This window comes from Streptomyces sp. JN8, from assembly GCF_055808075.1.
This window is the reverse complement of record NZ_CM147852.1, coordinates 3,254,371-3,478,621: the sequence shown is the minus strand read 5'-3', so window position 1 is coordinate 3,478,621 and position 224,251 is coordinate 3,254,371. Positions and strand designations below refer to the sequence as shown.

The following is a 224,251-nucleotide window of genomic DNA, read 5'->3' as shown; positions in this document are numbered from 1 at the left end:
GGCCCGGTGGACGCCGCCCCGGCGGACCCGCGCGCCGGGGACGCGAAGGACCCCCGCGCCGGGGAACCGGAGGACACGCGTCCGCGGGACGTGAAGGACGTTCAGGACGCCCCGGGCGGTGCGGACGTGAAGGACGTTCAGGGCGCGTCGGGCGGACGGCTGCGGGGGACCGAGCCGTCGACCGGACGGGCCGGGTTCGGCGCGGGCGACGGCGACGGCGAGAGCGACCGCACCCCGGCTCCGCGCTCCCCGCGCGGCACCGGTGGCGACCGGATGCGCAAGACCCCGGTCAACGAGGGCCGGCTGCTCGCCGGGCGCTACCGGCTCGGCGGGATCCTCGGCCGCGGCGGCATGGGCACGGTGTGGCGCGCGGTCGACGAGACCCTCGGCCGCACGGTCGCCGTCAAGGAACTCCGCTTCCCCACCAGCATCGACGACGACGAGAAGCGCCGCCTCATCACCCGGACCCTGCGCGAGGCCAAGGCCATCGCCCGGATCCGCAACAACGGCGCCGTGACCGTCTACGACGTCGTCGACGAGGACGACCGCCCGTGGATCGTCATGGAGCTCATCGAGGGCAAGTCCCTCGCCGACGCGGTCCGCGAGGACGGCACGCTCACGCCCCGGCGCGCCGCCGAGGTGGGCCTCGCCATCCTCGACGTGCTCCGCTCGGCGCACCGCGAGGGCATCCTGCACCGCGACGTGAAGCCGTCCAACGTGCTGATCGCCGAGGACGGCCGGGTCGTCCTCACCGACTTCGGCATCGCCCAGGTCGAGGGCGACCCCTCGATCACCTCCACCGGCATGCTCGTCGGCGCCCCCTCGTACATCTCGCCCGAGCGCGCCCGCGGCCACAAGCCCGGCCCCGCCGCCGACATGTGGTCCCTCGGCGGACTCATCTACGCGGCGGTCGAGGGCAGCCCGCCGTACGACAAGGGCTCCGCCATCGCCACCCTCACGGCGGTGATGACCGAGCCGGTCGACCCGCCCAAGAACGCGGGCCCCGAGCTGGAGAAGGTCATCTACGGCCTCCTCGCCAAGGACCCGGCCCAGCGGCTCGACGACGCGGGCGCGCGCGTCCTGCTGCTCGCCGTGCTCGACGCACCCGAACCGGCGCCCCCGGTCTCGCCCGAGGTCACCCGGGTCGTACCGCTGCCGCCGCGCCCCGATCAGCCCCCGGCGCCGCGTGCGGCCGACCGGAGCACGGCGCCCGAGACCGACCGGATGCGCGGTGCCCTGAACTCCGTGCGGAACGCGGCGGCCTCCGCGAAGGCGGAGCCGTGGAACGCGTCGGCCCCGGCCGGCCGGACGGCGGCGGGTACCGCCGCGCGCGGCGCCGGCAGACCGGCCTCGTCCCGCGCGGCCCTGACCGACGTGGTGCCGCGCCGGACCCTCATCATCATCGCGGCGGTCGCCGTGCTCGCCCTCCTCGGGACGATCCTCGCGGTCTCCCTCCGGGGCGGCGGCGAGGGCGACCAGGGCAAGGGGGACGGCGGCACCACGGCCTCGGCGGGCGCCTCCGCGGGCGGCGACGGCTCCACCGGGGCGGGCGGCGCGGACGGCGGCAAGGGCCAGTCGACCGGCGGCGCCGGCCAGCAGGGCGGCGCCCAGCCCGGAGACACCGGGTCCAACGGGGCGACCGGTGGCGACGGCGCGACCGGCACCACCGCGTCCGGCGGGTCGAACGGCACCGGCACCACGCCGAGCGGCAAGCCCGGCGGCACCGGCACGCAGCTGCCCGCGGGCTACACCCTCGTCACCAACGACCGCTTCCACTTCTCGATGGCGATGCCCGGCGACTTCACGCTCCGCCCGATACCGGGCTACAGCGGCGGCGGGATATTCAGCAAGAGCGGCGGCTTCCCGCGCGTCCAGGTCGACTTCAACTCCAGCCCCAAGGACAACGCCGCGGCGGCCTGGGAACTCGGCAAGATCGGCGTGGCCGCCACCAGCAAGAACTACAAGCACTTCGGCATCAGGACGGTCTCCTACAAGGGCTACCCGACCGTCGCCGACTGGGAGTTCGAACGCACCCAGCAGGGTATGCGGGTCCATGTGCTCAACCGCGGCTTCAAGGTGGACGCCCGGCACGGCTACTCCATCATGGTCAGCTGCAAGGCGGAGGAGTGGAACGGGGAGGAGTGCCGGACGCTGCGCGAGACGGCGTTCGCCACGTTCAGCCCCAAGGATTGACCGGCTGCACGTATCGTGAGAGTTCGCGGACCGTACGCAGCCGAACAGAGCCGATAACTGCACGCTGCCGGACCGGAATTGTCGGACTCGCGTGATCCCGCCCGATCCCGGGGGATCCGCGGGTCCACGGGGGACAGCGCGCGCGTGGGGAGGCGTCGTGGACGACTACGCGGGAAGGGTGCTCGCGGACCGCTACCGCCTGCCGCTGCCGCCGGCCGACGCGGACACGGACGCCTACGATCCGGCCGAGACGCGCGCCTTCGACACCTACAGCGGGCAGGAGGTCCTGGTCCGCCGGGTGCCGCTGCCGGAGTTCGTCGACGCGGAGGTGCTCGACGGCGACGGCGGTCCCGCGGGTCCCTACGGCGCCGCGGGGCGGGCGACCCGCCGTCCGGCGGAGCCCGTGGTGCGCCGGGCGATCGAGGCGGCCCAGGCCGCCGCGCAGATCCCCGACCACCCCCTGCTCGACCAGGTCTTCGACGTCTTCGCGGAGGCCGGTTCGCTCTGGATAGTGAGCGAACGCATAGCGGCCCGGCCGCTGGCCGCGCTCCTCGCCGAGCGGCCGCTGAACCCCTACCGCGCCGCCGAGATCGGCGCCGACGTCCTCACCGCCCTGCGTGCGCTGCACGCCCACGGGTGGGTGCACCGCAACATCACCGCGCGGACGGTGCTCGTCTGCGACGACGGCCGGGTGGTCCTCACGGGCCTCGCGGTGGGCGCCGCGGAGGAGGCCCTCTGCGGGTACGCGCCCGAGCCCGACCCGGAGACGGCCGCGTGGCAGGCGCCCGCGGAGGAGTACGCGGCGGGGCCCGGCTCCGACGCGTACGACGCGCGGGGGCAGGACGCGGAGGAGGACGGCCAGGGGTACGGAGAGGAGTACGGCGAGGCGTACGGATCCGGGGACGACGACCCGGAGGAGTACGGCTCCGAGCCGTACGAGGCGGAGGTCCACGAGGAGACCGACGGGCACGTCCCCTACGGCGCGGACGGGTACCGGGCGGAGATGTACGGCGCGGACGAGTACCCGGCGGACGGGTACGGCGCGGACGGGTACCCGGTCGAGAAGTACGGCGCGGACGGGTACGGGGCAGACGGGTACGGGGCGGCGGACGACGGCCCGCCGGAGACCCGGGGCGCGCCCGGCGCCGAGCGGCCGGAGCGCACACCGCCGGCGTACGGCTACGGCTTCGGCGGGGGGTACGCCGACGAGGTGCATCTCCCCGGGCCGTCCTCGCACGCCTCCGAACCGGCCCCCCACCTGCTCGTACCCGACCAGGACCTCCGCGCACCCGACCAGGACGACGTCGAGTCGGGCCCGGACCAGGTCGAGTCCGACCCCCACCGGGCCGAACCCGGGCCGTACCGGGCCGAGTCGGGTCCCGGCGACGCCGCGCCCGACCACGAGGACACCACCGCCACCGCCTCGCCCTACGGATACGGCCCCGGCGGCTACGGCACCGATCCCTACGGACGGGCGCTGCCCGCCGCGCCCGCCGCCGAGACGCAGCCCGCGGCCGCGCCCCCGACCGCGGACGTACGGGCCGCCCGGGCCGGGGCCATCGCCGCCTACCGGGCCGGTGCGCGCGCCGCCGCCAAGCTCGGCGAGGCCGGGGCCCTGCCCGCGCAGCGCCCCGCGCCGGCGGACCCGCCCCCGCCGCCGACCGGCCCCGCGCCGGCGGACCCGCCCCCGCCGCCGACCGCGCAGGCGGCCGGCGCGCCCGAGCCGCAGTGGTGGGCGCGGGTGGCGGACGACGACGAGGACGACGAGGACGAGGGCGACGAGCCGTACGGCGGGGGCCCGCAGTCGGGTCCGCCGCCGCGGGTGATGCTGGCCGGCAACTGGAGCGACGGCCCGCACGCCTCGCGGGACGGCTCGCCGCCGATCCCGGCCGGCGGTTCGGGGCCCGGGCGCGGCCCCGTGCTGCCCGGTTCGGGCCGCCCGGCCCTGCCCGCGGGCTACACGGCCGCGACACCCGACCCCGCACGTCTCCCGGTCCCCGCGGGCGACCGCGAGACCGCCCTGGAGCCGGCCGTGATCCCGGCCCGGAGCCGGGCCGCCGACCGCGGCCCGACCACCCGGCTCGCCGCCGAGCGGGCCCGGCACACCCGGATCGCGGTCGTCGGGGCCGTCACCGAGCGCTGGGCGCCCGAGCAGGCCGGCCCCGTCCACGAGAACTGGCGCCTCGCCCCGCCGATCGGCCCCGCCACCGACCTGTGGGCCCTCGGCGCGCTCCTCTACCGGGCCGTCCAGGGCCACGCCCCCTACCCCGAGGACAGCGCGGCCGAGCTCGTCCAGCTGGTCTGCGCCGAGCCGCCCGCCTTCGCCGAGGAGTGCGGCCCGCTGCGCCCCGTGGTGGAGTCCCTGCTGCGCCAGGACCCCACCGAGCGCCCCGACTTCGAGGAGCTGCGCGGCTGGCTGCGCTCCCTCGTCCGCTCGGCCCCGGAGCCCGAGGCCGGTGTCGGAGTCGTCCCGCTGCCGTCCTTCGACGAGACGCGGCTGCCGATCGTGCGGCGGCGCGGGGAGTTGGTCCGCCGCCGGCGCGGGGGAGCGGGCGCGGGCCGGCACCGCCACCGGCGGCGCGGCGGGGACACGCGCGTCCCGGACCGGTCGTACGGCCGCCACGAGGAGCTCGCGGCACGGGAGTTCGGGGCGGCCCCGGCGGGAGCCGGCGTCCGCGAGGAGTACCGGGAGGAGTTCCAGGAGTCGTACCACGAGGAGATCCCGCAGCGCGCGTCCCGGGGGCCCCGGGCGCCGCGCGCCGGAAAGGGGCCGCGCGGCGGCCGCCCGCCGGGTTCCCCGCGGTCGCTCGGCCGCACGCTCCTGGTCCTCGTCTTCCTGCTGCTCGGCGGTGCCGTCGCGTACGCCGTGCTCTTCATGCCCCGTGACGGGGAGACGCCCGGCGGGTCCGCCTCGCCCTCCGGTCCGGCCCCGCGGACGACCGCGCCCGCGAACCCGCCGTCCGGTACGACGCCGCCGGCCACGGAGCAGCCGAGCTCGGGCCCGCCGGCCACTCCGCGGACCACCCCGCCGGCCGCGGATCCCTCGGCCCCGGCGCTCGCCGCCGGGTACGCGCTGCGGCAGGACCCCGAGGGGTTCCGGATCGGCGTGCCGAACGGCTGGCGGCGCAGCCCGCTCAACGACGCCGGGCAAGTCCGCTACACCAGCGGCGACTTCACGATGATCGTGGTGCCCGGCCGGGACAGCGTCGCCGCGAACGGCTCCGACCCGCTGGAGTACCAGAGCTCCAAGGAGCGCGAACTGGAGCCCGCGCGCGCGTCGAGCTGGGGCGAGGTGCAGGAGACGCGGCTGGTCACCATCGGTACGACCGTGACGGCCACGGGCAGTTACCTGTGGCCGGACAGCACGGGCCGTATGGTCTTCGTCCGCAACCTCGCCATGATCCACGACGGCAGGTACCACGTCGTCCAGGTCATCGGCCCGAAGAACGACCGCTCCAAGGTCTCCGAGATCTTCGACGAGGCCACGAAGGGGTTCCGCCCGGGCCGCTGAGCCGGTCGGGGCGGGCGGAGGTGCCCGGATCGCCCATCGGCCCCCGGTCACAGTGCTGTTCCTATGACCGCCCCGAGGTTCCGCGACGAGCACCCCCCTCCGTAACCTGTCATCCGAAGGAACGGGCGGGGGCAAGTGGAACATTCTCAGAGCACAGGCACGGGGCTGCTGCTCGCCGGGCGTTACCGGCTGGGCGAGTCCATCGGACGCGGCGGCATGGGCAAGGTCTGGCGCGCCCACGACGAGGTGTTGCACCGCGTCGTGGCGGTCAAGGAGCTGACGGCCGGCCGGTTCGTGGCCGAGGCCGACCGCCTGGTGCTGCACGCCCGGACGCAGAAGGAGGCGCGGGCCGCCGCGCGGATCACGCATCCGGGCGTGGTGACCGTCCACGACGTCCTGGAGCACGACGACCGGCCGTGGATCGTGATGCAGTACGTCGACGGTCCCTCGCTCGCCGACGCCGCCAAGGAGAAGGGCCCGTTCGACCCGCACGAGGCGGCGAGGATCGGCCTGCACGTCCTCGGGGCGCTGCGTGCGGCGCACGCGGCCGGGGTGCTCCACCGGGACGTCAAGCCGGGCAACGTCCTGCTCGCCCGGGACGGCAGCGTCCTGATCACCGACTTCGGGATCGCGGCGATCGAGGGCGACGCGACGATCACCCGGACGGGCGAACTCGTCGGTTCCATCGACTATCTGGCGCCCGAGCGGGTGCGGGGCGGCGACCCCGGTCCCGCCTCCGACCTCTGGTCGCTCGGCGCGACCCTGTACACGGCGGTCGAGGGCACCTCGCCGTTCCGCCGCACCTCTCCGATCAGCACCATGCAGGCCGTGGTGGCCGAGGAGCCGCCGTACCCGGAGAAGGCGGGGCCGCTCGCCCCCGTCATCGTGGCCCTGCTGCGGAAGGACCCCACGCAGCGGCCGCAGGCGGACGAGGCCGGGCGGATGCTGCTCGACGCGATGGAGGGGCGGTCGCCGGCGGCGGCGCAGGCGTACGTCCCGACCCAGCGCGTGGTGCGGGAGGACCTGGACACCGGCGGGGACGGCTCGGTCTCCGGCGACGACCTCGTCACGCTGGGGGAGGACCCCGACGGCCCGGGCCCGACGGGCACGGCCCGTGCCGCGGCGCCGCCGGTCACCACTCCGTGGCCCCAGCCCGCCCCGCCCTCCCACACGACTCACTCGGCGCACCCGTCCCGTTCGCTCCAGAGCGCTCAGCAGTCCCCGTCGCCGCAGGGATCGCCGGGACCGGGTTCCCCACCCACGGTCGTGCCGCCGCGCGGCGCGCCCGCCGTCTCCGGCGGTGCCTCCGGCGGCGGCCGGAGCTGGCGCACCGCCGTGCTGGCCGCCCTGCTCGCCGGGCTGGTCGCGGGCGGCGCGGTCTTCGCCGCCATGAACGACTCGGGCGGCGACCCGGCCGGCGGCGGCCGGGTCACGGCGACCGGCCCCGCCTCCGCCACGGCCACGCAGGGCGTCCCCGGCGACGTCCCGGAGGGCTGGCAGCGCGTCGAGGACCCGGAGGGGTTCAGCCTGGCCGTGCCGAAGGGCTGGAAGCGGCAGACGGAGGGCGACAACATCGACTACACCCCGGACAACGGCCGCCACCGCATCCGGATCAACGTCGATCCCAGCCCCGACTTCGAGAACCCGTACATGCACGCGCTCGACCTGGAGCGCATCGTCGCGAAGCGCATGGAGTACACCCGGATCAAGCTCGGCCAGACCACCTACCGCGACCAGGTGCGCTCCAGCCTGTGGGAGTTCACCTGGATGGAGAAGCAGAACTTCCCCGGGCCGAGGCACGCGATCGACCTCATGTACTACGCCGAGGACGGGACGGAGTACGCGATCTACATGTCGTCGCCGGAGTCGAGCTGGGAGACCACCCGCGAGCAGTTCGACGTCGTCCTCCAGCACTGGCGGGCCCCGGGCGACTGAAGCGGTCCGGAAACTCGGAAACGGGCCGTCCCGCAGCCATAAGCCCCTGATCAGGCCTTATGTGCCAGTGATCGCTGGCGCGATGTGGGCACCCGGTGAAAACGCGTTACCGACGGGTACCCAAAGGGCCGGGGGGCGCTTACGCTCGCCCTCATGACGGACTCGCAGGCCCCCGCCGCCCCCTCGGTTCCCGACGTCCCCGCCGCGCAGGCCGGAGCCTCCGCGCCCGCCGGGGCGACCAACCCCGTCGCGCCCGCGCCCGCCGGCGCCCGCACGGCCGCCGACGTCGTGACGCCCGAGGTCGTCGCCCGGCTCACCCGGGGCGTCGTCGGCTCCGGGCGGACCGCCAACCACACCCCGTTCACCGGGGCGAAGCTGGCCGACCTGCCCGAGTCCACCCCCGAGGACGTGGCCGAGGCCTTCACGCGCGCGCGGGGCGCCCAGGCGGCCTGGGCCGCCACTCCGGTCAGGGCCCGCGCCGCCGTGCTCCTGCGCTTCCACGACCTCGTCCTCCAGCGCCAGGGCGAGGTCCTCGACCTCATCCAGCTGGAGACCGGCAAGGCGCGCCTGCACGCCCACGAGGAGGTGCAGGCGGTCGCCGTCGCCGCCCGCCACTACGGCCGCAAGGCCGCCTCCTACCTGAAGCCGCGCCGGCACACCGGCGTCGTGCCGACGCTCACCAAGGTCACCGAGCTGCGCCAGCCGCGCGGCGTCGTCGGCCAGATCGCCCCCTGGAACTACCCGCTCGAACTCTCCGTCGGCGACGCGCTCCCCGCCTTCGTCTCGGGCAACGCCGTAGTCATGAAGCCCGACACGGAGACCGCGCTCACCGCGCTGTGGGCCCGTGACCTGCTCGTCGAGGCCGGGCTGCCCGCCGAGGTGTTCCAGGTCGTCCTCGGCGACGGCCCGGTCGTCGGCCCCGAGGTCGTCAAGCACGCCGACTACGTCTCCTTCACCGGCTCCACCCGCACCGGCCGCGAGGTCGCCCAGGGCGCCGCCGCCCGGCTCGTCGGCGTCTCGCTCGAACTCGGCGGCAAGAACGCGATGCTCGTCCTCCGGGACGCCGACATCGAGAAGGCCGCCGCCGGAGCCGTCCGCGCCTGCTTCTCCTCCGCCGGCCAGCTCTGCATCTCCATCGAGCGCCTCTACGTGCACGAGTCGATCGCCGACGCCTTCCTCGACCGCTTCGCCGCCCGCACCCGGGCGATGCGACTGGGCAACTCCCTCGCCTACGGCGCCGACATGGGCTCGCTCGTCGGCGAGCGCCAGCTGGAGACCGTCACCCGGCACGTCGAGGAGGCCGTCGCCAAGGGCGCCACGCTCGTCGCCGGCGGCGTCGCCCGCCCCGACATCGGCCCCCTCTTCTTCGAGCCGACCATCCTCGACGGCGTCGAGACCCCGATGGCGGTCTGCGGCGAGGAGACCTTCGGTCCGGTCGTCTCGATCTACCGCTTCCGCGACGAGGACGAGGTCGTCGACCTCGCCAACGCCACCCCGTACGGCCTGAACTCCTCCGTCTGGACGAAGGACTCCCGGCGGGGCCACGCGGTCGCGGCCCGGCTGCGCACCGGCACCGTCAACATCAACGAGGGGTACGCCCCCGCCTACGGCAGCGTGCAGTCCCCGATGGGCGGCATGAAGGACTCCGGGCTCGGCCGCCGCCACGGCTCCGAGGGCATCCTCAAGTACACCGAGGCCCAGACGGTCGCCCAGCAGCGGCTGATCCCGCTCGCGCCGTCCTTCGGGATGGACGACGAGAAGTACGCCGCGTTCATGAGCGCGTCCCTGAAGGCGATGAAGGCCCTGCGCCTGCGCTGACCGGCGCCCGCCGCCCCCACCCCGACCGCCCCCTTTTCGTACGAGGAGAGCCATGACCGCGGTACCCCCTACCCAGAATCAGGAGCAGGCGGAGGACGAGGCGTACGACTACGACGTCCTCGTCGTCGGGTCCGGCTTCGGCGGCTCGGTCACCGCGCTCCGCCTCACCGAGAAGGGCTACCGGGTCGGCGTCCTGGAGGCCGGGCGCCGCTTCACCCGCGCGACCCTGCCGAAGAACTCCTGGGACGTGAGGAACTTCCTGTGGGCCCCCGCCCTCGGCCTCTACGGCATCCAGCGCATCCACCTGCTGGGCAACGTGATGGTGCTCGCGGGCGCCGGGGTCGGCGGCGGCTCCCTCAACTACGCCAACACCCTCTACGAACCGCTGGCGCCGTTCTTCGACGACCCGCAGTGGAAGGACATCACGGACTGGCGTGAGGAGCTGAGCCCCTACTACGACCAGGCCAAGCGCATGCTCGGCGTCCGGATCAACCCGACCATGACCCCGTCGGACGTCCACCTCAAGGCGACCGCGCAGGCCATGGGCATCGGCGACACCTTCCACATGGCGCCCGTCGGGGTGTTCTTCGGGGACGGGCAGGACGGCGACGGCACGGCGAAGGCGAAGCCGGGCGGCGAGGTGCCCGACCCGTTCTTCGGCGGGGCCGGACCCTCCCGCAAGGCCTGCACCGAGTGCGGCGAGTGCATGACCGGCTGCCGCCACGGCGCCAAGAACACCCTCAACGAGAACTACCTGCACCTCGCGGAGAAGGCCGGCGCCACCGTCCACCCCATGACCACCGTCGTCACCGTCACCGAGGACTCGCGGGGCGGCTTCGCGCTGAAGACCCTCCCCACCGACCGGCGGCGGAAGGGGAAGGGGCGGACCTTCACGGCCCGCCGGGTGGTGATCGCGGCCGGCACGTACGGCACCCAGACCCTGCTGCACCGGATGAAGGACACCGGGCTGCTGCCCCACGTCTCGGACCGGCTCGGCGAGCTGACCCGTACCAACTCCGAGGGCCTCGTCGGCTCGCAGACCACCGACCGGCGCTACCGGAAGAAGCACGGCAAGGAGCGGGCCGACTTCACCCGCGGCGTCGCCATCACCTCCTCGGTCCACCCCGACGCGAACACCCACATCGAGCCCGTCCGGTACGGCAAGGGCTCGAACTCGATGGGCGCCCTCACGGTCCTCCAGGTGCCGTACGGCGCGCACCGGGTCCGCAGGTGGCTGCTCGAACTCGTCAAGCACCCCGGGCTCGCGGCCCGCGCGCTGTCCAACCGGCGCTGGTCGGAGCGGACCATCATCGGCCTCGTCATGCAGTCCCTGGACAACTCGCTGACCACCTACCGCAAGCCGGGCGGCATCGGGAAGGGGCTGCTCACGGCCCGGCAGGGCCACGGCGCGCCCAACCCGACGCAGATCGAGGCGGCCACCCGGGCCGCCACCCTCCTCGCCGAGGAGATCAACGGCTTCGCCGGATCCAACGTCGGTGAGCTGATGGGCACCCCGCTGACCGCCCACTTCCTCGGCGGCTGCCCGATCGGCGCCGACGCGCGGTCCGGGGTCATCGACCCGTACCACCGGCTCTTCGGCCACCCGGGGATCTCCGTCGTCGACGGGGCGGCGGTCTCCGCGAACCTCGGGGTGAACCCCTCGCTGACGATCACGGCGCAGGCGGAGCGGGCGATGTCCTTCTGGCCGAACAAGGGCGAGGAGGACCCGCGGCCGCGGCAGGGCGAGGCGTACGCGCGGATCTCGGCGGTCGAGCCCAAGTCGCCCGCGGTCCCGGCCGAGGCCTTCGGCGCGCTGCGGCTGCCGTTCCTGGGGATGCCGGCGGTTCCGCCGAAGACGTCGTGAGAGGCGCGAGAGGCGCGGCCGTCGTGGGTCCGGGCAGCGCCGGGGGCCGGAAAAGGTAAGGGGCGCTGCACCCCCCTCCGAGTGCAGCGCCCCCACCGGCTTCGGTGTTGCTGCATAGATGACCCGCGATGGGTGGGGAAGGTTGTAGCGGTTGCACAGGATCTTGATGTGACGCCCGTCACACCCGAGGGCCCCGTGGCGCGATTCCGGTCGCGGCACGGGGCCCTCGGGGTCGGCACCGGTGTCAGGGCAGCGGCGGTGCCGAGCGGGGCGGCGCCGGGGGGTTGCGCCGCGTGGGAGGGGGGTCGGAGGGGACGGGGGCGGGTTCGGGTCCCCGGGTGCCGCGGGGCGGCGCCGGGAGCTTCGCACGGTGCTGGCGGTCGCGGGGGCCGCGGCCGGACGGTCCGGTTGCGGCCGACCCCGGGCGTCCCCGGGATCGACCGCTCCTTCTGGGTGACCGGGCTGCTGTCCCCTGCTGCCCGGTCACGAGCGCTGGTGCGAGGTCCCACGGCGCACCGGAGGTGCGCCACACGCCCCAGCGAAGCCACGCGTGGTTTCCTGCGGGCCCGCCCCTGGCTGGCACGGACACACGGACCAACGAAGCCGGGGCGGAGCCGGTCACGCGCCGTACGGGTGAGAGCGGGTCCGAACTCAGATGCGGGGACGCACCCGGACACGCGGGCGCGGTCTCAGATGCGCCCCCGGCACAGCTCCAGCATCGTCATCGCCAGGGCCGTGCCCGGCTTGCCGAGGGCGTCCCGGAAGTGGCCGAGGACCTCCATCTCGCGGGCCAGGTTCACCCGGCGGCCGCCGGAGGAGATCCGCGCCTCCTGGATGACGGCCGAGACGGCCATCCGTTCCTGGATCAGACCGATGATCCGGTCGTCGAGCGCGTCGATGCGCTCGCGGGCGCCGCCGATCAGCGTCGCCGCCTCGTCGGTGCGGGCGCCGGTCTTCTCGGGGGTGGCGGTGTTCGTCGTCATGGGCGGGGCTCCTGGGGGTGTCGGAGGCCCTGGGGTGAACCGGCCCGGGAACGCAGAACGCCCCGGGCTGTCAGCCCGGGGCGCCTGGGAAGTCGCTTGTCAGTTGCTCAAGCAGCACGACCATGGCAGCCGGTGGGCCGGTTGCCATAGGTAAAGACGAAGGTCGTGAGCTCGCGCATGGCGACAGTATGGACCCCCGCCACGGACCGGGGCCAATCCGGGTTCGGATGGTGAGACGAAAAGCGCCACCTGCGCGCCGGTAGAATCGACAAATAGCACCCCCCTTCGGGGGACCCTCCTCCTACCGCCGGAAGGCCGCCGTAGTGTCATCAGCGACCCCCGCTGCCGCGCCCGACGTCACCAACCCGGACGTAGTCCTCGTTGTCGACTTCGGCGCCCAGTACGCCCAGCTCATCGCCCGCCGCGTCCGTGAGGCCCGGGTCTACAGCGAGATCGTCCCGTCCACCATGCCGGTGGCCGAGATGCTGGCCAATAACCCGAAGGCGATCATCCTCTCCGGCGGCCCGTCCTCGGTGTACGCCGAGAACGCCCCCCGTCTCGACCGTGCGATCTTCGAGGCGGGCGTCCCCGTCTTCGGCATGTGCTACGGCTTCCAGCTGATGGCGACGACCCTCGGTGGCACCGTCGACAACACGGGCGCCCGCGAGTACGGCCGGACCCCGCTGCACGTCTCCCGCGCCGGCTCCACCCTCTTCGAGGGCACCCCGGTCGAGCAGTCGGTGTGGATGTCGCACGGTGACGCCTGCTCCGCCGCTCCCGAGGGCTTCGCCGTCACCGCGTCCACGGACGTCGTGCCCGTCGCCGCCTTCGAGAACGACGAGAAGAAGCTGTACGGCGTCCAGTACCACCCCGAGGTGCTGCACTCCACGCACGGCCAGCAGATCCTGGAGCACTTCCTCTACCGCGGCGCCGGCATCGAGCCCAGCTGGACCACGGGCAACGTGATCGAGGAGCAGGTCGCGGCCATCCGCGCCCAGGTCGGCGACAAGCGCGCCGTCTGCGGCCTCTCCGGCGGCGTCGACTCCGCCGTGGCCGCCGCGCTGGTGCAGCGGGCCATCGGCTCCCAGCTCACCTGCGTGTACGTCGACCACGGCCTCATGCGCAAGGGCGAGACCGAGCAGGTCGAGAAGGACTTCGTCGCCTCCACCGGCGTCAACCTCAAGGTCGTCGACGCGCAGGAGCGGTTCCTCACCGCCCTCGCCGGCGTCTCCGACCCGGAGACCAAGCGGAAGATCATCGGCCGCGAGTTCATCCGCGTCTTCGAGCAGGCGCAGCTGGAGATCCTCCAGGAGGAGGGCCCCGAGGTCGCGTTCCTCGTCCAGGGCACCCTCTACCCGGACATCGTCGAGTCCGGCGGCGGCACCGGCACCGCCAACATCAAGTCCCACCACAACGTCGGCGGCCTGCCCGACGACATCGAGTTCGAGCTCGTCGAGCCGCTGCGCCAGCTCTTCAAGGACGAGGTCCGCATGGTCGGACAGGAGCTCGGCCTGCCCGAGGAGATCGTCCAGCGCCAGCCGTTCCCCGGCCCCGGCCTCGGCATCCGCATCGTCGGCGAGGTCACCAAGGAGCGCCTGGACCTGCTGCGCGAGGCCGACGCCATCGCCCGCGAGGAGCTCACCGCGGCCGGCCTCGACCGCGAGATCTGGCAGTGCCCGGTCGTCCTGCTCGCCGACGTCCGCTCCGTGGGCGTCCAGGGCGACGGCCGCACCTACGGCCACCCGATCGTGCTGCGCCCCGTCTCGTCCGAGGACGCGATGACGGCCGACTGGTCGCGCCTGCCGTACGACGTGCTCGCCAGGATCTCGACCCGCATCACCAACGAGGTCGCCGACGTCAACCGGGTCGTCCTCGACGTCACCAGCAAGCCGCCGGGCACCATCGAGTGGGAGTAGTGGCCCCCGCTCCCTGAGCCCACCGGAGCCGTCGCCCCCGCGTCCGTCGCGCGGGGCGGCGGCTCCGTCGTCGTCCGGGCCCATCCGTGCCGTCCGGACTCTGGTGACTTGACCGGCCGGGCGTTACCTTCCGGCGCATGAGCGTGATACCGGACCCCGTTCCCGTCGACCGGCTCCACTTCGCCATGCCGCCCGTCCACGCGACGGCCGAGGAGGAACGCACCCACCGCAAGCAGCGGCTCGCCGGCGCGCTGCGGGTCTTCGGGCGGTTCGGCTACGAGGAGGGCGTCTCGGGCCACATCAGCGCCCGCGACCCCGAACTCCCCGACTGCTACTGGGTGAACCCCTTCGGGGCGCCGTTCGAGGACCTCACCGCGAGCGACCTCATCCTGGTCAACGGCGACGGGCAGGTCGTCCGGGGCGGGCAGTACGTGAACCAGGCCGCGTTCACCGTCCACGCCCAGGTCCACCGGGCCCGCCCCGACGCCGTGGCCGTCGCCCACACCCACTCGCCCCACGGCCGGGCCCTCGCCGCGCTCGGCGAACTCCTCGACCCGATCACCCAGGAGGCCTGCGCCTTCTACCAGGACCACGCCCTCTACGACGCCTACACCGGCGTCACCGTGGACCCCGAGGAGGGGCGCCGGATCGCCCTCGCGCTCGGCACGTTCAAGGCCGTCGTGCTCCGCAACCACGGGGTGCTCACCGTCGGCGGCTCCGTCGACGCGGCCGCCTGGTGGTTCATCGCCCTGGAACGCTGCGCGCAGGTGCAGCTGACCGCGCGGGCGGCCGGGAAGCCGGTCCTCATCGACCACCGCGAGGCCGTCGCGACCCGCGAACAGCTGGGCAGCGACCTCGTGGCCTGGATCAACTACCAGCCGCTCTGGCGCAGGATCAGCCGCACGGAGCCCGAACTCCTGTCGTAGCACCATCGCCTCAGCCTTCCGTACGTCAATGCGACGACACGGCAATCACTCCCCGGCGGGGCGCACGCGGCAGCGCGAAAGCCGCCGGTGCGACACAATTCCGTTGAGACAAAGGCTGGTTGACCCCATCGGGCCGCACCGGTGCGTGTCGTGAAGTGAGCTCGGGAAGTGAACACCGTGGCGGTTCAAGAGGCGAGACAGTACGGCGAGCACGCGACGGCCTGCGCGGGCTGCGCCCACTGCGGGCGGAGCGGACACCGCCGCGCCGTCGCCGCCTTCCTCGCCCGGCGCGACGAGCTCGCCGCCGGGCACGGCGTCCCCGCGGCCGTCGCCCACTCCCCGGTCGCCGCCCGCCAGTGGGTCTCCGACGAACTCGCCCAGACCGCCCGCGCGATGGCCCTCCAGGGCCGGGAGGCCGGCACGGCCTGGCTCGACCGGGTGCGGCGCGGCGGCATCGCCGCGGTCTGGGGCGCCGTCGTGGCCCTGCTCCTCGGCCAGGCCCTCACCGCCGTCGGCGCCGGCTGGACCGGCGCCCGCACCGCCGGCCTCTGCACCGCCCTGGTCCTCGCCGCCCTGCTCACCGCCGCCGCCCACGCCCACCGCTCCCGGGGCGGTCTGCTCGCCCCGCTGATCGGCGAGGACAACCGACTCTCCACCACCCGTGCCGTCGCCGCCGGCTGGCTCCTCCTCCTCGGCTACACCCTGGTCCTCCTCGCCCTCCTGGCCCCCGGCGCCGCCGCCTTCGACCTCGCCCGCGGCGCGGGGCTGCTCACCGTCCTCGCGCTGGTGTCGGCCGTCACCGTGACCGCCCGCCTCGTCGTCACGGCCGGCATCGCGGCCCGACGGCTGCAGAAGGTCCCCGCCGACCGGCCGCGCGCCGCCGACCTCCTCTGCGACGACGCCGGGCGGGCCGCGCTCGCCGACGTCCAGTACGTCCTCGTCTCCGGCTCCGTCCTGGTCCTCACCGGCGCCGCCCTCGCCCACGACCCGACCCGGCTCCCCGGCGTGCCCTGGGCGCTCGTGCTCCTCGTCGGCCTCTCCGCCGTCTGGCATCTCGCCGCGAAGTGCACCGAGGGCGTGCGCCCCGCGATCCACTCCGTGGTCCGCTCGCGGGAGGCCGGCGACCTCGACGCCCCGATCCGCACGGGCGACGACATCGAGATCCGCGGCTGCGGCTTCGTCCCCGCCGGGGCCGGCGCCCCCGACCCGCTGACCCGGCTCGTGGTCCGGATCGGCGCGGTCCACGCCCACGTGCCGCTGGTCCCGGTCCCGGGCGGCTTCGCCAACCCCACCGACGGGACCCTGACCGTCCCCCTCCCGGTCGACGTGGAACCGGGCCGGGTGGAGGTCTCCGTCGTGACGGCGGCGGGCGTCGAGACCAACCGGGTCGCCATCGACGTCGTCGATTGACCCCTCCGGCCCTCCTTCCCGTATCCCTCCGCGGGAGGTGCGAGGAGAATCGTTCCGCGAACAGTCGTACGGGGCGAGGAGAGGTGACCGACGATGACGGGACACGCGGACCGGGCGGCCGGCGGGACCGGTGACGGGGGCGGGACCGGCGACCCGGACGCCGGGGGCCGCGGCCCCTCCGGCCGGCTCGACCGGTGGAGGGCGCTCGGCACCCGCTACGCGCTCCTGCCCCTCCGGATCTTCCTCGGCGTCACCTTCGTCTACGCCGCGTTCGACAAGCTCACCGACTCCGCCTTCTTCGCCGCCTCCGGCACGGGCTCCATCGGCGAGATGATGACCGGCGTCCGCGACACCTCGGCGGTGCCCGCCCTCGTCGACCTCGCGCTCAAGAGCCCGGCCGGCTTCGGCTACGCCATCGCCTTCGGCGAGCTCGCCGTCGGGATCGGGACCCTCGTGGGCCTCTTCGGCCGGGTGGCGGCCCTCGGCGGCGCCCTGATCTCGCTGAGCCTCTGGCTGACGGTGAGCTGGCAGGTCGACCCGTACTACCTCGGCAACGACCTCGCCTACCTGATGGCCTGGCTGCCGCTGGTACTGGCGGGGGCGTCGGTGCTGTCGCTGGACCGGCTCCTCGCCGAACGGCGCCGCACGCGGTAGACGATCCAGGTCACCAGGCCGGCCGTGCCCAGGCCGCCGAAGAGGACCGGGAACACCACGTACCACGGGGTCGTCCAGGCCCCGGTGGCGTCGCCCGCGTACAGGCCGGCCAGGGCCAGGGCCGTGAGGCCGGCGATCATCCGGCCGGGCCGGAACTCATGCAGCAGCACGGGTGACCTCCACCTGTCCGACGGCGATCTCCAGGGAGAGGACCAGCGTGCCCGCCGGGGCGGTCCCGGCCGGCGGCTCCAGGGTCCGGCTCACGTCGCGGTCCGGCGCGACGTCGATGTCGTCCGGCGGCTCGCCCGGCAGCTGCAGATCCCCGAGTCCCACCTGGACGCGCAGCTTCACCACCGCGTTCTCCGGGACGACCACCTTGAGCCGGCCCGCGCCCACCTCGACCGAGGACGTCACGGTCGCGCCCGCCGGGACCGGCAGCGCCGACAGGTCGAGCGTGCCGACGCCGGTGCCCAGTTCGTAGCGCGGCTGCACGGCGGCGACCGAGGCCGGCCGCCACGTCTCGCGCATCCACTCCGTCGTGATCTGCCCGGGCACCGCCGTGGTCAGGGCGAGCAGACCGGCCGTGACCACGGTGAGGAAGACCGTGCCGAACCCGGTCCGGCCCAGGAAGCTGCTGACGACCAGGCCGAGCCCGAACACCGCCAGCGCCGCGACCAGACCGGTCTGCAGGCTCGTGCCCAGCGGCTCGCTCTCCCAGGTCAGGGAGGTGCCGATGACCGCCGCGACCATCGCGAGGAGATAGACGAGACCGCCGATCGAGTACGGGCTCCGCCGGATCGAGGGCGTGGGCCGCCCGGCAGCGGCCGGACCGGCCTTCCACCGGGCGCCCGGCTTCGGCACCTCGCCGTCCACCCGTCCGTCCTGGTCGACGATGCCCTGCGGACCCCACAGGTAGCCGACGGCGACCCGGCCCGTCGAGCCGTCCTTGACGATGGGGTCGCGCCACCACGAGGGCGACTCGACGAGCGGCGGGGCCTTCGTCTCGGGCGGGGCCTCGGCGACCGGCCGGGAGGCCGCCGCCGCGTCCGCCCGTCCCTCCGCCTCCACCGCGCCGGCCTGCCGGTGCCGCGACCAGATCGCCGCGGACGCGAGCGCGAGCGCCACCAGCAGGGCCGAGCCCAGCATCGACCCGCTGTGCAGCATCGACAGGAAGACCCCGCAGCCCACCAGCGCCATCAGCACGGCGGCCAGCGTGCCCCCGGAGACGCGGCCGGTCAGCAGCCTGCGGCCCTCGTTCTCCTCCTCGCCGTCGAGCGGGACCAGCAGCCACGCGAAGCCGTAGAAGATCAGTCCGAGACCGCCCGGCACCGCGAGCACGCCGATCACGACCCGGAAGATCACCGGGTCGAGGTCGAAGTACCGGCCGAGGCCGCCGCAGACACCGCCCACGACCTTGCTGCCGCGCGAACGCCGCAGCGGCGGGGCGGAGCCGGCCTCCACCGGTGGCGGGGCCTCGTGCTGCGAAGGCGTCGAACTCGTCATGGGTCCATGGTGACGGCCCGTGACGCCGAGCGGCACCGGGGCCGACCCTGGCCCGACCCTGATATTCGGCGCCCCGCCGCCCCCGAAGCCGTACCAGGGGCGATCTCAGGGCCGACCCTGATGTCCCGGGCGGGCCGAACGTGTGACGATCGGTGCATGTCCGCCGCCGCTCGTGTCACCGACGCCGACGAACCGCCCGTGCGCAGGCTCTACCGGAGCGCCGACGGGCGGTGGCTCGGCGGTGTCGCGCGCGGCCTCGCGGGCCACCTCGGACTGCCGGTCGTCTGGGTCCGCACGGCCTTCGTGGTCATGTGCTTCCTGGACGGCCTCGGGGTCCTCATGTACGCGGCCTTCTGGATCGTCGTCCCGCTCGGCGTGGGCGGCCGGACCGCGCCGCGCCCCGTCTTCGAGACCACTGCCGACGGGCGCCGCAGACTCCGCAAGCCCGACCGCGGGCAGCTCTTCGCCCTGGTCGTGCTCGCCATCGGCGCCGCGCTCCTCGTCGCGAACATCAGCGTCGACGGCGAGTCCGGCCGGTACGTCTGGCCGCTGCTGCTCGTCGGCGGCGGTGTCGCCCTGGTCTGGCGCCAGGCGGACAACGCCCGCCGGGCCAGCTGGACCGAGCCCGGCCGCCGCACGCGCGCCCTCCAGCTCGCCCGCGGTCTGGTCGGCGTCGCCCTGGTCGGCGCCGGCCTCGCCGTCTTCGTGGTGGTCCGCGGATCGGTCGCCCAGCTCGGCACGGCCCTCACCGCCGCGGTCGCCGTCCTCACCGGCATCGCGCTGCTCTCCGGTCCCTGGCTGGTCCGGATGTCGCAGGACCTCACGGAGGAGCGGACCATGCGCATCCGCGCCCAGGAGCGCGCCGAGGTCGCCGCCCACGTCCACGACTCCGTGCTGCACACGCTCACCCTGATCCAGCGCAACGCGGAGGACGCGGGCGAGGTCCGCCGGCTCGCCCGCGCCCAGGAGCGCGAGCTGCGGAACTGGCTCTACAAGCCCGAGGGCACCGGCAGGGACGAGGAGCCGGAGACCCTCGCGGAGGCCGTGAAGAAGGCCGCGGCCGAGGTCGAGGACAAGCACGGCGTCCCCATCGAGGTGGTCGTCGTCGGCGACTGCCCGCTCGACGAGGGCCTGGTCGCGCAGATGCAGGCCGCGCGCGAGGCGATGGTCAACGCCGCGAAGTACGGTGGCGAGGGCGGGGCCGTCCAGGTGTACGCGGAGGTCGAGGGCCGCACGGTCTTCGTCTCGGTCCGCGACCGGGGCCCGGGTTTCGACCTGGACGCGGTCCCCGAGGACAGGATGGGCGTACGAGAATCGATCATCGGCCGGATGCAGCGCAACGGCGGCACGGCCCGGCTGCGGTCCGTGCCGGGCGGGGGCACCGAAGTGGAGCTTGAGATGGAGAGGGCGGACGGATGAGCGACGAGACCGTGGACGCGACCGGAACCGAGGCGGGGGCGGCGGGCACCGGACGCCGGGTGCGGGTGGTGCTCGTCGACGACCACCGGATGTTCCGTACCGGCGTGCAGGCCGAGATCGGCCGCACCGAGGTCACCGGAGTCGAGGTGGTCGGCGAGGCGGCCGACGTCGACCAGGCGGTCACCGTCATCACGGCGACCCGTCCCGAGGTCGTCCTCCTCGACGTGCACCTCCCGGGAGGCGGCGGGGTCGAGGTGCTCCGGCGCTGCGCGAGCCTGATGAGCGCGGCCGAGGACCCGGTGCGCTTCCTCGCCCTGTCCGTCTCGGACGCCGCCGAGGACGTCATCGGGGTGATCCGGGGCGGTGCCCGGGGCTACGTCACCAAGACCATCACCGGGACCGACCTGGTCGACTCGGTCTTCCGGGTCCAGGAGGGCGACGCCGTCTTCTCGCCCCGGCTGGCCGGCTTCGTCCTGGACGCCTTCGCGTCGACGGACGCGCCCCCGGTGGACGAGGACATGGACCGGCTGACCCAGCGGGAGCGGGAGGTGCTGCGGCTGATCGCCCGGGGGTACGCGTACAAGGAGATCGCCAAGCAGCTCTACATCTCGGTGAAGACGGTCGAGTCCCACGTCTCGGCGGTGCTGCGCAAGCTCCAGCTCTCCAACCGGCACGAGCTGACCCGCTGGGCCACCGCCCGGCGCCTGGTCTGAGCCGGGCAGCTCACCGCATCCGGGCAGCTCACCGCATCCGCGCCGCTCAGCCCACCCGGGTCGCTCCCGCGAAGGGCATCTCGTCGATGGGGGCGATCCGCACCGGTGCGCCGGGGCGGGGGGCGTGGATCATCTGGCCGCCGCCGATGTAGAGCCCGACGTGGCTGATCCCGGAGTAGAAGAAGACCAGGTCGCCGGGGGCGAGCTGGGAGCGGGACACCCGCCGGCCCGCGTTGATCTGGGTGTAGGTGGTGCGCGGCAGCGTGACGCCGGCCGCCCGCCAGGCCGCCTGGGTGAGGCCCGAGCAGTCGTAGCCCGAGGGGCCGGTCGCCCCCCAGACGTACGGCTTGCCGAGCTGGGCGCGGGCGAAGGAGACGGCCTGGGAGGCCCGGCCGGCGGGTGCGGTCACCGGGGCCCGGTCGCCGCTCTCGCCGCTCCTGCCGCCCGAGGACCGGTCGGCCCGTACGGCGGCGGGCGCGGCGGCCGGGTCCGCGGCGCCCGTGCGGGCGTTCCCCGTGGAGGTGTTCCGGGCCGTCTCCGCGGCCTCGTACCGGGCGCGCTCCTCGGCGGTCAGCCGGGCGAGCAGGGTCCGGGCCGCCCCGAGCTTGCCGACGACGGCCGCCTTCTGCCGCCGCAGCTCCGCCTCGTGGCCGCGGAGCGACTCCAGGCGGCCCGCCGACTCGCCGCGCAGCCGCTGCACGGCGGCGAGCTCGTGCCGTACGGCGTCGACGGCGACCGCCTGCCGGTCCGCGGCCCGCTCGGCGCGCGCGGCCCGGTCCAGGTACTGGTCGGGGTCGGAGGTGAGGGCCAGCTGGACGGCGGGGTCGAGGCCTCCGGACCGGTACTGGGCGGCGGCCATCGACCCGAGCCCGTCCCGTGCGGTGTTGAGCCGCTGGGTCCTGCGGGCGGCCTCGTCGCGCAGCCGCTCGAAGGCGGCGCGGGCCTGGTCGGCCTTCTCCTTCGCGCCGTTGTACCGCTCGGTCGCGACCTCGGCCTCCTCGTAGAGGCGGTCGACCTTCTCCCTGACCTGGGCGGTGGTGGGACGGGGCTCTGCGTGCCCGGACCCCTCGAAGAGCGTCGCGGTCGCGGCGGAGGCGAGGGCGAGGGTGGCGGCGGTGCGGCCCGCCTGGCCACCGAGGGGGGACTGCCGGGGTTTTCGGTGTGCTGCCACGAGGGCGCGTCACATCCTCTGCCTGGGGGACACGGGCCCGCCGGGCCGGCGGCGGGCCGCACAGGGGAGACGGACCGCCGCCGGGTTCTCGGCGGGATGACCGGCAACCGCCGGATCGCCGACGGTGGTGGGGAGCCGATCACCTGGTGAAGGACGCTAAACCTGGGGTCACGCCCCGGCGGGGTGATGACCGCTATTGGCGACACTTGGCCGCCGGTGACCGATGCCGTTCGCCCGGGACGCCGGGTCGGAGGGCATCGCGGCGATCCTGCGACCGAAGCGCGGGAGTGGGTGGACCCGGCCGGAAGGCGGTGCTAGAGCCCCCGTTAGGCTCCGGCCCATGGACGTCCTCATCAATGTCTTCGTCGCCCTGCACATCATCGGTATCGCCTCCCTGCTGGGCGGCTTCCTCACCCAGATGAAGGCGATGGGGGCCGGCACGGCCCGCTTCAGCCCCGCGATGCTGCACGGCGCGCTCACCATGCTCGTCACCGGCGTCGCGCTCGTCGGCCTGAACCAGGCGGACGACCAGACCGTCAACAACCTCAAGGTCGGCATCAAGCTCGGGATCCTCGTCGTGATCCTCGCCCTCGTCTACGTCAAGCGCGACGAGGAGCGGGTCGACAAGGGCGTCTTCGCCGCCGTCGGCGGTCTGACCACGGCGAACATCTTCATCGCGACCCTCTGGACCTGACCTCCGGGGCCCGGCCCGGCACCCCTCCGGGCCGCGCCCGGCCGCCCCGGTGTGACCGGTACCGCAGCCCCTCGGGGAAGGCGGCTCCCGAAGGCGGGCCCGGATGTCGGTGGGGCGTCCTAGACTCGTGAGGCGATGAGCAGCCTCTTTGACGACAGCTTCCTGGCCGGCCTCCAGAACCACTCCTCGGAGGAGCCCCCGCCCCACCCCGAGGACCACGAGCACGGCTCCCCGGCCGGCGAGGACGTCCCGCACGACCTCTTCGGGGAGCACTTCGACGTGCCCCCGCCCGCCCGGGACACCCACTACCGCGACGGCGCCCCCCGCCCCGTCGTGGACACCGCCGCGCTCCTGGAGGGGCTGAACGAGCAGCAGCGCGCCGCCGTCGTCCACACCGACACCCCGCTGCTCATCGTCGCCGGCGCCGGATCCGGCAAGACCAGGGTCCTCACCCACCGCATCGCCCACCTGCTGGGCACGCGGCACGTGCACCCCGGCCAGATACTGGCGATCACCTTCACGAACAAGGCCGCCGGCGAGATGAAGGAGCGCGTCGAGCAGCTCGTCGGCCCGCGCGCCAACGCCATGTGGGTGATGACCTTCCACAGCGCCTGCGTCCGCATCCTGCGCCGCGAGTCGAAGAAGCTCGGCTTCACGTCCTCCTTCTCGATCTACGACGCGGCGGACTCCAAGCGCCTGATGTCCCTGGTCTGCCGCGACCTGGACCTCGACCCGAAGAAGTTCCCGCCGAAGTCGTTCAGCGCCAAGATCTCCAACCTCAAGAACGAGCTGATCGACGAGGAGACCTTCGCCGACCAGGCCGTCGACGGCTTCGAGAAGACGCTCGCCGAGGCGTACCGGATGTACCAGGCGCGGCTGCGCGAGGCCAACGCGCTGGACTTCGACGACATCATCATGACGACGGTCCATCTGCTCCAGGCGTTCCCGGACGTCGCCGAGCACTACCGCCGCCGCTTCCGGCACGTCCTCGTCGACGAGTACCAGGACACCAACCACGCCCAGTACACCCTGGTGCGGGAGCTCGTCGGCACCGGCTACGAGGACCTCGGCCCCGCCGAGCTGTGCGTCGTCGGCGACGCCGACCAGTCGATCTACGCCTTCCGCGGCGCCACCATCCGCAACATCCTCCAGTTCGAGGAGGACTACCCGGACGCGACGACGATCCTCCTGGAGCAGAACTACCGCTCCACGCAGACGATCCTGTCCGCGGCGAACGCCGTCATCGAGCGCAACGAGTCCCGCCGCCCCAAGAACCTCTGGACGAACGCCGGCGCGGGTTCGCAGATCACGGGCTACGTCGCCGACACCGAGCACGACGAGGCCCAGTTCGTCGCCGACGAGATCGACCGGCTCACCGACACGGGCGCGGCCAAGGCGGGGGACGTCGCCGTCTTCTACCGGACGAACGCCCAGTCCCGTGTCTTCGAGGAGATCTTCATCCGCGTCGGCCTGCCCTACAAGGTCGTCGGCGGCGTGCGCTTCTACGAGCGCAAGGAGGTCCGGGACGTCCTCGCCTACCTGCGCGTCCTCGCCAACCCCGAGGACAACGTGCCGCTGCGCCGCATCCTCAACGTCCCCAAGCGGGGCATCGGCGAGCGCGCCGAGGCGATGATCGACGCCCTGTCGCTGCGCGAGAAGATCACCTTCCCGCAGGCCCTCAAGCGGGTCGACGAGGCGTACGGCATGGCCGCCCGTTCGGCCAACGCCGTCAAGCGGTTCAACGCCCTGATGGACGAGCTGCGCACGGTCGTCGAGTCCGGCGCCGGCCCCGCCGTCGTCCTGGAGGCGGTCCTGGAGCGGACCGGCTATCTGGCGGAGCTCCAGGCCTCCACCGACCCGCAGGACGAGACCCGGATCGAGAACCTCCAGGAACTCGCCGCCGTGGCGCTGGAGTTCGAGCAGGAGCGCGGCGAGGAGCCCGCCACCCTGGCCGAGTTCCTGGAGAAGGTCGCGCTCGTCGCCGACTCCGACCAGATCCCGGACGAGGACGAGGAGGGCCGGGGCGTCATCACCCTGATGACCCTGCACACCGCCAAGGGGCTGGAGTTCCCCGTGGTGTTCCTGACCGGCATGGAGGACGGCGTCTTCCCGCACATGCGCGCCCTCGGCCAGGCGAAGGAGCTGGAGGAGGAGCGGCGCCTCGCGTACGTGGGCATCACTCGCGCGCGGGAGCGGCTCTACCTGACGCGTTCGTCGATGCGCAGCGCCTGGGGCCAGCCCTCGTACAACCCGGCCTCGCGGTTCCTGGAGGAGATCCCGCCCGCCTACCTGGAGTGGAAGCGGACCGGTCCGATGGTGAAGCCCGCCGGGCCGACCTCGGGGCTCACGTCCTCGCTGTCCTCCTCGCGGTCCCGCTCGGGCCCGTCCGGCTTCGCGACCCGGCGCGCGGGGGAGAAGCCGGTGATCTCCCTCCAGGTCGGCGACCGGGTGACGCACGACCAGTTCGGGCTGGGCACGGTCATGACGGTGACCGGCGCGGGTGCGGACGCCCAGGCGACGATCGACTTCGGCGACGAGAAGCCGAAGCGGCTGCTGCTGCGGTACGCGCCGGTCGAGAAGCTGTAGCGGTACGGGCGTACGGAGAAGGGCCCCGGCGGGAAGCCGGGGCCCTTCTCCGTACGCGTCCTCGGGGGTTCAGGTCGTCGGGTCGAGACCGTGGGTGCGCAGCCAGGCCAGCGGGTCGATGGCGTAGCCGCCGCCCGGCCGGACCTCGAAGTGGAGGTGCGGGCCGGTGGAGTTGCCGGTGTCGCCGGAGTACGCGATGACGTCGCCGGCCTTCACCTGGCCGTAGCGGATCTTGGCGCTGCTGAGGTGGCAGTACCAGGTCTCGGTGCCGTCCGGGGCGGTGACGATCACCATGTTGCCGTAGGCGCTGTTGATCTGGGTGCGGACGGTGCCGTCGGTCGCGGCCATCACGGGGGTGCCGGTCTGCACGGGGAAGTCGATGCCGGTGTGCACGGACATCCAGTTGACGCCGGACTGGCCGAAGCGCGCGCTGAGCCGGTGGAGTTGCACCGGAAGCGCGAACTTGGGACGCAGCGCCTCCTTGCGGGCCGCCTCCTCCTCGCGCTTCTTCTTGTCCGCCGCCTGGCGGGCCTTGAGGTCGATGCGCTCCTGGGTGCGGCTGGCGCGGTCGCCGAAGGAGCGGGCGTCGGCGCTGAGCGCGGCGAGCTGGGTGTCGAGCGCGTTGTTGGCGGCGACCTGCTTCACGGACGCCGGGTCGGCGGCGGCGAGCGCGGTCGTGTCCTCCTTCTTCGCGTTCTCCGCGCCGGCTCCGGTGAGTCCGCCGACGGAGGCGGCGGCGATGCCGGCGACTCCCATCACGCAGGCGGAGGGAACGGCGACGGTCAGCAGGGCGGACCGCTTGGCGGGAGTGCGGCGGCGGCCGCGGCCGCCGCCGGAGGGGGAGCGGCGCACGGGCCGGCCGGCGGGCGGGGCGTCCGTGCGGACCTCGACGGCGGGCTGGTCGTCGTACCCGGGGTCGGCGTCCTCGTGGGCGCGGCCCTCGTGATCGTCGGCCGGTTCCTCGTGGTCCTCGTGGTCACCGGCGTCGACCCGGTCGTGGACGGGGTCGGCCTCGTCCGGCTCCGCCGCGGTGCCCGCCTCGGCGTCGGGGACGTACGCGAACGCGAACTCCGCGGTGTGCTCGGGGCCCGGCGTGTACTGGTGGGGGACGACCGGCTCGGCCTCGGGGGAGGCCGTGTTCCACGCGGTGGCGTCGTAGGCGCCGGTGTCGGTCGCGAAGGCGGGGGCGGCCCACTGGCCGGTCGCGTCGTAGGACTCGTACCCTCCCCCGAACTCCGTCGGGGAGGCGCCCCCCGCCCCCTGGGCGGCGTAGGCGGCGTGGACGGTCTCGTACTGGCCGGTGTGCTGGGCCTCGGTCCAGGCGGAGGCGTCCCACTGGCCCGTGGCGTCGTACGCGGGGGCGGTGCCGTGCTGCGCGGTCGCCGTGTCGTACGGCCCGGTCGTCGTCTCGTACGCGCCCGTCGAGGTCGTGTACGTGCCGGTGGTGTCGTAGGCGCCGGTGGTGTCCCACTGCCCGGTGGTGTTCCACTGGCCGGTCGTGTCGTAGGCGCCGGTGGCCTCGTAGGGCGCGGTGGCCGTGGCGGTGGTGTAGTGGCCGGTCGTGTCGTACGTGCCGGTCGCGTCGTACTGCGTGGTGTCGTACTGCCCGGTCGTCGTGCCGTACTGCTCCGCCGTCCCGTACGTGCCGGTGACGTCGTATCCGCCGAGGTTCCACTGTCCGCTCTGGTCCGCCCCGCCGTCGCCGTAGGCGCCGAAGAGAGGGTCGGTGGCGTAACTGCCGGTGGAGTGGGCGCCGTCTCCGACGTACCCGGCGTGGGGGTGCTGGTCGTTCACCAACGTCTCTCTCGCCTCGGCAGCAGGACCAGTCCGGGGCGGGCCCGACGAGGGGTGTCCCGGGGGTAAGCAGTGGCGCGACTGTACCCGGCGGTATGCGCAGCCGACAATCTTCGGCGGGGTTCGCGCCCGTAGGAAACGGGCAATCGGCCGTGTTTCGCCAGCTCACGGAGAGAGCTTTGGCCTTGTGTTCGAGGGACGTTCGAAGAACGGTCGCGGAGTGTCACGCCACGGACGTGGCGCCCGGCTCCTCCGCGGACGCTCCCGGGGCCTCGGGGCCGTCCGCGTCGAGGGCCTCCCGGACCCCGGCGGCCACCGTCGGGTGCACCGGCAGCGCGAGATGGCCGATGCCGCTGACCCGCACGTCGTGCACGAGGAGGTCCGGGTGGTCCAGTCGCGCGGTCTCCACCGGCGCCATGATCTGGTCCATGTCGCTCCAGAAGCTCACGAACCTGGTCCGGCAGCCCGGCGACGGCGCGGCGAGCTCCCGCAGCACCTCCGAACCCGGTCGCATCTGCCGCACCAGCGGATGCGCGTCCGCGAGCGGTGCGACGGTCGTGCCGGAGTGCGGGGTGCCGAGCGTGACCAGGGTGCGCACCCGGCTGTCGCCGCCCAGCCGCTGGACGTAGTACCGGGCGATGAGCCCGCCCAGGCTGTGGCCCACGATGTCGACCTCGGCGTGGCCGGTGCGGGCGCGGATCTCGTCCACGCGGCGCCCGAGGAGCTCCGCGGCGGCCCGCAGGTCGCAGGTGAGCGGAGAGTAGTTGAGGGACTCGACGCAGTCACGGCCGTTCCGGGTGAGGGACCGGCGCAGGACGACGAAGACCGAGCGGTTGTCGACGAAGCCGTGCAACAGGAGGACGGGGCGCCGGCCGGGGGCCACCGACGGCGCGGGGGCGGGCGCGAGACGCTCGGCCACGATCCCCGAGGGGTACAGCACGAGGTGCCCGGTGAGGATCGCGAGCTCCAGGGCGGTGGCCTTCATGAGGGCGGTGACCTTGGTGAACTCCACGGACGACCTCCCGTACCGCACGCGGGGCCGAACGGTACGGCGGTGCGCCGCACTCCCGCGCCGTACGGACGGCGGCACGGAGGCGCGGCGACCTCGTCGCGGCTCCCTTCGCGACCGTGCCCCGCTTGCGGCTGGTGGGCCCAGGAGGAGGGCCCGAAAGCGGGGTACGACGCAGAGCGAACATGTCCCACGTGTGATTTCCCCCTCGCTCGCCACCGCGAAACAGCCGGGTGCGGGATGCTGGGGATAACGTTCGTTCACCTCCCCGGCAAAGACGCGCGGGGGTCGCATGTGGAGGCAGTGATGGGTGTGACCGGTCCGATCCGCGTGGTGGTGGCCAAGCCGGGTCTCGACGGCCACGATCGCGGGGCCAAGGTGATCGCGCGGGCACTCCGCGACGCCGGTATGGAGGTCATCTACACCGGTCTCCACCAGACGCCCGAGCAGATCGTCGACACCGCGATCCAGGAGGACGCCGACGCGATCGGGCTGTCCATCCTCTCGGGCGCGCACAACACGCTGTTCGTGAAGGTCCTGGAGCTCCTCAAGGACCGCGACGCCGAGGACATCAAGGTCTTCGGCGGCGGCATCATCCCCGAGGGGGACATCGCGCCGCTGAAGGAGAAGGGCGTCGCGGAGATCTTCACCCCGGGCGCGACGACCGCGTCCATCGTCGACTGGGTGAACGCGAACGTGCGCGTGGCCGCTTAGTCCGTTCGGGTGATTCGCGCGTCCACGCGGCGCCGTGCACCTCGACGCGGTCGCGGGCGGTCGGCGGGCGACGCCGCCCGGCTCGGTGGGCCCTTCCCCGGGGAAGGGCCCTTCGTCCTGCCGGGGCGGGAGTCCCCCGGGAGGGACCACCTCCAGGGGCGAACCCCGCTCACCCCGCCGCCTCCGTGAGTTCGGTGCGCATCGCCTCGCGCAGTCGCAGCGTGGACACCAGGCGCTGGAACGCCTCGGACCAGTAGCCGCCCGCTCCGGGGGAGACGTCGTCCGCCTCCTCGGGACGGGCCGTCAGGGACTCCAGCTGCCGGGCCGCCTCCGGCGCGAGGCAGCGCTCCGCGAGCCCCATCACCCCGCTGAAGCTCCAGGGGTAACTGCCCGCCTCCCGTGCGATGTCGAGGGCGTCGATCACCGCCCCGCCGAGCGGCTCCGCCCACGGCACCTCGCAGACGCCCAGCAGCTGGAACGCCTCCGACAGGCCGTGGGCCGCGATGAACGAACCGACCCAGCCGGCCCGTTCGCCGGCCGGCAGCGTCGCGAGGAGCTGCGCCCGCTCGGCCAGCGACGAGGTGCCGGGGCCGGTCGCGGGCGGTGTCGCGGGGGAGCCCAGCAGGGCACGCGACCAGGCCGCGTCCCGCTGGCGCACGGCCGCCCGGCACCAGGCCGCGTGCAGTTCGGCCTGCCAGTCGTCGCCGACCGGAAGCGCCACGATCTCCTCCGGGCCGCGCCCCCCGAACCTCGCCGGCCAGCAGGACAGCGGCGCCGCCTCGACGAGCTGGCCCAGCCACCAGGACCGCTCGCCCCGCCCGGTGGGCGGCACCGCCACGAGGCCGTCCCGCTGCATCGCCGGGTCGCACTCGTGCGGCGCCTCCACGGCGATCGTCGGCGACCCCGCCGTCCGGTCGAGCCCGACGCACGCCACCGCCCGGCCCGCCATCCGGCCGGCGAGCGCCGAGGCGGGGAGGGCGGAGAGCAGTTCGGCGGCGGTCGCGCGGACGTTGCGGCTGCGGTCCCCGAGGGCCTCCTCCAGGAACTCCTCGTCCGCATCGCGCAGTCCGGTCCGCAGCGAGTCGAGGAACATCAGCCGGTCCTCCGCCCGCTCGGCGGACCAGGTGGACGCGAGGAGGGCGAGACCGGCCGCCGGATCCTTCGCCCGTACGGCGCCGAGCAGGGCGATCCGCTCGGCGAACAGGCCCTCGCCCCACAGGGCTTGCACACCCTCCGTGTCCCCGGGATCCGGGAGGGAGCCGCCCGCTCCCGCGCCGCGCAGGGCGAACCGCCACTCCGGGTTGAGCCGGGCCAGCCACAGGCCGCGCGGGCCGGCCAGCTGGAGGGCCTGGGGCCGCAGATCGGTGCGGGCCCGGGCCGCGTCGAGGAGCGCGGGCAGGGTGGCGGACGGCGACCGGTAGCCGCGCTCGTTGGCGAGGGCGAGCCACTGCGGGAGCAGCTCGGCCAGGTCGGGCGCGGCGCCGCGCCGTCCGGCGGGCGAGGGTGCGGCCCGCCCGGCGAGCAGCTGGTCCAGCCGGCGCCGGGCCGCCCCGGGCAGCGGGCTCCGGTGGTCCTCGGGAGCGGGCTCGGGCGGCGGGGCGGCGGGCCCGGGCCGCAGCCCCGCCCTGCGCCGTACGGTGTGCAGCGCGGCGGCGTCGAGCAGGGCGCCCGGCAGCGCGGGCCCGGACAGCCCGGCGAGCCCGGCGGGGACCCGCCGGTCGGTGCCGAGGAGGGCCGCGGTGACGAGCTCCTCCCAGGCTCCCGCCTCGGGGCGGCGAGCGGTTCCGGTGCCGCCGGTGGCCGCGGAGGCCTCCGAGGCCTCGGGGAGGAACGCGTCGGCGTCCGGTGTCTCCGGTGTCTCCGGTGCCGGCAGTGCCGTCGGTGTCGGCAGTGCCGTCGGTGTCGTGTCCGTCTCCATCGGGGTCCTCCGGTCGGGGGGTGTGCCGTGGGCGGGGGGCGTACCGGGCGTCATATGAGAGGGACCGTTTCTCCCGGGGCCTCCGGCGACCAGGCGGCCAGCGGGGTGAACCCCCGGTGCCCGCACTCCCCGAAGACCGTCACCGGAGCCCCGCCGGACAGCGCGACCAGGCGCCAGAGCCCGGGGCGCGACTGGGCGGACGCGGTCAGCGGCAGCGCCTCCCGGCCGTCCGCGTCGGCGAGTTGCCAGCCGTACTCCGCGCGCGCGGGGACGACGCCGCTCAGCGTCACGGGCCAGGAGTCCAGCCACGGGTCCTCACGCAGCGCCCGGCCGTAGGAGTCGAGGGCCGCGCCCACCGGTCCGCCCGGCGGCGGGACGACGGGGACGTCGACCGGGGCGAACTCCCCGCCGGGCTCCGCGCGCAGCTGGCCGGCCCCGGCGTGCGGGGTCAACTCGCCGTCGAGCACGGCGCCCACGGGCAGGGCGAGGCGGGGCGCCCGCCCCGCCGCGCCGAAGGACAGCAGGAGCGCGGTGCGTCCGCTCGCCGTGCCGTGCAGCCAGATGCGCCGGGTGGTCAGCCGGGCGTCGGCCGCGTCGTACTGCGCGAGCACCAGCCAGTGGTCGCGCACCGGGGCGCCGTCGAGCGGGGCGGTGAGGCCGACCCGGGTCCGCACGGTCGTCGCGAGGGGCCCGGGCAGCCGGTCGGCGGCGAGCCAGGCGCGGCCGAGGAGGCGGGTCAGCGCGGACTCCTCCAGGAGCCGCACCGGCCAGCCGGGTCCGGAGCCCGGTATCGCCCCCAGCTCCCTGACCCGGCCCGCGAGCCCCGGCGCCTGCGCGTCGACCATCCGGGCCGCCGTCTCCTCCCACAGCCCGTACCCCCGCTGCTCGGCCGCCGCGAGACCGCCGCGCAGCAGGTCGGCGAGCCGCTGCTCCAACTCCTCGGCGCCCGAGGTGATCCGGGCGGCCCGGCGCTCCGCCCTGCGGCGGGCCGCCTCGGGGTCCGCCGGTCCCGTGCCGCCGCCCCCGGTCCGCCGGTCCGCGCCGCCGTCCGGCGCGCGCCGGGCCGCGAGCCATCGGCCGGCCCAGTCGGGCGCGGTCGTGCCGCCGCCCTCCGAGCCGTCCGCGGCGTGCAGCAGGAGCAGGCCGAGTGCGTGCTTGCACGGCAGCTTGCGGCTGGGGCACTCGCACAGGTACGCGGGCCCGGTCGTGTCGACGACCGTCCGGTACGGCACGCGGCCGCTCCCCTTGCACAGGCCCCAGACCGCGCCGTCGCCGCTGCCCCGCCCCGACCACGGTCCGGCCGTCCCGAGCCTGCCTCCCGCTCTGCGCGAGGCGTCGTCAGGAGCCAGTGCCAGCACCTGCTCGGACGTCCAGCGCACCCCCATGGCATTCATGTCTCCGACGGTAGAGGCCGCCACTGACAACGCCGGCGGCCCGGCGGCCGGGCTCCTCCGGCGACCCCGACGAAGATCGCTTTACCCTTCCTTTACTATCGTCGGGCGGGATCAACCGACCCGCGCGAACCACCCAGGGGGAACCCGTATGAAGCGCACCGCCCGCACCGCCGTCTCGGCCCTCGCCGTCGCCGGCCTCGCCCTCGGCCTCGGCGCCTGTTCCGAGGCCGCGGAGAAGGCCGTCGACCAGGTCGACAAGTCCGTGACCGAGTCCTACGAGGTCACGTACGAGGTCAGCGGCCAGGGCATCGAGTCCATCGACTACCACGCGGGCGGGGGCACCGCGATGGAGCCGAAGACCGAGTCGGAGAAGAAGCCGACCACCCCGTGGAAGAAGACGGTGACGCTGAAGGGCATCATGCCGCCGGCCGTCATGCCGGTCTCGCTGACCCCGGCCGACCTCACCTGCAAGGTCATCTACCAGGGCAAGGTCATCAAGGAGGCCAAGGCCGAGGCGGCCATGGCCGGCGGCTGCGTCGCCGTCTCCCCGGTCGTGGGCTAACCCGACCGCCCGGGAGCGGCCCTCGCGGACTGACTCCCCCTCACCTCCCCAACAGCCCCTGACCAGCGGCGACTCCGATTGTCAGTGGCATGGTGCACGGTGGATCCCACAGCAGATCGAACGATCTGGAGGGGGATCCATGACCGTGCCCGAAACCATCGCGCAGCCCCGGTCCGGTGCCGAGACGGACACCGGACCGGGCGGGCCGCAGGCCGCGACCGAGGTCCTGCGGCCGCACGCGGAGCACGCCTTCGCCGACGAACTCGCCGCGCTCGCCGCGGCCGACGACCGTCCCCGTCCCGCCCGCTGGCGCCTCTCGCCGTGGGCCGTCGCCACCTACCTCCTCGGCGGCACCCTCCCCGACGGGACGGTGATCACCCCCAAGTACGTGGGGCCGCGCCGCATCGTCGAGGTCGCCGTCACCACCCTCGCCACCGACCGGGCGCTGCTCCTGCTCGGCGTCCCCGGCACCGCCAAGACCTGGGTCTCCGAGCACCTCGCCGCCGCCGTCAGCGGCGACTCGACCCTCCTCGTCCAGGGCACCGCCGGCACCCCCGAGGAGGCCGTGCGGTACGGCTGGAACTACGCCCGACTGCTCGCCCACGGCCCCAGCAGGGACGCCCTGGTGCCGAGCCCCGTCATGCGGGCGATGGCCCGGGGCATGACCGCGCGCGTGGAGGAGCTCACCCGCATCCCCGCCGACGTGCAGGACACGCTCATCACGATCCTGTCCGAGAAGACCCTGCCCCTGCCCGAGCTCGGCGAGGAGGTCCAGGCGGTCCCCGGCTTCAACCTGATCGCCACGGCCAACGACCGGGACCGGGGCGTCAACGAACTCTCCAGCGCGCTGCGCCGCCGCTTCAACACGGTGGTCCTGCCGCTGCCCGCGACCCCCGAGGCGGAGGTCGACATCGTCGCCCGCCGGGTCGAGCAGCTCGGTCGTTCCCTCGCGCTGCCGGCCGTACCGGACGGCGTCGACGAGATCCGCCGGGTCGTCACCGTCTTCCGCGAACTGCGCGACGGGGTCACCACCGACGGCCGAACGCGGGTCAAGTCCCCCTCGGGGACGCTCTCCACGGCCGAGGCGATCTCGGTCGTCACCGGCGGACTCGCGCTCGCCGCCCACTTCGGCGACGGGGTCCTGCGCCCCGGGGACATCGCGGCGGGCATCCTCGGCGCGGTGGTCCGCGACCCGGCGGCCGACCGGGTCGTCTGGCAGGAGTACCTGGAGACCGTGGTCAGAGAGCGGGACGGCTGGAAGGACTTCTACCGCGCCTGCCGCGAGGTGAGCGGATGACGTCCCCGTCCACCGCCGACTCCCGCGCCACCCCCACCCCCACCTCCCCCGCCTCCCCGTCCGCCCTCCCCTCGCCGCCCGCTCCCGCCCGCGCGTCCGCGGTGCGCGCCGGGGCCGCCCCCGGCGGCGGGCCGCTCCTGCTCGGAGTGCGGCACCACGGGCCCGGGTCCGCGCGGGGAGTGCGGGCCGCGCTCGACGCGGCGGAGCCCGCCGTCGTCCTCATCGAGGGCCCCACCGAGGCCGACGCCCTCGTCGCCCTCGCCGCCGACCCCGCCATGCGGCCGCCCGTCGCCCTCCTCGCCCACGCCGTGGACGACCCCGGCCGGGCCGGCTTCTGGCCGATGGCCGCGTTCTCACCCGAGTGGGTCGCCCTCCGCTGGGCCCTCGACCGGGGCGCCGCCGTGCGGTTCGTCGACCTGCCGGCCGCGCACACCCTGGCCGCCGACCCCACCTGGGACGACGGCGACGACGGGGAGGACGGAGCTTCCGGGAGCGGCCCCCCGGTCGACCCCGTCGCCGAACTCGCGGCGGCCGCCGGATACGAGGACGCCGAGCGCTGGTGGGAGGACGCCGTCGAACTGCGCGGCGGCGAGGACCCCACCGCCCCCTTCGAGGCGCTCGCCGAGGCGATGGGAGCCCTCCGCGAGGCCCACGGGCACGGCGGACACCCCCGCGACCTCGTCCGCGAGGCCCACATGCGCCTCCGGCTGCGCGCGGCCCGCAAGGAGTTCGGCGACGACGCCGTCGCCGTCGTGTGCGGCGCCTGGCACGTCCCCGCCCTCACCCGGAGGACGACCGTCGCCGCCGACCGGGCCCTGCTCAAGGGCCTGCCCAAGGTGAAGACCGAGACGACCTGGGTCCCCTGGACCCACCGCAGGCTCGCCCGCCGCTCCGGATACGGCGCGGGGATCGCCTCACCCGGCTGGTACGCCCACCTCTTCGCGGCCCCCGACCGGCCCGTCGAGCGGTGGATGACCCGGGTCGCCGGACTCCTCAGGGCCGAGGACCACCCGGTCTCGCCCGCGCACGTGATCGAGGCGGTCCGGCTCGCCGAAGGCCTCGCCGCCCTCCGCGGCCGCCCGCGCCCCGGCCTCGACGAGACGACCGACGCCGTCCGCGCCGTGCTCTGCGAGGGCTCCGACGTGCCGCTCGACCTCGTCCGTGACCGCCTCGTCGTCGGCGACGTCCTCGGCGAGGTCCCGGCCGGCGCCCCCGCCGTCCCCCTCCAGCGCGACCTGGCCCGCCGCCAGCGCACCCTGCGCCTCAAGCCGGAGGCCGCCGAGCGCGACCTCGACCTCGACCTCCGCAAGGACACGGACGGGGAGCGCAGCCGGCTCCTGCACCGGCTGCGGCTCCTCGGCGTCGGCTGGGGCGAGCCGTCCACCGGCCGCTCCGGCACCGGCACCTTCCGGGAGGGCTGGCGGCTGCGCTGGGAGCCCGAACTGCACGTCCGGGTCGCCGAGGCCGGCGTCTGGGGCACCACCGTCGAGGCCGCCGCCACCGCCCGGGCGCGGTCCCGGGCGGCGGGGGCGGCGACCCTCGCCGACATCACCGCCCTCGCCGAGCAGTGCCTCCTCGCCGGACTCGGGGACGCCCTGCCCGTCGTCATGCGGGCGCTCGCCGACCGGGCCGCGCTCGACACCGACGTCTCCCATCTCGCTCAGGCCCTTCCCGCGCTCGCCCGCGCCCTGCGCTACGGCGACGTCCGGGGCACCCGGACGGAGGCCCTCGGCGAGGTCGCCGCCGGCCTCGCCGAACGGATCTGCGTCGGCCTGCCGCCCGCCTGCGCGGGGCTCGACCCCGACGCGGCCGCCGCCATGCGCGAGCGGATCGACGAGGTGCACCGGGCCCTCGCCCTGCTGCCCGGGGCGGCCGGGCTCGCCGACCGCTGGGCCGGCGTCCTGCGCCGCCTCGCCGACCGCGACCGGATCCCGGGCGTCCTCCGGGGCCGGGCCGCCCGGCTGCTGCTCGACGAGGGCCGGATCGCCGTCGACGAGGCCGCCGTCCTCATGAGCCGCGCCCTCTCGCCCGGCACCCCGCCGCCCGACGCCGCCGCCTGGATCGACGGATTCGCCGGCGGGGCCTCCGGCGGCGGGCTGCTCCTGGTCCACGACGAACGGCTCCTCGGACTGGTCGACGCCTGGCTCACGGGCGTCCCGGCGGAGGCCTTCACCGGCGTCCTGCCGCTGCTGCGGCGCACCTTCGCCGCGTACGAGCCCGGGGTGCGCCGCACCCTCGGGGAACTGGTCGCCCGCGGCCCGGGGACCGGGGGGCCCGGCCACGCCCTGCCGGGCGTCCCCGGCTTCGCGGCCGACCCCGACCCGGACCGGGCGGACGCCGTACTGCCCGTCCTCCACCTCGTCCTCGGCACGGAGGCCCTCGTATGAGCACCGGCACGACCACCGGCACCACCCCGGGCGGCACCACGGGACCGCTCGCCGGACCCCTCGCCGGACCGCGGGCGGGGACCGGGGACGACGAGCGGCTGCGCCGCTGGCGGCTCGTCCTCGGCGGCGGGGAGGCCGACGGTACCGGCCGTGCGCTGACCGGCACCGACGCCGCCATGGACGGTGCCCTGACCGCGCTCTACGGCGCCAAGGGACCGGGCGAGCGCGCCGGGCGGGAGCGCTCGGCCGGACTGGGGGCCTCGGCGCCCTCCGTAGCCCGCTGGCTCGGCGACATCCGCACGTACTTCCCCCGGTCCGTCGTCCAGGTGATGCAGCGCGACGCGATCGACCGGCTCGGGCTCGCCACCCTGCTCCTGGAGCCGGAGATGCTGGAGGCCGTCGAGGCGGACGTCCACCTCGTCGGCACGCTGCTCTCCCTCCACAAGGCCATGCCCGAGACGACCAGGGAGACCGCGCGGGCCGTCGTCCGCAAGCTCGTCGACGACCTGGAGAAGCGCCTCGCCGCCCGCACCCGCGCGACCCTCACCGGCGCCCTCGACCGCTCTGCCCGGATCAGCCGCCCGCGCCACGGGGACATCGACTGGGACCGGACGATCCGCGCCAACCTGGCCCACTACCTGCCCGACCACCGCACGGTCGTCCCCGAGCGGCTGATCGGCCACGGGCGGGCCTCGCAGGCGATCCGGAAGGAGGTCGTGCTCTGCGTCGACCAGTCCGGCTCCATGGCCGCCTCCGTCGTCCACGCCTCCGTCTTCGGCGCCGTCCTCGCCTCCATGCGGTCGATCGCCACCCGGCTCGTCGTCTTCGACACCGCCGTCGTCGACCTCACCGACCGGCTCGACGACCCCGTCGACGTCCTCTTCGGCACCCGGCTCGGCGGCGGCACCGACATCAACCGCGCCCTCGCCCACTGCCAGTCGAAGATCACCCGGCCCGCCGACACGGTCGTCGTCCTCATCAGCGACCTGTACGAGGGAGGCATCCGCGACGAGATGCTGAAGCGGGTCGCGGCGATGAAGGCCTCGGGCGTCCAGTTCATCGCCCTGCTCGCGCTCTCCGACGAGGGCGCCCCGGCCTACGACCGCGACCACGCGGCGGCGCTCGCCGCGCTCGGCGCCCCCGCCTTCGCCTGCACGCCCGACCTGTTCCCGGAGATCATGGCCGCGGCCCTGGAGAAGCGCCCGCTGCCGGTACCCGCGGTCTGACGGCCCCGCGCCCGCCCCGTCCGCCGCCCCGCGAGGGCACCCGTCCGCCGCCCCGGCCGTCCCGTGTGCGTCCGGAGTCCCTCCGGGGGGCGGATGCGGAATCCGTCGTCGCCGGACCACCCGCTCGGGTGTTCCACGCCTCATTGAGTCCCATATCACAGAGGTATCCGGGCGGCCCTCACTCTTGCTCACGGCGCGTCGTGAGGGGCCGGGAGGCCAGGCCCCGCCTGCCGCGGAGGCCGCGCGGCGCCCCTCCGCGGCCCCCGCCGGCGACCCCGTGGCCCCTACACCCTGTGACCCGTATCACCGCTCCGTTGTGATCTGCGATTTAGGGACCCACGGCCCTCGGCGATAACCTGCGAGACGGACATGCCGCGTCCACGGACACCGTGTACGCCTCCCTTGTGACAGTGCAGTCACGTTGCCCTCCGCGGCACGCCCACGCAGACAACGAACCGCGATCATCAGAAAAGGGACGGACGCGCGTGGACCTGTTCGAGTACCAGGCGAGGGACCTCTTCGCCAAGCACGGTGTACCGGTGCTGGCCGGTGAAGTCATCGACACGCCTGAGGCGGCGCGCGAGGCCACCGAGCGTCTTGGCGGCAAGTCGGTCGTCAAGGCGCAGGTGAAGGTCGGTGGCCGCGGCAAGGCCGGCGGCGTGAAGCTGGCGGCGAACCCGGACGAGGCCGTCGCCCGCGCGACGGACATCCTCGGGATGGACATCAAGGGCCACACGGTCCACAAGGTGATGATCGCCGAGCTGTCCCCGGAGATCGAGGCCGAGTACTACGTCTCGTACCTCCTCGACCGCACCAACCGCACCTTCCTCGCGATGGCGTCGGTGCAGGGCGGCATGGACATCGAGGAGGTCGCGGAGAAGACCCCCGAGGCCCTCGCGAAGGTCCCGGTCAACGCCGTGGACGGCGTCGACATCGAGAAGGCCCGCGAGATCGTGGCCCTGGCGAAGTTCCCGGCCGACGTGGCCGAGGGCGTCGCCGAGGCCCTGGTGACCCTGTGGAAGACCTTCGTCGCCGAGGACGCGCTCCTCGTCGAGGTCAACCCGCTGGTCAAGACCAAGGACGGCCGCATCCTGGCCCTGGACGGCAAGGTGTCTCTCGACGAGAACGCCGACTTCCGCCAGCCCGACCACGAGGCGCTCGAGGACAAGGCCGCAGCCAACCCGCTCGAGGCTGCCGCCAAGGCCAAGAACCTCAACTACGTCAAGCTCGAGGGCGAGGTCGGCATCATCGGAAACGGTGCCGGTCTGGTCATGTCGACCCTGGACGTCGTCGCGTACGCCGGTGAGAACCACGGCGGCGTGAAGCCGGCCAACTTCCTCGACATCGGCGGCGGCGCCTCCGCCGAGGTCATGGCGAACGGCCTGGAGATCATCCTGGGCGACCCGGACGTCAAGTCCGTGTTCGTCAACGTCTTCGGTGGCATCACCGCCTGTGACGAGGTCGCCAACGGCATCGTCCAGGCCCTGGAGCTCCTCGCCTCGAAGGGCGAAGAGGTCACCAAGCCGCTGGTCGTGCGCCTCGACGGCAACAACGCGGAGCTGGGTCGCAAGATCCTGTCGGACGCGAACCACCCGCTCGTGCAGCGTGTGGACACCATGGACGGCGCGGCCGACAAGGCCGCCGAGCTCGCGGCTGCGAAGTAAGGGACGAGGTCAGAACACCATGGCTATCTTCCTGACCAAGGACAGCAAGGTCATCGTCCAGGGCATGACCGGTGCCACGGGCATGAAGCACACCAAGCTCATGCTGGGTGACGGCACCAACATCGTCGGCGGCGTGAACCCGCGCAAGGCCGGCACCACCGTCGACTTCGACGGCACCGAGGTCCCGGTCTTCGGCACCGTCGCCGAGGCGATGAAGGAGACCGGCGCCGACGTCTCGGTCCTCTTCGTCCCGCCGGCCTTCGCGAAGGCCGCCGTGATCGAGGCGATCGACGCCGAGATCCCGCTGGCCGTCGTCATCACCGAGGGCATCGCCGTCCACGACTCCGCCGCCTTCTGGGCGTACGCGCAGGCGAAGGGCAACAAGACCCGCATCATCGGCCCGAACTGCCCCGGTCTCATCACCCCGGGCCAGTCCAACGCCGGCATCATCCCGGGCGACATCACGAAGCCGGGCCGCATCGGCCTGGTCTCGAAGTCCGGCACGCTGACGTACCAGATGATGTACGAGCTCCGTGACATCGGCTTCTCGTCCGCCGTCGGCATCGGTGGCGACCCGGTCATCGGCACCACGCACATCGACGCCCTCGCGGCGTTCGAGGCGGACCCCGAGACCGACCTGATCGTCATGATCGGCGAGATCGGCGGCGACGCCGAGGAGCGTGCGGCCGACTTCATCAAGGCCAACGTCACCAAGCCGGTCGTCGGCTACGTCGCGGGCTTCACCGCGCCCGAGGGCAAGACCATGGGCCACGCCGGCGCCATCGTCTCCGGCTCCTCCGGCACCGCCCAGGCGAAGAAGGAGGCCCTCGAGGCCGCCGGCGTCAAGGTCGGCAAGACGCCGACCGAGACGGCGAAGCTCGCGCGCGCCATCCTCGCGGGCTGAGCGACCGGTCGCCGCGGGACTCCGCGGTAGCCGTACGAGAGGGCCCCGCCCCCGCCCGGACTCCGGGCGAGGGCGGGGCCCTCTCGCGTGCGCCGGCCGGCGCGGGGTCATTCGGCGGCCGGGACCAGCCGCTCCGGGCCCGGGTTCGGCTGGGAGCGCAGCTTGTCGCGGAGCACCAGGTCCTCCGGGCGGAGCTTCTCCGGGCCGCCCCGCACCGGGACGCCGTTGACGGTCTCGCCGGGGGCGTTCACCGGGATGTAGTGGGTCGGCGCGGTCGCCGCCGCGAAGCCGGTGACGCCGATGAGGACCGCCGTCACCCCCAGCACCGCACGGGTCCAGGTCCGCGCCCGGCGCTCACTGCCCGACCGGACGGCGCGGGCCGCCGGCAGGGTGGTGGTCGGCGCCTCCGCGACCAGCGAGCCGAGCCGTCGGTGCAGGACCTCCGGTTCGGCGAGCTCGGGGACCTTCTTCGCGAGGACCGTGCGGGCGTGCAGCAGCCGGTTGGCGGCGGCGGGCGTGCTCGCCTCGGTCTCGGCCGCCGTCTCCGGCAGGTCGAGCCCGAGCCCGTCGTAGAGCAGGACGGTGCGTCGGTAGGGCGCGGGGAGTTCGAGGAGGGCGGTGAGCAGGGCCCGCCGGCCCGCCTCGGTGGGCGGCGCGTCGGGGTGCTTGTGGGTGCGGCGCAGGCGGTGCCAGGGGGAGAGGGCGTACTCGTAGGCCGTGGCCCGCACCCAGCCCACCGGGTCCGCGTCGACGGCGACCTCGGGCCAGTGCTCCCAGGCGCGGTGGAAGGCCTGCTCGACGGCCTCGCGGGAGAGCCGCCGCCGGCCCGTCAGCAGGTACGTCTGGTGGACGAGGCCGGGCGCCGCTCGTGCGTACAGCTCGTCGAACGCCTCCTCGGCGGTGGCTCCCGGTACGGCGGGGGGCCCGGCGGGCCGCTCCTCCGCGATCCACGGGGCCGCGGCGGCGACCGGTTTCAGCCGCTCCTGGGGCCTCGGGGGGCCCTTGCGGGCGGGGGCCGCGGTGATGGCGGGAGACGGGGAGGGGGCCCGGGGCGGCTTCGCGGCCCGCTTGGCGGCGGGCTTGGGGCGGACGTGCGCCGCGGGGGCGGCGGCGGGCGGCTGCGGCCGGTCCCTGGACGGGACCTGCGGCCGGTCCTTCGCCGGGACCTGCGGCCGAACGGGTGAAGACGGCCCGGACCGCGGCTGTTCGGGCTCGTCGGCCCCGTCCGGGGGAGGCGAGGGGGCCGACGCGTCGGCCGGCCCGGACGTGCCGAGCAGCTTCGCGTACGCCTCGCGCTTGCGGCCCCGGGGTGTCGAACGCCCGGTCTCCCATGACCTGACCGTGGCCTTCGTGACGCCCATGGCCTCGGCGACCTGCTCCTCGCTCAGGGCGAGGGCCTCACGCAACCTGCGCCGCTCCTTGGGGGTCGGCAGGGTGGCGGAGGATGCGGAATCCGCGGTGCTCCGGCTCATCGGTGTCGACCTCCCGCAGAGCTGCTGTGGGCGGAAAAGTACATAAACGTATATTGAGCGACACAGCGGATGTTTGCCTGTTACGCGGCAAAAGCGCGTGTCGTTGGGAGCATGGCCCCGTGACCCATGTGACCGAGCACCCCCTGGTCCAGAGCGGCCGTTCCGCCGCGCTCGCCCTGGCCTGCGTCCGGGGCGGGGTCGCCGCCGGACTCGGCCTCGGCGCCCTCGCGGTCCTGGTCGTCGCCGCCTGGATCGGCTCCCCGTACCCCGACAGCGGCCCCGGCGGCGCCCTGCACCTGGCCGCCGGTCTCTGGCTCCTCGCGCACGGAGTGGACCTCGTCCGGACGGACACCCTGTCCGGGCTGCCCGCGCCCCTCGGCGTCGCGCCGATGCTGCTGGCCGTCCTGCCCGTCTGGCTGCTCCACCGGGCCACCCGCGACACCCTCGACGCGGTCGACGACGACCGCCGTCGGCCGTCCGCCGCATCCGCCGTCGGGGCCGTGGCCGGCGGATACCTCCTGGTCGCCGCCGTGGTCGTGCTCTACGGCACGAGCGGCCCGCTGCCCGCCGATCTGCTCGCCGCCGGGATGTGGCTGCCCCCGCTCGTGCTGGGCGCGGCCGGGGCAGGCGCCTGGACGGCGCTGGGGCGCCCGCTGCCCGCGCAGCGGCAGGCGGCCGCCGCCCTGCGCGCGACCGGACTCGGCCTCGTCACCCTGCTCGGCGGCGGCGCGGTCGTCGCCGCGGTCTCGCTCGCCCGGCACGCGGGCGAGGCGCAGACCGCCCTCACGGCCCTCACGGGGGAGTGGTCCGGGCGCATCGCGGTGCTGCTGCTGGTCCTCGCGCTGCTGCCGAACATGGCGGTCTGGGGCACCGCGTACGGGCTCGGGCCCGGCTTCGCCCTCGGCACCGGCGCCTTCGCGACCCCGCTGGGCCTCGTCGGGGACCCGGCCGCGCCGCCGTTCCCGCTGCTCGCCGCGCTGCCCGACGACGGGCGGGGCGGCTGGACGCAGGGGGCGGCCGTGGCGGTCCCGCTGGCGGCGGCCCTGCTCCAGGGCGGCCGGGTGGGCCGCGCGGCGCGCACCTGGACGGCCCGGGACACGACCCTGACGGCCCTCGGCGCGGCCTGGGCCTGCGGGGCGGTCATCGCCGTGCTGTCGGCCGCCGCGGGCGGACCGCTCGGTACGGCCCGGCTGTCGGCCTTCGGCCCGGTGTGGTGGCAGACGGGCGCGGCGGCGGTCCTGTGGGGGGCGTGCGTCGGGGTCCCGGTGGCCCTGGCGGTACGGGCCTGGGGCCGACGCGTCCCGCGGCCGAAGCCGCTCCCGGTCCCCGCGGAGGCTTCGGCGGGCCGGGCGGTGGCGGCGTCGGAGACGCCCGCGGCCGGCTCCGTCCCCGGCGGCCCGTCGTCCCCCGACGGGCCGGAGGCCGGGGGCGCGGAGTCGGAGAAGCCCCCGCCGCCTTCCGGGGGGAAGGCGGCGGGGGCTTCGGGGACCTCGGACCACGGCGCCTCGGAGGCCGCGGGCGCCGCCGGGTCGAAGGAGGCCGGAGCGGGGGCCGGACGCGGGGGCGACCCGGCCCGTGACGCCTATGCCGACTACGACCCCTACGGCGACGCCGCGTTCGAGCCCTACGACTACCTCCCGGCGGCCTGGGAGCCCACCGCGCCGCCACCGCGCCCGGCGCCGCCCGCCGACCGGGGCGGCCCGGCCTGACCGGCGGGGCGCCCCGAGGCGCGGTCCGGGTGCTACTCCCGCACGCCGAAGCCCGCGCGCAGCGGCTTCGGGAGGAGGTCGTTGCAGGCCAGCTGGCCCGCATGGGTGAGGGCGTCGTCACGGCACTCGTAGAAGTCGCGGTAGACGACCTGCATGGTGAAGCCGACCGCGACGATCATCAGGGCCACGCTCGCCGCGACGAGGCCGCTGATCGCGGCCGTCCGCATCGAGCGGAGCGGCGCCGCCGTGGCGCCCTGGCCCGACGGCCGGCCGACGGGCTGCCCGGGTGCCTGTCCCGGGGGCTGGGCCGCCGGCCCGCCCGCCGACTGTGATGTCGGCGACACCCCGCCGGCCGGTGCCGGCTTGGCGCGCAGCGAGCTGATCGCCCAGTAGAGGCCCAGGGCGCCGAGCAGCAGCGCCAGTTCCGGGATCTCGAAGACGGCGAAGAAGAAGGCCCACATGCCGGCGAGGATCGCGTACCGCGCGCGGCGCTGCGCCGGGTCCGTCGGGTCCCAGCGGAGCCCGCGCCCGCCGCCGCCCTGGCCGCCGCCGCCCTGGCCCGGCCCGCCCTCCGGGCCGCCGCCCTGCCGCTCGGGCCCGCGGCCGAAGCCGTCGTCCGAGCGGCCCGGCTGGCGCGGGCTCCAGCGGCCGTCGGACGGCCCCGACGACCCGGAGCCGGACGATTCGTCGTCCGGGCTGTCGGGGCCCTCCGGTCGCCGCGGCTGCCACGGCTGGTCCGGCCTGCCCTCGGGCGGCGGCGCGAACGGGTTGTTGTCGTCCGTGGACTGGCGTTCCGGCATCAGCTGAACGTCTTCCCTCTGTCGTCAGGACCACGGCCGCACCCGTGGTCTCCGCTGCTGTCTCGTCTCCTGCTGCGAACCGCCGCACCGGTGCGCCCGCCTGCTGCCGCGGGTGCCCCTGCCGTGCCGCGTCCGCGAACCGCTCCGTGCTCGTCGTCCGCCGCGCCGTCCGCGTTCCGACCGGTGCTGGTCGGGGTCCGCGTCCGGCGTCGGACCTTGACGCTACCGCCCTGCTCCGCCCCCGTCCCGTGGGGGCCGTCCGGTGTGCCGGTATCGTTGCTGACGGTCGAGCCATTCGTAGGGTTCCCCGTATCGAGCGGCACGATTCGTTCGTACGACCGTACAAACACCACGGAAAGAGTGACCCAGTGGCTGCCGCCCGCCTCGTCGTCCTGGTCTCCGGTTCCGGTACCAATCTTCAGGCCCTCCTCGACGGCATCGCCGCGGACCCCGAGGGGTTCGGCGCGGAGATCGTCGCGGTCGGCGCCGACCGCGACGGCATCGCCGGTCTGGAGCGCGCCGAGCGCGCCGGACTGCCCACCTTCGTGTGCCGGGTGAAGGACCACGCCACCCGCGAGGAGTGGGACCGCGCCCTCGCCGAGGCCACCGCCGCGTACGAGCCGGACCTGGTCGTCTCGGCCGGCTTCATGAAGATCGTCGGCAAGGAGTTCCTCGCCCGCTTCGGCGGTCGGGTCGTCAACACCCACCCGGCCCTGCTGCCCAGTTTTCCCGGTGCCCACGGGGTGCGTGACGCCCTCGCCTACGGCGCGAAGGTCACCGGGTGCACCGTCCACTTCGTCGACGACGGTGTCGACACCGGCCCGATCATCGCCCAGGGCGTGGTCGAGGTGCGGGACGAGGACGATGAAGCCGCTCTGCACGAGCGCATCAAGGAAGTCGAGCGCTCACTGCTCGTCGACGTCGTGGGGCGCCTCGCCCGGCACGGCTACCGCATTGAGGGACGAAAGGTTCATGTCGGTGAACACGGACACCGTTAAGCCCATCCGCCGCGCGCTGGTCAGCGTCTACGACAAGACGGGTCTGGAGGAGCTGGCCCGCGGTCTGCACGAGGCCGGTGTCGAGCTCGTCTCCACCGGCTCCACGGCGGGGAGGATCGCCGCCGCCGGGGTTCCGGTCACCAAGGTCGAGGAGCTGACCGGCTTCCCCGAGTGCCTGGACGGCCGCGTCAAGACCCTCCACCCGCGCGTGCACGCCGGCATCCTCGCCGACCTGCGCCTGGAGTCGCACCGCGCGCAGCTCGCCGAGCTCGGTGTGGAGCCCTTCGACCTGGTCGTCGTGAACCTCTACCCGTTCAAGGCGACCGTCGCCTCCGGCGCCACCCCCGACGAGTGCGTCGAGCAGATCGACATCGGCGGCCCGTCGATGGTCCGCGCGGCGGCCAAGAACCACCCGTCCGTGGCGATCGTCACCAGCCCCGAGCGGTACGGCGACGTCCTCGCGGCCGTCCGTGCCGGCGGCTTCGACCTGACCGCCCGCAAGCGCCTGGCGGGCGAGGCCTTCCAGCACACCGCGGCGTACGACGTGGCCGTCGCCGCCTGGTTCGCCGACGACTACGCGGCCGCCGACGACTCGGGCTTCCCCGACTTCCTGGGCGCCACCTACGAGCGGAACAACGTCCTGCGCTACGGCGAGAACCCCCACCAGGGCGCCGCGCTGTACGTGGACGGCACGGGCGGCCTCGCCGAGGCCGAGCAGCTGCACGGCAAGGAGATGTCGTACAACAACTACACGGACACCGACGCCGCGCGCCGGGCCGCGTACGACCACACCGAGCCCTGCGTCGCGATCATCAAGCACGCCAACCCGTGCGGCATCGCGGTCGGCGCTGACGTCGCCGAGGCGCACCGCAAGGCCCACGCCTGCGACCCGCTGTCCGCGTTCGGCGGCGTCATCGCCGTCAACCGCCCGGTCTCGGTCGCGATGGCCGAGCAGGTCGCGGAGATCTTCACCGAGGTCATCGTCGCCCCGGCGTACGAGGACGGGGCCGTCGAGATCCTGGCCAAGAAGAAGAACATCCGCGTCCTGAAGGCCGAGGGCGCCCCGAGCAACCCGGTCGAGGTCAAGCCGATCGACGGCGGCGCGCTGCTCCAGGTCACCGACCGCCTCCAGGCCGAGGGCGACGACCCGGCGAACTGGACCCTGGCGACGGGCGAGGCCCTGTCCGCCGAGGAGCTCGCCGAGCTCGCCTTCGCCTGGAAGGCCTGCCGCGCGGTCAAGTCCAACGCGATCCTGCTCTCCAAGGACGGCGCCTCGGTCGGCGTCGGCATGGGCCAGGTCAACCGCGTCGACTCCGCGAAGCTCGCGGTCGAGCGGGCGGGCGAGGAGCGGGCGCGCGGCTCCTACGCCGCTTCGGACGCCTTCTTCCCCTTCCCGGACGGCCTGGAGATCCTCACCGCGGCCGGTGTGAAGGCGGTCGTGCAGCCGGGCGGCTCGGTGCGGGACGAGCTCGTCGTCGAGGCCGCGAAGAAGGCCGGCGTGACGATGTACCTCACGGGGACGCGCCACTTCTTCCACTGAGCCGCGCAGGCCACGGGCGGCCCGCCGATCCCCTCCGCGGGGGGCCGGGGGCCGCCCGTCGGCGTTCCGCGGCGGCGCGGGAGGGCGGGGACCGGGCCCGACGGCGGCAGGTCCGCCGATCGGGTGGTCTCTGGTCTAATGGGTTGCTCTTTTGTCGACCACTGGTAGTGGGGGCGTGGTGTTGGACGTACAGAACAGGCTGGCCGAGGAGGCCGGCACCGGTGCTCCCGACGCCGCCGGCAGCGCCTCGCCGGACGGCCTCGCACCGGCCCCGCTCCGCCCGTACCTGATCCTCGCGGGCGTCCTGTGCGGCCTGTACTTCCTCTACTCCTGGGTGCAGTACGCGCACTTCCGCACCCCGTCCTGGGACCTCGGGATCTTCGGGCAGTCCGTCAGGGCGTACGCCGAGTTCCGGGCCCCCGTCGTCGACATCAAGGGCCCCGGCTTCCACATACTCGGGGACCACTTCAGCCCCGTCACGGCCCTCCTCGCGCCGCTGTACTGGGTCTGGTCCTCGCCGGCCTCCCTGCTGTTCGCGCAGGCCGCGCTCTTCGCGCTCGGCGCCGTCGTCGTCGGCCGCACCACCCAGCAGATCCTCGGCAGCCGGGCCGCCGGCATCGGGCTCGCGCTCGCCTACGGGCTCTCCTGGGGGCTCCAGGAAGCCGTCAAGTCCGACTTCCACGAGATCGCCTTCGCGGTCCCGATGCTCGCCCTGACCTGCCGGGCCCTGCTCCTCGGGCGCTGGACCGCGGCGGCCGCCTGGGCCGCGCCGCTCGTCCTCGTCAAGGAGGACATGGGCCTCACCGTGTCGATGGTCGGCGTGGTCCTCTTCCTGAAGGGCCGGAAGCGGCTCGGCGCCGCCCTGGCCGGCTTCGGCGCCGCGGCGTTCGCGCTGACCGTCCTGGTCCTGATCCCGGCGGCGAGCCGGGTCGGCGAGTACGACTACTGGTCGAAGATCGAGAAGACCGGCCAGGGCACCGACACCTCCTTCGGCCAGGTCATCGGCGACGCGCTCGGCTCGGGCGAGCGCTGGGAGATGGTGTTCTACCTGCTCGCCATCACCGGCTTCCTCGCGCTGCGCTCCCCGCTGGTCCTGCTCGTGCTGCCCACCCTCGGCTGGCGCTTCCTCTCCCAGGACCCCAACCACTGGGGCATGCACTGGCACTACAGCGCCATCCTCATGCCGGTGGTCTTCCTGGCCCTGGTGGACGGCGTCCGTGCGGTGCGGACCTCCCCGCGCGCGTGGCTCGCCGCGTACGGGAAGGTCGCCGTCCCCGTGGCGACGGCGGTCGCGCTGGTCCTCGCGGCGAACCTGCCGCTGCGGGAGCTGACGAAGCCGGAGACGTACCGGTCGGACGTCCGCGCCGAGCAGGCGCGGGCGGCGGTCGACGCGGTGCCCGAGGGCGCGAGCGTGGAGGCCGACGTCTCGCTCCTCGCCCACCTCACCGCGGACCACCGGGTCTACTGGGTCGGCACCTCGAAGGGCGCCACCCCGGACTATCTCGCCTTCGACCTGCGCGGCTGGTCGCAGCAGGTCTCCGACCCGGAGCTGCTGGCTTCGCAACTGCATCCGGAGGCGCGGTACGAGATCACCCACCGCTCGGACGGCTTCGCGGTCCTCAAGCGGGTCTGACCCGGCGGACGCGACGGGGGCCCGGTTCCGTGCGGAACCGGGCCCCCGTCGTCGGGTGGATCAGTACTGCTGCTTGTTGCGGTTGAACCAGGCCGAGCCGTCCGACTTCGCCACGAAGACGATGATCAGGACGCCCAGGACGAGGCTCACGATGCCGAGCGGCAGCGAGAAGATGCTGAAGAGCACGGCGAACGAGGACCAGACGATCGCGCCGATGCGGACGCCGTTGCCGCCGGACTTGAACTTGGCGGCGAGGACCATGCCGAGCACGGCGAAGATGAGCGAGACGATGCCCGCGCCGATCAGGATGCCCTGGCCCATGTCGGCGAACGCCTGGGCGTCGGCGGACGAGGAGCCGGACTTGTCGAGCTCGCTGTCGACCGCGAAGGAGATGCCGATCGCGGCGATGCCGCCGAGCAGGTTGAACGCGCCGAGGATCCACAGCATCACGCGGGCGGACTTCACCCCGCCGGGCATGTCCATGGCCACGCCCGGGTAGCCGCCCCCGCCGTACGGGGAGACCGGCGGGGCCGCCGGGTAGCCGTAGCCCTGCTGCGGCGGCACGCCCTGGGGGGCCTGCTGCGGGTAGCCGTAACCGGGCTGCTGGCCCTGGCCCTGACCCTGCGGCTGGCCGTACGGGTTGTTCGGGTCACCGAAGCTCATCGCGGGATTCCTCCGTGAAATTCTCGTGCGGGGACGACGCGGCCCGCGCGGAGGACTTTTCACGGCATGTGAGCGGATTCCCCCCGGCACTTTCCGCGGTACTTCGCCGATCATCGTGGTCGCAACGTCGACTTTTTGTCCAGTCGATACCCGGCGGAGTTGTGCAAGTGCAACCCGTCGCTCAGCGTGACCGGCCGCCCGGTGCGAGCGAATTGGAACAAGGCGGGGGTCATCCGGGAGGATGTCTCCATGAGCGCCCAGATTCTCGATGGCAAGGCCACCGCAGCCGCGATCAAGTCCGATCTGACCGTCCGTGTGGCGGCCCTCAAGGAGCAGGGCGTCACACCCGGACTCGGCACCCTCCTGGTCGGCGACGACCCGGCGAGCCAGAAGTACGTGGCCGGCAAGCACCGCGACTGCGCGCAGGTCGGCCTGGCCTCGATCCAGCGCACGCTGCCCGCCACCGCCACCCAGGAGGAGATCGAGGCGGTCGTCCGGGAGCTCAACGAGGACCCGGCCTGCACGGGCTACATCGTGCAGCTGCCGCTCCCCAAGGGCATCGACGAGAACCGCGTCCTGGAGCTCATGGACCCGGCCAAGGACGCCGACGGCCTGCACCCGACCAACCTCGGCCGGCTCGTCCTCAACGAGCCCGCGCCGCTGCCCTGCACGCCGAACGGCGTCATCGCCCTGCTCCGCGCGCACGGCGTGGAGATCAACGGCGCGGAGGTCGTGGTGGTCGGCCGCGGCGTCACCATCGGCCGCACGATGCCGCTGCTGCTCACCCGCCGCTCCGAGAACGCGACCGTGACCCAGTGCCACACCGGCACCCGGGACCTCTCGGCTCACCTGCGCAACGCCGACATCATCGTCGCCGCGGCCGGCGTGCCACACCTGATCAAGGCCGAGGACGTGAAGCCGGGCGCGGCCGTCCTCGACGTCGGCGTCTCCCGGAACGACGAGGGCAAGATCCTCGGCGACGTGGACCCGGGCGTCTCCGAGGTGGCCGCCTGGATCTCCCCGAACCCCGGCGGCGTCGGCCCGATGACCCGCGCCCTGCTCCTCGTCAACGTCGTCGAGGCCGCCGAGCGCGCGGCCGCGGCGCTCTGACGTGACACCCGGGACCCCGGGCGCGTCCGGGACCCCGGAGGCCGACGCCCCGAGGAACGGCAGCGCTGGTGCGGCGGGACGCACGAGCGGCGGCGGTGCTGCGGGGAACGGCAGCGCCGACGCCCCGGCGCCACCTGCCCCTGCCGACGACGCCACGGAGCCCGGCGCCACGGAGCCCGGTACCGCCGGCGCCTCGGCGGACGACACCGCGCCCGGCCCGGCGGCCGTATCGGGTCCGGTCCTCAGCTCCGCGGTCTGGAAGCGGCCCGCGCCCATCCTCACCACCGACACCGCGCGGCCCGAGGGCGGCGGCCGGGCGGCGCCGAGCGACGCCCCGGCGCCCGCCCGTCAGTGGCCCCTGCTGACCGTGCTCGGCCTCGCCGGCATCGGCCTGCTCGTGGTCGGGACGGACGCCTTCGCGCAGTCCTTCCGGATCGGCACGATGCTGGTCGGTGCGGCGCTCCTGGCGGGGGCCGTGCTGCGCCGGATGCTGCCCTCGGTGGGCATGCTCGCCGTCCGGTCCCGTTTCACGGACATGATCACGTATGGGGTGATGGGTGGCCTGATCGTGCTGCTCGCGCTCATGGTGCAGCCGGAACCCTGGCTGAAGATCCCGTTCCTGGAGGACATCCTCCATCTGACGGTCACCTGACGGGCGCCCCGCTTCCCGGCGGCCCCGACGAGCTGTGACGCGGTGCCCGCCCTCTCCCCCGTGGGAGGGCGGGCACCGCTGCGTTCCAGGGTCATGTACGTGCCAAGGTCGGTTCAAGGTCCGGCAGGGCGCTGTGGCACGGAAGTGACCATTCCGGTACCTCGGGTACGCATCCGGGGGCGCGCATCGCCCGAGGACCTGCCATCCTTCGGTGCAGCGGGGGAGACCCGGGAGGCACGGGACAAGGGGGACCGCCATGCCTGGCTGGAAGGCGCTGCCGGAGGAACTCGATCCGGACGTCCGTGCGTTCACGGAACGGCTCCGCCGCCTCATCGAGCGCAGCGGTCTCGGCGTCACTGCCGTCGCCGAGCGCACCGGGCGCGAGCGCTCCGCCTGGGACGCCTATCTGAACGCCCGCCGGCCGGCGCCCCGCAGCGCGGTCGTGGCCCTCGCCGAGGTGACCGGAAGCGATCCGGCGGGCCTCGCGACCGACTGGGAGCGCGCGGAGCGCGCCTGGGCCCGCATCGCTCCGGGGACCGCGGGCGGTGACGGTCGTGCGGCCGGGCCCGTGGACGGGGACGGCGGCCACCGCGATGGCCCCGCCCCGGACCGGACCCTCCAGATCCGCCGCATCGACCGGCCCGACCGGGCAGCGGCCGCCCCGGGCGGCAAGGGGGTCGGCGGTCCGGGCGTTGCCGGTGCCACCGGCGTGGCCCGGGCTTCCGGTGTTCCGGGCCCGGCGGGGGAGGCCCGCGGTCCGGGTGGTCCGGGCTCCACGGCGGAGCCCCCTGCGCCCGCTACCCCCGGCCCCACCAGCGAGCCCCGTGCCCCCGGCTCCGTCGGGGAGGCCCGCACCCCCGGCGCCCACGGCGAGCCCCGCACCCCCGGCGCCCACGGCGCGTCCCGTACCCCCGCCCGCCCGCCGCAGGGGGACCCCGCCTTCACCGCCCCGCGGCCCTCCACCGCCGTTCCCCCGCCCCACCTTCCCGGACCGACGACCGGCGCGGCCCCCGCGCGCACCCCCGACTCCCGCCGCCGCAAGGTCCTGCTCTACGCCACCGGGATCGTCGGCGCGCTGCTCGTCGTCACCGCCGCCCTGCTCCTCGTCGACCTCGGCGGCTCCGAGGGGCCGGGCGGGGGCGACCGGGCGGCCGCCCCGACCACCACCACGGCCCCGCCCACCACCCGGCCCGCCGACCTCCCGCCGGGCGTGCGGTGCGCGGGGAGCGACTGCACGGGCCGTGACCCGGAGGAGATGGGGTGCGGCGGCCCGCTCGCCACGACCGTCGCCCGCGCCGTCGTCGGCGGGGCGCAGGTCGAGGTCCGCCACAGCGAGACCTGCGGCGCGTCCTGGGCCCGGCTCAGCGGCGGCGCGCCCCGGGACACGGTGACGATCCGCGTGGGGGACGCCGAGCGGAGCGCGACCGTCGCCGAGGGCGCCGACACGGTGGCGACGGGGACCGACGCGTACACGCCGATGGTCGCGGTTCCCCCCGGCGCGGCCGCCCAGGCCTGCGGCCTGCTCGCGGACGGCGGCGAAGGCTGCACCACCGGCCCGTGAACGCCCGCGCGGACGGCCCGCGGCGGCCGTGCGGGCGGGCGGCAGTGAGCCGGACCACAAGGGGGTGGGGATTGAGCGGGGCCCGGGTCGGATAGCCTGACCGCTGGATATCTCTTCATGTCGAGACACCGATCGATCAAGAGAGCTATCCCGCACCAGGGGCAGGGACCCCCACCGCCAGCTGTCTTACGGAGATCGCCATGACCCGCACTCCCGTGAATGTCACCGTGACCGGCGCGGCCGGCCAGATCGGCTACGCGCTGCTCTTCCGCATCGCCTCCGGCCACCTGCTCGGCGCGGACGTGCCGGTCAAGCTGCGCCTCCTCGAGATCCCGCAGGGCGTGAAGGCCGCCGAGGGCACCGCCATGGAGCTCGACGACTGCGCCTTCCCGCTGCTCAAGGGCATCGACATCTTCGACGACCCGAACCAGGGCTTCGAGGGCGCCAACGTCGCGCTGCTGGTCGGCGCCCGCCCGCGGACCAAGGGCATGGAGCGCGGTGACCTGCTCGCCGCCAACGGCGGCATCTTCAAGCCGCAGGGCAAGGCCATCAACGACCACGCCGCGGACGACATCAAGGTCCTCGTCGTCGGCAACCCGGCCAACACCAACGCCCTGATCGCCCAGGCCGCGGCCCCGGACGTGCCGGCCGAGCGCTTCACCGCGATGACCCGCCTGGACCACAACCGCGCGCTCTCGCAGCTCGCGGCCAAGACCGGCGCGTCCGTCGAGGACATCAAGCGCCTCACCATCTGGGGCAACCACTCGGCGACCCAGTACCCGGACATCTTCCACGCGGAGATCGCCGGCAAGAACGCCGCCGAGGTCGTCAGCGACGAGGCGTGGCTGGCCGACACCTTCATCCCGACCGTCGCCAAGCGCGGCGCCGCGATCATCGAGGCCCGTGGCGCGTCCTCCGCCGCCTCGGCCGCGAACGCCGCCATCGACCACGTCCACACCTGGGTCAACGGCACCGCCGCGGGCGACTGGACCTCCATGGGCATCCCGTCGGACGGCTCGTACGGCGTCCCGGAGGGTCTCATCTCCTCCTTCCCCGTCACCTGCACCGACGGGAAGTACGAGATCGTCCAGGGCCTGGAGATCAACGACTTCTCGCGCGGCCGCATCGACGCCTCCGTGCAGGAGCTCGCCGAGGAGCGCGACGCGGTCCGCGAGCTCGGCCTCATCTGAGTCCCCGCTCCACGCGCCCGGCGCCCCCGCACCGTACGACCGACCGTACGGCGCGGGGGCGCCGTTCTCGTGCCCGGGGACGGACGCCCGCCGCCGGAGCCGCCCGCCGCGTACGCGCCCGGCGGCGGCGCACGCCGTCAGCGGCCCGTCGCGCCCCCGCGGGGCTTCGCCGCGGCCGCCGTGCCGCTCACGCGCCGCGCGGGGTGTAGTGGCCCGGCGTCATGCGGGTGGACACGGCGATCCGGTTCCAGGCGTTGATGACGACGATCGCGCCGATGACACGGGCGAGCTCGGTCTCGTCGAAGTGCCGCGCGGCGCGGGCGTACACCTCGTCGGGGACGAAGCCGTCCGTGAGGACGGTGACGGCCTCGGTCAGGGCCAGGGCGGCGAGCTCCCGCTCGGTGTAGAAGTGCCGGGACTCCTCCCAGGCGGACAGCTGCACGATCCGCTCGACGGTCTCGCCCTCGGCCAGCGCGTCCTTGGTGTGCATGTCGATGCAGAAGGCGCAGTGGTTGATCTGCGAGGCCCGGATCTTGATCAGGTGGTAGAGGGTCGGGTCGACGTCCTTCGCCGCCGCCGTCTCCAGGCGCAGCATCGCCCGGTAGAACTCGGGGACGCGCTCGGCGAGGGGGAGGCGCGGGGCGTGCTCGGGGGCGTACGCGGTCGGCGCGGCGGTGCCGAGGGTGTCCGTGGGGTGCGTGTGCGTGCTCATGTCCTTCACCGTACGAGCCGGTGGCTCAGGAGTATGGTCCATTCCCATGGCTGACGAGTGGGCCACTTTCGGGGCCGATCTCCACCTCGAACTGCGCGGACCACGGCTGCGGGCCGGGCTCATGGACGCGCTCCGCGAGGCGGTCCGCAGCGGGCGGCTGGCGGCGGGCACCCGGCTGCCGTCCTCCCGCTCGCTCGCGGCCGACCTGGGCATGGCCCGCAACACCGTCGCCGACGCCTACGCCGAACTCGTCGCCGAGGGCTGGCTCACGGCCCGGCAGGGCTCCGGCACCCGGGTCGCCCGCCGCGCCGAACCCCGGCGCCCGGAGGCGCGCCGCCCCGAGCCCCCGCGCGCGCTCCGGCGCGTGGAGCACCGGCCGGGGCCGGTCCCCGTCGGCTCCGCTTCCGGCCGTGCCCTTCCGCGGCCCTCCGCGCCCGCGCACAACCTCAGGGCCGGCACCCCCGACCTGGCGTCCTTCCCGCGCGCCGAATGGCTCAAGGCGTACCGGCGGGCGCTCACCGCAGCCCCCAACGAGGCCTTCGGCTACGGCGATCCGCGCGGCCGGATCGAACTCCGCACCGTCCTCGCCGAGTACCTGGCCCGCGCGCGGGGCGTGTACGCCCGCCCCGAGCGGATCGTCGTCTGCGCGGGCTTCGTGCACGGTCTCATGCTGGTCGGACAGGTGCTGCGGAGCCGCGGTGTCCGGGACGTCGCGGTGGAGTCGTACGGGCTGGGCCTGCACGCGGACCTCCTGACCGGGGCCGGGCTCGGGACCCCGGCGCTGCCGTTCGACGAGCGGGGCACCCTGGTCGGGGAGTCCGGTCCGCTCGCCTCGGCCGGGGCCGTCCTGATGACGGCCGCCCACCAGTTCCCGCTGGGCGGCGCCCTGCCCCCGGACCGGCGCGCGGCGGTCGTGGACTGGGCGCGGGCCTCGGGCGGCTTCGTCCTGGAGGACGACTACGACGGGGAGTTCCGGTACGACCGGCAGCCCGTGGGCGCCCTCCAGGGCCTCGATCCCGAGCGGGTCGTCTATCTCGGGACGGCGAGCAAGTCCCTCGCCCCGGGGCTGCGGCTGGCGTGGATGGTGCTGCCGGAGAGCCTGGTGGGCGAGGTGGTGGCGGCGAAGGGGGCGGTGGACTGGGTGTCCGGCGCGCCGGACCAGCTGGCCTTCGCGGAGTTCCTGGCCTCGGGGGCGTACGACCGGCACGTACGGGCGATGCGGCTGCGCTACCGGCGCCGCCGCGACCAGCTGGTGGCGGCGGTGGCGGCGCACGCGCCGGAGACGAGGGTCAGCGGGATCGCGGCCGGTCTCCACGCCGTCCTGGCCCTGCCGCCCGGCACGGAGCAGGACGTGCTGCGGGCCGCCGCCTGGAACGGCCTCGCGGTCCAGGGCGTGAACCAGTTCCGCCGCCCGACGGTGCCGGCGACCCTGGACGGCCTCGTCGTCGGCTACGGGACACCCCCGGACAGCGGCTGGCAGGGCGCGCTCCAGGCCCTTCTCCGCACGCTTCCGTGAGGACGGGCGCGGGCCCCGCCGCCGCCCCGCGAGCGGTCGGCGGAGCCTCGGCCCGGTCCGGGGAGCGCTCGACGGCCGGGGCGTGGACGGAGGTTCCCCGGGTATGCGCGGTCCTACACGACGAAGCGTCACCGCAGCACCGAGGAAACGGAGTCCAACATGATGATCGTCGGAATCGTCGCGATATGCGTGGTGCTCGCCGTTCTGGCGTTCTTCCTGCCGCGTCTCTCCAAGCACCCCCAGCGCGGCACCCAGAAGACTCTCGGCCTGGGCTCCCGCGCGGGCGGCAAGGCTCCCGGCGTCCTGGGCCGCCTCTTCAGCAAGCCGTTCCGCAGCAGCTCGAAGGCGGTCGGCAAGAGCGGCTCCGCCGGCCGTCGCGCCCGGGGTCACATGCCCTTCTGACCCGCGCCCCTCTCGGCCCGGCCCCGACGTCCGCCGGGGGCCGGGCCGCGGTGCGTCCGCGGGGGACACCGGACCGGATGCGCGCACGGCGTGCGGCCCCCGGCCGGCTCCAGGTCAGCCGGCCCCTTCCGGCGGTTCGCCGAAGCGGGCGAGGGTCAGGGAGCCCGCCACCGCGATCGCGAAGCCGACGACCGCGAGCCAGCCGAGGCCCTCGCGGGTGGTGTCGCCGAGCCAGACCACGCCGATGATCGCGGGGCCGACCGTCTCGCCGAGCACGGCGCCCGCCGTCGCCGTGGTCACCGCACCGCGCTGGAGCGCCGAGGTCAGCAGGACGAACGCGGCGCCGCCGCCCACCAGGAGCGCGTACCAGACCGGATCGGTGAGGTCGATGCCGTCGATCAGCCGCACCGCCACCTCCACCACCCCGAAGCCGAATCCGGCTCCGAGGCCGAGGACCAGGGCGCGGGGCCTCGCCGGCAGCCGTCCGCCGACGGCGCCGAGCAGCAGCACCCCGAAGGCGCTCGCGAGCAGGGCCCAGGGGAGCCACGCGGGCCCGTCCTCGTGGCCCTCCCTGCCGGAGGCGAGGGCCAGCACCGCGAGCCCCGCGCAGACCACGCCGACGGCCGTCCACTCCACCCGGCTGAGCCGCACCCGCAGCAGCCGGGAGGCGATGACCGCCGTGACCGCCAGGCTCGCGGCGAGCGCCGCGCCGACCACGTAGATGGGCAGGGTCCGCAGCGCCACGATCTGCAGGACGAAGCCGAGGCCGTCCATGCCGAGGCCGGCGATGTACCGCCACTGGCGCAGCGCCCGCCACATCAGCGCGAGGTCGACTCCGCCATCGGTCCCCGGCGTCGCGGCGCGGGCCGCCATCGCCTGGAAGACGGAGGCGGCGCCGAAGCAGACGGACGAGGCGAGCGCACAAATCATCCCGAGTAGCACGAAACGACTCTAGGCGGTGAGGCCGGAATCGACCGGCCTACACTGTGCGGTCGCGACTGCGAAGGGGAGGGCCAGGACATGCGGAGGCTGAGGTCGAGCACGGTGGTGCTCGGCGGGATGGGAGTGCTCGCGGCGACGATCACCGCGTGCGGCTCCGACCCGGACAAGCGGTGCGTCGACCCGGTGACCCGGGAGACGCTGCCCAGCTACGAGTGCGACAGCGGTGGCGGCGACGACGACAACGGCAGCAGCGCCCACCGGGGTTCGTACTACTACGGCGGCTCCATACGCGACAACCGCGTGAGCGGCGGCAGCTTCGACAAGAAGGCCGTCGACACCGGCGGCTTCGGCTGCTCCGGTTCCGGCGGCGGCTGAGAGAGGCCCGGCACATGCGACGGCACACGATCGAGCCCCGGCCGGGCTGGCAGGAGACGGTGGAGGAGCAGGGGCTCGTCTACCCGCTGACCCGCTACCCGGACGGTTCGCTGCGCCCGTACTGGGACGAGAGCGCGTACTACGCCTTCACCCTGCCCGAGGTCGAGGCCCTGGAGGAGGTCGTCGAGGAGCTGCACGCGATGTGCCTCGCCGCCGCCGCGCACATCGTCGAGCGGGACCGGTTCGCCGAGCTGGGGATCACCGACCCCAGGCTCGCGTCGCTGGTCGCCGAGTCCTGGCGACGGCGGGCCGAACTGCCCTCCCTCTACGGACGGTTCGACCTCCGCTACGACGGCACCGGGCCGGCCAAGATGCTGGAGTACAACGCCGACACCCCCACCTCGCTCGTCGAGGCCGCCAGCCCGCAGTGGTTCTGGATGGAGGAACGGTTCCCCGGCGCGGACCAGTGGAACTCCCTCCACGAACGGCTCGTCGACGCCTGGCGCAAGCAGGCCCGGCTGCTGCCCCCCGGCCCCCTGCACTTCGCGCACTCGGACGGCGACGAGCTCGGCGAGGACCTGATGACGGTCGCGTACCTGCGCGAGACCGCCCAGCAGGCCGGTCTGGAGACCGAGGCGCTCTCCGTCGAACGGATCGGCTGGGACCGGCTCTCGCGCCGCTTCGTGGACGACCGGCTGCGGTTCATCCGCAGCTGCTTCAAGCTCTACCCGTGGGAGTGGCTGACCACCGACCGCTTCGGCCCGCACGTCCTGGACACCCTCGACAACGGCGGCGGCACCGGTACGACCTGCTGGATCGAGCCCGCCTGGAAGATGCTGCTCTCCAACAAGGCGCTCCTCGCGATCCTGTGGGAGCTGTACCCGGGGCACCCCAACCTGCTGCCCGCCTACCTCGACGGACCGCGGGAACTCGCCGCCACCACCGGCTGGGTCGCCAAGCCGCTGCTCGGCCGCGAGGGCGCCGGCGTCACCCTGCACGAGGCGGGCACCGAACCGTTCGTCCGGGACGGGGAGCCCTGCTGCTACCAGGAGCTGGCCCCGCTGCCCGACTTCGACGGCAACCGGGTCGTGCTCGGCGCGTGGGTCGTCGAGGACGAGGCGGCGGGTCTCGGCATCCGCGAGTCGGCGGACCTGGTCACCGACGAGTACGCCCGCTTCCTCCCGCACGTGATCCTGTAGGGCGCGACGGGGCCCGCTCCGCCTACTCGGGCACGTAGTCCCGCAGCGGAGCCGGGCGCAGGCCGGCGGCCTCGGCGGCCGCCAGGGCCCGGGTCAGGTCCTCCTCCAGGGTCTCGTTGAAGTGCAGCAGGATGATGTCGCCGGCCTTGAGCACCGGCGTCGGCGGGCTCCACTGGCCCCAGGTGGTGAGGTCGTACGTCCAGGTGACGAGTGCCTTCGCCCCGCAGGCGCGGGCCGCGGTCCGGGTCGTCGCGTCGTACACGCCGTACGGCGGGCGGATCAGCCGGGGGCCGTCGCCGAACTGCGCGAGGTGCCGGTCCCGCGCGCCGCAGAACTCCGCCGTCTGGCCCGCGGCGTCCAGGGTGGTCAGGTCCGGGTGGTTGACCGTGTGGTTCTCGACGCGCGAGGGGCCCCCGGCGAGCAGGTCGCGGAAGTACCCGGAGTCGTACGAGTAGGCGCCGGGCAGCAGGAACAGCGAGGCGGGGACCCGGCGGTCGAGCAGCAGCTTCGCGGCGGCGGGGTCGTGGAACCAGCCGTCGTCGATGGTGATGAAGACGACCGGGTCGGTGGTCTCGACGCGCGGGACCACCGGGACGGGCTCGGGCCAGGCCGCCCGCGGGGCGGCGTGCGCGGGTCCCGTGACCGCGCCCAGGAGCGCGAGGGGGACGGCGGCGGCGAGCGCGGCACGCACGGCGTGGCGCAGGCTGAGTCTCGGCATGGCGGCATCATTGGCCTAGACCAACTGCCGTGTCAATGGTCCGGGTTGACCCGCTCCGACCCGTCCCCGCCGTCCCCTCGAACCGGCCGGGCCCGTCACTCCCCGGCCAGGACCCCCCTCAGCTGCTCCAGGCCCCAGTCGAGGTCCTCCTTCGAGATGACCAGCGGCGGGGCGATGCGGATCGTCGACCCGTGGGTGTCCTTCACCAGGACTCCCCGCGCCATCAGCTTCTCCGAGATCTCCCGGCCGGTGCCGTGCGACGGGGCGATGTCCACCCCGGCCCACAGGCCCCGCCCGCGCACCGCCTCGACCGCACCGCCGCCCACGAGCAGCCCCAGTTCGGCGTGCAGGTGCTCGCCCAGCTCCGCCGCCCGCTCCTGGTACTCACCCGTCCGCAGCATCGCCACGACCTCCAGCGCCACCGCGCAGGCCAGCGGGTTCCCGCCGAAGGTCGAGCCGTGCTCACCCGGCCTGAACACCCCGAGCACCTCGCGGTCGGCGACCACCGCCGACACCGGCACCACGCCGCCGCCCAGCGCCTTCCCGAGCACGTACACGTCCGGCACCACGCCCTCGTGCTCGCACGCGAACGTCCGGCCCGTCCGGCCCAGACCCGACTGGATCTCGTCCGCCACGAACAGCACGTTCCGCCGGCGGGTCAGCTCCCGCACCCCCGCGAGGTAGCCGGCCGGCGGGACCAGGACACCCGCCTCGCCCTGGATCGGTTCGAGCAGCACCGCCACCGTGTTCTCGGTGACCGCGGCCTCCATCGCCGTCAGGTCGCCGTACGGGACGATCTCGAACCCCGGTGTGTACGGACCGAAGTGGTCCCGCGCCTCGTGGTCCGTGGAGAAGCTGACGATCGTCGTCGTGCGGCCGTGGAAGTTGTTCGCCGCCACCACGATCTTCGCGTGCCCGTCCGGCACGCCCTTCACCTCGTACCCCCACTTCCGGACGGTCTTCACCGCCGTCTCGATCGCCTCGGCGCCGGTGTTCATGGGCAGCACCGCCTCCTTCCCGCACAGCTCGGCGAGCCGGGTGCAGAACTCGGCGAACCGGTCGTGGTGGAAGGCGCGCGACGTCAGCGTCACCCGCTCCAGCTGGGCCTTCGCGGCGTCGATCAGACGCCGGTTGCCGTGCCCGAAGTTGAGCGCCGAGTAGCCGGCGAGCATGTCGAGATAGCGGCGCCCCTCGACATCGGTCATCCAGGCGCCGTCCGCCGAAGCGACGACGACCGGCAGGGGGTGGTAGTTGTGAGCGCTGTGCGCCTCCGCCGAAGCGATCGCGTCTTGTGTGCTCGACACGGGATCTCCGTTCGTCCTGCGGCTCGGGGGGTGACCCCGACGAGGGGATGTGGCCCCTGTTTCTATCGTCGCTCGGATGCCGGACCGGGAAACCTCGCGCGCGCCGCGCCCGCTACTCTGACCCCACGCACGGCGACTGGCGCGCGGGGAAGCGACCCCGGGGAAGCCGTGCGCGGCAGACCACACGAGACGCCGCCCGCCTGGGCGTCACGGGACCGAAGTCCCGCGTGGCGCCGCGCCTCACGCAGTGCCCCGGGACCCGCCGACGCCCGGAGGACACCGCCATGACCGCATCGCAGCACCCCTACCCGCACCCCGCGCTCGCCGCCGCCGACCCCGAGCTCGCCGCACTCGTCGGCGCCGAGGAACGCCTCCAGGCCGAGACCCTGCGCCTGATCCCCAGCGAGAACTACGTCTCCGCCGCCGTCCTGGAGGCCTCCGGCACCGTCCTCCAGAACAAGTACAGCGAGGGCTACCCCGGCCGCCGCTACTACGAGGGCCAGCAGAACATCGACCAGGTCGAGACCCTCGCCGTCGAGCGCGCCAAGGCCGTCTTCGGCGCCGACCACGCCAACGTCCAGCCCTACTCCGGCTCCCCGGCCAACCTCGCCGTCTACCTCGCCTTCGCCGAGCCCGGCGACACCGTCATGGGCATGGCGCTGCCGATGGGCGGCCACCTCACCCACGGCTGGGGCGTCTCCGCCACCGGCCGGTGGTTCCGCGGCGTCCAGTACGGCGTCCGCCAGGACACCGGCCTCATCGACTTCGACGAGGTCCGCGACCTCGCCCTGAAGGAGCGGCCCAAGGTCATCTTCTGCGGTGGCACCGCGCTGCCCCGCACGATCGACTTCGCCGCCTTCGGCGAGATCGCCCGCGAGGCCGGTGCCGTGCTCGTCGCCGACATCGCCCACATCGCGGGTCTGGTCGCGGGCGGCGCCCACCCGTCCCCCGTCCCGCACGTGGACGTCGTCTCCACGACCACCCACAAGACCCTGCGGGGCCCGCGCGGCGCCATGCTGATGTCCCGCGAGGAGCACGCCAAGGCCCTCGACAAGGCCGTCTTCCCCGGCCTCCAGGGCGGCCCGCACAACCAGACCACCGCCGCCATCGCCGTCGCCCTCCGCGAGGCGTCCCTGCCCTCCTTCCGGGACTACGCCCACGCCGTCGTCGCCAACGCCAAGGCCCTCGCCGCGGCGCTCCTCGCCCGTGGCTTCGACCTGGTCTCCGGCGGCACCGACAACCACCTGGTCCTGATGGACCTCACCCCCAAGCAGGTCCCGGGCAAGACCGCCGCGAAGGCCCTCGACCGGGCGGGCATCGTCGTCAACTACAACACCGTCCCCTACGACCCCCGGAAGCCGTTCGACCCCTCGGGCATCCGCATCGGCACCCCCTCCCTCACCTCCCGCGGGCTCGGCACCGCGCACATGGCCCTGGTCGCCGAATGGATCGACCGCGGTGTCGCGGCCGCCGGCACCGGCGACGAGCAGGCCCTCGCCACGATCCGCGCGGAGGTCGCCGAGCTGCTGACCGCCTTCCCGGCCCCCGGCCTCCCCGTCTGACCGTTCCCCGGCCTCCCCGGCTGCCCGTCCCGGGTATCCCCGACCCGACCCGACCCGACCCGACCCGACCCGACCCGACCCGACCCGACCCGCCCGCGGCCGCGACCCGATGCCGACGTCGTCCGTCTGGCGCCGGGACGTCGGCCGACCGCCCCAGCACGTCGCCGGGGACTCCGTACGTCAGCCGACCCACCCCCAGCACGTCGGCCGGGGCCCCCCTACGCCGGCCGGCCCGCCCCAGAAGGCCGGCCGGCCGACCCCCGGACGTCAGCCGACCGACTCGGCCGTCCGCCGGGCCTCCTCGCGGTCCGGTATCCCCTCCAGCCGGAAGGTGAACGCGCCCCCGCTCCTCGTCCAGAGGAGCGTGGGGCCCGCCGTGCGGACCTCATGCGTCCAGGCCGTGCCCGTCCCGTCGGTCATCGGGAACGTCAGCAGGTGCGGGGCCGCGAACCAGTAGCCCTGCGCCCCGTCCGGGAGATCCACCCACTCCGGCGGCGTCCGCACCTGCTTGGCGAAGCCGAGGTCCAGCCCGGCCGGGAACTCGTCCAGGTGGACCGTCCGCTCCCCGTCGCGCCAGCACAGGCTGATCACCGCCCGGCCCCGCTCGGCCGACCCCGTCACCGTCACGGCGTCCGGCGGGCCGAGTGACCCGGGTATCAGCGGCTCGAAGCCCGCGAGCCGGCCCGCGTCCGCCGGCGGCACCGGCTCCGGGCACCCCGGCACCGGGCCCCCGGCCGGCACCCGCCGCCCGTCCGGCTCGTACCGCACGGCGACCCCGCCGAAGCCGAACCACTCCGCCACCGCCGCCCGCACCGGCGGGGTGAGCACCAGCACGATCAGCACCCCGGTCAGACCCGCCAGCAGCGCCCGCCACCGCGCCCGGGACCACCTCCGCACCGCCCCCCACACGTCCCGCCGGGGACGGACCGGCACCGGCGTCGGGACCTGCTCGGCGAGGAGCCGGGCGAGCACCCGCTCGGCCATCGACTCCCCGTCCACGTCCGGCACCCGCAGCCGCCGCCCCAGCTCCCGCAGCTCGTCCGGCAGACCCTCGTCAGCCACGCCCCCCACCTCCCTCCGGTCCCTCAGGTCCCTCGGCCAGGCTCCCTCCGAGCACCAGCCCCAGCTTCTTCAGCGCCCGGCTCAGCCGGGACTTCACCGTCCCCCGCGGCCAGCCGAGCGCCGCGGCGGTCTCCGTCTCGTCCAGTTCCAGCAGATAGCGGTGGATCACCACCTGCCGGTGGTCCTCGCTCAGGGCGTCGAGCGCGTCCAGGAGGCGTCTGCTCCGCTCCCGCTCCACCGCCGCGACCGCCGGATCCGCCGACTCCGGTATCCGCGGCTCGCCCCCGAGCAGGTCCGCCTCCCGACCGGCGACGGCCCGCTGCCGGCCCGCCGACCGCACTGTGTTCCTGGTCTCATTGACGACGATCCGCAGCAGCCACGGCCGGAACGCCGAGCCCTCCTCGAAGCGCCCCAGCGACCGGTACGCCTTGAAGAAGGCCTGCTGCACCACGTCCTCGGCCTCCGCGCCCGCACCGCACGCCACCGCCGCTCTCAGCGCGACCGCCGTGTGCGCGCGGACCAGCGCCGCGTACGCCTCCGGCTCTCCGGCGCGCACCCGTGCGATGACCGCGGCCTCGTCGTCGACCAGGCCCCCCTCCCGCGTCCTCACACTGTTGATACACCGGCAGTCCGGGATCGGTTCCCACACCTGAGAGAATGATGTGCATGGCCTCTGACGTTCCCCGCGTGCTCTCCGGAATCCAGCCCACGGCAGGCTCGTTCCACCTCGGCAACTACCTCGGCGCCGTCCGCCAGTGGGTCGCCCTCCAGGAGTCCCACGACGCCTTCTACATGGTCGTCGACCTGCACGCGATCACGGTCCCGCAGGACCCCGCCGAGCTGCGCGCCAACACCCGGCTGGCCGCAGCGCAGCTGCTCGCCGCCGGTCTCGACCCCGAGCGCTGCACGCTGTTCGTCCAGAGCCACGTCCCCGAGCACGCCCAGCTCGGCTGGGTCATGAACTGCCTCACCGGCTTCGGCGAGGCCTCCCGCATGACCCAGTTCAAGGACAAGTCCGCCAAGCAGGGCGCCGACCGCGCCACCGTCGGACTCTTCACGTACCCGATCCTCCAGGTCGCCGACATCCTGCTCTACCAGGCCAACCAGGTCCCGGTCGGCGAGGACCAGCGCCAGCACATCGAGCTGACGCGCGACCTCGCGGAGCGCTTCAACGGCCGCTTCGGCGAGACGTTCACGATCCCGGCGCCGTACATCCTGAAGGAGACGGCGAAGATCTACGACCTCCAGGACCCCTCGATCAAGATGAGCAAGTCGGCGTCCACGCCGAAGGGCCTCATCAACCTCCTGGACGACCCGAAGACCACCGCGAAGAAGGTCAAGAGCGCGGTCACCGACACCGACACGGTGATCCGCTTCGACCCGGAGAACAAGGCCGGCGTCTCCAACCTGCTCACGATCATGTCCACGCTCACCTCCACGTCCGTCGAGGATCTGGTGAAGAGCTACGAGGGCAGGATGTACGGCGCGCTGAAGACGGATCTCGCCGAGGTCATGGTGGACTTCGTCACTCCGTTCCGGACCCGCACCCAGGAATACCTGGACGACCCGGAGACGCTGGACTCGGTCCTGGCCAAGGGAGCGGAGAAGGCCCGGGCGGTCGCCGCGCAGACGCTCGCGCAGACGTACGAGCGCATGGGCTTCCTTCCGGCCAAGCACTGAGACCAAGGACCCTGGCCCAAAGGGCGGTGGAGGCCGCACACTGGCGGCTGGACCACCCGACACAAGTCGACCGACGACGGAGGAGAACGACGTGGGGACCGTAACGCTCGGCGTTTCGATCGCGGTCCCGGAGCCCTACGGCAGCCTGCTCCAGGAGCGGCGCGCCGGCTTCGGGGACCCGGCCGCCCTTGGCATCCCCACGCACGTCACGCTCCTCCCGCCGACCGCGGTCGAGGAGGAGCGGCTGCCGGAGATCGAGGCGCACCTGGCCGGTGTCGCCGCGGGCTGCCGGCCGTTCCCGGTGCGCCTCCGGGGCACCGGGACCTTCCGGCCGGTCTCGCCGGTCGTCTTCGTGAAGGTCCAGGAGGGCGTGTCCCCCTGCACCCGGCTCCAGCACGAGATCCGGGACGAGGCGGGCCCGATCGCGCGCGAGCTCATGTTCCCGTACCACCCGCACGTCACCGTGGCGCACGGCATCTCCGAGGAGGGGATGGACCGCGCGTTCGAGGAGCTCGCGGGGTACGAGGCGGCCTGGAACTGCCGCTCCTTCGCGCTGTACGAGCAGGGCGCGGACGGCGTGTGGCGGAAGCTGTACGACTACGAGTTCGGCAGCGGCCGCCCCATCTCGGCCGTCCCGGCCCAGGGCGGCAGCCCGGTCGACACCCCGACGGTCACCCCCGCAGGCTGACCCGGCCGCGGGCCCCCGGAGCGGGGGCCCGCGGCCGGGAACCCACCGCCGAGCCGACGCGCCCCGGGCGGGGAACCCGGCCGCCGCGCACGGGCCGGTGAGCCGCGCCGAGCGCGGGGAACCCGGCCGCCGGGCCCGGGCCGCCTCACACCGGCAGCCGCCGGAACAGCGGCCTCGGCAGGTGTCGTACCGCCGCCATCACCATCCGCAGCGTCCCCGGCACCCAGACCGTCTCCGAGCGCCGCCGCAGCCCCAGCTCGATCGCGCACGCGACCGCCTCGGGCGTGGTCGCCGGCGGGGTCTCCGCCCGCCCGGCCGTCGCCTCCGAGCGGACGAACCCGGGTCGTACGACCATCACGTGCACGCCGGTGCCGTGCAGGGCGTCCCCGAGCCCCTGGGCGAAGACGTCGAGGCCCGCCTTCGACGAGCCGTAGATGAAGTCCGTCCGGCGGGCCCGCTCGCCCGCCACCGAGGACAGCACCACCAGCGAACCGTGCCCCTGCTCCTGGAGCGCGCCCGCGCACACCAGGCCGGCCGAGACCGCGCCCGTGTAGTTGGTCTGCGCGACGCGGACGGCGGCGAGCGGGTCGGACTCGTCGTGCGCCTGGTCGCCGAGGACGCCGAAGGCGAGCAGCACCATGTCGATGTCGCCCTCGGTGAAGATCTTGCCGAGCCGCTCCTCGTGGGACTCGGTGTCGAGCGCGTCGAAGGGCACGGTCCGCACCTCGGCGCCGAGCGCGCGCAGCGAGTCCGCCGCGGCGGCGAGCGCGGGGGAGGGGCGTCCGGCCAGCCAGACGGTACGGGTACGGCGGGCGATCAGCCGCCGGGCGGTGGCGAGCCCGATCGCGGAGGTGCCGCCGAGGACGAGCAGGGACTGCGGGGCACCGAAGGCGTCCTTCACGGGGGCTCCTAGAGGTCGAGGCGGCGGGAGAGGTCCGAGGTGAGTACGGAGCCGGGGTCGAGCGCGGCCCGCAGCGTCCGGAACTCGGCGAGGCGGGGGTACATCGCGGCCAGCGCCTCCGGGCGGACGCGGGAGTCCCTGGCGAGGTAGACGCGGCCGCCCGCGCCCGCGACCTCCTCGTCGAGGGAGTCGAGGAAGGGGCCGAGACCGGGCAGGCCGGTGGGCAGTTCGAGGGCGAGCGACCAGCCGGGCAGGGGGAAGGACAGCGGGCCGGGACCGGCCGCGCCGAAGCGCTGGAGGACCGAGCCGAAGACGGGGCAGCGGCGGTCCGCGATCCGCCGGACCACCCGGCGCAGGGCCTCCTCCTGCCCGTACGGGACGACGAACTGGTACGGGACGGATCCCGCGCGCCCGTGGATCCGGTTCCGGTGCGGGACGCCGTCGAGCGGGTGGAGGAAGGCGGCGAGCGGCTGGAGGGCGCCGGTCCGCGCGCGCGGCGCCCCGCGGTACGCGAGCTCGGCGAGGAGGCCGGTGACGGTGCGGCCGAGGAGCCCGCCGGGCAGGGGCGGCGCCGCGGGCAGCCGGACGGGGCGGTGGGCGAGCGGCGCCCGGCGGGCCCGGTGGCGGCGGGGCAGCGCGTCGTACGGGGTGTGGTCGCCGCGGACGAGGACGGCGCGGCCGGTGGCGGCGCCGCGGGCGCGCAGGTCGATCCGGGCGGCGGCGTAGCGGTGCCGGGGGTCGGTGGAGGAGAGCCGGGCCATCGTCTCGTCGAGGTCGGCGGTCCGCTCGGTGTCCACGGTCATGAGCGAGGTCTCGACGGACGGCAGCCGCAGGGTGGCGGAGAGGATCACCCCGGTCAGACCCATGCCGCCGGTGGTGGCGTCGAAGAGCGGGGTGCCGGGCAGCACGGTCCTGATCCCGCCGTCCGCGGTGAGGAGTTCGAGCGAGACCACGTGCCGGCCGAAGGAGCCGGCGACGGAGTGGTCCGTGCCGTGGACGTCGGCGCCGATCGCGCCGCCGACGGTCACGTACCGGGTGCCGGGGGTGACCGGGACGAACCGGCCGAGCGGGAGGAGCGCCTCCGTCAGCCGGTGCAGGCTGACGCCCGCCTCGCAGACGGCGAGCCCGGCGGCGGCGTCGACGGCGAGGATCCGGTCGAGTCCGGTCATGTCGAGGACGGTGCCGCCGGCGTTCTGCGCGGCGTCGCCGTGGGCGCGTCCCAGACCGCGGGCGATCGCGCCGCGGCCGCCGGCCGCGCGGACGGCCTCGACGACCTCGGTGCGGCCGCGGGGCCGCCGCACGCGCGCGAGGGTCGGTGCGGTGCGTCCCCAGCCGGTGATCGCCTCGCAGTCGTCGTCCAGGAGATGGGTCTCGACAGCCATGGAGGTGACCGTATCGCCGTGTCTGTCGCTTATGCCGGTAATGCGGTGCGGTTCGTCGGAACGGGTGAGGAAAGGAGGGCCCGGAGAGGACCCCCGTGGCCGCCGGCCGACGGCGGGGCGCGTTGCCGGTGGCCGCGAGGTGCGGAAGGCCGGTGACGACGGGGTGCGGAAGGCCGCCCGCACGTGCGGGATGTCGTTCGCGCTCCCGCGGCCCCCGGCGGGGGATTCTCGTACTGCGCTCCCTGCGCACGCGGACGGATCGAGGGGCAGACGTACGACATGGACTGGCTGACCAAGCTCCCCGTCATCGGCCCCTGGGTCGCCCGACTCATGAGGACCCACGCCTGGCGTTCGTACGAGACCCTCGACGAGGCCCACTGGACCCGGCTCGCCGCCGCGATCACCTTCCTGTCGTTCCTCGCCCTCTTCCCGCTGATCACGGTCGCGGCGGCGGTCGGGGCGGCGCTCCTCAGCAAGGACCAGCTCGACACGATCGAGGAGAAGATCGGCGACCAGGTGCCCGGCATCTCCGACCAGCTCGACATCGGCGGGCTGGTCGCCAACGCCGGCACGGTCGGACTCGTCGCCGGCGCGATCCTGCTGGTCACCGGCATCAGCTGGATCGGCTCCATGCGCGAGTGCCTGCGCGCGGTGTGGGGGCTCGACGACATCGAGGGCAACCCGGTCCTGCTCAAGGGCAAGGACGCGCTCATCCTCGTCGGCCTCGGCGGCGTGGCGCTGGCCTCGCTCGCCGCGTCCTGGCTCGGCTCCACCGCCGTCGGCTGGAGCGCCGACCGGGTCGGGATCTCCAGCGACGGGGCGGGCGGCTACCTGCTGCAGACGGCCGCCGTCCTAGTCGCCGTCGTCGCCGACTTCCTGATCCTGCTGTACGTCCTGACGCTGCTGCCCGGGGTGCATCCGCCGCGCCGCCGGCTCGTCGTGGCGGCGCTGATGGGCGCGGTCGGCTTCGAGCTGCTGAAGCTGCTGCTCGGCGGCTACATGCGGGGCGTCGCGGCGAAGTCGATGTACGGGGCGTTCGGCGTGCCGGTCGCCCTGCTCATCTGGATCAACTTCACCGCGAAGCTGCTGCTGTACTGCGCCGCCTGGACGGCCACGGGCTCCCGTGGGGAGACGGCGGCCGACGAGGCGTCCGGGGACGGGCCCGCTACGGATTCACGTCCGGGTCCCGGCGGGACCGGCGACGCCCCGCCGCCCCGGCCAGCGGCCAGCGGCGGTTGACCAGGAAGACCGCGCCGGCGAGGAGCACCAGGACCCCGCCGGCCACGCCGAGCGCGATCCCGATGCCGCCGGACCGCTCCTCGGAGGAGGCGTGCACGGCGCCGTCGGGGGCGTTCTTGCCGGGGGCGGGGACCGAGCCGTCGTCCGGGGCGGCCGACTCGGTACGGGCGGACCGCGGCGGTACCAGCTCGCCGACCGGGGTCACCTTCCCGGCGGCGGCGAAGCCCCAGTCGAGCAGCCGGGCCGTCTCGCGGTAGACCGCGTGCTGCTCCTTCGACGAGGGGTTCATCACGGTGACGAGCAGGACCTTGCCGTTGCGCTCCGCGACGCCCGTGAAGGTGGCGCCCGCGTGCGTGGTGTTGCCGTTCTTGACGCCCGCGATGCCCTGGTACGGGGCGACGCCGAGGTCGCCGGTGAGCAGCCGGTTGGTGTTCTGGATCTCGAAGCTCTCGCGCTTCTTGCCCGGCTTCTGCTCGCCGGGGAAGGCGGCGCGGGGCGTCGCCGCGTACTCGCGGAAGGCCGGCTTCTGCATGCCGCTGCGGGCGATGAGTGTCAGGTCGTACGCGGAGGAGACCTGGCCCGGGGCGTCGTAGCCGTCGGGGGAGACCACGTGCGTGTCGAGCGCCTGGAGCTCGGCCGCGTGGTCGTTCATCTCCTTCACGGTCTGCCGCAGGCCGCTGTTCATGCTGGTCAGGACGTGGACGGCGTCGTTGCCCGAGCGGAGGAAGACACCGAGCCACAGGTCGTGGACGGTGTAGGTCTGCTTCTCCTTGATGCCGACCAGGCTGGATCCGGCCCCTATCCCGGCCAGGTCGGCGGTGGTGACGAGGTGCTTGAGCCGGGCGTCGGGGAACTTCGGCAGCAGGGTGTCCGCGAAGAGCATCTTGAGCGTGGAGGCCGGGGCGAGGGGCCAGTGCGCGTTGTGTGCGGCGAGGATCTCGCCGCTCTCGGCGTCCGCGACGATCCAGGAGCGCCCGGACAGCTCCTTGGGCAGCACGGGCGCGCCGGGCCCCAGCTGGACCTGGGTGCCGGGGTTGCCGAGCAGCGGGCCGCCGAGCGAGGACATCGCGTTCGGGGGCTTGGGCTGCTTGTCCTTCTCGTCCGTCGTGTCCGCGTGGGCGGGCACGGCGGCGACGAGCGGCAGGAGAAGAGCAGCGGTGACCGCCCAAGCGGTCTTTTTCGAAGCAGACACGGTCGTGAACGTACAGGCACGGAACAAGGATCCGAACCCCGGCTGGCCGTTCGGCCGGGCTCGTCCACCCGTCCGCGGGGCCAGAGGGACCGACGGTGATACTGGGGGCATGAAGTTCAGCCGTCGCGTCTCCTGGTTCCTGCTCGCGTTCGGGGTGTGGAGCTGGTTCATCTGGATCACTTTCGTCAAGAACCTGTGGAACGACGGGAGCGGCCTCGCGTTCGACGACGCCGGTGACCCGACGGCCTACTTCTGGGTTCATCTGCTGCTTGCCGTCACGTCCTTTGTCCTGGGGACGGTGATCGGAGTGCTCGGGTTGCGTGGGGTGCGCGCCGCGCGCCGCGAAGTCGGTTAGAACCGCGCGAGCGGTAGAAGAGGGGTTCCGGGGCGTGGTCGTCGTCTTCCTGCTGGTCCTGATCGTGGTGCTCGCCGTGCTCGCGGCGGTGCACCGGTACGTGTGGCGGCGCCTCGTGCGCGACGTCACCACGCCCGGGAGCCTGCCGCGCCGCCTGGGGACGGCGGCCGTCGTGGCACTGCCGCTGCTGTCGGTCGCGGCCCTGACCTCGTCCCGCGCCGGAGCGCCGTTCGTGCTCCAGCAGGTGGTCGCCTGGCCCGGCTTCCTCTGGCTCGCCCTGCTCCTGTACGTGACCCTCGCCCTGCTCGTCGGCGAGGCCGTCAGGCCCGTGCTGCGCCGCCTGCTCGAACGCCGCGCCCGGGCCGGGGCGCCCGCCGAGGCCCCCGCCGAGACCCCGGCCCCCGTCCCCGTACCGGTCCCGGACCGCGCGCCGGCCGCCCCGGAGGAGCCGGCCGACGCGGCCCCGCGGCCCGCCCCCGAGGCCCCCGCCGAGGTCTCCCGGCGGCTCTTCGTCTCCCGGGTCGTCGGCGGCACCGCGGCCGCCGCCGCCGTCGGGACCGTCGGCCTCGGCACGTACGGAGTGCTGCGCGGCCCCCGGGTCAAGCGGGTCACCGTCCCGCTCGCCAGGATCCCGCGCGCGGCCCACGGCTACCGGATCGCCGTCGTCTCCGACATCCACCTCGGGCCGATCCTGGGCCGGGCCCACACCCAGCGCATCGTGGACACGATCAACTCCACCCAGCCCGACCTGATCGCGGTCGTCGGCGACCTCGTCGACGGCACCGTCGAGAACCTGGGCCCCGCCGCCGAGCCCCTCGCGCGCCTCCGCGCCCGGCACGGCTCCTTCTTCGTGACCGGGAACCACGAGTACTTCTCGGGCGCCGACGCCTGGGTCGACCACGTCCGCGAGCTCGGCCTGCGCCCGCTGCGCAACGAGCGCGTGGAGATCGCCGCCGGCTTCGACCTCGCCGGCGTCGACGACATCGCGGGGGAGAGCGAGGGGCAGGGCCCCGACTTCGGGCGGGCGCTCGGCGACCGCGACCGGGCCCGCGCCGCGGTGCTCCTGGCGCACCAGCCGATCGTCGTCCACGACGCCGTGCGCCACGGCGTGGACCTCCAGCTCTCCGGCCACACCCACGGCGGACAGCTCTGGCCGGGCAACTACCTGGCGGAACTCGCCAATCCGACCGTGGCCGGACTGGAGCGCTACGGCGACACCCAGCTCTTCGTCTCGCGCGGCGCGGGCGCCTGGGGACCGCCCGTCCGGGTCGGGGCGCCCTCGGACATCACCCTCGTCGAACTCGCCTCGAAACAGGCGTAATCGGGGCGGGGTCACTCCCCGCACCGAGCCCGATACGTGCTGCTCATCGACTTAAATTCGCATTTCCCGGACATATACCTGTGGTGTGAAAGTTTTCTCTTCCACTTGTGAAACACGTGTGATGGGATGACCGCATCGCGACGTTTCCGGGGGCCGTCGCCGTTGGGGTGGACGAATAAAGGAAGCACGGCAATGCGGTCGACGGTCCGTCTGCGGATCCTCATCACTTGTGGAGTACTGGTGGCCGCCGGAGTGGGGGGCTGGCAACTCCTGCCCTCCGACGGCGGCCGGACCGATCCGATCAGCGTCGGCACGACCGACGAGGTCACTTCACTGGACCCGGCCGGCGCGTACGACGCCGGCTCCTGGGCCATGTACAGCAACGTCTTCCAGTCGTTGCTGACGTTCAAGCCGGGGTTCACGACCCCCGTCCCGGACGCGGCGGAGAGCTGCAAGTTCGAGGGCTCGAAGCTCACCACGTACCGGTGCACGCTCCGCGACGACCTCTCGTTCTCCAACGGGCGGAAGATCACCGCCGAGGACGTCGAGTACTCCTTCGAGCGGATGCTGCGCATCAAGACCGACGTCGGTCCGCAGCCCCTCTTCCCGACCCTGAAGAGCGTCACGGCCGAGGGCCGCGAGGTCACCTTCCACCTGAGCGGCCGGGACGCCACGTTCCCGCTCAAGCTGGCCACGGGCGCGGGCTCCATCGTCGACAAGGACCACTACCCGGCGAACGGGCTGCGCGGGGACCTGGCGGTCGACGGCTCGGGACCGTACGTCCTCAAGGAGTACAAGGAGGGCGGGTCCGCGCTCCTGGAGCCCAACCCGAAGTACCGGGGTGCCGTCACCAAGACCGGCGGCCCGGTGCGCGTGAAGTACTACGCGCAGTCCGCGGACCTCGCCGCCGCCTGGAAGGCGAAGGAGGTCGAGGTGACCCACCGGCAGCTGCCGCCGGAGTTCATCTCCGGCCTGCAGCCCGAGGACGGGACCCGCGTCACCGAGGCGGAGAGCGCCGAGATCCGCAATCTCAACTTCAACGTGCGGCCCGGCTCGCCCATGGCCGACAAGGCCGTGCGGCAGGCCGTCGCCGCGGTCCTCGACCGCCCGGCGATCACCACGGGCGCCTACAAGGGCACGGTCGAGCCACTGTACTCGCTCATCCCGCAGGGCTTCGTCGGGCACAGCACCGCCTTCTACGACGTCGACCCGGCGCCGAACGCCAAGCGGGCCAAGAAGCTCCTGAAGGACGCCGGCGTCGAGACCCCGGTGAAGTTCACCTTCGGCTACCGCGCGGACGCCACCTACAAGGCCGAGACCGCCGAGATCAAGCGGCAGCTGGAGGAGACCGGCCTCTTCGAGGTCGAGACCGTCGAGGTCAAGTGGACGGAGTTCCAGAAGCAGTACGCGAAGGGCGCCTTCGACGCGTACACGGTCGGCTGGCTGCCCGACTTCCCGGACTCCGACAGCTTCACCGCGCCGCTCGTCGGCACCGAGAACACCCTGCACAACGGGTTCTCCAGCAAGCGCATCGACGAGCTGATCTCCTCGACGCAGCAGTTCAGCGACCGCTCCCGGGCGACCTCCGACTTCAAGCAGATCCAGAGCGAGGTCGCGTCCGACGTGCCGCTCGTCCCGCTGTGGCAGAAGAAGGACTACGTCCTCGCCACGGAGGCGGTCGCCGGCTCCCAGTACCTGACGGACGGTACGGGCATCTGGCGCCTGTGGGAGCTCGGCTGGGTCTAGTGGTGTCCTTGCGGGTCGGGCCGGACCCGGGGCGCGACCCCGAGTCCGGCCTCACCGGGACTCCGGCTCCGGGCGCCCGTTCGGAGACTCCGGCTCCGGCCCCTACCGGAACTCCGGCCCCTACCGGAACTCCGGCCCCTACCGGGACCCGGGCTCCGCGCCGGGCTCCGGCTCCGGGCCGGGCTCCGGGCCGGGCTTCGCGTCCGGCTCCGGCTGCTTCGGGGCCGTCCTCTTCTTGGGCTTGCCCGAGGCCGCCATGCCCGCCGCCGTGGGCATGAAGTCGGAGAGCAGCTCGTGCGTCTCCTTCACCAGCGGGCGGAGGATCCGGAAGCGGGAGAGCGAGATCGCGCGGGCGGTGACCGGTGCGAGCCGCTCGACCAGGCGGCGGCTGTTCTCCGCGCCCTCCGAGCGGTCGTACACCCAGAACAGGACCAGTCCCATCTGCTGGAGCCACAGCAACCGCGGGAGGGCCTCCTTCAGTTCGGGGTCGACCTTGACGGAGGCGCCGGAGATGACCCGCCGGTGGACCTCGATCGCCGCCTCGCGCGGGCCCTCCGACTCGGGCGAGAAGGGGCTCAGGGGGCTGTCCGGGTCGGCGGCGTTCTTGAAGAACTGCGAGGCGAACTCGTGGTACGGCCCCGCGATGTCGAGCCAGCCGAGGTAGACCCCGCGGATCCGGGCGGTGAGGTCCTTCTCGCCGCCGGTCAGGATGGGCTCGACGGCCGCCTGGTGCTCCTCGGCGATCCGGTCGTAGAAGCCCTGGACCAGGTGTTCCTTGGACGAGAAGTAGTAGTAGGCGTTCCCGACGGAGACCCCGGCCTCCTGGGCGATGGCCCGCATCGTCGTCTTGTCGTAACCGCGCTCCTTGAACAGCCGGAGCGCGGTTTCGAGGATGAGCGTGCGGGTCTGCTCGCTCTTCGGGGCCTTCTTCTCTTCCTTCACGTCCGTCACGGGTCCGAGCCTAGCCGGGCGGGCCGGGCGCCTCGCAGCGCCCGTCCTCGCAGGACCCGGTCCGGCCGTCCGGCCCCTTGAGGGCCTCCCGCCACTTCGCCGCGGCGAGGACCGTGATCCGGGCGAAGGGCTGCCCTGCCGGGGTCGCCAGCCAGTGGGCCTTGGCCCGGTGCTCGGCGAGCGCCCAGAGGCAGACGATCCAGGCGGAGGTCTCCCGGTAGACCTGGCCCCGGTCGCCGACCACGGTGATCTCCCGCAGGGTCGCGGTGTGGTCGAGATCCGGGAACCGGCGGCGGGCCTCCTGCGAACCGGCCGGCACCAGGTCGAGCGGGACGAGCTGCCGCTGGCGGATCAGCCAGTGCCTGAGGTGCACACAGAGCGGGCAGTCGGCGTCGTACAGCACGGTCAGGCGTCCCACGGGGGTCGGCACGGTGCTCCCCTCTCAGCGCTGGGGGGCCGGCGGGGTCCACGGGCCGGCCTTGGGGGCGGCGGTCCAGCCCTGCGGTCCTACCGGCGGCACCTGCTCGCGCTCCATGACCCCGCGGCGCCGGATCTTGTTGAGCACGTAGACGTTCGCGAGGTGCAGGACGCCGAGGACCAGCAGCACCACGCCCAGCTTCACGGAGAGCGCCTCGAAGAGGGCGCGGGTGTCGTCGATGGCGTCGTCCTGGCTCAGGTAGAGGGCGACGAAGCCGAAGTTGACGAGGTAGAAGCCGACCACCAGGAGGTGGTTGACGGCGTCGGCGAGCTTCTCGTTCCCGTGCAGGACGTCTGCCAGGAAGATCCTTCCGTTGCGGCTGAGCGTGCGGGCGACCCAGATGGTCAGGGCGACGCTGATCAGCAGGTAGACGATGTACGCGACGACAGTGAGGTCCATGCCCCACCCTCCCTTGAACACGTTCAAAAGCTGTCGGTCATGACTGTAGACCTCTCTTTGAACGTGTTCAAGTCACCTGCGGGGGCGGCTGTGCGGAGGGAGGCGCGGGCGGCGGAAACTCCCTGGCCGGGTGCCCGACCGCCGTCTAGGGTCGGCCGGATGACGCTCTCTCATGACGTGACCGGCCAGGGCCCCTCGACCGTTCTCCTGCTGCACTCCGGGGTCTGCGACCGCCGGATGTGGGACGGACAGGTCCCCGTCCTCGCCGAGGCCGGGCACCGGGTCGTCCGCTGCGACCTCCGGGGCTTCGGGGACACCCCCGTCGACGCCGCCCACGTCCACGCCGACGACGTGCGCGACCTCCTCGACCGGCTCGGGGTCGAGCGCGCGGCCGTCGTCGGCTCCTCCTTCGGCGGCACGGTCGCGCTGGAGCTCGCCGTCCGCCACCCCGGCCGCGTCTCGGCCCTCGCCCTGCTCGCCTCCGGCATCCCCGGCTTCGAGCCCGGTGAGGAGCTGCGCGCCTGGGGCGACCGCGAGGACGCACTGCTCGACGCGGGGGACCTCGACGGAGCCGTCGAGCTCAACGTCGACACCTGGCTCGGCCCCGAGGCCGGACCCGGGGCCCGCGCGCTCGTCCGGGAGATGCAGCGGCGGGCCTTCGAGGTCCAGCTCGCCGCTCCCGAGGAGTTCGACCCCGTCACCCCCGGGATCGCCCCCGGCGACCTCGCCGGGATCAAGGTCCCTGCCCTCGTCGTCGCGGGCGCCCACGACGTCCCCGACTTCCGGGCGGTCGCCGACGACCTCACCCGCCTGCTGCCCTGCGCCCGCCGCGTCGACCTCGCCTGGGCCGGGCACCTTCCCGCCCTGGAGCGCCCGGACGAGACGGCCCGCCTCCTCGCCGACTTCCTGGCGGAGGTCACGGCCCCGTAGGGACCGCCCGCCCCCGCCGTGCGCGAGGCCTCGCAGAAGCCCCCCGCCCCCGTGCGCACGGCCTCGTGGAGCCACGCCCCTTGCCGGGATCCGGCCACCGGGCGACAGGGGCCCGCCGGCCGCGCCGGCCGCCGCCTCATCGCGCGTACGGCCGCCGCGGGGGTCCCCTGCCCTCAGTCGTCCCTGCCGAAGCGCCGTACGCCGGGGACGAGCGCCGTCCCGAGGCAGCAGCCGCCGACCGCCAGCGCGGCGGCGATCAGGGGGAGTTCGGGGCCCCAGGCGGCGGCCGCGAGCGGCGCCAGCGCGTACCCGAGGGGCATCGCGGCGAGGGAGAGCAGCCAGTCGTACGAGGTGACCCGGGCCAGCGCGTGGGCGGGTACCGCCCGTTGGACGGCGGTCGACCAGACCGGGGAGAGGAACCCGAGACCGGCCTGGGCGAGGCCGTAGGCAGCGATCGTCAGCGGTGCGGGCGCGGCGAGTGCCAGCAGGACCAGGGGGAGCGCGTACGTGGCGAGCCCGAGGTTGGCCGCGAGGACGGGCCGGCGCGGGGTGACGCGGTCGGCGAGCAGCGCCCCGAGGAGGAAGCCGACGGCGCCGACCTGGAGCAGGACGACCCAGACGCCGCCGCCGCCGAGCCGCTGCACGGCGATCGCCGGTCCGAGGGTCATGAGGACGGCCGCGGCGCCGTTCCACGCGCTGTGGCCGATCAGGCTGGTCCAGTACCAGTCCCGGGAGCGGACCTCCTGCCAGCCCTCCGCCAGGTCGGCGCGGAGCGAGCGGCGCGGGATCGGCACCCGCTCCACCCGGACGGCGGTCAGGAGGAGCGCGCTGAGGGCGAAGGTGACCGCGTCGAGGACGAACGCCCAGCCGGGGCCCACGGTCAGGACGAGGGTGCCGGCGAGGGCCGGACCGCCGAGCCGGGAGGCGCTGCGGGCGACGCCCATCGCGGCGTTGGCCCGGTGCAGCGACTCGGCCGCCACCGTCCCCTTCACCAGCGGCGCGTCGGTCGGCATGGCGAAGGCCCCGGCCGCGCCGCCGAGCGCCTCGGCCGTCGCGAGGACGGCCAGGCTGGGGGTGCCGCCCAGGAGTTGGATGCCGACGATCAGCTGGGTGCCGCAGCGCACGAGGTCCGTGGTGAGCGCGACCGTGCGGGCGTCGAACCGGTCGCCGATCACGCCGCCGAGCGGCAGCAGGAGCAGCTTGGGCACCATCGCGCAGCCGAGGACCAGGGCGAGCGCCGCGGTGGAGCCGGTGGCCTCCAGGACGGCGAGCGCGAGGGCGGCCGGGATGGCGGCGTCGCCCAGGAGGGAGAGGGTGCGGCCGGTGAAGAGCAGTCGGAAGGAGCGGGTGCGCAGGGGGTGCGGGGCGGGTGGGGGAGCCGTGGCGGTCGCAGCGGTCATGGCGCGAAGAGTATTTCGGTGCCGAATAATTCGTCAACGAAATACTTCCGGGTCCGTCCCGGGTGGACCGCCGCGGCCCGACGTACGATCAGCCCATGGCGCACCCCGAGGAACCGCGTACTCCGAGCGAGGCGAGTGCCGCGCGCGACTGGACCGACGAGCACGTCGCCCGGTGGCAGCCCGTCCTGCCCGGCCTCGACCCCGTCGTCGAGGGCGCCGTCACCCGGATGAAGAAGCTCTCGGTGCACTTCCGCCGGGTCCGGGAGCAGTCGCTCGTCGACTTCGACCTGGAGCGCCACGAGTTCGACACCCTGCACAAGATCGCCGGCCGGGGCGGCAGCGCCGCGCCCTCCGAGCTCGCCGAGGACCTCGACCTGGCGCCCGCCTCCGTCTCCGGGCGCCTCGAAGCCCTGGAGAAGCGCGGGTTCATCCGCCGCACGCAGTCCACCACCGACCGGCGCCGGGTCGTCGTCGAGCTCACCCCCGCGGGCCGCGAGACCTGGCTGGGCGCGATGGACGTCCTCGGGCACGAGGAGTACCGCCTGCTCGGCGTCCTCTCCCCGGAGGAGCGCGCCCTCCTCAACGGCATGCTGCGGCGCGTCATGGTCGAGGCGGAGTCGAGCCACCCGACCCGCCACTGGTAGCCCCGCACACGGCGAAGGGGCGCCCTCGGGCGCCCCTTCCTCGGTGTCGGCCGGTCACATGCTGAGCGACCGGGCGTAGTTCAGCTGGCCCATCACCCAGTGGATGGTGTCCGGACCGCGCGCCGGGATCATCGTCGCGTGGTGCTTCCCGCCGCTGGTCACCGTGACCTGGATGAAGCCGGTCGTCGTCTTCTCCTTCATCAGGAGGAACAGCAGGCCGAGCAGGCAGAAGATGAAGAAGACGACCGCGAGCACGATCGCGACCGTGGGCATCTTCTCCTCGGTCCGCGACATGTCCATCGCGTTCCACACCGAGCCCTTGAGCGGCATCGGACCGGCCGGCGTGATGATCTGGTCGCCGACCACCGTGATGTCGCCGAGGCTGAGCAGCGGCGCGCCGCCGCCCTGCGGCACCCCGGGCACCTGCTGCGGCGGCACCGGCACGCCGGCCGGCAGGGTCGGCTGGTACGACGGAGGGTGCGGGTACCCGTAGGCGGGCTGTCCCGGCTGCTGCTGCCCGGGGCCCCACTCGTACTCCTCCGGCCGGTAAGGGTTCGGCTCGCTCATCAGTCCCCGTCCTCCACAGAGAAAAAGCCCGCTCCTGCACGCCGCAGCGTACAGAAGCGGACCGGAACACCGGACCGGGAGCCGGGAACCCGGCTCCCGTCACGCGGGTGTGTCAGAAGCGGCGCGTGATCAGCGCGCGCTTCACTTCCTGGATCGCCTTGGTGACCTCGATGCCGCGCGGGCAGGCGTCCGTGCAGTTGAACGTCGTGCGGCAGCGCCACACGCCGTCCTTGTCGTTCAGGATCTCCAGGCGCTGCTCGCCGGCCTCGTCGCGCGAGTCGAAGATGAAGCGGTGCGCGTTGACGATCGCGGCCGGACCGAAGTACTGGCCGTCGTTCCAGAAGACCGGGCAGGACGACGTGCACGCGGCGCACAGGATGCACTTGGTGGTGTCGTCGAAGCGCTCGCGGTCCTCGGCGGACTGCAGGCGCTCGCGGGTCGGCTCGTTGCCCTTGGTGACCAGGAACGGCATGACGTCCCGGTACGCCTGGAAGAACGGCTCCATGTCGACGACGAGGTCCTTGAGGACCGTGAGGCCCTTGATGGCCTCGACCGTGATCGGCTTCTCGGGGTTGATGTCCTTGATCAGCGTCTTGCAGGCGAGCCTGTTCTTGCCGTTGATCCGCATCGCGTCCGAGCCGCAGATGCCGTGCGCGCACGAGCGGCGGAAGGTCAGCGTGCCGTCGACGTCCCACTTGATCTTGTGGAGGGCGTCGAGCACACGCTCCTTCGGGTCGATCTCGATCTGGAAGTCCTCCCAGACCGACGCGTCCGACACCTCGGGGTTGAAGCGGCGGATCCGCATGGTGACCGTGATGTACGGGGAGGCGGCGGACTCCGCCTCGACCTTGTCCAGTACGGGGGTAGCCATCAGTACTTACGCTCCATCGGCTGGTAGCGGGTCGTCACGACCGGCTTGTAGTCGAGACGGACGGTCTCGGTGCCGTCCTCGCCGACCTCGCGGTACGCCATGGTGTGACGCATGAAGTTGACGTCGTCGCGGTTGGGGTAGTCCTCGCGGTAGTGACCGCCGCGGGACTCCTTGCGCGCCAGGGCCGAGACGGCCATGACCTCGGCCAGTTCGAGCAGGTTGCCCAGCTCGATGGCCTCCAGGAGGTCCGTGTTGAAGCGCTTGCCCTTGTCCTGGATGGACACGTGCTCGTAGCGCTCGCGCAGCTCGGCGATCTTCTCGACGGCCGTCTTGATGGTCTGCTCGGTGCGGAACACCATCACGTTGGCGTCCATCGTCTCCTGGAGCTCGCGGCGCAGGTCGGCGACCCGCTCGCTGCCCGTGGAGTTGCGCAGCTTCTCGATCTGCGCGACGACGAGGGACTCCGGGTTCTCCGGCAGCTCGACGAAGTCGTGCTTGGCGGAGTACTCGGCGGCGGCGATGCCGGAGCGCTTGCCGAAGACGTTGATGTCGAGCAGCGAGTTGGTGCCGAGGCGGTTGGCGCCGTGCACCGACACGCAGGCGACCTCGCCGGCCGCGTACAGGCCCGGGACGACGGTGGTGTTGTCCGCCAGGACCTCACCCTCGACGTTGGTCGGGATGCCGCCCATGGCGTAGTGCGCGGTGGGCTGGATCGGGATCGGGTCCGTGTACGGCTCGATGCCGAGGTACGTACGGGCGAACTCGGTGATGTCCGGGAGCTTGGCGTCGAGCTGCTCCGGCGGGAGGTGCGTCAGGTCCAGGTAGACGTGGTCGCCCTCGGGACCGCAGCCGCGGCCCTCGCGGATCTCCGTGTAGATGGAGCGGGAGACGACGTCACGGGACGCGAGGTCCTTCATGACCGGCGCGTACTTCTCCATGAAGCGCTCGCCGTCCTTGTTGCGGAGGATGCCGCCCTCACCGCGGGCGCCCTCCGTCAGCAGGATGCCCATGCGCCAGATGCCCGTCGGGTGGAACTGGAAGAACTCCATGTCCTCCAGGGGCAGACCGCGGCGGTAGCAGGCGGCCTGGCCGTCACCGGTCAGGGTGTGCGCGTTGGAGGTCACCTTGAAGAACTTGCCGGTGCCGCCGGACGCGTAGATCACGGCCTTGGCCTGGAAGATGTGGATCTCGCCGGTGGCCAGCTCGTACGCGACGACGCCGGCGGACTTCTTGACGCCGTCGACCTCGGTGATCAGCTGGTCCAGGACGTAGAACTCGTTGAAGAACTCCACGCCCTCCTTGACGCAGTTCTGGTAGAGCGTCTGGAGGATCATGTGGCCGGTGCGGTCCGCGGCGTAGCAGGACCGGCGGACCGGGGCCTCGCCGTGGTTGCGGGAGTGGCCGCCGAAGCGGCGCTGGTCGATGGTGCCGTTCGGGGTCCGGTTGAACGGCAGGCCCATCTTCTCCAGGTCGAGGACGGCGTCGATGGCCTCCTTCGCCAGGATCTCGGCGGCGTCCTGGTCGACCAGGTAGTCACCGCCCTTGACCGTGTCGAAGGTGTGCCACTCCCAGTTGTCCTCCTCCACGTTCGCCAGCGCGGCGGCCATGCCGCCCTGCGCGGCGCCTGTGTGGGAGCGGGTGGGGTAGAGCTTCGTCAGGACGGCCGTGCGGCTGCGCTTCGTCGACTCGATGGCGGCGCGCATGCCCGCGCCACCGGCGCCGACGATGACGGTGTCGTACTTGTGGATCTTCATGACGTGGATTACCTCTGCCCCGTGCCTAGCGGATGTTCGGGTCGAAGGTGAAGATCACCAGCGTGCCCAGAAGGATGGTGAACACCGTGGCGGTGTACAGCAGGCCCTTGAGCCACAGGCGCGTGTTGGCCCGCTCCGCGTAGTCGTTGATGACGGTACGGAGGCCGTTGGCGCCGTGCAGCATGGCGAGCCAGAGCATCAGCAGGTCCCAGACCTGCCAGAACGGGGACGCCCAGCGGCCGGCCACGAAGGCGAAGCCGATCTTGGAGACGCCGCCGTCCAGGAAGAGCTGGATCAGCAGGTGGCCGAGGACCAGGACGACGAGGACCACGCCCGAGAGGCGCATGAAGAGCCACGCGGCCATCTCGAAGTTGCCGCGGGTCGCGCGCGGGGTCTTGCCGGTGCGCTTGCGGGGGGCCTCGATGTACGGCGCGGGGTTGTCCACGTCGTAGTGGGCGCCGCCTTCGACGGGGCCGATCGCGGCGGAGGTCGTGTCAGCAGACATGAGTGGCGTCAGCTCCCGAACAGTTCACGTGCGGCGTGGCCGAGGACGGGGTACAGGGAGCCCGCCATCAGGACGACCCAGACGCCCACGACGGTCCAGAGCATCTGCTTCTGGTAGCGCGGGCCCTTGGACCAGAAGTCCACGGCGATGACCCGGAGGCCGTTCAGCGCGTGGAAGAGGATGGCGGCGACCAGGCCGTACTCCAGCAGAGCCACGATCGGCGTCTTGTAGGTCGCGACGACCTCGTCGTACGCCTCGGGGGAGACGCGGACGAGAGCGGTGTCCAGCACGTGTACGAACAGGAAGAAGAAGATGAGGACGCCGGTGACTCGATGAGCCACCCAGCTCCACATTCCTTCCCGGCCGCGGTACAGCGTTCCAGCCGGCACGGAAAAACCCTCCGGGAGCGGGGATCGGGGTCGGCCGGCTTCTCTGTCGGTCTGACCCGGCCGGGTACGGTCCACCGGCCCCGGTCATCGTAGCGACGACTTGTCGGTTCGTTCGCGCGGGGTCCATCGGTGTGATCAAACAGGCACGGACGGACTATCGCACGGGCCGGAATCGCCGGATTCCGGACGGATTCACGGCCCGGAGTGTCGCGCCGTGAGGGGTTCCGCGAGTCGGAACGCCAGCCGGGCCCGGGCGAGCCGCCTGAGTTCCTCGGAGGCCACCACGCGTTCTTCCTCCGGTTCGTTGCCGAGACGTGACCGAATGCCTGCCAATACCTGGTCCAGACGCTCCCCGGGCCTTACTCCGTCCAGGCTGATCACGAACGCGTGCCCGAAACTGCTCTCGTACGCGGCGTGGGCGGCCCGCAGCGCGGTCCGCGCCGCCGGCGGGGCGTCGGGGTGCGGCGCCGCCGAGGACTCGGCGGCCAGGGCCTGGTCGAGGTCGGCACGGGACAGGTCGTACCCGGCCTCGTCGGCGGCGGCGAGCAGCGCGTCGACCGTGGGGTACGGGCGGTGCGCCGCCACCCGTTCGGCCCAGCGGAGGCTGTGGCAGCAGGAGAGGAGCAGGGCCTCGGCCTCGGCGGGCGGGGCGGCGTTGAAGCCGGCGAGGCCGCGGACCGAGGGTCCCTGGTTCTGGGCGGGTATGGCAGGCGTGTCCGTGGAGCCCGGCTTGCGGCAGGGGACGTGGGTGTCGCTGGTCAGCGTGGGCTCCGGTACTCCGGGACGGGCGGGGCGATCCGCGCGAGGGACGGGCGCGATGAGGTGGGTGTGACACAACGTTATCGACGGGACGAGGGAAGTGTCCGACGGATGCGCGATTTTCACCCGGAAGGGAGAGTTTCGGAACAGGTGATGGACGGACGCGTTCCGCTCCGGGGTCGCCGTGTCCCCCGATTGGCCGGACCGCCCGAGGTGCGGGAGGATTCCGAATGATGCGGTACTCCATACGAGGGCCCCACAAGGGCCCCGCACTCCTGGCGACGGCGGTGGCACTGGCCACCGTGGCGGCCTGCTCCGGCGGATCCCCGTCCGGCTCGGGCTCCTCCTCCTCCTCCTCCGGCACCGCCCCCGGCGCGTCCGCGAGCTCCGCGCCCACCAGCGCGGCGCCCAGCCCGACGCCCACGCCGACCCGTACGTACCCCCTCTCCACCGCGCCCCGCACGATCCCCGCCGTCCGCGACCACGAGGCCGCCCGCGGGCCGGGCTGGAAGCCCGCCGCCCCCGCCGGGGTCGTCGTCGCGGCGAACAGCCCGGGCCTCGCCGACGAGGGCCGGCTCCTCGCCGGAGAACTCGGCATCCCCTACCGCGGCACCGCCGCCGCCGGCCCCGGGGACGTCGAACTCGCCCTCGGCGGGACGGGGGCCCGCGAGTCGTACACCCTGACCGTGCGGGACGGCCGGGTCCGGATCACCGGCCCCGACGAGGCCGGGGTCTTCTACGGGACCCGCACCCTCAAGCAGTCGGTCAAGGGGACCGGCGCGATGCCCGAGGGCGTGGTCACCGACGCCCCCGCGAAGCCCCAGCGCGGCCTGAACGTCGACATCGCCCGGAAGTTCTTCACCGCCGGCTGGATCGAGGACCGGCTCCGCGAGATGGCCGACCTCAAGCTCAACCAGTTCGGTCTGCACTTCTCCGACGACCAGGGTTTCCGGATCGCCTCGGACTCCCACCCCGAGATCGTCTCCGCGCAGCACCTCAGCAAGGCCGAGGTGCGCCGGATCCTCGCCCTCGCGCAGACCCTGCACATCACCGTGGTGCCCGAGATCGACTCGCCCGGGCACCTCGGCGCCGTCCTGCGCGCCCACCCCGACCTCCAGCTGCGCAACGTGCAGGGGGTCCCGCGCCAGGGCGCCATCGACATCTCGAAGCCGGCCTCCGCCGCGATCGTCGACGACCTGCTGCGCGAGTACTCCCAGCTCTTCCCCGGCGGCTGGTTCCACGTCGGCGCCGACGAGTACCAGGCGCTGACCGTCCGCAGCCCCTCCGCCTCGTACCCGCAGCTCGCCGCGGCCGCCCGGCAGAAGTACGGGGCCCGGGCCGGCGTCCAGGACCTCGCCGAGGGCTGGCTGAACGACCGGGCCGCCGTCGTGCGTACGGCCGGGAAGACCGCCAAGGCCTGGAACGACGGCTTCTTCCGCGGCGGCGTCGTCACGGCGGACCAGGGCATCGAGGTGGAGTACTGGACCGGCAAGGAGATCGGCGCCCGTCCGCCCGTGGAGTACCTGGCCGAGGGCCGCAAGGTCGTGAACCTGAACGACGAGTACCTCTACTACGTGCTCGGTGAGCCCAACGACTTCACGTACCCCACGGGCCGCCGCATCTACGAGCAGTGGACGCCCCGGGTGCTGCGCGGCACGACACCGGTCGCCGCCCGGTACGACGCGCAGATCCTGGGCGGCCGGTTCGCGGTCTGGTGCGACCTGGCCGGGGCCCAGACGCCGGCGCAGGTGGCGGCGGGCATCCGGATGCCGCTGACCGCGACGGCACAGAAGCTGTGGGACGCGAGGACGCCGACCCTCACCTGGGACCAGTTCCGGACCCTGGCGCCGCAGGTGCGCGGCTGACCTGGGGTACGGCGTTCCGCTGGTGGCCTGTGACGGCCGGATCCGCGACGGCGCACGGGCCGCCGGCGCGAAGTGCCCGGTCGAGGTCTTCGACGAGAAGTCCCTCGGGCTGCGGTGGAACCCTAGGCAACCCCCGGGGGGCACTGGCATGATTCCGGCCGCGCAGTGACGAAAAAGCGTCGTTCGGCGCAGTAGGGGACGTACTGCGTCCGCAACGGGTGGCGAGGAGGCGTCGATGACGTCGGGGACGGGCCGGAACCTGCTGGAACTGATCGACGGGGCGGACGAGCGGGGCCTGGCCGCGGCCGGTCTCGCCTGCCTCGACCGCTGCCTGCCGCTGCTCGCCGGTGACCTCGGGGACGCCCTGCGCCCCGTGTGGGCCGCCGTCGCCCGCGGTGACGGCGAGGCCTGGGGCGAGGCCGTCGCGAAGGCCCAGGTCGCACTGGACGCGGAGCCGGCCGTCGGCGCCGCGGCCGAGGAGGTGCGCGCCATGCTGGCCCACGCTCCGACGGACTGGACGGACGAGGCCCTGCGCGGCTGGGCCGCCGCGTGCTCCCTCACCGCCCTCGCCCTGCACGGCCGCTACGACGCGGCCGAGGTGCCCACCGGGCTCGTCGAGCGCTGCCGGGCCGGCGACGCGGACGGCGCGGGCCCGCTGCTCGCGGGGGAGCTCCGCCGCCAGCAGGCCGTCCTCGACTCGGTGGCCCACGGCCCGACGGGTCTGCGCCGGGCCCGTGAGCTCTCGGTCGAGGGCGGCCGGGTGCTGCGCGCGGTCGTCTCCCGCCGCGCCCGCACCGCCTGAGGCCTCAGGCCTGTTCCTCCGGGGCGGGGGCCTGGACCATCAGGGACGCGACCGCCTCGGAGATCTCCCGCTCGGCCGTCGCCTTGTCGAGGCCGAGACCGGTCAGGACGCCCGAGCCGTCCTCGTGCTCCAGGAGCGCGAGCAGGATGTGCTCGGTGCCGACGTAGTCGTGCCCGAGGCGCAGCGCCTCGCGGAACGTCAGCTCCAGGACCTTCTTCGCCGCCGCGTCGTACGGGACGAGGGTGGGCGGCTCGTCGACGGCGGGCGGCAGGGTCGCGACGGCGGCCTCGCGGACCCGGTCGAGGGACACGCCCCGCGAGGTGATCCAGTGCGCCGCGAGCCCCTCGGGCTCGGCGAGCAGGCCGAGTGCCAGGTGGGCGGTGGTGATCTCGCCGTTGCCGACGGCCGTGGCCTCGTTCTGGGAGGCCATCACCACGTTCCGGGCGCGGGGGGTGAAGCGGTTGAACCCGGCGTTCGGGTCCATCTTCTCCGCGTCCGGGTCCTTGGGGACGAAGCGCTTCTGGGCCGCCTGGCGGGTGACGCCCATGCTGCGGCCGATGTCGGTCCAGGAGGCGCCGGAGCGCCGGGCCTGGTCCACGAAGTGGCCGATGAGGTGGTCGGCGACGTCGCCGAGGTGGTCCGCGGCGATGACGGCCCCGGAGAGTTGCTCCAGCGCGTCGGGGTGGACCTTCTTGATCGCTTCGATGAGCTCGTCGAGACGGACGGGGACCTTCGGGGCGACTGGATTCGTCATGAGGCAACCCTAGGTTGACACCCTCCGACTGTCAACGGTCGGTTGACACCTGGGGTGGGATCCGAGGGCAAAAGGGAGACGGCCGGGGTCGCCACCCCCCACAGGAGAGACCCCGGCCGTCGTCCACGGGGCCGCAGCACGGCTCCGTACTCCATTCAGCGCCGGGGGTGCGCTTTATGTCACACCGCGACCGCGCCGGAGTCGCCCCGGGCGCCCCCGCCGGAAGGTTGCAAGTTGTACAAAGAGCCCGGACCGCGTGGACGCGGCGCCGCGACACGACGTAGCGTGCAGTTGCGCGAGGCAGCGTGGCGGTGGTGACCAGCCGCGATGAAGCGACGACGCGACGACGAACAGGGTTTGGGGAGTGCTGGGGGACGACGCGGAGCTGACGGCCGCGGTGCTCGCTGCGCAGAACGGGGACGAGAACGCCTTCCGTACTGTGTATCGCGCCGTGCACCCACGGCTGCTCGGTTACATACGCACGCTGGTCGGCGACACCGAGGCGGAGGACGTCGCCTCGGAGGCCTGGCTGCAGATAGCCCGCGACCTCGACCGCTTCGACGGCGACGCCGACCGCTTCCGCGGCTGGGCCGCCCGGATCGCCCGCAACCGCGCCCTCGACCACGTCCGCATGCGCGGCCGCCGCCCGGCCGTCGGCGCGGACGAGACCGAACTCACCGAGAAGCCCGCCGCGTCCGACACGGCGGGCGAAGCCCTGGAGGCGCTGGCCACCGGCCACACCATGCAGCTGATCGCCCAGCTCCCGCAGGACCAGGCCGAGGCCGTCGTCCTCCGCGTCGTCGTCGGCCTCGACGCCAAGACCGCCGCCGACACCCTGGGCAAACGCCCCGGAGCCGTCCGCACGGCGGCCCACCGCGGCCTCAAGAAACTGGCCGAACTCCTCGGCGTCGACGGCGACACGGCCGGCCCCGACGACGCCGGCGAGGCCGTCGTCCCCCTGGACGGCGTGCCTCCGCAACGCGGCCGCGTACCGGGGTCCGTGGCCCCCGGCGGTGTGACGCAATCGCGTCCGCGTACGCAGAAGGACATGTGATGGCCGACGAGCGGTACCAGTGGCTCGACCAGGAGACCGCGGAGCGGCTGCTCCGCGGCGAGCCGGTCGACGCCGTCGACGACCGTGCGCGCTCCCGGGCGGAGCGCCTGGCCGAGGCCCTCGACGCCGCCCGCACCCCGGACACCCCGCCGGCCGCCGCCCGCACCGAGCTCCCGGGCGAGGCCGCCGCGCTCGCCGCCTTCCGCGCCGCCCAGGCCGACCGCGCCGCGTCCGGCGCGGTCGCCGGGCCCGCCACGGCCCGCACCGAGCACGCCGAACTCGGCCGGGTGCGGCTCGCCCCCGTGCCGGTCCGCCGCCCCCGCTGGGGACGCTCCCTCCGGTACGGAATCGCCGCCGCGGTCACCGCCGTCACCGTCGGAGGGGTCGCCGTCGCCGCGGGAACGGGTGTGCTGCCCATGGTGGGCCCCGCGCCCGCCAGCTCCGTCACCGCCGGGGAGAGCGCCGACCCGCTCGTCTCCGAGGACCCGGGCATACGCGAGGACCCCGGGACGCCCACCACGGAACCCGACGGCGCCGACCCCACGCCCGACGCGTCGCCGACGGCCGGCACCGGGACCACCCCGCCGCCCGGCGAGGCCACCGGCGGCCCCGGCACGGACACCCGCGGACCCGGCACCCCGGAACCCGGCCGCAGCACCGCCGGCACCGGAACGGACCCCGGCGGCCCGGACCGGGACCCGAGCGGCACGGACGGCGGCGGCACCCTGAACGGCGGCACCGGCGGCGACCTGAGCGGCACCGGCTCCCGCGAGAAGATCATCAAGGCCTGCCGGGACTTCCGCTCGGGCAAGCTCGACGCCTCCGGACGCAAGGGCCTCGCGGGCATCCTCCGCGACGGCGACACCCTGCGCCGCTACTGCGACCGCCTCCTCGGCACCGGCACCGACGGGCCCGACGGCGGCGGCTCGGGCGGCTCGCGCGACGACTCCGACGACGACTCCAAGGGCGACGGGAACGACGACGGGCGCCACGGCGGCCGCGGCGACGGGCGGGGCGACGGCAGCTGGGGCGGCCGCGACACGAACCGCTCCGCGGCTCCCGACATCGCCGGACTCACCGCCTCCCTGCCCCTCGGAATCGGCGTCGACGCCCGCCTTCCGCTCCCGGTGTAACACTTCTGGGCACCGCGGCGCAGTACTGAGTGAGCCGACTGGTCATCGGCCGCGCAGTGAGCCGGGGTTCCCCCCGTACCTACGGCTCCGCGCACATGGCGCGGGTGGGACACGTTCCCCCGGTCCCACCCGCGCCCTCTCCCTCTCCCCGCCGGGACGCCCGCGGACGCCCCGCCGGGTCACCAGTGGACGACGACCTTGTCGCCGACCTTCACCTGGTCGAACAGGGTCGTGAGCTTGGCCCGGTCCCGGACGTTGACGCAGCCGTGCGAGCCCCCGTTGTAGCCCCGGGCCGCGAAGTCCGAGGAGTAGTGCACCGCCTGGCCGCGGCTGAAGTACATCGAGAGCGGCATCGGCGTGTGGTACAGCCGCGACCAGTCCTGCCGGACCTTCCGCTCCACGGTGAAGACGCCCTCGCGGGTCGGGGTGTTCTCCGAACCGAAGCGGACGTCCATCGACGAGACGACCTTCCCGTCGATCATCCAGGCCAGGGTCCGGCTCTCCTTGCTGATGCACAGCACCCGGCCGGTCGTGCACCGCGGATCGGGGGTGTCCAGCTCGTTGGTCGTCGAGGGCTCCAGCTCGTCGGCCGTCGGCTTCCGGCTCGCGCCGAGCAGCGCCTGCCAGGTCGCCCCGTCCACCGAACCCGTCCGGGGAAGGCCCTGCTTCCGCTGGAAGGCCTTGACCGATCCGGCCGTCATCGTCCCGTAGAAGCCGGTGGGCGCCCGGTCGAAGTGGTCGAGCTGCCGGAGCCGCGCCTGGAGCTCGCGGACCTGCTCGTTCTCGTCCCCGTCACCCATCAGCACCTTCGTCCCCGGCGCCTCCGAGGACGCCGAGGGCGTCTCCGTCGGCGCGTCCGTGGCGCCGGACGGCGACGGAGCCTTCCCGTCCTCGGTGGGCGCGTCGGACGGGGCACCGCTCGCGGCCGGAGCCGAGGCCGAACCGGAGGGGCTCCCCGAGCCGCCTCCCGATCCGGCAGCCTGGGCCGTGCAGCCGGCGGCGAGTGCCACCGCGGCCGCTGCCAGGACCGCTCTGCGTATGACGGAAGAAGACCGCTTCATCGTTGCCCCCCGGGACGTTGCGTGTGTACCTAGTGATGCGTCCCGCGCGTGTGCGGTTGCGCGCGAAGGTCACGATCCGCGCATGCTGTGGGGAAGGGCCACACGCATCGGGAGGCACAGCCAATGGCGCGCGAGTCGGAGTCGGGACTGCCCATCGAGCCGGTCTACGGGCCGGAGGCCCTGGAGGGCTGGGATCCGGCGGAGCGCCTCGGCGAGCCGGGCGCCTATCCCTTCACCCGCGGGGTGTACCCGTCGATGTACACCGGCCGGCCGTGGACGATGCGCCAGTACGCCGGCTTCGGCACCGCCGTGGAGTCCAACGCCCGGTACAAGCAGCTCATCGCCAACGGCACCACGGGCCTGTCCGTCGCCTTCGACCTGCCGACGCAGATGGGCCACGACTCGGACGCCCCGATCGCCTCCGGCGAGGTCGGCAAGGTCGGGGTGGCCGTCGACTCGGTCGACGACATGCGGGTCCTGCTCGACGGCATCCCGCTGGACCAGGTCTCCACCTCGATGACCATCAACGCCCCCGCGGCCCTCCTGCTGCTCATGTACCAGCTGGTCGGCGAGGAGCAGGGCGTCCCCGCGGACCGGCTGACGGGCACGATCCAGAACGACGTGCTGAAGGAGTACATCGCCCGCGGCACGTACATCTTCCCGCCCAAGCCCTCCCTCCGGCTGATCGCGGACATCTTCCGGTACTGCCGGGCCGAGATCCCCAAGTGGAACACCATCTCGATCTCGGGCTACCACATGGCGGAGGCCGGCGCCTCGCCCGCGCAGGAGATCGCGTTCACCCTGGCCGACGGCATCGAGTACGTGCGGACAGCCGTCGCCGCGGGCATGGACGTGGACGACTTCGCGCCCCGGCTCTCCTTCTTCTTCGTGGCCCGCACGACGATCCTGGAGGAGGTCGCGAAGTTCCGGGCTGCCCGCAGGATCTGGGCGCGGCTCATGCGGGAGGAGTTCGGCGCGAGGAACCCCAAGTCCCTGATGCTCCGCTTCCACACCCAGACGGCGGGCGTCCAGCTGACCGCCCAGCAGCCCGAGGTCAACCTGGTCCGCGTCGCCGTGCAGGGCCTCGCCGCCGTGCTCGGCGGGACCCAGTCGCTGCACACCAACTCCTTCGACGAGGCGATCGCCCTCCCGACGGACAAGTCCGCCCGGCTGGCCCTGCGCACCCAGCAGGTCCTGGCGTACGAGACGGACGTGACCGCGACCGTGGACCCGTTCGCCGGCTCGTACGTCGTGGAGCGGATGACCGACGACATCGAGGCCGCGATCCTGGAGCTGATGGACCGGGTCGAGGACATGGGCGGTGCGGTCAGCGCGATCGAGCGCGGCTTCCAGAAGGGCGAGATCGAGCGCTCGGCTTACCGCATCGCGCAGGAGACCGACGGCGGGGAGCGGGTCGTCGTCGGCGTGAACCGCTTCACGGTCGACGTCGAGGAACCGTACGAGCCGCTGCGCGTCGACCCGGCGATCGAGGCGCAGCAGGCCGGGCGGCTCGCCGCCCTGCGGGCCGAGCGCGACGGGGCGGCGGTGGACGCGGCCCTCGCCGCGCTGCGGAGGGCGGCCGCGGGGACGGACAACGTCCTCTATCCGATGAAGGAGGCCCTCAGGGCCCGCGCCACCGTGGGCGAGGTCTGCGACGCGCTGCGGCAGGTGTGGGGGACGTACGTCCCGGCCGACGCCTTCTGATCTTCCGCGATGCGAAACACCCGGGCGGGGATCCGTACCGGCGTGCGACACTCCGCTTCATGCTGGGTGTCACCGATCTTCCGACCTACCTCCTGGGCCTCGTCCTCATCATCCTCCTGCCGGGGCCGAACTCGCTGTACGTGCTGTCCGTCGCCGCCCGCAAGGGCACCCGGACCGGGTACAAGGCCGCCGCCGGCGTCTTCACCGGCGACGCGGTCCTGATGACGCTGGCCGCGCTCGGCGCGGCCTCCCTCCTCCAGACCACCCCCCTGCTCTTCATGATCGTGAAGTACGCGGGCGCGGGGTACCTGGCCTGGATGGCGTACGGGATGCTGCGCTCGGCCCGCGAGATGTGGCGCTCGCGCGGGCAGGCCGCCGAGCCGGCCGCCGACGGCACCGGCCAGGAGCAGGCCGGCCCGGGGGAGAACCCGTACCGCAGGGCCCTCGTCATCAGCCTCTTCAACCCGAAGGCGATCCTCTTCCTCATCTCCTTCTTCGTGCAGTTCGTGGACCCGGCGTACGCCTACCCGGCGCTGTCCTTCCTGGTCCTGGGCACGCTCCTGGAGATCGGCAGCTTCCTCTACCTCACGATGCTCATCTTCGGCGGCACCCGCCTCGCCGCCGCGTTCCGCCGCCGCCGACGCCTCTCGGCCGGCGCCACCTCGGCGGCCGGCGCCCTCTTCCTCGGCTTCGCCGCGAAACTCTCCCTCAGCAGCGCCGCTTGACCCTCACACCGTGTGAGGCCGTTCCGTAGGGGTCGTCATGTTCACCATCGGAGACTTCGCCCGGCACGGGCGGGTGTCGGTCCGTATGCTGCGTCACTACGACGGCATCGGACTGCTGCGCCCGGCCCGGGTCGACCCGCACACGGGATACCGCTTCTACACGGCGGACCAGCTCGCCCTGCTCAACCGCGTCATCGCGCTCAAGGACCTCGGCTTCACGCTCGAACAGGTGAAGGCGATCCTCGACGAGCGGTTCGACGCGGAGGAGCTGCGGGGGATGCTGCGGCTGCGCCAGGCCGAGCTGGAGACGGCCCTGGCGGAGGCGCGGGCGCGGCTCGCCCAGGTCGGCGCGAGGCTCCGGGCCATCGAGAGTGAGGGACGCATGTCCAGCCAGGACGTCGTCGTGAAGAAGATCCCCGCCGTCCGGATCGCCGAACTGAGCGGGGTCGCCGCGAGCTTCGGCCCGCAGCACATCGGCCCGGTCATCGGGCCCATGTACGAGGAGTTGTGCGGCCGCCTGGAGGCTGCCGGGGTCACCGGGTTCGGCCCGGGGATCGCGTACTACGAGGACGCGGGCAGGGGCGACGGATCGGTCCTCGTGCACGCCGCCATGACCGTCCCCGAGGGGACGGCCGTGGAGGGCGTCGAGGTCCGCGTGCTGCCCGGGATCGAGGAGGCGGCGACCGTCGTCCACCGGGGCTCGATGGACACGGTCCTGCCGACCGCGCAGACCCTGGCCCGCTGGATCGAGGCCAACGGCTACCGGACGCGGCAGTACGCGCGTGAGCTGTACCTGGAGTGCCCCGAGGACCGCTCGCGGTGGGTGACGGAGCTCCAGGAGGCGATCGTCCGCGACTGAGGCCGGACGCCCCGGCCGCGGTGCCCGCGGGCCCGGGTCCCCCGCACGGGGCCCGGGCCCGCCGCCCGTCGCGGGCGGCCCCGCCGGAGCCGCCCGGCCGCTACCTCCGCAGGGCCCTCCGCAGTCGCAGCGCGCGCCGAGCCAGCCGGCGGACCCGGGGGTGGCGGGGGAGCGGGATGCCGCCGGGCAGGTCGAGGACGGTGAGGCGGCGGCGGGTGAAGTGGTGCCGGGTGCGTTCGGCGAACGGCCCGGTCAGGTGCCGTACCGCCGGCTCCCGCAGCTCCGGCCGGATCTTCGGCTGCATCGCGAAGCCGACCGCGGCGACCAGGTCGTTCAGCGGGGCCGTGGCGATGGCGCCGCCGTCCTCGGGGCCGGCCTCCAGGGGCGGCACGACCGCGTCGACGACGGTCAGCGGGATGCGGTTGCTGTTCTGGAACGGGGTGAGCCGCTCCAGCAGGCCGCGCGTCCCGACCCGGGCGACGGGCAGTCCGTAGAAGGTGTGCGCGGTGAGCAGCGCCGTGGAGAAGCAGCCGACGACGAGGGCGGGCCGCAGCTCCCGGTAGAGCACCTCGGCGAGGACCGGCCGGTCCTCGACGGTCAGCTCGGCGCCGTGTGCGGCCGCCTCCTCGGTGAGCGCCTTCGACCAGGTGTCGGGGGCCGTCGGGTGCGGTTTGAAGACGAGGCGCCGGTGGCCCCGGGCGATCGCGCCCCGCACCATCCGCAGGTGCAGTTCCTCCTCCTCGGCCGGGGTGAGCAGGCCGAGTGCCGCGAGGTACTGGCCGAGGAGGAGCGCGGGCCCGACCCCGGCGGCGGCCGGGGCGGCGGGTCCGGCGAGTTCGTCGACGCAGCGGGTGAAGGCCTCCGTCGGCACGGCCTCGGGTACGGCCCCGAACTCGGCGAGCAGCAGCGGCGCGAGGCCGGGCACGAGGTCCAGGTGGAGGAGCCGGCCGACGCGTCCGCCGATCAGCGGGTCGATCTTGTTGCGGGTCGGTCCGTAGCTCATGAGGCCGTCGGCGTAGACGGTGACGGGGGCGTCGGGGAGCAGTTGGGCGAGGGCGAGGGCGGGGGTGACCTGGATCGATTCCAGGGTGAGTTCGACGTGGTCGTCGCCGAGGTCCCAGATCCTGCGCAGGTGGCGCTGGAGGAGCGGGAGGTCGGAGGGGCGGGGGGTCCAGCCGCCCGGGTGGAGCGGGGAGATCGTCTCGTTCCAGGAGAGGACGGAGTCGAAGCGGTGGCGGAGTCGTTCGAAGCCGTCGGCGTGGTCCAGCGGCGGGGTGGTCTCGGGCACGGCCGCGTTGTTGGTGACGAGCAGGATGCGGCGGTCGGCGGGGCCGAAGGCGCCGCTGTCGAGGGCGGCGGCGATCGTCACCGCGCCGTAGAGGGTGGAGGCGCAGAAGATCTGGGTGGTGCGGCGGGTGCTCACGCGGCGGCCTCCGCGGCGGTGGTGCCGGCGGTGCGCGTGCCCGGTGCGGGGGGTGGTGCGGGGCGCCGTCGCCGGAGCCTGCGCAGCATGGTGGCGCGGTCGCCGCCCATCGCGGTGAGGGCCTCGTCGAGGACGTCCTGCGGCATGCGGCGCAGGGCTCCCGCGCTCATCGCCTTGAGCTGTCGGGCGACGTCGGGTTCGAAGCGTTCGATCGAGCCGATGTGGTGGGAGATCACCGCGCAATAGGTGCGGACGGCTTTCGGAAGGAGAAGTGCGGCGTCGGGGTCCGCGGCGGTCTCGTCGATCACCTGGTCGAATGCGCGGATGAAATCCAATTGCCTGGTGTCGCCGATCTGGGTGAGGGAGGTCGCCACTCCGCGCCGGTAGAAGACGCCGAGTTCCCCGATGGCGGCGAAGGAATCGGCCTCGCGATGCAGGCGCCAGATCCACGGCCGGTCCTCGGCGGTCCGCAGTCCGTGGGTGAAGTGCAGGAGGCCGCGGTCGAGGAGCCGCCGGTGGTAGACGCCGGCCCAGGCGTACGGGTAGTCGACCGAGGTCGTCCGGTGCGCGGGCAGGATCGCGTCGCGGGGGTCGAGGACCTCGCCGCGGCGGGGGACCGGTGCGCGGCGGACGCTCCGGTTCCTGCCGGTGACGGAGACGTGGTCGGTGCGCAGGAAGTCGCAGCCGAGGTCCTCGGCGGCGGCGACCAGGCGGGCGTAGTAGCCGGGGGAGAGCCAGTCGTCCCCGTCGAGGAAGGTGAGGTACTCGCCGCGGGCGGCGTCGAGGCCGGTGTTCCGGGCGGTGGCGAGGCCGCCGTTCTGTTCGTGCCTGATGAGGACGGCGCCCGGGATCTCGCGCGCGGCCCGTTCGAGGATGTCCGGGGTCCCGTCCGACGAGCAGTCGTCGACCAGCAGGAACTCGAAGTCCTCCCGGGCGTTGGCCCGCAGGCTCGTGAGGGTGTCGGGGGCGTATGTCTGCACGTTGAAGAACGGCACGACGACGGAGAGCTTGACCACGCGGTCGACGCTAGGCGCCGTCCCGGCATTCCCACCGACCGTCGGGCGTCTCTTCGGTGAACACGGGGCGGCGGGCGAATTAACCGCCTTTACCGGCAGGGAGATTCGGCCTCGATGCGGCCGGTTCGCGACCCGCTTCAACGCGAGGAGAGGCTCTGTTCACCGTTTGTTGCTTCTCAGTTGGGCCGGAAAGCGGAATGCCCTTCTAGCGTCCTCGGCGTGCCAGCAAGTACCAGAGAAGCGGTGCGGACAGCCGTACTCGCCGATTCCGACACCCGGTGGAAATGGGGCGCCCTCACGGCGCGCCGCATCAGCCCGGCGAGCGCCGAACCCGCCGGGTTCGTGCTGCGCGGGCGGGCCACCCCCACCGCGCGCCAGCTCGCCGAGACGGGGGTGTCCACCACCGCCCCGCGCGAGGTGACGGGGACGGAGTTCCTGCGTGCGGTCCGGGACGCGGAGTCGCGCGGGGAGGGGTACGACGTCGTCGTCCTCGCTCTGGTCGGCGGTACCGTGCGGGCGGTCCTCCAGGGTCTCGCCGATCTGGGGCTCGCACGGCGTCCGGTGGTCGTCACCGGCTATGTCGGGGTCGTCTACGAGAAGCTGACCGACGGCCTGCTGCTGCGCCACGGTGCCGACGTGGTCCTCGCCAACTCCCGTCACGACGCGGAGCGTTTCCGCGCGGTGTACGAGGGGGTGGGCGCCGGGGCCGGCTCGGTCGTCGAGGCGGCGCTGCCCTTCCTGGGCGGCGCCCCGCACACCCCGGAGGCGGGCCGGGACACCCTGGTGTTCGCCGCCCAGCCGTCCGTGCCGGCCACCCGGGCCGAACGCGCCTACGTCCTGCGGCGGCTGATCGGGCACGCGCGGCTCCACCCGGGGCGCGAGGTGCTCCTCAAGCTGCGCTCCAAGCCGGGCGAGCACACCACGCACCTGGAGGAGTACCCCTTCCAGAAGCTGGTCCGCGAGCTGGACCCGCCGGACAACTTCTCGCTGGTGTACGGGCACATGGGCGAGGTCCTCGACCGCACCGACCTGCTGGTGACCGTCTCGTCGACGGCCGCGCTGGAGGCCCTCCACCGCCGCATCCCCACCGCGATCCTCACCGACCTCGGGGTCCGCGAGGTCCTCGGCAACCACCACTTCGTCGGCTCCGGGCTGCTCGCCTCGTTCGACCGGCTCGACAAGGGGCTCGTGCCGACGCCCGACGAGCACTGGCTGGCACGGCAGGGCGTCGCGTCCGACGGCTCGTACGAGGCGGCCTTCGACGCGGCCCGGGACCGGGTCGCCGCACTCCTTGCGCTGCCCGCGCTCCCCCCGATCACCCCCTACTACACGACGGAGACGGCCCCCGGCTACCTGCCCGGGATCCTCGCCCGCCACCGCCTGGACACCACCGCCCCGGAGCGCCGCGAGAGCGGGCTGCGCAGGGTCGTCCGGGAGGCCGCGCGGGGCGCGTACCGCCACGGCGTGCAGCGCGTCGCCCCCGTCATCCGCCGTCTGGGAGAACTCTGATGACCACCACCGTGCTCGCCGTGATCCCCGCGAGGGGCGGTTCGAAGGGCGTGCCCGCCAAGAACCTCGCCCCGGTGGCCGGGGTGCCGCTGGTGGCCCGGGCCGTCCGGGCCTGTCTGGGCGCCCGCGCCGTCACCCATGTCGTGGTCTCCACCGACGACGCCGGCATCGCCGCCGCCGCCCGCTCCGCGGGGGCCGAGGCCGTGCGGCGCCCCGCGGAGATCGCCGGCGACACCGCGACCAGCGAGGCCGCGGTCCTGCACGCCATGGACGCCTTCGAGGCCACCCACGGCCGATCCGCCGACGTGGTCCTCCTCGTCCAGTGCACCAGCCCGTTCCTCGGCTCCGCGGAGGTCGCCGAGACGGTCGGGCGCATCACCTCGGGGGCGGCCGACACGGCCTTCACCGCCGCCCCGTCGCACGGCTTCCTCTGGCGCGAGACGGTCGAGGAGGGCGCCACCGGCGTCAACCACGACAAGGCGCACCGCCCCCGCCGCCAGGACCGGGAGCCCGAGTACCTGGAGACCGGCGCCGTCTACGCGATGGACGCGGCCGGCTTCCGCACCCACCGGCACCGCTTCTTCGGCCGCACGGCGCTCGTCGTCACCGACCCCGCCCGGGTCCTGGAGATCGACGACCCGCACGACCTGGCCCGGGCCCGCGCCCTCGCCCCGCTCCTCGACACCCCGGCCACCCCCGGCTTCGCGGACATCGACGCCGTCGTCCTCGACTTCGACGGCACGCAGACCGACGACCGGGTCCACCTGGACGCGGAGGGGCGGGAGTTCGTCTCCGCGCACCGCGGTGACGGCCTGGGCATCGCCGCCCTGCGCCGCGCCGGACTGCCCGTCCTCATCCTCTCCACCGAGCAGAACGCCGTCGTCGCCGCCCGCGCCCGCAAGCTCAAGATCCCCGTCCTGCACGGCATCGACCGCAAGGACCGGGCCCTCAAGGAGTGGTGCGCGGCCGAGGGCATCGACCCGCAGCGCGTGCTCTACGCCGGAAACGACGTCAACGACCTCCCCTGCTTCCACCTCGTCGGCTGGCCCGTCGCGGTGAGCAGCGCGCACGACTCCGTACGGGCCGCGGCCCGCGCGGTCACCGTCACCCCGGGCGGCTCGGGGGCGATCCGCGAGATCGCCGCCTGGCTCCTCGGACCCGAGCTCGACACCCCCGAATCCTAAGGAACAGCACCATGAACACCCGTATCCGCACCCTCGGCGCCAAGACCGCCGGCCCGGGCCACTCCGTCTACATCACGGGCGAGATCGGCATCAACCACAACGGTGACCTCGACAACGCGTTCGCGCTGATCGACGTGGCGGCCGAGGCAGGCTGCGACGCCGTCAAGTTCCAGAAGCGCACCCCCGAGATCTGCACCCCGCGCGACCAGTGGGACATCGAGCGCGACACCCCCTGGGGCCGGATGACGTACATCGACTACCGCCACCGCGTGGAGTTCGACGAGACGCAGTACCGCGCCATCGACGAGCACTGCCGGAAGCGCGGCATCGACTGGTTCGCCTCCCCGTGGGACACCGAGGCCGTCGCCTTCCTGGAGAAGTTCGACGTGCCGGCCCACAAGGTGGCCTCCGCCTCCCTCACCGACGACGAGCTGCTGCGCGCGCTGCGCGGCACCGGCCGCACGGTCATCCTCTCCACCGGCATGTCGACGCCGGAGCAGATCCGTCACGCCGTCGAGGTCCTCGGCAGCGCGAACATCCTGCTCTGCCACGCCACCTCGACGTACCCGGCCAAGGCGGAGGAGCTCAACCTGCGCGTCATCCAGACGCTCCAGGAGGAGTACCCGAACGTCCCGATCGGCTACTCGGGCCACGAGACCGGCCTCCAGACGACGCTGGCCGCCGTCGCGCTCGGCGCCACCTTCGTGGAGCGCCACATCACCCTCGACCGCGCGATGTGGGGCTCCGACCAGGCCGCCTCCGTCGAGCCGCAGGGCCTGCAGCGCCTGGTCCGCGACATCCGCACCATCGAGACGGCCCTCGGCGACGGCGTCAAGAAGGTCTACGAGTCGGAGCTCGGCCCGATGAAGAAGCTCCGCCGGGTCCAGGGGCTCGTCGCCGCATGACCGGGCAGCTGGCGTTCGTCGAGAGCCCGGTCCAGCTCCTCAACGTCCTGGAGTGGGCGCACACCCGGGGCCGTGCCGCGGGTGCGCCCGCCGCGGCGCCCGCCGGCCCGTACGGCCCGGCGGATCCGGCGGCGTCCGGTCCGGCCGGCGCCGACGCGTCCGGCCGGGAGTCCCGCTCGACGGACGCCGCCCCGGGTGCGGCACCGCCCGCACCCGATCTGACGGTCGTCGTCCTCTCGCCGACCGACCCCATGTCGCGGGGCCAGCTGCGCCGGATGGCCCAGCTGGCCCGCGACGAGGGCCTCGCCGTCCACTGGCAGGAGGCCCGCGGCGGCCGGGGCGCACTGGTGCGCACGCTGCGCGAGCTCGCCCGGCCGCTGCGCTCGGCGGAGCGGGTGATCATCGGGGATCCGTTCTCCCGGTACGTCCAGCTCCTGCTGACCCTCTTCGGTCCGCGGCACCTGACGGTGGTCGACGACGGCACCGCGACCATGGAGTACGCCGCCCAGGTCGGCCGTGGCGAGCGGCTGGTGCGCTGGCACCGCAGGAGCCGCGCCCTGGACCCGCGCGAGCTGGCGCTCGCCCCGGTGTCCCTGCTGGCGAGGAAGCGGCTGGCCCCGACGCCGGGCCGCACGGTCGAGATCTTCACCTCGCTGCCGGTCGAGGCGCCCGAGGGCATCACGGTCACGGAGAACTCCTACGCGTGGACCCGGGCGCGGTTCGGCCCGCCGCTGCTCACCGGAGGCGCGGACCTGGTGGGGACCTCACTGGTGGAGACGGGGGTGGTCGACGCCGACCACTACGACCGGGTGGTGGCGGAGCTGGCCCGGGCCCACGGGGCCACCCGCTACTTCGCGCACCGCAGGGAGAGCGCCGAGAAGCTGCACCGGATCGCGGTGGAGACGGGCCTCCAGGTGGTCCGCCCGGAGCTGCCCCTGGAGCTGATCGCCCGCCGCGGCCCGATCGGGCGGACGGTGGTCAGCTTCCCGTCCACGGTGGTCCACACCCTGCCGCTGGCCCTGGCCGGCACCGGCGTGAGGGTCGCGGTCTGCGAGATCGCGCCCGAGTGGCTGCGGGCGACCGCCTCCCCGCGGGCGCAGGGCTTCCTGGCCGGGGTGACGGGCACGGCGGCCCACGAGGTGGACCGGCTGACCTCGCGGTCCGGGAATGCGACCGATCGGCTCGAATTCGGCTGAGCGTACCCATATGGAAGGGGCTTCATGCCTGCCGAACCGAGATTCTTTCCCCTAACGGGCTGAACTTTTCGTGATCAACGGGCAGTTGACCTCTCCGGAGGCCTACCCTTCAAAGGGTGAACCAGTTGAAGTCCCGTGAGCCAGGCTCCGTCACCCTGCCCGGAACGCTGTCCGAACCCCTGCGCGTCGAACTGATCGCCTTCCGCAGGGACTTGCACATGCACCCGGAGCTGGGGAACCAGGAGTTCCGTACGACCGCCGCGCTCAAGGCCCGCCTGGAGGCGGCCGGCCTCGCGCCGAAGGTCCTGCCGGGCGGCACCGGACTCATCTGTGACATCGGCACCCCGGACCCGGGACGGCCGATGCTCGCCATCCGGGCCGATCTCGACGCGCTCCCCATTCCGGACGTCAAGACCGTCCCGTACCACTCCACCGTGGCCAACCGCGCCCACGCCTGCGGACACGACGTCCACACCACCACCGTCCTCGGCGCCGGGCTCGTCCTGGCCGACCTCCACCGGCAGGGGCTGCTCCCGGCCCCCGTGCGGCTGCTCTTCCAGCCCGCCGAGGAGGTCCTCCCGGGCGGCGCGGCCGACGCGATCGAGGCCGGGGTCCTGGACGGGGTCGGCCGGATCATCGCGGTCCACTGCGACCCCAAGGTGGACGCGGGCAAGATCGGACTCCGCACCGGCCCGATCACCTCGGCCTGCGACCGGCTGGAGATCACCCTGGACGGGCCCGGCGGCCACACCGCCCGTCCGCACCTCACCACCGACCTCGTCACGGCCGCCGCCCGGGTCGCCGTGGACGTCCCCGCCGTCCTGGCCCGCCGGGTCGACGCCCGCTCGGGGCTCTCGGTCACCTGGGGCCGCATCGAGTCCGGCCACGCCTGCAACGTCATCCCGCAGCACGCCGAGCTCTCCGGCACCGTCCGCTGCCTGGACCTGCCGACCTGGCGGGAGGCGCCCGACCTGGTGCACGCGGCCATCGACGAGGTCGCGGCCCTGCACCGGGCCAAGTCGACCGTCACCTACGTGCGGGGCGTCCCCCCGGTCGTGAACGACGCGGCCGTCACCGAGCTGCTCCAGTCCGCCATGACCGCCCGTCGCGGACCGTTCTCGATCGAGGGCACCGAGCAGAGCCTCGGCGGCGAGGACTTCTCCTGGTACCTGGAGCACGTCCCGGGCGCCATGGCCCGCCTCGGGGTGCGCACCCCGAGGGACACCCGGGTGCGCGATCTCCACGCCGGCGACTTCGACGTGGACGAGCGCTGCATCGAGGCCGCGGTGGAGCTCTTCACCGCCGCGGCGCTGCTGGACGCGGCACCAAAGCGCTGATTTCAGGCCAAACGAAGCCGTGATTCCGGCCGGACGGAGCATCATCCGTCCGGCCGACCGGTGTCGCCCCTTCGGTCCAACGGCCCGGCGTGGCGCCCCGGGACTCCGGCCGCGGCGCCGGGACCCGGAGATATAACCGGCGGTACCGGGCCGAACGCCCCCGGTCGCCTCGGCTGGCCGGTTCGCGACGATCCGATAACGACTCATGAACGGGTCTTTAACTGACATCTACGCGCGTTACGATCGCCGCGAAACCAGCGCCGGAAGAGGCGCTTTCGGTCAGTCTTGAAGGGACCCTCCTCTTGCGCCGGATCACCAGGATCACGACCGTGGGCATCGCCTCCGCGGCGCTCGCCCTCTCCGCCACCGCGTGTGGCAAGTCTTCGACGGACTCCGGCTCCAGCCCGAGCTCCAGCGCGAAGGTCACCAAGGCCGCCATCGCCTACGACATCGGCGGCCGCGGCGACCAGTCCTTCAACGACGCCGCCTACGCGGGTCTGAAGAAGGCCGAGGACGAGCTCGGCGTCAAGGGCGCCGAGGCCGAGCCCTCCGAGGGCGAGGGCGACGCCGACAAGGTGCAGCGCCTCACCGCGCTCGCCCGCGCCGGGAACAACCCGGTCATCGGTGTCGGCTTCGCCTACGCCCCGGCCATCGAGAAGGTCGCCAAGGCCTACCCGAAGACCACCTTCGGCCTCATCGACGACACGTCGAAGACCGGCCCGAACATCGCCAACCTCGTCTTCAACGAGGAGCAGGGCTCCTACCTGGCCGGCGTCGCCGCCGCCAAGGCGTCCAAGACCGGCACGGTCGGCTTCATCGGCGGTGTCGAGGTTCCGCTGATCAAGAAGTTCGAGGCGGGCTTCGCGCAGGGCGTCAAGGACACCAACCCCAAGGCGAAGGTGCTCGTCCAGTACCTGACCCAGCCGCCGAACTTCGACGGCTTCTCGAAGCCCGACCTCGGCAAGGCCGCCGCGGAGGGCCAGCTCGACAAGGGCGCCGACGTGATCTACGCCGCCGCCGGTCTGGCCGGCTCCGGCGCGATCGAGGCCGCCTCCGCCGCCGGCAAGTGGGCGATCGGTGTCGACTCCGACCAGTACAACCAGCCGGGTCTGGCCACCTACAAGGACGCCATCCTGACCTCGGTCACCAAGGACGTCTCGGACTCGGTCTTCAACGTGATCAAGTCCGTCCAGGACGGCAAGCCGCAGTCCGGTGAGGTCCGCTACGGCCTCGCCACGGACGGTGTCGCGCTCGCCGACTCCAACCCGAAGTACAAGGAGATGAAGGACCTCATCGCCGCGGTGGACAAGGCGAAGAAGGACATCATCGACGGCAAGATCACGGTCAAGACCGCTCCGTAAGGACGGCAGGTCACGACCTGAGCCCGCGGGCCCGGCCCCAGTGGCACTCCACTGGCGCCGGGCCCCGGGCCCATTCCCGTACGGGTTTTCACTTTTCGGCAGCGCTACGCGTGTAGATGTCTCCCTGGCACGATAACTTCACCCCGCCCTGCCCTCCCCGCTCCCACTCCTTCCGGCCAAGGAGAGTGCGTCATCAACGCGTCCAGCCCCCCTGCCGTAGAACTGCACGGCATCACCAAGCGATTCCCCGGCGTCGTCGCCAACAAGGACATCGCCATCACGGTCCGCAAGGGCACCGTGCACGCCCTCATCGGCGAGAACGGTGCCGGCAAGTCGACCCTCATGAAGATCCTCTACGGCATGCAGAAGCCGGACGAGGGCACCATCGCGGTCGACGGCCAGCAGGTCACCTTCTCCAGCCCCGGTGACGCCATCGCGCGCGGCATCGGCATGGTGCACCAGCACTTCATGCTCGCCGACAACCTCACCGTCCTGGAGAACGTCGTCCTCGGCGGCGAGAAGCTCTACGGCATCGGCGCCAAGGCGCGGAAGAAGATCCGGGAGATCTCCGACGCCTACGGCCTCGGGGTCCGCCCCGACGCCCTCGTCGAGGACCTCGGCGTCGCCGACCGGCAGCGCGTGGAGATCCTCAAGGTCCTCTACCGCGGTGCCAAGATCCTCATCCTCGACGAGCCGACCGCCGTGCTCGTCCCGCAGGAGGTCGACGCGCTCTTCGACAACCTGCGCGAGCTCAAGGCCGAGGGCCTGACCGTCATCTTCATCTCGCACAAGCTGGGCGAGGTCCTGAAGGTCGCCGACGACATCACCGTCATCCGCCGCGGCACCACCGTCGGCACCGCCGACCCGAAGACCGCCACCACCAAGCAGCTCGCCGAGCTGATGGTCGGCAGCGAGCTGCCCTCGCCGGAGACCCGCGAGTCGACGGTCACCACCGTCCCCATGCTCCAGGTCAGCAACCTCACGCTGACCGAGGCCGGTGCCGTCGCCGCCGCCCCGCTGACCAGCGCCGCGCCGCCGGACCCGGCCAAGACCGTCGTCGTGCTGGAGGAGACGGCCGAGGGCCGCAAGCTCCTCGACGACATCTCCCTCACGATCCACAAGGGCGAGATCCTGGGCATCGCCGGTGTCGAGGGCAACGGCCAGACCGAGCTCATCGAGACCCTCATGGGCATGGCCACCCCCGACGAGGGCGTCATCACCCTCGACGGCGTCGACATCTCCAAGGTCTCGGTGCGCAAGCGCCGCGAGGGCGGCATCGGCTACATCCCCGAGGACCGCCACCGCCACGGCCTGCTCCTCGACGCGCCGCTCTGGGAGAACCGCATCCTCGGCCACGTCACCGAGGAGCCCAACTCCCGGCGCGGCGTCCTCGACCCGAAGGCGGCCCGCAAGGACACCGAGCGGATCGTGCGCGAGTACGACGTGCGCACTCCCGGCATCGACGTCACCGCGGCCTCCCTCTCCGGCGGCAACCAGCAGAAGCTGATCGTCGGCCGCGAGATGAGCCACGCGCCCAAGTTCCTGATCGCCGCCCACCCCACCCGCGGTGTGGACGTCGGCGCGCAGGCGCAGATCTGGGACGCGATCCGGGACGCCCGCCGCGAGGGTCTGGCGGTGCTGCTGATCTCCGCCGACCTCGACGAGCTGATCGGCCTCTCCGACACCCTCCGGGTCATGTACCGCGGCAAGCTCGTCGCGGACGCCGACCCCGCCACCATCACGCCCGAGCAGCTCGGCTCCGCCATGACCGGCGCGGCCAGCGGCCAGCTCGAAGGCGCAGAGCAGCCCGAAGACGGTGACGCCCGATGATGAAGTTCGACAAGGACAAGCTGATCCTGGGCGCGGCGGGACCGGTGCTCGCCCTGGTCACCTCGTTCGTGCTCACCGTCCTGGTGCTGCTGGCGACGGGTCTCGACCCGATCGAGCCGATCACGCTGATGATCGACAACGCCGCGTTCGCCGACATCCAGGTCCTGATCGTCAACCAGACGGGGATCTACTACCTGGCGGCCCTGGCCGTGGCCATCGGCTTCCGGATGAACCTCTTCAACATCGGGGTCGACGGCCAGTACCGGCTCGCCGCGATGGTCTCGGCGCTCGTCGGCGCCTCGATCGAGCTGCCCGGCCCGCTGCACATCCTCGTGATCGTGCTCGTCGCGATGTTCACCGGCGCCTTCTGGGCCGGTATCGCCGGCATCCTGAAGACCACCCGCGGCGTCTCCGAGGTCGTCTCGACGATCATGCTGAACGCCATCGCGACCTCGCTGGTGGCCTGGCTGATCCTGCCGAAGAACTTCGGCGTCCAGCCGGAGGGCTCCAACAACCTCACCACCGGTGAGATCTCCGAGTCCGGCTGGTTCCCCGGCATCGACATGGGCGAGGGCAACGGGGTCATCTACGGCTTCACGTTCGTCGCGCTCGCCCTCGGCGTCGTCTACTGGTTCGTCCTCAACCGCACCCGGTTCGGCTTCGACCTGCGCGCCACCGGCGCCAGCGAGTCCGCCGCCCAGGCCAGCGGCGTCGACGCGAAGAAGATGATCCTCACCTCGATGCTGCTCTCGGGCGCGCTGGCCGGCCTGGCCGGCATGCCGACGCTGCTCGGCGAGTCCCACACGTACAGCCTCGACTTCCCCGTCGGCGTCGGCTTCACCGCCATCACCATCGCGCTGCTCGGCCGGAACCACCCGGTCGGCATCTTCTTCGCGGCCCTGCTCTTCGCGTTCCTCGACAAGGCCTCCTCGTCGCTGGACACCGAGGGCTACCCGAAGGAGATCACCAAGATCATGCAGGGCATCATCGTGATCGCCGTGGTCGTCTCCTACGAGCTCGTCCGCCGTTACGGCCTCCGCCGCCAGCAGCAGAAGGTCGGCGAGGAACTCGCCGCCGGCGGCGCCATCAAGACCGACAAGGAGGTCTCGGCATGAGCACCGGCACTGTCACGAAGCCGAGCGCCGCGCCCAAGGGCGGCGGACGCCGCAAGCTCACCCTGCCGTGGATCCTGCTGATCATCGCGGCCGCTCTTCTGCTCTTCTCCTTCGTCCGGGCCGTCTCCGGGGCCAACGACCTCACCTCGGTGGGCCAGGTCTCCGGTGCGCTCAAGCTCGCCGTGCCGATCGGCCTCGCCGGTCTCGGCGGTCTGTGGGCCGAGCGCGCGGGCGTCGTCAACATCGGCCTCGAAGGCATGATGGTGCTCGGCACCTGGTTCGGCGCCTGGGCCGGCTACCAGTGGGGCCCCTGGACGGGCGTCCTGGTCGGCCTCCTCGGCGGTGCGCTCGGCGGTCTGCTGCACGCGATCATCACCGTCACGTTCAACGTGAACCACATCGTCTCCGGTGTGGCCATCAACATCCTCGCGGTCGGCTTCACCCAGTACCTGTCGAACTTCACGTTCGCCGAGGCCGAGGGCGGCTCCTCCAAGCAGTCCCCGCGCATCGACCAGATCTACGAGATCACCGTCCCGGGGCTCTCGGACTGGCTGACCGACCTGCAGGCCAAGCACTGGTTCTTCATCTCCGACCTGGCCGGCATCCTCGGCGGCCTCGTCACCAACCTGTCGCTGCTCACGGTCGTCGCCATCCTGCTGATCCCGGCCACCTGGTGGCTGCTCTGGCGCACGGCCTTCGGCCTGCGGCTGCGCTCCTGCGGTGAGAACCCGGTCGCCGCCGAGTCCCTCGGCGTGAACGTCTACAAGTACAAGTACATCGCTGTCACCGTCTCCGGCGCCCTCGCGGGCCTCGGCGGCGCGTTCCTCGCGATCGTCTCCACCGGCATCTACCAGGAGGGCCAGACCGGCGGCCGCGGCTACATCGGTCTCGCCGCGATGATCTTCGGCAACTGGATGCCCGGCGGCATGGCGCTCGGCGCGGGCCTCTTCGGCTTCACCGACAGCCTCAAGCTCCGCGGCGGCGCCGAGAACGTCCACGCGCTCCTGCTGCTGGTCGCCGTGCTCCTGCTGGTCGCCGCCCTGTGGCAGCTGTACAAGAAGAAGTACGTGGCCGGCGTGATCTCCGCGGTCTTCTCCGGCGGCTTCTTCCTCTGGTACGCGCTGACCGACGAGGTCCCGAGCCAGTTCGTCGACGCGGCGCCGTACATCACCACCCTGCTCGTGCTCGCCCTGTCGGCGCAGCGCCTGCGGATGCCGAAGGCGGACGGCCTGCCGTACCGCAAGGGCCAGGGCAAGTGACGACGGCCCTCTCCGAGGCCGACTGGGAGGCCCTGCGGGTCGCGGCGCGCGAGGCGATGGCCCGTGCGTACGCCCCGTACTCGGGCTTCCCGGTCGGCGCGGCCGCCCGCGTCGAGGACGGGCGGACGGTCTCCGGCTGCAACGTGGAGAACGCCTCGTACGGCCTCAGCCTGTGCGCCGAGTGCGGACTCGTCTCGGAGCTCCAGGCGACCGGCGGCGGACGCCTCACGCACTTCGTGTGCGTGGACGGCCAGGGCGAGTCCCTGGTGCCGTGCGGCCGCTGCCGGCAGCTGCTGTACGAGTTCGGCGGCCCCGGACTCGTCCTGGAGACGCCCGCCGGGTTCCTGACGCTCGCCGAGATGCTGCCGCAGGCCTTCGGCCCGGACCACCTCGCGAAGTAATCCTCGGAGCGGCCCTTCCGGCACGATGGGAAGGGCCGCTCCTCCTTTCCCCCTCTATGCGCGTAGAAAGAGGCACCACCATGGACGTCATCTCCGTCATCCGCACGAAGCGGGACAAGGGCGAGCTGAGCCCGGAGCAGATCGACTGGGTCATCGACGCCTACACCCGCGGTGCGGTCGCCGACGAGCAGATGTCCGCCCTGGCCATGGCCATCCTGCTGAACGGCATGAACCGTGCGGAGATCGCCCGCTGGACGGCGGCCATGATCGCCTCCGGCGAGCGCATGAACTTCGACGCGCTCTCCCGCCCCACCGCCGACAAGCACTCCACCGGCGGCGTCGGCGACAAGATCACCCTGCCGCTGGCCCCGCTCGTCGCCGCCTGCGGCGCGGCCGTCCCGCAGCTCTCCGGCCGCGGCCTCGGCCACACCGGCGGCACCCTCGACAAGCTGGAGTCCATCCCCGGCTGGCGCGCGCTGCTCTCCAACGAGGAGATGCTGCACGTCCTCGACACCACCGGCGCGGTCATCTGCGCGGCCGGCGACGGCCTCGCCCCCGCCGACAAGAAGCTGTACGCGCTCCGCGACGTCACCGGCACCGTCGAGGCCATCCCGCTGATCGCCTCCTCGATCATGTCCAAGAAGATCGCCGAGGGCACCGGCTCCCTGGTGCTCGACGTCAAGGTCGGCACCGGCGCCTTCATGAAGAACATCGAGGACGCCCGCGAGCTCGCCTCCACCATGGTCGGCCTCGGCACCGACAGCGGTGTGAAGACGGTCGCGCTGCTCACCGACATGTCCACCCCGCTCGGCCTCACCGCGGGCAACGCCCTGGAGGTCCGCGAGTCCGTCGAGGTCCTGGCCGGCGGCGGCCCGGCCGACGTCGTCGAGCTGACGGTCGCGCTGGCCCGGGAGATGCTCGCGGCGGCCGGCATCAAGGACGCGGACCCGGCCAAGGCGCTGGCCGACGGCTCGGCGATGGACCACTGGCGCCGGATGATCGCGGCCCAGGGCGGCGACCCGGACGCGGCCCTCCCGGTCGCCCGCGAGCAGCACGTCGTCACGGCCCCGTCCTCCGGTGTCCTGACCCGCCTCGACGCCTACGACATCGGCATCGCCGCCTGGCGCCTGGGCGCGGGCCGCGCCCGGAAGGAGGACCCGGTGCAGGCCGGCGCGGGCGTCGAGATCCACGCCAAGCCGGGCGACACGGTGACGGCGGGCCAGCCGCTGGTGACCCTCCACACGGACACCCCGGAGAAGTTCGACTACGCCCTCCAGTCCCTCGGCTCGGCCTGGGACATCGCGGCGCCGGGCACGGAGTTCACCCCGAACCCGATCGTCCTGGACCGCATCGCGTAGTGACCTGATCGCCGTCGGCATGTGCCAGTGACGCCTGCGCGTGAACGGGACCGGTGGACCTCCACCGGTCCCGTTCGGCTTGCCGGGATCGGTGACGGCCTCACCCCGCCACCGCCGAGTTCCCCGTCAGCCGAGCAGTCCCCCCAGCTCCCGCATGTCCGCGAAGACGACCGTGCCCGGGCCGGCCAGCCGGTCCGGGCGGGTCAGGCCGCCGGTGTAGCCGAAGGCCCGCATGCCGGCGGCGCGGGCGGCCCGGACGCCGTACGGGCTGTCCTCGACCACCGCGCAGTGCCGCGGCGGGACGCCCATCGCGGCCGCCGCGTGGAGGAAGAGGTCGGGCGCGGGCTTGCCGCGGGCGACGTCGCGGGCGCTGAACATCCGGCCCTCGAAACGGTCCAGCAGACCCGCGCGGCCCAGGTTCCGGCGGATCGAGGCGTGGCTGCCGTTGGAGGCGAGGCAGTACGGGACGGACAGCCCGTCCAGCACGTCGGCGACGCCCTCCACGGCCGTCAGCTCCGCGTCCAGGGCGTCCTCGTAGCGCTGCCTGAAGGGCGCCTGCCAGTCCGGCTCCAGCGGGCGGCCGCGCCGCTCCTCCACGATCGAGGTGAGCAGGTCGTGCGGGGAGCCGACGAAGAGGTCGACCATCTCCGTCTCGGTGAACTCGGCTCCCAGCGAGGCGAACACCTCCCGGTCCACGCGGCAGTAGATCCGCTCGCTGTCCACCAGGACGCCGTCGCAGTCGAAGATCACCAGTTCGGTGGGGTCATGGGTCATGGCCCGACCCTACGGTCGGGGCGATCACCGATGAGTTCCGGTCCGAGGGCCGGTCTCAAGCCGTGTGGACACCAGCCGACCGCTCGTCGTGACCCTGCCCGCCCGGCCGACCGGGGACGAGGTGGCGCTGCTCTGCGCCGAGCTCGGGGCCGCCCCGCCCGGGGAAGTGGTCTGCGAGGTCGGCGCGCTCGCACCGGCCGACCTCGCCGCCGTCGACGCCCTCGCCCGGCTGAAGCTCGCCGCCGGGCGGCGGGGGCACCGCATCCGCTTCCACGGGGCGGGGCCCGACCTGCGGGCCCTGCTCCTGCTGACCGGCCTCGACGGGACCCTGGGCGGATAGGTCCCGTCCCCCGGCCGGGACCTCAGGCCTCCAGACGGGCCGGCAGGTCGAAGAGCGGGAACCAGCGCTCGGTGTCCAGGAAGAAGTCCATCCCGGCGACCTTGCCGTCGCGGAGCTCCAGGACGATGAGCGCCCACGGGCTGTAGCCGCCCGCCGGGTCCGGGTGGTACTGGGCGAAGGCCGGCGAGCCGTTCGCCACGGTCGGCACCAGCTTCGAGCCGGCGCACACCTCGCCGACGCCCAGCATCCAGCCGACGATGTCGTCGTGTCCCTGGAGCCAGAGGTCGTACGGCGGCATGGACATGGTCGCGTCCTCGTGGAGGAGCGCGGTCAGCGCCTTCATGTCGTAGCCCTCGAAGGCGGCGACGTAGCGCTCCAGGAGTGCCTTCTGCTCCTCGTCGAGGGGGTTCGCGGGGTCGGATGCGGCCGGCGCCTGCTCGGCGAGCGTCGCGCGGGCCCGCTGGAGGGCGCTGTTGACCGAGGCGACGGAGGTGTCGAGGAGTTCGGCGACCTCGCTCGCCTTCCAGGCGAGGACCTCGCGCAGGATGAGCACCGCCCGCTGCTTGGGCGGCAGGTGCTGGAGCGCGGCCACGAACGCGAGCCGCACGGTCTCGCGGGAGACGGCCGCCTCCGCCGGGTCGCCGACCGAGGGCAGCACCCGCCCGTCGGGCACCGGCTCCAGCCAGGTGATCTCCGGCTGCTTGACGAGCTGCGCCTGGGCGACCGGCGTCGCGGAGGTCAGGTCCATGGGCCGTGCCCTCCGGTTGCCCGCGTTCAGCGCGTCGAGGCAGACGTTGGTGGCGATCCGGTAGAGCCAGGACCGCAGTGAGGAGCGCCCCTCGAAGGAGTCGATCGCCTTCCAGGCGCGCACCATGGTGTCCTGCACCGCGTCCTCGGCCTCGAAGGAGGAGCCCAGCATCCGGTAGCAGTAGCCGGTCAGCTCCCGGCGGTACGTGTCGAGTTGCTCGGTCGTCGCGGTCGCGGCGTCACTCATCGGGTCCACACCCCACTCACCCTCACCGGCACCCGTTCGGTGCCGGTGAGAGGGAAGCTACCGCAGCGGACTGACAGCCGGGGTCAGGTTCCCGGCTTGCGCCCGTAGACGAAGACGTCGTCGCCGTTCTTGAGCAGGCCCCAGTACGCCTTGGCGTCCTTCGACGTCATGTTCACGCAGCCGGCGGAGCCCGGCGGGTTCCACATGGACTTGGTCGTCGAGTGGAAGGCCTGCCCGCCGTCGAAGAACTGCGCGTACGGCATGGAGACGTTGTAGAGCGTCGACCAGTGGTTGATGTTCCGCCAGTAGATCTTCTTCGACCCGGTCCGGGTCTCGCTGCCGTCCCGGCCCGTACGGACCGGCACGGGGCCGTACTTGAGGCGCGAGCCGTCCTGGATCCAGCTCAGCTGGCGGGTGAGGTCGACGCAGGCGATCCGGCCCTTGTTGGTCGGACACTTGCGGTCCTTGTTGGGGTTGGACCCCGCCGCCTTCTGCTGGTTCATCGTGTTCATGGTGCGCCAGGTGATCGTCCCGGCGTACCCCGCGGACGGGGTGATGCCGTGCTTCTTCTGGAAGGCCTGGATGGCCTTGCAGTCGGCGAGCGACTGGCGTCCGTCGGCCGTGCGGCCGAGGAACTTCTCCACCTGCTTCTGGTACGGGCCCGTCGTCACGTTGCAGGACGCGGCCTGCGCCGGTGCCGCGCCGACGGCGATCGTCGTCGGCAGCACCAGCGCGGTGAGGCCCGCGGCGATGCCGGCCCTCCTGCCTATCCGACCCGCGATTCTCTTCATGATCATCATCTCCCCCTGGAGTCCCTGTCCTTCATGACGCCCGGGGGAGCGTCTCAGTTGCACCGGAACCGCCGCAATCAGCAGGAGGCCGCGAGCCTCACCCGACGGGCCTCCACGCGCGCGCTGTGGCTGCCGTACAGGGTCACCGAGACGACGCCGAGGACCGCGACGAGGCCGATCAGGACCGTGCCGGCCCAGCCGCCGGCGTGGAACGCGATCGCGCCGAGCGTGCCGCCCGCGCTGCTGCCGAGGTAGTACGCGGACTGGTAGAGCGCCGAGGCCTGCGCGCGGCCCGTCACGGCCGTGCGGCTCACCGAGGAGGACGCGACCGCGTGGCCCGCGAAGAACCCGGCGGTGATCAGGACGAGGCCCGCGAGGACGGCGGGGAGTGCGTCGGCGAGCGAGAGCAGCAGGCCCGCGGCGGTGGTGGACACCGCCAGGTAGAGCGCCCCGCGCCGGCCGAGGCGGCCGACGAGCCGGCCCGCGGCGGCCGAGGAGACCGTGCCGACCAGGTAGATGAGGAAGATCGAGCCGATCACGCCCTGCGGCAGCGAGAACGGAGCCTCGACCAGGCGGTAGCCGATCACGGTGTACACCGCGCCGAAGACCGTCATGAACAGGGCGCCGATCGCGTACAGCCGCATCAGCAGCGGGTCCGCCAGGTGCCCCCGCACGGTCCGGGCGAGCGCCTTCGGGGAGAGCGTGCCGGGCGTGAAGTGCCGTGCCTTCGGCAGCAGCGCGCGGAAGGCCAGCGCGCACAGCAGAGAGGTCAGGCCGACGGCGGCCAGCCCCGCCCGCCAGCCCCACATCTGGGCCGCCCAGCCGGTCACCAGCCGGCCGCTCATGCCGCCGATCGAGTTGCCCGCCACGAACAGGCCGATCGCGGCGACCAGCGCCTTGGGGCGGACCTCCTCGGCGAGGAAGGCCATCGCCGAGGCCGGGAGCCCGGCGAGCGCGGCGCCCTGGACCGCGCGCAGGGCGATCAGGGACTCCAGGTTCGGGGCGAGCGGCAGGAGGAGGGAGATGCCGACCGCGACGGACAGCGAGGCGATCATCATCGTGCGCCGGCCGAAGCGCTCGGAGAGGGCGCTGAGCGGGATCACGCACAGGGCGAGGGCGCCGGTCGCGGCCGAGACCGTCCAGGAGGCGGCGGAGGCGGTGGCGCCGAACTCGGCCGAGATGGCCGGGAGGAGGGCCTGCGTGGAGTAGAGGAGCGCGAAGGCGGCGAGGCCCGCGGCGAAGAGCGCGAGGCTCATCCGGCGGTGGCCGGGGGTGCCGGGCGCGAGGCGGGTGTCGGCGGGGGCGGGGCGGGAGCCGGCGGACGCGTGGGTGGCGGCCGCCTCGGTACTGGCGGAAGGCATGCCTCGAACGTAGGTCGCCCCGCTTCATGCGTCCAATGCACGGAACTGCTGTAATCGTTCCCATGGCGCATGAGTACAGGTCACAGCCTCGGCTGTCACCGAACAGTAACGAAGAAGACATGGGAATGCTCCTCGCGCCGCGGCTCGCGTACTTCGCCGCCGTGGCCCGGCACGAGCACGTGACCAGGGCCGCGGCCGAGATGGGCGTCCCGCAGTCCACGCTCTCCCGGGCGATGGTCAGGCTCGAACAGGACCTCGGCGTCACCCTGTTCGCCCGCCGCGGCCGCACGGTCTCCCTCACCCCCGCCGGGCGCCGCTTCCTCGGCGCCGCGGAGCGGGCCCTCGCCGAGGTGGAGCGGGCCGCCGACACCGTACGGGCGGACGCCGACCCCACCGCGGGCCGGGTCGCCTTCGGCTTCCTCCACACGATGGGCTCCGAGACCGTCCCCGGTCTCATCCGAGCCTTCCGCGTCGACCACCCGGGGATCCGCTTCACCCTCGTGCAGAACTACGGCGAGGCCATGATCGAACGCCTTCGCGCCGGCGACCTCGACCTCTGCCTGACCTCCCCGGTGCCGGACGCGCCCGACCTCGTCGCGCGGCGCCTCGACGAGCAGCGGCTCCGGCTCGTCGTCCCCGACGACCACCGGCTCGCGGGCCGCAAGCGGGTCCGCCTCGCCGAGGCCGCCGACGAGACCTTCGTGACCCTGGAGCCGGGGTACGGGCTCCGCCGCATCACCGACGACCTGTGCGCCGAAGCCGGCTTCAAGCCCCGGATCGCCTTCGAGGGCGAGGAGGCCGAGACGCTCCGCGGCCTGGTCGCCGCGGGCCTCGGCGTCGCCCTGCTGCCGCCGCCCGCCGTGCCGCGCCCGGGCGTCGTCGAACTCACCGTCACCGCACCGCGGGCGGTCCGCGAGATCGGCGTCGCCTGGCTGGACGGGCACCCCGACACCGCCCCGGTGTCCGCCTTCAAGAAGTTCCTCCTCGGCCGGCGCGGCCACCTCCTGCCCAAGGAGCCCGCGGCGCCCCTGCTGCCCGCGGATCCCGGCGCGGCGCAGCCCTCACCTGCGGAGTGAACCGCCGAAGCCCGCCGCGAGCGGCATCCGCAGACCGAGCGGCGGGGGAGCGGCCATCGCGTCGGTCACCGGCCGGGCGACCGGCCGTGCGAAGAGCGCGCCGAGGACGAAGTCGGCCGCGAGCGCCCGGACCTCCTCCGCGTACTGCCGCAGCGCGTGGCCGTCCGAGTGCACCTCGAACCGGCAGGTGTCGCGGTTCGCCTTCTTGGCCCGCTCGGCGTACCGGAACGACAGCTCAGGGTCGGTGCGGGCGTCGTTCGTGCCGTGTACGAGCAGCACCCGGCGCCCCGCCAGCTGCCGCACGTCCTCCGGCTCCGCCGCCACGTCGTCCTCCGGGAGCCAGGGGGCGAGCGCGAGGACCGCGCCGACCGCGCCGTGCCCGGCGGCCCGCAGCGCCGCCCGGCCGCCGAGGCCGTGGCCGACGAGGCAGACCGGGACGTCGCCGTAGCGCCGTACGGCCTCCGCGACGGCCCAGGAGGCGTCGGCGGCGAGGTTCGCGTCGGCGCCGTTCCAGCCGCGCCCCCGGTAGCGCACCACATGGGCGACGAGTCCCTCGGTCCGGCCCGCCCGGACCAGCGAGCGCCCGAGCGGCAGCAGCGCCGCGTGCGCCCGCGCGGAGGCCCGCCGCCCCGACACCGGATCGCCGTCGGGGAGGAGCAGCACCACCCCGCCCACCGCCTCGGACGTGCGGGAACCTCCAACGGGCCGACCGAGCCGGGGTCTCCGGCCGTCGGGCGGCCCCACGAGTGCGAAGTGCGCCATGACAGAACAGTCTCAGAAGGAGAGGTGTACGCCAGTGGTACGCGCGGTCTCTGTTGCGTATCGCCCGGCGCGGCACCGCCGTTCGGCCGGATTCAGTAGGTCACGCTGATCCGCCGCGCGGGCCCGTCGACACGGACGGCCCCACCGCAGGGAAGCACCAGCTGCGGGTCGGTATGCCCGAAGTCGACATCGAACACGGCAACGGCCCCGGACGCGTACTCCGCCAACGCCTTCAGCACCGCCTCGCGTTGGTCCTTCGCGTGAATCGGTGAGCGGGGTTCCGCGCGGTCAGTCCCTCGCGAAGACGTGGACGGTGTCGGCGACGGTGAAGCCCCTTCGGCCGTACCAGCGGTGGGGCCACTTGGACTCGTTGGCGCTCAGGAAGCGGAGGTCGCAGCCCGCTTCGGCCGCCAGGTGCAGTGCCGTGTCGAGGACGCGGCCGGCGTGGCCCTGGCCGAGGTGGGTCTCGGCGGTGACGAGGTCCTCGATGCGGGCGGTGCCGGCCGCCGGGTCGAGGTACAGGTCGACCCACGAGGCCACCTCGCCGTCCTCGGTGTGCACGGCCAGGAACCGTACGTCGTCCGCGGCCCCCAGCCGGGCCAGCCGGCGCTCCACGAGGTGGTGGACCTCCTCGTCGGACACCCCGGGGGCGAACCGGCGCCAGGCCGTCGAGGCCGGCCCGCGGAGTTCCTCGATGCCCACCTGCCGGGCCCCGCCGTGTGCCGGGACGGGGCCCTCGTGCCGCATGAGGAGGGTGCGCGAGGCGGTGTAGCCGGCGTCCTCCAGCGGGCCCCGGCTCGCGGCCGCGACCTCGTCGTCGACGACGTACACGAGCCGGTACGGCAGGTGGCCGAGCAGTTCGTCGGCCAGCGCCGGCAGGGCCGGCGGGCCGGCCGGGCCGTCGACCACCAGGTGGTTGTTGCCGCGGGAGTGCGTGTACCGGTCGTCGAGCGCGGCGAATCCGCCCGGGAACTCGACGAGCCGGTCCGCCTGGCGGCGGTGGAAGCCGGAGAAGGAGGCGTGGATGCGCGCCAGTTCGGGGTCCTGCGGTCGGGCGGTCATCCCGACACCCTAGGAGCCGCCGGCCGGCCGGGCCTCGCGATATCCGCCCGGGCCGGAGGCGGCCGGTGGTGGATTCCGTGCCACGAGGCGCCTTCTACGCGCGTAGGGGCTAGCATGCGGAAATGACGAGCCAGACCCCCAGCGTCCCCACCGCGGACCAGATCCGCCGTGCCCCGAAGGTGCTGCTCCACGACCACCTCGACGGTGGACTGCGCCCCGGCACGATCATCGAACTCGCCCGGGAGCAGGGCTATCAGCAGCTCCCCGAGACGGAGCCCGACAAGCTCGGCATCTGGTTCCGCGAAGCCGCCGACTCCGGTTCCCTGGAGCGGTACCTGGAGACCTTCGCGCACACCTGCGCCGTCATGCAGACCCGTGACGCCCTCTTCCGCGTCGCCGCCGAGTGCGCCGTCGACCTCGCCGAGGACGGTGTCGTCTACGCCGAGGTGCGCTACGCCCCCGAGCAGCACCTGGAGGCCGGCCTCACCCTGGAGGAGGTCGTCGAGGCCGTCAACGAGGGCTTCCGCGAGGGCGAGCGGCAGGCCAGGGCGAACGGGCACCGCATCCGGGTCGGCGCCCTGCTCACCGCGATGCGGCACGCGGCCCGCGCCCTGGAGATCGCCGAGCTGGCCAACCGCTACCGCGACTCCGGCGTCGTCGGCTTCGACATCGCGGGCGCCGAGGCCGGCTTCCCGCCCACCCGGCACCTGGACGCCTTCGAGTACCTCAAGCGGGAGAACAACCACTTCACGATCCACGCGGGCGAGGCCTTCGGGCTGCCCTCCATCTGGCAGGCGCTCCAGTGGTGCGGCGCCGACCGGCTCGGGCACGGCGTCCGGATCATCGACGACATCGAGGTGGCCGACGACGGCTCGGTGACCCTCGGCCGGCTCGCCGCCTACGTCCGGGACAAGCGGATCCCGCTGGAGATGTGCCCCTCCTCCAACCTCCAGACGGGCGCGGCGGCGTCGTTCGCGGAGCACCCCATCGGGCTGCTCCGCACGCTGCACTTCCGGGCCACGGTCAACACCGACAACCGCCTCATGAGCGGGACGAGCATGAGCCGGGAATTCGAGCTGCTGACCGAGGCGTTCGATTACACGCTCGACGACATGCAGTGGTTCACGGTCAATGCGATGAAATCAGCGTTCATTCCTTTCGATGAACGCCTGGCCATGATCAACGAGGTCATCAAGCCCGGATATGCCGAGCTGAAGTCCGAATGGCTGTTCCAGCAGACCGCCACGACCAGCGACTCTTCGCGTACGGCGGACTGAGCGGCGGTACGTCGACAGGAACCGAGCGGCCGGGAGAGCACGACACCCGGCCGCTTTCCGGTGTTTGCGGCGGGATCGTTCACTGGTTAGGTTGCAGAGCCGCTCTGCATTCCCAGGATTTCCCCGTCCGGCTTTCCCGGAAGCCCCCGGATTCCCCAAGGAAGATTTTCAGATGAAGCAGTCTGCCGCCAAGAAGCTCGGTGTCGCCGCTCTCGGTGCCGCTTTCGCCGCTGCCGCCGCCGGCACGGCCTCCGCCGCGCCGTCCCTGCCGCTCAACACCGACGCTGTGGGCACGGTGACCAAGGCCGTTCCGCTGGGTGACGACCTCACCAAGCTCCCCGACGGCGCGGCCGAGTCCCTCGGTGCCGGCCAGGGCGCCCTCGGCCAGGGCGTCGACCAGGGCGTCAAGACCCTCCCGGCCGCCGCCGGCCAGGCCACCCAGAGCCTGCCGCTCGACGCCGCCGCCGGCGGTCTCGGCGCCACCCCGCTGGGCGGCCTCCTGGGCGGCCTGCCGCTGGGCGCGGGCGGCCTGCCGATCGGCTGACCCCGGGGGCCGTACCCGGCTCTCCGTACGCCGAAGGGGCGCGCACCCGGTCTCCCGGGCACGCGCCCCTGTGGCGTGGGTCGGTCACCAGGCCGTGGTGGCCTTCCGCTCGTCCGGCAGGAAGATCCACAGGCCGAGGTAGACGAGGAACTGCGGTCCGGGCAGCAGGCACGAGACCAGGAAGATCAGACGCATCGTGTTCGCGGAGACGCCGAAGCGCCGGGCCAGGCCCGCGCACACTCCGCCGATCACGCGTCCGTCACGGGGGCGGGTCAGTGCGGCCATGGTGGGCTCCTTCGGAGTCGGTGTCCGGGGGCCTCTCTGCCGGGCTCCCGATGACTCCATGGTGCCGCCGGAGGGCCGCCGGGGACGTCGGTCTACCGGGCGATCGGGACCCTGGGAATCGTCGGGGTCGCACCCTGAGACCCGTCGTTCCGCAGCAGGGCGGAACCCCGGCCCGGGCTGGTCCTCACGGAGGAGTCCGCCCGGCCGTCGTCCGACCTGCGGCGCAGCCAGGTGCGCCCGGCCGGGACGAGGAGGAGATGGGCGAGCGCCACCCCGGTGGTGTTGAGGAGGACCGAGTCCACGTCCACGACCTGACCGGGCACGGCGGTCTGCAGCAGCTCGACGGCGAGGGACACGAGCGCGCCGGCGGCGGTGGTGCGGGCGAGGGAGGCCCACCCGGAGACCCGGAGCCGTCCGTCGGCCATGGGGAGCAGGACGCCGAGCGGGGCGAGGAGCAGCAGCCCCTCGGCGATCAGCCGGGCGGCCTCGGCGGTACCGAGGGCGAGGTCGGCCCGGAGGCCGTGGAGGGGGACGACGTTCGGCGCGGTCACCCAGGCGACGTCGCGTGGGCGCAGGCTGATCCAGGCGACGACCAGGAGATGCGCGAGGACGAGGACGAGCCCTGCCACGCGGACGACCTTGGCGGCACTGCCGCCCGAACCTTGACGCTGCACGCCCCCCAAGACGCCCCTCACGACGCCATCGGTTCCCCGCGTCCCGCGGCGCCTCCCCGCCGTGGGCTGCGTCGGGCCCGCGCCCGGACCCCGGGGCGGCCCGCGGCGGGCCGCCCTCCCGGGTGTCAGTTCGGGGCGGCCGGGGCCGTCGGCGGGGTGGATTCCGGGCGCTCCCGGAGTTCCGTCGTGCACCGGTACCGCTTCGGCGCGTACGCGCCCGGCCCGCCCAGCAGCACCGTCTGCTCGCCCGCGCCCGCCGAGCTGCCCGCGAACGTGCAGACCAGCTGCGACAGCGCCGTCGGCGCCAGGTCCTCCGGCTGGCGGCTCAGCCGCAGCGTGCCCGCCGGGTCGCCCCGGTGGCCGCCGCGCACCACCAGCGGACCGCGGACCGCGGTGGTGAAGCCGGCCCGCTGCTCGCTCTCCGAAGGCTCGGCGAGCAGCTGCGACAGCAGCCCCGACGCCGTGCGCACCGGGTTGCCGCCCGCCTTCTCCTCCGGCAGGGAGCGCCGGTCCACCGCCTCCAGCTGCGAGCCGCAGACCAGGAAGATCCGGACCGGCACGCCCCGCACGGCGGAGCCCGTCGCCCCCTCCTGGGTCACGCTGCAGGGGACCCGGGACGGGGCGGCGCCCGCGTCGACCGGGACCGAGGTGGTCCTGATGCCGCAGCCGGTCGTCAGCGCGGTGAGCGCGACGAGTCCGGCGGTCAGGACCGTACGCCCGATGGTGCGGCGTCTCACGCTTCCTCCACCTCGCCCTGGCTGCTGCGGGTCTGCACCTCGCGGGTGATCCCCGACGCGTCGAGCGGCAGCCGCAGCACGAACACCGCGCCGTCCACCGCCCCGTCCTCGCCGACCGAGTTGGCCGCGGTGATCGAACCGCCGTGGATCAGCGCGTTCTCCATGGCGATCGACAGGCCGAGGCCGCTGCCCTCGGACCGCGGCCGGGACGCGCTCGCCTTGTAGAAGCGGTCGAAGACGTGCGGCAGCACCTCTTCGGGGATGCCGGGGCCGTGGTCGCGTACGGCGATGACCAGTTCGGCGTCGTCGGTGCGCACCGAGACCCGGACCGGCGAGCCGCCGTGCTTCAGGGCGTTCCCGATCAGGTTCGCGAGGATCACGTCGAGCCGGCGCGGGTCGAGCGGGGCCACGATGCCGCGCTCGGCGTCGAGGTCGACGGCGTCGAGCCAGGCGCGCGCGTCGATGCAGGCGGTGATCTGGTCGGCGATGTCCACCTCGTCGAGGACGAGGCGCGCGGTGCCCGCGTCGAACCGGGTGACCTCCATGAGGTTCTCGACCAGGTCGTTGAGGCGCCGGGTCTCGCTGACCACGAGGGCGACCGCCGGGGCGATCATCGGGTCGAGGGAGTCCTGCTCGTCCTCCAGGACCTCCGTGACGGCGGTGAGCGCGGTCAGCGGGGTCCGCAGCTCGTGCGACATGTCGGCGACGAACCGCCGGGAGGACTCCTCGCGGGCGCTCATGTCCGCGACCTTCTTCTGCAGGGACTCGGCCGCGCTGTTGAACGTCCTCGTGAGGTCGGACAGTTCGTCGGCTCCGGTGACCCGGAGGCGGGTGTCGAGCTTGCCCTCGCCGAGCTGCCTGGCCGCCTCGCCGAGCCGGTGCACCGGCCGCAGCACGGTCGTCGCCGCGACCTGGGCGAGCAGGACGGAGCCGGCCACGGCGAGCGCGGTCGCGATGCCGAGGGACCAGGCGAGCGAGTTCAGGTCGGCCTTCTCCGCCGCCAGCGACTTGAACATGTAGCCGGCGGGACCGCCGCCGTCGATCCGCGTCCCGCCGACCAGGTACGGCGTGCCGTTCCGCTCCGTGCGCTGCCAGAACAGGTGGTACCGGTACGGGTTGGCCTCCGTCACCGGGCGCTCGGTGTCCACGGCCTCGCGCAGCGCGCGCGGCACGTCGGCCAGGGTGAAGTCGTCCGGGTTCGAGGCGCCGACGATCGGCTTGCCCGCGTCCCGCTCACCGAGCAGCAGCACCTGGTAGTTGGCACTGCCGGTGGCCATCTGCTCGGCCGTCCGCCGCAGGTCGTCCTGGGTGGGCCGGAGAGGCAGCGTCGCCGCCCGGTTCTGCATCTCCTGCCGGAAGTCGTTGAGCGCGCCGTCCTGGGTGCGGGTCAGCACCGCCTCGCGGTTCAGCCAGTAGGCGATGCCGGAGGCGGCGACGGCCGCGGTGAGCGCGACCAGGGCGAAGACGACGACAAGACGCAGCCGCAGGCTGGAGAGGCGCAGCCGCGTGACGATCCCCTTGCTCACGCAGGAACGTCCAACCGGTAGCCGACCCCGCGCACGGTGCGGATGAGCGTCGGCGAGGACGGCACGTCCTCGACCTTGGCGCGCAGCCGCTGCACGCAGGCGTCGACGAGCCGCGAGTCGCCGAGGTAGTCGTGCTCCCACACCAGGCGGAGCAACTGCTGCCGGGAGAGCGCCTGTCCGGGCCGGCGGCTCAGCTCCAGGAGCAGCCGCAGCTCGGTCGGGGTGAGCTGGAGGTCCTCGCCGTTCTTGGTCACCGTCATCGCCGAGCGGTCGATCACCAGGGAGCCATAGGTCGCCGAGTCCGTGGACTCCCGCTCCCCGCGTCGCAGGACGGCCCGGATCCGGGCGTCGAGGACGCGGCCCTGCACCGGCTTCACGACGTAGTCGTCGGCGCCGGACTCCAGGCCCACGACCACGTCGATGTCGTCGCTGCGCGCGGTCAGCAGGATGATCGGCAACTGGTCGGTGCGGCGGATGCGCCGGCACACCTCGAAGCCGTCGATGCCGGGCAGCATGACGTCGAGCACGACCAGGTCCGGCCGCTGCTCGCGCAGCAGCTGGAGGCCGTCCTCACCGGTCGCGGCGGTGGCCACCCGGTGGCCCTGCCGGGACAGGGAGAGTTCGAGGGCCGTGCGGATGGCGTCGTCGTCCTCGATCAGCAACAGAAAAGGCACGGGCGCCATTCTGTCGCATGGGGCCGTCCGAGTTCGACCGCTGGGAGGCGCGCTTCTGGCGGGGGCCCTGTGACACGTCTGTGACAGTCGGCGGACAACGCCATGAAGTCCGATGGGCAAGATTCTTGGCACACGGACCGAATCACACTCCAACCGACGGGGGGCGCGAGATGAACGCACTGCACAGCACCACCTCAAGCGCAGTTGTCACGCGTCTCCACGACGTCGTGCGGAGCACGGAGAAGTCCGGCGCTGTCACGAACGGGCGGGGGTGCGTTCGCAGCGTCGGGCGTCAGCGCAAGGCGCCGTACATGGTCGCCATCGCTGACGGGGGAGCGGCGTACGGGGAGGTCACGGGGGAGCGCAGCTGTTCGGAGGCCGAGTTCACGGCCTACGTCCAGGAGCGTCGTGCCTCCCTGTACGCCACCGCCTACCACCTCACCGGTGACCGGTTCGAGGCCGAGGACCTGCTCCAGAGCGCGCTGTTCTCCACGTACCGCGCCTGGGAGCGGATCAGCGACAAGGCCGCCGTCGGCGGGTACCTCCGCCGCACCATGACCAATCTGCACATCAGCGCCTGGCGCCGGCGCAAGCTGAACGAGTACCCGACCGAGGAGCTCCCGGAGACGGTGGGCGAGTCGGACGCGATGCGCGGCACGGAGCTGCGCGCGGTGCTGTGGCAGGCGCTGGCCCGCCTGCCCGAGCTCCAGCGGACGATGCTGGTGCTGAGGTACTACGAGGGCCGGACCGATCCGGAGATCGCGGAGATCCTGGACATCAGTGTCGGCACGGTGAAGTCGAGCATCTGGCGGTCGCTGCGGCGGCTGCGCGAGGACGAGGTGCTCAGCTTCGGCCGTGACGAGGAGGAGTCCTTCGGCGAGCTGGTGGCCTGAAGGCTGGGGGAAACCCGCGGGGGCTACGGGGGAATCGGAGCCGTCGGGGGAGCACGGGGGAACCGTACGGGGGTACGGGGATGACGACGCGGGTCGTACGGGCTGGGGGGCTCGTACGGCCCGCGTCGTGCTGTTCCGGCGGTCAGCCCGCGGCGGGGGTGCGGTGGCGGCCCGCCGCCGCTGCCGCGAGGCGGCCGAGGGCCTCCGGCCTGGCGCAGGGGTGGGCGCCCAGTTCCGTCTGGCGGGCGACGATGGACCGCTCCGCGCGCATCAGGCGCCAGCCACGCCGCAGCAGGAACGGGACCGACTTGCGGCCCTCGCGCAGGTCGCGGGCGAGCCGGCGGCGGAAGGTCGTCGACGGGCGGCCGCGCAGGCAGAGCGCGTCGGCGAGGACGTCGAGCTCGCGGCAGCGGGCCACGATCTCGGCGGCGAAGATCCCCTCCGCCACGAACAGCGGCGTGCGGCCGATGTCCAGGCGCTCGCGGTCGACCCGGGAGCTGGTGGCGAGGTCGTACACGGGGACGTCGGTCCGGCCGGTGCGGCACAGTTCGACGATGGCGGCGACGGCGGTGTCCGCGTCCCAGGACGCGGGGGAGTCCCAGTCGATGTCCGCGCTCCCCTCGACGAGGGGGAGGGTCGGGTCGTCGGCCTCCTTGTAGAAGTCGTCGAGGCGCAGCACCGGGAGGCCGGCGGCGGCGGCGAGGGACGACTTGCCGGAGCCTGAGGGGCCCGCGAGCAGGACGACGCGGGTCGGGATCGCTAGGGAACTCACGGGACACCAGTGTGAAGCATTCCCCCGTGCAGGGGACCCCCGAGGAAGCCCGTTGGTATCGAGCATCACACCTCAACTACTGTCGGTGGGCGACCGATCACCCCGTGGAATGCTCGGAAGGACCCTCATGGCGCGTCACGCAGAACCCCGTAGCTCCCGGCGCAGCGCCCTGCTCGCGGCAGGCCTCAGCGTCACGGCGGCGGGCGCGGCGGTGCTCGGCGCCGGTTCGGCGGCGCAGGCCGCGGCGCCCGTTCCGCTGCCGGTCGACTCGCTGACCAGGACGGACGCCGCCGCCGCCGGTACGGGCGCGCTGTCCGGTGTCACCCACGGGCTCGGCCCGCTGACCCGGCTGCAGCTCGACCCGCTGGCCAACACCGGGGTCGACCCGCTCGACAACGGCCTGGGGACCCAGGTCGCCGACTTCAAGCCGGTCGGCACCCACCTGGTCACCGACCACCTCACGAAGGGCGGGGCAGTGGCCGATCTGCCGGTGGCGGGCCCGCTGACGCAGGGGCTGCTCGGCTAGCGGAGCCGGTTCCGGGCCCCGGCGCGGTGTCCCGTACGAGCCAGGCCACGGCGAAGGCCAGAGCGGCGACCAGTGCCGTGCCGAGCAGCACCCCGTGCACCCCGCTCGTCACGGCCGCCGCCAGTCCCTCGCGGGCCGGCTCCGGCAGCCGCAGGGCCTGTGCCGGGGTCAGCCGGGTGTCGGCCCCGTCGAGGCGCGCGGTGAACACGGCGCCGAGGACGGCCACGCCGAGCGAGCCGCCGAGCGTCCGCACGAGGGTGACGGTGCCGCTGGCCGCGCCCATGTCGCGCGGCTCGGCGCCGTACATCGTGACGAGCAGCGTGGCCTGCATGAGGAGGCCCATGCCCGCGCCGACGACCACGGTCAGCCCGGAGGCGACGGCGACGGGGGTGTCCACGTCGAGCAGCAGCAGGGCGAGCGCGCCCGCCGTCATCAGCGCGCCGCCGAGGATCGGGTACATCCGGTAGCGGCCGGTCCTGGCGATGATCCGGCCCGATCCCAGTTGCGCGGCGACCATGGCGAGCATCAGCGGGAGCAGCAGCAGTCCGCTCGCCGTGGACGACTGTCCGCGGGCGAACTGCAGGTACTGCGGCAGGTAGTTCAGGGCGGCGATCATGCCCGCGCCGACCAGCAGGCTCAGGATCTGCGCCAGTGTGAAGTTGCGGGTGCGGAAGAGCCGGGGCGGGATGACGGCTTCCTCGGCCCGCCGTTCGACCCGGACGAACCAGGCGAGCGCCACGACCGCGAGCGCGCCCAGGGTGAGGATCCGGGGCGAGGTCCAGGCGTGGGCGGTGCCGGCCCAGCCGGCGAGCAGGGTCAGTGCGAGGACCCCGGTGGTCAGCAGCAGGGCTCCCGCCCAGTCGACGCGGGCCCGGACGCGCGGGGTCCGTACGCGCAGGCGGAGCGAGACGATCAGCAGGGCGGCGAGGCCGACGGGCAGGTTGACGTAGAAGGCCCAGCGCCAGTTCAGGTGGTCGGTGAGGAGGCCGCCGAGGAGCGGGCCGCCGGCGAAGGCGGCCGGCAGCATCGCCCCGGTGACTCCCTGGACCCGGGCGCTGTCCTTCGGGGCCACCAGGGTGCCGATGAGGGCGAAGGCGCCGACCATCAGGCCGCCGGCGCCGATGCCCTGGAGGGCGCGGAAGGCGATGAGCTGGCCCATGCTCTGCGCGAGGCCGGAGAGGACCGACCCGGCGAGGAAGACGCCGACGGCGGAGAGGTAGGCGCCCTTGCGGCCGCGGAGGTCGCCGAGCTTGCCCCAGAGCGGGGTGGCGACGGCGGCGGTGAGGAGGTAGGCGGTGACGACCCAGGACAGCCGGTCGAGGCCGCCGAGTTCGCCCGCGATGGTGGGGAGGGCGGTGCCGACGATCGTGCCGTCGAGGGTCGCGAGGACGACGCCGAGCATGAGCCCGGTGATGCCCAGGTAGGGGATGCGGGTGTCCGTTGACGATGCCTGAGGAACCGTCATGGCTCAGGCCGCGTACGGCTTGTTCGCGCGCGCGTCCCGCAGCGCCTCGCCCCACCAGGCGAGTTGGTCGAGCATCGCCTTCGCCGCGCTGTCGGTGGCCGGGTCGACGGCCCGGCCGTTCTCGTCGAACTGCCCCCAGGCACCCTGCAGTCCGACCGTCTCGCGGATGGTGACGGCGTGCAGTTCGGCGAAGACGGTCCGCAGGTGCTCGACGGCGCGCAGGCCGGCGGAGAAGCCGCCGTATGAGACGAAGCCGACGGGCTTCGCGTGCCATTCGCGGTGGTGCCAGTCGATCGCGTTCTTCAGGGAGGCCGGGTAGCTGTGGTTGTACTCGGGGGTCACCACGACGAAGGCGTCGGCGGCGGCCAGGCGCGGTGACACGGCGGCGAGCAGGGCGCGGTCCTCGGCGCGCTCGGGGGCCTGGCCGAGGTGCGGGAAGACGGTCGGCAGCGGGGTCTCGGCCAGGTCGATCAGCTCGGTGGTCAGATCCGGGCGGTCGGCGGCGTGGCGGAGCAGCCAGTTCGCGACGACGGGGCCGAGGCGGCCGTCGCGGGTCGAGCCCTGGATCACGGCGAGGTGCAGCGGAGCGGTCATGGGTTCCCCCTGGAACATCGTTGTGTACGGCGTACACCGACTGGTGTACAACGTACACGCCGATGTGTACGGCGTCCACAAGGCATACGCTGTACGCGAGAGAGGGAGGCCCCAGTGGCGAAGAAGGAAGAGACGGACGACGTCTCGCTGTGGGAGCGCCTGGAGCGGCCCGCGGCGGCACCGCGGGCGTCCCTCAGCGCCGGGAGGATCGCCGAGGTCGCGATCGGCATCGCGGACCGCGAGGGGTTCGCCGCCGTGACCATGCGGAAGGTCGCCACCGAGCTGGGCGTCGCGCCCATGGCCGCCTATCGGCACGTCAACGGCAAGGACGAGCTGTGGGCGCTCATGATCGACCGGGTCTCCGGCGAGCTGGCACCGGCGGACGAGGTCACCGGCTGGCGGGAGACGCTCCGCGCGTACGCGCTGCGGACCCGGGAGATGATGCTGCGCCACCCCTGGCTCGCCCACATGCCCGCGCCGCTCTTCGCGCTCACCCCGGCCCGGATGGCGGCGGCCGAGCGCCAGCTGGCCTCACTCGACGGGCTCGGGCTCGACGTCGACACGATGATGGCCGCGTTCCGGGCGGTCAACGCCTACGTCCACGGGGCCACGCAGTCCGAGGCCGCGCTGCGCCGGTACATGGAGGAGCAGGGCTGGCAGAGCGCCGACGACACGCGCCGGGGGCTCGCCCCGCAGATGTCGTACCTGATGGAGACCGGGCGCTACCCGACCTACCGGCGGTACACGCGGGGGGCCGCGCGCAAGGACGACGCGGCCTGGCAGTTCGAGACGGGACTCGACTGCGTGCTCGACGGCGTGGCGGGACTCGTGGAACGCGGCCGGGCATGACGACAGGCCCCCGGGACCACCCGGGGGCCTGTCGGACCGGACCGCTCGGCAGGCCGAGGCGGTCCGGTGGCGGCTAGTACGAGGAGCCGCTCGCGCCCAGCGAACCCGTCGGGTGCCAGACGGTCTTCGTCTCCAGGAACGCCGTCATGCGGTCCGTGCCCGGGGACTCCGCGAAGTCCTCGGTGCGCGGGCGCAGGACGCGCTTCAGGTTGTCCGCCGCCGCGATCTCCAGGTCGCGGGCGAGGTCGCCCCCGGTCGCGCCCGTCAGGTCGATCGCGTTGACGTCCTGGTGGGCCGCCAGGTGCGGGCCCATCTCCGCGGCCTTGCCCGAGAGGATGTTGACGACACCGCCCGGCAGGTCGGAGGTGGCGAGCACCTCGCCCAGGGAGAGGGCGGGGAGCGGCGACTTCTCCGAGGCGATGACGACCGCCGTGTTGCCCGTGGCGATCACCGGGGCGATCACCGAGACCAGGCCGAGGAAGGACGAGTCCTGCGGCGCCACGACCGTGACGACACCGGTCGGCTCGGGCGTGGAGAGGTTGAAGTACGGGCCCGCGACCGGGTTCGCACCGCCCACGACCTGCGCGATCTTGTCCGTCCAGCCCGCGTACCAGACCCAGCGGTCGATCGCCGCGTCGACGACCGCGGCCGCCTTCGACTTCGACAGGCCCTCCGCGTCCGCGACCTCGCGGACGAACTGGTCCCGGCGGCCCTCCAGCATCTCGGCGACGCGGTAGAGGATCTGGCCGCGGTTGTACGCGGTCGCGCCCGCCCAGCCGCCGAAGGCCTTGCGGGCGGCGACGACCGCGTCACGGGCGTCCTTGCGGGAGGACAGCGGAGCGTTCGCCAGCCACTTGCCCTTGGAGTCCGTCACCTCGTACACCCGGCCGCTCTCGGAGCGGGGGAACTTGCCCCCGACGTACAGCTTGTAGGTCTTGAAGACGCCAAGACGGGTCACGTCAGACATCGAGGTAGGCCTCCAGACCGTGACGGCCGCCCTCGCGGCCGAAGCCCGACTCCTTGTAACCGCCGAACGGCGAGGTCGGGTCGAACTTGTTGAACGTGTTGGCCCAGACGACACCGGCGCGGAGCTTGTTGGCGACCGCCAGGATGCGGGAGCCCTTCTCCGACCAGATGCCGGCGGACAGGCCGTACTGGCTGTTGTTGGCCTTCGCGACGGCCTCGTCGGGCGTACGGAAGGTCAGCACCGAAAGGACCGGGCCGAAGATCTCGTCGCGGGCGACCGTGTGCGCCTGGGTGACGTTCGTGAAGAGCGTCGGGGCGAACCAGTAACCGGCCTCGGGGATGTCGCACGCGGCGGTCCAGCGCTCGGCGCCCTCCGCCTCGCCCTGCTCCACCAGCGAGGTGATCCGCGCCAGCTGCTCCGAGGAGTTGATGGCACCGATGTCGGTGTTCTTGTCCAGCGGGTCGCCGAGGCGGAGGGTGCTCAGACGGCGCTTCAGGCTGTCGAGCAGCTCGTCCTGGATCGACTCCTGGACGAGGAGGCGCGAGCCCGCGCAGCAGACCTGGCCCTGGTTGAAGAAGATGCCGTTGACGATGCCCTCGACGGCCTGGTCGATCGGGGCGTCGTCGAAGACGATGTTCGCGCCCTTGCCGCCCAGCTCCAGGGTGACCTTCTTGTCGGTGCCGGCGACGGACCGGGCGATGGCCTTGCCGACCGCGGTCGAACCGGTGAAGGCCACCTTGTTCACGTCCGGGTGCTCGACCAGTGCGGCGCCCGTGTCCCCGTACCCGGGGAGGATGTTGACGACGCCCTTGGGCAGCCCCGCCTGGCGGCAGATGTCCGCGAAGAACAGGGCGGTCAGCGGGGTCGTCTCGGCCGGCTTGAGGACGACCGTGTTGCCGGTCGCGAGCGCCGGGGCGATCTTCCACGCCAGCATGAGCAGCGGGAAGTTCCACGGGATGACCTGGCCGGCCACGCCCAGCGGCTTCGGGTTCGCCCCGTAGCCCGCGTGGTCGAGCTTGTCGGCCCAGCCCGCGTAGTAGAAGAAGTGGGCGGCGACCAGCGGGAGGTCCGCGTCGCGCGTCTCCTTGATCGGCTTGCCGTTGTCCAGGGTCTCCAGGACGGCCAGCTCGCGGCTGCGCTCCTGGATGATCCGGGCGATGCGGAAGAGGTACTTGGCGCGCTCGGAGCCGGGCAGTGCCGACCACTTCTCGAAGGCCTTGCGGGCCGCCTTCACCGCGCGGTCGACGTCCTCGGCGCCCGCCTGGGCGATCTCGGAGAGGACCTCCTCGGTGGAGGGGGAGACGGTCTTGAAGACCTTGCCGTCGGCCGCCTCGACGAACTCGCCGTCGATGAACAGGCCGTAGCTGGGGGCGATGTCGACGACGGACCGGGACTCGGGCGCCGGTGCGTACTCGAATGCAGATGCCATGTTGATCAGTCCACCGTCACGTAATCGGGGCCGGAGTAACGGCCGGTCGCCAGCTTCTGGCGCTGCATCAGCAGGTCGTTGAGCAGGCTGGAGGCGCCGAAGCGGAACCAGTGGTTGTCCAGCCAGTCCTCACCCACGGTCTCGTTGACCAGGACCAGGAACTTGATCGCTTCCTTGGTGTTCCGGATGCCGCCGGCCGGCTTCACGCCGATCTGCACGCCGGTCTGGGCGCGGAAGTCGCGCACGGCCTCCAGCATGAGCAGGGTGTTGGCCGGGGTGGCGTTGACCGCGACCTTGCCGGTCGAGGTCTTGATGAAGTCCGCGCCGGCCATCATGCCGACCCAGGAGGCGCGGCGGATGTTGTCGTACGTGGACAGCTCGCCGGTCTCGAAGATCACCTTGAGGCGGGCGCGGTCGCCGCACTCCGCCTTGATCGCGGCGATCTGCTCGAAGACCTCCAGGTAGCGGCCGGCCAGGAAGGCGCCGCGATCGATGACCATGTCGATCTCGTCGGCGCCCGCCGCGATGGCGTCCGCCGTGTCGGCCAGCTTCACGGGGAGCGCGGCGCGGCCGGCCGGGAAGGCGGTGGCGACCGAGGCGACCTTGACGCCGGAGCCCGCGAGGGCGGCCTTGGCGGTGGCCACCATGTCCGGGTAGACGCAGACGGCGGCGGTCGTCGGGGTCGAGCGGTCGGTCGGATCGGGACGGACGGCCTTGGCGGCGAGCGCCCGGACCTTGCCCGGGGTGTCCGCGCCTTCGAGCGTCGTCAGGTCGATCATGGAGATGGCCAGGTCGATGGCGTACGCCTTGGACGTGGTCTTGATCGAGCGGGTGCCGAGGGACGCGGCGCGCGCCTCCAGGCCGACGGCGTCGACGCCGGGCAGCCCGTGGAGGAAGCGGCGCAGCGCACCGTCGGACGCGGTCACGTCGGCGAATGCGGATGCTGCAGATGCAGTGGTGGGCATGGTCACCAGTCGAGCATATCTACGCGCGTAGCGACCTGTACAGGGGAGCCGCTCCGCAGAGCCCGAGGTCACAGCGGGCGGTCGGCGTGGTGACGCGCGGCGGACGGGCCCGGCGACCCCTGTCACGGGCCCGTGACACGGAGCGGACGAGTCCTGAATACAAGATCATTAGATTCTTCTCCAGCAGCCGGCCAGACCTCGCCGAACCCCCCGAACGGACTGAGAAAAAGCGGCATGCGACTCACTCGTCCACCTGCCTGATCTCCAGGAGTCGTTATGCGCACCGCCCTTCGCACCGCCATCGCCACCGCCCTCGTCGCGGGCGCGGCCCTCGTCCCCGCCGCGGCGGCGGGCACCGCCTTCGCCGCCGACGGTCCGGCGGCGGGACCGGCCTCCTCGTCGAGCGTGCGGTCCGCCGACGTCAAGCCGTCCGACGAGGTCCCGGCCGAGGCCGGTACGGACACCCCGGACGGGGTCGACGGCACGGAGGCCGGCAAGGGCGCGGGCGAGGGCGAGGGCAAGGGGGCCGGCGGCGGGAGCGGCGCGCAGGGCGCGGGCGCCGCGAAGACCCCGGAGGCCGGGACCTCCGCCGGGACCTCCGCGCGGGGCACGCTCGTGCGCACGGAGACCCTGGCGACCGGCACGGTCGCCAGGATCTACAAGGTCAACGCGCAGAACCACCGTGCCGAGCTGTTCCGCGGGGGCCACCCGGTCGGCGTCCTGGAGGCCGTCACCCGCTCCGTCGCCGGCCAGGACAACGGAGAGTTCTTCGTCCTGAACCCGGACGGCACCACCCACAACTGGCTCGGCAACATCGCCGGCCCCGAGACCGGCACCTACCGCCTCGCCGACGGGACCGTCCTCCAGCTCGGCAGGAAGGACGGCCGCTTCGGCCTCCAGCTCGTCGAGAACGGCAAGGGCCGCGGCTACACGTACGTCACCGGCGTCCGCGCCGTCTGGACCTTCGGCCGGGCCGTCGTCGTCCTGGAGCAGGACGGGCAGTTCGCCGCGTACGTCCCCGGCTCGGCGAAGCAGGGCGCCCCGCAGCGGGTCGCCGCGGGCGGCTCGCAGACCACGCCGTCCACCGGCGGTTCCGCCGTCGTCCTCGGCGCGTGCACGGTCAGCCGGACCGTCGACATCGGCGCGGGCACCAAGGCCGAGCTGTTCATGACCCGGCAGGGCCCGCTGGCGGAGTTCAGCACCGTCGACGACAACGGCGAGGACCGGGTCTTCGCGATGGTCGACCGGGCGCACCCCTCGCTGCCGAAGAGCGTCGGCATCGTCGGCCGGATCATCGCCCCCGCGAGCGCCACGCCGTCGCTCTTCACCCAGGTCGAGGGCGGCGCGGGCGCGAAGGGCGCCACCCACGCCTTCCCGAAGCTGCCCAAGGGCTGCACGTCCGAGACGACCCCGGCCGACGACTCCACCGGCACCACCGGCACCTCCGGCACCACGGGCTCCACCGGCACCACGGGCTCCACCGGCACCGGAATCACCACCAACACCGGCCAGACCTCCGTCATCCCCCGGGGCGCGGTCGCCGCCGGTGCCGAGCTCGGCACCGGGAACGACGGCACCGCCCTCCTCGCGGCCGGTGCCGGAGCCTCGCTCGCCGCCGCCGGTCTGGGCTTCGTGGTCCTGCGCCGCCGGTCCGCAGTCCGCGGCTGACCTCCCGCGTACCGGGCGTCACCGATGCCCCACCCCGCACCAGCGCCGGCTCACCCCACCACCGCTCCCTCACCGCACCACCCGACTCCCGGCCCCTCGACCGAGCGGGAGCGACACCCCACCCGCACCACCCGACTCCCGGCCCTTGACCCGAGCGGGAGCGACACCCCACCCCCGGCCGGTCGCCGCGTCCCGCGCGGCGACCGGCCGGACCCCGTCCCCGCCCCGTCCCCGCCCCGTCCGCAGCCGTCCCGATGTCCGTCCGGAGCCCGCCCGTGAACCGCCGCCGCGCCGCCCGCACCGCCCCCGTCCTCCTCTGCACCGCCCTCGCCGCCCTCGCCGCGCTCGTCGGCTGCTCCCCCGGCCAGGGACGGCAGCCCGCCACCCCGCCCGCGCGGATCGTCGAGGCCACCGCGGCTCCCGCGCCGACCGCGAGCCGCGCCCCCGTCCGACCGCTCGCCCGCTCCCTCCCCGTGCGCGTCCGGGTCCCCGCCGCCGGGGTCGACACCGGGCCCGCCGGACCCGTCCTGGAGCTGGGGCTCGCCGCCGACGGCACCGTCGAGGTGCCCTCGGTCGCGGACGCCGACCGGATCGGCTGGTACGGCAAGGGCGTCACGCCCGGGCAGACCGGCCCCGCCGTCCTCATCGGCCACTTCGACACCGCCCGCGGCCCCGCCGTCCTCCGGAACGTCTCCGAGGTCGGGATCGGCGACGAGATCACCGTGGACCGGGCCGACGGCACCACCGCGGTCTTCCGGGTCAGGGAGCTGGAGCAGGTCGACAAGGACGCCTTCCCGACCCTCAAGGTCTACGGCGACACCGACCGCCCCGAACTGCGCCTCATCACCTGCGGCGGCGAACTCGTCGACGGCCACCGCCCCGACAACATCATTCTCTACGCCGATCTCGTGGCCACGCGGGGCGCCTGAGCCCCCATCGGCCCCCTGAGGCACAATCGGCCCCATGACGACCCCCGAGCCGACCCCCGAGCCCAGCCACGAGCCGAGCCGCGAGTCGACCCCCGACCAGCCGTCCGCCGGGAAGAAGCCCGCGCCGCGGAAGGCCGCCGGGCAGCAGCCCGCCGGGCGGGAGTCCGCCGGGCCCGAGTCCGCCGAGCGCGTCTTCCGGTCGCCCCTCGGGATCGCGAGCGGGGTGTTCCTGGTGGCACTCGCCCTCGTGTTCGCCGGCGACGTGCTGTTCCGCGGCGAGGGCCGCTCGCCGTGGATCGCCCTCGCGGGACTCCTCCTCGCCGTGCCGCTGATCGTGGCCTTCACGATCCGGCCCGCCGTGTACGCCGGCGAGGACCGGCTCCGGATCCGCAACCCCTTCCGGTCGATCACGCTGCCCTGGTCGACGGTCGCCGACGTCCGCGCCGGCTACTCCAGCGAGGTCTTCACCCAGGACGGCGCCAAGTACCAGCTGTGGGCCGTCCCCGTCTCGCTGCGCCAGCGCAAGAAGGCGGCCCGCCGGGCCTCCCGCGCCTCCCAGGACGACCCGCACGGCCGTACCTCGGTCACCGCCGACGTGCGGGACAGCGCGGCGCGCACCGCGCCCACCGACCAGACCGTCGCCGACCTCCGCGAGCTGGCCGAGCGCCGGGCCGGCGCCCCGGGCGCGCAGGGCGAGGTCCGGGTGCGCTGGGCGTACGAGATCGCGGGCCCCGCGGCGGCCGGTCTGCTGCTCCTGGTGATCCTCCTCGCGACGGGCTGACGCCCGCGCCGGTCGGGACGGCCGAGGGGCCGGTACGGAGTTCCGTACCGGCCCCTCGGCCGTCGCGTCGGGCGGACCGGATCAGAGTCCGGCCGCGGCCGACAGGTCCCGCTTGATCGCCACCAGCACCTCGTGGGCCGTGGCCCGCGCCGGGGCGAGGTCGTCCGCCGCGGCGACCGGCACCACGACCTCCAGGTAGCACTTGAGCTTGGGCTCCGTGCCGCTCGGGCGGACGATCACCCGGGCCTTGTACTCGCCCTCCAGGTGGTAGCGCAGGCCGTCCGTCGGGGGCAGCGACTCCGTGCCCTTCGTCAGGTCCTCCGCCGACACCACGGTCAGCCCGGCGAGCGAGACCGGCGGCCGCTCGCGCAGCGCCGCCATGGCGTTCGCGATGATGCCGAGGTCCTCGACCCGCACCGACAGCTGGTCCGTGGCGTGCAGGCCGTGGGCGACCGCCAGGTCGTCGAGCAGGTCGGTCAGCGTCCGGCCCTGCTCCTTGAGCACCGAGGCCAGCTCGGTCACGAGCAGCGCCGCCGTGATGCCGTCCTTGTCGCGGACGCCCTCCGGGTCGACGCAGTAGCCGAGCGCCTCCTCGTAGCCGTACCGCAGGCCCTCGACGCGGGCGATCCACTTGAAGCCGGTCAGCGTCTCCTCGTAGCCGACGCCCGCGGCCTCGGCGATCCGGCCGAGGAGCGAGGAGGACACGATCGACTCGGCGAACACGCCCGTGGCGCCCTTCTGCACCAGGTGCGCGGCGAGCAGCGCGCCCACCTCGTCGCCGCGGAGCATGCGCCAGCCGCCCACGACCGTCGCGTCGGGCACGGCCACGGCGCAGCGGTCGGCGTCCGGGTCGTTGGCGATGACCAGGTCGGGGTCCACGGCGCGGGCGGCCTCGAAGGCGAGGTCCATGGCGCCCGGCTCCTCCGGGTTCGGGAAGGCGACCGTCGGGAACGCCGGGTCGGGCTCGGCCTGGGCGGCGACCAGCGCGGGCGGCGGGAAGCCGGCCCGGGCGAAGGCGGCCGTCAGGACGTCCTTGCCGACGCCGTGCATGGCCGTGTAGACCGTCCGCGCGGTGCGGGGGGAGCCGGGGGTCAGGACGGCGTCCGTGCGCTCCAGGTAGGCGTTCAGGACCTCGTCGCCGAGGGTCTCCCAGCCGCTCTCCGGGCGGGGCACGTCGTGCAGCGAGCGGACGGCGGCGATCTCGGCGGCGATCTCCGCGTCGGCCGGCGGCACGATCTGCGAGCCGTCGCCCAGGTAGACCTTGTAGCCGTTGTCGCGCGGCGGGTTGTGGCTCGCGGTCACCTCGACGCCGGCGACGGCGCCCAGGTGCCTTATGGCGTACGCGAGGACGGGCGTCGGCAGCGGGCGGGGGAGGAGCGCGGCGCGCAGGCCGGCGCCGGTCATCACGGCGGCGGTGTCGCGCGCGAAGTCGGCGGACTTGTAGCGGGCGTCGTAGCCGACGACCACGAGACCGCCTTCCTGTCCCTTCGCCTTGAGGTAGGCGGCGAGGCCGGCGGCGGCGCGGATGACGACGGAGCGGTTCATCCGCATGGGGCCGGCGCCCAGCTCGCCGCGGAGGCCGGCGGTGCCGAACTGGAGGGTGCCGGCGAAACGGGCGGCGAGCTCGTCGGTGGCGCCGCCGTCGAGCAGCGCGGCCAGCTCCTCTCGGGTCTCCTGGTCGGGGTCCTCGGCGAGCCATGCCTGGGCCCGGGTGAGGAGGTCGTCCTGCGTCACGGTGTGCCTTTCGGAGGGCGGGCGGTGCGGTGCGGGGGGTGCGGGGTGGCGGTGGGGCGGGGGTGCCGCTGCGCGGAGCCTTCCCCCACCCCGCCCCTTCCCGAAACCGGGGGCGTGCCCCCGGGCCCCCGTACGCCCTCCGGGCGTGTCCTCGGACGCCGGACGGGCTGAGGATCCAGCCCCGCCGGCGTCCGAGGCGCGGGGTCCGGGGCGGAGCCCCCGGTTCGGGAAGGGGCGGGGCGCGACGGGAACTCAGATCCGGTCGAGGACCCGCGTCAGCAGCTCGCCCATCCGCGCGGCCGAGTCGCGACCCGCCTGAAGGACCTCTTCGTGGTTCAGCGGCTCGCCCGAGAGCCCCGCCGCCAGGTTGGTGACCAGGGAGATGCCGAGGACCTCGGCGCCCGCCTCGCGGGCGGCGATGGCCTCCAGGACGGTGGACATGCCGACGAGGTCGCCGCCGAGCACGCGGACCATGTTGATCTCGGCCGGGGTCTCGTAGTGCGGGCCGGGGAACTGCACGTAGACGCCCTCTTCGAGGGTCTCGTCGACCTCCTTGCACAGCGCGCGCAGCCGCGGCGAGTACAGGTCGGTGAGGTCCACGAAGTTCGCGCCGACGATCGGGGAGGCGGCCGTCAGGTTGAGGTGGTCGCTGATGAGGACCGGCTGGCCGGGGCGCATGCCCTCGCGCAGGCCGCCGCAGCCGTTGGTCAGGATGACCGTCTTGCAGCCGGCGGCGACCGCGGTGCGGACGCCGTGGGCGACGGAGGCGACGCCGCGGCCCTCGTAGAAGTGGGTGCGGCCGAGGAAGACGAGCGCGCGCTTGGCGCCGATCTTGTACGAGCGGACCTTGCCGCCGTGGCCCTCGACGGCGGGCGGCGGGAAGCCGGGGAGGTCGGTCACCGGGAACTCGGCCTCGGGGGCGCCGAGGGCGTCGACGGCGGGCGCCCAGCCCGAGCCCATGACCAGGGCGACGTCGTGGTTCTCGACTCCGGTCAGCTCGCGAAGACGTGCGGCAGCGGCCTCGGCGGCCTCGTACGGGGTGGCAGTTGCGTTCACTGACTCTCTCGCCTCGGGGAGGGGGGTCCGAGGCGGGCCCCGGACGGATTTGATACGCGCAGAAGCGTAGCCGGAGATTGCCTACGCGCGTAGATGACGATGCCGACGGACATGCGATCGTTGTCTTGTCGTTTCCGACGAACGACGCAGCGGAAGAGTCACCTCCCTGCCTCGGCGGTTCCCACACCCCCGGCCGGCTCCGCGCCGGCGTCAGCAGGGACGCTTGCGCAACTCCATCACGTAGTCGTGCGGAGCGCCCGCCGACTCGGCCGCGTCGGCCACCTCGCCCAGGTAGCGGGCCGACGGCAGCCCGCCCTCGTAGGCGTTCAGGACGTAGACCCAGGCCGGCTCCTCGCCGTCCAGGGTGTGCACCCGGACGCGCATGCGGCGGTAGATGTCGAGCCCGACGCCCTCCCAGCGGTCCATGGACTCCTCGTCCATCGGCGCGATGTCGTACAGCGCCACGAAGACCTGGGAGCGCGGGGCCTCGACGATGGTGGCCAGCGCGCCGTCCCAGCCCATCTGCTCGCCGCCGAAGGTGAGCCGCCAGCCGGTGAGCCAGCCGGTGCCGCGCAGCGGGGAGTGCGGTGCGCGGCGGCTCATGAGCCGCGCGTCGAGGTTGCCGGCGAAAGCGGCGTAGAGCGACATGGGACCGAGGGTACGGGAGGGGGCGGGGTGACCGGAGAACGCCGAGGTGACGGCCGCGGGGCAGGTCCGCGGGGGCGTCCACCCCTACGGAGGACCCGGCGTGAGGCCGCGCCGGGCGTGCGGGAGAATGGGGTACGCACTTGAAGCGTGCGGGACAATGGCGTACGCACTGCATCCCAGCGGGGGGACCCCCCGGCAGAACGAGAGCGCGAGGCGTAGATCCCAGTGACCCGGATCGTGATCATCGGCGGCGGACCCGGCGGATACGAGGCGGCCCTGGTGGGCGCCCAACTCGGCGCGGAGGTGACCGTCGTCGACTGCGACGGCCTCGGCGGCGCGTCCGTCCTGACCGACTGCGTCCCCTCCAAGACCCTGATCGCCACCGCCGAGGTGATGACCACCTTCGACTCCTCGTACGAGGAGCTCGGCATCATCGTCGCGGACGACACCCCGCACGTCGAGCAGGCCGCCCGGGTCGTGGGCGTGGACCTCGGCAAGGTCAACCGACGGGTGAAGCGGCTGGCCCTGGCCCAGTCGCACGACATCACCGCCTCCGTCACCCGGGCCGGCGCCCGGGTGCTGCGGGGGCGCGGGCGGCTCTCCGGCCGGCAGGCGATGGACGGCTCCCGCCAGGTGGTCGTCACGGCCGCCGACGGCACCGAGGAGACGCTGACCGCGGACGCCGTGCTGATCGCGACCGGCGGCCACCCGCGCGAGGTGCCGGACGCCAAGCCGGACGGCGAGCGCATCCTGAACTGGACGCAGGTGTACGACCTCAAGGAGCTCCCGGAGGAGCTCATCGTGGTCGGCTCCGGTGTGACGGGTGCCGAGTTCGCCGGCGCCTACCAGGCCCTCGGCTCCCGGGTCACCCTGGTCTCCTCGCGTGACCGGGTGCTGCCCGGCGAGGACCCGGACGCCGCCGCCGTCCTGGAGGACGTGTTCCGCCGCCGCGGCATGAACGTCATGGCCCGCTCCCGTGCCGAGTCCGCGAAGCGGGTCGGCGACCGGGTCGAGGTCACCCTGGCGGACGGCCGGGTCATCTCCGGGACGCACTGCCTGATGGCGGTCGGCGCGATCCCGAACTCGGCCGGAATGGGTCTGGAGGAGGCGGGTGTCCGACTGAAGGACTCCGGTCACATCTGGACCGACAAGGTCTCCCGCACGACCGCGCCCGGCGTGTACGCGGCGGGCGACGTGACCGGTGTCTTCGCGCTCGCCTCGGTGGCCGCGATGCAGGGCCGCATCGCCATGTACCACTTCCTCGGCGACGCGGTGGCCCCGCTCAACCTGAAGACGGTCTCGTCGAACGTCTTCACCGACCCGGAGATCGCCACCGTCGGCTACACGCAGGCCGACGTGGACGCGGGCAAGATCGACGCCAAGGTGGTCAAGCTGCCGCTGCTGCGCAACCCGCGCGCGAAGATGCAGGGCATCCGGGACGGCTTCGTCAAGATCTTCTGCCGCCCCGGCACCGGCATCGTGGTCGGCGGCTGCGTCGTCGCCCCGAAGGCGAGCGAACTGATCCATCCGATCTCGATCGCGGTCGACAACAATCTGACGGTCGAACAGATCGCAAATGCTTTCACGGTGTACCCCTCCCTGTCGGGTTCGATCGCGGAAGTGGCACGGCAGTTGCACACCCGGAAGGCCGCGGGCGAGGTCTGACCCGCCTCCGGGCGGTCGCCCGGTACGCGGCCCCCGCCTGCGGGAACGGTTCTCCCACTCGGACAACCCCCGTCAAGGCGGGGCATAGTCAGGGCCCGCCACGGGTCAACGGCGGGGCCTCTCATACCACTTGGAGGCCCCGTCTGTGTGCATCTTCTGCAATTCGGCGCATAGTGCTGAAAAGTATCGGCCGGTCACGTTACTGTCAGTTTCGTGTTCGCTGCAGAACGTCGCCAGTTGATCCTCGAAATGGTGCGAGCCAATGGGGCCGTGTCGCTCCGCGAGCTCGCCCGCGTCGTCCAGACCTCTGAGGTGACCGTACGGAGAGACGTACGGGCCCTTGAGGCAGAAGGACTCCTCGACCGCCGCCACGGCGGTGCGGTGTTGCCGGGCGGATTCACGCGAGAATCCGGCTTCCCGCAGAAATCCCATCTCGCGACCGCGGAGAAGACGGCCATCGCCGACGTCGCCGCGAGCCTCGTCGAAGAAGGCGAGGCCATCGTCGTCGGCGCCGGGACGACCACGCAGGAGCTGGCCCGCCGGCTCGCCCGCGTGCCCGGCCTGACCGTGGTCACCAACTCGCTCCTGGTCGCCCAGGCCCTCGCGCACGCCAACCGGGTCGAGGTCGTCATGACCGGCGGCACCCTGCGCGGCTCCAACTACGCCCTGGTGGGCAGTGGTGCCGAGCAGTCCCTCCAGGGGCTCCGGGTCTCGCGCGCCTTCCTCTCCGGGAGCGGACTCACCGCGGAGCGCGGCCTCTCCACGTCCAACATGCTCTCCGCGAGCGTGGACCGGGCGCTGGTCCAGGCGGCGGCCGAGGTCGTGGTCCTCGCCGACCACACCAAGCTCGGCTCCGACACCATGTTCCAGACGGTGCCCACGGACGTCATCACCCGCCTGGTGACCGACGAGCCGCCCGCCCACGACGACCGGGCCGCCACCGAGCTCCAGGCCCTCGCCGACCAGGGCGTGCAGATCGCCGTCGCCGGCACGGGCGCCGCGGGCGGCCCCGCGGGCGGTGACCAGGTCCCCCCGGGCGCCCGGCCCCGCCGTGACATGCCGCTCCCGGTGCAGCGCGGCCGCATGGCGGCGGGCCAGTTCCGGGGGCCGGGCGGAGGGATGGCCGCCGAGACGCTGGAGCGCACCGCGCGGGTCGCGGACATGCGGCGCCGCTAGGGGGTGTCTTGTCGATCAGGCCGGATCAGGGAGCGGGGGCTGGTGCCGTGGATCGCAAGGCGGAGGAGGGAGGCATGGCGGAGCCATGCCGACCGACGACAACGCGGCGAGGCGCGGCACCAGCCCCCGCGAGCCCGGCCTGATCGACAAGACACCCCCTAGGGGGCAGGCTCCCGTCCGCCCCGCGACGACAGACCCCGGCAGCTCGGGGGCCCTCCCCCAGGGGTCCCGCGCGCCGTCGCCGAGCCTCGCCGCCGACCCGGCGGGCTCGTCTCAGTCCTTGATGCCCCGAAGCGTCAGCGCGAGCAGGCGGTCCGCCAACTCCGCGTCCTCCGGGCACTGTTCCGCCGCCAGCGCGATCGCGTTGGTCAGCTGCATCAGGTCGCCGATCGACACGTCGGCGCGCACCTGACCCGCCTCCCTGGCGCGTCCGAGCAGCCGCTCGCCCGCCGCGCGCAGCGGCTCGCTGCACTGGGCGAGCGCCGAACTCCGGTCGTACGAGGCGGACATCAGCGCGTGGGCGAGCCCGCGGTACTCGCCCGCGTGGGCGATCAGCGCCCGCAGCCAGTCCACGAGCGCCCGGCACGGCTCCTCGGCCTCCGCGAGCTCGGCCGAGCGGTGCAGCAGCTCCGCCAGGGCCTCCTGGAAGACCGCGCTGAGCAGTTCGGCCCGGGTGGGAAAGTGGCGGTAGAGGGTGCCGATGCCCACGCCCGCGCGGCGTGCGATCTCTTCGAGGGGCGCGTCGGCGCCCTGTCCGGCGAAGGTGGCGCGGGCTTCGATGAGCAGCCGTTCGTGGTTGCGTCGTGCGTCGGCTCGCATGGCTGGTGGATCGCCCTCCCCTCGACGAAGGGCCCGCAGGCGGCTGCCTGCGGGCCCTTCGTACCGTACTCGGTGACCGTCGGCCGGTCTCCGGTCCTGCGTCAGTCCTTGATGTCGCAGATCGCCGCGCCGGAGGTGATCGAGGCGCCGACCTCGGCGGTCAGGCCCTTGACGGTGCCGGAGCGGTGCGCGTTGAGCGGCTGCTCCATCTTCATGGCCTCCAGGACGACGATCAGGTCGCCCTCCTTGACCTCCTGGCCCTCCTCGACCGCGATCTTCACGATCGTGCCCTGCATCGGGGAGGCGAGGGTGTCGCCGGAGGCGGCCGGGCCGGACTTCTTGGCGGCGCGGCGCTTCGGCTTCGCACCGGCCGCGAGGCCCGTGCGGGCCAGCGTCATGCCGAGCGAGGAGGGCAGCGAGACCTCCAGGCGCTTGCCGCCGACCTCGACCACGATGGTCTCGCGGCCGGACTCGTCCTCGTCGGCGTCGGCGCCGGCCGGGGCGAACGGCTTGATCTCGTTGACGAACTCGGTCTCGATCCACCGGGTGTGGACCTGGAACGGGTCGGCGGTGAAGGCGGGGTCGACGACGACGGCCTGGTGGAACGGGATGGCCGTGGCCATGCCCTCCACCTTGAACTCGGCGAGGGCCCGCGCGGCACGCTGGAGGGCCTGCTCACGGGTGGCGCCGGTGACGATCAGCTTGGCGAGGAGCGAGTCCCAGGCCGGGCCGATGACGCTGCCGGACTCGACGCCCGCGTCCAGACGGACGCCGGGGCCGCTCGGCGGGTCGAACAGGGTGACCGTGCCGGGGGCGGGCAGGAAGCCGCGGCCCGGGTCCTCGCCGTTGATGCGGAACTCGAAGGAGTGACCCCTTATGGCCGGGTCGTCGTAGCCCAGCTCCTCGCCGTCGGCGATCCGGAACATCTCGCGGACCAGGTCGATGCCGGAGACCTCCTCGGTGACCGGGTGCTCGACCTGGAGGCGGGTGTTGACCTCCAGGAAGGAGATCGTGCCGTCCGCGGCGACGAGGAACTCGACCGTGCCGGCGCCGACGTAGCCGGCCTCCTTCAGGATCGCCTTCGACGCCGCGTACAGCTCCGCGTTCTGCGCGTCCGTCAGGAACGGCGCGGGGGCCTCCTCGACGAGCTTCTGGTGGCGGCGCTGGAGCGAGCAGTCACGGGTGGAGACGACGACCACGTTCCCGTGGGTGTCGGCGAGGCACTGGGTCTCGACGTGGCGGGGCCGGTCGAGGTAGCGCTCGACGAAGCACTCGCCCCGGCCGAAGGCCGCGACGGCCTCGCGGACGGCGGAGTCGTACAGCTCCGGGACCTCCTCCAGGGTCCGCGCCACCTTCAGGCCGCGACCGCCGCCGCCGAAGGCGGCCTTGATCGCGATGGGCAGCCCGTGCTCCTCGGCGAAGGCGACGACCTCGTCGCTGCCGGAGACCGGGTCGGGGGTGCCGGCGACGAGCGGGGCGCCGGCGCGCTGCGCGATGTGACGTGCGGCCACCTTGTCGCCCAGGTCGCGGATGGCGTGCGGCGGCGGGCCGATCCAGGTCAGGCCGGCGTCGAGGACGGCCTGCGCGAACTCCGCGTTCTCGGAGAGGAAGCCGTAGCCGGGGTGGACCGCGTCCGCGCCCGAGTCCTTGGCCGCCTGCAACACCTTGGCGATGTCCAGGTAACTGGTCGCCGGGGTGTCACCGCCCAGAGCGAACGCCTCGTCAGCCGCCCGGACATGCAGGGCATCCCGGTCCGGCTCGGCGTACACGGCCACGCTGCCGATACCCGCGTCCCGGCACGCCCGGGCCACACGGACAGCGATTTCGCCACGGTTGGCGATGAGCACCTTGCGCACGATGGCTCCCTCCTTGAAACAAGCTGAGTTTAGGGACTGCCGACACGGCCTTTCGACCCGTCCCCAGTGGTGAGCTTGCCCACACGGAGCGTGACCTCGGGCCTGCTCGGGTCGTGAATTCCCTTGTCGCACCACGGTACGCAGGGTTCCTTTACGGCACAGTAGCTCCGAGGTGTGGCGCAGGTCTCTGTTCGCGCGGCCAGTCGCCATTCGGGTTTCTTTGTCGAGTCCCTACGAATGGCCCAATGATTCTTTGCCCTGGCGTCCGCCGTCGCCGGTCGTGCGCACACTCTTGTCCAGGGGTTTACCGGCCAGTAGCCTTCGCGCAGTCGATCGTACTGTCGGTAACAGTCGTATCCAGGGGGTGGCCGAGGTGGCCCGCAGACCGATAGCTCTCGTGACGGCGGCGGTGCTCTTCCTGGAGGCGCCGGGGATCGTCGCGGTCAACGCCGTGATGGCGCGCTTCGTGAAGATCCAGACGATGTCCCTCGACGGCATGGACCCGGACGCGATGTACGCGGGCACCTGGGCGCTCGGCATCGCCTCCGGGATCGCCCTCGCGCTGTGCGGCCTCGTGGCGCTCGTCGCCGGTCTTCGCGACCGACGTCCCGGGCGCGTCGGCCGGGGTCTGCTGATCGGGTGCGCGGTCGTGCACGGGATCCTCGGCGCGGTCACCGTCGGCCTGATCGGCTGGGGCGCGTTCGGCTTCATGATGCTCGTGCTCGGGCTGATCGTGCTCACCCTCGTGGCGTACGGCAAGGGGGACGAGAAGGGTGCCGGGCCCCGCGAGGGGGCGCCGGTCCCGGCGTAGTCGCCGCCGTCCGGCTGCGGAGGGACCGGCGTTCGCGGGGCGCGAGGGCGGCCGCCGGGGAGGCCGGCGGCCGCGCGACGGGCCGTCAGGCCCAGAGGTCGGTGATCTGCACGCCCAGCTTCCCGAGCAGGGTGCGCAGCAGCGGCAGGGACAGGCCGATGACGTTGCCCGGGTCGCCGTCGATGCCGTCGACGAAGGGGGCGGAGCGGCCGTCCAGGGTGAACGCCCCCGCCACGTGCAGCGGTTCGCCGCTGGCCACGTACGCGGCGATCTCGGCGTCGGTGGGCTCGCCGAAGCGGACGACGGTGGAGGCCGTCGCCGACTCGTGGCGCTTGGCGGCCGTGTCGTACACGCAGTGGCCGGTCTGGAGGATGCCGACGCGGCCGCGCATGGCCTTCCAGCGCGCGGTGGCCTCCTCGGCGTCCGCCGGCTTGCCGAGGGCCTGGCCGTCGAGCTCCAGGACCGAGTCGCAGCCGATGACCAGGGCGCCGAACGCCTCGGGGCGCGCGGCGACATGGGCGGCCTTCATCTCCGCGAGGGTGAGGGCGAGCTCGGCCGGGGTCGGGGCGTGCACCTTCTCCTCGTCGACGCCGCTCACGATCACCTCGGGCGCGAGCCCGGCCTGCCGGAGCAGGCCGAGCCGGGCGGGGGAGGCGGAGGCGAGGACGACACGGCGCGGATCAGCAGTCATGGGGGCAGCGTAGTCAGTCGCGGGCTCAGCGTGCGCTGACCGCGAACATCGCCACCACCATCGCCAGTGCCAGCAGGACGCCCGCGCGGCGGAGCATCGCCTGCATGTCGCGCATGAACTTCGGCGGCTGGTTCTTCGGGTCGGACCACAGCATGCCTCCGATCCTGAGGGCGGGGCGGGCGGAACGCCTGAGTACGGATACTCAGGCGCCCCGGTGCCGGGGGACTATTCGCGGACGGCCGGGGGGCCGCCGGCCGGCCGGGTCCCGGTGAACACGCCGTCCCGGGCCGCCGCGAGCGCGGCCGTGACGGCCCGCTCCGCCACGTCCGCCGTGATCTCCTCGCGGGTGACCGCGAAACGGTAGTAGAGCGGCGCGGAGACGGCGCGGAGGAGTTCGGTCGGGTCGGTGCCCGCCGGGACCTCGCCGCGGGCCGCGCCCTTGGCGACGACGGGCGCCCACTCGCCGAGCCGGGTCCGGTAGAAGTCCGCGAGCGCGTGCGCGCAGTCCTCGTCGCAGGCGGCCGCCGCGATGACCGCGTGGAAGACGGCGCCCATCCGTGCGTCGGTGAGGGTGGCGCGGACCAGTTCGGCGTTGGCCCGGAGGTCGCCCGCGAGGCTGCCGGTGTCGGAGGCGGGCAGGGACTGCTCGGCCATGTCGTGCAGGAGGTCGGTGACCAGGCCGACGGGGGAGCCCCAGCGGCGGTAGACGGTGGTCTTGCCGACGCCCGCGGTGGCGGCGATGCGGTCCATGTTCAGGGCGTGGAAGCCGGTGTCGGCGAGTGCGTCCCGGGTGGCGTCGAGGACGGCCCTGCGGACCTTCGCGGTGCGGCCGCCGGGGCGCAGGGTGCCGGGCGAGGCCGGCTGGCTCTCAGTCAAATGGGTCTCCTGTTCCATTAACGCCATCGACTCTGCTACGGTACGGGACATCTTAACGGAACCAATCTCCCATTAAGGGGTCGGTACGCATGGTTGCCCTGGATCACCCCGAGCCCGTCGAACAGACCGCGGCGCCCGCCGCCGGGCCCGCCGACGCACGCATGACCGGACGGATGCGGCTCGTCCTCGTCGTCCTCCTCCTCGCCCAGTTCATGCTCGCCGTCGACTTCTCGATCCTGAACGTCGCGCTGCCCGCCATCGGCGAGGGACTCGGCTTCACCCTCGGCGGCCTCCAGTGGATCGCCACCGCCTTCGCCCTCGCGGCGGCCGGATTCACCCTGCTCTTCGGGCGCGTCGCCGACCTCGTCGGACGCCGTCGGCTCTTCCTCGGCGGCATGGCGCTCCTCGGCGTCTCCTCACTCGTCGGCGGACTCGCCACCGGTCCCGAGATGCTGATGGCCGCCCGCGTCGCCCAAGGCCTCGCCACCGCCGCCGTCACCCCCGCCGGGCTCTCCCTGCTCACCGCCTCCTTCCCCGAGGGCCCGCTGCGGGCCCGCGCGCTCGGACTGAACGGCGCCCTCATGTCCGCCGGCTTCACCACCGGCGCGATCCTCGGCGGCGTCCTCACCGACCTGCTCTCCTGGCGCTGGGCGTTCCTCGTCAACGTCCCGGTGGCCCTCGCCGTCCTCCTCGTCGCCCCCGCCGTCCTCGCCGAGAGCCGCCCGGCCGTCCGCCCCCGCCTCGACGTCCCCGGCGCGATCACCGTCACCGGAGGCCTCCTCGCCCTCGTCTACGGCCTGACCGTCAGCGGCGAGCACGGCTGGACCGACCCCACCGCGCTCACCGCCCTCGCCGCCGGCGCCGCGCTCCTGGTCGCCTTCGTCCTCGTCGAGCGCCGGGCCGCGGCCCCCCTCGTGCCGCTCCACGTCCTCAAGCGGCGCACCGTCGTCTGGGGCAACCTCGCCGGGCTCGTCGCCTTCGTCACCGAGACCTCGCTGGTCTTCCTGATGACGCTCTACCTCCAGGACGTCCTCGACTTCTCCCCCCTCGCCGCCGGCCTCTCCTTCGGCGTCCTCGGCGCCGGCACCGTCCTCGGCGGCGTCTTCGCCTCCCGCTTCATCGGCCGCTTCGGCGCCCGCACGGCCCTCGTCGCCGGCGGACTGCTCCAGGCGGTCGCCACCCTCTCCCTCTACGGACTCGGCGAGGGGCAGGGCAGCCTCGGGCTGCTGCTCGCCGCGACCTTCGCGGGCGGCGTCGGCAACATGCTCGCGATCGTCGGCTTCATGGTCACCGCCACCTCCGGGATCCCCGACCACGAGCAGGGCACGGCGACCGGCCTCGCGACCATGACCCAGCAGATCGGCATCACCATGGGCACCCCGATCATGAGCGCCGTCGTCGTCACCTCGCCCGTGCTCCTCGACGGCATCGGCCTCGCGGTCCTCGTGAACGCGGCCCTCGTCGCCGCCGGAGCCGTCCTGTCCGGCCTCTTCCTGCGCCGTACGTGACGGGTGGGGGACGCGCGAAGGGCCGGACTCCCACGGGGGGAGTCCGGCCCTTCGCGCCGTTCCACGACCGGCTACACCGGCCAGTACGACCGCGCCCACGCCCGCGGACCCGGCCGGTGACGCACCGACCGCGCGATCCGCGACGGGTCCGACCAGCCCTCGGGCACCGCCGGGCCGCCGCTCCCGGCGGACGCCGCCGCCGTCGCCGCGGCCCGCGCCTGAACCACCGCCAGTGCGGCGGCCAGCTCCTCCGGCGTCGGGTTTCCTCGTACGACCTTGATCATGTCGACTCCTTGCAGCGTCACGTCCGGGGAGGCCTAGAGCGGGATGTTGCCGTGCTTCTTCGGAGGCAGGGATTCCCGCTTCGTCCGCAGCTGACGCAGCCCCTTCACGATCTGCGGGCGCGTGTCCGACGGCAGGACCACCCCGTCGATGTACCCGCGCTCGGCCGCGATGTACGGGTTGAGCAGCGCGTCCTCGTACTCCTGCATCAGCCGCGCCCGCTCCGACTCCTGGTCCTCCGCCTCCGCGATCGTCCGGCGGTGCAGGATGTTCACCGCGCCCTGCGCGCCCATGACCGCGATCTGCGCCGTCGGCCACGCCAGGTTCAGGTCGGCGCCCAGGTGCTTGGAGCCCATCACGTCGTACGCGCCGCCGAACGCCTTCCGCGTGATCACCGTGATCAGCGGCACCGTGGCCTCCGCGTACGCGTAGATCAGCTTGGCGCCGCGCCGGATGATGCCGCCGTACTCCTGGTCCACGCCCGGCAGGAAGCCCGGCACGTCCACGAAGGTCAGCACCGGGATGTTGAAGGCGTCGCAGGTGCGCACGAACCGCGCGGCCTTCTCGGACGCGTCGATGTCCAGGCAGCCCGCGAACTGCATCGGCTGGTTGGCGACCACGCCGACCGGGAAGCCCTCCACCCGGCCGAAGCCGGTCAGGATGTTCGGCGCGAACAGCGCCTGCGTCTCCAGGAACTCGCCGTCGTCCAGGACGTGCTCGATGACCCGGTGCATGTCGTACGGCTGGTTCGCCGAGTCCGGGATCAGCACGTCCAGCTCGCGGTCCTCGTCCGTCACCTCGGTGTCCGCGACCTCGGGGAAGGCCGGCGCCTCCGAGAGGTTGTTCGACGGGAGGTACGACAGCAGGGACTTCACGTACTCGATGGCGTCCTTCTCGTCCCCCGCCATGTGGTGCGCCACGCCCGACGTCGCGTTGTGCGTGCGCGCGCCGCCCAGCTCCTCGAAGCCCACGTCCTCGCCGGTCACCGTCTTGATGACGTCGGGGCCCGTGATGAACATGTGCGAGGTCTGGTCGACCATGACCGTGAAGTCGGTGATCGCCGGCGAGTAGACCGCGCCGCCCGCGCACGGCCCGACGACCAGCGAGATCTGCGGGATGACACCGGAGGCGTGGGTGTTGCGGCGGAAGATCTCGCCGTACATGCCGAGCGCGCTCACGCCCTCCTGGATGCGGGCGCCGCCGGAGTCGTTGATGCCGACGACGGGGCAGCCCGTCTTCAGCGCGAAGTCCATCACCTTGATGATCTTCTGCCCGTACGTCTCGCCGAGCGCGCCGCCGAAGACCGTGAAGTCCTGCGAGAAGACGGCCACGGGCCGCCCGTCGACCGTGCCGTAGCCGGTGACGACACCGTCTCCGTACGGACGGTTCTTCTCCAGGCCGAAGTTGGTCGACCGGTGCCGGGCCAGCTCGTCCAACTCGACGAAGGACCCCTCGTCGAGGAGCAGCGCGATCCGCTCGCGCGCGGTCAGCTTGCCCTTCGCGTGCTGCTTCTCCACCGCACGCTCCGAGCCGGCGTGTGTGGCCTCGTCGATACGGCGCTTGAGGTCCGCGATCTTGCCCGCGGTCGTGTGAATGTCGATCTCGTACTGCTCTGCCGGCTCGGACATCGGGATGCGGCTCCCTGCCTGGTCACGGGGGGTTCGTTGACTACGAATGGGCTACTGCTGCCCTACTGAGCCGTAGCGTATCCACGCCGATACGGTTCGGCACTGCGGTCTTTGCCACACCTACTCTGGCTTGCATGACGTCCTCCCAAGGCTCCGGCGGCCCCTGGTCCGACCTCGACCGGCCCCCGCTGAACGCCCCCGCACTGCGCCGCGCCCTCGTCCTCCCCGACGGCCTGTGGACCTCCCTCGACGTGGTCACCGGCACCGGATCCACCAACAGCGACCTCGCCGCCCGCGCCGACGAGCTGCCCGAGGGAGCCGTCCTCGTCGCCGAGGAGCAGACCTCCGGACGCGGCCGCCTGGACCGCACCTGGACCGCGCCCGCACGCTCCGGACTCTTCCTCTCCGTCCTGCTCAAGCCGCAGGTCCCGGTCCACCGCTGGGGCTGGCTCCCGTTGCTCACCGGCGTCGCGGCCGCCACCGGCCTCGCGAAGGCCGCCGGAGTCGACATGTCCCTCAAATGGCCCAACGACCTGCTGGTTTCCGTGGCGGGCGAGGAGCGCAAGGCCGGCGGCATCCTCGCCGAGCGCGCGGGCGCGGACGCCGTCGTCGTCGGCCTCGGCATCAACGTCACCCTCCGCGAGGACGAGCTGCCCGTCCCCGCCGCCGGCTCCCTCCTCCTCGCCGGAGCCGTCTCCACCGACCGCGACACCCTCCTGCGGGCCGTCCTGCGCTCCCTCGGCGAGTGGTACGGCGACTGGGTCCGGGCCGACGGGGACCCCGCCGCGTCCGGCCTCCAGGCGACCTACGCGGCAGGCTGCGCCACCCTCGGCCGGCGCGTCAGGGCGGACCTCCCGGGCGAGCGGATGCTGGAGGGCGAGGCGGTCGCCCTGGACGGCGACGGACGCCTGGTGGTCGCCACGGAGGGCGGCGGCACCGAGGCGGTCGGCGCGGGCGACATCGTCCACCTGCGGGCGGCCGGCTGACCCGCCGGACCCGCCCCGCCGGGGCCCGGCCCCGCACGCCGGCGCACCCGGCCGCGGGGCCGGGCCCGACACGCGCGGCGCCCTCCGCGGCCGGACGCCCCGGGGGCCCGCGTGCAGCGGGTCCCCGCACGATCCGCGACCGCGAAACAGGGGCGAAAGCCGTAAGCGCGTGAGCCAAGCCACACCTGCCGTATCGTGGACCGCGATCCAGGGCGACAGATCGGCAGGGCAAGTGGGCAGGGAACGGGCAGGAGGCGGCCGGTGACCGTCGACGACGAGAACGAGGGCCGAGCGCCCGAGGCCCCCGCGTACCCCACCCCCCATCACGAGGTCGACCACACGGCCGAGCCGAGCGACGATCCGCTCGCCATCCGCCTCGAACAGCTCATCCTCGGTGCGGACCGCCGCTACACCCCCTTCCAGGCCGCCCGCACGGCCGGCGTCTCCATGGAGCTCGCCTCCCGCTTCTGGCGCGCCATGGGCTTCGCCGACATCGGCCAGGCCAAGGCGCTCACCGAGGCCGACGTGCTGGCCCTGCGGCGCCTCGCCGGCCTCGTCGAGGCCGGGCTGCTCAGCGAGCCGATGGCGGTCCAGGTCGCCCGCTCCACCGGGCAGACCACCGCACGGCTCGCCGAATGGCAGATCGACTCCTTCCTGGAGGGTCTCACCGAGCCGCCCGAGCCCGGCATGACCCGCACCGAGGTCACGTATCCGCTGGTCGAGCTGCTCCTGCCCGAGCTGGAGGAGTTCCTCATCTACGTGTGGCGGCGCCAGCTCGCCGCCGCGACCGGTCGGGTCCTCGTGCAGGCCGCCGACGACGAGGAGATGGTCGACCGGCGGCTCGCCGTCGGCTTCGCCGACCTCGTCGGCTTCACCCGGCTGACCCGCCGCCTGGAGGAGGAGGAGCTCGGCGAACTCGTCGAGGCCTTCGAGACCACCTGCGCCGACCTGGTCGCCGCGCACGGCGGCCGGCTGATCAAGACCCTCGGCGACGAGGTGCTGTACGCGGCCGACGACGCCGGCACCGCCGCCGAGATCGCCCTGCGCCTCATCGAGACGCTCAGCCACGACGAGACGATGCCCGCCCTCCGCGTCGGCATCGCCTTCGGCACCGTGACGACCCGGATGGGCGACGTCTTCGGCACCACCGTGAACCTGGCGAGCCGCCTCACCTCGATAGCGCCGAAGGACGCCGTCCTCGTCGACGGCGCGCTCGCCGAGGAACTGTCCAGGACCGGGGAGGCACCCGTCTCGGAGACGGAGGCCGCCGAGGAGGCCGCCCTCGCGGAGAAGGAGGGCCGCAAGGCCGCCACCTACCGCTTCGCCCTCCAGCCGATGTGGCAGCGGCCCGTCCGCGGCCTGGGCGTCGTCGAACCCTGGCTCCTGACCCGCCGCCCCACCTAGGATCTCCGGTGAACGTCTGTTAACAGCCGTTAACAGACCTTGACCGGGAGGGTGTGCGGCATGTCCGAGCAGCGCTTTGGTGAGTTCGTCGTGGTCAGGAAGGACGGGGACGGACACGTCGCCGAGCTGGTCCTCGACCGGCCCAAGGCGATGAACGCCGTCTCCTCGGAGATGGCCCGCTCCCTCGGAGCCGCCTGCGCGGCGCTCGACGCCGACGCCTCCGTCCGCGTCACCGTGCTGACCTCGTCGAACGACCGGGCCTTCTGCGTCGGCGCCGACCTCAAGGAGCGCAACTCCTTCACCGACGCCGAGCTGGTACGCCAGCGGCCGACCGCGCGCGCCGCCTACACCGGCGTCCTGGAGCTGCCCATGCCGACCGTCGCCGCCGTGCACGGCTTCGCCCTCGGCGGCGGCTTCGAGCTGGCGCTCGCCTGCGACGTGATCGTGGCCGACGCGACCGCCGTGGTCGGCCTCCCCGAGGTCTCCGTGGGCGTCATCCCGGGCGGCGGCGGTACGCAGCTGCTCCCGCGCCGAGTGGGTGCGGCGCGCGCCGCCGAGCTGGTCTTCACGGCCCGCCGGGTGGAGGCCGCGGAGGCCCGTGAGCTGGGCCTGGTCGACCTCCTGGAGGAGGACGCGCGGACGGCGGCCCTGGAGCTGGCCGGCCGGATCGCGGCGAACTCGCCGGTCGGGCTCCGGGCCGCGAAGAAGGCCATGCGGCTGGGGCAGGGCCTGGACCTGCGGGCGGGCCTTGAGGTCGAGGACGCGGCCTGGCGTTCGGTGGCGTTCTCCGGGGACCGTGCGGAGGGCGTCGCGGCCTTCAACGAGAAGCGGAAGCCGAACTGGCCCGGGGAGTGATTTCCTACGGTTCCGTAGCGATTGTCACGCACGGTGATCCCCCGGAGGGGAAAACGCCCCAAACCTCCCTAAGCTGGAGGAATGGGTGAGGACGGACGGCTGCGGGCCGTAGTGGCGCTGGCGCAGGGGATGGCGGCGGCGCACACTCCACGCGAGTTCTGGCGGGCGGCGGCGCTCGGGTCCTGCGAGGGGCTCGACGGGACCTTCGCCGCCCTCTCCGTCTGGCAGCGGGACCACGGACGTCTCAAGGTCCTGGTGAACGCCGGGGAGCGGGCCCCGGGCGAGGAGGAGTTCCCGGACTCGGAGACGTATCCGGTGCACCAGTTCCCCGAGATCACCGAGTTCCTGCACGAGCAGTGGGCGGGCGGCGGCGCCCCGTCCGCGTGGGTGGAGACCGCCGACGACCCGGTGCGGACCGGGCGGGTCGCGGGGCTGCGCCGACGCGGGCGGGGAAGCTGTGTCGTGGCCCCGATCGTGCTGCACGGGCGCGCGTGGGGGGAGCTGTACGTGGCCCGGCTGCCGCAGGCGAAACCTTTCGCCGCCGCGGACGCCGACTTCGCCACGGTGCTGGCGGCGGTGGTCGCGGCGGGCATCGCCCAGGCGGAGCGCCTGGAGGAGGTCCGGAAGCTGGCCTTCACCGACCCGCTCACCGGACTCGCCAACCGGCGGGCGGTCGACACCCGCCTGGACGAGGCCATCGAGCGCTACCGGGTGGACGGGTCGGTCGTCAGCCTGATGGTCTGCGACCTGAACGGCCTGAAGCGGGTCAACGACACGCACGGCCATGCGGTCGGCGACCGGCTGCTCGAACGCTTCGGCTCCGTCCTGTCGCGCTGCGGGGCGATGCTGCCCGGCGCGCTCGCCGCCCGGCTGGGCGGGGACGAGTTCTGCCTGCTGACGGTCGGCCCGACGGCGGACGAGGTGGTGGCGGTGGCCGAGGAGCTCTGCGTACGGGCGGCCGAGCTGGAGCTGGGGGAGGGCGTGGCCTGCGGGGTGGCGTCCACGGGCGACCCGATCGGCCCGCTGAGGTCGGCCCGCCGGCTGTTCCGCCTCGCGGACGCGGCCCAGTACCAGGCCAAGGCGGCGCGCTCGGCGAAGCCGGTGGTGGCGGGCCGGGACGGCACGGTCATCCGCCTCGCGGACGCCCCGCCGGGGGCGCGGGACCGCCGCCGCTTCCGCGACGCGCCGCCGGTGGGACTGCCGGGTGAGGGGGCGGGGGCGGACGAGGGGGAGGCGTCGGGGGAGGCGGGTCCTTGAGGCTCTGGGGGTGACGGTCCGGTTCCAGCTCGGGTGCGGCCGCCCTCGTTCCGAGTGTGGCGGCCTCCACCACCGCGTCAAGGGCGCTCCCTGCGGTCGCGTCGCTGCGCGATGGGCTGCGCCCACCCTTGACCCGGCGCCGGAGGCCGCCTTTTCACACTCGGAGGGCGGCCGGGGGCGGGGCCGCGCGTTCGGCCCGGGCAGTGGCCGCTCGACGCGTGCGTCGGTCGGCCGGTGGGTGGGGGCTTGGTCAGCGGCGGGGGCGGGTGGGCTTCCGTCGGGTTGGTTCGGGGTGCGCGGTTGTTGAATGGGGTGGCCCGGCGGCGCTTAGCGGGTGACCGACGTCCTCAGGCTGGGACTCAAGCCCCGCTGGTCACCCTTGGTGGGTGGTGAGGAGCAGTCGGCGAACGTTTCATGCAGTTTCATCGCCCGAAATGGGCGATTGGCCCCGAATGGGGCTTAACTCAGGGCCTCTTACCCGGAGTAGTGCGCAGTTTCGTTCGTCTACCCCCCACCGGGAGTGACCAGCGGGGCCTGAAGCCCGACCACGCACGACCGCAACCCGCTGAGCCGGACCCCGACCGCCCCATTCGACGACCGCGCACCCCGAACCGGCGGACGCAGGTCCACCGGCCTCGGCCGCGAACCAAGCCCCCACCCACCGGCCGGCACACGCGAGCGGCGAGGAACGCTGCCCGAAGCCAGGCGTGGACCCCGGCCCCCGGACCGCCCTCCGAGAGTGTTTTCGCTCCTGGAGGTGGTGGGTCAAGGGTGGAGCGCAGCGGAATCGGCGAAGCCGACGCGACGAAGGAGCGCCCTTGACGCACCGCCGGAAGGAGCGACTCTCGGAAAGAGGGCGGTCCCACCCGTCACTCGCGCACCCGGCCCGCCCTGAGAGGCTCCCCGAGGCACCCGGCGCAGAAGGTCTCGTCGGCCACCGGCCGGAAGAGCATGGGGTGGGTGTGCCCGTCGCCCGCGCACTCCCGCGTGCCTTCCAGGCGCGACGAGAGTCGGGAGCCGGACGCCGGGGGAGTCGGCGCGGGCCGCGGGAGCGCGCGGGGCGGGACCTCCCGGAGCAGGTACCGCACGAGCCCACCGGGCCGCTGTACGGGAGTTCCCGCGCCGGGCAGCCCGCGCAGGACGTGTTCATGAACATCCGCCGAGCTGTACCCGGCGGCCAGCCAGCGGGCCGCGAGCCGGGTCAACTCCTCGCGCATTCCCGGCGGGATATGTCGGAGCGCGGGCGAGAGGAGGTGCAAGGAACCCACGAGCGCGCGGGCTTCGTCGAGTTGCGCGACTGGTCGCGTCACGTCCGCGACTTCGTCCTCGGGCCGTGTCACCCCCGCGACTCCGTCGACGGCCTCGGACGACTCCGCCCCGAACTCCGAACCCATCCCCGGCCCACCCGCACCCGCACCCGCCCCGCCCCCCGGCGGTTCCGGTTCTGCCTCCTTCTCCACCTCCGCCTCCGACCTCGTAACGGACTCCGGCGGAAGGTCGGAGGTGTAGGCCCTGCGGTCTTTCTCTGGATGACCGTCGGTCGACGGGGGCATCGGCTGACCGACGGCCGGGACCGCGTTACCCGGTGCCACCTGCGAGTACACCCGCTCGACCCCGCTGTGGGCGGGCATGCGGGCGAAGATCTTGGATGCTTCCTCGGGCCGTAGCGGGGTGCTGGACACAAGCTGCTGGGTGACCCAGAGCCCGCCGCCCACCTGCACCCGCCGCTCGTGCACGTACCCCTCGGTCCTGAGCTGGCGCTTGGCGGTGATGAAGGAAGTCGCGCCGATCCGTGCGCGTTTGGCGGTCTCGGACAGGGTTTCCCGCGCTTGGCCGGGAAGGGAGAGCTGCCAGGTGAGCAGGCGCGTGGCGTCTGAGCCGAGCCGCGGGTGCCTGATGATCTCGTGAGAGAACTGGCTGAAGGCGCGAGAGGGCGCGATAAAGTGCCGATAGATCACGGGTGGGTGCTTTCCACTGGTGGTTCAGGCCCTCGCGACGGGTTCCAGCCGTTTGCGGGGGCCGCTTTGCTGTGAACGTAATGCACGCGCATATGCCGAAACCGACACACCGGGTGAGGATCGCCCGTATGAGTGACGGTCGGTCACCGAACCTGAAGGCCGTCTTCCGGTTCCGCGTCTCCGTCGCCCCCGATGCCCTCGCCCCGCGTGGGCGACGTGCTGATGACGCGTACGGCTCCCTGCGGCGTCAGGCTCGCCCGTTCCTCCGGACTCGCCGTCCAGCACTCGTCCGCCGCCGCCTCCCAGAGGTGGCCGCTGGGGCGGGCCAGGGTCAGCAGGTTCCCGTGCACGGACCGCACTCGCCCGGTGAGTGCGCGCTGCGCGTCGGTCACGACGTCCCCGATCTTGTACCTCACGGAGCGTCCCGCCGGGCGTCACGGAGGAGGGCGGTCAGCCGCTTCGCGCCGGTCACGCCGACGACCCCGAGCCCGTACCGGTGAACGTCGCCGCCGGGGGAGCGGGTCACGTCCCGGTAGAGGCCGCTGGTGGAGAGCCCGGCGGTGTCCATGGCGGCCTTGAGGTCCCGGAAGACCTGTGCGGCCTCGGACTCGGAGACGGGGCGGATGGGAGGTGGGGTGGGGGGTGTGCGCATGGAGGGCTCACTTTCCGGTGGATCTCCTCGGGATCACCCCCACGATGGCGTGTGCGGCCCTACGCTCACCAGGAGTTGGGTGCCATTGCGCAGGTGAGGAACGGGGCATATGCCAGGGGCGCAAGATCTGGACCCCGGGGACAGTGTCGAGCAGTACCTCGGGAGCATGCTCCGCGAGGCGCGGATGGCGCTGGGGCGTGAGTGGACGCAGTCGCGTCTCGCGGCGACCGTCTTCAGTAGCAGTACGCGGATCTCGGAGATCGAGCGCGGTGAGGACCCGCCGGATCGGGAACTGGCGAGGAAGCTGGAAGTCGCCCTTCACCTCCCGCCCGGCTCCTTGGTGAACCTCGTGAAGATTCTGAGTCGGCAGACTGTCCGCCACTACGTGAAGGTCCTGAGTCGACAGAGCGTCAGAAGCTACGCGAAGACCTATATGCACCGTCAGCTCGAAGCTGATGCGATCCATGAGTTCTCGTCGGGAGTGCCAGGACTGCTACAGACCGGGAGCTACGCACGGGGACTGATGGAGCGAGGTGCCGCAGGTACTCCGGCCCAGATCGACGGGTTCGTTCGAACCCGATTGGAGCGACAAGTCGTACTCAGGCGGTCTGAACCGCCGTGGATGGTGGCCGTGTTGGACGAAGCGGGCCTGCGCCGCAAGGTCGGCGGAAGCGAGGCGATGCGGGAGCAGGTCGAGCATCTGGTCTCCATGGCTCAGCGCCCGAGCGTGAACATTCACGTACTCCCGGCGAAGGCGGCCTCTGTGATGGGGTCCTTCGCGCTTCTGACCCTTCCCGAAGGGAAGCGAGGCGCCTACACGGAAGGGTTCAGTACGGGCAACTACACGGAGGATCACAAAGTCGTGATGCGCTTCCAGCGCGCCTACGACCTTCTGTGGCAGGACGCCCTGGGCGCCAGGGAGTCCATGGAGCTGATGCGTTCCATAAGGATGGAGCACGATGACTGAGTCGAACTGGCACAAGAGCACGTACAGCGGCGACAACGACAACTGCATCGAGGTCGCCGACAACGCCCCCGGCATCGTCCGCGTCCGCGACACCAAGGACCGCGCCAGGGGCGAGCTCACCGCCACCCCCGCCGCCTGGACCGCCTTCACCGCCTTCGCGCGGACCCGCGCGCTCTGACCTACTGCACGCTCCACCGCGCCGGGTGCCCCGGATCGGCGGGGCAGGCGAAGACGTTCAGCTCGCCGTGGTTGCCTGCGACGACCGCGGTGGGCAGGGCCGCCACGCGGGGGTGGAGGCCCTGCTCCTCCAGCGGGGTCCAGCTTCCGCTGCCGCCGTCCCACTCGGACGAGTCGACGGTCAGCAGCAGGTGCAGGGGGGTCGCGCAGGTCGTGCAGTCCATCGGGTACGGGTCCGTCGTGTGCCAGGACGCGTACCCGCCGGCCCGCCAGCCGGGCGGGATCGACAGGTCGTACTGGTAGCCGACGGGGTCGGCCTCCTCCTCGCCGTCCTCCCGTTCCTCGGCCTCCTCCTCCAGCGCCTCCTCCCAGGCGTAGATCCGTTCGCACAGCTCCTCGGGCAGCAGCCCCGCGAAGGGGTACGTGGCCACCTGCTCCGGGTGCAGCACGCAGGGCTCCGGTACGTACCCCTCGTAGCCGACGACGTCCGGGACGGGCGGCGCCGTCAGCGGGTCGGTCACCTCCGACGCCCTCCGCCAGCGCACGTCCAGCGACATCCCGTAGCCGGTGGGGCCGTGGGCGTCGAACGGGCACCAGAAGACCTGGAGCAGGTCGGTGCCGTCCGGCCCCGCCGGCAGGTCCGGCACGTCCCTCGCGTACAGCTGCGCCAGGCCGATCATCGGCACCGGGTCGTTCTCGCCGGCCCCCGGCACCCGGTGCTCGCGCTCCAGTTCCCCGACGATGCGCCGTTCCTCCTCCGTCAGGCCCTCGTACGGCGTCCGCGCGTACGCCGCGGCCATGACCTCGCGCCCGCGGCGGATGTCCGCGGGCCGCCGCCCGCGCCCGCGTTCGTGGGCCTCGGTGCACACCGGCCACGGTTCGTCCGCGGGCCACAGCACCGGCCCGCCGACCGAGCTGTCCGACACGCCGGGACGTCCCGGCCGCGGATGCAGGCGGGTGGTCGTGCCCCGGTGGGCGGCCAGCTCGGGGAAGAGCGCTTCGACGTCGAGCGGGCGCGGCGGCGTGGTTCTCGTCATGGGGTGACCCTAGGACGGCTCCCTCAGGCCCCTCCACGGCGTCCCCCGGCGTCGCCTCCCGTGCCGCCGCCGCCCCCGGGCGGCAGACTGGGACCCCGCCGCTGCCCACCCGCCGGGCAGCCCCGGTCCATGCTGTCGGCGCTCACGGTTCCGTAAGGGTCCGCCCCCCGCCGGGCCGGTGACAGTTCCCCTAGTGACAGGCCGGTCTTCAATCCGTAGGGTGCTGAATATGGATATGCAGACAGTCGTCCTCGGCACGTCCGGCACGACCCCGCAGGACGTCATCGACGTCGCCCGCCACGGCGCCCGCGTCGAGCTGTCGCCCGAGGCCGTGGAGGCCCTGGCCGCCGCCCGCAACATCGTCGACGCGCTCGCCGCCAAGCCCGAGCCCGTCTACGGGGTCTCCACCGGCTTCGGCGCCCTCGCCACCCGGCACATCGGCCACGACCTCCGCGCCCAGCTCCAGCGCAACATCGTCCGCTCGCACGCCGCCGGCATGGGCCCGCGCGTCGAGCGCGAGGTCGTCCGCGCCCTGATGTTCCTGCGGCTCAAGACCGTCGCCTCCGGCCACACCGGGGTCCGCCCCGAGGTCGCCCAGACCATGGCGGACGTCCTCAACGCCGGCATCACCCCGGTCGTGCACGAGTACGGCTCCCTCGGCTGCTCCGGCGACCTCGCGCCGCTCTCCCACTGCGCGCTCGCCCTGATGGGCGAAGGCGACGCCGAGGGCCCCGACGGCGAGCTGCGGCCCGCCGGCGAACTGCTCGCCGCCCACGGCATCGCCCCCGTCGAGCTCAAGGAGAAGGAGGGCCTCGCCCTCCTCAACGGCACCGACGGCATGCTCGGCATGCTGATCATGGCCCTCGCCGACCTCGACACCCTCTACAAGTCGGCCGACATCACCGCCGCGCTCTCCCTCGAAGCCCTCCTCGGCACCGAGAAGGTCCTCGAACCGGAACTGCACGCCATCCGCCCGCACCCGGGCCAGGCCGCCTCCGCCGCCAACATGCTCGCCGTGCTCAAGGGCTCCGAGCTCACCGGCCACTTCCAGAGCGGCGAGGCCCCCCGCGTCCAGGACGCCTACTCGGTCCGCTGCGCCCCGCAGGTCGCCGGCGCCGGCCGCGACACCATGGCCCACGCGCTGCTCGTCGCCGAGCGCGAGCTGGCCGCCGCCGTCGACAACCCGGTGGTCCTCCCCGACGGCCAGGTCCGCTCCAACGGCAACTTCCACGGCGCCCCCGTCGCGTACGTCCTCGACTTCCTCGCCATCGCCGCCGCCGACCTCGGCTCCATCGCCGAGCGCCGCACCGACCGGCTCCTCGACAAGAACCGCTCGCACGGCCTGCCGCCCTTCCTCGCCGACGACGCCGGCGTCGACTCGGGCCTGATGATCGCCCAGTACACCCAGGCCGCCCTGGTCAGCGAGATGAAGCGGCTCGCCGTCCCGGCCTCCGCCGACTCCATCCCGTCCTCCGCCATGCAGGAGGACCACGTCTCCATGGGCTGGTCCGCCGCCCGCAAGCTGCGTACCGCGATCGGCAACCTGAACCGGATCATCGCCGTCGAGCTGTACGCCGCCACCCGCGGCATCGAACTCCGCCACGGACTGTCCCCGGCCCCCGCCTCCGCCGCGGCCATCGAGGCGCTGCGCGCGGCGGGCGTCGAGGGCCCCGGCCCGGACCGGTTCCTCGCCCCCGACCTGGCCGCCGCCGACGCCTTCGTCCGCGAGGGCCGCCTGGTCGCCGCGGTCGAGCCGGTCACCGGACCGCTCGCCTAGGCGAGGAGTCCCGCACACGACGCGAGGGCCCGCCCCGGACTGTCCGGGGCGGGCCCTCGCGCGCTGCGCGTGCGGTCAGGACGTCCGGTCGCGGCGGTGCATCGCCAGCGCCACGAACCCCGCCCCGACACCGAGGAAGCCCGTGCCGCCGAGCAGATAGGACGTGGTGTTCCGGTCGCCGGTCTCGGCGAGGCGCCCGCCGTCCACGGCGGGGCCGTCCTGGGTCACCCCGATCCTCATCCCGCCCCGGTCGTCGGTGGCGTTGGCGGACGGAACGAACCACAGGGCGCACAGCAGCATGCCCGCGGCGGTCGCGGTCAGCAGTGGTCGGTGGGCGGCGGACACGGAAATTTCGATCCCCCTTGCGGAAACCGCGAATTGGTCGGTGCGCCGATGCTAATGAACACAGCGGGTCGTGGGAAAGCCGGGAGGCCCCGGCGCCTACGCTCCGACCCATGAGCACTTCTGACGCACCGCGCTATGTACGCCTTCGGGTCGATGTGGTCCTGGAGGTCGACGGTCCGGCCGAGTTGGCCGCGGCGGCCGAGGCCCGGATCGACGCCGACCCCTTCATGCCCGAGGAGGAGCGGGTCCCCGCCCGCGCCGCCGCGAACGAGGACAGCGCGGAGGCCCTCGCCCACCTCGTCGAGCCCTTCGACCTGATCCGCGACGTCCCCGGCATCGAGATGGTCCAGGCCTCCTGGAGCAGTGAGGAGATCGAGTACGACCCCGATGCGCTGGAGTGGGATCTCGGCGAGGAAGATGGGCAGGAGGAAGACGACGACGACCGGTCGTAGGACCGGTATCCGACCTGTTCGCGGGCCCCGGGACGCCGTCCCGGGGCCCGTGGTGCGAGAGCGGTGCGACAGGTGACGGGGGCCACTGGGGCCCCGGGAACCGGGGGAGGCCCACGAGCGTGTCGATCAGTGGTCTTCCCCACAAACGCACCGCTTCCGGAACCGGACGGGGTGTCATGGGCGTTCATACAAGAAGTTGGCAGGGAACCGGCGACGATGGAGAAGCGTGTGATGACGGACGGCAAGCGCCGCCGCAGGAGCCTGGCCGCCGCGGCCGCCGTGCTCAGCGGTGTGCTGGTGCTCTCGGCGTGCAGCGACGAGGACAAGGGCGCATCCGGCTCGGCGACGCCACAGTCACAGGCCCAGGTCGACGAGGCGGCCGCGCAGAAGACCTCCAAGGCGAAGATCACGATCTCGCCGAAGAACGGCGCGCAGAACGCCTCCATCAACAACGACGCCAAGGTCTCCGTCACCGAGGGCAAGCTGACCGAGGTCGTCATGACCTCCGCCGAGGGCAAGGCCGTCGAGGGTGAGATAGCCGCCGACGGCCTGAGCTGGAAGCCCAGCGGCCAGCTGGAGCGCGCGATGGTCTACAAGATCGCCGCGACCGCCACGGACGCGGAGGGCCTGGAGGCGCACGAGAACTCCTCGTTCACCACGGTCTCCAAGGCCAACAGCTTCATCGGCAACTTCACGCCGGAGGACGGCTCGACCGTCGGCGTCGGCATGCCGGTCTCGATCAACTTCAACAAGGCGATCACCGACAAGAAGGCCGTCCAGGACGGCATCACGGTGACCTCCAGCACCGGCCAGGAGGTCGTGGGGCACTGGTTCGACGGCACCCGCCTCGACTTCCGCCCGGACGACTACTGGACCGAGGGCTCGACCGTCACCCTCAAGCTCGACCTCGACGGCGTCGAGGGCGCGGACGGCGTCTTCGGCGTCCAGCAGAAGACCGTCACCTTCAAGATCGGCCGCAACCAGGTCTCCACCGTCGACGTCGCCACCAAGACCATGACGGTCACCCAGGACGGCAAGACGATCAAGACCATCCCGATCTCCGCCGGCTCCCCGGAGAACCCGACCTACAACGGTCAGATGGTGATCTCCGAGAAGTTCAAGGAGACCCGGATGAACGGCGCGACCGTCGGCTTCACCGACGACGACGGCAAGGGCGAGTACGACATCAAGGACGTGCCGCACGCCATGCGCCTGTCCACCTCGGGCACCTTCATCCACGGCAACTACTGGGGCCCGGACTCGATCTTCGGCTCGGCCAACACCAGCCACGGCTGCGTCGGCCTGAACGACGTCAAGGGCGCCGGCGACCCGAACCAGCAGGCCGCCTGGCTCTACGACCACTCGATCGTCGGCGACGTCGTGATCGTCAAGAACTCCAAGGACAAGACGATCTCCCCCAGCAACGGCCTCAACGGCTGGAACATGAGCTGGGCGGACTGGAAGGCCGGCTCCGCGGCCTGATCCCCGCACACGGCACGTACACGGACGGCGGCCCCCTCCACCACGGAGGGGGCCGCCGTCCCGTGCCGACCGCCACCACGGAGGGGGCCGCCGTCCCGTGCCGACCGCCCGGGATCACCGCACGGGCTCCTCCACGCCCCACTGCGACAGCAGCCGCAGCGCGTCCGCCGACGCCGAGCCCGGCTCCGCCTGGTACGTGATGAGGACCAGGTCCGGATCCCCGCCCGCCACCTGCATGCTCTCGTACGACAGCGTCATCTCGCCCACCAGCGGATGCCGCAGCACCTTCGTCCCGTGCCCCTTGTCCGCGACGGTGTGCGCCGCCCACAGCGAGCGGAACGCCTCGCTGCGCACCGACAGCTCGCCCACCAGCGCCAGCAGCGCCGGATCGTCCGGGTAGCAGCCCGCGTACAACCGCAGCACGCTCACCACCTCGGTCGCCTTGCACTCCCAGTCCCGGTACAGATCGTGCGAGTTGGGCCCGAGGAACACCAGCCGGGCCACATTGCGCTCGGCCGGCTCCATCGCCTCGAAATCGCCCATCAGCGCCCGCGCCATCCGGTTCCAGGCCAGCACGTCGAGACGCCGGCCCACCACGAACGCCGGGACGTCCACCATCGCGTCCAGCAGGTGCCGCAACCCCGGCCGCACCTGCTGCGGCCGGGCGATCGCCGCCCGGTGCTGCTTCTTCTTCGCCGTCGGCTTCGCGAGGTGCTCCAGATGCGCCCGCTCCGTGTCGCTCAGCCGCAGCGCCCGCGCGATCGAGTCCAGGACCTCCATGGACACGTTGCGGCCGTTGCCCTGTTCGAGCCGGGTGTAGTAGGCCACCGACACCCCGGCCAGCTGCGCCAGCTCCTCGCGGCGCAGCCCCGGCACCCGGCGATGGCGCCCGAACTCCGGCAGACCCACGTCCTCCGGCTTCAGCCGGGCCCGGCGCGAGCGCAGGAATTCGCTGAGTTCGGCACTGAGATCCATGCGTCCCGATTATCCCAGGTCGTGCGTCCCGGCGGACGTCCGTTCCTGTCCCTGCCAGTGGTAGGCACGCTGGACGTAGGCAGAACAGGGGGCTGGGTGATGATGCCGCCGCCCCGCAGGCTGGAGCCATGACCACGAACGCGACCACCGTCCCCGCGTACGCCGCACCCGCCGCCGACGCCCCGCTGGAGCGCACCACCGTGCCGCGCCGGCCGGTCGGCGAGCACGACGTCCTCATCGAGATCAAGTACGCCGGGATCTGCCACTCCGACATCCACCAGGCCCGCAACGGCTGGGGCGAGGGCATCTTCCCGATGGTCCCCGGCCACGAGATCGCCGGCATCGTCACCGAGGTCGGCCCCGGCGTCAGCAGGTTCCAGGTCGGCGACCGGGTCGGCGTCGGCTGCTTCGTCGACTCCTGCCGTGAGTGCGCCTACTGCCTCCAGGGCCTGGAGCAGTACTGCGTGACCGGCGGGACCGGCACGTACAACGCCCTCGACAAGGACGGCGAGCCCACCTACGGCGGCTACTCCAGCCACATCGTCGTCGACGAGAACTACACCCTGCGCATCCCCGAGGGCATCGACCTCGACGAGGCCGCGCCGCTGCTCTGCGCCGGCATCACGCTCTACTCGCCGCTCGCCCACTGGAAGGCCGGCCCCGGCAAGAAGGTCGCGATCGTCGGCCTCGGCGGCCTCGGCCACATGGGCGTCAAGATCGCCCACGCGCTCGGCGCCGAGGTGACCGTCCTCAGCCAGTCCCTGAAGAAGCAGGAGGACGGACTGAAGCTGGGCGCCGACCACTACTACGCCACCAGCGATCCGGCGACCTTCAGCGAGCTGGCCGGCCGCTTCGACCTGGTGATCTCCACGGTCTCCGCGCCGCTGGACTTCAACGCCTACCTCGGCCTGGTCAGGACCGACGGCGCCCTCGTCAACGTCGGCGCCCCCGAGGAGCCCGTCTCCGTCAACCTCTTCTCCCTCATCGGCGGCCGCAAGACCCTCGCGGGCTCCATGATCGGCAGCATCGGCGAGACGCAGGAGATGCTCGACTTCTGCGCCGAGCACGGCCTCGGCGCGGAGATCGAGGTGATCCGCGCCGAGCAGATCAACGAGGCGTACGAGCGGGTGCTCGCGAGCGACGTCCGCTACCGCTTCGTGATCGACGCGTCGACGATCTGACGTCCCCGCACGATGCCGGGGCATGACCTGCGGGGTAATCGACCCCGGAGGGCATGCCCCGGCACTCTTGGGTCATGACCGCATACGCCATCGGAAACCTGCACCCGAAGCCCGTCCTCGACGAGGAGGTCTTCACCTACATGGAGCGCATCCAGGCCACCCTGGACCCCTTCGACGGCCGCTTCCTGGTCCACGGCGCGCCCGCCCGGGAGGTCCCCGAGGGCGACTGGCCGGGCGCCGTCGTGATCATCGGCTTCCCGTCGTACGAGAAGGCCCGCGCCTGGTACGCCTCCGCCGCCTACCAGGCCCTGATCCCGCTCCGCACCCGCCACATGGCCGGCGACATCCTCCTGGTCGAGGGCGTCGCCGAGGGCTACGACCCGGCGGCGACGGCCGCCGCGATGCGGGCCGCTTCGGGCGACCAGGCCTGAGCACGGCGCCGGCCCGGCGACCGCCGCGACCCGCCCGGAAGCCGCGCGCGGCCGCCCGCCGCCCGGGTCAGCGCGGCAGCGTCGCCGGGTTGCCGCCGTTCGCCTCGTACCCCGCCACCGCCAGGTTCCGGAAGACCGTGAACTCCGCCGCCGGATCCCCGCTCAGCGTCCACGGCACCGAGCCCACGTGCCCGTCGACCTTCACCAGCTGGTGCATCGCCTCCGCCCAGCGCTCACCGCGCACCAGGAACCAGACGAGCAGATGGCGGACGTGCGCCAGCATCGGGTCGTCGGGCCGGGCCGAGTGCACCGCGTACAGGGCGCCGTCCATCGCCTTCGACACCACGGCCGTACGGAAGAAGTCCTGCACGAGCACCACGTCCGGCACGTGCTCGTAGACCGCGAACAGCGGGAGCGCCGACAGCAGCGAACCCCGCGGGGCGCGCGCCGCGGCCGTCGTCGCGAAGTGGTCGGCCTCCTCGCGCGAACCGTGCCACTTCTCGCACCAGTAGTGCAGCGCCGCGAGATGGGCGCCCATGTGCTGCGGCGCCCGGTCGATGACCCGCGCCCACACCTGGTCGAACTCCTCGTGGCTGTAGCCCAGACCGCGGGCCACGGCCAGCTGCGTGATGTACGGGACCGGGTCGCCCGGGGCGAGCAGCGCGGCCTCCTCGGTGACCTTCCGCCCCTCCTCCAGGATGATCCGGAAGTCCTCGGTCCCGGCCGCCGAGGAACGCCAGGCCTGCTGCACCAGGAACTCGCCGTGCACGGCCGCGCCGCCCGCGTCCTTCGGGGCCTCCGCCCGCCAGGTCCGCAGCCAGGCGCCGCCGACGCCCGGCCGTTCCTGGAGTTCGAGCGACGCGGCGCCCGCGAACGCCTGGACGCGCTGCCAGCGGACCTCGCCGTCCTTGTCGGTGGCCGCCAGCAGCCGCGACGCGGCCCGCCAGTCCTGGGTGGCCTGGACGACGTCCAGCACGTGCAGCAGCTCGTCGTCCGCGCCCGGAAGCCGCACGTCCTGGTCCTCCTGACGCACGAATCCGTACGCCTCCGGATCCGCCGCGTCCGGTGCGCCCGGCGCGACCTGGCGGATCCCGCCACCGCGGCGGCGCAGCAGGTAGGGGCCGAGGACGCCGAACAGCAGGCCCAGGGCGATCAGGAACCAGAGAATCTCCATGTGTCCATTGTCCAGGACGCACGATGAGACGATCGCGGCACCGGGGGCCGCTCGGGACTACGCTCCTGACACATGAGCGACCAGCACTCTCACCAGAGCTTCGAGACCCGCGCGATCCACGCGGGCAACACCGCCGACCCGCTGACCGGCGCGGTCGTCCCGCCCATCTACCAGGTGTCCACCTACAAGCAGGACGGCGTGGGCGGGCTGCGCGGCGGTTACGAGTACAGCCGCAGCGCCAACCCCACCCGCACCGCGCTGGAGGAGAACCTGGCGGCCCTGGAGGGCGGCCGCCGCGGACTCGCCTTCGCCTCGGGCCTGGCCGCCGAGGACTGCCTGCTGCGCGCGCTCCTCGCGCCCGGCGACCACGTGGTCATCCCGAACGACGCCTACGGCGGCACCTTCCGGCTCTTCGCCAAGGTCGTGCAGCGCTGGGGCGTCGACTTCTCCGTCGCGAACACCTCCGACGTCGAGGCGGTGCGCGCCGCGGTCAACGAGCGCACCAAGCTGATCTGGGTCGAGACCCCGTCCAACCCGCTGCTCGGCATCACCGACATCGAGGCGATCGCGGGCGTCGCCCGCCAGGCCGGCGTGAAGCTCGTCGTGGACAACACCTTCGCCTCGCCGTACCTCCAGCAGCCGCTGGCGCTCGGCGCGGACGTCGTCGTGCACTCCCTCACCAAGTACATGGGCGGCCACTCGGACGTCGTCGGCGGCGCGCTCGTGACGGCCGACGAGGCGCTCGGCGAGGAGCTCGCGTACCACCAGAACGCGATGGGCGCGGTCGCCGGCCCCTTCGACTCGTGGATCGTGCTCCGCGGCATCAAGACCCTCGCGGTCCGCATGGACCGGCACAGCGAGAACGCCGAGAAGATCGTCGAGATGCTGGTCCAGCACCCGAAGGTCACCCAGGTCCTCTACCCGGGCCTGCCGGAGCACCCGGGGCACGAGGTCGCCGCCAAGCAGATGCGTTCCTTCGGCGGCATGATCTCGTTCCGCGTGGAGGGCGGCGAGGAGGCGGCCGTCGAGGTCTGCAACCGCGCCCAGCTCTTCACCCTCGGTGAGTCCCTCGGCGGCGTCGAGTCCCTCATCGAGCACCCGGGCCGGATGACCCACGCGAGCGTCGCGGGCTCCGCCCTGGAGGTCCCCGCCGACCTCGTCCGCCTCTCCGTGGGCATCGAGAACGTCGACGACCTGCTCGCCGACCTGCGCCAGGCGCTGGGCTAGTCGCAGCGGACCGGGCGGCGCGGGTCAGGCAAGATCCGGAAGAGACGGCCTGGTCGCCGCGGGCCGGGCGGACGCTCCCACCGCGGGAGTGCCCGCCCGGCCCGTGGCACGGCCGCGCCGCCCGCCCGGTGTCCCGGGGCGGCGGGTCAGGTGCCGGGCAGCGGGTCCTTCATCGAGGCCCGGATCTCCTCGCGGAGCTCGGGACTGTCCGTGTGCTCGTGCACCGAGACCACGTGCTGGACGGCGGCCCGTACGAGCTCCTCCTCCTCGCCCGACATGTAGAGCGAGCAGCCGGACACACTCGGGGTGTCCCGGCAGTCGGTTGCTTTCCTGGCCATGACGACCTCCTGACGGGCCTGCGGACAGGCCCCTCCTTCCAGGCTAGGACCGTCGTCACAGGCCGTCGAACGGCGGCGTGGTCTCCGCCGGTACCTCCCAGGGCTGGGCCGCCGACGCCCACAGCACGAAGGCGAGCACCGCGAGCGCGAAGAGCGTCCACGCGGTCCGGCGGACCGCCCGGTGCCGCCGCAGCAGCCGGGCCCCGCGCTCCGCGGCCTCGGCGGCGAGGTCTCCCGGGACCGGCGGATGCGGGGTGTCGAGCAGCCGCCGGACCGCCGCCTCCTTGTCCTCGTGGCGGCTCACGCGGCGCTCCTCCCGCCGGGCGTCCCCGCCCCGCCCCGGGCCGCCCGCAGCGCGGCCACCGCCCGGGCGTGGACCGCCCGCACCCGGGCCTCCGGCAGCCCGAGGAGGGCCGCCACCTGCTCCTCGGCGACCCCCTCGTACAGCCGGAGGACGACGACGAGCCGTTCCTGCGGAGGGAGCGCGGAGAGCACCCCGCCCCGGCCGCCGTGGTGCCGCCAGGCGGTGCGCGCGAACCGGGCGGCGAGCTCGCGCCGGGTCAGGTCGTACGGATCCTCGTCCCGCAGCCGGTCCCACACCGCGAAGGTGTGGGCGAGGGCGGCGGTCAGCAGTGCGCGGGCGTGCGGGTTGCGGGTGCGGGTCTCGGCGGTGAGCAGCGTCGCGGCGTGCAGCAGCCGGCCCGCCGCCCCGGCCACGAACGCGTCGAACTCCCGGGCGCGGTGGGCGCGTTCGGCCCGGTGTCCGGCGCGCTGCTCTCGCACGTCCTCATCTGAGGACAGCGCGGGAGCGGGGTCAAGAGGTCTGCGCGGACTCGCTCGACGCCCCGGCCGGGTCCCCCGCCTCCGCCGCGGGCGCCGGCGGCGCCGCGGACTCCGCGACCGGTCCGCCCGCGTGCGCCGACTGCCGTGCGGACAGGGCGGTGTTGAAGCGGGTGAGGAGGGTGCAGAAGGACTCCCGCTCGTCCGGCGTCCAGCCCTCGGTGACCTCCACCATCAGCTGGCGGCGCGAGGAGCGGACCTCCTCCAGGCGGGCGAGGCCGCGCGGGGACAGCTGGAGCACGACCGCGCGCCCGTCCTCCGGGTGCGAGGTGCGCTTCACCAGGCCCGTGTCGACGAGCGGGGCGACCTGGCGGGTGACCGTCGACGAGTCGATGCCCATGCCCGCCGCCAGGGCCTTGACGCCCATCGGGCCTTCCTGGTCCAGGCGGTTGAGAAGCAGGTAGGCGGCGCGGTCCATCGAGTTGCGGAGCTGCCCGGTGCCGCCGAGACGGGTCTGCTCGGCCCGGCGGGCGAAGACGGCCACCTGGTGCTGGAGGGCATCGAGGAGACCGGGGTCGAACTCAGTCGTCATGTCCTGAGATGTGGGCATGGCTGTGGGTCTCTCTCGTGCGGGGGTGGTCGGTGTGGGGGACAGAGTACGCGGCCCCGGGGAGGTCCGTACCGGGCCTGCGCAAACCCGCTCGACCCCCTGGTGGCCGGGCGGCCACCAGGGCCGTGAGCTGCGAGACTTGCTGTCATGAGCTTCCGTACGCCAGACCCCTTGCACCGGCTGATGCTCGACGACGTACGGGGGGCGCAGAAGATGCTGTCCGGGGTGGCCCGGACGACCGCGATGGAGGGCAGCCGCCATCTGTCGTCGCTGGTGGGGGCGCCCGTGCACCTCAAGTGCGAGAACCTGCAGCGGACCGGTTCCTTCAAACTGCGCGGGGCGTACGTGCGGATCGCCGGGCTGCGCCCTGAGGAGCGGGCGGCGGGCGTCGTCGCGGCCTCGGCGGGCAACCACGCGCAGGGTGTGGCGCTCGCCTCACATCTGCTCGGGGTCCGCGCGACCGTCTTCATGCCCGTCGGGGCGCCGCTGCCGAAGGTCGCCGCGACCCGGGAGTACGGGGCTGACGTCCGGCTGCACGGGCACGTCGTGGACGAGACGCTCGCGGCCGCCGAGCGGTACGCGCGGGAGACCGGGGCCGTCTTCATCCACCCCTTCGACCACCCCGACATCATCGTGGGGCAGGGCACGGTGGGCCTGGAGATCCTGGAGCAGTGCCCGGAGGTGCGGACCATCCTGGTGGGCGTCGGCGGCGGCGGTCTGGCCGCCGGCATCGGGCTCGCGGTGAAGTCCCTGCGCCCGGACGTGCGGGTGATCGGAGTGCAGGCCGAGGGGGCCGCCGCCTACCCGCCCTCGCTGGCCGCCGGACACCCCGTGGTGGTGGAGTCGCCGGTGACGATGGCGGACGGCATCAAGGTGGGACGGCCCGGCGACGTGCCGTTCGCGCTGGTCCGGGAGTACGTCGACGAGGTCCGCACGGTCTCCGAGGACGCCCTCTCCTCGGCGCTGCTGCTCTGCCTGGAGCGGGCCAAGCTGGTCGTCGAACCGGCCGGCGCCAGTCCGGTCGCGGCGCTCCTCAGCGACCCGAAGTCGTTCCGGGGGCCGGTGGTGGCGGTGCTGTCCGGCGGCAACGTGGACCCGCTGCTGCTCCAGCGGATCCTGCGGCACGGCATGTCCGCGGGGGGCCGCTACCTGAGTCTGCGCCTGCGGGTCACGGACCGGCCGGGAGTCCTCGCGACCCTCCTCGCGGTGCTCACCGTCGCCGACGCGAACGTCCTGGACGTCGGCCACGTGCGCACCGATCCGCGGCTGGGCCTGACCGAGGTGGAGGTCGAGCTGCACCTGGAGACGAAGGGCCCCGAGCACTGCGTCGAGGTGGCGGACGCGCTGCGGGAGGCGGGGTACACGGTCCTGGACTGAGGCGCGCCCCGCCGGGGGCGCACGGCGACCGGCCGGAGACCCGCCCGCCCCATGATCATGTGGGCCAGGTCACATATTCGCTGGGCGGGGCGGCCCCGGCGAACCTAGGATCGGTGGGAAACGACCGGATTCAACCTCCGTTCCCCCTGGGAGTACCCCCATGCCAGGAGCGATCTACGCCGAGGGTCTGGTGAAGACCTTCGGCGACGTACGAGCCCTGGACGGCGTGGACCTCGACGTCCCCGAAGGAACCGTCCTGGGCCTCCTCGGCCCGAACGGCGCGGGGAAGACGACCGCCGTGCGCGTGCTGACCACCCTCCTCCAGCCCGACAGCGGCCGTGCCGTCGTGGCCGGGATCGACGTCCTCAAGGACCCCGACGAGGTCCGCCGCAGGATCGGGCTCTCCGGCCAGTTCGCCGCCGTCGACGAGTACCTGACCGGCCGGGAGAACCTCCAGATGGTCGGGCAGCTCTACCAGATGAGGGCGAAGGCCGCGAAGGTGCGGGCCGAGGAGCTCCTGGAGCGCTTCAACCTCGCCGACGCCGCCGACCGCACCGCGAAGACGTACTCCGGCGGCATGCGCCGCCGGCTCGACCTCGCCGCGGCCCTCGTCGTGTCCCCGCCGGTCATGTTCATGGACGAGCCGACCACCGGCCTCGACCCGCGCAACCGGCAGAGCCTGTGGGAGGTCATCAAGGAGCTCGTGGCGGGCGGCACGACCCTGCTGCTCACCACGCAGTACCTGGAGGAGGCCGACCACCTCGCCCACGACATCTGCGTGGTCGACCACGGCAGGGTCATCGCCCGCGGCACCTCCGACCAGCTCAAGGCGCAGACGGGCGGCGAGCGGATCGAGGTCGTCGTCCACACGGCGGGGATGATCGGCGACGCCCGGCAGGTCCTCGCACGCCACGGCATCGGGGACGCCGGCCGCGGCGAGGTGTCCGTCGAGGAGCACACCCGCAAACTGACGGTCCCCGTCGCCGGCGGCGCGAAGCTGCTCGCCGAGGTCATCCGCGAGCTGGACGCCGTGGGCGTCGAGATCGACGACATCGGACTGCGCCGCCCCACCCTCGACGACGTCTTCATCTCCCTCACCGGCCACGCGGCGGAGCGGGAGGCCGAGGAGAACGGCGGGCCGGCCGGGAAGTCCCGGCCGGGCGGACGCGACGGCAAGCGCGTGAAGGAGGCGGCCGAGTGAGCACCCTGAACGACTCCCTGGTCATCGCCCGCAGGAACCTGATCAGGATGTCCCGGATTCCCGAGATGATCCTGTTCGGCCTGATCCAGCCGGTGATGTTCGTGATCCTCTTCACGTACGTCTTCGGCGGCTCCATGAGCGTCGACGGCAGCACCGACCCGGAGATCTACAAGAACTTCCTGATGGCCGGCATCTTCGCGCAGACCGTCACCTTCGCCACGGCGGGCGCGGGCGCCGGCATCGCCGACGACATGCACAAGGGCCTCATCGACCGGTTCCGCTCCCTGCCGATGGCCCGCGGGGCGGTCCTCACCGGCCGGACCCTGGCCGACCTCGTCCAGACCGCGCTGACCCTCGCCGTGCTCGCGATCGTCGCCCTGCTCATCGGCTGGCGCCCCGGCTACGCCGCGCCGACCAACTTCGGGAAGGTGATGGCGGGCTTCGCCCTGCTGCTCCTCCTCGGCTACGCCTTCACCTGGATCGGCGCCCTGATCGGCCTCTCGGTCCGCACCCCCGAGGCCGCCACCTCGGGCGGCCTGATCTGGCTCTTCCCGGTCACCTTCATCTCGAACGCCTTCGTGGACTCCAGCAACCTGCCCGGCTGGCTCCAGCCCGTCGCGGAGTGGAACCCGTTCAGCGCGACCGTCCAGGCCTGCCGGAAGCTCTTCGGCGATCCCGGCCTGTCCCCGTCCGACGCCTGGCCGATGCAGTACCCGGTGTGGGCCTCGCTGATCTACTCCGTGCTGATCATCGCGGTCTTCCGGACCCTGTCCGTCCGCAAGTACCGGCGCGCGAACGGCTGAGCGCGCGCACGACCCCCGTCGCCGACGGCTCCACCCCTTCCGGGGCGGAGCCGTCCGCGCGTCTCCGGGACCGTCAGGGCAGGTACCCCGAGACGACGAGCCCGTCGGGGAGGGCGAGGAAGACCGAGCCCCCGGCGGCCAGCGCTTCTCCGGTGGCCTGCGCGTCGAAGTCGTCCGGCACGTTGGCCTCGAAGCGCTCGAAGTCCTCGTCGTGGACGGGGCCGGCCGCGGGCAGGGAGACCACCTCGAACTTCCCCACCGTGATCACCCGGTCGCCCGCGAAGTAGACCCGCTGCGGATCGCCCTGGAGCATCATCGGCAGCAGCGACCAGCGCTTCCGGCCGCTCCGCAGGTCGTACGCGCTCACCGTCTGCCCGTTCGCGACCGCCACCAGGCCGTCCGCGTTCACCGCGGGGCCCGCCGTCACCCCGGAGCCCAGGGACCGCAGCCGCTTCAGCGACCCGGCGTCGAGCACGGCCACCGAACCGTCCGTCGTGCCCGAGCAGAGCACGCTGCCGCTCCTCTCGTGCACGGTGACCCGCTGGCAGCCCTCCGCCCCGCGCGCCGCCACCTCGCCGGTCCGCCCGTCGAGCGCCAGCGGCACGGTCCCCAGGGTGACGTAGAGCCGTCCGCCCGCCGCCACCGGCTGCTCGGGGAAGCCGTCGAGCCCCGTGCGCCACAGCTCGTGGCCCACGTCCTTCCCGCTCCCGCCCAGCCGCACGGCCGTCACGAGGCCGCCGCCCGTCCCGTCGGAGTCCCCCTCGGCCGCCATGTTCACGTAGGAGACGTACAGGACGCCGTCGGCCAGGTCGGAGCCCTTGGGCGCCCACGCGGCACCGGGGCCGGGGAGCGTGCCCAGCCTCCGGCCGTTCCGGAGGTCGTACGCGACGATCCCCGAGGCCCCCGCGACGTACACCCGGTCGCCGACGACCGCCGGGTACTGCGCGGCGGACGGCACCCCCATGACGCTGTCGCGCGCCGGGGCCGACCACAGCTCACGGCCGTCCGCCGCGCTCAGCCCCACGAGCGCGCCGCCGGAGCCCGCGCAGACCAGCACCTTCGGGGAGAGGGCGCAGCCGCCGTCGGTGGCCTTCGTCCGCACCATCCACGGCGACCAGCCCGCCGGCCGGTGCCCCCGGTCGGTCGCCGCCGCGCCGAAGTCACCGGTCCGGCCCTCCCCGCCGTACGGCAGGACGACCCGGCTGAGGGTCGCCGGGCCCGCGTCGGCCGTCGCGCTCGCACCGGGGGAGGGACTGTTCGAGACGGAGGGCCCCGCCGTCCCGCCGCCCGCCCCGCCGTCCCGGTTCACCAGCGCCACCCCGGCCGCCGCCACGACGGCCAGCGCCACCGCACCGGCCACCACCGCGCCCCGGCGCCGACGGCGCGGCTCCCCGGGCGCGTCGGGCGGGGCGGCCGCCGGACGGTCCGGGACGGCCGTCGGGGAGTAGGGCACCGCGGGCCCGAGCGTCGGGAGGTCCGCGACGCCCGCCCCCGAGGCCGCCGCCTCGCCGGCCGCCCGCGCCGCCTCCCCGTACTCGGCGAGCAGCGAGAGGACCCCGCCGGGCCAGGGGAAGGCCCCGGCGTCCGCCCCGCCGCCCAGCAGCGACGCCAGCTCGGCCGCCGTCGGCCGTTCCGCCGGGTCGAGCCGCAGGCAGCGCCCCACCACCGGCCGCAGCTCCTCCGGCACGCCGGACAGGTCGGCGTCGGCCCGGATGATCCGGAAGACCACCGCGGCCATCTCGTCGTCCTGGAAGGGGCCCCGGCCGCTCGCCGCGAACGCCAGGACCGCGCCCAGGCAGAACACGTCCGACGCGGGCACCACGGCCCGGCTGCCCGCGAGGTGCTCCGGCGACATGAACCCGGGGGAGCCCACGACCAGCCCGGTCGAGGTCAGCGCCGTCGCCTCGAAGGCCTGCGCGATGCCGAAGTCGATGAGCCGGGGCCCCGCCCTCCCGAGCAGGACGTTCGCCGGCTTGAGGTCGCGGTGCAGCACCTTCACCCCGTGGACCGCGGCCAGGGCGGAGGCGAGGGCGGACCCCAGCGTCCGCACGGTCGCGACCGGCAGCGCCCCCGAGCGGACGACGGCCTCCGCGAGCGAGGGGCCCGGCACGTACTCCGTCGCCAGCCACGGCGAGGCCGCGTCGGGGTCCGCGTCCACCAGCCGGGCCACCCCCGGCCCGTCGACCGTCCGGGCCGCCGCGATCTCCCGCCGGAACCGGGTCCGGAAGTCCTCGTCGACCTCCAGGTCGCCCCGCACGGTCTTCACCGCGATCATCCGCTGCGGGTCCGCCGTCGGCGCGTCCGCCCGGCACGCCAGGTGGACCTCGCCCATGCCGCCCGCCCCGAGCCGGGCGAGCAGCCGGTAGGGGCCGACGAGCCGGGGGGGCCGGTCCGCGGGAAGCGCTTCCAGCACGGGACTACTCCTTGTCGCCGGGGGAGCCGGGCAGCGCCACGGAGGCGACCGCGCCCTTGTCGAAGACGACGTACGCGATGCCGCCCACCGGCAGCACCTCCGGCGGCCGGATCTGCTTGCCGACGAGGTCGCCGTAGTCCGGGTCGTGGTACTCCTCCTCGGCGCGCGGACCGGGCGCGCCCGGCACCGGGACGACCTTCGGATCGCCCGGCTTCCCGTCGGCGCCGAGCCGCACCGTGTGGAGCGCCGAGTAGTCGGCGTACACGACCTGGTCGCCGGCGAGCAGCGGGGACGACCAGCTCTGCGCCAGACCGGACGGAGCCCGCTCGGCCGGGAAGGAGGCGAGGGTCCCGCCGGTGCGCGGGTCGAGGATCCGCAGGCCCCCGTCGAAGGCGACGACGGCCCGCGGGCCGACCGCCGTCGGGGCCGTGGTGCCGAGGTCCCCGGGCAGTGCGGCCCGGGGGGCGAGGGTGCGGGCGTCGAGCACGTGCAGGGTCGTACCGGTACCTCTGCCGGGGCCGCTGCCCGGGCCCCCCGCGGTGCAGTACGCCGACGGGCCGAGCACCTGGACGACCACGCATTCCCGGGCGTCGGACTCCACCTGGCCGAGCTGGGTCCCGGTCCGCCCGTCGTACGACACGAGTCCGCCCTGGCTGAGGGCGTAGACGACGCCCCCGGCGTAGGCGACCGGCTCGTACGCCCGGCGCTCGGCGAAGGAGGTCTCCCCGTTGGTGAGCTCCTCCGACCAGAGCGTGCGCCCGTCGGCCAGGGAGAACGCCGTCAGCGCGGCGCGCACGTTCAGCGCGTCCTCCGCCACGTTCGTCGCCGCGAAGACGATGCCGTCGGCGACGACGGGCCGGGTGGCCCAGAAGCCCTGCGGACCCACCGCGGGCTTCTCCCAGCGCACCGCCCCGCTGCGCGCGTCCCGGACCTGGAGGGAGCCGTCGGCGACCAGGACCGCGCTGCCGTCGTGGACGGTGGGGGCCGTGGCGTTCCCGGCCGTGAAGGGGAAGCCCTTGCCGGTGACGTAGGTGTCGTCGGGGGTGTCCCGGGCGGCCGCGACGTCCCACAGCCGGTGGCCGTCCGCCGGGTCCAGCGCCTCGTACCGGCCGTCCGTGGTCCGGCAGACCAGCACCTTCTCGCCGGCCGAGCAGCCGAGCGCGGGGGCCTTGAGCCTCGCCTGCCAGGGCTTCCAGCCGGCCGGTCGCTGGGCGGTGTTCTGCGGGACGACGCCGGAGGAGTCGGCGAGGCCCCGGCCGTCGACGCCCGGGATCCGGGGCGCCGCCGACGCGGCCGGCGGGGCCGCCTTCGCGGGCCGCGGCTGCTTCGGCGCTCCCTCCGGCCACAGCAGGTACGCGCCGACGCCCCCGGCCACCACCGCGAGGGCCGCGGCGAGCGCGACCGCGCGGCGGCCCCGGCGGGCGGGTGCGTCCGGCGCGGCGGCGGGCTCGGGCGGGGCGGCCGGCCGTGCCTGCGTCGCCTGGGAGTGCGGGCCGGGCACCGCGGGACCCGCCGCCCCGGGGCCGGCCCCCGTCCCGGCCGCCAGGAGCGGTCCGCCGGCGGCGACGAGCTGGGCGAGCTCGGTGCCGTACTCCCCGATGTGCTCCCGGATGTGCCCGGGCCACGGGAACACCCTGGGCGCGTCCCCGCCGAGGAGCTCGGCCAGCGCCTCGGGCGCCGGCCGGTCCGCCGGATCGGCGGCCAGACAGCCGGCGACGGTCTCGCGGAGCTCCTCCGGGAGCCGGGAGAGGTCGGCCTCGGCCTGCGACACCCGGTAGAGCACGGCGGCGAGGGGGCCGTCGCCGAAGGGGTCCTCGCCGGTCGCCGCGTAACAGAGGAGCGAGCCGAGGCAGAAGACGTCGGACGCGGCGGTCACCCGCCGGGCACCGGCCACGTGCTCGGGCGACATGAAGGAGGGGGTGCCGACCATCACGCCGGTGGCGGTCATGGTGGTGGCCGCGTCGCTGCGGGCGATGCCGAAGTCGATGAGCCGTGGCCCGTCCACGGAGAGCATGACGTTGCCGGGCTTGAGGTCCCGGTGCAGCACCCCGGCCCGGTGCAGGTCGGCGAGGGCCCGCGCGACGCCGGCGCCCAGCGCGCGGACGGTGGAGACGGGCAGGGCACCGCCCCGCCGGACGGCCTGCGAGAGGCTGGGGCCGGGGACGTACGCGGTGGCCAGCCAGGGCACCTCGGCGTCCGCGTCGCCGCCGAGCGGTGCGGCGGCGTACGGGCTGTCGACGAGCGCGGCGACCCGGATCTCGCGGCGGAAGCGGTCCCGGAAGGCCGGATCGCCGGCGACGTCCCGCCGGACGGTCTTCACGGCGACGAAGGTGCCGTCCGCGCCGGAACCGCCCCGCCCGAGGAAGACCTCCCCCATCCCGCCCGCCCCGAGGCGGGCGAGCACCTCGTACGGTCCTATCCGGCGTGGCGCGCCCTCGCGCAGCGGTCCCAGCACTTCGCCATCCCCCTCGTGACGCGACGTCAGGCCGCATCATGGCATGCGGGTGCAGACAGCACGAAGGGCCGGCCCCGGTGGGGGCCGGCCCTTCGTGGAGCGCCTGGATCAGCCGGTGTACGGCTTCGCGCCGAGGATCTTCACCGTGGCCTTCTTGCCGTTCGGCAGCTCGTACTCGGCGTCGTCACCGGCCTTCTTGCCGTTGACGCCGACGCCGAGCGGCGACTGCGGCGAGTAGGTCTCGATGTCACCGCTCGCGTACTCGCGGGAGGCGAGCAGGAAGGTCATCGTGTCGTTCTCGTCACCGTCGAAGGCGATGGTGACGACCATGCCCGGCTCGACGACGCCGTCGTCCGCCGGAGCCTCGCCGACCTTGGCGTGCTCGAGGAGCTGGGTCAGCTGCCGGATGCGGAGCTCCTGCTTGCCCTGCTCCTCCTTGGCCGCGTGGTACCCGCCGTTCTCGCGCAGGTCCCCCTCTTCGCGGGCGGCGGCGATCTTGACGGTGATCTCCGTGCGCGCGGGACCAGACAGGTACTCAAGCTCGTCCTTGAGCTTGTTGTACGCCTCCTGGGTGAGCCAGGTGACGTTGTCGCTGGTCTGGGTCACAGGTGCTCCTCGTAGGTACTGGGAATACAAAGCATCGCCCTACACGGGAAAGCTCTGCTCTCCCGGGTGGGCGAAACCACGAGCCTAACAATGAGTGGCGAAAAGCGGGAGGACATAACCATCGGGATGGCGTCACCCCAGGTCACCGGGGTGACTCGCCGGGACTCGACACCCGGTCCCTACCCATTGCTACCGGGCCGTACACCCCACGAGCTCCGCGCTCGTCGCCCGCGCGGTCGTGCGCAGCGAGAAGACGCGGTCGATCCGCCCGGCGGGGTCGTCGATCCGGACGTCCTTGCGGGCCACCTCGGCGCCGTCCTCCGAGCGGGAGCGCAGGGTGCAGACGCCCTGGGCTTCCTCGTCCTTGCGGATCTCCAGGTGCACCTGCACCTCGGTGGAGCTCACCACGTCGAACTTGATCATCTCGGCGCTGATCTTGCTGTCGACCACGTAGTACCAGCCGAACCAGCCCAGCAGGCCGAGGAAGAGCACGCCGAGCACCGCGCCCGTGATCCTGAGCCTGCGGTCGGCCGCCTCGTCCGCGGCGCGCCCGTAGCGCCCCTCGGGCAGCTGCTCTCGCACCGCGCTCATGATCGATCCTCTCGAAGCCGGGGGTGGCGGAATTTTCACTCCCCCGATTCCGTCACTATAGAGACCACCCTCCGCGTCGAATCACTGAGGATCGAGTCTTGACTGAGCAGCTGCGACTGATGGCCGTTCACGCCCACCCCGACGACGAGTCGAGCAAGGGTGCGGCCACGATGGCCAAGTACGTGTCCGAGGGGGTGGACGTCATGGTCGTGACGTGCACGGGCGGCGAGCGCGGCTCGGTCCTGAACCCCCAGCTCCAGGGTGACGCCTACGTCGAGGCGAACATCCACGAGGTGCGCCGCAAGGAGATGGACGAGGCCCGCGAGATCCTCGGCGTCTCCCAGGAGTGGCTCGGCTTCGTGGACTCGGGCCTCCCCGAGGGCGACCCGCTGCCGCCGCTCCCCGAGGGCTGCTTCGCCCTGGAGGACGTCGACACCGCGGCCGGCGCGCTGGTCCGCAAGATCCGCTCCTTCCGCCCGCAGGTCGTCACGACCTACGACGAGAACGGCGGCTACCCGCACCCCGACCACATCATGACCCACAAGATCACGATGGTGGCCTTCGAGGGCGCGGCCGACGCGGAGACGTACCCGGAGGACGAGTTCGGCCCGGTCTGGCAGCCCCTGAAGCTCTACTACAACCAGGGCTTCAACCGCCCCCGCACGGTCGCCCTCCACGAGGCGCTCCTCGCCCGCGGCCTGGAGTCCCCGTACGGCGAGTGGCTGGAGCGCTGGAAGGACTTCGCGGGCAAGGAGCGGACGCTGACCACGTTCGTGCCCTGCTCCGACTTCTTCGAGATCCGCGACAAGGCCCTGATCGCCCACCGCACCCAGATCGACCCCGACGGCGGCTGGTTCCGGGTCCCCATGGACATCCAGAAGGAGGTCTGGCCGACGGAGGAGTACGAGCTCAGCAAGGCGCTGGTGCCCACCTCCCTCCCCGAGGAAGATCTCTTCGCGGGCATCCGCGACAATGCCTGACATGAGCGCACACCTGGCACTGACCCAGCTTGTCCCCTTCGCCGCCGAAGAGCTGGACGAGAACAAGGTGACACCCGGCGTCCTCGGCTTCGTCGTCTTCGCCGTGCTGGCCCTCGCCGTCTGGCAGCTGATGAAGTCGATGAACCGCCACATGGGCAAGGTCGACTTCGAGGAGGCCCCCGACCCGGCGGCCGCCGCGGAGGCCCCGGCCGCCTCGGCCGGCAAGTAGCGGCACCGCCCCCGGGCCCGTACCCCCGCGGTACGGGCCCGGGGGCGCCGTCGTGCCCCGACGGCTACCCCCGCGGCACCCCGAGGACCTCCCGGGCGTGCCGGTTCGGCACCATGCCCAGGTCCCACGCCTGCCAGGGCGTCGACGGGTGGACGCCCCGGCCGAGGACCACCGCGTACGCCTCGGCGCAGTCGTCCAGCCGCGGATCCCGCGCCGGATGCCGGTCCGCGACCAGCGCGGCGAGCTCCTCGCGGGCCGTGGCCGTCCCCGGCTCCGGGCTGCCCGGCACCGCGTGCGGCAGCAGGGTGCAGCGCAGGAAACGGGCCCAGTCCGCGCCCCGCCGGTCGCCGTAGCCGTCGAACAGCGCACGGGCCTCGTCGCACAGCCCCAGCGCCTGCGGCACCCGTGCGTTGCCGGCGTCGATGACCGCCAGTTCGAGCGAGGTCCACGCCTCCCCGTGCGGCACCCCGATGCGGTGGAAGTCCGCCCGCGCGTCCACCAGCAGCTGCCGGGCGAAGCCCGAGTTCCGCAGACCGCCGGTCCGCGCCGCCAGCTGGTCACGGGTCACCCGCCCCGAGTGGTGCCGGGCGCTGGCCAGCCCGTACACGTCCCGCATCCGCGAGAACATCGTCCGCGCCCTGCCCAGCTCGCGGACCGCGTCGTCCCGGTCGCCCCGCTCCTCCAGGGCGTGGGCCAGGTGGAACAGCGTCCACGCCTCCCCGCGCGCGTCCTCCTGCTCCCGGTGCCGGGCGAGCGCCCCGCGCAGCCCCTCCACCGCCGGCTCGGCGTCCCCGGCGGCGAGCCGCGCCCTGGCCAGCTGGGTCAGCGCCCAGGCCTCGCCGCGCCCGTCGTGGATCCGCCCGTAGCCGTCGAGCGCCTCCCGCAGCGAGGCCTCCGCGGCCGGCACGTCGCCCCGCAGCAGCAGGACCTGGCCCCGCTGGAAGTGCGCCCACGCCTGACCGTGCGGCGACTCGTGCTCCCGGTGCAGCGCGAGGGACCGGTCGAGCAGCGCCGAGGCCTCCGCCAGGTCCCCCCGGTCCCGCTCCACCGCGGCCAGCGCGTGCAGCGTCCAGCCCCGGTCGGCGGCGAGCGCCTCCGGCTCCTGGAGCGCCAGTGCCTCCCGCAGCCGGGCCGCCGCCTCCGCGAGCCGGCCCTGGTGGTGCAGGGTGATGCCCAGCGAGCAGAGGGCGAGCGCCGCCCCCGGGTCCTGCCGGGCCTCCTGGTAGAGCGACACCACCGACGTCAGGGTCGTCCGCGCCTTGTCGAGCTCGCCGAGCTGCCGGGCCGCGATACCGGTCCGCCACTGCACCGAGCGGGACAACTGCCCCTGCCCGACGGCCTCGGCCAGTTCGTTGATCTCACCGAGGCGGTACAGGTCGCCCCGCAGCAGGCAGTAGTCGCAGAGCGCGCCCAGCAGGTCGAGCACGGTCTGCTGATCGACGCCCTCCGTGTGCCGCAGGGCCGCCGTGATGAAACTGGACTCCTCGTCCAGCCAGCTCAGGGCCGCCTCCAGCGACCCGAAGCCGTGCCCGTCGAAACGGTTCGCGCGGGTCGACATCTTGCCGTCGACCATCCGGATCACCGCGTCCGCGAGCTCCGCGTAGTTCCGGATCAACCGCTCCTGCGCCGCCGCGATCTCCGCCGCGTCCTCCTCGTCGACGAGCCGGAGCGCGGCGAAACCGCGCACCGCGTCGTGCAGCCGGTACCGCTCGCCGCGCACCGGTGCCAGCAGCCCCGCCCCCGCCAGCTCCCGCAGCAGCCGGGCGCCCTCGGGCCCGGTCCCGTCGAGCAGCGCGGCGGCCGCCGCCGCGCCGAGCGAAGCCCGTCCCGCCAGCGAGAGCCGCCGGAGCAGCCGCCGGGCCTCGTCGTCGAGGTCCACGGAGTACCGCGCCCACAGAGCCCGTTCGACCGGGGAGCCGCCGTCCGGCCGGCCGAGCGCCGCCGCCACCTCGTCCCACGACCGCCGTCCCAGCAGGGAGCCCGCCGCCCGCAGCGCCAGCGGCAGCCCGCCGCACAGCTCCCGGATCCGGTCCAGGGCCTCCGCGTCGTACGGGCCGGAGTCCGGCGCCCCGCCCGCCGCCCGCAGCAGCTCCTCCGCCCCGGCCGCGTCCAGCGCCGCTACCGGCAGGACGTGCGCGGGCACGTCCCCCAGGTCCAGCGGCTCCCGGCAGGTCACCAGGACCAGGCTCTCCGAACGCTCCGGCAGCAGGGCCCGCACCTGCGCCGCGTCCACGGCGTCGTCCAGGATCACCGTCACCGGGACCCCGGTCAGCTGCCGCTGGTACAACTCCGTGAGCCGGGCCACCTGCTGGTCCGCCGTGGCGCCCTCCCGGAACAGGAGCCGCTCGCGCGGGGCGCCGAGCCGGTTGAGCAGATGGAGCAGCGCCTCCCGGGTCGCGAGGGGCCGCTCCCCGCTCGCGCCACCCCTCAGGTCCACCACGCAGGCGCCGCGGAACTGGTCGCGCAGTGCGTGCGCGGCCCGCACCGCGAGCGCCGTCCGGCCGGAGCCCGGCTCGCCGTGCAGCAGGACCACCGTCGGCCGCGTCGCCGGCGACGCCCGCCCGGTCTGGACCCAGCGGGTGATCCGGGACAGCTCCTCCCGCCGTCCCGCGAAGTCCCCGCCCGCGTCCGGCAGCTGACCGAAGGACCGCTCCAGCACGGCCCGCCGCCGCGCCGCGGCGGTCCGGTCCGCCCCGCGCAGCCGCTCGGGGCGGACCGGCCCCGCCCGCCGCTCCCCGGCGGCCCGCTCCTCGGGACCGTCCGCGAGCGGACCCCGCCCGGCCGCGCCGCCGCCGGCCGCCTGCTCCCGCTCCCGCGCCAGGAAGGGCAGCATGCCCCGGACCTCCAGAGCCGCCAGCCACCGCTCCCGCGCGGCCTCGACCGCACCGTCCGGTCCCGCACCGGGCGCCGCCGGCGGTCCGGCCCGCCCCGACGTCGCCTTCAGCACCGTCGCCGCCGCGCCCGCCACCGCCACCACCGCGCCCGCCCCGAGCGCGGTCCCCGCCGTCGTACCGAGTGCCAGGTCCGCGCCGACCGCGGCGACGGCCGCGACCCCGGCGACGAGCGCGGGCCCGCGGAACGCCGGACCGGCGGATCCGACCGTCGCGCCGCGGCCGCCGGCCCCCTTCTCCGCGACCCGTACGTAGGCCGCGTACTCCGCTTCCGCGCCCGCCGCCATCGAGTCCAGCGCGGCCCTGCCCCGGGCGAGCAGCGTCTCCGCGTCCGCCCGGCTCCCGGAGCTCCGCAGCTCCTGCTCCACCGTCCGTTCCCACCGCCGCTCCGCCTCGGCCCGATGGCTGTCCCGCATGTGCGTCCCCCTCCGCGCGTGCCCGACCGTTCCGCTCCTGAGGCCCTGTCAGACCCCTTACCGTGCGCGTCCAGTGTGCTGTGCGGTGCGCGCGGGCGCGAGAGAGGAGGACGGAGGAGGAAAGGGGAGGAAGGAAGGAGACCGGGCGGGCGGACCGGCTGGGCTACGCTGGCGGAGATCCGGCTCAGGGCACGGATCGCGGGACGGAGGTGACGGGCGTCGACGGGTCGTACGCGGGCGAGCCGTGCACCACGCCGTCCCGGGGGATGCCGGTCGTCCGGGGGCGTCGGTGACCGAGACGCCGGCGATCGCCGCGCAGGACGCCACCGTCGTCCTGGACGGCACCACCCTGCTCGCCCCCACGACCTTCGACGTGCTGCCCGGCGAGTTCCGGTGCCTCACCGGCGGCAACGGCTCGGGGAAGACGACCCTCCTGCGGGCCTTCCTCGGCAGCCGGCCGCTCACGGAGGGCGCCGTCCTCGTCCGCGGCGAGACCGTCGACATGTCCCTGCCCCGGCACCGCCGCCTCCTCGCCGCTCTCGTCGAACCGATCCCCGTCGCCCGCGACATGACGATCCGTGAGCAGGTCACCCTGGTCGCCGCCTCCTGGTACGGCAACACCGGGGCGACCGCCGAACGCGCCGAAGGGATCATCGGGCGGCTCGGCCTCACCGACCTCGGCGGCCGCTTCCCCTCCCAGCTCTCCTCCGGCCAGCTCCAGCTCTTCGACCTCGCACTCACCCTGGTCCGCCCCGCCGACGTCGTCCTCCTCGACGAACCCGAGCGGCACCTCGACGCCGACCGCGTGGACCTCGTCGCCGGCCTCGTCGCCGAGCGCGCCGCACAGGGCACGTCCTTCCTGGTCGCCACCCACGAGCCCGCCCTGGTGGACGCCTGCGACGGCGTCACGGAGCTGGGATGACCACCGACAGCACCACCGCGGCCGCGACCGACCCCAGGGACCGCGTTAACGCCGTACGCCACCGGTACGCCCACCGCGGCGACCGGGCCACCGTCCAGGACGTGGCGTACACCCTCTATCTCGCCGCCGTCCTCGGCGCCGTGTACGTGGCACCCGTGGTCTACCTGCTGCGGACCAAGGAGGCACTCGTCTCGCTGCCCTCCGCCGAGGCCGCCGCTCCCGCGGCCTGCCTGGTCGCGGCCGCCGCGGTCTGGGGCGCCCAGCTCGCCGGCCGGTACGGGGGACCCCTGGTGCTCAAGCCGTTCCTGCTGCACGTGTTCATGTCGACGGACCTGTCCCCGGCGGACTACCTCGGCACCCTCGCCCGCCGCCGGCTCGCCTACGCCGGACTCGGCACCCTCCTGCTGGTCTGCACGACGACCTTCCTCGCCACCGACCTCTACGACCGGCCCGGAAGCGCCCTCCTGCCCCAGGGCCTCGCCGTCGCGGCCGGCATCGGCGCCGTCGCCCCCGCCGCATGGCTGTGGGGACAGGTCCGGACGGTCCGCGCGAACGCCCTGCTCGCCGCCGCCGTGGCCGCCGCGGCGGCCCTCGTCGCCCTGCTCGGCCGGTCCCCGCTCCTCGGCGGAGGCGGCCTGTGGCTCCTCACCGGCACCCTCGCCACCACCGCCGCGCTGCTCGGCCGGGCCGCCCTCCGCTCCGTCCGCAGCGTCGACCTCACCCGGCTCGCCCGCGAGTCGGCCCGCGCCGCCGAGGCCCAGGCCTTCGCCTGGACCGGCACGCTCCACCACGCCCTCGACCTGTACCGCCCGCAGCCCCGCGGACTCACCACCGCGCTGACCCGCCCGGACGGACGGCTGCGCGGCCACCTCGCCCAGGGCGCCGTCCGCGCCCTGCGCACCCCCGGCCGTGCGCTCGCGGCCGCGGTGTCCCTGCCGGTGGGCGGCGTCCTGCTGATCCTCGGCGTCGCCGCGCCGGACGCCCGGACGGCGACCCTCTCCTGGACGGCCGGCGCGGTCGCCGTCCACCTGGGCTCCGGCTGGGTCGGCGAGGGCTGGCGCGGTCTGCGCGACGAACTGACCCTGGCGCCCCTGCTCGGCGAGTGGTGGGGCGGCGTGCTCGCCCGCACCCTGGCCTGGCCTGCCGTCGCCGTGGCGGTCCCGGTGGGGGTCGCCGGGACGCTCACCGCGGCCGCCCGCCTGCCGCTCCGGGACACCGGCCCGGCGGAGACCGCCCTGCTCGCGGCGGGCACGGTCGTGCTCGCGCTGGGCGCGCGCTTCCTGCGCGAGATGAAGACGAACCTGCCCGTGGAACTGCTGCTCCCTCTCATCACACCGCTGGGCGACCTGTCCGCGCTCCGCGTCTTCCTGTGGCAGTTCGACGGACTCGTCGTCGTCCTGGCCGGCGTCCTCGTGATGGCCGCGATGCCGACCGCGTCCGGCGCCGCCCTGGTGGCGGTGGCGGCGGCCGCCTGCTGCGTCCGGGCGGGCCTGCGCCGCACCGGCTGGTCCCTGCGCCCCCTCGCGTCCCGCCTCGCCAAGGCGTAGCAGCAGCCCCCCGGTCCGCCGGGGGCAGGGCTCCCGCACGACTCCGGGGCGGCAGGGCAGGATGGGAACCATGGCGAACCGACTGGCCCATGAGACCTCCCCGTACCTCCTTCAGCACGCCGACAACCCGGTCGACTGGTGGCCGTGGTCGCCCGAGGCCTTCGAGGAGGCCCGCCGACGCGACGTCCCCGTCCTCCTCAGCGTCGGGTACAGCTCCTGCCACTGGTGCCACGTGATGGCGCACGAGTCCTTCGAGGACGACGCCACCGCGGCCCTGGTCAACGAGAACTTCGTCGCCGTCAAGGTCGACCGCGAGGAGCGCCCCGACGTCGACGCCGTCTACATGGAGGCCGTCCAGGCCGCGACCGGCCAGGGCGGCTGGCCGATGACCGTCTTCCTCACGCCGGACGCCGCCCCGTTCTACTTCGGCACGTACTTCCCGCCCGAGCCCCGCCACGGCATGCCCTCGTTCCCCGAGGTCCTGGAGGGCGTCACGGGTGCCTGGGCCGACCGCCGCGACGAGGTCGGCGAGGTCGCGGAGCGCATCGTGAAGGACCTCGCGGGCCGCTCCCTCGCCTACGGAGGCGACGGCGTCCCCGGCGAGGAGGAGCTGGCCCAGGCCCTCCTCGGCCTCGTCCGCGAGTACGACGCGACCCACGGCGGCTTCGGCGGCGCCCCCAAGTTCCCGCCGTCCATGGTCCTGGAGTTCCTGCTCCGCCACCACGCCCGCACCGGCGCCGAGGGCGCCCTCCAGATGGCCGCCGACACCTGCGAGGCGATGGCCCGCGGCGGCATCTACGACCAGCTCGGCGGCGGCTTCGCCCGCTACGCCGTCGACCGCGGCTGGGTCGTGCCCCACTTCGAGAAGATGCTGTACGACAACGCCCTCCTGTGCCGGGTGTACGCCCACCTGTGGAAGGCCACCGGCAGCGACCTGGCCCGCCGGGTCGCCCTGGAGACCGCCGACTTCATGGTCCGCGAACTCCGCACCCCGGAGGGCGGTTTCGCCTCCGCCCTCGACGCCGACTCCGACGACGGCACCGGCCGGCACGTCGAGGGCGCCTACTACGTGTGGACCCCGGCGCAGCTCACCGAGGTCCTCGGCGCGGAGGACGCCGCCCTCGCCGCCACCCACTACGGCGTCACCGAGGACGGCACCTTCGAGCACGGCAGCTCCGTGCTCCAGCTCCCGCAGGAGGCCGGCCCGGTCGACGCCGACCGGATCGCCCCGATCGCCGCCCGGCTCCTCGCCGCCCGCGCGGAGCGCGAGCGCCCGGGCCGCGACGACAAGGTCGTCGCCGGCTGGAACGGCCTGGCGATCGCCGCCCTCGCCGAGACCAGCGCCCTCTTCGACCGCCCCGACCTCGTCGAGCGCGCCACCGAGGCGGCCGACCTCCTCGTCCGCGTCCACATGGACGAGTCGGCCCGCCTCACCCGTACCTCCAAGGACGGCCGGGCCGGCACCAACGCCGGTGTCCTGGAGGACTACGCCGACGTCGCCGAGGGCTTCCTCGCCCTCGCCGCCGTCACCGGCGAGGGCGCCTGGCTCGACTTCGCCGGCTTCCTCCTGGACCTCGTCATCGACCGCTTCACGGCCGAGGGCGGCGCCCTCTACGACACCGCGCACGACGCCGAGACCCTGATCCGCCGTCCGCAGGACCCCACGGACAACGCCGCGCCCTCGGGGTGGACCGCCGCTGCCGGCGCGCTGCTCGCCTACGCCGCGCACACCGGCTCGGACGCCCACCGCGCCGCCGCGGAGGGCGCCCTCGGCGTCGTCAAGGCCCTCGGCCCGCGCGCGCCCCGCTTCATCGGCTGGGGCCTGGCCGTCTCCGAGGCCCTCCTCGACGGGCCCCGGGAGATCGCCGTCGTGGGCGCCCCCGGAGACGCGGCCTTCGAAGGGCTGCGCCGGGCGGCGCAGCGCGCGACCGCCCCCGGGGCGGTCCTCGCCGCCGGCACCCCCGACAGCGGCGAGTTCCCGCTGCTGAGGGACCGTCCGCTGGTGGCCGGTGGTCCCGCCGCGTACGTGTGCCGTCACTTCACCTGTGACGCGCCGGTCACCGACCCGGAGGAGCTCCGCCGGAAGCTCTGAGGAGCCCCCGGAACGGGGACGGCCCCGCGACCCCTCCGAGGAGGGGCGGCGGGGCCGCCGTGCCGAGCGTCGTCGCTCAGCTGTTGCCGGCGCCGTTGCCGGACAGCACGGGGATGTCGCTGAGGATGTGCGACAGCGGCTCGTCACCCTTGGCCTGGGTGGAGTTCTCGGTGCACTGCTGGTTCTGCGGGGAGGACAGGACGTTGATGTCCTGGACCGCGATCGGGACGAGGCCGACCAGCGAACCGGCGTTGACCTTGGCCGGCAGACCGACGCACGGCTTGTTCAGGGAGCCCTGGACGAGCGCGAACTGCGGGCTCATGTTGCCGTGGGTGGCCGAGTTGCCGAACTCCTGGTGGGCGCCGTTGCCGCTGAGCGACGTGGTGCCACCGTCGTCGGCGATGGCGAGCGCCTGTCCGGCACCCGCCGCCGTCGCGCCGAGCACCGACGCGGCCACAGCAGCCGTAGCCAACAGCTTCTTCATTGTTCAGGCCTTTCGGATCGTGGCTCGCTGAGTGCCGAGCCGTGCTGATCAACTGGTCAGCGGTGCGGAGGTTCCGCGAAGTCCACCGGACGGCCTACGGGCAGATGAGCGAAGCCCCCGAGGCGGGCCGGTAGGCGGCGGCCGGCACCTTGCTCGGCGCGACCTCGTCGGCCGTGGGCAGCGACCGGTCCTCGCGCAGCCGCCGGAAGACCTCGGCCGCCCCCTTCTCGTCCCAGCCGACGGTGGACCCGACCCCCGCGACGACCGGGTTGAAGCCGCGCACGGGCACGGTCGCGAATCGGGTGCGGTCCGCGGGCAGGTCGCGCAGCCGGGTGGCGAGCTCCAGCAGCTCCGCGGCGGAGATGCCGCGTTCGGCCGCCCCGGTGCCCCGCAGCGTCGCCGCGAGCCGCCGCAGCCTGCCGGGGTCGCCGAGGACTCCCTCGCGGAGCTGCTCCAGGGTGTTCACCACGAACTTCTGCTGCTTCCGGATGCGGCCGAAGTCCATCTCCCCGTCGGCCTTCCGCGACCGTACGTACTGGAGCGCCTCGCCGCCGCCGACCGGCCTGGTCCCGGGCTGGAGGTCGATCCCGGTGGCCGGGTCGACGAGGGCCTTCTCCGTACAGATGGGGACCCCGCCGTCGACGCGGTCCACGGTGTCCATGAAGCGGCGGAAGTCGATCTCCAGGTACCGGTGGACGGGCACCCCGGTCGCCGCCTCGACGACCTCCACGGCGTAGGCGGAACCGCCCTCGGCCCAGGCGCCGTTGATCTTCGCCGGGTGCGCCTCGTGCATCTTCCCGGTGCGCCGGTCGCGGTGCGGGTCGGGGAAGGAGACGAGCGAGTCGCGCGGCAGGCTCACCACGTCGACCCGGTCGTTCCGGGCCGAGACGTGGACGAGCATCATCACGTCCGTGCAGTCGCACTCCTGACCGCCGAGCCGGAAACGTTCCTTCTCCTGCGGGGTCACCCCCTTGCGGCTGTCGATGCCGACCACGAGGAGGTTGAGCCCCTTGCCGGGGGAGGGGAGAGCGGTCGGGGCCGCGGCGAGGGCGCCGGGGGCGAGAGCGGCGAGCGCGGCGAGCGCCACCGGGACGAACAGCGGACGTCGGGCGTTCCGTGATCGCGGGAATTTCATCCCCGCACGGTAATTCGAGCACCCTCGCACACAGTTCCGCGACGCGACATGAACAGGACGAATCACTCTCCCGCGATGCCTGTGGAATGATGCGGGAATCGCAGCGGAAGGAGCGAAGATGGCGCCGGATCCCGGTAAATGGGAACGGATGGCCTTCATTCCGAAGAGCCGATATGTGAGCGACCCGCCCCCTGCCGACCGCACACCGTTCCCCCTCTATTCCTCCCTCGTGGCCCAATGGGCGCAGGCGGGCCGGACGGTGCCGGGGATGCCGGACCGCGAGTGGGAGCGGCTGATGGCCACCCCGGTCTGGCCGACCTGGTAGCGACGGTCCCGTGCCCTCGGGGGACGCGAAAGGGGCCGCCCCGGAGGGCGGCCCCTGACGTGCGGACGTCGTCGCGCGGAGGCGGAACGTCAGTTGTTGCCGACGCCGTTGCCCGAGAGGATCGGGATGTCGTCCAGGATGTGCGAGAGGGCCTCGTCACCCTTGGCCTGGGTGGAGTTCTCGGTGCACTGCTGGTTCTGCGGGGAGGACAGCACGTTGACGTCCTGGACCGCGATCGGGATGGCCCCGATGAGCGAACCGGCGTTGACCTTGGCCGGCAGACCCACGCACGGCTTGTTCAGGGAGCCCTGGACCAGCGCGAACTGCGGGCTCATGTTGCCGTACGTGGCGGAGTTGCCGTACTCCTGGTGGGCGCCGTTGCCGCTGAGCGACGTGGTGCCGCCGTCGTTGCCGATGGCGAGCGCCGGGGAGGCGACGGCGGCGGTGGCGCCGACGATGGAGACGGCCGCGGCCGCGGTGGCCATAACCTTCTTGATCACGGGAGTTCCCTTCTAGAACCGGCTCCGTGCAGGGAGCGCCCTGGTCAACTGGGTTCGGACGCCGGGGTTCCGCTGTGTCACTCCCCTGGGGGAGCGCACTCGGCAGCGCTGAACGGGGCGCCAGTCGAACGGGTGAAGAGCCGGAACCTCAGCCCCCGACCGCAGTTGATCCCGTCGCATCAATCACGTCGATTGGTGGGAACAGGAACGGAATCACCGTGATCAAGAAGATTATGGCGGCTGCGGCTGTTACGGCCTCTGTTGTCGGCGCTTCTGCTGCGGCGGCCTCCCCGGCGCTCGCCATCGCCGACGACGGCGGCACGACCTCGCTCAGCGGCAACGGCGCGCACCAGTCCTTCGGCAACTCGAAGACCACCGGTGACATGAGCCCGCAGTTCTCGGCCGTCCAGGGCTCGCTGAACAAGCTCTGCCTCGGCGTGCCGGTCAAGGGCAACGTCGGCTCGGTCGTCGGCGTCCTCGTCCCGGTCGCGGTCCAGGACATCAACGTCCTGTCCTCCCCGCAGAACCAGCAGTGCGCCGAGAACTCCACCCAGGCCAAGGGTGACGAGCCGCTGTCGCACGTCCTGGAGGACATCCCGGTCCTCTCCGGGAACGGCGCCTACAACGGCTGATCCGTCCCGCGCCCCACAGGGCCGGAGGGAGCGTCCGCGCTCCCTCCGGCCCTGTGTCGTGCGGGCAATGGAGTGAAAGAACAGAAGCGGTCGTTCTCGCCATTTCCTTCGTGCGGCATGGTCGTTGTGTTGCGTGAAAAGCGTTCCGCCACCGAAAGGATGCAGACGAAAATGAACTGTAAGAAGGCTGCTGCCGTCGTCGCCGGAATCATCATGGCCATGGGTGCGGCCACCCCCGCCTTCGCCGACGCGGGCGCCGAGGGTCTGGCGGTCGGTTCCCCGGGCGTCCTCTCGGGCAACGTCGTCCAGGTCCCGATCCACGTCCCGATCAACGTCTGCGGCAACAGCGTGAACGTCATCGGCGCGCTGAACCCGGCCGCGTTCAACACCTGCATCAACGCCTGAGCCCTCGGCGGCCCGCAGGCACGGTGACCGGCCCCCGGAGAGCCTCCGCTCCCCGGGGGCCGGCCCCCTCACGCCGAGACCGGCGCCCTCCCGCCCGTACGCGGCCGTCCCGCCCTCCCGCTCCGGGCACCCGCGCGCAGCCTCCGCCGCACCCCGCGCACCAGCCGCCCCGCCGTGTACTCGGCGCCCAGGACGAACCGCATCGACGGACCGTACGAGGGGGCGGTGAGCAGGCCGGCGAGGAACAGCCCCGGCCACGAGGACTCGAAGAGACCCCCGACCTCCGGAGCCCCGCCCGCACCGACCCTCCGCAGCGCGCCGCGCAGCCCGGCGCTGAGGACCTCCGCCCGGTCCAGGCTCGGGGTGAAGCCGGTGGCCGCGACGACGTGGTCGGTCTCCAGCACCTCCGTGCCCCCCGGCCCGCTCACGACGAGCCGCAGCCGCCCCTCCCCGGTCACCGCCGCCGAGCTGATCCGCTGCCCGAGGCGCACGTCCCCGACCGCCGCGAACCGCTCGCGCAGCCACCAGGCCCCGGCCGGTCCCAGCGCCGAGGCGAAGACCCGCTCGCGGGTCGCGGCCGGCAGCCGCCGGAAGGCCCCCGGGGCGTCCGCGTACGCCTTGTTCCGCCAGCCGCAGCCGAGTCCCGTGTGCGGCGCGCGCACGGCCGGCCACGGGCCCCGGTCGAGCGCCGGCGGCAGGGCGTTCCAGCGCAACCGGTCCGCACGCGCGACGATCCGCACCGACGCGGCGCCTCCCTCGACGAGCAGCACCGCCGTCTCCAGGGCGGCCTGCCCGGCTCCGACGACGGTGACGTCCAGGCCGGCGAAGCGGTGCAGCCCGCCGTGTCGGCTGGAGTGGGTGACGTACCGCCGGGGCAGGCCCCGCAGCGGTCCCGGGACCTCGGCGAACGGCAGGACGCCGACGGCCAGGGCCACCGTCCTGGCCCGCAGCGGCTCGCCGTCCTCGGTGCGCAGGACGAAGCCGTCCGCGCAGGGCGCGACCGAGTCGACCAGCCGCCCGTCGACCGAGGGCACCGCCTGGCGGGCGAACCAGTCGCCGTACGCGGCGAAGAAGTCCACCGGCAGCGGCACCCCGTGCTCGGCGCGGACGCCCCGCGTCGCGGCGTAGGCGTCGAGGCCGTACGCGCCCGCCGGGTCGGAGAGGTGGGAGGCCCAGGGCTCCGACTTCAGGAACATGCCCGGGGGCATGGCGTGCCAGGACTCCATGGAGCGGCCGAAGACCCGCAGGTGCAGCCCGTGGGCGGCGGCGTGGGCGGCCGTGGACAGACCGTACGGCCCGGCCCCGACGACCACCAGGTCGTACGGCGACCTCGACGACTTCGGCATCCCGTCCTCCGCCTTCATCGGGGGGTGAGCTGGCGCGAGGAGCTGCGGGCCCGCGGCGCCCGCACGGACGGCGCCGGACGCGCCCGACGGCTCGTCAGGTACCGGCGCGCCGAGGCGACCGCCCGGCGCAGCAGGTGGCCGCACCAGGCGAGGCCCATCGCGAGGGCCGGCGCGGGGTCGTCCGCCGCGCACCAGGCGTACTCCGTCGGCAGCCGCTCCTCCGCCTCCCCCGTGCCGTGCCCGCTCCCGGGCCCGTCCGCGGGGTCGCGGCGCGGAGCGGTGAGGTACGACAGGGCCGCGTAGTTCTCGACCACGAACCGGCGGCCGTGCACCGGGGCGTGCGGGGGGACGCGGCACCCGGTGAGGTCCAGGTGGAGCGCCCGGACCACGTCCAGGCCGTCCGGGTCGGCGAAGAGCCGGAACTGCGCGCCGGGCCGGGGGTTGAAGTCGAGCAGGTGGTACGCGCCGGTCGCCGGGTTCAGCCGGAAGTCCAGGTCGCACACCCCCCGGTAGCCGAGCGCGCGGAAGAGGTCCCGGGCCGTGCGGTCCACCGCCGGGTTCGCCGTCCAGCGGCCCACGGCGGTGAGCCCCGCCCCGTCCGGCCACGACCGCTCCTTGCGGCCCGTCGCCCCCGTCGTACAGCCGCCGTCCGCGTCCACGTACCCGTGGAAGAACCAGTCCAGGTCGCGCCCCGACGGCAGGAGTTCCTGGAGCAGCAGGCGGCTGCCCGCCTCGGGGGTCCGCGCGTACAGCTCCCGCACCTCGGCGAGGGACCGCACGATCGAGGTGCTGCGCAGCCCGCCGCCGGCCGGCAGCAGCCAGGGCCTGCTCCACTTCGCGACCACCGGCAGGCCGATCGACCAGGCCATGGCGGCGGCCTCGTCGGTCCCCGTGGGCAGTTCGGTACGAGGATGGGGCAGGCCCAGGGACGCGCAGGTCTCGGCGAGCGCCGCCTTGTCGGCGACGCGCAGCAGCTGCTCCTCGGTCTGCTCGGGGAGCAGGAAGCGGGGGGAGAGCTCTGCGCGGCGACGCGCCAGGCCCAGGGCGCTCACGTCGTCCAGGGGGAGGACGAGCAGGGGAGCTGACGCGGTGTCGGACGAGTCGTCGCCCGCGTCCCCGATCTCGTCCGCGTACCGGTGGAGGAGCGTGACCAGCTCGGCGGTGGAGACCGGCCCGGGACTCGCGCGCGCCGACCGGAGATAACGGGAGCGGGCGACCGGGCTGGTGCCGGATTCGATGACCGCGTGGACCGGAATTCCCGCTCTGCCCAGCGATCGGGCGGCGCCGAGCGTGCCGTGGTGGAAGGGGTTCCGGTCGAGGCGCACAAGAACGGTGGGAACGCTGGTGTCGAAACTCTGTCGGCGCGGCACGGCATCACCTTGCCGTCCGGGTGCCCCAACTGGGCGATGAAATCCTCTAATGGACTACTGATCAGAGGAAAGTCGCGTTCACGGTCGGCTCAATAGGAATACTTTCGGAACATCGGATTGACGGATCATCAAAGCGCGTACCACGCGAAGGAGCGGCCATGGCGGCGACACACCGGAGAACATCGAGCGTGTGGCTGGGGGTGCTCACCGCCGGTCTCCTCGCCTCGGGCTCCGTCGTGCTGTCGTCCCCCGCGCACGCCTCCGCACCGGCGGCGAGCGACCCCGGACCCTCGCTCTCCAGCGCCATGGGGGCCTTCCTCGACTCGGGCGCCCCCGGCGTCGCCCGCATCGAGCAGCTCCAGCAGTGGCTCGGCGGACGCGAACTCCGGGTCGGCCACACCTACCTCCCCGGCGACCTCTGGAAGAACATCGAGGGCCCGCCCGGCTTCCTCGACGCCTGGGCGAACTGGCGCAACGCCAAGGCCGACCGCCTGTTCGTGCTCAACGTGCCCATGCTGGAGCGCAACGAGGCCGGCGTCTCCGACGCCGAGGTCCGCCGCCAGCTCCGGCTCGGAGCCGCCGGCCACTACGACCACCACTTCACGGCCCTCGCCGAGCGGCTGGTCCGGCTGCGGGCGCTCGACACCGTCGTCGTCCTCGGCTGGGAGATGAACGGGACGACGTACACCCACCGCTGCGCTCCCGACCCGACCGCGTGGAAGAAGTACTGGAACCGGATCGTCACCGCGATGCGGGCCGTCCCCGGCCAGAAGTTCCGCTTCGACTTCAACCCGAGCCGCGGCCGCGACGCCGTTCCGTGGACCGAGTGCTATCCGGGCGACGACGTCGTCGACATCATCGGGATGGACTCGTACGACCAGCCCCGCGGCTCCCGATTCGACGAGCACGTCAGCGAACCGTACGGCCTGCAGAAGCAGGTCGATTTCGCCGCCGAGCACGGAAAGCCGATCTCCTATCCGGAATGGGGGCTCTTCCGCAACGGCGACAATCCCGAATACATGCGGCGCATGCTGGAATGGATGAAGCAGCACAAGCCGCTGTACCACACGATCACGGATTACTGCCCGCACGGCGTCTGGCAGTGCGACGACAATCCGCAGTCGTCGCAGACCTTCCGGCAGATGCTCTACGGCACGGAGCCGGAGCTCCCGACCGAGCCGACGGACCCGACGGACCCGACGGACCCGACCTGGCCCACCGACCCCACGGATCCGGTGGACCCGACGCTTCCCGAGCCGAAGCCCGAGCCGAAGCCCGAGCCCAAGCCCGAGCCGAAGCCCGAGCCCAAGCCCGAGCCGAAGCCGGAACCCAAGCCGGAGCCCAAGCCGGAGCCCAAGCCGGAGCCCAAGCCGGAGCCGAAGCCGGAGCCCAAGCCGGAGCCGAAGCCCGAGCCGAAGCCGGAGCCGAAGCCGGAACCCAAGCCGGAGCCGGAGCCGAAGCCCGAGCCGAAGCCGGAGCCGAAGCCGGAACCCAAGCCGGAACCCAAGCCTGAGCCGAAGCCGGAGCCGAAGCCCGAGCCCAAGCCTGAGCCGAAGCCCGAGCCGAAGCCCGAGCCCAAGCCCGAGCCCAAGCCCGAGCCCAAGCCCGAGCCCAAGCCCAAGCCCGAGCCCAAGCCCGAGCCGAAGCCCGAGCCCAAGCCGGAGCCGAAGCCGGAACCCAAGCCCGAGCCCAAGCCCGAGCCTCAGCCCGTCTGTTGGACCGTGGGCCTCGGTTCATGGGTGGAGAACTGGATCGGCGGGCCCGTCTGCGTCCCGAAGGACTCCTGGAAGGACGAGGTCGACCTCGACTGGAAGGGCGCACTGGAGGGCGTCTGGCCCTTCTGACCCCGTGACGGCGGCGGCGATCAGCCGCCGCCGTTCGGCGTCCGGCCGGGCAGTCGGCCGAGCGCACGGCCCACCCAGGCGCGCTCCCGCGCCTGGCGGGCCGCCCAGCGGCGCGCGTCCGCGGCGGCCGCGCGGAGCCACAGCAGCGGGGCCGTACCCCGGCCCGCCAGCATGAGCCGCTGGTTGCCGACGGTCTCGGGCCGCCAGTGGTGCTTGTACGCCTCGGTGCCCCGCAGCATGCTCAGCGTGGCCCGGCCGCCCGTGCCGGCCTCCCCGGCGCCGTGCCGCAGCAGCATCGTCGCGACGTCGACCTTGCGGGCCCGCAGCGCCGGGTCGGCACCGTACAGATAGCCGCCGGCGAGCCGCGGGGACATCAGGGTCAGGTCGGCGGCCACCACGTCCCCCGCCAGCCGGAACTCGGTCACCATCGCGTCCCCGCGCTCCACCATCGGCCGCACCGCCCGCGTGAGGTGCTGGGCGAACCGCTCGCTGGTGTGCTCGGCGGTGACGCCCCGCCCCTGCCACTGGAGCCGGTGGAGGCTCAGGAGCCGGTCGAGGGCGGCCGGCACCTCGGCACCGCTGACCACGTGCGTGTCGATGCCGAGGGCGTCGAGCTTGCGCAGCTTGGCCCGGACCCGCTGGGCCTTCCCGGACGGGATGCGGGCCAGGAGCCCCTCCATGGGGACGGCGGGCAGCTCCAGGCAGAGCGAGTCCGGCATCCGCCGGCGCGGTCCCCGCCAGTGCACGAGGACCCGCTCGCTGGCCGCCCCCGGCCGCACCTCCCGCAGGTCGACCACCGTGCCGCGGGCGGCCCGGGCGAGTCCCGCGGCCAGCGCGGGCGCCGCCTCGGGGCAGCCGTCGTCGAGGAGCACGTCCGTGAAGTCGGTGATCGAGCCGCCGAGCTGCGCGAGGACGGGCAGTGGACCGCGGGCCCGCATCAGGGGCGCGGCGGCGACGAGTTCCCCGTCCTCCCGCCGTACGAGCACCAGCCGCAGCGCACCGGGCCTGCCGTACGAGAGCCACCAGGAGTGCAGCCAGGCGTGGGACTGGAAGGGGGTGGCGGTGGAGCAGCGGCCGTACAGCGCCGTCCACTCGGCCGCCAGCCGCCCGAAGCCCTCCTCGTCACGGCAGATCTCCGTCCGCAGGCCCGACGGGACGTGCACGGCTCTCGGGCTCATACCGCCTCCGGCTGGTGCGCCGCGGAGGCCGGGGCGGGCACCGCGGCCGGGGACCCGGCGGCCGCGGCCTGCCGGGAGTGCCTGGCCTCGCCGCGCGCGGCGGCCCGCCGGGGCCGGACCAGCAGGGCGAGGCCGCCGAGCAGCCCGCCGCCGCAGGCGCCCACGAGCGCCGAGAGCGACGCGGACGGCGAGACCGGCGCGACCGGCTTGGTGGCCCGGGAGAACTGCACGACCTTCACGCCCGTACTGCCCGCGACGTGGGTGCTGTCGAGGATCAGCGCCCGGGCCACCCCGTCCGCCATGGACACGGCCTTCGCGGGCTTCGCGGCCCTGGCGGTGATCGAGATCATCGGGGCGTCCGGCGAGGTCGCCGCCTGCACGTCCCGGCGCAGGGTGTCGGCGGTGACCCCCGCCCACACCTGGGCGTCCCCGGTGACCGCGATGTCGGTCGCGACCCGGCCGTAGGCCTGGGCGAAGCCGATCGCGGCCGCCGGGTCGGACTTCGCCGCGGGGACGACGATGACGTAGCTGGTCGCCGCGTACTCCGGGGTCTGGAGGACCCCGTAGCCGCCGCCGAGGACGGCTCCGGCGAGGACGGCGGCGGGCAGGACCGCCCAGCGGCCCGGTGCGCGCAGGCCGGCGGGGAGCAGGGCACGGCGTGGGGTGGTGTTCATGGGACGGGTTCTCACTTCGCGGGGGAGGGGGTGCCGTGGACGGCCTGGTCGTAGAGGGACATCAACTGCTGTGCGCTGTGCGCGATGTCGTAGCGGCGGGCGGCGGCGGGCGGCGGGAACCGGGCGGGCCGGGCACCGTGGACGCCGCGCAGCGCGGAGATCAGCTCGGGGACGGATCCGCCGATCCGCCGCGCACCCGGTGCCGCCTCCGGGGCCAGGTCGTCGAGGGCGGGGCAGGCCACGTACAGGACGGGCAGTCCGGCGGCGAGGGCCTCGACGACGGCCAGTCCGAAGGTCTCGTCGGGGGACGTCGACACGAAGACGTCCATGGCGGCGAGGAGTTCGGGCAGCGAGGGTCCGGACGCGCCGGGGCCCGGCGGGTCCTCGCAGGCCCCGGCGAGCAGCACCCGGTCGGCGGCCCCGCACGCGCGGGCCGTCCGGAGGAGCTCCGCGCGGTGCTCGCCCTCACCGACGAGGAGCAGCCGGACGTCCGGGATCTCGGCCACCGCGCGGACCAGCCGCTCGAACCGCTTGCCGGGCGTGAGGCGGCCCACCCCGCCGACGACATGGGCGTCCTCGGGCAGCCCGAGGGCACCCCGGGCGCGCCGCCGGGCCCGGACGTCGAAGGCGAAGCGGTCGGTCTCGATGCCGTTGGGCACGATCCTGATGCGGTCCCGCGGCACCCCCCAGTCGGCGAGCCGGCGGGCGACGCTCGGGGAGACGGCGACCGTCGAGGTGCCGAGCCGCTCGGACGCGAGGTAGAGCGCACGGGTGCCCGCCGAGAGCGGACGGCCCTCGATCTGGGTCTCGCCGAGGGAGTGCTCGGTGGCGATGACCGGCCGCACCCCGGCGAGCCGGGCCGCCGTCCTGCCGTACACGCAGGCCCGGTAGAGATGGGTGTGCACCAGGTCGTAGCGGCCCTGCCGGACGATCCGGGCCAGCCGCGGGAGCGCGCCGACGTCACGGTTGCCCGCCATGCCCAGATGGGTCACGGGAGTGCCGTCGGACTCGATGCCGGTGGCGACCGCGCCGGGGTTGGTGAGCGTCACCACCCGCCCCTGGACCGGCAGATGGCGCAGCAGCAGCCGCAGCTGCTGCTCGGCGCCGCCGATGCCGAGCCCGGTGATGACGTGCAGGACCCTCATGAGGCACCGACCACGGCCGGGCCGTACGGCGCGGGGAGCAGGTCGGCGGGACGGCGGCGGCGCAGCGGGTGCAGGACCCGCTTCGCGGTGAGCCGCCACGAGGTGTCGCCCTCGCCGATGTGGACCCGGGGCAGGGCGTACGTACCGGTGTGCGGGCCCGGGTCGATCGCGCAGCCGTAGCGGTAGCCGGCCCGCCGCACGGCGTGGATCACGCGCGGGTCGACCCGGCCGTACGGATAGCAGAAGCCCTCGACGGGCGTGCCCGTCATCTCCTCCAGGAGCGCGCGGCTCCGCCGGGTCTGGTCGGCCAGTTCCGCGTCGTCGGCCTCGGTGAGCGCGACGTGCGTGAGACCGTGCGAGCCGATCTCCATGCCCGCCCGCGCGATGCGCCGGATGCCGTCCTCGTCGAGGAGCGGCTTGCGGGGGCCGTCCGCGTCCCAGGTGTTCTCGCCGCCGAGCCGACCCGGCAGGACGTACACCGTCGCCGTGAAGCCGTGCCGGCGGAGCAGCGGGAGCGCCGAGTCGAGGAAGTCCGCGTAGCCGTCGTCGAAGGTCAGGCCCACGAGCCCCTTGGCGCGGCCCTCCGCCGTGGCGGTGAGCAGCTCCCCGACCGACACCCCGCGCAGCCCCCGGTCGCCGAGCCAGTGCAGCTGCCGGGCGAAGCGCACGGGGGAGACGGTCACCCGGTACGGATCGTCAGCGGGGTCCGTGATCGAGTGGTACATCGCCACCCACGGGGGCGGCTTCATCCACAGGGGAGGCTTCGGCAGCAGACGGCTCAGCGCGGTGGCGGCGGGCATGGGAGGTCCTCCGGAAGGCGGAGCGGGGCAGGGGTGGGATCTCCGGCGCCCTGGGGGCGCAGGCGAGGTAGAGCAGGAAGACGCCGGCGACCACCAGGCCCGCCACCGCGACGGCGAGCACGGCGGGGCCGATCGCGAGCGAGCACAGCCAGCCGGCACCGGTGGCGCACGCGCCCGCGACGGCGAGCCGGAGCAGCCCCTCGCCGAGCCGGCCCACGCGGACCGGGACGGCCTGCCGGTGCGCGCCGCGCAGCAGCAGGACCGCGGTCAGGGTGATGCCGAGGGCGTTGGCGGCGGCGATGCCGACCGAGCCCCAGGCGCGGGCGCCCGGGACTCCGGCGACCGCGGTGACGACGAGCCCGGCGGCCATCGCGGCCGCCGGGTACCAGAGCGGGCGGGCGGCAGAGAAGTAGCAGCGGACCAGCGCCCCGACCATGGTCTGGCCGAGCAGGCCGAGGGCGTACACCCGCATGACGGCCGCGGTGGCGACGGTGTCGGAACGGGTGAACTCGCCGCGCTCGAAGAGGAGCTCGACGATCCGGGGCGCGGCGGCGATCACCGTCGAGGCGCCCACGAGGACGACGACGGCGGCCAGGAGCAGGTCCCGCTCCACGCGGCGGCGGGCCCCCTCCGTGTCGCCCGCCGCGAGGGCCCGGGCCACCACCGGGAAGCTGACCGTGCACAGCATCAGGGAGAGGATCATCGGCATCTGCGCGACCTTCTGCGCGTAGTTCAGATGCGAGATGGCCCCGGCGGGCAGAGGCGAGGCGAGGAACCGCTCGATCAGCGTCTGGGACTGCCGGGACAGCGAGAACGCCACGACCGGCGCGATCAGTCCGAGGACCAGGATGCGGCCCTCGCCGGTGGCGGGGGCCGCGAGCGCCCCGGGCTCCGGCACGGGCACGGGGCGGGCGCGCAGCTCCCGGACGAGCGAGGGGGCCTGGACGAGGACCATCAGGATCCCGCCGACGGCGACCCCGGCGGCGGCCGAGCGGACGCCCCACGGCTCGCGGAGGAGCAGGATGGTGCCGATGATGCCGACGTTGTACGCCACGTAGATGGTGGCCGGCGGCAGGAACGAGCCGTGCGCGCGGAGCGCCGCCGAGCAGTAGCCGACCAGGGCGAACGTCAGGACGCAGGTCCCGGTCAGCCGCGTGCAGTCGATCGCGAGCCCGGGGTCGGGCAGGCCGGGCGCGAGGACGTCGACGATCAGCGGTGCGGCGGCGACCAGGACCGCCGCGACCACCCCGACGATCAGGGTGAGCCGCGGGAGGGTGCCGCGGACCAGGGCGCGCACCGGATCCTCGCCCGGCCCGCCGGAGCGGTGTGCCAGGGCACGGGAGAACGCCGGCACCAGGATCAGCGCCAGCGCGTCCTCGATGAGCAGCGTCGAGGCGAACTCCGGCACCGTCCACGCCACCAGGAACGCGTCGGTCTCCGCGCCGGCGCCGAAGTACCCGGCCAGGATCTGGTCCCGGACGAGCCCGAGCAGCGCGCCGAGCGCGGTGAGCCCGGCGGTCACGGCGGTGGCCTTCGCGAGGAACCCGCGGCCCTCGGGCGCGCCGGTCCTGGCCGCCCTGCCGCGGGCGTGGGCCCGGCGGCCCGCCGGCCGGGGGGCGGCGGGGGAGGGCGGGGCCGTGGGTGCGGGCGAGGACGGCGAGGCGGGCGCGGGCACGGAGGCGGCCGGGGCGGGGCGGGCGGGGGTGACCCGTCGACGCGCGGGGCGGCCGGGAGAGGAGCGGTGGCCGCGTGCGGGTCGCGCGGTGCGGCCGGGGCCGGCGGGGGCGGCCGGTGGTTCGGCCCGCTCGGCGCCCGTGCCCGAGCGTGGCGCCGCGCCCCCGCCCGCCCCCGGCAGCACGACGGCCCCCGGGGGCCACGGGGAGTCCGTGGGGCCCGGAGGCGCGGTCGGCCAGGGATCGGTCAGCGGGGCGCCGCAGGGCGGACCGCCCGTGGCGCGCGGTTCACCGGCCCACGGGGTGTCCGTGGGCTCCGGTTCCCCGGCCCACGGGTCACGCACGCCGGACCTCCGCGAGGGCCCACCAGGCCGCGAGGCCCAGCACGACCGACATCAGCACCGTCGACGGGCCGCCGATGTCCGCGTAGAAGAAGTCGATGAGCTGCCAGCCGATCAGGCCCGTCGCGACCAGCGCGCAGTCCGCGCCGAGGCGGCGCCGCCGGAGCGCGCCGACGAGCAGCGCCAGCCAGCTGCCCGCGAGGGCCAGCAGTCCGAACAGCCCCTGCTCGCTCAGGACCAGGAGGTACATGTTGTGCGGGGACAGCAGCGGCTGCCGTGCGAAGGCGGCGCCCGCGCCGGCCGTGTCGCTGCCGGAGGACAGGGCGAGCGAGGCGTTCGAGTCGCGGTACTGCGGGAAGCCCTTGAGCCCGACGCCGGTGACCGGCTCCGCGGACCACATCCGGCCGGCCGCCGCCCACATCGTGTACCGGTCCGTGACCGACTGGTCCGGCGCGGCCGCCACCTGCGAGATGCTCGCGACCCGCTCCTTCACCATCGACGACCCGATGCCGAGCCCGCCGACCATGACCACCCCGAGGGCCGCGGCCGCCAGCGCCACGCACGCGGCCCGCCGGGGGCCCGACAGCAGCAGCTGGACGCCGCAGGCGAGCACGGTCGCGATCCACGCGCCCCGGCTGAACGACAGCACGAGCGGCACGAACAGCAGACCGGCGCAGACGAGCGCCGCCGTCCGGGTCCGCCCGGGGCGGCTGCCGAGCGCGATCCCGGTCACCACGACGAGCCCGTACGACACCACCGTCGCCATGCCCATGACGTCGGTCGGCCCGAAGGTGCCGACCGCCCGGACGTCCTCGCCCATGTACGAGGCACCCGTGCCGGTCAGGTACTGGACGACCCCGACCGCGCCCTGGACCAGCGCGAGCCCCACCAGACCCCAGGCGACCACGGCGAAGTCCCGCCGGTCACGGATCATCAGGAGCACCGCGGCCGGCACGAGCACGAAGATCTGCACGTACCGGGCGACGCCCGGCAGGCTCGCCGCCGGATCGTTCGAGGTGATCGCCGCGAGACAGACGCCGAGCACCGGCAGGCCGAGGACGACCGCCGCCGTCCGGGTCAGCGGCCGGGCGCCGCCGCGCACCACCCGGACCAGACAGATCAGCACGAGCAGACCGGAGGCCGCGTCGGCGACCGTCCCCGTACCGCCGGTGCCGCCCTGCGCACCGCCCCCGCCCGGGACGAGCAGCAGGGCGATCACGGCGAGGACCGGGGAGAGGGTCCCGGCCCGGCGCACCCAGTCCCGGACCTCCCCCGGGGCGAGCGCCGGCGCCGTCACGGCCGCGGCCATCCTCAGCTCCCCGTGGGTCGGACGAGCCCGGCGGCCGTGCGCAGCAGGATGCAGACGTCCTGCCAGAGCGACCAGTGGTCGATGTAGTGGTTGTCGAAGCGGCAGCGGTCCTCGATCGAGGTGTCGCCGCGCAGCCCGTGCACCTGTGCCAGACCGGTCAGCCCCACCGGCATCCGGTGCCGCGCCGCGTACCCCACGTGGATCTTGCTGAACTGGGCGACGAAGAAGGGGCGTTCGGGACGGGGGCCGACCAGGCTCATGTCCCCGCGCAGCACGTTCCACAGCTGCGGCAGCTCGTCGAGCGAGGTCTTCCGCAGGAAGCTCCCGGCCGCGCTCATCCGCCGGTCGCCCGCCACGTTCCAGCGCGTCGCCGACTCGGCGTCGTCGGAGGGGCGGAGCGTGCGGAACTTGAGCAGCGTGAACAGCCGGCCGTGCTGGCCGACCCGCTCCTGCCGGAACAGCACCCCGGGGCCGTCCGCGAGCCGCACGGCCAGCGCGCAGAGCAGCAGCACCGGCAGCGCGAGCGCCAGCGCGGGCGCGGCGAGCACGATGTCGAGGGCGCGCTTGGCGGGCAGACCGCGCCCCTCGGCCGGCGGAGCGACCCGCTGCCAGGCGTACCCCCACATGTGCGCGCCCATCGGGCCGTCCTGCGGGCCGCCGGCCCGCCAGGTCGTGCAGCCGTAGTGCTGGAAGAGCGTCACGAGCCCCGGGTCGTCGTCGAGGAACACCGCGTCGCGCACGGCGTTCTGGATGACGGCCCGGTGGATCTCCTCCGTCGTGGTGAGCACCGGGAGCCCGGCCTCGCCGGGCGACCGGGGCGCGCCGCCCTGCTCGGGCACGCCGACGATGCCGACCGGCCGCACCCCGTACTCGGGATGCTGGGCCGCGGCGGCGGCGAACCTGCGCGCGGCCGCCGCACCGCCGACCACCAGCGCCGACCGCGGGTGGGCCCGGGCGACCCGGCGCCGCCGGGCGAGCACCAGCGCGCGCACCAGGGTCACGACGCCGACGTGCGTGGCGTACGCGGCGAGGAGCCGCAGCGGCCCGATCGCCAGGGTCGGGGAGTACGCGGCCACCCCGGCCGCCGCCAGGCACCAGGCGACGCCGGCGCGGGAGGCGAGCGCGGGCAGCTCGTCGAGGGCCCGGGTGTGCGGCGCCGGCCGGTGCAGCCCCGCCCGCCCGTCGAGGACGAGGACGAGGGCCACGACCGGCAGCAGCAGCCGCGGGTCGTGGTGGGCCGCGCTCAGGAACGCGGCCCCGGCGAGGACGGCCAGGCAGTCGACGACGACGAGCGGCAGCACGCCGGACCGCGGCCGCTCGGGGCGGAACGGGAGGACGGGCCGGCCGGTCGGACGGCGGCGCTGGGCGAGGGAGGCGAGGCCGAAGGCCTGGCCGGCCGTGGGCCAGGGGCCCGGCGTGGGAGGGATGCTGGTGCTTTCGGTGGTCACTGCGCAATCGGCTCTCTGTGCTCGGTGCCTCGCACTCCGGCCAGTTCGCGGTAGACGTCCGCGACGGCCGCGCCGGTGCGCCGGACATCGAATCTGCTGAGTACGTGCTCGTGGGCCTCGCGGCCCAGGCGGTGCCGGAGCTCCCGCCTGCCGAGGAGGCGGCCGAGAGCGGTGGCGAGCGCGGCCGGGTCCTCGGGCGGGACCAGGCACAGCGGTTCATGGGCGGGCGGCAGGCTCTCGCGGGCCCCGTCGACGTCGCTGACGACGACGGGCCGGCCGGCCGCCATGGCCTCCAGGGGTGCGAGCGCCATGCCCTCCCAGCGGGACGGCAGGACGACCACGTCGGCGGCCCGGAACCAGGGGACGGTGTCGTCCACGGCGCCGGTGAACCGCACCGAGGGGCCGGCGGTCGCGCGCAGCCGCGCCCCGTCGGGCCCGTCGCCGACCAGGACGAGACGGGCCGTCGGCACCTCCGCCAGGACGGCGGGCCACGCGGCGAGCAGCACGTCCTGCCCCTTCTGGCGGCAGAGCCGGCCCACGCAGACGACGGTCGGCGCCGGGTTGCCGGGCGGGCCGTCGGTCGCGAACCGGGCCACGTCCACACCGTTGTGGACGACGGACCAGTCCGCGGCGACCCCGGCGGCCTCGCCGGTACGCCGCTCGGCCTCGCTGACGCAGACGATCCGGTGGGCCCAGCGGGCGCCGAACCGCTCCCAGCGCCGGGCCAGCGCGGCGGTCGTCCCCTCGACGGCCTCGAAGGACCAGGCGTGCGGCTGGTACACCGTCGGAATCCGTCCGCGCAGGGCGAGTCGGGCGCAGAGCCCGGCCTTCGCGCTGTGCGCGTGGACGAGTCCGGGGCGGACGGCGCGGATGACCCGGGCGAGGTCCCGGGTCTCGGTGACGAGCCGGGGGCCGGGGTTCCGGCCGGCCCGCCAGTCACGGGTGTCGGCCCCCTCGGCGCGGACCGCCGCGGCGAGCGGGGTGTCCGGCGGGCAGGCGACCGACACCCGCAGACCGGAGACCAGTTGGGCGCGGACGAGGTCGATGACGACACGGGCGACCCCGCCGTCACCGGGCTGGACCGCGTGCAGGACGGTGACGGACCCGGGGTCCGTGTCTCGTGGAGGCAGCACGTCAGCGCCGGACGTCCGCCGGGACGGAGAGCGCGCCGGGCCGGACGGCGAACCGCCCGCCTCCCGCCCGGCCGACCGTACGGGCGCCGGGGGAGGGGAATTCGACGCCGCCGGAACTCCTCGCGGCGTCCGCGGAATCAGCGGAACGGAAGCCGTGCCGCACGGACTCGTGGCGCGCGGCGGACCGCACCGCACACGACCGGGGGCACACCACGCTGCGACGTACAGCAAGAACCGCTGAATTCCGCATACAGGTTCTCCGCTTTGCTGAGAGAAGGGAGGGAAGACCCGTGAAGGCCAGGAAGGGTGAAGGTGTCGTCCGCACGAAATGGGTGAACGCGCGGCGGGCCCGGAAGCAACGTTCGGATCCGTTATAACCCCGGCGCGGGGCGATAGTACGCATTAGATGCCTGGAAACGCTAACTCCCGTATCTCCGCGGCTGTTTCCTCGTTGAGCGTGTTGCGCCATTCCACGCCCACTCCCTCCAATGGCCCTCCTATGGCCCAAAGATCGGTTGAACGTCACCCGTTCGGGAGAGCAACCGATGAAAATCCGGGGCGTTGTTGAGGGAGCCGGGCCGAACAGTCCGCGCAGTCCACGTTGAATTTCGATCGAGGAGCACTTCCCCATGTCCCGTATCGCCAAGGCCGTTGTCCTGACCGTGGGTGCCGCCGCCGCGGTCGCCGGTGCCGCCGGTGCCGCCACCGCCGACGCCGGCGCCGAGGGCGCGGCCGTGAAGTCCCCCGGTGTCGGCTCCGGCAACGTCGTCCAGGTCCCGGTGCACATCCCGGTCAACCTCTGCGGCAACACGGTCAGCGTCATCGGCGCGCTGAACCCGACCTTCGGCAACACCTGCGTCAACGCCTGATCCGGCACGCCTGATCGGTCCTTCCGAAGCCGGTGCGCCCGCCCCCGACGGGGCGGGCGCACCGGCTTTCTCCTTGCGGTCATGGGCTCGGTACTCGTTCGGCGGCACCGTCGTGCGCCGTCCGGTGCAACGGCGTACGCCCCGTCGGAGGGCATGTTCGAGCACCGGATTCACCCGAACGGAGGCGTGGCGTTCCGTAGCTCCTCGGTTGCGGAGCGCTATACCCGCAGGCACGGTGAGAGGGAAGTTGTCCGACGCATAAGGAAAAGGAACACATATGCGTCCCCTGGCCACGCGCCGCATCACCGCCCTGGCGATATCCGCCGTCATCTCCCTCGGCGCGGCGGGACCCGCCCTCGCCGACGCACCCCACCCGTCCGTCACGACCGACCGGGGCGTCCGCGCGCCCGTCCCCGACGGCACCGACCTCGCGGCCGAGGGCGAGGAGCTCGGCGACCTCACCGGGGTGCTCACCCCGGTGAGCGAGCTCGTCGCCGCCGCCCTCAAGGCCGACGCGGGCCGACCGCCCGCCGTCGATGTGGAGGCCTTCAGGGCCAAGGTCGCGGCGTTCGTCGAAGAGGCCGAATCCGCCGCCCGGCTCCCGCTGCCGGATCTCCCCGTGACCTCGCCCGCGGCCGGGGCCGACCGGGCCGCCGCCCCGGCCGACCTCGTCGGCGACGCCCTCGCCACCGTCGAGAAGGCGGTCGCGGGTCTGCTCGCCGCGGTCGGCTCCGGCGACACCGCCGGGGCCGTACCGCAGGTCACGGCCACCCTGACCGCGCTGGTCGACACCGTCCTCGGCACACTCCTCGGCGGCGGCCTGCCCGCGGCGCCCACGCTCCCGGTCCCCGCGCCGGAGCTCCCGGTCCCCGCGCCCGAACTGCCCGTCGACGCTCCGGTGGCGCCCCCGGCGGGCGTGCCCGAGCTGCCGGTCGCGCCGCGGCTGCCCGTCGGCTAGTCATCCGCAGGTCCCGTGCCGGCCCGGCGTACCGCCCGGGCCGGCACCGGCGTGCGCTCCGGCGCGCGATCGGCAAATAGCACCGGTCGGCATCGATCGGGTGCAGTGTCGAGAAATCCTTCCTTCCGGAGTTTCCGTGCGGCACGCCGTTCGTTACAGAAGCAGAACAAAGCGCACGGGATTCGGCCAAGAAGCCTGTGCAGCACGTGACTTGAAAGTTCAGAGGAAGGATTCTCCCCATGAAGCCCACCAAGGTCGCCGCGGTCGTCGCCGGTTCGCTGATGGCTCTGGGTGCCGCCGCGCCCGCCATGGCCACGGAGGCGCTCACCCCCACCAGCCTGAACGGCGGCCTCGAAGCGATCGCCGCCAACGGGCTGAAGTCGGACGTCCTGAGCAGCACCACCGACGGCTCCCCGGTCAAGACCGTCACCGACACCGCGACCCAGCTGAACGAGACCACCAAGGGCGCCCCGCTGCTGGGCGGTCTCCCGGTCCCTGGCGGTCTGCCCCTCGGCGGCTGACACCGGCTTTCCCTTTACGGCTGACACCACATCAGCGACGCTCCTTTCGAGGGCATTTGCGGCGCCGGGAAAGGCGCCGTTCCCCACGGTCGGCTGATCGAATGATTTTCTGATCAGCTGCCGTGTGGCCCCGGTTGCACGGGGTTCGCCGACCCATACCCTCTGGCCAGTCCCACGCGAACGTCGGCGTGGATGAGGCCGGTCGGAGCGAGGGGGGATCCTCGCCGGCCTCTCCCTTTCTCCAGAGGAAGAGCGGTATGCGGTCCATCATCAGCAGGAAAGTACTCACCGCGGCGGCAGCGACCGGCATCCTGTCGCTGAGCGGCGGATTCGCCCTGGCCGCGAGCACCCACGCCGGTACCGGTGACGGTCCGGGCCCGGGCCACGCCGGTCATGCCCAGGCCCCGCTGTCCGCGGACGTCTGCGGAACGAGCATGGATCTCGGCGGCTTCGTCGCCGCGGCCGTCGGCGACCTCTGCGCCCAGGAGGAGGGCCCCGGCGGCTACGGCGACGAGCCGGGTGAACCCACGCACCCCGGCGAGCCGACTCATCCGGGTGAACCGACGCACCCGCCGACGCACCCGCCCACGCACCCCCCGACCCACCCGCCGACGCACCCGCCGACGCACCCCCCGACCCACCCGCCGACGCACCCCCCGACCCACCCGCCGACGCATCCCCCGACCCACCCGCCCACGCATCCGCCCACCAAGCCGCCGACGACGCCTCCCACGACGCCGCCGACCACGCCTCCCACCACCCACCCGCCGACGCACCCGCCGACGACGCCTCCCACCACGCCGCCGACGAAGCCGCCGACCAAGCCGCCGACGACGCCTCCCACGACGCCGCCGACGACCCACCCGCCGACGCACCCGCCGACCACCCCGCCCACGTACCCGCCGAAGCCCGACGAGTGCGAGAAGCCCGGTCCGGGCGAGGAGCCGGAGCCCAGCTGCGGGCCGACCAAGCCGCCCACCTCCCCGCCCGAGCTCCCCGACACGGGCAGCGAGACCGCGCTCATGGGCGCGGCCGCGATCAGTGCCGCACTGATCGTCGGCGGCACCGTCGTGTACCTCCGCGGTGGGCGGATCGCCCGCCGCCACTGACGCCCCCCCGCCCGGCGTCAACCGAGGCCCTCACCGTCACCGGTGAGGGCCTCGCCCGTTGCTGCACATGGGGGAGTTCCGGGGACGTTCGCCCGAAGACCTCGTTGTCAGAACATGACTCTGCGCTCTCACGCCGGCATGGGACTCCTCATGACCGCATTCGCCTCCGCCCTGGCCGCCCCGGCCTCGGCCGTCGAGGCACCGGTCGTCGTCCCCCTCCAGGGGCTCGACCCGGTGCTCCCGATGGACGCCCCGACGGTGGCCACCGGCGTACCCGTCCCGATGCCCGGCGCCCCCACCGGCTTCCAGAAGGGCCTCGGCTCGCTTCCCGACGTGGCGCTGCCCAGCGTGCCGCTCACCGGCACCCTCCCCGAGACCGTGGTGGCCGCTCCGCTCCCCGAGGTCGTGAAGGACAGCGAGCCCGGCCGGGCCCTCCTCGCCACGCCGCACTCGGAGATGGCGGCGGCCACCCCGGGCGCCGTCGTCGGCAACCCGGTGGTCGCGCCCGAGGGCAACGGTCTCGCGGGCCTGCCGGACCTCGCCCAGCCGCGGGTCGGCCTGCTGCCCCCGATGGTCAGCGGGGCGCTCGACTCGCAGCTCGGTCTGGCGCCCGAGGCGCACTGACCCCCGGGTCGCGGCGGACTTCCCCCTCGTTCCTCCGTGCGATCGGCGGCCTCACGGGTGAAGACACGATTCTTCCCCGCCACCGGAAGCGCTTTCGTTCGTTGCAAGAAGAGGCTTGTCGCATGGCCGCGACCCGCGGGCCGAGCCCGTACCGCCGTATCCGGCGGCGGACGGTGCTCGTCCCGCGGGTCATTTCTCGGTTTTCCCTCCTCCCTTTCGGCCCAACGCCCGTGACCCGGTCCGTGGTGCGACGTTGAACGGGAATGACGGCCGTGATTCCTGCGGTCGCTTTCCATCCAAGGAGTTCTTGATGTCTCGCATCGCGAAGGCTGCCGCTGTTCTCGCCGGCACGGGTGCCGTTGCCCTCAGCGGAGCCGGCCTGGCCGTCGCCGACTCGGGCGCCGAGGCCGTCGCCGCCCACTCGCCCGGTGTCGCCTCCGGCAACGTCGTCCAGGTCCCGGTCCACGTCCCGGTCAACCTCTGCGGCAACACCGTCAACGTCATCGGTCTGCTGAACCCGGCGTTCGGCAACACCTGCATCAACGCCGACGGTCACGACAACGGTGACGGCGGCTACGGCGGCTGATCCCCCGTAACGACCGCGTCCCCCCGATCCGACCCGGATCGGGGGGACGCGTGCGTGCGGGGCACGGGCCGGCCCTCAGGCGTACCGGTAGATCCGGCTGTGGTCGAGCATCGAGGCCGGCGTCACTCCCCAGGGAGCCATCGGCTCGTGCCGGGCGACGACCTTGCGGTACTGGCCGTCCCCGAGCGGCGGCGGTTCCGCGGGGAGGTACGCGGCCCCCGGGTTGCGCTGCTGCCAGCGCGACCAGACCAGGTCGACGAACGAGTGGTGCAGCCAGAACACCGGGTCGTTGACCGAGCCGCCGCCGAGCATCAGCCCGCCGACCCAGCGGTGCACCCGGTTGTGGATCCGGAACCGCTCGTTGCCCCGGCCCGGCGCCCAGCCCTCCAGGCGGTTGCGGAAGCCGGAGGAGCTCGTCGAGTTCCAGGGGGTCGCGTCGTACACGCGCTCCCGCATCACCTCGTCGAGCTGCGCCTGCGTCGGCAGCGCGATCGGATCCCGTGGGCGGCCGAAGTCCCTGGTCAGGAAGCGTTCCTGGGTCATCGACTGGGTGATCGTCCAGCGTCCGGCGGAGTGCGCGAACGGGCCGGTCATCACCTGGAGGTCGCTCCTGCGGCCGTTGCCGCCCAGGAAGTCCTCGCCCCAGAGCGAGGACGCCGGACTGTTGTCCCGGGTCCAGTCCCAGTACGGGACGGAGACCGTCGGGTCGATCCGGCGCAGTGCCGTCTCGAACTCCAGCAGGAACTTGCGGTGCCAGGGCAGGAAGCTGGGCGTCATGTGCGCGACCCGGAGCCGGCCCTCCCCGTCGGCCGTGTAGTGGTCGATGTGGGTGCGGACGAAGCGGTCGTACGCCCCCGTCCGCTTGAGCTCCAGGACGGCGGCGACGAACTTCCGGCGCTCGGCGCCGGTCAGGTCGCGCTGGTTCTTACGCGTGTACACCACGCGGGCTCCCTCCCGTCGGGTCGGTGGGGACGCCGTGGGCGCCGGCGAGCGGGGAGAGCCGGGCGGTGCCCAGTTCGTCCACGGCCGCGCGGACCGCCGCCCGCGGCGTCGGGCAGGACTCGTAGTGGTCGATCGGGGTGACGTAGCCGCCGTCGGCGCAGCGCATCAGATGCAGCGGCAGACCGTCGACGAGGGCCACCGGCTCGCCCTCGGGGCCGGAGAAGCCCAGGATGCGGCGGCCCCGGTACAGCTCGTCGAAGGCGTGCGGATCGCGCGCGTCCGCCGCGGGCGGACCGGAGGGCGGGCGGCTCGCGATGCGGCCGAGGGCGCCCCCCGTGAAAGCGGTGACGGCCAGCGCGAAGAGGGACCGCAGCGCGACGCGGCGGGGGACGATCATGGGTGATCTCCTCGGGGTCGTGGGAGCCCTCAGGGCACAACGATGAAAACCCGGGTTCGTTGCGGCGGAAATGCCAGCGGCGTGAATGTCGGCCGATCGGGTGAATTCGGCGCGGGGAAAGGGTGGTTGGAGCACTAGCATCCGATTCATGACCACTTCCAACGTCGTTTCCTCGGCGCGCAGCGCCTCTCCGCTGGGAACTCTCACGGTGATCCCGTGGTCCAGCGAGCCCTCCGCCGACGCGGCCGGGACGCCGTTCCTCATGGCGTATTCGCTCGGCGACGGCCGGGACGGGCCGGAGGCCGGTCAGCAGGCCATGCGGACCGCCCTGGAGGCCATGGGCCTCTCCGTCGGCGACCGGCTCTTCGATCTGGAGAAGGACGCCGGGATCACCGCCTCGCTGCTGGTCGAGGGCGGCTCCGCCGTCCTCAACCTGCCCTTCCTGAAGGTGCAGTGCCCGGTCCCCGACGAGTGGCAGGAAGCGGCCCGCGAGCGCGGCCAGGTCTACCTGATCTGCTCCGTGCGTCCGTGGCCCGAGGCGGTCCCCGGGCAGCCGGTCGACGAGGCCGCGCTGCGGACCTTCGTCTCCGACGAGGAGATGCTCAAGGACAGCGCCCACGTCCTGATGCCCGTCCGGCGTCTGCAGGGCTGAGCGGGAAGGGATCGCGCCATGGCGACGGTGAACGTACGGGGCGGGGTGCCGGAGCAGCGGCAGGAGCGTGAGGAGTCCGCGCGGGGGACCGCGGGGACGGTCGGCGCGAGCCGGGCCTTCGCCTGGATGCTGATGATCACCGGAGCGGCGGGCGTGCTGTCCGGCTGGGTGATCACGATCGACAAGTTCAAGCTGCTGGAGGATCCCGGCTTCCAGCCGGGGTGCAGCCTGAACCCGGTCGTGTCCTGCGGCAACATCATGAAGAGCGAGCAGGCGGGTGTCTTCGGCTTCCCCAACCCGATGCTCGGCCTCGTCACGTACGCCGTCGTCGTGGCCCTCGGCGCGGGGCTCCTCGCCGGGGCCCGCTACCGGCCGTGGCTCTGGCTCGGCCTCGACGCCGGCATGCTCTTCGGCGTCGGATTCTGCACCTGGCTGATGTACCAGTCGCTGTACGAGATCAACTCGCTCTGCCTGTGGTGCTGCCTGGCCTGGGTCGCCACCATCGTCATGTTCTGGTACGTCACCGCGCACAACGTGCGGCACGGGGTGATCCCCGCCCCGGCGGGCGTGCGGACCTTCCTCGGCGAGTTCACCTTCGCCCTGCCCGTGCTGCACGTCGGGATCATCGGGATGCTGATCCTGACCCGGTGGTGGGACTTCTGGACGAGCTGACGTGAACCGTCTCCTCCCCGGGCCGCGGGCCGCACTCGTCGTGCTGCTCGCGGCCGTTCTCGTGCTCCTGCTGCCGTACGACCGGATCGCCCCCGGCGACCGGCACGCCGGGACCCGGGCGGCGCCCGAGCCGGATCCGGTGCCGCTGCCCGGGGTGCCGTCCGGCTTCTTCACGGGCTCCGACGAGGCGGGCGTGCGCAGGATCGCCCAGGTGCAGGCCTGGCTCGGCGGCGGGGCGCTGACCGTGGGGCACACCTATCTGCCGGGCGACCGCTGGTCCAACATCGAGGGCCACCCGGCCCTCTTCGAGCCCTGGGCGCGCTGGAAGGAGGCGCGGCCGGGGCGTCTCTTCGTGCTCAACGTGCCGATGATGGACCGCAGCGAGGCGGGGCTGCCGGACGCCGAGGTGCGGGCGGGGCTGCGGAGCGGGGCGGCCGGCGCCTTCGACGGGCACTTCCGGACGCTGGGGGAGCGGCTGGTGGCGCACCGGCTCGGGGACGCGGTCCTGGTGCTCGGCTGGGAGATGAACGGCACGACGTACAGCCATCGCTGCGGCCCGGACCCGGAGGCCTGGAAGGCGTACTGGCGGCGGGTCGTCGAGGTGCTGCGCGGGGTGCCGGGGCAGCGGTTCCGCTTCGACTTCACCCCGAGCCGGGGGCGGGACGCCGTGGAGTGGCCGCGCTGCTATCCGGGGGACGACGTCCTCGACATCATCGGGATGGACGCGTACGACCAGCCCGCGGGGCTCTCCTTCGAGGAGCAGGTCGCCGAGGAGTACGGGCTCGCCCACCACGTGCGGTTCGCCGCCGCCCACGGCAAGCCGGTCTCGTACCCCGAGTGGGGGCTCTTCCGGAACGGCGACAACCCGGCGTACGTGCGGGGGATGCTGGACTGGTTCGCGGTCCACCGGCCCGTCTACCAGACCGTCACCGACTACTGCCCGCACGGCGTCTGGGGGTGCGCCGACAACCCCGAGTCGGCGCGGGTGGTGCGGGGGGCGCTGGGCGGCCCGGCCGGTCCCTGAGGGGGCCGGCCCGTCGCCGGGCCCGCCCGGTGTCCGGTCAGGCGTGCTGGTAGGCCACCAGCGAGATGCCGACGTAGTGGACGATGAAGGCGGCCAGCGTCAGCGAGTGGAACACCTCGTGGAAGCCGAAGTAGCGGGGCGAGGGGTTCGGGCGCTTGATGCCGTAGATGACGCCGCCGGCGCTGTAGAGGAGTCCGCCGACGATGACGAGGACGAGGACGGCGATGCCGCCCGCGCGCATGAAGTCGGGCAGGAAGAAGACCGCGGCCCAGCCCATCGCGATGTAGCAGGGGGTGTAGAGCCAGCGCGGGGCGCCGACCCAGAAGACCCGGAAGGCGATGCCGGCGAGCGCCGCGGCCCAGACCGCCCACATGAGCGGCCGGCCGGTGGAGTCGGGGAGCAGCAGCAGGGTGAGCGGGGTGTAGGTGCCCGCGATGATCAGGAAGATGTTGGCGTGGTCGAGGCGCCGGAGCACGGCCTCGCCGCGCGGCCCCCAGTCGCCCCGGTGGTAGAGCGCGCTGATGCCGAAGAGCAGGCAGGCGGTCAGGACGTAGATCCCGCAGGCGATGCGGGCGCGGGGCGAGTCGGAGAGGGCGACCAGGACCAGGCCGGCCACGATCACGGCGGGGAACATGCCCGCGTGCAGCCACCCCCGGAGCCGGGGCTTCAGCGGGACCGACGGGGCCTGCCCGATCGGATCCGGTGCGATCGGGGGCACTTCCGGCGTGGCTGCAGTCATGGAACGGAATCGTACCTACGCCCCCGTAGGTCGCGAATACGAGTGGCGATGCTCACGTGGGCGGGCCCCTGGACATATGGGCGGATCCGTCGGATGATCAAATGAGTGCGGTCGGCACCGGATGAGCAGCTACGAAGCATCCGGGTCGCGGCCCCCACGGGGCACACCTCAACAAACCCCTCTACAAGGAGCAATCGTGGCGCGCGACAACGCGGCTCCCCAGACCCTTCCGACCCAGCACCAGGAGCTCGTCTCCTGGGTGAACGAGATCGCCGAGATCACCCAGCCGGACAGCATCGTCTGGTGCGACGGTTCCGAGGCCGAGTACGAGCGCCTGTGCGAGGAGCTCGTCGCCAAGGGGACCTTCACCAAGCTCGACCCGGTGAAGCGCCCGAACTCGTACTACGCCGCCTCCGACCCGACCGACGTCGCGCGCGTCGAGGACCGGACCTTCATCTGCTCCGAGAAGGAGGAGGACGCGGGCCCGACCAACCACTGGAAGGCTCCGGCCGAGATGAAGGCGCTCTTCGCGGGCTCCGAGGGCATCTTCCGCGGCTCGATGCGCGGCCGCACCATGTACGTCGTGCCCTTCTGCATGGGCCCGGTCGGCTCCCCGCTCTCCGCCATCGGCGTCGAGATCACCGACTCCGCGTACGTCGCCGTCTCCATGCGCACCATGACCCGCATGGGACAGCCCGTCCTCGACGAGCTCGGCACCGACGGCTTCTTCGTCAAGGCCGTCCACACCCTCGGCGCCCCCCTCGCGGAGGGCCAGGAGGACGTGCCGTGGCCCTGCAACTCCACCAAGTACATCTCGCACTTCCCCGAGACCCGCGAGATCTGGTCGTACGGCTCCGGCTACGGCGGCAACGCCCTGCTCGGCAAGAAGTGCTACGCGCTCCGCATCGCCTCGGTCATGGCCCGCGACGAGGGCTGGCTCGCCGAGCACATGCTGATCCTCAAGCTGACCCCGCCGCAGGGCGAGGCGAAGTACGTCGCCGCCGCGTTCCCGTCGGCCTGCGGCAAGACGAACCTGGCGATGCTGGAGCCCACGATCTCCGGCTGGACCGTCGAGACCATCGGCGACGACATCGCCTGGATGCGCTTCGGCGAGGACGGTCGCCTGTACGCGATCAACCCCGAGGCCGGCTTCTTCGGTGTCGCCCCCGGCACCGGCGAGCACACCAACGCCAACGCCATGAAGACCCTCTGGGGCAACTCCGTCTTCACCAACGTCGCGCTCACCGACGACAACGACGTGTGGTGGGAGGGGATGACCGAGACGGCCCCCGCGCACCTCACGGACTGGAAGGGCAACGACTGGACGCCGGAGTCCGAGACGCCGGCCGCCCACCCGAACGCCCGCTTCACCGTCCCGGCCGGCCAGTGCCCGACGATCGCCCCCGAGTGGGAGGACACCAAGGGCGTCCCGATCTCGGCGATCCTCTTCGGCGGCCGCCGCGCCTCCGCCGTCCCGCTGGTCACCGAGTCCTTCGACTGGAACCACGGCGTGTTCCTCGGCGCGAACGTCGCCTCCGAGAAGACCGCCGCCGCCGAGGGCAAGGTCGGCGAGCTGCGCCGCGACCCCTTCGCCATGCTGCCCTTCTGCGGCTACAACATGGGCGACTACATGGCCCACTGGGTCAAGGTCGGCGCCACCGCGGACGCGGCCAAGCTGCCGAAGATCTACTACGTGAACTGGTTCCGCAAGAACGACGCCGGCCAGTTCGTCTGGCCCGGCTTCGGCGAGAACAGCCGCGTCCTCAAGTGGATCGTCGAGCGCCTGGAGGGCAGGGCCGAGGGCGTCGAGACCCCGATCGGCATCCTGCCGACCGCGGAGTCCCTCGACACCGAGGGCCTCGACCTGCCGGCCGAGGACCTGGAGTTCCTCCTCAAGGTCGACCGTGACGTGTGGCGCGAGGAGGCCGCCCTCGTCCCGGACCACCTGAACACCTTCGGCGACCACACGCCGAAGGAGCTGTGGGACCAGTACCACGCGCTCGTCGAGCGCCTGGGCTGATCCCGCACCGCGCACTCGTGGTGGGTTGCCCCGAGATACCGCCCTGACCAGTGGGGTCACGACGGCCCACCACGACGCAACCGGCCCCCGGAGCCCCCTCAGGCTCCGGGGGCCGGCGCATGCCCGGACACGGTCGCCCCGGCGGGCGGGGACGTGTGGCGCCCGGTCCGCGCGGTTCGTGCCACGCGGACCGGGGCCGTCAGGGGGTGCCGGTCGCGGCCAGGGTGGCTTCCCCGGCCAGCGCGGCGGTGTGCGCGTCCATGCGCTCGGCGGCGAGGATCGCGGCGGCCGTGTCGGCCCGTGAGGCGGCGACGACCAGGGCGCGGCCCGCGAGGGCGTGGGCCCGGCGGTGCAGGTCCGGCGCGGACGCGCCCCGGAGACCCGCGTGCCGCGCCGGCGGGGCGCCGCGAAGGCGCGCGACCTGCCGGGCGATCACGTCGCCCGCCTCGGTGTCGCCGAGCTCGTCGGTGACGGCGAGCAGGGCCGAGAGGTGCCCGGCGAGCTGGATGTCCAGCTCCTCCTCGCGGGAGCGGTGCGGATACGCGTCGTGGACGTCGTCGGCCATCCGGTGGACCGACTTGGTGCGGATCGGTTCGTACATGGGACGGCCTCCTGAGTGTCTGGAGCCATCCTATCTTAGATTCAGTCTAAAGTTGAGTGAGGTCCGGCCGGGGCCGCTCAGGGCTGGCTGTAGCCGTCCAGGAAGCGGCCGATCCGGGTCACCGCGTCCGCCAGGTCCGCGGCCGCGGGCAGCGTGACGATCCGGAAGTGGTCCGGCTCGTGCCAGTTGAAGCCCGTCCCGTGCACCACCATGATCTTCTCCGCCCGCAGCAGGTCCAGGACCATCTGCCGGTCGTCCTTGATCTTGTAGACGTTCGGGTCGAGGCGCGGGAACAGGTACAGCGCCCCCTTCGGCTTCACGCAGGTCACCCCGGGGATCCGGGTGAGCAGCTCGTACGCCGTGTCCCGCTGCTCCAGGAGCCGCCCGCCCGGCAGGACCAGGTCCTCGATCGACTGCCTGCCCTGGAGGGCGGCGGCCACCGCGTGCTGCGCCGGCATGTTCGCGCAGAGGCGCATGTTGGCGAGGATCGTCAGGCCCTCGATGTACGAGGTCGCGTGGTGCTTCGGGCCGCAGACCGCCAGCCAGCCCGAGCGGAAGCCGGCCACCCGGTAGTTCTTGCTCATCCCGTTGAACGTCAGCACGAGCAGGTCGGGGGCGAGGGCGGCGGTCGGGGTGTGCGTGGTCCCGTCGTACAGGATCTTGTCGTAGATCTCGTCCGAGCAGACGACCAGGTTGTGGCGGCGGGCGATCTCCGTGAGCGAGCGGAGCATCTCGTCGTCGTAGACGGCGCCCGTCGGGTTGTTCGGGTTGATGATCACGATCGCCTTGGTGCGGTCGGTGATCTTCCGCTCGATGTCCGCGAGGTCCGGCATCCAGTCCGCCTGCTCGTCGCAGCGGTAGTGCACGGCCGTGCCGCCCGCGAGCGAGACCGACGCCGTCCACAGCGGGTAGTCCGGGGCCGGGACGAGGACCTCGTCGCCGTCGTCCAGCAGCGCCTGCATCGACATCTGGATCAGCTCCGAGACGCCGTTGCCGAGGTAGATGTCCTCGACGGAGAGCGGGATGCCCTTGGTCTCGTAGTGGCTCATCACCGCGCGCCGGGCCGACAGCAGCCCCTTCGCGTCGCCGTAGCCGTGCGCCTCGGAGAGGTTGCGGAGCACGTCCTCCAGGATGGCGGGCGGGCACTCGAAGCCGAACGCCGCCGGGTTCCCCGTGTTGAGCTTGAGGATGCGGTGACCCGCGGCTTCGAGCCGCATCGCCTCTTCGAGCACCGGACCCCGGATTTCGTAACAGACGTTGGCGAGCTTCGTGGACTGGATCACCTGCATGACGAGAGCTTACGGCGGGGGCGCCCGCGACGCTTCGTGTTTTGGGACACGTCGGACAGGCCCCGGGGACGGCCGCCGCCGAATAGGGCTCCTCCGCCCGGCGGGATAGGTTGGCCCGTCATGTGGGATTTCCGTGCCTCCGGATGCCGCCGACTGGGTGCGGCGGGATCGCTCGCCGTCACCCTGGGCGGGTGGGCCGGCGGAACGCTGCCCGTGCGCGGCGGCTGGGGCCTCTGGGAGCCGCGCGGCTCCGGGCTCGCCCTGGCCGGCGCCCTCCTCGCGTACCTGGGCCTGACCCTGCTCGTCGCCGCCTGGTGGCGGTACGGCGTACTCCTCGCCCGGGGCGCGGGCGACCGGGTGCGCACCACCCTCGTCTGGTGGGCGGCGCCCCTGCTGCTCGCCCCGCCCCTCTACAGCGCCGACGTCTACAGCTACATCGCGCAGGGCGCCATGGTCCTCGAAGGGCACGACGTGTACGGCGGCGGGCCCGCCGTCCTCTCGCCCGGCGAGCTCGGCTGGGACGCGGCCGGCAGCGTCGGCGGCCACTGGACCGACACCCCCGCGCCGTACGGGCCCGCCTTCCTCGTCCTCGCCCAGCTCGTCGTCAAGCTCACCGGCGGCGCGATCGTCCCCGCCGTGCTCGGGACGCGCCTGCTCGCGGTCGGCGCGCTCGCGCTGATCGTGTGGGCCGTCCGAGGACTCGGCGGCGGGCGCGGCGGACCCGACGGGGCCGTGTGGCTGGCCGCCCTCAACCCGCTGCTGCTCATCCACGTCGTCGGCGGCATGCACAACGACGGCCTGATGATCGGGCTCATGCTGGCGGGCGTCCTGCTCGCCGTGCGGGACCGGTGGGTGCTCGGCTGCGTCCTCGTGGGCCTCGCGATGATGGTCAAGTCGCCGGCGGCCGTCGCGCTGCCGTTCATCGGGGTGATGGTCGCGCGGCGGGACGGCGGTGCGCGGGGCCTGGCGAAGGGGCTCGTGCTGCCGGGGCTCGTGGCCGGCGCCGTGGCGGCGGTGGCGACGGTGCTCGCCGGGACCGGGTTCGGATGGCTGCGGACGCAGAGCGTCGCGGGGACCATCCACACGGCGCTGTCCGTGAGCAGTGATCTCGGCCTGGGGCTCGGACTGCTCCTCGGGGACGACCCCGACCCGGTCAAGGCGGCCGTGCAGAACCTCGGGCTGCTCGCCGCCGCGGTCCTCGTCCTGGTGCTCGTGTGGCGGGCCTGGCGGGGGCGGCTCGACCCGGTGCTCGGGCTGGGGCTCTCGCTGGTCGCGCTCGTCGCGCTGTCGCCGATGGTGCAGCCCTGGTACCTGCTGTGGGGGACGGCGGCCGTCGCGGCCGCGGCGTGGCGGAGCCGGGCCGGGCAGGTCCTGGCGGTCCTCTCGGCGGCGCTGGTCTACGAGACGGCACCGGACGGGCGCACGCCCTGGTACGGATTCGTGGTGGCGGGCCTGGTGCTGCTGCCGGGACTCCTGTGGGTACGGCGGGAGCCGTGGGGCGCACAGCCGTCGGAGCTCCGACGGCCGCCCGCGCCGGCGGCGGATCCGGCCCCCTAGCGGCCCCTGCGGACCGATCGGCCCGGCAGGGCGTCCGTGCGGCGGCCGTCCTCGATCACGAAGGTGCCGCCGACGAGGACGTGCGGGATCCCGGTGGGCAGGGTGCGGGGGGACTCGTACGTCGAGCCCGCCGCCACCGTGTCCGGGTCGAAGAGGACCAGGTCCGCCACGCAGCCCTCCCGGACCACGCCGCGGTCCCGCAGCCCGAGCCGGGCCGCCGGGCGGGAGGTCAGGTGGGCCACGCACTCCTCCAGGGACAGGACGCCCAGGTCCCGCGCGTACCGGCCCAGGTACTGCGGGAAGGTGCCGTACGCCCGCGGGTGCGGCTTCGTGCCCTGGAGGATGCCGTCCGAGCCGCCCGTGTGCACCCGGTGCCGCATGATCGTCCGGACGTTCTCCTCGTGGCCCACGTGCTGGAGGATGGTCGTGCCCAGCCGGTCCTCCAGGAGCAGCCGGCGGGCCGTCGCCCAGCCGTCCACCCGGCGCCCCACCCAGTCCGCGAGCGACCCGTGCGACACCCCCGAGATCTCGATCGTGTCCCAGTCCACCGGTACCCCGTGGCAGCCGTCCGAGCCCACGACCTCCAGGTGGTGGCGGATCCGCTCCGCCGTCGCGTCGTCCCGCAGCCGGGCGAGGACCGCCTTCGGGCCGCCCTCGCCCGCCCAGCTCGGCAGCACCGCCACCAGGGTCGTACAGCCCGGCGTGTACGGGTACGTGTCGAGGCTGATGTCCGCGCCCGCGTCCAGGGCCTCGTCGAGGAGGGCCAGCAGCTCGGGGGCCCGGCCCTCGTTCACGCCGAAGTTCATCGTGGCGTGGGCCAGGTGGAGCGCGCAGCCCGCGTCCCGGGTCAGCCGCACCATCTCCTCGTACGCCTCCAGGGCCCCGGCGCCGTAGGAGCGGTGGTGCGGGCAGTAGTAGCCGCCGTACCCGGCCACCACCCGGCACAGTTCGGTGAGCTCGGCGTCCTTCGCGTACATCCCCGGTGTGTAGGTCAGGCCGGAGGACATGCCGACCGCGCCCTGCTCCATGCCCTCGGCGACCAGCCGGCGCATGTGGTCCAGCTCGGACTCCGTCGCCGGGCGGTCCTCCCAGCCGACCGCGTACATCCGCACGGTGCCCTGGGGGACCAGGTACGCGGCGTTCACCGCGATGCCCCGGTCCAGGCGGTCCAGGTACTCGCCGACCGTGCGCCAGTCGAAGTCGATGTCGTCGCCCGACCCGTTCCAGCCGGTGATCGCCCTTCGCACCTCGGCCAGGGTCCGGTCGTCCACCGGGGCGTACGACAGGCCGTCCTGGCCCAGGACCTCCAGTGTCACGCCCTGCGCCGCCTTGGCGCTGTGGTCCGGGTCGCGGAGCAGCGCGAGGTCGCTGTGGGCGTGCATGTCGATGAAGCCGGGGGAGAGGACCAGGCCCTCGGCGTCCACGACGCGGCGGGCGGTGGGCCGCAGGCAGCCGGCTGCCGCCCCCTCCTTCACGATCGCGGCGATCCGGCCGCCCTCGACCGCCACGTCGGCGCGGTACGAGGCGCCGCCGGTGCCGTCGACGACCTCCGCGTCGCGGAAGACGAGGTCCATACCGACTCCTTACGGGAGAGCGTGCGGGGGTGGGCCCGGCCGGCGGGCCCGACCGGGCCGGACGCGCGGTCGGGCGGTCCGGGGGTGTCTAGAAGAAGGTGCGGACGTAGTCGACGACCGTGCCGTCCGCCTCGACCAGCGGGATCAGCTGCCACTTGTCGAAGATCGTGCACGGGTGGGAAAGGCCCATGCCGAGCCAGTCGCCGACCTCCAGGTCGGCGCCCTCCTCGGTCGCCACCCAGGCGTGCTGGTCGGAGAGGCCGGTGACGGTCAGTCCGTCGGCGGGGCGGATCTCGCCGGTGCGGGCGTCGCGGACCACCTGCGCCTCGGGGAGGTGCAGGTCGTGGGCGGCGTCGCGCTTGCCGGCGTTGGTGAAGGCCTGCTCGGGCGTCGGCCGGGACACGACCTGCGACCAGAGGCGGAACGCGGGCTCCAGGGCGCCCTCCTCCGGGACCCGGTTGAAGGGGGTCCGCTCGCGGTACTGCCCGTCGTCGTGCGAGACGTACGCGCCGGAGCGCAGCAGCTTCAGGACGGGCAGGGAGAGCGCGGGGACCTCCGCGAAGACGTCCGCGACCGCGTCGAACCACTCGCTGCCGCCCGCGCTCACCACGATCTCGCCGACGGACGGGTCGAAGCGGCCCGCCTTGTCGAAGTCGGCCGCGAGCCCGACGAGCCGGTGCAGCCACTCCCTGACCCGGGTGCCGTCGGCCCCCGGCATCGTCCCCTCGTACCCGGCCACGCCCACCAGTCGCAGGGTCGCGGTGCCCGCGACCGCGTCGGCGACGGCCGCGCACTCGGCCTCGGTCCGCGCGCCCGTGCGCCCGGTCGCCCCGGCGGCCAGTTCGACCACGACGTCCAGCGGGCGGGTGGCGCCCGCGGCGCGCAGGGCCCCGTCCATCAACTCGACGCCGCGCACGGAGTCGACGTAGCAGAGGAAGCGGAACTCCGGGTCGGCGTCCAGCTCGCCCGCGACCCAGCGCAGGGCGACCGGGTCGACGAGCTCGTTCGCGAGGAAGATCCGGGAGACGCCGTGCGCCCGATAGACGCGGGCCTGGTGGGGCACGGCGGCGGTGATGCCCCAGGCGCCGTGCTCCAGCTGCCGGGCGAAGAGCTGCGGGGCCATGGAGGTCTTGCCGTGCGGGGCGAACGCGAGGCCGTGCCGCTCGGCGTACGTCTCCAGGAGGCGGAGGTTGTGCTCGACGGACTCGGCGGACAGGGCGAGGACCGGAGTGGTGAAGCCGCCGGTGAAGAGGTTGCGCCGCTGGGAGGCGAGCTCGCCGACGGTCAGGCCCTCGGCGTCCGGGGGCAGGGCCTTGAAGCGGTGGTCGACGCGCTCGTTCGCCAGGTCGGGCATGAGGCCTCCTCATCGAAGCGTTGCGGAGAGTGCAACAGTCATTGCGTATGTCGCTCAATGCTGTCTAGCATCCGGGCCAAGGCCGGGTCAATGGACCCGCAGGACACGCAAGGGAGCGCCAGAGTGGCCGGAGAACCGCCCGTGGACGTCGTGTGCCTCGGCGAGTCCATGGTCACCTTCCTCCCCTCCCGACCGGGCCGCCTCGCCGACGTCCCGGCCTTCGAGCGCGCGATCGGCGGCGCCGAGTCCAACGTCGCCTGCGCCCTCGCCGCCGCCGGCCACCGCACCCGCTGGGTCGGCCGGGTCGGCCGGGACGGATTCGGCGACCACCTCGTCGAGACCATCGCCGCCCACGGCGTCGACGTCGGCGCCGTCCAGCGCGACCCGCGACGGCCCACCGGCGTCTACTTCCGCACCGCCGCCGACCGCGCCACCGACGCCCACGAGGTCGTCTACTACCGCGCCGGCTCGGCCGCCTCCGCGATGTCCCCCGCGACCGTGCCCTACGACACCGTCGCCGACGCCCGCGTCCTCCACCTCACCGGCATCACCGCCGCCCTCTCCGACGACTGCCTCGCCCTCATGCGCGCCCTCACCGCCCCCCGGCCCGGCCGCCCCCTCGTCTCCTTCGACGTCAACTGCCGCCCCGGGCTGTGGCGCGACGGCCCCGCCACCGCCGGCCCCGTCCTCCTCGAACTCGCCCGCCGGGCCGACCTCGTCTTCGTCGGCGCCGACGAGGCCGAACAGGCCTGGGGCCTCGGCGACCCCGCCGCGATCCGCGCCGCCCTCCCCGAACCCGCCGTCCTCGTCGTCAAGCACGGCGCCGACGGCGCCACCGTCCACGAACGCACCGGCCCCGGCACGGACACCGTCGTGCACGTACCCGCCCCCCGCGTCGACGTCGTCGCCGCCGTGGGCGCCGGAGACGCCTTCGCCGCGGGCTTCCTCTCCGCCACCCTCCGCGGACTCGACACCACCGCCCGCCTCCGGCACGGACACCTGCTCGCCGCCGCCGCCCTCACCGTCCCCGGCGACCTGGCCGCCCCGCCCCGCCGCGCCCACGCCGACCGCCTCGCCGCCCTCGCCCCGACCGCCTGGGGCACACTTCAGCTCGGCCCCGGCTGGACGGGGGACGACCAGGAGGGACGTACACCATGAGCCAGACCGTCGACCGGGCGCTCAGCATCCTGCCCCTGCTCGCGCAGGGCCCCGCCGACCTCGGACAGGTCGCCGACCGGCTCCATGTCCACAAGTCCACCGCCCTCCGGCTGCTGCGCACCCTGCACGAGCACGGCCTCGTCTACCGCCAGCAGGACCAGCGGTACCGGCTCGGCGCCCGCCTCTTCGCACTCGCGCAGGAGGCCGTCGAGAACCTCGACATCCGGGAGATCGCGCACCCCCACCTCGCCGCCCTGAACGAGCGCATCGGGCACACCGTCCACCTCGCCGTCTACGAGGAGGGCGAGGTCCTCTACATCGACAAGGTCGAGAGCCGCTACCCCGTCCGCATGTACTCGCGCATCGGCAAGCCCGTCGCGATCACCGTCGCGGCCGTCGCCAAACTGCTCCTCGCCGACCTGCCCGAACCCGAGCGCCGCACCCTCGCGGGCAAGCTCGAATACCCCCCGTACACGCCCCGTTCGACCCCGAACGCCGCCGCCTTCCTCAAGGAGCTGGCCAC

206 protein-coding genes, 2 pseudogenes and 1 riboswitch (2 of these 209 running past the window's edge) are annotated in these 224,251 nt (G+C 73.6%); of the genes and pseudogenes, 110 read left to right on the top strand and 98 right to left on the bottom strand.

All coding sequences use genetic code 11. From position 1 onward, the window contains the following. The 5 genes from ACY0MR_RS14970 to ACY0MR_RS14950 all read left to right on the top strand — a co-directional run. Window positions 1-2,193: the 3' portion of a serine/threonine-protein kinase gene (locus tag ACY0MR_RS14970; RefSeq protein ID WP_473561141.1), read on the top strand. Its footprint begins 258 nt before the window's first position; the window shows 2,193 of its 2,451 coding nt (coding positions 259-2,451); the start codon falls outside the window, past its left edge; it ends in the stop codon at window positions 2,191-2,193. 157 nt (window positions 2,194-2,350) lie between these two features. After that, window positions 2,351-5,704: a protein kinase gene (locus ACY0MR_RS14965; protein ID WP_473561139.1), complete on the top strand. Its 3,354-nt coding sequence runs from the start codon at window positions 2,351-2,353 to the stop codon at window positions 5,702-5,704. 135 nt (window positions 5,705-5,839) lie between these two features. Further along, entirely contained in the window at window positions 5,840-7,639 is a 1,800-nt protein-coding gene (locus ACY0MR_RS14960; RefSeq protein WP_388792782.1) for a serine/threonine-protein kinase, read from the top strand. Window positions 7,640-7,792: 153 nt separating this feature from the next. After that, window positions 7,793-9,457, top strand: a complete 1,665-nt coding sequence (locus tag ACY0MR_RS14955; protein ID WP_361862563.1) for a succinic semialdehyde dehydrogenase — start codon at window positions 7,793-7,795, stop codon at window positions 9,455-9,457. A 52-nt stretch (window positions 9,458-9,509) separates the two neighbouring features. Continuing rightward, complete coding sequence (locus tag ACY0MR_RS14950) at window positions 9,510-11,321, top strand: GMC oxidoreductase (RefSeq protein ID WP_404079389.1); 1,812 nt, start codon at window positions 9,510-9,512, stop codon at window positions 11,319-11,321. A gap of 689 nt (window positions 11,322-12,010) precedes the next feature. Here the strand turns inward: ACY0MR_RS14950 and ACY0MR_RS14945 are convergent. Further along, window positions 12,011-12,304, bottom strand: a complete 294-nt coding sequence (locus tag ACY0MR_RS14945; protein ID WP_361855094.1) for a chorismate mutase — start codon at window positions 12,302-12,304, stop codon at window positions 12,011-12,013. A 323-nt stretch (window positions 12,305-12,627) separates the two neighbouring features. Here ACY0MR_RS14945 and guaA point away from each other — a divergent pair, with 323 nt between their 5' ends. The 4 genes from guaA to ACY0MR_RS14925 all read left to right on the top strand — a co-directional run bounded on the left by guaA (window position 12,628) and on the right by ACY0MR_RS14925 (window position 17,210). Beyond that, window positions 12,628-14,220 carry a glutamine-hydrolyzing GMP synthase gene (guaA, locus tag ACY0MR_RS14940; protein WP_473561135.1) on the top strand — a complete coding sequence of 531 codons (1,593 nt, stop codon included), beginning with the start codon at window positions 12,628-12,630 and terminating at the stop codon, window positions 14,218-14,220. A gap of 137 nt (window positions 14,221-14,357) precedes the next feature. Continuing rightward, window positions 14,358-15,146 carry a class II aldolase/adducin family protein gene (locus ACY0MR_RS14935; RefSeq protein ID WP_361855100.1) on the top strand — a complete coding sequence of 263 codons (789 nt, stop codon included), beginning with the start codon at window positions 14,358-14,360 and terminating at the stop codon, window positions 15,144-15,146. Window positions 15,147-15,323: 177 nt separating this feature from the next. Then, entirely contained in the window at window positions 15,324-16,556 is a 1,233-nt protein-coding gene (locus ACY0MR_RS14930) for a hypothetical protein (protein ID WP_473561132.1), read from the top strand. 93 nt (window positions 16,557-16,649) lie between these two features. Next, window positions 16,650-17,210 carry a DoxX family protein gene (locus ACY0MR_RS14925; RefSeq protein ID WP_388792790.1) on the top strand — a complete coding sequence of 187 codons (561 nt, stop codon included), beginning with the start codon at window positions 16,650-16,652 and terminating at the stop codon, window positions 17,208-17,210. Here ACY0MR_RS14925 and ACY0MR_RS14920 read toward each other — a convergent pair. Next, a complete protein-coding gene (locus ACY0MR_RS14920; protein ID WP_073910442.1) occupies window positions 17,120-17,380 on the bottom strand; it encodes a hypothetical protein in 261 nt (86 codons plus the stop codon). The genes ACY0MR_RS14925 and ACY0MR_RS14920 overlap by 91 nt on opposite strands. Next, window positions 17,367-18,713 carry a PspC domain-containing protein gene (locus ACY0MR_RS14915; RefSeq protein WP_388792794.1) on the bottom strand — a complete coding sequence of 449 codons (1,347 nt, stop codon included), beginning with the start codon at window positions 18,711-18,713 and terminating at the stop codon, window positions 17,367-17,369. Before ACY0MR_RS14915 ends, ACY0MR_RS14920 begins: the two co-directional genes overlap by 14 nt. A gap of 156 nt (window positions 18,714-18,869) precedes the next feature. On the opposite strand from ACY0MR_RS14915, the gene ACY0MR_RS14910 reads away from it, so the two are divergent. After that, the gene (locus ACY0MR_RS14910; RefSeq protein WP_473561130.1) at window positions 18,870-20,132 is read left to right on the top strand and encodes a PspC domain-containing protein; all 1,263 of its coding nucleotides are present in this window, start codon (window positions 18,870-18,872) and stop codon (window positions 20,130-20,132) included. Then, the gene (locus ACY0MR_RS14905) at window positions 20,129-20,845 is read left to right on the top strand and encodes a LuxR C-terminal-related transcriptional regulator (protein WP_148005820.1); all 717 of its coding nucleotides are present in this window, start codon (window positions 20,129-20,131) and stop codon (window positions 20,843-20,845) included. Before ACY0MR_RS14910 ends, ACY0MR_RS14905 begins: the two co-directional genes overlap by 4 nt. 46 nt (window positions 20,846-20,891) lie before the next feature. Here ACY0MR_RS14905 and ACY0MR_RS14900 read toward each other — a convergent pair whose 3' ends face one another. Continuing rightward, window positions 20,892-22,016 (bottom strand): C40 family peptidase, encoded by a 1,125-nt coding sequence (locus ACY0MR_RS14900; protein ID WP_473561128.1) that lies wholly within the window; start codon window positions 22,014-22,016, stop codon window positions 20,892-20,894. A 340-nt stretch (window positions 22,017-22,356) separates the two neighbouring features. Here ACY0MR_RS14900 and ACY0MR_RS14895 point away from each other — a divergent pair, with 340 nt between their 5' ends. Next, window positions 22,357-22,710: a hypothetical protein gene (locus ACY0MR_RS14895; protein WP_361855117.1), complete on the top strand. Its 354-nt coding sequence runs from the start codon at window positions 22,357-22,359 to the stop codon at window positions 22,708-22,710. 135 nt (window positions 22,711-22,845) lie between these two features. Continuing rightward, window positions 22,846-25,296 (top strand): DNA helicase PcrA, encoded by a 2,451-nt coding sequence (pcrA, locus tag ACY0MR_RS14890; protein ID WP_473561127.1) that lies wholly within the window; start codon window positions 22,846-22,848, stop codon window positions 25,294-25,296. A gap of 69 nt (window positions 25,297-25,365) precedes the next feature. Here pcrA and ACY0MR_RS14885 read toward each other — a convergent pair whose 3' ends face one another. Then, on the bottom strand, window positions 25,366-27,093 hold the full coding sequence (locus tag ACY0MR_RS14885) for a M23 family metallopeptidase (protein WP_473561125.1): 1,728 nt from the start codon (window positions 27,091-27,093) through the stop codon (window positions 25,366-25,368). 220 nt (window positions 27,094-27,313) lie between these two features. After that, on the bottom strand, window positions 27,314-28,075 hold the full coding sequence (locus tag ACY0MR_RS14880; RefSeq protein ID WP_473561794.1) for a lipase family alpha/beta hydrolase: 762 nt from the start codon (window positions 28,073-28,075) through the stop codon (window positions 27,314-27,316). A 330-nt stretch (window positions 28,076-28,405) separates the two neighbouring features. Between ACY0MR_RS14880 and ACY0MR_RS14875 the strand changes: the two genes are divergently transcribed. After that, window positions 28,406-28,813 (top strand): cobalamin B12-binding domain-containing protein, encoded by a 408-nt coding sequence (locus ACY0MR_RS14875; protein WP_030318509.1) that lies wholly within the window; start codon window positions 28,406-28,408, stop codon window positions 28,811-28,813. 169 nt (window positions 28,814-28,982) lie between these two features. Here ACY0MR_RS14875 and ACY0MR_RS14870 read toward each other — a convergent pair whose 3' ends face one another. Together ACY0MR_RS14870 and ACY0MR_RS14865 are read right to left on the bottom strand one after the other, a co-directional pair. Continuing rightward, entirely contained in the window at window positions 28,983-30,731 is a 1,749-nt protein-coding gene (locus ACY0MR_RS14870; protein ID WP_473561123.1) for a DUF5691 domain-containing protein, read from the bottom strand. A gap of 50 nt (window positions 30,732-30,781) precedes the next feature. Then, the gene (locus ACY0MR_RS14865; protein ID WP_473561121.1) at window positions 30,782-32,125 is read right to left on the bottom strand and encodes an SWIM zinc finger family protein; all 1,344 of its coding nucleotides are present in this window, start codon (window positions 32,123-32,125) and stop codon (window positions 30,782-30,784) included. A 148-nt stretch (window positions 32,126-32,273) separates the two neighbouring features. Here ACY0MR_RS14865 and ACY0MR_RS14860 point away from each other — a divergent pair, with 148 nt between their 5' ends. From ACY0MR_RS14860 to sucD, 6 genes are all read left to right on the top strand, one after another. After that, complete coding sequence (locus ACY0MR_RS14860) at window positions 32,274-32,687, top strand: hypothetical protein (protein WP_361858510.1); 414 nt, start codon at window positions 32,274-32,276, stop codon at window positions 32,685-32,687. 139 nt (window positions 32,688-32,826) lie between these two features. Then, complete coding sequence (locus ACY0MR_RS14855; RefSeq protein WP_388792808.1) at window positions 32,827-33,984, top strand: ATP-binding protein; 1,158 nt, start codon at window positions 32,827-32,829, stop codon at window positions 33,982-33,984. Then, a complete protein-coding gene (locus tag ACY0MR_RS14850) occupies window positions 33,981-36,371 on the top strand; it encodes a DUF5682 family protein (RefSeq protein ID WP_473561118.1) in 2,391 nt (796 codons plus the stop codon). Before ACY0MR_RS14855 ends, ACY0MR_RS14850 begins: the two co-directional genes overlap by 4 nt. Beyond that, a complete protein-coding gene (locus tag ACY0MR_RS14845) occupies window positions 36,368-37,597 on the top strand; it encodes a VWA domain-containing protein (RefSeq protein ID WP_473561116.1) in 1,230 nt (409 codons plus the stop codon). The genes ACY0MR_RS14850 and ACY0MR_RS14845 overlap by 4 nt, the downstream gene beginning before the upstream one ends. 485 nt (window positions 37,598-38,082) lie before the next feature. Then, complete coding sequence (gene sucC / locus ACY0MR_RS14840) at window positions 38,083-39,261, top strand: ADP-forming succinate--CoA ligase subunit beta (RefSeq protein WP_033210588.1); 1,179 nt, start codon at window positions 38,083-38,085, stop codon at window positions 39,259-39,261. A gap of 19 nt (window positions 39,262-39,280) precedes the next feature. Further along, window positions 39,281-40,165, top strand: a complete 885-nt coding sequence (gene sucD / locus ACY0MR_RS14835) for a succinate--CoA ligase subunit alpha (protein ID WP_361858496.1) — start codon at window positions 39,281-39,283, stop codon at window positions 40,163-40,165. A gap of 107 nt (window positions 40,166-40,272) precedes the next feature. Here sucD and ACY0MR_RS14830 read toward each other — a convergent pair whose 3' ends face one another. Then, window positions 40,273-41,637, bottom strand: a complete 1,365-nt coding sequence (locus ACY0MR_RS14830; RefSeq protein ID WP_473561114.1) for a sigma factor-like helix-turn-helix DNA-binding protein — start codon at window positions 41,635-41,637, stop codon at window positions 40,273-40,275. Between the two features lie 119 nt (window positions 41,638-41,756). Here ACY0MR_RS14830 and ACY0MR_RS14825 point away from each other — a divergent pair, with 119 nt between their 5' ends. Next, window positions 41,757-43,346 carry a cell division protein PerM gene (locus tag ACY0MR_RS14825; RefSeq protein WP_473561112.1) on the top strand — a complete coding sequence of 530 codons (1,590 nt, stop codon included), beginning with the start codon at window positions 41,757-41,759 and terminating at the stop codon, window positions 43,344-43,346. Between the two features lie 32 nt (window positions 43,347-43,378). Here the strand turns inward: ACY0MR_RS14825 and ACY0MR_RS14820 are convergent, their stop codons facing one another. Further along, entirely contained in the window at window positions 43,379-44,146 is a 768-nt protein-coding gene (locus ACY0MR_RS14820; RefSeq protein ID WP_473561110.1) for a hypothetical protein, read from the bottom strand. A gap of 368 nt (window positions 44,147-44,514) precedes the next feature. On the opposite strand from ACY0MR_RS14820, the gene purN reads away from it, so the two are divergent. The 3 genes from purN to ACY0MR_RS14805 all read left to right on the top strand — a co-directional run bounded on the left by purN (window position 44,515) and on the right by ACY0MR_RS14805 (window position 48,317). Next, window positions 44,515-45,144 carry a phosphoribosylglycinamide formyltransferase gene (purN, locus tag ACY0MR_RS14815; protein WP_388792821.1) on the top strand — a complete coding sequence of 210 codons (630 nt, stop codon included), beginning with the start codon at window positions 44,515-44,517 and terminating at the stop codon, window positions 45,142-45,144. Next, complete coding sequence (purH, locus tag ACY0MR_RS14810) at window positions 45,119-46,684, top strand: bifunctional phosphoribosylaminoimidazolecarboxamide formyltransferase/IMP cyclohydrolase (protein WP_388792823.1); 1,566 nt, start codon at window positions 45,119-45,121, stop codon at window positions 46,682-46,684. The genes purN and purH overlap by 26 nt, the downstream gene beginning before the upstream one ends. Before the next feature lie 178 nt (window positions 46,685-46,862). Continuing rightward, complete coding sequence (locus tag ACY0MR_RS14805) at window positions 46,863-48,317, top strand: DUF2079 domain-containing protein (protein WP_473561792.1); 1,455 nt, start codon at window positions 46,863-46,865, stop codon at window positions 48,315-48,317. A 60-nt stretch (window positions 48,318-48,377) separates the two neighbouring features. Here ACY0MR_RS14805 and ACY0MR_RS14800 read toward each other — a convergent pair whose 3' ends face one another. After that, on the bottom strand, window positions 48,378-48,980 hold the full coding sequence (locus tag ACY0MR_RS14800; protein ID WP_388792825.1) for a hypothetical protein: 603 nt from the start codon (window positions 48,978-48,980) through the stop codon (window positions 48,378-48,380). A gap of 249 nt (window positions 48,981-49,229) precedes the next feature. Here ACY0MR_RS14800 and ACY0MR_RS14795 point away from each other — a divergent pair, with 249 nt between their 5' ends. From ACY0MR_RS14795 to ACY0MR_RS14780, 4 genes are all read left to right on the top strand, one after another. Next, window positions 49,230-50,090: a bifunctional methylenetetrahydrofolate dehydrogenase/methenyltetrahydrofolate cyclohydrolase gene (locus tag ACY0MR_RS14795; RefSeq protein ID WP_404079364.1), complete on the top strand. Its 861-nt coding sequence runs from the start codon at window positions 49,230-49,232 to the stop codon at window positions 50,088-50,090. 1 nt (window position 50,091) lies between these two features. Next, entirely contained in the window at window positions 50,092-50,742 is a 651-nt protein-coding gene (locus ACY0MR_RS14790; protein WP_404079362.1) for a DUF3017 domain-containing protein, read from the top strand. Between the two features lie 256 nt (window positions 50,743-50,998). Beyond that, window positions 50,999-52,303: a helix-turn-helix domain-containing protein gene (locus ACY0MR_RS14785; protein WP_473561107.1), complete on the top strand. Its 1,305-nt coding sequence runs from the start codon at window positions 50,999-51,001 to the stop codon at window positions 52,301-52,303. 200 nt (window positions 52,304-52,503) lie between these two features. Then, window positions 52,504-53,493, top strand: coding sequence for a malate dehydrogenase (locus tag ACY0MR_RS14780; protein WP_361856764.1), 990 nt, complete (start codon window positions 52,504-52,506; stop codon window positions 53,491-53,493). A 187-nt stretch (window positions 53,494-53,680) separates the two neighbouring features. On the opposite strand, the gene ACY0MR_RS14775 is transcribed toward ACY0MR_RS14780, so the two are convergent. Then, complete coding sequence (locus ACY0MR_RS14775; RefSeq protein WP_392861913.1) at window positions 53,681-54,205, bottom strand: carboxymuconolactone decarboxylase family protein; 525 nt, start codon at window positions 54,203-54,205, stop codon at window positions 53,681-53,683. Window positions 54,206-54,251: 46 nt separating this feature from the next. Here ACY0MR_RS14775 and pdxR point away from each other — a divergent pair, with 46 nt between their 5' ends. Both pdxR and ACY0MR_RS14765 read left to right on the top strand, forming a co-directional pair. Next, window positions 54,252-55,721, top strand: a complete 1,470-nt coding sequence (gene pdxR / locus ACY0MR_RS14770) for a MocR-like pyridoxine biosynthesis transcription factor PdxR (RefSeq protein WP_404079356.1) — start codon at window positions 54,252-54,254, stop codon at window positions 55,719-55,721. 159 nt (window positions 55,722-55,880) lie between these two features. Next, complete coding sequence (locus ACY0MR_RS14765) at window positions 55,881-56,123, top strand: DUF6411 family protein (RefSeq protein ID WP_361856755.1); 243 nt, start codon at window positions 55,881-55,883, stop codon at window positions 56,121-56,123. 114 nt (window positions 56,124-56,237) lie between these two features. Here ACY0MR_RS14765 and ACY0MR_RS14760 read toward each other — a convergent pair whose 3' ends face one another. After that, window positions 56,238-57,053 carry a DMT family protein gene (locus tag ACY0MR_RS14760; protein WP_473561104.1) on the bottom strand — a complete coding sequence of 272 codons (816 nt, stop codon included), beginning with the start codon at window positions 57,051-57,053 and terminating at the stop codon, window positions 56,238-56,240. 90 nt (window positions 57,054-57,143) lie between these two features. Between ACY0MR_RS14760 and ACY0MR_RS14755 the strand changes: the two genes are divergently transcribed. Beyond that, complete coding sequence (locus ACY0MR_RS14755) at window positions 57,144-57,440, top strand: hypothetical protein (RefSeq protein ID WP_473561102.1); 297 nt, start codon at window positions 57,144-57,146, stop codon at window positions 57,438-57,440. Between the two features lie 14 nt (window positions 57,441-57,454). After that, window positions 57,455-58,639, top strand: coding sequence for a glutathionylspermidine synthase family protein (locus ACY0MR_RS14750; RefSeq protein WP_361856746.1), 1,185 nt, complete (start codon window positions 57,455-57,457; stop codon window positions 58,637-58,639). 22 nt (window positions 58,640-58,661) lie between these two features. Here the strand turns inward: ACY0MR_RS14750 and ACY0MR_RS14745 are convergent, their stop codons facing one another. After that, window positions 58,662-59,357 (bottom strand): polysaccharide deacetylase family protein, encoded by a 696-nt coding sequence (locus ACY0MR_RS14745; protein WP_388792840.1) that lies wholly within the window; start codon window positions 59,355-59,357, stop codon window positions 58,662-58,664. Window positions 59,358-59,452: 95 nt separating this feature from the next. Next, entirely contained in the window at window positions 59,453-60,661 is a 1,209-nt protein-coding gene (gene rocD / locus ACY0MR_RS14740) for an ornithine--oxo-acid transaminase (RefSeq protein WP_361856740.1), read from the bottom strand. Between the two features lie 122 nt (window positions 60,662-60,783). Further along, window positions 60,784-60,874: riboswitch (ZMP/ZTP riboswitch) on the top strand. A 71-nt stretch (window positions 60,875-60,945) separates the two neighbouring features. On the opposite strand from rocD, the gene ACY0MR_RS14735 reads away from it, so the two are divergent. Continuing rightward, entirely contained in the window at window positions 60,946-62,223 is a 1,278-nt protein-coding gene (locus tag ACY0MR_RS14735; protein WP_473561099.1) for a serine hydroxymethyltransferase, read from the top strand. A gap of 267 nt (window positions 62,224-62,490) precedes the next feature. Here the strand turns inward: ACY0MR_RS14735 and ACY0MR_RS14730 are convergent, their stop codons facing one another. Together ACY0MR_RS14730 and ACY0MR_RS14725 are read right to left on the bottom strand one after the other, a co-directional pair. After that, window positions 62,491-63,285: a hypothetical protein gene (locus ACY0MR_RS14730; protein WP_473561097.1), complete on the bottom strand. Its 795-nt coding sequence runs from the start codon at window positions 63,283-63,285 to the stop codon at window positions 62,491-62,493. Then, a complete protein-coding gene (locus ACY0MR_RS14725; protein ID WP_361856731.1) occupies window positions 63,278-63,895 on the bottom strand; it encodes an RNA polymerase sigma factor in 618 nt (205 codons plus the stop codon). Before ACY0MR_RS14725 ends, ACY0MR_RS14730 begins: the two co-directional genes overlap by 8 nt. 56 nt (window positions 63,896-63,951) lie before the next feature. Here ACY0MR_RS14725 and trpS point away from each other — a divergent pair, with 56 nt between their 5' ends. Then, window positions 63,952-64,965: a tryptophan--tRNA ligase gene (gene trpS, locus ACY0MR_RS14720; RefSeq protein WP_473561095.1), complete on the top strand. Its 1,014-nt coding sequence runs from the start codon at window positions 63,952-63,954 to the stop codon at window positions 64,963-64,965. 91 nt (window positions 64,966-65,056) lie between these two features. Beyond that, complete coding sequence (locus ACY0MR_RS14715) at window positions 65,057-65,653, top strand: 2'-5' RNA ligase family protein (protein WP_473561093.1); 597 nt, start codon at window positions 65,057-65,059, stop codon at window positions 65,651-65,653. A gap of 145 nt (window positions 65,654-65,798) precedes the next feature. Here ACY0MR_RS14715 and ACY0MR_RS14710 read toward each other — a convergent pair whose 3' ends face one another. Together ACY0MR_RS14710 and ACY0MR_RS14705 are read right to left on the bottom strand one after the other, a co-directional pair. Next, window positions 65,799-66,554, bottom strand: a complete 756-nt coding sequence (locus ACY0MR_RS14710; RefSeq protein WP_392041362.1) for a decaprenylphospho-beta-D-erythro-pentofuranosid-2-ulose 2-reductase — start codon at window positions 66,552-66,554, stop codon at window positions 65,799-65,801. An 8-nt stretch (window positions 66,555-66,562) separates the two neighbouring features. Continuing rightward, window positions 66,563-67,936, bottom strand: a complete 1,374-nt coding sequence (locus ACY0MR_RS14705; protein WP_473561090.1) for an FAD-binding oxidoreductase — start codon at window positions 67,934-67,936, stop codon at window positions 66,563-66,565. Between the two features lie 279 nt (window positions 67,937-68,215). Here ACY0MR_RS14705 and ACY0MR_RS14700 point away from each other — a divergent pair, with 279 nt between their 5' ends. Further along, window positions 68,216-69,175: a YihY/virulence factor BrkB family protein gene (locus ACY0MR_RS14700; RefSeq protein ID WP_388792854.1), complete on the top strand. Its 960-nt coding sequence runs from the start codon at window positions 68,216-68,218 to the stop codon at window positions 69,173-69,175. Here the strand turns inward: ACY0MR_RS14700 and ACY0MR_RS14695 are convergent. Continuing rightward, complete coding sequence (locus tag ACY0MR_RS14695; protein WP_388792856.1) at window positions 69,102-70,367, bottom strand: D-alanyl-D-alanine carboxypeptidase family protein; 1,266 nt, start codon at window positions 70,365-70,367, stop codon at window positions 69,102-69,104. The genes ACY0MR_RS14700 and ACY0MR_RS14695 overlap by 74 nt on opposite strands. Window positions 70,368-70,476: 109 nt before the next feature. Between ACY0MR_RS14695 and ACY0MR_RS14690 the strand changes: the two genes are divergently transcribed. The 3 genes from ACY0MR_RS14690 (at window position 70,477) to ACY0MR_RS14680 (ending at window position 73,789) form a co-directional block, all read left to right on the top strand. After that, complete coding sequence (locus tag ACY0MR_RS14690) at window positions 70,477-70,722, top strand: SCO4848 family membrane protein (RefSeq protein WP_073910300.1); 246 nt, start codon at window positions 70,477-70,479, stop codon at window positions 70,720-70,722. A 34-nt stretch (window positions 70,723-70,756) separates the two neighbouring features. Further along, the gene (locus ACY0MR_RS14685; protein WP_473561087.1) at window positions 70,757-72,043 is read left to right on the top strand and encodes a metallophosphoesterase; all 1,287 of its coding nucleotides are present in this window, start codon (window positions 70,757-70,759) and stop codon (window positions 72,041-72,043) included. 192 nt (window positions 72,044-72,235) lie between these two features. Then, window positions 72,236-73,789, top strand: a complete 1,554-nt coding sequence (locus tag ACY0MR_RS14680) for an ABC transporter substrate-binding protein (RefSeq protein ID WP_473561085.1) — start codon at window positions 72,236-72,238, stop codon at window positions 73,787-73,789. 138 nt (window positions 73,790-73,927) lie between these two features. Here the strand turns inward: ACY0MR_RS14680 and ACY0MR_RS14675 are convergent, their stop codons facing one another. The 3 genes from ACY0MR_RS14675 to ACY0MR_RS14665 are packed head-to-tail and all read right to left on the bottom strand — an operon-like array spanning window position 73,928 to window position 75,617. Next, entirely contained in the window at window positions 73,928-74,740 is an 813-nt protein-coding gene (locus ACY0MR_RS14675; RefSeq protein ID WP_392861930.1) for a TetR/AcrR family transcriptional regulator, read from the bottom strand. 10 nt (window positions 74,741-74,750) lie between these two features. Then, on the bottom strand, window positions 74,751-75,170 hold the full coding sequence (locus ACY0MR_RS14670; RefSeq protein ID WP_473561083.1) for a thiol-disulfide oxidoreductase DCC family protein: 420 nt from the start codon (window positions 75,168-75,170) through the stop codon (window positions 74,751-74,753). Window positions 75,171-75,182: 12 nt separating this feature from the next. Next, window positions 75,183-75,617 (bottom strand): hypothetical protein, encoded by a 435-nt coding sequence (locus tag ACY0MR_RS14665; RefSeq protein WP_361851812.1) that lies wholly within the window; start codon window positions 75,615-75,617, stop codon window positions 75,183-75,185. A gap of 159 nt (window positions 75,618-75,776) precedes the next feature. Here ACY0MR_RS14665 and ACY0MR_RS14660 point away from each other — a divergent pair, with 159 nt between their 5' ends. Continuing rightward, complete coding sequence (locus ACY0MR_RS14660; protein ID WP_473561081.1) at window positions 75,777-76,547, top strand: alpha/beta fold hydrolase; 771 nt, start codon at window positions 75,777-75,779, stop codon at window positions 76,545-76,547. 173 nt (window positions 76,548-76,720) lie between these two features. Here the strand turns inward: ACY0MR_RS14660 and ACY0MR_RS14655 are convergent, their stop codons facing one another. After that, on the bottom strand, window positions 76,721-77,947 hold the full coding sequence (locus tag ACY0MR_RS14655) for an MFS transporter (RefSeq protein WP_473561079.1): 1,227 nt from the start codon (window positions 77,945-77,947) through the stop codon (window positions 76,721-76,723). Window positions 77,948-78,042: 95 nt separating this feature from the next. Here ACY0MR_RS14655 and ACY0MR_RS14650 point away from each other — a divergent pair, with 95 nt between their 5' ends. Beyond that, window positions 78,043-78,591: a MarR family winged helix-turn-helix transcriptional regulator gene (locus ACY0MR_RS14650; RefSeq protein ID WP_361851821.1), complete on the top strand. Its 549-nt coding sequence runs from the start codon at window positions 78,043-78,045 to the stop codon at window positions 78,589-78,591. Between the two features lie 54 nt (window positions 78,592-78,645). Here ACY0MR_RS14650 and ACY0MR_RS14645 read toward each other — a convergent pair whose 3' ends face one another. From ACY0MR_RS14645 to ACY0MR_RS14620, 6 genes are all read right to left on the bottom strand, one after another. Further along, window positions 78,646-79,158 (bottom strand): hypothetical protein, encoded by a 513-nt coding sequence (locus tag ACY0MR_RS14645; protein ID WP_388792869.1) that lies wholly within the window; start codon window positions 79,156-79,158, stop codon window positions 78,646-78,648. A gap of 112 nt (window positions 79,159-79,270) precedes the next feature. Further along, window positions 79,271-80,029: a succinate dehydrogenase iron-sulfur subunit gene (locus ACY0MR_RS14640; RefSeq protein ID WP_030318427.1), complete on the bottom strand. Its 759-nt coding sequence runs from the start codon at window positions 80,027-80,029 to the stop codon at window positions 79,271-79,273. Next, window positions 80,029-81,783 carry a succinate dehydrogenase flavoprotein subunit gene (gene sdhA / locus ACY0MR_RS14635; protein WP_473561075.1) on the bottom strand — a complete coding sequence of 585 codons (1,755 nt, stop codon included), beginning with the start codon at window positions 81,781-81,783 and terminating at the stop codon, window positions 80,029-80,031. Before sdhA ends, ACY0MR_RS14640 begins: the two co-directional genes overlap by 1 nt. Window positions 81,784-81,808: 25 nt before the next feature. Beyond that, window positions 81,809-82,288, bottom strand: a complete 480-nt coding sequence (locus ACY0MR_RS14630) for a succinate dehydrogenase hydrophobic membrane anchor subunit (protein ID WP_189800273.1) — start codon at window positions 82,286-82,288, stop codon at window positions 81,809-81,811. An 8-nt stretch (window positions 82,289-82,296) separates the two neighbouring features. Further along, entirely contained in the window at window positions 82,297-82,677 is a 381-nt protein-coding gene (gene sdhC / locus ACY0MR_RS14625) for a succinate dehydrogenase, cytochrome b556 subunit (RefSeq protein ID WP_148005862.1), read from the bottom strand. Between the two features lie 192 nt (window positions 82,678-82,869). Further along, window positions 82,870-83,439, bottom strand: coding sequence for a 2-oxo-4-hydroxy-4-carboxy-5-ureidoimidazoline decarboxylase (locus tag ACY0MR_RS14620; protein ID WP_388794072.1), 570 nt, complete (start codon window positions 83,437-83,439; stop codon window positions 82,870-82,872). A 227-nt stretch (window positions 83,440-83,666) separates the two neighbouring features. On the opposite strand from ACY0MR_RS14620, the gene ACY0MR_RS14615 reads away from it, so the two are divergent. Together ACY0MR_RS14615 and ACY0MR_RS14610 are read left to right on the top strand one after the other, a co-directional pair. Then, on the top strand, window positions 83,667-85,301 hold the full coding sequence (locus ACY0MR_RS14615; protein WP_473561072.1) for a beta-N-acetylhexosaminidase: 1,635 nt from the start codon (window positions 83,667-83,669) through the stop codon (window positions 85,299-85,301). A gap of 235 nt (window positions 85,302-85,536) precedes the next feature. After that, window positions 85,537-86,103: a hypothetical protein gene (locus ACY0MR_RS14610; RefSeq protein WP_473561070.1), complete on the top strand. Its 567-nt coding sequence runs from the start codon at window positions 85,537-85,539 to the stop codon at window positions 86,101-86,103. Window positions 86,104-86,107: 4 nt separating this feature from the next. Here the strand turns inward: ACY0MR_RS14610 and ACY0MR_RS14605 are convergent, their stop codons facing one another. Then, window positions 86,108-86,857 carry a Clp protease N-terminal domain-containing protein gene (locus ACY0MR_RS14605; RefSeq protein WP_473561068.1) on the bottom strand — a complete coding sequence of 250 codons (750 nt, stop codon included), beginning with the start codon at window positions 86,855-86,857 and terminating at the stop codon, window positions 86,108-86,110. 364 nt (window positions 86,858-87,221) lie between these two features. Here ACY0MR_RS14605 and ACY0MR_RS14600 point away from each other — a divergent pair, with 364 nt between their 5' ends. Both ACY0MR_RS14600 and ACY0MR_RS14595 read left to right on the top strand, forming a co-directional pair. Then, a complete protein-coding gene (locus tag ACY0MR_RS14600) occupies window positions 87,222-87,911 on the top strand; it encodes an RNA polymerase sigma factor (RefSeq protein WP_361851840.1) in 690 nt (229 codons plus the stop codon). Beyond that, the gene (locus tag ACY0MR_RS14595; protein WP_473561067.1) at window positions 87,911-89,044 is read left to right on the top strand and encodes a hypothetical protein; all 1,134 of its coding nucleotides are present in this window, start codon (window positions 87,911-87,913) and stop codon (window positions 89,042-89,044) included. The genes ACY0MR_RS14600 and ACY0MR_RS14595 overlap by 1 nt, the downstream gene beginning before the upstream one ends. Window positions 89,045-89,223: 179 nt before the next feature. Here ACY0MR_RS14595 and ACY0MR_RS14590 read toward each other — a convergent pair whose 3' ends face one another. Beyond that, on the bottom strand, window positions 89,224-90,105 hold the full coding sequence (locus ACY0MR_RS14590) for a L,D-transpeptidase family protein (RefSeq protein ID WP_473561065.1): 882 nt from the start codon (window positions 90,103-90,105) through the stop codon (window positions 89,224-89,226). A 123-nt stretch (window positions 90,106-90,228) separates the two neighbouring features. Here ACY0MR_RS14590 and ACY0MR_RS14585 point away from each other — a divergent pair, with 123 nt between their 5' ends. The 3 genes from ACY0MR_RS14585 to ACY0MR_RS14575 are packed head-to-tail and all read left to right on the top strand — an operon-like array spanning window position 90,229 to window position 93,393. Then, window positions 90,229-91,809 carry an acyl-CoA mutase large subunit family protein gene (locus ACY0MR_RS14585; RefSeq protein WP_388792887.1) on the top strand — a complete coding sequence of 527 codons (1,581 nt, stop codon included), beginning with the start codon at window positions 90,229-90,231 and terminating at the stop codon, window positions 91,807-91,809. A gap of 59 nt (window positions 91,810-91,868) precedes the next feature. After that, a complete protein-coding gene (leuE, locus tag ACY0MR_RS14580) occupies window positions 91,869-92,534 on the top strand; it encodes a leucine efflux protein LeuE (protein ID WP_388792889.1) in 666 nt (221 codons plus the stop codon). Between the two features lie 37 nt (window positions 92,535-92,571). Beyond that, complete coding sequence (locus ACY0MR_RS14575; RefSeq protein WP_473561062.1) at window positions 92,572-93,393, top strand: MerR family transcriptional regulator; 822 nt, start codon at window positions 92,572-92,574, stop codon at window positions 93,391-93,393. A 100-nt stretch (window positions 93,394-93,493) separates the two neighbouring features. Here the strand turns inward: ACY0MR_RS14575 and ACY0MR_RS14570 are convergent, their stop codons facing one another. Both ACY0MR_RS14570 and ACY0MR_RS14565 read right to left on the bottom strand, forming a co-directional pair. Then, window positions 93,494-94,816: an alpha-2,8-polysialyltransferase family protein gene (locus tag ACY0MR_RS14570; protein WP_473561060.1), complete on the bottom strand. Its 1,323-nt coding sequence runs from the start codon at window positions 94,814-94,816 to the stop codon at window positions 93,494-93,496. Continuing rightward, window positions 94,813-95,832, bottom strand: a complete 1,020-nt coding sequence (locus ACY0MR_RS14565; RefSeq protein ID WP_473561058.1) for a glycosyltransferase family 2 protein — start codon at window positions 95,830-95,832, stop codon at window positions 94,813-94,815. Before ACY0MR_RS14565 ends, ACY0MR_RS14570 begins: the two co-directional genes overlap by 4 nt. Before the next feature lie 219 nt (window positions 95,833-96,051). Here ACY0MR_RS14565 and ACY0MR_RS14560 point away from each other — a divergent pair, with 219 nt between their 5' ends. The 11 genes from ACY0MR_RS14560 (at window position 96,052) to ACY0MR_RS14510 (ending at window position 109,287) form a co-directional block, all read left to right on the top strand. Next, the gene (locus ACY0MR_RS14560; RefSeq protein WP_473561056.1) at window positions 96,052-97,341 is read left to right on the top strand and encodes a DUF6716 putative glycosyltransferase; all 1,290 of its coding nucleotides are present in this window, start codon (window positions 96,052-96,054) and stop codon (window positions 97,339-97,341) included. Beyond that, the gene (locus tag ACY0MR_RS14555) at window positions 97,341-98,525 is read left to right on the top strand and encodes an acylneuraminate cytidylyltransferase (RefSeq protein WP_361849446.1); all 1,185 of its coding nucleotides are present in this window, start codon (window positions 97,341-97,343) and stop codon (window positions 98,523-98,525) included. Before ACY0MR_RS14560 ends, ACY0MR_RS14555 begins: the two co-directional genes overlap by 1 nt. 11 nt (window positions 98,526-98,536) lie before the next feature. Beyond that, window positions 98,537-99,430, top strand: a complete 894-nt coding sequence (locus ACY0MR_RS14550) for an N-acetylneuraminate synthase family protein (RefSeq protein WP_361849444.1) — start codon at window positions 98,537-98,539, stop codon at window positions 99,428-99,430. Next, window positions 99,427-100,626 carry a hypothetical protein gene (locus ACY0MR_RS14545; protein WP_392861954.1) on the top strand — a complete coding sequence of 400 codons (1,200 nt, stop codon included), beginning with the start codon at window positions 99,427-99,429 and terminating at the stop codon, window positions 100,624-100,626. The genes ACY0MR_RS14550 and ACY0MR_RS14545 overlap by 4 nt, the downstream gene beginning before the upstream one ends. Window positions 100,627-100,742: 116 nt before the next feature. Then, a complete protein-coding gene (locus ACY0MR_RS14540; RefSeq protein WP_473561053.1) occupies window positions 100,743-101,963 on the top strand; it encodes an amidohydrolase in 1,221 nt (406 codons plus the stop codon). Between the two features lie 302 nt (window positions 101,964-102,265). Further along, window positions 102,266-103,324, top strand: coding sequence for a BMP family lipoprotein (locus ACY0MR_RS14535; RefSeq protein ID WP_473561051.1), 1,059 nt, complete (start codon window positions 102,266-102,268; stop codon window positions 103,322-103,324). 192 nt (window positions 103,325-103,516) lie between these two features. Then, the gene (locus tag ACY0MR_RS14530; RefSeq protein ID WP_388794075.1) at window positions 103,517-105,154 is read left to right on the top strand and encodes an ABC transporter ATP-binding protein; all 1,638 of its coding nucleotides are present in this window, start codon (window positions 103,517-103,519) and stop codon (window positions 105,152-105,154) included. Beyond that, window positions 105,151-106,269, top strand: a complete 1,119-nt coding sequence (locus tag ACY0MR_RS14525; protein ID WP_073910205.1) for an ABC transporter permease — start codon at window positions 105,151-105,153, stop codon at window positions 106,267-106,269. The genes ACY0MR_RS14530 and ACY0MR_RS14525 overlap by 4 nt, the downstream gene beginning before the upstream one ends. Further along, window positions 106,266-107,528 (top strand): ABC transporter permease, encoded by a 1,263-nt coding sequence (locus ACY0MR_RS14520; RefSeq protein WP_388792906.1) that lies wholly within the window; start codon window positions 106,266-106,268, stop codon window positions 107,526-107,528. Before ACY0MR_RS14525 ends, ACY0MR_RS14520 begins: the two co-directional genes overlap by 4 nt. Next, window positions 107,525-107,929: a cytidine deaminase gene (locus ACY0MR_RS14515; RefSeq protein WP_388792908.1), complete on the top strand. Its 405-nt coding sequence runs from the start codon at window positions 107,525-107,527 to the stop codon at window positions 107,927-107,929. Before ACY0MR_RS14520 ends, ACY0MR_RS14515 begins: the two co-directional genes overlap by 4 nt. 80 nt (window positions 107,930-108,009) lie before the next feature. After that, window positions 108,010-109,287 (top strand): thymidine phosphorylase, encoded by a 1,278-nt coding sequence (locus ACY0MR_RS14510; RefSeq protein WP_388792910.1) that lies wholly within the window; start codon window positions 108,010-108,012, stop codon window positions 109,285-109,287. Window positions 109,288-109,413: 126 nt separating this feature from the next. Here ACY0MR_RS14510 and ACY0MR_RS14505 read toward each other — a convergent pair whose 3' ends face one another. Next, complete coding sequence (locus ACY0MR_RS14505) at window positions 109,414-110,061, bottom strand: HAD family hydrolase (RefSeq protein WP_388792912.1); 648 nt, start codon at window positions 110,059-110,061, stop codon at window positions 109,414-109,416. Window positions 110,062-110,125: 64 nt separating this feature from the next. Between ACY0MR_RS14505 and ACY0MR_RS14500 the strand changes: the two genes are divergently transcribed. Beyond that, a complete protein-coding gene (locus ACY0MR_RS14500) occupies window positions 110,126-110,401 on the top strand; it encodes an STAS domain-containing protein (protein ID WP_361849429.1) in 276 nt (91 codons plus the stop codon). 22 nt (window positions 110,402-110,423) lie between these two features. On the opposite strand, the gene ACY0MR_RS14495 is transcribed toward ACY0MR_RS14500, so the two are convergent. From ACY0MR_RS14495 to ACY0MR_RS14485, 3 genes are all read right to left on the bottom strand, one after another. Continuing rightward, the gene (locus ACY0MR_RS14495; protein WP_388792914.1) at window positions 110,424-111,395 is read right to left on the bottom strand and encodes a sigma-70 family RNA polymerase sigma factor; all 972 of its coding nucleotides are present in this window, start codon (window positions 111,393-111,395) and stop codon (window positions 110,424-110,426) included. Between the two features lie 83 nt (window positions 111,396-111,478). Beyond that, complete coding sequence (locus ACY0MR_RS14490) at window positions 111,479-112,186, bottom strand: L,D-transpeptidase (protein WP_473561047.1); 708 nt, start codon at window positions 112,184-112,186, stop codon at window positions 111,479-111,481. Between the two features lie 77 nt (window positions 112,187-112,263). Beyond that, the gene (locus ACY0MR_RS14485) at window positions 112,264-113,547 is read right to left on the bottom strand and encodes an MFS transporter (RefSeq protein ID WP_388792917.1); all 1,284 of its coding nucleotides are present in this window, start codon (window positions 113,545-113,547) and stop codon (window positions 112,264-112,266) included. Window positions 113,548-113,609: 62 nt separating this feature from the next. Here ACY0MR_RS14485 and ACY0MR_RS14480 point away from each other — a divergent pair, with 62 nt between their 5' ends. Next, on the top strand, window positions 113,610-114,623 hold the full coding sequence (locus ACY0MR_RS14480; RefSeq protein WP_473561045.1) for a LysR family transcriptional regulator: 1,014 nt from the start codon (window positions 113,610-113,612) through the stop codon (window positions 114,621-114,623). On the opposite strand, the gene ACY0MR_RS14475 is transcribed toward ACY0MR_RS14480, so the two are convergent. From ACY0MR_RS14475 to ACY0MR_RS14465, 3 genes and pseudogenes are all read right to left on the bottom strand, one after another. Next, on the bottom strand, window positions 114,609-115,385 hold the full coding sequence (locus ACY0MR_RS14475; protein ID WP_361849419.1) for an alpha/beta hydrolase: 777 nt from the start codon (window positions 115,383-115,385) through the stop codon (window positions 114,609-114,611). The genes ACY0MR_RS14480 and ACY0MR_RS14475 overlap by 15 nt on opposite strands. A 92-nt stretch (window positions 115,386-115,477) precedes the next feature. Beyond that, window positions 115,478-115,648: pseudogene (locus ACY0MR_RS14470) on the bottom strand (LD-carboxypeptidase); the annotation flags it as partial. A 25-nt stretch (window positions 115,649-115,673) separates the two neighbouring features. Beyond that, window positions 115,674-116,447, bottom strand: coding sequence for a GNAT family N-acetyltransferase (locus tag ACY0MR_RS14465; RefSeq protein WP_473561043.1), 774 nt, complete (start codon window positions 116,445-116,447; stop codon window positions 115,674-115,676). A 122-nt stretch (window positions 116,448-116,569) separates the two neighbouring features. Between ACY0MR_RS14465 and ACY0MR_RS14460 the strand changes: the two genes are divergently transcribed. Together ACY0MR_RS14460 and ACY0MR_RS14455 are read left to right on the top strand one after the other, a co-directional pair. Next, window positions 116,570-117,724 carry an adenosine deaminase gene (locus tag ACY0MR_RS14460; protein WP_388792926.1) on the top strand — a complete coding sequence of 385 codons (1,155 nt, stop codon included), beginning with the start codon at window positions 116,570-116,572 and terminating at the stop codon, window positions 117,722-117,724. A gap of 172 nt (window positions 117,725-117,896) precedes the next feature. Beyond that, window positions 117,897-118,268, top strand: coding sequence for a hypothetical protein (locus ACY0MR_RS14455; protein WP_361849413.1), 372 nt, complete (start codon window positions 117,897-117,899; stop codon window positions 118,266-118,268). 84 nt (window positions 118,269-118,352) lie between these two features. Here ACY0MR_RS14455 and ACY0MR_RS14450 read toward each other — a convergent pair whose 3' ends face one another. The 5 genes from ACY0MR_RS14450 to afsQ1 form a co-directional block, all read right to left on the bottom strand. Continuing rightward, complete coding sequence (locus tag ACY0MR_RS14450) at window positions 118,353-118,553, bottom strand: PspC domain-containing protein (RefSeq protein ID WP_404079302.1); 201 nt, start codon at window positions 118,551-118,553, stop codon at window positions 118,353-118,355. A gap of 92 nt (window positions 118,554-118,645) precedes the next feature. Further along, complete coding sequence (locus tag ACY0MR_RS14445; protein ID WP_361849411.1) at window positions 118,646-119,182, bottom strand: VanZ family protein; 537 nt, start codon at window positions 119,180-119,182, stop codon at window positions 118,646-118,648. A gap of 170 nt (window positions 119,183-119,352) precedes the next feature. After that, entirely contained in the window at window positions 119,353-119,964 is a 612-nt protein-coding gene (locus ACY0MR_RS14440) for a hypothetical protein (protein ID WP_404079300.1), read from the bottom strand. Continuing rightward, complete coding sequence (locus tag ACY0MR_RS14435; RefSeq protein ID WP_473561040.1) at window positions 119,961-121,490, bottom strand: ATP-binding protein; 1,530 nt, start codon at window positions 121,488-121,490, stop codon at window positions 119,961-119,963. Before ACY0MR_RS14435 ends, ACY0MR_RS14440 begins: the two co-directional genes overlap by 4 nt. Continuing rightward, a complete protein-coding gene (gene afsQ1, locus ACY0MR_RS14430) occupies window positions 121,487-122,164 on the bottom strand; it encodes a two-component system response regulator AfsQ1 (RefSeq protein WP_017239746.1) in 678 nt (225 codons plus the stop codon). Before afsQ1 ends, ACY0MR_RS14435 begins: the two co-directional genes overlap by 4 nt. 170 nt (window positions 122,165-122,334) lie before the next feature. Between afsQ1 and ACY0MR_RS14425 the strand changes: the two genes are divergently transcribed. Next, window positions 122,335-123,057, top strand: a complete 723-nt coding sequence (locus ACY0MR_RS14425; protein ID WP_148005899.1) for a SigE family RNA polymerase sigma factor — start codon at window positions 122,335-122,337, stop codon at window positions 123,055-123,057. A gap of 142 nt (window positions 123,058-123,199) precedes the next feature. On the opposite strand, the gene ACY0MR_RS14420 is transcribed toward ACY0MR_RS14425, so the two are convergent. Continuing rightward, entirely contained in the window at window positions 123,200-123,895 is a 696-nt protein-coding gene (locus tag ACY0MR_RS14420; RefSeq protein WP_404079296.1) for a uridine kinase family protein, read from the bottom strand. Window positions 123,896-123,956: 61 nt separating this feature from the next. Between ACY0MR_RS14420 and ACY0MR_RS14415 the strand changes: the two genes are divergently transcribed. After that, complete coding sequence (locus ACY0MR_RS14415; RefSeq protein ID WP_473561036.1) at window positions 123,957-124,355, top strand: hypothetical protein; 399 nt, start codon at window positions 123,957-123,959, stop codon at window positions 124,353-124,355. On the opposite strand, the gene ACY0MR_RS14410 is transcribed toward ACY0MR_RS14415, so the two are convergent. Beyond that, window positions 124,288-125,820 carry an MDR family MFS transporter gene (locus ACY0MR_RS14410; protein ID WP_473561034.1) on the bottom strand — a complete coding sequence of 511 codons (1,533 nt, stop codon included), beginning with the start codon at window positions 125,818-125,820 and terminating at the stop codon, window positions 124,288-124,290. The two genes, ACY0MR_RS14415 and ACY0MR_RS14410, sit on opposite strands and share 68 nt — an antisense overlap. Window positions 125,821-125,823: 3 nt before the next feature. Next, window positions 125,824-126,414, bottom strand: a complete 591-nt coding sequence (locus tag ACY0MR_RS14405; RefSeq protein WP_473561032.1) for an NADPH-dependent FMN reductase — start codon at window positions 126,412-126,414, stop codon at window positions 125,824-125,826. A gap of 114 nt (window positions 126,415-126,528) precedes the next feature. Here ACY0MR_RS14405 and ACY0MR_RS14400 point away from each other — a divergent pair, with 114 nt between their 5' ends. Further along, the gene (locus ACY0MR_RS14400; protein WP_383303258.1) at window positions 126,529-127,263 is read left to right on the top strand and encodes a TetR/AcrR family transcriptional regulator; all 735 of its coding nucleotides are present in this window, start codon (window positions 126,529-126,531) and stop codon (window positions 127,261-127,263) included. A gap of 73 nt (window positions 127,264-127,336) precedes the next feature. Here the strand turns inward: ACY0MR_RS14400 and ACY0MR_RS14395 are convergent, their stop codons facing one another. Genes ACY0MR_RS14395 through deoC form a run of 3 tightly spaced genes read right to left on the bottom strand, consistent with a single transcriptional unit; the run spans window position 127,337 to window position 130,624 of the window. After that, complete coding sequence (locus ACY0MR_RS14395; RefSeq protein ID WP_073910139.1) at window positions 127,337-128,230, bottom strand: aldehyde dehydrogenase family protein; 894 nt, start codon at window positions 128,228-128,230, stop codon at window positions 127,337-127,339. After that, window positions 128,223-129,659, bottom strand: a complete 1,437-nt coding sequence (locus ACY0MR_RS14390) for an aldehyde dehydrogenase family protein (protein ID WP_361849399.1) — start codon at window positions 129,657-129,659, stop codon at window positions 128,223-128,225. The genes ACY0MR_RS14395 and ACY0MR_RS14390 overlap by 8 nt, the downstream gene beginning before the upstream one ends. A 5-nt stretch (window positions 129,660-129,664) precedes the next feature. Beyond that, window positions 129,665-130,624, bottom strand: a complete 960-nt coding sequence (gene deoC, locus ACY0MR_RS14385; RefSeq protein WP_473561790.1) for a deoxyribose-phosphate aldolase — start codon at window positions 130,622-130,624, stop codon at window positions 129,665-129,667. Between the two features lie 276 nt (window positions 130,625-130,900). On the opposite strand from deoC, the gene ACY0MR_RS14380 reads away from it, so the two are divergent. The 3 genes from ACY0MR_RS14380 to ACY0MR_RS14370 all read left to right on the top strand — a co-directional run bounded on the left by ACY0MR_RS14380 (window position 130,901) and on the right by ACY0MR_RS14370 (window position 134,002). Then, entirely contained in the window at window positions 130,901-132,292 is a 1,392-nt protein-coding gene (locus ACY0MR_RS14380; RefSeq protein WP_473561029.1) for a hypothetical protein, read from the top strand. 254 nt (window positions 132,293-132,546) lie between these two features. Next, a complete protein-coding gene (locus ACY0MR_RS14375; protein WP_473561027.1) occupies window positions 132,547-133,221 on the top strand; it encodes a class F sortase in 675 nt (224 codons plus the stop codon). A 34-nt stretch (window positions 133,222-133,255) separates the two neighbouring features. Continuing rightward, window positions 133,256-134,002, top strand: a complete 747-nt coding sequence (locus ACY0MR_RS14370; RefSeq protein ID WP_404079283.1) for a PH domain-containing protein — start codon at window positions 133,256-133,258, stop codon at window positions 134,000-134,002. Between the two features lie 81 nt (window positions 134,003-134,083). Here ACY0MR_RS14370 and ACY0MR_RS14365 read toward each other — a convergent pair whose 3' ends face one another. The 3 genes from ACY0MR_RS14365 to ACY0MR_RS14355 all read right to left on the bottom strand — a co-directional run bounded on the left by ACY0MR_RS14365 (window position 134,084) and on the right by ACY0MR_RS14355 (window position 137,440). Then, complete coding sequence (locus ACY0MR_RS14365; protein WP_388792951.1) at window positions 134,084-135,736, bottom strand: phospho-sugar mutase; 1,653 nt, start codon at window positions 135,734-135,736, stop codon at window positions 134,084-134,086. Window positions 135,737-135,988: 252 nt separating this feature from the next. Next, entirely contained in the window at window positions 135,989-136,792 is an 804-nt protein-coding gene (locus ACY0MR_RS14360; protein ID WP_073809616.1) for a purine-nucleoside phosphorylase, read from the bottom strand. 210 nt (window positions 136,793-137,002) lie between these two features. Beyond that, complete coding sequence (locus tag ACY0MR_RS14355) at window positions 137,003-137,440, bottom strand: gamma-glutamylcyclotransferase family protein (protein WP_361858657.1); 438 nt, start codon at window positions 137,438-137,440, stop codon at window positions 137,003-137,005. A gap of 225 nt (window positions 137,441-137,665) precedes the next feature. Here ACY0MR_RS14355 and ACY0MR_RS14350 point away from each other — a divergent pair, with 225 nt between their 5' ends. Together ACY0MR_RS14350 and ACY0MR_RS14345 are read left to right on the top strand one after the other, a co-directional pair. Continuing rightward, on the top strand, window positions 137,666-139,105 hold the full coding sequence (locus ACY0MR_RS14350; RefSeq protein WP_361858660.1) for an NAD(P)H-quinone dehydrogenase: 1,440 nt from the start codon (window positions 137,666-137,668) through the stop codon (window positions 139,103-139,105). A 249-nt stretch (window positions 139,106-139,354) separates the two neighbouring features. After that, window positions 139,355-140,281, top strand: coding sequence for a DeoR/GlpR family DNA-binding transcription regulator (locus ACY0MR_RS14345; protein WP_383591490.1), 927 nt, complete (start codon window positions 139,355-139,357; stop codon window positions 140,279-140,281). A gap of 273 nt (window positions 140,282-140,554) precedes the next feature. On the opposite strand, the gene ACY0MR_RS14340 is transcribed toward ACY0MR_RS14345, so the two are convergent. Both ACY0MR_RS14340 and ACY0MR_RS14335 read right to left on the bottom strand, forming a co-directional pair. Next, window positions 140,555-141,100, bottom strand: coding sequence for a TetR/AcrR family transcriptional regulator (locus ACY0MR_RS14340; protein WP_388792954.1), 546 nt, complete (start codon window positions 141,098-141,100; stop codon window positions 140,555-140,557). A gap of 101 nt (window positions 141,101-141,201) precedes the next feature. After that, window positions 141,202-142,956: an acetyl/propionyl/methylcrotonyl-CoA carboxylase subunit alpha gene (locus ACY0MR_RS14335; RefSeq protein ID WP_404079279.1), complete on the bottom strand. Its 1,755-nt coding sequence runs from the start codon at window positions 142,954-142,956 to the stop codon at window positions 141,202-141,204. A 373-nt stretch (window positions 142,957-143,329) separates the two neighbouring features. Between ACY0MR_RS14335 and ACY0MR_RS14330 the strand changes: the two genes are divergently transcribed. Beyond that, window positions 143,330-143,767 carry a hypothetical protein gene (locus ACY0MR_RS14330; RefSeq protein WP_388792956.1) on the top strand — a complete coding sequence of 146 codons (438 nt, stop codon included), beginning with the start codon at window positions 143,330-143,332 and terminating at the stop codon, window positions 143,765-143,767. Window positions 143,768-143,852: 85 nt separating this feature from the next. Here the strand turns inward: ACY0MR_RS14330 and ACY0MR_RS14325 are convergent, their stop codons facing one another. From ACY0MR_RS14325 to ACY0MR_RS14315, 3 genes are all read right to left on the bottom strand, one after another. Continuing rightward, entirely contained in the window at window positions 143,853-144,458 is a 606-nt protein-coding gene (locus ACY0MR_RS14325; protein ID WP_361863082.1) for a Maf family protein, read from the bottom strand. A gap of 25 nt (window positions 144,459-144,483) precedes the next feature. Next, the gene (gene mmpB / locus ACY0MR_RS14320) at window positions 144,484-144,612 is read right to left on the bottom strand and encodes a morphogenic membrane protein MmpB (protein ID WP_261993113.1); all 129 of its coding nucleotides are present in this window, start codon (window positions 144,610-144,612) and stop codon (window positions 144,484-144,486) included. Between the two features lie 71 nt (window positions 144,613-144,683). Next, a complete protein-coding gene (locus tag ACY0MR_RS14315) occupies window positions 144,684-145,385 on the bottom strand; it encodes a TetR/AcrR family transcriptional regulator (protein WP_388792960.1) in 702 nt (233 codons plus the stop codon). Between the two features lie 38 nt (window positions 145,386-145,423). Between ACY0MR_RS14315 and ACY0MR_RS14310 the strand changes: the two genes are divergently transcribed. After that, window positions 145,424-146,842 (top strand): MFS transporter, encoded by a 1,419-nt coding sequence (locus ACY0MR_RS14310; RefSeq protein WP_473561021.1) that lies wholly within the window; start codon window positions 145,424-145,426, stop codon window positions 146,840-146,842. Window positions 146,843-146,913: 71 nt separating this feature from the next. Here the strand turns inward: ACY0MR_RS14310 and ACY0MR_RS14305 are convergent, their stop codons facing one another. After that, a complete protein-coding gene (locus tag ACY0MR_RS14305; RefSeq protein WP_055603833.1) occupies window positions 146,914-147,126 on the bottom strand; it encodes an acyl-CoA carboxylase epsilon subunit in 213 nt (70 codons plus the stop codon). 33 nt (window positions 147,127-147,159) lie between these two features. Beyond that, the gene (locus ACY0MR_RS14300; RefSeq protein WP_388792964.1) at window positions 147,160-148,752 is read right to left on the bottom strand and encodes an acyl-CoA carboxylase subunit beta; all 1,593 of its coding nucleotides are present in this window, start codon (window positions 148,750-148,752) and stop codon (window positions 147,160-147,162) included. A 134-nt stretch (window positions 148,753-148,886) separates the two neighbouring features. Here ACY0MR_RS14300 and ACY0MR_RS14295 point away from each other — a divergent pair, with 134 nt between their 5' ends. From ACY0MR_RS14295 to ACY0MR_RS14280, 4 genes are all read left to right on the top strand, one after another. Further along, window positions 148,887-149,738 carry a biotin--[acetyl-CoA-carboxylase] ligase gene (locus ACY0MR_RS14295; protein WP_361863293.1) on the top strand — a complete coding sequence of 284 codons (852 nt, stop codon included), beginning with the start codon at window positions 148,887-148,889 and terminating at the stop codon, window positions 149,736-149,738. A 261-nt stretch (window positions 149,739-149,999) separates the two neighbouring features. Then, on the top strand, window positions 150,000-151,142 hold the full coding sequence (locus tag ACY0MR_RS14290) for an adenylate/guanylate cyclase domain-containing protein (protein WP_473561018.1): 1,143 nt from the start codon (window positions 150,000-150,002) through the stop codon (window positions 151,140-151,142). A gap of 60 nt (window positions 151,143-151,202) precedes the next feature. Next, the gene (locus ACY0MR_RS14285) at window positions 151,203-151,997 is read left to right on the top strand and encodes an enoyl-CoA hydratase/isomerase family protein (RefSeq protein WP_473561016.1); all 795 of its coding nucleotides are present in this window, start codon (window positions 151,203-151,205) and stop codon (window positions 151,995-151,997) included. Between the two features lie 81 nt (window positions 151,998-152,078). After that, a complete protein-coding gene (locus ACY0MR_RS14280) occupies window positions 152,079-153,254 on the top strand; it encodes a GGDEF domain-containing protein (RefSeq protein ID WP_404079272.1) in 1,176 nt (391 codons plus the stop codon). Between the two features lie 869 nt (window positions 153,255-154,123). Here the strand turns inward: ACY0MR_RS14280 and ACY0MR_RS14275 are convergent. The 3 genes from ACY0MR_RS14275 to ACY0MR_RS14265 all read right to left on the bottom strand — a co-directional run bounded on the left by ACY0MR_RS14275 (window position 154,124) and on the right by ACY0MR_RS14265 (window position 155,864). Beyond that, a complete protein-coding gene (locus ACY0MR_RS14275; protein WP_473561014.1) occupies window positions 154,124-155,212 on the bottom strand; it encodes a hypothetical protein in 1,089 nt (362 codons plus the stop codon). A gap of 143 nt (window positions 155,213-155,355) precedes the next feature. Next, entirely contained in the window at window positions 155,356-155,628 is a 273-nt protein-coding gene (locus ACY0MR_RS14270) for a hypothetical protein (protein ID WP_473561011.1), read from the bottom strand. Beyond that, the gene (locus ACY0MR_RS14265; RefSeq protein ID WP_473561009.1) at window positions 155,625-155,864 is read right to left on the bottom strand and encodes a hypothetical protein; all 240 of its coding nucleotides are present in this window, start codon (window positions 155,862-155,864) and stop codon (window positions 155,625-155,627) included. The genes ACY0MR_RS14270 and ACY0MR_RS14265 overlap by 4 nt, the downstream gene beginning before the upstream one ends. A gap of 166 nt (window positions 155,865-156,030) precedes the next feature. On the opposite strand from ACY0MR_RS14265, the gene ACY0MR_RS14260 reads away from it, so the two are divergent. Further along, entirely contained in the window at window positions 156,031-156,831 is an 801-nt protein-coding gene (locus ACY0MR_RS14260) for a helix-turn-helix domain-containing protein (RefSeq protein WP_473561007.1), read from the top strand. Then, window positions 156,824-157,009 (top strand): DUF397 domain-containing protein, encoded by a 186-nt coding sequence (locus ACY0MR_RS14255; RefSeq protein WP_473561005.1) that lies wholly within the window; start codon window positions 156,824-156,826, stop codon window positions 157,007-157,009. The genes ACY0MR_RS14260 and ACY0MR_RS14255 overlap by 8 nt, the downstream gene beginning before the upstream one ends. Window position 157,010: 1 nt before the next feature. Here ACY0MR_RS14255 and ACY0MR_RS14250 read toward each other — a convergent pair whose 3' ends face one another. Continuing rightward, window positions 157,011-158,045 carry a hypothetical protein gene (locus ACY0MR_RS14250; protein WP_404079263.1) on the bottom strand — a complete coding sequence of 345 codons (1,035 nt, stop codon included), beginning with the start codon at window positions 158,043-158,045 and terminating at the stop codon, window positions 157,011-157,013. Window positions 158,046-158,280: 235 nt separating this feature from the next. Here ACY0MR_RS14250 and hutH point away from each other — a divergent pair, with 235 nt between their 5' ends. After that, window positions 158,281-159,822 (top strand): histidine ammonia-lyase, encoded by a 1,542-nt coding sequence (gene hutH, locus ACY0MR_RS14245; RefSeq protein ID WP_404079700.1) that lies wholly within the window; start codon window positions 158,281-158,283, stop codon window positions 159,820-159,822. A 75-nt stretch (window positions 159,823-159,897) separates the two neighbouring features. On the opposite strand, the gene ACY0MR_RS14240 is transcribed toward hutH, so the two are convergent. Further along, on the bottom strand, window positions 159,898-160,167 hold the full coding sequence (locus tag ACY0MR_RS14240; RefSeq protein ID WP_361846353.1) for an LPXTG cell wall anchor domain-containing protein: 270 nt from the start codon (window positions 160,165-160,167) through the stop codon (window positions 159,898-159,900). Between the two features lie 110 nt (window positions 160,168-160,277). On the opposite strand from ACY0MR_RS14240, the gene ACY0MR_RS14235 reads away from it, so the two are divergent. Together ACY0MR_RS14235 and ACY0MR_RS14230 are read left to right on the top strand one after the other, a co-directional pair. Continuing rightward, the gene (locus ACY0MR_RS14235) at window positions 160,278-160,619 is read left to right on the top strand and encodes a hypothetical protein (RefSeq protein WP_388792983.1); all 342 of its coding nucleotides are present in this window, start codon (window positions 160,278-160,280) and stop codon (window positions 160,617-160,619) included. A gap of 216 nt (window positions 160,620-160,835) precedes the next feature. After that, window positions 160,836-162,101 (top strand): L,D-transpeptidase, encoded by a 1,266-nt coding sequence (locus ACY0MR_RS14230; protein ID WP_361846357.1) that lies wholly within the window; start codon window positions 160,836-160,838, stop codon window positions 162,099-162,101. Window positions 162,102-162,215: 114 nt separating this feature from the next. Here ACY0MR_RS14230 and ACY0MR_RS14225 read toward each other — a convergent pair whose 3' ends face one another. After that, complete coding sequence (locus ACY0MR_RS14225; protein WP_388792985.1) at window positions 162,216-163,076, bottom strand: helix-turn-helix domain-containing protein; 861 nt, start codon at window positions 163,074-163,076, stop codon at window positions 162,216-162,218. Between the two features lie 128 nt (window positions 163,077-163,204). Here ACY0MR_RS14225 and ACY0MR_RS14220 point away from each other — a divergent pair, with 128 nt between their 5' ends. Both ACY0MR_RS14220 and ACY0MR_RS14215 read left to right on the top strand, forming a co-directional pair. Further along, window positions 163,205-164,257 (top strand): NAD(P)-dependent alcohol dehydrogenase, encoded by a 1,053-nt coding sequence (locus tag ACY0MR_RS14220; RefSeq protein ID WP_473561002.1) that lies wholly within the window; start codon window positions 163,205-163,207, stop codon window positions 164,255-164,257. A 74-nt stretch (window positions 164,258-164,331) separates the two neighbouring features. Continuing rightward, window positions 164,332-164,688: a DUF1330 domain-containing protein gene (locus ACY0MR_RS14215; RefSeq protein ID WP_361846363.1), complete on the top strand. Its 357-nt coding sequence runs from the start codon at window positions 164,332-164,334 to the stop codon at window positions 164,686-164,688. Window positions 164,689-164,755: 67 nt separating this feature from the next. Here ACY0MR_RS14215 and ACY0MR_RS14210 read toward each other — a convergent pair whose 3' ends face one another. Further along, window positions 164,756-165,862: a hypothetical protein gene (locus ACY0MR_RS14210; protein ID WP_361846365.1), complete on the bottom strand. Its 1,107-nt coding sequence runs from the start codon at window positions 165,860-165,862 to the stop codon at window positions 164,756-164,758. 72 nt (window positions 165,863-165,934) lie between these two features. Between ACY0MR_RS14210 and ACY0MR_RS14205 the strand changes: the two genes are divergently transcribed. Then, window positions 165,935-167,089 (top strand): cystathionine gamma-synthase, encoded by a 1,155-nt coding sequence (locus ACY0MR_RS14205; RefSeq protein ID WP_361846367.1) that lies wholly within the window; start codon window positions 165,935-165,937, stop codon window positions 167,087-167,089. A gap of 146 nt (window positions 167,090-167,235) precedes the next feature. On the opposite strand, the gene ACY0MR_RS14200 is transcribed toward ACY0MR_RS14205, so the two are convergent. From ACY0MR_RS14200 to ACY0MR_RS14185, 4 genes are read right to left on the bottom strand one after another with little or no spacing between them, the layout of a single operon-like run. Beyond that, complete coding sequence (locus tag ACY0MR_RS14200; protein ID WP_361846369.1) at window positions 167,236-167,427, bottom strand: DUF1059 domain-containing protein; 192 nt, start codon at window positions 167,425-167,427, stop codon at window positions 167,236-167,238. Window positions 167,428-167,482: 55 nt separating this feature from the next. Next, the gene (locus ACY0MR_RS14195; protein ID WP_388792991.1) at window positions 167,483-167,731 is read right to left on the bottom strand and encodes a hypothetical protein; all 249 of its coding nucleotides are present in this window, start codon (window positions 167,729-167,731) and stop codon (window positions 167,483-167,485) included. Then, window positions 167,728-168,210: a sigma factor-like helix-turn-helix DNA-binding protein gene (locus tag ACY0MR_RS14190; protein ID WP_388792993.1), complete on the bottom strand. Its 483-nt coding sequence runs from the start codon at window positions 168,208-168,210 to the stop codon at window positions 167,728-167,730. Before ACY0MR_RS14190 ends, ACY0MR_RS14195 begins: the two co-directional genes overlap by 4 nt. A 31-nt stretch (window positions 168,211-168,241) precedes the next feature. Next, window positions 168,242-168,817 (bottom strand): MarR family winged helix-turn-helix transcriptional regulator, encoded by a 576-nt coding sequence (locus ACY0MR_RS14185; RefSeq protein ID WP_388792995.1) that lies wholly within the window; start codon window positions 168,815-168,817, stop codon window positions 168,242-168,244. A gap of 147 nt (window positions 168,818-168,964) precedes the next feature. Between ACY0MR_RS14185 and ilvA the strand changes: the two genes are divergently transcribed. The 3 genes from ilvA (at window position 168,965) to ACY0MR_RS14170 (ending at window position 172,198) form a co-directional block, all read left to right on the top strand. Next, window positions 168,965-170,194, top strand: coding sequence for a threonine ammonia-lyase (gene ilvA / locus ACY0MR_RS14180; protein WP_361846377.1), 1,230 nt, complete (start codon window positions 168,965-168,967; stop codon window positions 170,192-170,194). Window positions 170,195-170,354: 160 nt separating this feature from the next. Continuing rightward, entirely contained in the window at window positions 170,355-171,395 is a 1,041-nt protein-coding gene (locus tag ACY0MR_RS14175) for an ATP-binding cassette domain-containing protein (RefSeq protein ID WP_388792997.1), read from the top strand. Next, window positions 171,392-172,198 (top strand): ABC transporter permease, encoded by an 807-nt coding sequence (locus ACY0MR_RS14170; RefSeq protein WP_388792999.1) that lies wholly within the window; start codon window positions 171,392-171,394, stop codon window positions 172,196-172,198. The genes ACY0MR_RS14175 and ACY0MR_RS14170 overlap by 4 nt, the downstream gene beginning before the upstream one ends. Window positions 172,199-172,271: 73 nt before the next feature. Here the strand turns inward: ACY0MR_RS14170 and ACY0MR_RS14165 are convergent, their stop codons facing one another. The 4 genes from ACY0MR_RS14165 to ACY0MR_RS14150 form a co-directional block, all read right to left on the bottom strand. Then, the gene (locus ACY0MR_RS14165) at window positions 172,272-174,611 is read right to left on the bottom strand and encodes a protein kinase domain-containing protein (RefSeq protein ID WP_473560997.1); all 2,340 of its coding nucleotides are present in this window, start codon (window positions 174,609-174,611) and stop codon (window positions 172,272-172,274) included. Window positions 174,612-174,615: 4 nt separating this feature from the next. After that, the gene (locus tag ACY0MR_RS14160; protein WP_473560995.1) at window positions 174,616-177,066 is read right to left on the bottom strand and encodes a protein kinase domain-containing protein; all 2,451 of its coding nucleotides are present in this window, start codon (window positions 177,064-177,066) and stop codon (window positions 174,616-174,618) included. 108 nt (window positions 177,067-177,174) lie between these two features. Then, window positions 177,175-177,672, bottom strand: coding sequence for a transcription elongation factor GreA (greA, locus tag ACY0MR_RS14155; RefSeq protein WP_148005938.1), 498 nt, complete (start codon window positions 177,670-177,672; stop codon window positions 177,175-177,177). Window positions 177,673-177,861: 189 nt separating this feature from the next. Then, window positions 177,862-178,263 (bottom strand): DUF4307 domain-containing protein, encoded by a 402-nt coding sequence (locus ACY0MR_RS14150; protein WP_404079251.1) that lies wholly within the window; start codon window positions 178,261-178,263, stop codon window positions 177,862-177,864. 98 nt (window positions 178,264-178,361) lie between these two features. Between ACY0MR_RS14150 and mca the strand changes: the two genes are divergently transcribed. Then, complete coding sequence (gene mca, locus ACY0MR_RS14145) at window positions 178,362-179,243, top strand: mycothiol conjugate amidase Mca (RefSeq protein ID WP_361861595.1); 882 nt, start codon at window positions 178,362-178,364, stop codon at window positions 179,241-179,243. Next, window positions 179,236-179,472, top strand: coding sequence for a hypothetical protein (locus ACY0MR_RS14140; protein ID WP_388793007.1), 237 nt, complete (start codon window positions 179,236-179,238; stop codon window positions 179,470-179,472). The genes mca and ACY0MR_RS14140 overlap by 8 nt, the downstream gene beginning before the upstream one ends. Before the next feature lie 64 nt (window positions 179,473-179,536). Here ACY0MR_RS14140 and ACY0MR_RS14135 read toward each other — a convergent pair whose 3' ends face one another. Beyond that, window positions 179,537-182,779: a tetratricopeptide repeat protein gene (locus ACY0MR_RS14135; RefSeq protein WP_473560992.1), complete on the bottom strand. Its 3,243-nt coding sequence runs from the start codon at window positions 182,777-182,779 to the stop codon at window positions 179,537-179,539. 289 nt (window positions 182,780-183,068) lie between these two features. Between ACY0MR_RS14135 and ACY0MR_RS14130 the strand changes: the two genes are divergently transcribed. The 3 genes from ACY0MR_RS14130 (at window position 183,069) to ACY0MR_RS14120 (ending at window position 187,340) form a co-directional block, all read left to right on the top strand. Next, window positions 183,069-183,701, top strand: a complete 633-nt coding sequence (locus ACY0MR_RS14130; protein WP_388793011.1) for an ABC transporter ATP-binding protein — start codon at window positions 183,069-183,071, stop codon at window positions 183,699-183,701. After that, window positions 183,698-185,248, top strand: a complete 1,551-nt coding sequence (locus ACY0MR_RS14125; RefSeq protein WP_473560990.1) for a hypothetical protein — start codon at window positions 183,698-183,700, stop codon at window positions 185,246-185,248. The genes ACY0MR_RS14130 and ACY0MR_RS14125 overlap by 4 nt, the downstream gene beginning before the upstream one ends. A gap of 70 nt (window positions 185,249-185,318) precedes the next feature. After that, window positions 185,319-187,340: a thioredoxin domain-containing protein gene (locus tag ACY0MR_RS14120; RefSeq protein ID WP_473560988.1), complete on the top strand. Its 2,022-nt coding sequence runs from the start codon at window positions 185,319-185,321 to the stop codon at window positions 187,338-187,340. A gap of 76 nt (window positions 187,341-187,416) precedes the next feature. Here ACY0MR_RS14120 and ACY0MR_RS14115 read toward each other — a convergent pair whose 3' ends face one another. Both ACY0MR_RS14115 and ACY0MR_RS14110 read right to left on the bottom strand, forming a co-directional pair. Continuing rightward, complete coding sequence (locus ACY0MR_RS14115; RefSeq protein WP_341622677.1) at window positions 187,417-187,824, bottom strand: rodlin; 408 nt, start codon at window positions 187,822-187,824, stop codon at window positions 187,417-187,419. Window positions 187,825-187,918: 94 nt separating this feature from the next. Further along, entirely contained in the window at window positions 187,919-188,959 is a 1,041-nt protein-coding gene (locus tag ACY0MR_RS14110) for an LCP family protein (RefSeq protein WP_473560986.1), read from the bottom strand. Window positions 188,960-189,107: 148 nt separating this feature from the next. Here ACY0MR_RS14110 and ACY0MR_RS14105 point away from each other — a divergent pair, with 148 nt between their 5' ends. Further along, on the top strand, window positions 189,108-189,284 hold the full coding sequence (locus tag ACY0MR_RS14105) for a hypothetical protein (RefSeq protein ID WP_473560984.1): 177 nt from the start codon (window positions 189,108-189,110) through the stop codon (window positions 189,282-189,284). Between the two features lie 89 nt (window positions 189,285-189,373). On the opposite strand, the gene ACY0MR_RS14100 is transcribed toward ACY0MR_RS14105, so the two are convergent. After that, complete coding sequence (locus ACY0MR_RS14100; RefSeq protein ID WP_388793020.1) at window positions 189,374-189,784, bottom strand: rodlin; 411 nt, start codon at window positions 189,782-189,784, stop codon at window positions 189,374-189,376. Window positions 189,785-190,002: 218 nt separating this feature from the next. On the opposite strand from ACY0MR_RS14100, the gene ACY0MR_RS14095 reads away from it, so the two are divergent. Both ACY0MR_RS14095 and ACY0MR_RS14090 read left to right on the top strand, forming a co-directional pair. Then, complete coding sequence (locus tag ACY0MR_RS14095; RefSeq protein ID WP_361861190.1) at window positions 190,003-190,416, top strand: rodlin; 414 nt, start codon at window positions 190,003-190,005, stop codon at window positions 190,414-190,416. Window positions 190,417-190,587: 171 nt separating this feature from the next. Next, window positions 190,588-190,821 (top strand): chaplin, encoded by a 234-nt coding sequence (locus ACY0MR_RS14090; RefSeq protein WP_361861187.1) that lies wholly within the window; start codon window positions 190,588-190,590, stop codon window positions 190,819-190,821. A gap of 68 nt (window positions 190,822-190,889) precedes the next feature. Here the strand turns inward: ACY0MR_RS14090 and ACY0MR_RS14085 are convergent, their stop codons facing one another. Further along, window positions 190,890-192,167 carry an FAD-dependent oxidoreductase gene (locus tag ACY0MR_RS14085; RefSeq protein WP_473560981.1) on the bottom strand — a complete coding sequence of 426 codons (1,278 nt, stop codon included), beginning with the start codon at window positions 192,165-192,167 and terminating at the stop codon, window positions 190,890-190,892. 14 nt (window positions 192,168-192,181) lie between these two features. Then, window positions 192,182-193,537, bottom strand: a complete 1,356-nt coding sequence (locus tag ACY0MR_RS14080; RefSeq protein ID WP_473560979.1) for a carboxylate--amine ligase — start codon at window positions 193,535-193,537, stop codon at window positions 192,182-192,184. Between the two features lie 158 nt (window positions 193,538-193,695). On the opposite strand from ACY0MR_RS14080, the pseudogene ACY0MR_RS14075 reads away from it, so the two are divergent. Further along, window positions 193,696-194,856 (top strand): annotated as a pseudogene (locus tag ACY0MR_RS14075) (glycoside hydrolase family 26 protein); the annotation flags it as partial. Between the two features lie 545 nt (window positions 194,857-195,401). On the opposite strand, the gene ACY0MR_RS14070 reads toward ACY0MR_RS14075, so the two are convergent. The 8 genes from ACY0MR_RS14070 to ACY0MR_RS14035 form a co-directional block, all read right to left on the bottom strand. Continuing rightward, on the bottom strand, window positions 195,402-196,559 hold the full coding sequence (locus ACY0MR_RS14070; protein WP_388793027.1) for a GNAT family N-acetyltransferase: 1,158 nt from the start codon (window positions 196,557-196,559) through the stop codon (window positions 195,402-195,404). Beyond that, the gene (locus tag ACY0MR_RS14065) at window positions 196,556-197,233 is read right to left on the bottom strand and encodes a YveK family protein (RefSeq protein ID WP_361862001.1); all 678 of its coding nucleotides are present in this window, start codon (window positions 197,231-197,233) and stop codon (window positions 196,556-196,558) included. The genes ACY0MR_RS14070 and ACY0MR_RS14065 overlap by 4 nt, the downstream gene beginning before the upstream one ends. A gap of 11 nt (window positions 197,234-197,244) precedes the next feature. Further along, a complete protein-coding gene (locus ACY0MR_RS14060) occupies window positions 197,245-198,378 on the bottom strand; it encodes a glycosyltransferase (protein WP_473560977.1) in 1,134 nt (377 codons plus the stop codon). Next, on the bottom strand, window positions 198,375-199,178 hold the full coding sequence (locus ACY0MR_RS14055) for a polysaccharide deacetylase family protein (RefSeq protein ID WP_388793033.1): 804 nt from the start codon (window positions 199,176-199,178) through the stop codon (window positions 198,375-198,377). Before ACY0MR_RS14055 ends, ACY0MR_RS14060 begins: the two co-directional genes overlap by 4 nt. After that, window positions 199,075-200,853, bottom strand: a complete 1,779-nt coding sequence (gene murJ / locus ACY0MR_RS14050) for a murein biosynthesis integral membrane protein MurJ (RefSeq protein WP_473561788.1) — start codon at window positions 200,851-200,853, stop codon at window positions 199,075-199,077. Before murJ ends, ACY0MR_RS14055 begins: the two co-directional genes overlap by 104 nt. 334 nt (window positions 200,854-201,187) lie before the next feature. Next, window positions 201,188-202,501, bottom strand: a complete 1,314-nt coding sequence (locus ACY0MR_RS14045; protein WP_388793037.1) for an O-antigen ligase family protein — start codon at window positions 202,499-202,501, stop codon at window positions 201,188-201,190. 2 nt (window positions 202,502-202,503) lie between these two features. Continuing rightward, a complete protein-coding gene (locus tag ACY0MR_RS14040; protein ID WP_473560974.1) occupies window positions 202,504-203,949 on the bottom strand; it encodes a sugar transferase in 1,446 nt (481 codons plus the stop codon). Beyond that, window positions 203,946-205,082, bottom strand: coding sequence for a glycosyltransferase (locus tag ACY0MR_RS14035; RefSeq protein WP_473560972.1), 1,137 nt, complete (start codon window positions 205,080-205,082; stop codon window positions 203,946-203,948). The genes ACY0MR_RS14040 and ACY0MR_RS14035 overlap by 4 nt, the downstream gene beginning before the upstream one ends. Window positions 205,083-205,711: 629 nt before the next feature. On the opposite strand from ACY0MR_RS14035, the gene ACY0MR_RS14030 reads away from it, so the two are divergent. From ACY0MR_RS14030 to ACY0MR_RS14005, 6 genes are all read left to right on the top strand, one after another. Next, a complete protein-coding gene (locus tag ACY0MR_RS14030) occupies window positions 205,712-205,951 on the top strand; it encodes a chaplin (protein ID WP_030324034.1) in 240 nt (79 codons plus the stop codon). A gap of 277 nt (window positions 205,952-206,228) precedes the next feature. Beyond that, on the top strand, window positions 206,229-206,909 hold the full coding sequence (locus ACY0MR_RS14025) for a hypothetical protein (protein WP_473560970.1): 681 nt from the start codon (window positions 206,229-206,231) through the stop codon (window positions 206,907-206,909). Between the two features lie 239 nt (window positions 206,910-207,148). After that, a complete protein-coding gene (locus tag ACY0MR_RS14020) occupies window positions 207,149-207,430 on the top strand; it encodes a hypothetical protein (RefSeq protein WP_329282458.1) in 282 nt (93 codons plus the stop codon). A 257-nt stretch (window positions 207,431-207,687) separates the two neighbouring features. Further along, the gene (locus tag ACY0MR_RS14015; RefSeq protein WP_473560968.1) at window positions 207,688-208,539 is read left to right on the top strand and encodes a hypothetical protein; all 852 of its coding nucleotides are present in this window, start codon (window positions 207,688-207,690) and stop codon (window positions 208,537-208,539) included. Window positions 208,540-208,689: 150 nt separating this feature from the next. Continuing rightward, window positions 208,690-209,163: a hypothetical protein gene (locus ACY0MR_RS14010; RefSeq protein ID WP_473560966.1), complete on the top strand. Its 474-nt coding sequence runs from the start codon at window positions 208,690-208,692 to the stop codon at window positions 209,161-209,163. 310 nt (window positions 209,164-209,473) lie between these two features. Further along, entirely contained in the window at window positions 209,474-209,749 is a 276-nt protein-coding gene (locus ACY0MR_RS14005; protein WP_030324043.1) for a chaplin, read from the top strand. 75 nt (window positions 209,750-209,824) lie between these two features. On the opposite strand, the gene ACY0MR_RS14000 is transcribed toward ACY0MR_RS14005, so the two are convergent. Both ACY0MR_RS14000 and ACY0MR_RS13995 read right to left on the bottom strand, forming a co-directional pair. Beyond that, window positions 209,825-210,691: a tyrosinase family protein gene (locus ACY0MR_RS14000; RefSeq protein ID WP_361857870.1), complete on the bottom strand. Its 867-nt coding sequence runs from the start codon at window positions 210,689-210,691 to the stop codon at window positions 209,825-209,827. Further along, window positions 210,675-211,088 (bottom strand): tyrosinase family oxidase copper chaperone, encoded by a 414-nt coding sequence (locus ACY0MR_RS13995; RefSeq protein ID WP_361857867.1) that lies wholly within the window; start codon window positions 211,086-211,088, stop codon window positions 210,675-210,677. The genes ACY0MR_RS14000 and ACY0MR_RS13995 overlap by 17 nt, the downstream gene beginning before the upstream one ends. 148 nt (window positions 211,089-211,236) lie before the next feature. Here ACY0MR_RS13995 and ACY0MR_RS13990 point away from each other — a divergent pair, with 148 nt between their 5' ends. From ACY0MR_RS13990 to ACY0MR_RS13980, 3 genes are read left to right on the top strand one after another with little or no spacing between them, the layout of a single operon-like run. Further along, window positions 211,237-211,740: a DUF5949 family protein gene (locus ACY0MR_RS13990; protein WP_361857865.1), complete on the top strand. Its 504-nt coding sequence runs from the start codon at window positions 211,237-211,239 to the stop codon at window positions 211,738-211,740. Window positions 211,741-211,758: 18 nt separating this feature from the next. Continuing rightward, on the top strand, window positions 211,759-212,412 hold the full coding sequence (locus tag ACY0MR_RS13985) for a vitamin K epoxide reductase family protein (protein ID WP_361857862.1): 654 nt from the start codon (window positions 211,759-211,761) through the stop codon (window positions 212,410-212,412). Between the two features lies 1 nt (window position 212,413). Then, window positions 212,414-213,436, top strand: a complete 1,023-nt coding sequence (locus ACY0MR_RS13980) for a glycoside hydrolase family 26 protein (protein WP_473560963.1) — start codon at window positions 212,414-212,416, stop codon at window positions 213,434-213,436. Between the two features lie 37 nt (window positions 213,437-213,473). Here the strand turns inward: ACY0MR_RS13980 and trhA are convergent, their stop codons facing one another. Next, window positions 213,474-214,175: a PAQR family membrane homeostasis protein TrhA gene (gene trhA, locus ACY0MR_RS13975; RefSeq protein ID WP_361857856.1), complete on the bottom strand. Its 702-nt coding sequence runs from the start codon at window positions 214,173-214,175 to the stop codon at window positions 213,474-213,476. A 196-nt stretch (window positions 214,176-214,371) separates the two neighbouring features. Between trhA and ACY0MR_RS13970 the strand changes: the two genes are divergently transcribed. Then, window positions 214,372-216,195 (top strand): phosphoenolpyruvate carboxykinase (GTP), encoded by a 1,824-nt coding sequence (locus ACY0MR_RS13970; protein WP_388793056.1) that lies wholly within the window; start codon window positions 214,372-214,374, stop codon window positions 216,193-216,195. Between the two features lie 199 nt (window positions 216,196-216,394). Here the strand turns inward: ACY0MR_RS13970 and ACY0MR_RS13965 are convergent, their stop codons facing one another. Next, window positions 216,395-216,796 carry an SCO4983 family protein gene (locus ACY0MR_RS13965; protein WP_473560960.1) on the bottom strand — a complete coding sequence of 134 codons (402 nt, stop codon included), beginning with the start codon at window positions 216,794-216,796 and terminating at the stop codon, window positions 216,395-216,397. A gap of 77 nt (window positions 216,797-216,873) precedes the next feature. After that, a complete protein-coding gene (locus ACY0MR_RS13960; protein ID WP_361863131.1) occupies window positions 216,874-218,085 on the bottom strand; it encodes a pyridoxal phosphate-dependent aminotransferase in 1,212 nt (403 codons plus the stop codon). Window positions 218,086-218,205: 120 nt separating this feature from the next. On the opposite strand from ACY0MR_RS13960, the gene mptB reads away from it, so the two are divergent. Beyond that, window positions 218,206-219,642, top strand: coding sequence for a polyprenol phosphomannose-dependent alpha 1,6 mannosyltransferase MptB (gene mptB, locus ACY0MR_RS13955; protein ID WP_473560958.1), 1,437 nt, complete (start codon window positions 218,206-218,208; stop codon window positions 219,640-219,642). Here mptB and ACY0MR_RS13950 read toward each other — a convergent pair. Then, entirely contained in the window at window positions 219,639-221,216 is a 1,578-nt protein-coding gene (locus ACY0MR_RS13950) for an N-acyl-D-amino-acid deacylase family protein (protein WP_473560956.1), read from the bottom strand. The two genes, mptB and ACY0MR_RS13950, sit on opposite strands and share 4 nt — an antisense overlap. An 88-nt stretch (window positions 221,217-221,304) precedes the next feature. Continuing rightward, entirely contained in the window at window positions 221,305-222,570 is a 1,266-nt protein-coding gene (locus tag ACY0MR_RS13945; RefSeq protein ID WP_473560954.1) for an amino acid deaminase, read from the bottom strand. Window positions 222,571-222,660: 90 nt separating this feature from the next. Between ACY0MR_RS13945 and ACY0MR_RS13940 the strand changes: the two genes are divergently transcribed. Both ACY0MR_RS13940 and ACY0MR_RS13935 read left to right on the top strand, forming a co-directional pair. Beyond that, window positions 222,661-223,728 carry a sugar kinase gene (locus ACY0MR_RS13940; protein WP_388793066.1) on the top strand — a complete coding sequence of 356 codons (1,068 nt, stop codon included), beginning with the start codon at window positions 222,661-222,663 and terminating at the stop codon, window positions 223,726-223,728. Next, window positions 223,725-224,251: the 5' portion of an IclR family transcriptional regulator gene (locus ACY0MR_RS13935; protein WP_473560952.1), read on the top strand. Its footprint extends 235 nt past the window's final position; only the first 527 of its 762 coding nucleotides appear in the window; the start codon lies at window positions 223,725-223,727; the stop codon falls past the right edge of the window. The genes ACY0MR_RS13940 and ACY0MR_RS13935 overlap by 4 nt, the downstream gene beginning before the upstream one ends.

Excerpts from the sequence above, each read along its gene's own strand:
- ACY0MR_RS14955 (WP_361862563.1), top strand. The coding sequence starts at position 7,793 with ATGACGGACTCGCAGGCCCCCGCCGCCCCCTCGGTTCCCGACGTCCCC.
- ACY0MR_RS14950 (WP_404079389.1), top strand. The coding sequence starts at position 9,510 with ATGACCGCGGTACCCCCTACCCAGAATCAGGAGCAGGCGGAGGACGAG.
- ACY0MR_RS14945 (WP_361855094.1), bottom strand. The coding sequence starts at position 12,304 with ATGACGACGAACACCGCCACCCCCGAGAAGACCGGCGCCCGCACCGAC.
- ACY0MR_RS14935 (WP_361855100.1), top strand. The coding sequence starts at position 14,358 with ATGAGCGTGATACCGGACCCCGTTCCCGTCGACCGGCTCCACTTCGCC.
- ACY0MR_RS14925 (WP_388792790.1), top strand. The coding sequence starts at position 16,650 with ATGACGGGACACGCGGACCGGGCGGCCGGCGGGACCGGTGACGGGGGC.
- ACY0MR_RS14915 (WP_388792794.1), bottom strand. The coding sequence starts at position 18,713 with ATGACGAGTTCGACGCCTTCGCAGCACGAGGCCCCGCCACCGGTGGAG.
- ACY0MR_RS14910 (WP_473561130.1), top strand. The coding sequence starts at position 18,870 with ATGTCCGCCGCCGCTCGTGTCACCGACGCCGACGAACCGCCCGTGCGC.
- ACY0MR_RS14905 (WP_148005820.1), top strand. The coding sequence starts at position 20,129 with ATGAGCGACGAGACCGTGGACGCGACCGGAACCGAGGCGGGGGCGGCG.
- ACY0MR_RS14895 (WP_361855117.1), top strand. The coding sequence starts at position 22,357 with ATGGACGTCCTCATCAATGTCTTCGTCGCCCTGCACATCATCGGTATC.
- pcrA (WP_473561127.1), top strand. The coding sequence starts at position 22,846 with ATGAGCAGCCTCTTTGACGACAGCTTCCTGGCCGGCCTCCAGAACCAC.
- ACY0MR_RS14880 (WP_473561794.1), bottom strand. The coding sequence starts at position 28,075 with ATGAAGGCCACCGCCCTGGAGCTCGCGATCCTCACCGGGCACCTCGTG.
- ACY0MR_RS14875 (WP_030318509.1), top strand. The coding sequence starts at position 28,406 with ATGGGTGTGACCGGTCCGATCCGCGTGGTGGTGGCCAAGCCGGGTCTC.
- ACY0MR_RS14870 (WP_473561123.1), bottom strand. The coding sequence starts at position 30,731 with ATGGAGACGGACACGACACCGACGGCACTGCCGACACCGACGGCACTG.
- ACY0MR_RS14865 (WP_473561121.1), bottom strand. The coding sequence starts at position 32,125 with ATGAATGCCATGGGGGTGCGCTGGACGTCCGAGCAGGTGCTGGCACTG.
- ACY0MR_RS14860 (WP_361858510.1), top strand. The coding sequence starts at position 32,274 with ATGAAGCGCACCGCCCGCACCGCCGTCTCGGCCCTCGCCGTCGCCGGC.
- ACY0MR_RS14855 (WP_388792808.1), top strand. The coding sequence starts at position 32,827 with ATGACCGTGCCCGAAACCATCGCGCAGCCCCGGTCCGGTGCCGAGACG.
- ACY0MR_RS14850 (WP_473561118.1), top strand. The coding sequence starts at position 33,981 with ATGACGTCCCCGTCCACCGCCGACTCCCGCGCCACCCCCACCCCCACC.
- ACY0MR_RS14845 (WP_473561116.1), top strand. The coding sequence starts at position 36,368 with ATGAGCACCGGCACGACCACCGGCACCACCCCGGGCGGCACCACGGGA.
- sucD (WP_361858496.1), top strand. The coding sequence starts at position 39,281 with ATGGCTATCTTCCTGACCAAGGACAGCAAGGTCATCGTCCAGGGCATG.
- ACY0MR_RS14830 (WP_473561114.1), bottom strand. The coding sequence starts at position 41,637 with ATGAGCCGGAGCACCGCGGATTCCGCATCCTCCGCCACCCTGCCGACC.
- ACY0MR_RS14820 (WP_473561110.1), bottom strand. The coding sequence starts at position 44,146 with ATGCCGGAACGCCAGTCCACGGACGACAACAACCCGTTCGCGCCGCCG.
- purH (WP_388792823.1), top strand. The coding sequence starts at position 45,119 with ATGTCGGTGAACACGGACACCGTTAAGCCCATCCGCCGCGCGCTGGTC.
- ACY0MR_RS14800 (WP_388792825.1), bottom strand. The coding sequence starts at position 48,980 with ATGAGCTTCGGTGACCCGAACAACCCGTACGGCCAGCCGCAGGGTCAG.
- ACY0MR_RS14795 (WP_404079364.1), top strand. The coding sequence starts at position 49,230 with ATGAGCGCCCAGATTCTCGATGGCAAGGCCACCGCAGCCGCGATCAAG.
- ACY0MR_RS14785 (WP_473561107.1), top strand. The coding sequence starts at position 50,999 with ATGCCTGGCTGGAAGGCGCTGCCGGAGGAACTCGATCCGGACGTCCGT.
- ACY0MR_RS14780 (WP_361856764.1), top strand. The coding sequence starts at position 52,504 with ATGACCCGCACTCCCGTGAATGTCACCGTGACCGGCGCGGCCGGCCAG.
- ACY0MR_RS14775 (WP_392861913.1), bottom strand. The coding sequence starts at position 54,205 with ATGAGCACGCACACGCACCCCACGGACACCCTCGGCACCGCCGCGCCG.
- pdxR (WP_404079356.1), top strand. The coding sequence starts at position 54,252 with ATGGCTGACGAGTGGGCCACTTTCGGGGCCGATCTCCACCTCGAACTG.
- ACY0MR_RS14765 (WP_361856755.1), top strand. The coding sequence starts at position 55,881 with ATGATGATCGTCGGAATCGTCGCGATATGCGTGGTGCTCGCCGTTCTG.
- ACY0MR_RS14760 (WP_473561104.1), bottom strand. The coding sequence starts at position 57,053 with ATGATTTGTGCGCTCGCCTCGTCCGTCTGCTTCGGCGCCGCCTCCGTC.
- ACY0MR_RS14755 (WP_473561102.1), top strand. The coding sequence starts at position 57,144 with ATGCGGAGGCTGAGGTCGAGCACGGTGGTGCTCGGCGGGATGGGAGTG.
- ACY0MR_RS14750 (WP_361856746.1), top strand. The coding sequence starts at position 57,455 with ATGCGACGGCACACGATCGAGCCCCGGCCGGGCTGGCAGGAGACGGTG.
- ACY0MR_RS14745 (WP_388792840.1), bottom strand. The coding sequence starts at position 59,357 with ATGCCGAGACTCAGCCTGCGCCACGCCGTGCGTGCCGCGCTCGCCGCC.
- ACY0MR_RS14735 (WP_473561099.1), top strand. The coding sequence starts at position 60,946 with ATGACCGCATCGCAGCACCCCTACCCGCACCCCGCGCTCGCCGCCGCC.
- trpS (WP_473561095.1), top strand. The coding sequence starts at position 63,952 with ATGGCCTCTGACGTTCCCCGCGTGCTCTCCGGAATCCAGCCCACGGCA.
- ACY0MR_RS14705 (WP_473561090.1), bottom strand. The coding sequence starts at position 67,936 with ATGGCTGTCGAGACCCATCTCCTGGACGACGACTGCGAGGCGATCACC.
- ACY0MR_RS14700 (WP_388792854.1), top strand. The coding sequence starts at position 68,216 with ATGGACTGGCTGACCAAGCTCCCCGTCATCGGCCCCTGGGTCGCCCGA.
- ACY0MR_RS14690 (WP_073910300.1), top strand. The coding sequence starts at position 70,477 with ATGAAGTTCAGCCGTCGCGTCTCCTGGTTCCTGCTCGCGTTCGGGGTG.
- ACY0MR_RS14680 (WP_473561085.1), top strand. The coding sequence starts at position 72,236 with ATGCGGTCGACGGTCCGTCTGCGGATCCTCATCACTTGTGGAGTACTG.
- ACY0MR_RS14665 (WP_361851812.1), bottom strand. The coding sequence starts at position 75,617 with ATGGACCTCACTGTCGTCGCGTACATCGTCTACCTGCTGATCAGCGTC.
- ACY0MR_RS14660 (WP_473561081.1), top strand. The coding sequence starts at position 75,777 with ATGACGCTCTCTCATGACGTGACCGGCCAGGGCCCCTCGACCGTTCTC.
- ACY0MR_RS14655 (WP_473561079.1), bottom strand. The coding sequence starts at position 77,947 with ATGACCGCTGCGACCGCCACGGCTCCCCCACCCGCCCCGCACCCCCTG.
- ACY0MR_RS14650 (WP_361851821.1), top strand. The coding sequence starts at position 78,043 with ATGGCGCACCCCGAGGAACCGCGTACTCCGAGCGAGGCGAGTGCCGCG.
- ACY0MR_RS14645 (WP_388792869.1), bottom strand. The coding sequence starts at position 79,158 with ATGAGCGAGCCGAACCCTTACCGGCCGGAGGAGTACGAGTGGGGCCCC.
- ACY0MR_RS14640 (WP_030318427.1), bottom strand. The coding sequence starts at position 80,029 with ATGGCTACCCCCGTACTGGACAAGGTCGAGGCGGAGTCCGCCGCCTCC.
- sdhA (WP_473561075.1), bottom strand. The coding sequence starts at position 81,783 with ATGAAGATCCACAAGTACGACACCGTCATCGTCGGCGCCGGTGGCGCG.
- ACY0MR_RS14630 (WP_189800273.1), bottom strand. The coding sequence starts at position 82,288 with ATGTCTGCTGACACGACCTCCGCCGCGATCGGCCCCGTCGAAGGCGGC.
- ACY0MR_RS14615 (WP_473561072.1), top strand. The coding sequence starts at position 83,667 with ATGATGCGGTACTCCATACGAGGGCCCCACAAGGGCCCCGCACTCCTG.
- ACY0MR_RS14610 (WP_473561070.1), top strand. The coding sequence starts at position 85,537 with ATGACGTCGGGGACGGGCCGGAACCTGCTGGAACTGATCGACGGGGCG.
- ACY0MR_RS14605 (WP_473561068.1), bottom strand. The coding sequence starts at position 86,857 with ATGACGAATCCAGTCGCCCCGAAGGTCCCCGTCCGTCTCGACGAGCTC.
- ACY0MR_RS14595 (WP_473561067.1), top strand. The coding sequence starts at position 87,911 with ATGGCCGACGAGCGGTACCAGTGGCTCGACCAGGAGACCGCGGAGCGG.
- ACY0MR_RS14590 (WP_473561065.1), bottom strand. The coding sequence starts at position 90,105 with ATGAAGCGGTCTTCTTCCGTCATACGCAGAGCGGTCCTGGCAGCGGCC.
- ACY0MR_RS14585 (WP_388792887.1), top strand. The coding sequence starts at position 90,229 with ATGGCGCGCGAGTCGGAGTCGGGACTGCCCATCGAGCCGGTCTACGGG.
- leuE (WP_388792889.1), top strand. The coding sequence starts at position 91,869 with ATGCTGGGTGTCACCGATCTTCCGACCTACCTCCTGGGCCTCGTCCTC.
- ACY0MR_RS14575 (WP_473561062.1), top strand. The coding sequence starts at position 92,572 with ATGTTCACCATCGGAGACTTCGCCCGGCACGGGCGGGTGTCGGTCCGT.
- ACY0MR_RS14555 (WP_361849446.1), top strand. The coding sequence starts at position 97,341 with ATGACCACCACCGTGCTCGCCGTGATCCCCGCGAGGGGCGGTTCGAAG.
- ACY0MR_RS14550 (WP_361849444.1), top strand. The coding sequence starts at position 98,537 with ATGAACACCCGTATCCGCACCCTCGGCGCCAAGACCGCCGGCCCGGGC.
- ACY0MR_RS14545 (WP_392861954.1), top strand. The coding sequence starts at position 99,427 with ATGACCGGGCAGCTGGCGTTCGTCGAGAGCCCGGTCCAGCTCCTCAAC.
- ACY0MR_RS14525 (WP_073910205.1), top strand. The coding sequence starts at position 105,151 with ATGATGAAGTTCGACAAGGACAAGCTGATCCTGGGCGCGGCGGGACCG.
- ACY0MR_RS14520 (WP_388792906.1), top strand. The coding sequence starts at position 106,266 with ATGAGCACCGGCACTGTCACGAAGCCGAGCGCCGCGCCCAAGGGCGGC.
- ACY0MR_RS14510 (WP_388792910.1), top strand. The coding sequence starts at position 108,010 with ATGGACGTCATCTCCGTCATCCGCACGAAGCGGGACAAGGGCGAGCTG.
- ACY0MR_RS14505 (WP_388792912.1), bottom strand. The coding sequence starts at position 110,061 with ATGACCCATGACCCCACCGAACTGGTGATCTTCGACTGCGACGGCGTC.
- ACY0MR_RS14495 (WP_388792914.1), bottom strand. The coding sequence starts at position 111,395 with ATGAGTGACGCCGCGACCGCGACGACCGAGCAACTCGACACGTACCGC.
- ACY0MR_RS14490 (WP_473561047.1), bottom strand. The coding sequence starts at position 112,186 with ATGAAGAGAATCGCGGGTCGGATAGGCAGGAGGGCCGGCATCGCCGCG.
- ACY0MR_RS14485 (WP_388792917.1), bottom strand. The coding sequence starts at position 113,547 with ATGCCTTCCGCCAGTACCGAGGCGGCCGCCACCCACGCGTCCGCCGGC.
- ACY0MR_RS14480 (WP_473561045.1), top strand. The coding sequence starts at position 113,610 with ATGGCGCATGAGTACAGGTCACAGCCTCGGCTGTCACCGAACAGTAAC.
- ACY0MR_RS14475 (WP_361849419.1), bottom strand. The coding sequence starts at position 115,385 with ATGGCGCACTTCGCACTCGTGGGGCCGCCCGACGGCCGGAGACCCCGG.
- ACY0MR_RS14465 (WP_473561043.1), bottom strand. The coding sequence starts at position 116,447 with ATGACCGCCCGACCGCAGGACCCCGAACTGGCGCGCATCCACGCCTCC.
- ACY0MR_RS14460 (WP_388792926.1), top strand. The coding sequence starts at position 116,570 with ATGACGAGCCAGACCCCCAGCGTCCCCACCGCGGACCAGATCCGCCGT.
- ACY0MR_RS14455 (WP_361849413.1), top strand. The coding sequence starts at position 117,897 with ATGAAGCAGTCTGCCGCCAAGAAGCTCGGTGTCGCCGCTCTCGGTGCC.
- ACY0MR_RS14450 (WP_404079302.1), bottom strand. The coding sequence starts at position 118,553 with ATGGCCGCACTGACCCGCCCCCGTGACGGACGCGTGATCGGCGGAGTG.
- ACY0MR_RS14425 (WP_148005899.1), top strand. The coding sequence starts at position 122,335 with ATGAACGCACTGCACAGCACCACCTCAAGCGCAGTTGTCACGCGTCTC.
- ACY0MR_RS14420 (WP_404079296.1), bottom strand. The coding sequence starts at position 123,895 with ATGCTCGATACCAACGGGCTTCCTCGGGGGTCCCCTGCACGGGGGAAT.
- ACY0MR_RS14415 (WP_473561036.1), top strand. The coding sequence starts at position 123,957 with ATGGCGCGTCACGCAGAACCCCGTAGCTCCCGGCGCAGCGCCCTGCTC.
- ACY0MR_RS14410 (WP_473561034.1), bottom strand. The coding sequence starts at position 125,820 with ATGACGGTTCCTCAGGCATCGTCAACGGACACCCGCATCCCCTACCTG.
- ACY0MR_RS14405 (WP_473561032.1), bottom strand. The coding sequence starts at position 126,414 with ATGACCGCTCCGCTGCACCTCGCCGTGATCCAGGGCTCGACCCGCGAC.
- ACY0MR_RS14395 (WP_073910139.1), bottom strand. The coding sequence starts at position 128,230 with ATGTCTGACGTGACCCGTCTTGGCGTCTTCAAGACCTACAAGCTGTAC.
- ACY0MR_RS14390 (WP_361849399.1), bottom strand. The coding sequence starts at position 129,659 with ATGGCATCTGCATTCGAGTACGCACCGGCGCCCGAGTCCCGGTCCGTC.
- deoC (WP_473561790.1), bottom strand. The coding sequence starts at position 130,624 with ATGCCCACCACTGCATCTGCAGCATCCGCATTCGCCGACGTGACCGCG.
- ACY0MR_RS14380 (WP_473561029.1), top strand. The coding sequence starts at position 130,901 with ATGCGCACCGCCCTTCGCACCGCCATCGCCACCGCCCTCGTCGCGGGC.
- ACY0MR_RS14375 (WP_473561027.1), top strand. The coding sequence starts at position 132,547 with ATGTCCGTCCGGAGCCCGCCCGTGAACCGCCGCCGCGCCGCCCGCACC.
- ACY0MR_RS14370 (WP_404079283.1), top strand. The coding sequence starts at position 133,256 with ATGACGACCCCCGAGCCGACCCCCGAGCCCAGCCACGAGCCGAGCCGC.
- ACY0MR_RS14355 (WP_361858657.1), bottom strand. The coding sequence starts at position 137,440 with ATGTCGCTCTACGCCGCTTTCGCCGGCAACCTCGACGCGCGGCTCATG.
- ACY0MR_RS14345 (WP_383591490.1), top strand. The coding sequence starts at position 139,355 with ATGGTGCGAGCCAATGGGGCCGTGTCGCTCCGCGAGCTCGCCCGCGTC.
- ACY0MR_RS14340 (WP_388792954.1), bottom strand. The coding sequence starts at position 141,100 with ATGCGAGCCGACGCACGACGCAACCACGAACGGCTGCTCATCGAAGCC.
- ACY0MR_RS14325 (WP_361863082.1), bottom strand. The coding sequence starts at position 144,458 with ATGACTGCTGATCCGCGCCGTGTCGTCCTCGCCTCCGCCTCCCCCGCC.
- mmpB (WP_261993113.1), bottom strand. The coding sequence starts at position 144,612 with ATGCTGTGGTCCGACCCGAAGAACCAGCCGCCGAAGTTCATGCGCGAC.
- ACY0MR_RS14315 (WP_388792960.1), bottom strand. The coding sequence starts at position 145,385 with ATGTCCCGTACCGTAGCAGAGTCGATGGCGTTAATGGAACAGGAGACC.
- ACY0MR_RS14310 (WP_473561021.1), top strand. The coding sequence starts at position 145,424 with ATGGTTGCCCTGGATCACCCCGAGCCCGTCGAACAGACCGCGGCGCCC.
- ACY0MR_RS14305 (WP_055603833.1), bottom strand. The coding sequence starts at position 147,126 with ATGATCAAGGTCGTACGAGGAAACCCGACGCCGGAGGAGCTGGCCGCC.
- ACY0MR_RS14300 (WP_388792964.1), bottom strand. The coding sequence starts at position 148,752 with ATGTCCGAGCCGGCAGAGCAGTACGAGATCGACATTCACACGACCGCG.
- ACY0MR_RS14295 (WP_361863293.1), top strand. The coding sequence starts at position 148,887 with ATGACGTCCTCCCAAGGCTCCGGCGGCCCCTGGTCCGACCTCGACCGG.
- ACY0MR_RS14285 (WP_473561016.1), top strand. The coding sequence starts at position 151,203 with ATGTCCGAGCAGCGCTTTGGTGAGTTCGTCGTGGTCAGGAAGGACGGG.
- ACY0MR_RS14280 (WP_404079272.1), top strand. The coding sequence starts at position 152,079 with ATGGGTGAGGACGGACGGCTGCGGGCCGTAGTGGCGCTGGCGCAGGGG.
- ACY0MR_RS14265 (WP_473561009.1), bottom strand. The coding sequence starts at position 155,864 with ATGCGCACACCCCCCACCCCACCTCCCATCCGCCCCGTCTCCGAGTCC.
- ACY0MR_RS14260 (WP_473561007.1), top strand. The coding sequence starts at position 156,031 with ATGCTCCGCGAGGCGCGGATGGCGCTGGGGCGTGAGTGGACGCAGTCG.
- ACY0MR_RS14255 (WP_473561005.1), top strand. The coding sequence starts at position 156,824 with ATGACTGAGTCGAACTGGCACAAGAGCACGTACAGCGGCGACAACGAC.
- ACY0MR_RS14250 (WP_404079263.1), bottom strand. The coding sequence starts at position 158,045 with ATGACGAGAACCACGCCGCCGCGCCCGCTCGACGTCGAAGCGCTCTTC.
- hutH (WP_404079700.1), top strand. The coding sequence starts at position 158,281 with ATGCAGACAGTCGTCCTCGGCACGTCCGGCACGACCCCGCAGGACGTC.
- ACY0MR_RS14235 (WP_388792983.1), top strand. The coding sequence starts at position 160,278 with ATGAGCACTTCTGACGCACCGCGCTATGTACGCCTTCGGGTCGATGTG.
- ACY0MR_RS14230 (WP_361846357.1), top strand. The coding sequence starts at position 160,836 with ATGGAGAAGCGTGTGATGACGGACGGCAAGCGCCGCCGCAGGAGCCTG.
- ACY0MR_RS14225 (WP_388792985.1), bottom strand. The coding sequence starts at position 163,076 with ATGGATCTCAGTGCCGAACTCAGCGAATTCCTGCGCTCGCGCCGGGCC.
- ACY0MR_RS14220 (WP_473561002.1), top strand. The coding sequence starts at position 163,205 with ATGACCACGAACGCGACCACCGTCCCCGCGTACGCCGCACCCGCCGCC.
- ACY0MR_RS14215 (WP_361846363.1), top strand. The coding sequence starts at position 164,332 with ATGACCGCATACGCCATCGGAAACCTGCACCCGAAGCCCGTCCTCGAC.
- ACY0MR_RS14210 (WP_361846365.1), bottom strand. The coding sequence starts at position 165,862 with ATGGAGATTCTCTGGTTCCTGATCGCCCTGGGCCTGCTGTTCGGCGTC.
- ACY0MR_RS14205 (WP_361846367.1), top strand. The coding sequence starts at position 165,935 with ATGAGCGACCAGCACTCTCACCAGAGCTTCGAGACCCGCGCGATCCAC.
- ACY0MR_RS14200 (WP_361846369.1), bottom strand. The coding sequence starts at position 167,427 with ATGGCCAGGAAAGCAACCGACTGCCGGGACACCCCGAGTGTGTCCGGC.
- ACY0MR_RS14185 (WP_388792995.1), bottom strand. The coding sequence starts at position 168,817 with ATGCCCACATCTCAGGACATGACGACTGAGTTCGACCCCGGTCTCCTC.
- ilvA (WP_361846377.1), top strand. The coding sequence starts at position 168,965 with ATGAGCTTCCGTACGCCAGACCCCTTGCACCGGCTGATGCTCGACGAC.
- ACY0MR_RS14175 (WP_388792997.1), top strand. The coding sequence starts at position 170,355 with ATGCCAGGAGCGATCTACGCCGAGGGTCTGGTGAAGACCTTCGGCGAC.
- ACY0MR_RS14150 (WP_404079251.1), bottom strand. The coding sequence starts at position 178,263 with ATGAGCGCGGTGCGAGAGCAGCTGCCCGAGGGGCGCTACGGGCGCGCC.
- ACY0MR_RS14140 (WP_388793007.1), top strand. The coding sequence starts at position 179,236 with ATGCCTGACATGAGCGCACACCTGGCACTGACCCAGCTTGTCCCCTTC.
- ACY0MR_RS14135 (WP_473560992.1), bottom strand. The coding sequence starts at position 182,779 with ATGCGGGACAGCCATCGGGCCGAGGCGGAGCGGCGGTGGGAACGGACG.
- ACY0MR_RS14125 (WP_473560990.1), top strand. The coding sequence starts at position 183,698 with ATGACCACCGACAGCACCACCGCGGCCGCGACCGACCCCAGGGACCGC.
- ACY0MR_RS14120 (WP_473560988.1), top strand. The coding sequence starts at position 185,319 with ATGGCGAACCGACTGGCCCATGAGACCTCCCCGTACCTCCTTCAGCAC.
- ACY0MR_RS14115 (WP_341622677.1), bottom strand. The coding sequence starts at position 187,824 with ATGAAGAAGCTGTTGGCTACGGCTGCTGTGGCCGCGTCGGTGCTCGGC.
- ACY0MR_RS14110 (WP_473560986.1), bottom strand. The coding sequence starts at position 188,959 with ATGAAATTCCCGCGATCACGGAACGCCCGACGTCCGCTGTTCGTCCCG.
- ACY0MR_RS14105 (WP_473560984.1), top strand. The coding sequence starts at position 189,108 with ATGGCCTTCATTCCGAAGAGCCGATATGTGAGCGACCCGCCCCCTGCC.
- ACY0MR_RS14090 (WP_361861187.1), top strand. The coding sequence starts at position 190,588 with ATGAACTGTAAGAAGGCTGCTGCCGTCGTCGCCGGAATCATCATGGCC.
- ACY0MR_RS14085 (WP_473560981.1), bottom strand. The coding sequence starts at position 192,167 with ATGCCGAAGTCGTCGAGGTCGCCGTACGACCTGGTGGTCGTCGGGGCC.
- ACY0MR_RS14070 (WP_388793027.1), bottom strand. The coding sequence starts at position 196,559 with ATGAGCCCGAGAGCCGTGCACGTCCCGTCGGGCCTGCGGACGGAGATC.
- ACY0MR_RS14065 (WP_361862001.1), bottom strand. The coding sequence starts at position 197,233 with ATGAACACCACCCCACGCCGTGCCCTGCTCCCCGCCGGCCTGCGCGCA.
- ACY0MR_RS14060 (WP_473560977.1), bottom strand. The coding sequence starts at position 198,378 with ATGAGGGTCCTGCACGTCATCACCGGGCTCGGCATCGGCGGCGCCGAG.
- ACY0MR_RS14055 (WP_388793033.1), bottom strand. The coding sequence starts at position 199,178 with ATGCCCGCCGCCACCGCGCTGAGCCGTCTGCTGCCGAAGCCTCCCCTG.
- ACY0MR_RS14045 (WP_388793037.1), bottom strand. The coding sequence starts at position 202,501 with ATGGCCGCGGCCGTGACGGCGCCGGCGCTCGCCCCGGGGGAGGTCCGG.
- ACY0MR_RS14030 (WP_030324034.1), top strand. The coding sequence starts at position 205,712 with ATGTCCCGTATCGCCAAGGCCGTTGTCCTGACCGTGGGTGCCGCCGCC.
- ACY0MR_RS14025 (WP_473560970.1), top strand. The coding sequence starts at position 206,229 with ATGCGTCCCCTGGCCACGCGCCGCATCACCGCCCTGGCGATATCCGCC.
- ACY0MR_RS14020 (WP_329282458.1), top strand. The coding sequence starts at position 207,149 with ATGAAGCCCACCAAGGTCGCCGCGGTCGTCGCCGGTTCGCTGATGGCT.
- ACY0MR_RS14015 (WP_473560968.1), top strand. The coding sequence starts at position 207,688 with ATGCGGTCCATCATCAGCAGGAAAGTACTCACCGCGGCGGCAGCGACC.
- ACY0MR_RS14010 (WP_473560966.1), top strand. The coding sequence starts at position 208,690 with ATGACCGCATTCGCCTCCGCCCTGGCCGCCCCGGCCTCGGCCGTCGAG.
- ACY0MR_RS14005 (WP_030324043.1), top strand. The coding sequence starts at position 209,474 with ATGTCTCGCATCGCGAAGGCTGCCGCTGTTCTCGCCGGCACGGGTGCC.
- ACY0MR_RS13995 (WP_361857867.1), bottom strand. The coding sequence starts at position 211,088 with ATGATCGTCCCCCGCCGCGTCGCGCTGCGGTCCCTCTTCGCGCTGGCC.
- ACY0MR_RS13990 (WP_361857865.1), top strand. The coding sequence starts at position 211,237 with ATGACCACTTCCAACGTCGTTTCCTCGGCGCGCAGCGCCTCTCCGCTG.
- ACY0MR_RS13985 (WP_361857862.1), top strand. The coding sequence starts at position 211,759 with ATGGCGACGGTGAACGTACGGGGCGGGGTGCCGGAGCAGCGGCAGGAG.
- trhA (WP_361857856.1), bottom strand. The coding sequence starts at position 214,175 with ATGACTGCAGCCACGCCGGAAGTGCCCCCGATCGCACCGGATCCGATC.
- ACY0MR_RS13965 (WP_473560960.1), bottom strand. The coding sequence starts at position 216,796 with ATGTACGAACCGATCCGCACCAAGTCGGTCCACCGGATGGCCGACGAC.
- ACY0MR_RS13960 (WP_361863131.1), bottom strand. The coding sequence starts at position 218,085 with ATGCAGGTGATCCAGTCCACGAAGCTCGCCAACGTCTGTTACGAAATC.
- mptB (WP_473560958.1), top strand. The coding sequence starts at position 218,206 with ATGTGGGATTTCCGTGCCTCCGGATGCCGCCGACTGGGTGCGGCGGGA.
- ACY0MR_RS13950 (WP_473560956.1), bottom strand. The coding sequence starts at position 221,216 with ATGGACCTCGTCTTCCGCGACGCGGAGGTCGTCGACGGCACCGGCGGC.
- ACY0MR_RS13945 (WP_473560954.1), bottom strand. The coding sequence starts at position 222,570 with ATGCCCGACCTGGCGAACGAGCGCGTCGACCACCGCTTCAAGGCCCTG.
- ACY0MR_RS13940 (WP_388793066.1), top strand. The coding sequence starts at position 222,661 with ATGGACCCGCAGGACACGCAAGGGAGCGCCAGAGTGGCCGGAGAACCG.